Annotated in this window: 203 protein-coding genes and 1 pseudogene (1 of these 204 only partly in view); 39 read left to right on the top strand and 165 right to left on the bottom strand. The window is 45.8% G+C overall.

The window, feature by feature from the left end:
* Positions 1 to 4 precede the first annotated feature (4 nt).
* From PAHA3_RS07165 to PAHA3_RS07115, 11 genes are all read right to left on the bottom strand, one after another.
* A complete protein-coding gene (locus tag PAHA3_RS07165; RefSeq protein WP_062834101.1) occupies positions 5 to 1,096 on the bottom strand; it encodes an HD-GYP domain-containing protein in 1,092 nt (363 codons plus the stop codon).
* A gap of 285 nt (positions 1,097 to 1,381) precedes the next feature.
* The gene (locus tag PAHA3_RS07160; protein WP_062834100.1) at positions 1,382 to 3,217 is read right to left on the bottom strand and encodes a UbiD family decarboxylase; all 1,836 of its coding nucleotides are present in this window, start codon (positions 3,215 to 3,217) and stop codon (positions 1,382 to 1,384) included.
* Between the two features lie 215 nt (positions 3,218 to 3,432).
* Entirely contained in the window at positions 3,433 to 4,764 is a 1,332-nt protein-coding gene (locus PAHA3_RS07155) for a sensor histidine kinase (protein WP_062834099.1), read from the bottom strand.
* A 2-nt stretch (positions 4,765 to 4,766) separates the two neighbouring features.
* Positions 4,767 to 5,435 (bottom strand): response regulator transcription factor, encoded by a 669-nt coding sequence (locus tag PAHA3_RS07150; RefSeq protein WP_062834098.1) that lies wholly within the window; start codon positions 5,433 to 5,435, stop codon positions 4,767 to 4,769.
* Positions 5,436 to 5,463: 28 nt separating this feature from the next.
* Positions 5,464 to 7,428 (bottom strand): ABC transporter ATP-binding protein/permease, encoded by a 1,965-nt coding sequence (locus PAHA3_RS07145; protein ID WP_062834097.1) that lies wholly within the window; start codon positions 7,426 to 7,428, stop codon positions 5,464 to 5,466.
* A gap of 193 nt (positions 7,429 to 7,621) precedes the next feature.
* Positions 7,622 to 9,550, bottom strand: a complete 1,929-nt coding sequence (locus PAHA3_RS07140; protein WP_062834096.1) for an S-layer homology domain-containing protein — start codon at positions 9,548 to 9,550, stop codon at positions 7,622 to 7,624.
* Between the two features lie 91 nt (positions 9,551 to 9,641).
* Complete coding sequence (locus tag PAHA3_RS07135) at positions 9,642 to 10,694, bottom strand: hypothetical protein (RefSeq protein ID WP_062834095.1); 1,053 nt, start codon at positions 10,692 to 10,694, stop codon at positions 9,642 to 9,644.
* 192 nt (positions 10,695 to 10,886) lie between these two features.
* Positions 10,887 to 12,179: an amidohydrolase gene (locus PAHA3_RS07130; protein WP_062834094.1), complete on the bottom strand. Its 1,293-nt coding sequence runs from the start codon at positions 12,177 to 12,179 to the stop codon at positions 10,887 to 10,889.
* Positions 12,180 to 12,257: 78 nt separating this feature from the next.
* Entirely contained in the window at positions 12,258 to 12,551 is a 294-nt protein-coding gene (locus PAHA3_RS07125; RefSeq protein WP_062834093.1) for a hypothetical protein, read from the bottom strand.
* Positions 12,552 to 12,624: 73 nt separating this feature from the next.
* Positions 12,625 to 13,728: a saccharopine dehydrogenase family protein gene (locus PAHA3_RS07120; protein WP_062834092.1), complete on the bottom strand. Its 1,104-nt coding sequence runs from the start codon at positions 13,726 to 13,728 to the stop codon at positions 12,625 to 12,627.
* The gene (locus tag PAHA3_RS07115; protein ID WP_062834091.1) at positions 13,712 to 14,419 is read right to left on the bottom strand and encodes a class I SAM-dependent methyltransferase; all 708 of its coding nucleotides are present in this window, start codon (positions 14,417 to 14,419) and stop codon (positions 13,712 to 13,714) included. The genes PAHA3_RS07120 and PAHA3_RS07115 overlap by 17 nt, the downstream gene beginning before the upstream one ends.
* A gap of 129 nt (positions 14,420 to 14,548) precedes the next feature.
* On the opposite strand from PAHA3_RS07115, the gene PAHA3_RS07110 reads away from it, so the two are divergent.
* Complete coding sequence (locus PAHA3_RS07110; RefSeq protein ID WP_235599383.1) at positions 14,549 to 15,658, top strand: helix-turn-helix transcriptional regulator; 1,110 nt, start codon at positions 14,549 to 14,551, stop codon at positions 15,656 to 15,658.
* Positions 15,659 to 15,838: 180 nt separating this feature from the next.
* Here PAHA3_RS07110 and PAHA3_RS07105 read toward each other — a convergent pair whose 3' ends face one another.
* From PAHA3_RS07105 to PAHA3_RS07070, 9 genes are all read right to left on the bottom strand, one after another.
* Positions 15,839 to 17,281, bottom strand: coding sequence for a glycosyl hydrolase family 28 protein (locus PAHA3_RS07105; RefSeq protein ID WP_062834090.1), 1,443 nt, complete (start codon positions 17,279 to 17,281; stop codon positions 15,839 to 15,841).
* 100 nt (positions 17,282 to 17,381) lie between these two features.
* Positions 17,382 to 18,956, bottom strand: coding sequence for an extracellular solute-binding protein (locus PAHA3_RS07100; RefSeq protein ID WP_062834089.1), 1,575 nt, complete (start codon positions 18,954 to 18,956; stop codon positions 17,382 to 17,384).
* 78 nt (positions 18,957 to 19,034) lie between these two features.
* Positions 19,035 to 19,907 carry a carbohydrate ABC transporter permease gene (locus PAHA3_RS07095; RefSeq protein ID WP_235599382.1) on the bottom strand — a complete coding sequence of 291 codons (873 nt, stop codon included), beginning with the start codon at positions 19,905 to 19,907 and terminating at the stop codon, positions 19,035 to 19,037.
* A gap of 29 nt (positions 19,908 to 19,936) precedes the next feature.
* Positions 19,937 to 20,911 carry an ABC transporter permease gene (locus PAHA3_RS07090; protein ID WP_062834088.1) on the bottom strand — a complete coding sequence of 325 codons (975 nt, stop codon included), beginning with the start codon at positions 20,909 to 20,911 and terminating at the stop codon, positions 19,937 to 19,939.
* Between the two features lie 230 nt (positions 20,912 to 21,141).
* On the bottom strand, positions 21,142 to 23,358 hold the full coding sequence (locus PAHA3_RS07085; RefSeq protein ID WP_062834087.1) for a helix-turn-helix domain-containing protein: 2,217 nt from the start codon (positions 23,356 to 23,358) through the stop codon (positions 21,142 to 21,144).
* Between the two features lie 332 nt (positions 23,359 to 23,690).
* The gene (locus PAHA3_RS07080) at positions 23,691 to 27,956 is read right to left on the bottom strand and encodes a discoidin domain-containing protein (RefSeq protein ID WP_062834086.1); all 4,266 of its coding nucleotides are present in this window, start codon (positions 27,954 to 27,956) and stop codon (positions 23,691 to 23,693) included.
* 335 nt (positions 27,957 to 28,291) lie between these two features.
* Positions 28,292 to 29,179, bottom strand: a complete 888-nt coding sequence (gene yidC / locus PAHA3_RS07075) for a membrane protein insertase YidC (RefSeq protein ID WP_062834085.1) — start codon at positions 29,177 to 29,179, stop codon at positions 28,292 to 28,294.
* On the bottom strand, positions 29,116 to 29,466 hold the full coding sequence (locus PAHA3_RS29775; RefSeq protein ID WP_201028074.1) for a hypothetical protein: 351 nt from the start codon (positions 29,464 to 29,466) through the stop codon (positions 29,116 to 29,118). The genes yidC and PAHA3_RS29775 overlap by 64 nt, the downstream gene beginning before the upstream one ends.
* A gap of 92 nt (positions 29,467 to 29,558) precedes the next feature.
* Positions 29,559 to 31,178, bottom strand: a complete 1,620-nt coding sequence (locus PAHA3_RS07070) for a DUF4153 domain-containing protein (protein WP_062834084.1) — start codon at positions 31,176 to 31,178, stop codon at positions 29,559 to 29,561.
* A 135-nt stretch (positions 31,179 to 31,313) separates the two neighbouring features.
* Between PAHA3_RS07070 and PAHA3_RS07065 the strand changes: the two genes are divergently transcribed.
* Both PAHA3_RS07065 and PAHA3_RS07060 read left to right on the top strand, forming a co-directional pair.
* The gene (locus PAHA3_RS07065) at positions 31,314 to 33,119 is read left to right on the top strand and encodes an ABC transporter substrate-binding protein (RefSeq protein ID WP_062834083.1); all 1,806 of its coding nucleotides are present in this window, start codon (positions 31,314 to 31,316) and stop codon (positions 33,117 to 33,119) included.
* A gap of 86 nt (positions 33,120 to 33,205) precedes the next feature.
* Complete coding sequence (locus PAHA3_RS07060; RefSeq protein ID WP_062834082.1) at positions 33,206 to 33,790, top strand: AAA family ATPase; 585 nt, start codon at positions 33,206 to 33,208, stop codon at positions 33,788 to 33,790.
* Positions 33,791 to 34,381: 591 nt separating this feature from the next.
* On the opposite strand, the gene PAHA3_RS07055 is transcribed toward PAHA3_RS07060, so the two are convergent.
* The 11 genes from PAHA3_RS07055 to PAHA3_RS07005 all read right to left on the bottom strand — a co-directional run bounded on the left by PAHA3_RS07055 (position 34,382) and on the right by PAHA3_RS07005 (position 48,884).
* Entirely contained in the window at positions 34,382 to 35,347 is a 966-nt protein-coding gene (locus PAHA3_RS07055) for a sugar phosphate isomerase/epimerase family protein (RefSeq protein WP_062834081.1), read from the bottom strand.
* Positions 35,348 to 35,635: 288 nt separating this feature from the next.
* Entirely contained in the window at positions 35,636 to 37,354 is a 1,719-nt protein-coding gene (locus PAHA3_RS07050; protein ID WP_062834080.1) for a hypothetical protein, read from the bottom strand.
* Positions 37,355 to 37,475: 121 nt separating this feature from the next.
* Entirely contained in the window at positions 37,476 to 38,348 is an 873-nt protein-coding gene (locus PAHA3_RS07045; protein ID WP_062834079.1) for a carbohydrate ABC transporter permease, read from the bottom strand.
* A 38-nt stretch (positions 38,349 to 38,386) separates the two neighbouring features.
* Complete coding sequence (locus PAHA3_RS07040) at positions 38,387 to 39,289, bottom strand: ABC transporter permease (RefSeq protein ID WP_062834078.1); 903 nt, start codon at positions 39,287 to 39,289, stop codon at positions 38,387 to 38,389.
* A gap of 112 nt (positions 39,290 to 39,401) precedes the next feature.
* Positions 39,402 to 41,003 (bottom strand): extracellular solute-binding protein, encoded by a 1,602-nt coding sequence (locus PAHA3_RS07035; protein ID WP_062834077.1) that lies wholly within the window; start codon positions 41,001 to 41,003, stop codon positions 39,402 to 39,404.
* Positions 41,004 to 41,399: 396 nt separating this feature from the next.
* Positions 41,400 to 41,771: a hypothetical protein gene (locus tag PAHA3_RS07030; RefSeq protein WP_062834076.1), complete on the bottom strand. Its 372-nt coding sequence runs from the start codon at positions 41,769 to 41,771 to the stop codon at positions 41,400 to 41,402.
* Between the two features lie 243 nt (positions 41,772 to 42,014).
* The gene (locus tag PAHA3_RS07025; protein ID WP_062834075.1) at positions 42,015 to 44,258 is read right to left on the bottom strand and encodes a helix-turn-helix domain-containing protein; all 2,244 of its coding nucleotides are present in this window, start codon (positions 44,256 to 44,258) and stop codon (positions 42,015 to 42,017) included.
* A gap of 21 nt (positions 44,259 to 44,279) precedes the next feature.
* Positions 44,280 to 45,503: an MFS transporter gene (locus tag PAHA3_RS07020; protein WP_235599381.1), complete on the bottom strand. Its 1,224-nt coding sequence runs from the start codon at positions 45,501 to 45,503 to the stop codon at positions 44,280 to 44,282.
* A gap of 43 nt (positions 45,504 to 45,546) precedes the next feature.
* Entirely contained in the window at positions 45,547 to 46,605 is a 1,059-nt protein-coding gene (locus tag PAHA3_RS07015; protein WP_062834074.1) for an ROK family protein, read from the bottom strand.
* A gap of 35 nt (positions 46,606 to 46,640) precedes the next feature.
* Entirely contained in the window at positions 46,641 to 47,861 is a 1,221-nt protein-coding gene (locus PAHA3_RS07010) for an ROK family transcriptional regulator (RefSeq protein ID WP_062834073.1), read from the bottom strand.
* A 183-nt stretch (positions 47,862 to 48,044) separates the two neighbouring features.
* The gene (locus PAHA3_RS07005) at positions 48,045 to 48,884 is read right to left on the bottom strand and encodes a YitT family protein (protein ID WP_062834072.1); all 840 of its coding nucleotides are present in this window, start codon (positions 48,882 to 48,884) and stop codon (positions 48,045 to 48,047) included.
* Positions 48,885 to 49,260: 376 nt separating this feature from the next.
* Between PAHA3_RS07005 and PAHA3_RS07000 the strand changes: the two genes are divergently transcribed.
* From PAHA3_RS07000 to PAHA3_RS06990, 3 genes are all read left to right on the top strand, one after another.
* On the top strand, positions 49,261 to 50,319 hold the full coding sequence (locus PAHA3_RS07000) for a fatty acid desaturase (protein ID WP_062834071.1): 1,059 nt from the start codon (positions 49,261 to 49,263) through the stop codon (positions 50,317 to 50,319).
* 87 nt (positions 50,320 to 50,406) lie between these two features.
* A complete protein-coding gene (locus PAHA3_RS06995) occupies positions 50,407 to 51,555 on the top strand; it encodes a sensor histidine kinase (protein WP_062834070.1) in 1,149 nt (382 codons plus the stop codon).
* Complete coding sequence (locus PAHA3_RS06990; RefSeq protein ID WP_062834069.1) at positions 51,552 to 52,151, top strand: response regulator transcription factor; 600 nt, start codon at positions 51,552 to 51,554, stop codon at positions 52,149 to 52,151. Before PAHA3_RS06995 ends, PAHA3_RS06990 begins: the two co-directional genes overlap by 4 nt.
* A gap of 180 nt (positions 52,152 to 52,331) precedes the next feature.
* Here the strand turns inward: PAHA3_RS06990 and PAHA3_RS06985 are convergent, their stop codons facing one another.
* The 7 genes from PAHA3_RS06985 to PAHA3_RS06955 form a co-directional block, all read right to left on the bottom strand.
* Positions 52,332 to 53,243 (bottom strand): hypothetical protein, encoded by a 912-nt coding sequence (locus tag PAHA3_RS06985; RefSeq protein WP_062834068.1) that lies wholly within the window; start codon positions 53,241 to 53,243, stop codon positions 52,332 to 52,334.
* 79 nt (positions 53,244 to 53,322) lie between these two features.
* Positions 53,323 to 54,063 carry a polysaccharide deacetylase family protein gene (locus PAHA3_RS06980; protein WP_062834067.1) on the bottom strand — a complete coding sequence of 247 codons (741 nt, stop codon included), beginning with the start codon at positions 54,061 to 54,063 and terminating at the stop codon, positions 53,323 to 53,325.
* Between the two features lie 418 nt (positions 54,064 to 54,481).
* Positions 54,482 to 54,985 carry a ferritin gene (locus PAHA3_RS06975; protein WP_062834066.1) on the bottom strand — a complete coding sequence of 168 codons (504 nt, stop codon included), beginning with the start codon at positions 54,983 to 54,985 and terminating at the stop codon, positions 54,482 to 54,484.
* Between the two features lie 156 nt (positions 54,986 to 55,141).
* A complete protein-coding gene (locus PAHA3_RS06970; RefSeq protein ID WP_024631887.1) occupies positions 55,142 to 55,261 on the bottom strand; it encodes a hypothetical protein in 120 nt (39 codons plus the stop codon).
* 99 nt (positions 55,262 to 55,360) lie between these two features.
* Positions 55,361 to 55,618, bottom strand: a complete 258-nt coding sequence (locus PAHA3_RS06965) for a YolD-like family protein (protein ID WP_036608707.1) — start codon at positions 55,616 to 55,618, stop codon at positions 55,361 to 55,363.
* Between the two features lie 154 nt (positions 55,619 to 55,772).
* Positions 55,773 to 57,464, bottom strand: coding sequence for a DUF11 domain-containing protein (locus PAHA3_RS06960; RefSeq protein ID WP_062834064.1), 1,692 nt, complete (start codon positions 57,462 to 57,464; stop codon positions 55,773 to 55,775).
* On the bottom strand, positions 57,461 to 64,174 hold the full coding sequence (locus tag PAHA3_RS06955; protein ID WP_062834063.1) for a DUF7507 domain-containing protein: 6,714 nt from the start codon (positions 64,172 to 64,174) through the stop codon (positions 57,461 to 57,463). Before PAHA3_RS06955 ends, PAHA3_RS06960 begins: the two co-directional genes overlap by 4 nt.
* Positions 64,175 to 64,407: 233 nt before the next feature.
* Between PAHA3_RS06955 and PAHA3_RS06950 the strand changes: the two genes are divergently transcribed.
* Complete coding sequence (locus PAHA3_RS06950; protein ID WP_062834062.1) at positions 64,408 to 65,547, top strand: GGDEF domain-containing protein; 1,140 nt, start codon at positions 64,408 to 64,410, stop codon at positions 65,545 to 65,547.
* A gap of 108 nt (positions 65,548 to 65,655) precedes the next feature.
* On the opposite strand, the gene PAHA3_RS06945 is transcribed toward PAHA3_RS06950, so the two are convergent.
* Together PAHA3_RS06945 and PAHA3_RS06940 are read right to left on the bottom strand one after the other, a co-directional pair.
* A complete protein-coding gene (locus tag PAHA3_RS06945) occupies positions 65,656 to 66,177 on the bottom strand; it encodes a hypothetical protein (RefSeq protein ID WP_062834061.1) in 522 nt (173 codons plus the stop codon).
* 71 nt (positions 66,178 to 66,248) lie between these two features.
* On the bottom strand, positions 66,249 to 67,889 hold the full coding sequence (locus tag PAHA3_RS06940; RefSeq protein WP_062834060.1) for a sensor domain-containing diguanylate cyclase: 1,641 nt from the start codon (positions 67,887 to 67,889) through the stop codon (positions 66,249 to 66,251).
* 300 nt (positions 67,890 to 68,189) lie between these two features.
* Here PAHA3_RS06940 and PAHA3_RS06935 point away from each other — a divergent pair, with 300 nt between their 5' ends.
* The 6 genes from PAHA3_RS06935 to mnhG are packed head-to-tail and all read left to right on the top strand — an operon-like array spanning position 68,190 to position 74,098.
* A complete protein-coding gene (locus PAHA3_RS06935) occupies positions 68,190 to 71,144 on the top strand; it encodes a Na+/H+ antiporter subunit A (protein WP_062836001.1) in 2,955 nt (984 codons plus the stop codon).
* A gap of 1 nt (position 71,145) precedes the next feature.
* On the top strand, positions 71,146 to 71,484 hold the full coding sequence (locus tag PAHA3_RS06930; protein WP_062834059.1) for a Na(+)/H(+) antiporter subunit C: 339 nt from the start codon (positions 71,146 to 71,148) through the stop codon (positions 71,482 to 71,484).
* Entirely contained in the window at positions 71,477 to 72,955 is a 1,479-nt protein-coding gene (locus tag PAHA3_RS06925) for a Na+/H+ antiporter subunit D (RefSeq protein WP_062834058.1), read from the top strand. The genes PAHA3_RS06930 and PAHA3_RS06925 overlap by 8 nt, the downstream gene beginning before the upstream one ends.
* A gap of 6 nt (positions 72,956 to 72,961) precedes the next feature.
* A complete protein-coding gene (locus PAHA3_RS06920; RefSeq protein ID WP_062834057.1) occupies positions 72,962 to 73,438 on the top strand; it encodes a Na+/H+ antiporter subunit E in 477 nt (158 codons plus the stop codon).
* A complete protein-coding gene (locus PAHA3_RS06915) occupies positions 73,438 to 73,722 on the top strand; it encodes a Na(+)/H(+) antiporter subunit F1 (protein WP_056692373.1) in 285 nt (94 codons plus the stop codon). Before PAHA3_RS06920 ends, PAHA3_RS06915 begins: the two co-directional genes overlap by 1 nt.
* Positions 73,706 to 74,098 carry a monovalent cation/H(+) antiporter subunit G gene (gene mnhG / locus PAHA3_RS06910; protein ID WP_062834056.1) on the top strand — a complete coding sequence of 131 codons (393 nt, stop codon included), beginning with the start codon at positions 73,706 to 73,708 and terminating at the stop codon, positions 74,096 to 74,098. Before PAHA3_RS06915 ends, mnhG begins: the two co-directional genes overlap by 17 nt.
* Positions 74,099 to 74,233: 135 nt before the next feature.
* On the opposite strand, the pseudogene PAHA3_RS06905 reads toward mnhG, so the two are convergent.
* The 6 genes and pseudogenes from PAHA3_RS06905 to PAHA3_RS06875 form a co-directional block, all read right to left on the bottom strand.
* A pseudogene (locus tag PAHA3_RS06905) lies at positions 74,234 to 75,406 on the bottom strand (rhamnogalacturonan acetylesterase).
* 231 nt (positions 75,407 to 75,637) lie between these two features.
* On the bottom strand, positions 75,638 to 76,657 hold the full coding sequence (locus PAHA3_RS06900) for a dienelactone hydrolase family protein (protein ID WP_062834055.1): 1,020 nt from the start codon (positions 76,655 to 76,657) through the stop codon (positions 75,638 to 75,640).
* Between the two features lie 190 nt (positions 76,658 to 76,847).
* On the bottom strand, positions 76,848 to 79,100 hold the full coding sequence (locus PAHA3_RS06890; RefSeq protein ID WP_062834053.1) for an MMPL family transporter: 2,253 nt from the start codon (positions 79,098 to 79,100) through the stop codon (positions 76,848 to 76,850).
* A 109-nt stretch (positions 79,101 to 79,209) separates the two neighbouring features.
* Complete coding sequence (locus tag PAHA3_RS06885) at positions 79,210 to 80,364, bottom strand: type III polyketide synthase (protein ID WP_062834052.1); 1,155 nt, start codon at positions 80,362 to 80,364, stop codon at positions 79,210 to 79,212.
* 191 nt (positions 80,365 to 80,555) lie between these two features.
* Positions 80,556 to 81,176, bottom strand: coding sequence for a flavin reductase family protein (locus PAHA3_RS06880; RefSeq protein ID WP_062834051.1), 621 nt, complete (start codon positions 81,174 to 81,176; stop codon positions 80,556 to 80,558).
* Between the two features lie 169 nt (positions 81,177 to 81,345).
* On the bottom strand, positions 81,346 to 82,317 hold the full coding sequence (locus PAHA3_RS06875) for an iron-hydroxamate ABC transporter substrate-binding protein (RefSeq protein WP_062834050.1): 972 nt from the start codon (positions 82,315 to 82,317) through the stop codon (positions 81,346 to 81,348).
* Between the two features lie 511 nt (positions 82,318 to 82,828).
* Between PAHA3_RS06875 and PAHA3_RS30370 the strand changes: the two genes are divergently transcribed.
* On the top strand, positions 82,829 to 83,437 hold the full coding sequence (locus PAHA3_RS30370) for a hypothetical protein (RefSeq protein ID WP_167350854.1): 609 nt from the start codon (positions 82,829 to 82,831) through the stop codon (positions 83,435 to 83,437).
* 148 nt (positions 83,438 to 83,585) lie between these two features.
* Here the strand turns inward: PAHA3_RS30370 and PAHA3_RS06865 are convergent, their stop codons facing one another.
* Positions 83,586 to 84,821 carry a multidrug effflux MFS transporter gene (locus PAHA3_RS06865; protein WP_062834048.1) on the bottom strand — a complete coding sequence of 412 codons (1,236 nt, stop codon included), beginning with the start codon at positions 84,819 to 84,821 and terminating at the stop codon, positions 83,586 to 83,588.
* Positions 84,822 to 84,827: 6 nt separating this feature from the next.
* On the bottom strand, positions 84,828 to 85,571 hold the full coding sequence (locus PAHA3_RS06860) for a GTP pyrophosphokinase (RefSeq protein ID WP_062834047.1): 744 nt from the start codon (positions 85,569 to 85,571) through the stop codon (positions 84,828 to 84,830).
* A gap of 243 nt (positions 85,572 to 85,814) precedes the next feature.
* On the opposite strand from PAHA3_RS06860, the gene PAHA3_RS06855 reads away from it, so the two are divergent.
* Both PAHA3_RS06855 and PAHA3_RS06850 read left to right on the top strand, forming a co-directional pair.
* Positions 85,815 to 86,690: an alpha/beta hydrolase family protein gene (locus PAHA3_RS06855; RefSeq protein WP_062834046.1), complete on the top strand. Its 876-nt coding sequence runs from the start codon at positions 85,815 to 85,817 to the stop codon at positions 86,688 to 86,690.
* Between the two features lie 85 nt (positions 86,691 to 86,775).
* Positions 86,776 to 87,495, top strand: coding sequence for a YoaK family protein (locus PAHA3_RS06850; protein ID WP_082762858.1), 720 nt, complete (start codon positions 86,776 to 86,778; stop codon positions 87,493 to 87,495).
* Between the two features lie 103 nt (positions 87,496 to 87,598).
* Here PAHA3_RS06850 and PAHA3_RS06845 read toward each other — a convergent pair whose 3' ends face one another.
* Positions 87,599 to 88,495: a LysR family transcriptional regulator gene (locus PAHA3_RS06845; protein WP_062834044.1), complete on the bottom strand. Its 897-nt coding sequence runs from the start codon at positions 88,493 to 88,495 to the stop codon at positions 87,599 to 87,601.
* A 133-nt stretch (positions 88,496 to 88,628) separates the two neighbouring features.
* Between PAHA3_RS06845 and PAHA3_RS06840 the strand changes: the two genes are divergently transcribed.
* The 3 genes from PAHA3_RS06840 to PAHA3_RS06830 all read left to right on the top strand — a co-directional run bounded on the left by PAHA3_RS06840 (position 88,629) and on the right by PAHA3_RS06830 (position 91,989).
* Positions 88,629 to 89,339, top strand: coding sequence for an O-methyltransferase (locus PAHA3_RS06840; RefSeq protein WP_062834043.1), 711 nt, complete (start codon positions 88,629 to 88,631; stop codon positions 89,337 to 89,339).
* A 77-nt stretch (positions 89,340 to 89,416) separates the two neighbouring features.
* Entirely contained in the window at positions 89,417 to 90,727 is a 1,311-nt protein-coding gene (locus PAHA3_RS06835) for an MFS transporter (RefSeq protein WP_062834042.1), read from the top strand.
* A gap of 146 nt (positions 90,728 to 90,873) precedes the next feature.
* Positions 90,874 to 91,989 (top strand): AbrB family transcriptional regulator, encoded by a 1,116-nt coding sequence (locus PAHA3_RS06830; protein ID WP_235599380.1) that lies wholly within the window; start codon positions 90,874 to 90,876, stop codon positions 91,987 to 91,989.
* A gap of 128 nt (positions 91,990 to 92,117) precedes the next feature.
* On the opposite strand, the gene PAHA3_RS06825 is transcribed toward PAHA3_RS06830, so the two are convergent.
* The 15 genes from PAHA3_RS06825 to PAHA3_RS06755 all read right to left on the bottom strand — a co-directional run bounded on the left by PAHA3_RS06825 (position 92,118) and on the right by PAHA3_RS06755 (position 112,092).
* The gene (locus PAHA3_RS06825; protein WP_062834041.1) at positions 92,118 to 92,321 is read right to left on the bottom strand and encodes a hypothetical protein; all 204 of its coding nucleotides are present in this window, start codon (positions 92,319 to 92,321) and stop codon (positions 92,118 to 92,120) included.
* A 77-nt stretch (positions 92,322 to 92,398) separates the two neighbouring features.
* Complete coding sequence (locus PAHA3_RS06820; protein ID WP_062834040.1) at positions 92,399 to 92,677, bottom strand: YkgJ family cysteine cluster protein; 279 nt, start codon at positions 92,675 to 92,677, stop codon at positions 92,399 to 92,401.
* Positions 92,678 to 92,747: 70 nt separating this feature from the next.
* Positions 92,748 to 93,596, bottom strand: coding sequence for a hypothetical protein (locus tag PAHA3_RS06815; RefSeq protein ID WP_062834039.1), 849 nt, complete (start codon positions 93,594 to 93,596; stop codon positions 92,748 to 92,750).
* 220 nt (positions 93,597 to 93,816) lie between these two features.
* A complete protein-coding gene (gene treP, locus PAHA3_RS06810) occupies positions 93,817 to 95,835 on the bottom strand; it encodes a PTS system trehalose-specific EIIBC component (protein WP_062834038.1) in 2,019 nt (672 codons plus the stop codon).
* Positions 95,836 to 95,863: 28 nt separating this feature from the next.
* Positions 95,864 to 97,585, bottom strand: coding sequence for an alpha,alpha-phosphotrehalase (gene treC, locus PAHA3_RS06805; protein WP_062834037.1), 1,722 nt, complete (start codon positions 97,583 to 97,585; stop codon positions 95,864 to 95,866).
* Positions 97,586 to 97,961: 376 nt separating this feature from the next.
* Positions 97,962 to 99,317, bottom strand: a complete 1,356-nt coding sequence (gene dctA, locus PAHA3_RS06800) for a C4-dicarboxylate transporter DctA (RefSeq protein WP_062834036.1) — start codon at positions 99,315 to 99,317, stop codon at positions 97,962 to 97,964.
* Between the two features lie 239 nt (positions 99,318 to 99,556).
* The gene (locus PAHA3_RS06795; RefSeq protein WP_062834035.1) at positions 99,557 to 100,249 is read right to left on the bottom strand and encodes a metal-dependent hydrolase; all 693 of its coding nucleotides are present in this window, start codon (positions 100,247 to 100,249) and stop codon (positions 99,557 to 99,559) included.
* A gap of 98 nt (positions 100,250 to 100,347) precedes the next feature.
* Positions 100,348 to 102,039: a glycoside hydrolase family 13 protein gene (locus tag PAHA3_RS06790; RefSeq protein ID WP_153028183.1), complete on the bottom strand. Its 1,692-nt coding sequence runs from the start codon at positions 102,037 to 102,039 to the stop codon at positions 100,348 to 100,350.
* 328 nt (positions 102,040 to 102,367) lie between these two features.
* Positions 102,368 to 102,826 (bottom strand): VanZ family protein, encoded by a 459-nt coding sequence (locus PAHA3_RS06785; protein WP_062834034.1) that lies wholly within the window; start codon positions 102,824 to 102,826, stop codon positions 102,368 to 102,370.
* 42 nt (positions 102,827 to 102,868) lie between these two features.
* Complete coding sequence (locus tag PAHA3_RS06780) at positions 102,869 to 103,738, bottom strand: effector binding domain-containing protein (protein WP_062834033.1); 870 nt, start codon at positions 103,736 to 103,738, stop codon at positions 102,869 to 102,871.
* A gap of 264 nt (positions 103,739 to 104,002) precedes the next feature.
* Positions 104,003 to 106,435 carry a glycogen/starch/alpha-glucan phosphorylase gene (locus PAHA3_RS06775; protein ID WP_062834032.1) on the bottom strand — a complete coding sequence of 811 codons (2,433 nt, stop codon included), beginning with the start codon at positions 106,433 to 106,435 and terminating at the stop codon, positions 104,003 to 104,005.
* Between the two features lie 360 nt (positions 106,436 to 106,795).
* Positions 106,796 to 107,899, bottom strand: coding sequence for a glucose-1-phosphate adenylyltransferase subunit GlgD (glgD, locus tag PAHA3_RS06770; protein ID WP_062834031.1), 1,104 nt, complete (start codon positions 107,897 to 107,899; stop codon positions 106,796 to 106,798).
* 26 nt (positions 107,900 to 107,925) lie between these two features.
* Positions 107,926 to 109,095: a glucose-1-phosphate adenylyltransferase gene (locus PAHA3_RS06765; protein ID WP_062834030.1), complete on the bottom strand. Its 1,170-nt coding sequence runs from the start codon at positions 109,093 to 109,095 to the stop codon at positions 107,926 to 107,928.
* Positions 109,096 to 109,679: 584 nt separating this feature from the next.
* The gene (locus PAHA3_RS06760; protein WP_062834029.1) at positions 109,680 to 110,831 is read right to left on the bottom strand and encodes an iron-containing alcohol dehydrogenase; all 1,152 of its coding nucleotides are present in this window, start codon (positions 110,829 to 110,831) and stop codon (positions 109,680 to 109,682) included.
* A gap of 601 nt (positions 110,832 to 111,432) precedes the next feature.
* Positions 111,433 to 112,092, bottom strand: coding sequence for a TetR/AcrR family transcriptional regulator (locus PAHA3_RS06755; protein ID WP_062834028.1), 660 nt, complete (start codon positions 112,090 to 112,092; stop codon positions 111,433 to 111,435).
* Between the two features lie 245 nt (positions 112,093 to 112,337).
* On the opposite strand from PAHA3_RS06755, the gene PAHA3_RS06750 reads away from it, so the two are divergent.
* Positions 112,338 to 113,333, top strand: coding sequence for an aldo/keto reductase (locus PAHA3_RS06750; RefSeq protein WP_062834027.1), 996 nt, complete (start codon positions 112,338 to 112,340; stop codon positions 113,331 to 113,333).
* A 496-nt stretch (positions 113,334 to 113,829) separates the two neighbouring features.
* Here the strand turns inward: PAHA3_RS06750 and PAHA3_RS06745 are convergent, their stop codons facing one another.
* Together PAHA3_RS06745 and PAHA3_RS06740 are read right to left on the bottom strand one after the other, a co-directional pair.
* Positions 113,830 to 114,666 (bottom strand): hypothetical protein, encoded by an 837-nt coding sequence (locus PAHA3_RS06745; RefSeq protein ID WP_062834026.1) that lies wholly within the window; start codon positions 114,664 to 114,666, stop codon positions 113,830 to 113,832.
* Positions 114,667 to 114,827: 161 nt separating this feature from the next.
* Complete coding sequence (locus tag PAHA3_RS06740; RefSeq protein WP_062834025.1) at positions 114,828 to 116,522, bottom strand: M3 family oligoendopeptidase; 1,695 nt, start codon at positions 116,520 to 116,522, stop codon at positions 114,828 to 114,830.
* Between the two features lie 659 nt (positions 116,523 to 117,181).
* On the opposite strand from PAHA3_RS06740, the gene PAHA3_RS06735 reads away from it, so the two are divergent.
* Positions 117,182 to 117,862 (top strand): DUF3153 domain-containing protein, encoded by a 681-nt coding sequence (locus PAHA3_RS06735; protein WP_153028182.1) that lies wholly within the window; start codon positions 117,182 to 117,184, stop codon positions 117,860 to 117,862.
* A 141-nt stretch (positions 117,863 to 118,003) separates the two neighbouring features.
* Positions 118,004 to 118,216, top strand: coding sequence for a hypothetical protein (locus PAHA3_RS06730; RefSeq protein WP_062834023.1), 213 nt, complete (start codon positions 118,004 to 118,006; stop codon positions 118,214 to 118,216).
* A gap of 83 nt (positions 118,217 to 118,299) precedes the next feature.
* Here the strand turns inward: PAHA3_RS06730 and PAHA3_RS06725 are convergent, their stop codons facing one another.
* Positions 118,300 to 121,047 carry a PAS domain-containing hybrid sensor histidine kinase/response regulator gene (locus PAHA3_RS06725; RefSeq protein WP_062834022.1) on the bottom strand — a complete coding sequence of 916 codons (2,748 nt, stop codon included), beginning with the start codon at positions 121,045 to 121,047 and terminating at the stop codon, positions 118,300 to 118,302.
* Between the two features lie 271 nt (positions 121,048 to 121,318).
* On the opposite strand from PAHA3_RS06725, the gene PAHA3_RS06720 reads away from it, so the two are divergent.
* Positions 121,319 to 122,143: a protein-glutamine gamma-glutamyltransferase gene (locus PAHA3_RS06720; RefSeq protein WP_082762729.1), complete on the top strand. Its 825-nt coding sequence runs from the start codon at positions 121,319 to 121,321 to the stop codon at positions 122,141 to 122,143.
* Between the two features lie 189 nt (positions 122,144 to 122,332).
* Here the strand turns inward: PAHA3_RS06720 and infC are convergent, their stop codons facing one another.
* From infC to PAHA3_RS06620, 20 genes are all read right to left on the bottom strand, one after another.
* On the bottom strand, positions 122,333 to 122,824 hold the full coding sequence (gene infC, locus PAHA3_RS06715; RefSeq protein ID WP_062834021.1) for a translation initiation factor IF-3: 492 nt from the start codon (positions 122,822 to 122,824) through the stop codon (positions 122,333 to 122,335).
* A gap of 119 nt (positions 122,825 to 122,943) precedes the next feature.
* Positions 122,944 to 123,876 carry a manganese-dependent inorganic pyrophosphatase gene (locus PAHA3_RS06710; protein ID WP_036670609.1) on the bottom strand — a complete coding sequence of 311 codons (933 nt, stop codon included), beginning with the start codon at positions 123,874 to 123,876 and terminating at the stop codon, positions 122,944 to 122,946.
* Positions 123,877 to 124,273: 397 nt separating this feature from the next.
* Positions 124,274 to 124,597 (bottom strand): (2Fe-2S) ferredoxin domain-containing protein, encoded by a 324-nt coding sequence (locus PAHA3_RS06705; RefSeq protein ID WP_062834020.1) that lies wholly within the window; start codon positions 124,595 to 124,597, stop codon positions 124,274 to 124,276.
* 101 nt (positions 124,598 to 124,698) lie between these two features.
* A complete protein-coding gene (locus tag PAHA3_RS06700; RefSeq protein WP_062834019.1) occupies positions 124,699 to 125,451 on the bottom strand; it encodes a metallophosphoesterase family protein in 753 nt (250 codons plus the stop codon).
* A 99-nt stretch (positions 125,452 to 125,550) separates the two neighbouring features.
* Positions 125,551 to 126,558 carry an LLM class flavin-dependent oxidoreductase gene (locus tag PAHA3_RS06695; protein WP_062834018.1) on the bottom strand — a complete coding sequence of 336 codons (1,008 nt, stop codon included), beginning with the start codon at positions 126,556 to 126,558 and terminating at the stop codon, positions 125,551 to 125,553.
* Between the two features lie 233 nt (positions 126,559 to 126,791).
* Entirely contained in the window at positions 126,792 to 128,729 is a 1,938-nt protein-coding gene (locus PAHA3_RS06690) for an LTA synthase family protein (RefSeq protein ID WP_062834017.1), read from the bottom strand.
* 115 nt (positions 128,730 to 128,844) lie between these two features.
* A complete protein-coding gene (locus PAHA3_RS06685) occupies positions 128,845 to 131,217 on the bottom strand; it encodes a putative PEP-binding protein (RefSeq protein ID WP_062834016.1) in 2,373 nt (790 codons plus the stop codon).
* 267 nt (positions 131,218 to 131,484) lie between these two features.
* Positions 131,485 to 132,516 (bottom strand): fibronectin type III domain-containing protein, encoded by a 1,032-nt coding sequence (locus tag PAHA3_RS30805; protein WP_235599378.1) that lies wholly within the window; start codon positions 132,514 to 132,516, stop codon positions 131,485 to 131,487.
* 189 nt (positions 132,517 to 132,705) lie between these two features.
* Complete coding sequence (locus tag PAHA3_RS06675) at positions 132,706 to 133,023, bottom strand: hypothetical protein (protein ID WP_062834015.1); 318 nt, start codon at positions 133,021 to 133,023, stop codon at positions 132,706 to 132,708.
* 643 nt (positions 133,024 to 133,666) lie between these two features.
* A complete protein-coding gene (locus PAHA3_RS06665; protein ID WP_371327902.1) occupies positions 133,667 to 135,145 on the bottom strand; it encodes a helix-turn-helix domain-containing protein in 1,479 nt (492 codons plus the stop codon).
* A gap of 344 nt (positions 135,146 to 135,489) precedes the next feature.
* Positions 135,490 to 136,488, bottom strand: coding sequence for an ABC transporter substrate-binding protein (locus tag PAHA3_RS06660; protein WP_062834012.1), 999 nt, complete (start codon positions 136,486 to 136,488; stop codon positions 135,490 to 135,492).
* Positions 136,489 to 136,666: 178 nt separating this feature from the next.
* Positions 136,667 to 137,041, bottom strand: a complete 375-nt coding sequence (locus PAHA3_RS06655; protein WP_062834011.1) for a hypothetical protein — start codon at positions 137,039 to 137,041, stop codon at positions 136,667 to 136,669.
* A 22-nt stretch (positions 137,042 to 137,063) separates the two neighbouring features.
* A complete protein-coding gene (locus tag PAHA3_RS06650; protein WP_062834010.1) occupies positions 137,064 to 137,726 on the bottom strand; it encodes a 3'-5' exonuclease in 663 nt (220 codons plus the stop codon).
* A gap of 61 nt (positions 137,727 to 137,787) precedes the next feature.
* Positions 137,788 to 138,363: a histidine phosphatase family protein gene (locus tag PAHA3_RS06645; protein WP_062834009.1), complete on the bottom strand. Its 576-nt coding sequence runs from the start codon at positions 138,361 to 138,363 to the stop codon at positions 137,788 to 137,790.
* Complete coding sequence (locus PAHA3_RS06640) at positions 138,363 to 140,585, bottom strand: class I SAM-dependent methyltransferase (protein WP_062834008.1); 2,223 nt, start codon at positions 140,583 to 140,585, stop codon at positions 138,363 to 138,365. Before PAHA3_RS06640 ends, PAHA3_RS06645 begins: the two co-directional genes overlap by 1 nt.
* 28 nt (positions 140,586 to 140,613) lie before the next feature.
* Positions 140,614 to 141,279, bottom strand: a complete 666-nt coding sequence (locus tag PAHA3_RS06635; RefSeq protein ID WP_082762726.1) for a phosphotransferase family protein — start codon at positions 141,277 to 141,279, stop codon at positions 140,614 to 140,616.
* Between the two features lie 9 nt (positions 141,280 to 141,288).
* Complete coding sequence (locus tag PAHA3_RS30365) at positions 141,289 to 141,444, bottom strand: hypothetical protein (protein WP_167350853.1); 156 nt, start codon at positions 141,442 to 141,444, stop codon at positions 141,289 to 141,291.
* Between the two features lie 13 nt (positions 141,445 to 141,457).
* On the bottom strand, positions 141,458 to 142,048 hold the full coding sequence (locus PAHA3_RS06630; protein ID WP_062834006.1) for a GNAT family N-acetyltransferase: 591 nt from the start codon (positions 142,046 to 142,048) through the stop codon (positions 141,458 to 141,460).
* Positions 142,049 to 142,056: 8 nt separating this feature from the next.
* Entirely contained in the window at positions 142,057 to 142,503 is a 447-nt protein-coding gene (locus PAHA3_RS06625) for a RidA family protein (RefSeq protein WP_047842646.1), read from the bottom strand.
* On the bottom strand, positions 142,500 to 143,402 hold the full coding sequence (locus PAHA3_RS06620; protein ID WP_062834005.1) for an AraC family transcriptional regulator: 903 nt from the start codon (positions 143,400 to 143,402) through the stop codon (positions 142,500 to 142,502). Before PAHA3_RS06620 ends, PAHA3_RS06625 begins: the two co-directional genes overlap by 4 nt.
* Positions 143,403 to 143,529: 127 nt before the next feature.
* On the opposite strand from PAHA3_RS06620, the gene PAHA3_RS06615 reads away from it, so the two are divergent.
* From PAHA3_RS06615 to PAHA3_RS06585, 7 genes are all read left to right on the top strand, one after another.
* Complete coding sequence (locus tag PAHA3_RS06615) at positions 143,530 to 144,819, top strand: Gfo/Idh/MocA family oxidoreductase (RefSeq protein WP_062834004.1); 1,290 nt, start codon at positions 143,530 to 143,532, stop codon at positions 144,817 to 144,819.
* A gap of 119 nt (positions 144,820 to 144,938) precedes the next feature.
* Positions 144,939 to 146,756: a sensor histidine kinase gene (locus PAHA3_RS06610; protein WP_062834003.1), complete on the top strand. Its 1,818-nt coding sequence runs from the start codon at positions 144,939 to 144,941 to the stop codon at positions 146,754 to 146,756.
* Positions 146,731 to 148,287, top strand: a complete 1,557-nt coding sequence (locus PAHA3_RS06605) for a response regulator (RefSeq protein WP_062834002.1) — start codon at positions 146,731 to 146,733, stop codon at positions 148,285 to 148,287. The genes PAHA3_RS06610 and PAHA3_RS06605 overlap by 26 nt, the downstream gene beginning before the upstream one ends.
* A gap of 116 nt (positions 148,288 to 148,403) precedes the next feature.
* Positions 148,404 to 149,318, top strand: coding sequence for a carbohydrate ABC transporter permease (locus tag PAHA3_RS06600; RefSeq protein ID WP_047842642.1), 915 nt, complete (start codon positions 148,404 to 148,406; stop codon positions 149,316 to 149,318).
* A complete protein-coding gene (locus PAHA3_RS06595) occupies positions 149,318 to 150,163 on the top strand; it encodes a carbohydrate ABC transporter permease (protein WP_201028073.1) in 846 nt (281 codons plus the stop codon). Before PAHA3_RS06600 ends, PAHA3_RS06595 begins: the two co-directional genes overlap by 1 nt.
* 39 nt (positions 150,164 to 150,202) lie before the next feature.
* Positions 150,203 to 151,528: an ABC transporter substrate-binding protein gene (locus PAHA3_RS06590; protein WP_062834001.1), complete on the top strand. Its 1,326-nt coding sequence runs from the start codon at positions 150,203 to 150,205 to the stop codon at positions 151,526 to 151,528.
* A 23-nt stretch (positions 151,529 to 151,551) separates the two neighbouring features.
* On the top strand, positions 151,552 to 153,198 hold the full coding sequence (locus PAHA3_RS06585) for an MGH1-like glycoside hydrolase domain-containing protein (protein ID WP_062834000.1): 1,647 nt from the start codon (positions 151,552 to 151,554) through the stop codon (positions 153,196 to 153,198).
* Positions 153,199 to 153,272: 74 nt separating this feature from the next.
* On the opposite strand, the gene PAHA3_RS06580 is transcribed toward PAHA3_RS06585, so the two are convergent.
* A complete protein-coding gene (locus PAHA3_RS06580; protein WP_062833999.1) occupies positions 153,273 to 153,617 on the bottom strand; it encodes a hypothetical protein in 345 nt (114 codons plus the stop codon).
* Between the two features lie 123 nt (positions 153,618 to 153,740).
* On the opposite strand from PAHA3_RS06580, the gene PAHA3_RS06575 reads away from it, so the two are divergent.
* The gene (locus tag PAHA3_RS06575; RefSeq protein WP_062833998.1) at positions 153,741 to 154,163 is read left to right on the top strand and encodes a hypothetical protein; all 423 of its coding nucleotides are present in this window, start codon (positions 153,741 to 153,743) and stop codon (positions 154,161 to 154,163) included.
* A gap of 199 nt (positions 154,164 to 154,362) precedes the next feature.
* Here the strand turns inward: PAHA3_RS06575 and PAHA3_RS06570 are convergent, their stop codons facing one another.
* From PAHA3_RS06570 to PAHA3_RS06510, 13 genes are all read right to left on the bottom strand, one after another.
* Entirely contained in the window at positions 154,363 to 157,536 is a 3,174-nt protein-coding gene (locus PAHA3_RS06570) for a bifunctional cytochrome P450/NADPH--P450 reductase (protein ID WP_062833997.1), read from the bottom strand.
* A 298-nt stretch (positions 157,537 to 157,834) separates the two neighbouring features.
* Positions 157,835 to 158,389 (bottom strand): glutathione peroxidase, encoded by a 555-nt coding sequence (locus PAHA3_RS06565; RefSeq protein WP_062833996.1) that lies wholly within the window; start codon positions 158,387 to 158,389, stop codon positions 157,835 to 157,837.
* Between the two features lie 221 nt (positions 158,390 to 158,610).
* Positions 158,611 to 159,336: a LutC/YkgG family protein gene (locus PAHA3_RS06560; RefSeq protein WP_062833995.1), complete on the bottom strand. Its 726-nt coding sequence runs from the start codon at positions 159,334 to 159,336 to the stop codon at positions 158,611 to 158,613.
* Entirely contained in the window at positions 159,326 to 160,843 is a 1,518-nt protein-coding gene (locus PAHA3_RS06555; protein WP_062833994.1) for a LutB/LldF family L-lactate oxidation iron-sulfur protein, read from the bottom strand. Before PAHA3_RS06555 ends, PAHA3_RS06560 begins: the two co-directional genes overlap by 11 nt.
* Positions 160,840 to 161,568, bottom strand: a complete 729-nt coding sequence (locus PAHA3_RS06550) for a (Fe-S)-binding protein (protein ID WP_062833993.1) — start codon at positions 161,566 to 161,568, stop codon at positions 160,840 to 160,842. Before PAHA3_RS06550 ends, PAHA3_RS06555 begins: the two co-directional genes overlap by 4 nt.
* Before the next feature lie 113 nt (positions 161,569 to 161,681).
* A complete protein-coding gene (locus PAHA3_RS06545; protein ID WP_062833992.1) occupies positions 161,682 to 162,443 on the bottom strand; it encodes a DeoR/GlpR family DNA-binding transcription regulator in 762 nt (253 codons plus the stop codon).
* A gap of 1 nt (position 162,444) precedes the next feature.
* Positions 162,445 to 163,938: a rhamnulokinase gene (locus tag PAHA3_RS06540; RefSeq protein WP_062833991.1), complete on the bottom strand. Its 1,494-nt coding sequence runs from the start codon at positions 163,936 to 163,938 to the stop codon at positions 162,445 to 162,447.
* A 235-nt stretch (positions 163,939 to 164,173) separates the two neighbouring features.
* Positions 164,174 to 164,674, bottom strand: coding sequence for a DUF2500 domain-containing protein (locus PAHA3_RS06535; protein WP_235599377.1), 501 nt, complete (start codon positions 164,672 to 164,674; stop codon positions 164,174 to 164,176).
* Positions 164,675 to 164,798: 124 nt separating this feature from the next.
* Complete coding sequence (pepF, locus tag PAHA3_RS06530; protein WP_062833990.1) at positions 164,799 to 166,601, bottom strand: oligoendopeptidase F; 1,803 nt, start codon at positions 166,599 to 166,601, stop codon at positions 164,799 to 164,801.
* Between the two features lie 530 nt (positions 166,602 to 167,131).
* Positions 167,132 to 167,491 (bottom strand): winged helix-turn-helix transcriptional regulator, encoded by a 360-nt coding sequence (locus PAHA3_RS06525; RefSeq protein ID WP_062833989.1) that lies wholly within the window; start codon positions 167,489 to 167,491, stop codon positions 167,132 to 167,134.
* Between the two features lie 271 nt (positions 167,492 to 167,762).
* On the bottom strand, positions 167,763 to 168,326 hold the full coding sequence (hxlB, locus tag PAHA3_RS06520) for a 6-phospho-3-hexuloisomerase (RefSeq protein ID WP_062833988.1): 564 nt from the start codon (positions 168,324 to 168,326) through the stop codon (positions 167,763 to 167,765).
* 4 nt (positions 168,327 to 168,330) lie between these two features.
* Positions 168,331 to 168,963, bottom strand: a complete 633-nt coding sequence (gene hxlA / locus PAHA3_RS06515) for a 3-hexulose-6-phosphate synthase (RefSeq protein ID WP_036670570.1) — start codon at positions 168,961 to 168,963, stop codon at positions 168,331 to 168,333.
* Between the two features lie 356 nt (positions 168,964 to 169,319).
* Positions 169,320 to 170,402 carry a lactonase family protein gene (locus tag PAHA3_RS06510; RefSeq protein WP_062833987.1) on the bottom strand — a complete coding sequence of 361 codons (1,083 nt, stop codon included), beginning with the start codon at positions 170,400 to 170,402 and terminating at the stop codon, positions 169,320 to 169,322.
* Positions 170,403 to 170,616: 214 nt separating this feature from the next.
* On the opposite strand from PAHA3_RS06510, the gene PAHA3_RS06505 reads away from it, so the two are divergent.
* Positions 170,617 to 171,546 (top strand): AEC family transporter, encoded by a 930-nt coding sequence (locus PAHA3_RS06505; RefSeq protein WP_062833986.1) that lies wholly within the window; start codon positions 170,617 to 170,619, stop codon positions 171,544 to 171,546.
* On the opposite strand, the gene PAHA3_RS06500 is transcribed toward PAHA3_RS06505, so the two are convergent.
* From PAHA3_RS06500 to PAHA3_RS06480, 5 genes are all read right to left on the bottom strand, one after another.
* Entirely contained in the window at positions 171,524 to 172,063 is a 540-nt protein-coding gene (locus PAHA3_RS06500; RefSeq protein WP_371327928.1) for a DUF2062 domain-containing protein, read from the bottom strand. The genes PAHA3_RS06505 and PAHA3_RS06500 overlap by 23 nt on opposite strands.
* A 109-nt stretch (positions 172,064 to 172,172) precedes the next feature.
* Entirely contained in the window at positions 172,173 to 172,631 is a 459-nt protein-coding gene (locus PAHA3_RS06495; RefSeq protein ID WP_062833984.1) for an OsmC family protein, read from the bottom strand.
* 20 nt (positions 172,632 to 172,651) lie between these two features.
* Positions 172,652 to 173,419, bottom strand: coding sequence for a DeoR/GlpR family DNA-binding transcription regulator (locus PAHA3_RS06490; protein ID WP_062833983.1), 768 nt, complete (start codon positions 173,417 to 173,419; stop codon positions 172,652 to 172,654).
* Positions 173,420 to 173,556: 137 nt separating this feature from the next.
* Positions 173,557 to 174,687: an NADH-dependent flavin oxidoreductase gene (locus PAHA3_RS06485; RefSeq protein ID WP_062833982.1), complete on the bottom strand. Its 1,131-nt coding sequence runs from the start codon at positions 174,685 to 174,687 to the stop codon at positions 173,557 to 173,559.
* 186 nt (positions 174,688 to 174,873) lie between these two features.
* Positions 174,874 to 175,551 carry an SOS response-associated peptidase gene (locus tag PAHA3_RS06480; protein WP_062833981.1) on the bottom strand — a complete coding sequence of 226 codons (678 nt, stop codon included), beginning with the start codon at positions 175,549 to 175,551 and terminating at the stop codon, positions 174,874 to 174,876.
* A gap of 227 nt (positions 175,552 to 175,778) precedes the next feature.
* Here PAHA3_RS06480 and PAHA3_RS06475 point away from each other — a divergent pair, with 227 nt between their 5' ends.
* Together PAHA3_RS06475 and PAHA3_RS06470 are read left to right on the top strand one after the other, a co-directional pair.
* Positions 175,779 to 176,300, top strand: a complete 522-nt coding sequence (locus PAHA3_RS06475; RefSeq protein WP_062833980.1) for a hypothetical protein — start codon at positions 175,779 to 175,781, stop codon at positions 176,298 to 176,300.
* Between the two features lie 43 nt (positions 176,301 to 176,343).
* The gene (locus tag PAHA3_RS06470) at positions 176,344 to 177,015 is read left to right on the top strand and encodes a hypothetical protein (protein ID WP_062833979.1); all 672 of its coding nucleotides are present in this window, start codon (positions 176,344 to 176,346) and stop codon (positions 177,013 to 177,015) included.
* Between the two features lie 141 nt (positions 177,016 to 177,156).
* Here PAHA3_RS06470 and PAHA3_RS06465 read toward each other — a convergent pair whose 3' ends face one another.
* The 4 genes from PAHA3_RS06465 to PAHA3_RS06450 form a co-directional block, all read right to left on the bottom strand.
* Positions 177,157 to 179,067, bottom strand: coding sequence for an AraC family transcriptional regulator (locus PAHA3_RS06465; protein WP_062833978.1), 1,911 nt, complete (start codon positions 179,065 to 179,067; stop codon positions 177,157 to 177,159).
* Positions 179,068 to 179,281: 214 nt separating this feature from the next.
* On the bottom strand, positions 179,282 to 181,828 hold the full coding sequence (locus PAHA3_RS06460; RefSeq protein WP_062833977.1) for a beta-mannosidase: 2,547 nt from the start codon (positions 181,826 to 181,828) through the stop codon (positions 179,282 to 179,284).
* Positions 181,829 to 182,074: 246 nt separating this feature from the next.
* Positions 182,075 to 183,106 (bottom strand): LacI family DNA-binding transcriptional regulator, encoded by a 1,032-nt coding sequence (locus PAHA3_RS06455; RefSeq protein WP_062833976.1) that lies wholly within the window; start codon positions 183,104 to 183,106, stop codon positions 182,075 to 182,077.
* A gap of 187 nt (positions 183,107 to 183,293) precedes the next feature.
* On the bottom strand, positions 183,294 to 184,241 hold the full coding sequence (locus tag PAHA3_RS06450; RefSeq protein WP_062833975.1) for a DMT family transporter: 948 nt from the start codon (positions 184,239 to 184,241) through the stop codon (positions 183,294 to 183,296).
* Positions 184,242 to 184,373: 132 nt separating this feature from the next.
* Between PAHA3_RS06450 and PAHA3_RS06445 the strand changes: the two genes are divergently transcribed.
* Positions 184,374 to 185,282, top strand: coding sequence for a LysR family transcriptional regulator (locus tag PAHA3_RS06445; protein ID WP_371327901.1), 909 nt, complete (start codon positions 184,374 to 184,376; stop codon positions 185,280 to 185,282).
* A gap of 42 nt (positions 185,283 to 185,324) precedes the next feature.
* Here PAHA3_RS06445 and PAHA3_RS06440 read toward each other — a convergent pair whose 3' ends face one another.
* The 5 genes from PAHA3_RS06440 to PAHA3_RS06420 all read right to left on the bottom strand — a co-directional run bounded on the left by PAHA3_RS06440 (position 185,325) and on the right by PAHA3_RS06420 (position 188,649).
* Positions 185,325 to 185,531, bottom strand: a complete 207-nt coding sequence (locus PAHA3_RS06440; RefSeq protein ID WP_062833974.1) for a hypothetical protein — start codon at positions 185,529 to 185,531, stop codon at positions 185,325 to 185,327.
* 30 nt (positions 185,532 to 185,561) lie between these two features.
* A complete protein-coding gene (locus tag PAHA3_RS06435) occupies positions 185,562 to 186,044 on the bottom strand; it encodes a tetratricopeptide repeat protein (protein ID WP_062833973.1) in 483 nt (160 codons plus the stop codon).
* A gap of 424 nt (positions 186,045 to 186,468) precedes the next feature.
* Positions 186,469 to 187,326 (bottom strand): heme o synthase, encoded by an 858-nt coding sequence (gene cyoE, locus PAHA3_RS06430; protein WP_062833972.1) that lies wholly within the window; start codon positions 187,324 to 187,326, stop codon positions 186,469 to 186,471.
* A 157-nt stretch (positions 187,327 to 187,483) separates the two neighbouring features.
* A complete protein-coding gene (locus PAHA3_RS06425; protein ID WP_062833971.1) occupies positions 187,484 to 188,050 on the bottom strand; it encodes a hypothetical protein in 567 nt (188 codons plus the stop codon).
* A gap of 245 nt (positions 188,051 to 188,295) precedes the next feature.
* Complete coding sequence (locus PAHA3_RS06420) at positions 188,296 to 188,649, bottom strand: DUF3243 domain-containing protein (RefSeq protein WP_062833970.1); 354 nt, start codon at positions 188,647 to 188,649, stop codon at positions 188,296 to 188,298.
* A 242-nt stretch (positions 188,650 to 188,891) separates the two neighbouring features.
* On the opposite strand from PAHA3_RS06420, the gene PAHA3_RS06415 reads away from it, so the two are divergent.
* On the top strand, positions 188,892 to 189,101 hold the full coding sequence (locus PAHA3_RS06415) for a hypothetical protein (protein WP_062833969.1): 210 nt from the start codon (positions 188,892 to 188,894) through the stop codon (positions 189,099 to 189,101).
* A gap of 119 nt (positions 189,102 to 189,220) precedes the next feature.
* On the opposite strand, the gene PAHA3_RS06410 is transcribed toward PAHA3_RS06415, so the two are convergent.
* The 14 genes from PAHA3_RS06410 to PAHA3_RS06340 form a co-directional block, all read right to left on the bottom strand.
* Positions 189,221 to 190,138, bottom strand: a complete 918-nt coding sequence (locus PAHA3_RS06410; RefSeq protein WP_062833968.1) for an NAD(P)/FAD-dependent oxidoreductase — start codon at positions 190,136 to 190,138, stop codon at positions 189,221 to 189,223.
* A gap of 386 nt (positions 190,139 to 190,524) precedes the next feature.
* Entirely contained in the window at positions 190,525 to 192,156 is a 1,632-nt protein-coding gene (locus PAHA3_RS06400) for an S-layer homology domain-containing protein (protein ID WP_235599376.1), read from the bottom strand.
* A gap of 215 nt (positions 192,157 to 192,371) precedes the next feature.
* Entirely contained in the window at positions 192,372 to 192,971 is a 600-nt protein-coding gene (locus PAHA3_RS06395; RefSeq protein WP_062833966.1) for a nitroreductase family protein, read from the bottom strand.
* Positions 192,972 to 193,120: 149 nt separating this feature from the next.
* Positions 193,121 to 193,375: a hypothetical protein gene (locus PAHA3_RS06390; RefSeq protein WP_062833965.1), complete on the bottom strand. Its 255-nt coding sequence runs from the start codon at positions 193,373 to 193,375 to the stop codon at positions 193,121 to 193,123.
* Positions 193,376 to 193,512: 137 nt separating this feature from the next.
* A complete protein-coding gene (locus PAHA3_RS06385) occupies positions 193,513 to 194,376 on the bottom strand; it encodes an AraC family transcriptional regulator (protein WP_235599375.1) in 864 nt (287 codons plus the stop codon).
* A 64-nt stretch (positions 194,377 to 194,440) separates the two neighbouring features.
* Positions 194,441 to 194,989: a glutathione peroxidase gene (locus PAHA3_RS06380; RefSeq protein ID WP_062833964.1), complete on the bottom strand. Its 549-nt coding sequence runs from the start codon at positions 194,987 to 194,989 to the stop codon at positions 194,441 to 194,443.
* Positions 194,990 to 195,126: 137 nt separating this feature from the next.
* Positions 195,127 to 195,603 carry a hypothetical protein gene (locus tag PAHA3_RS06375; RefSeq protein WP_145147070.1) on the bottom strand — a complete coding sequence of 159 codons (477 nt, stop codon included), beginning with the start codon at positions 195,601 to 195,603 and terminating at the stop codon, positions 195,127 to 195,129.
* 48 nt (positions 195,604 to 195,651) lie between these two features.
* Positions 195,652 to 196,128: a GyrI-like domain-containing protein gene (locus tag PAHA3_RS06370; RefSeq protein ID WP_082762857.1), complete on the bottom strand. Its 477-nt coding sequence runs from the start codon at positions 196,126 to 196,128 to the stop codon at positions 195,652 to 195,654.
* Positions 196,129 to 196,256: 128 nt separating this feature from the next.
* Entirely contained in the window at positions 196,257 to 197,087 is an 831-nt protein-coding gene (locus PAHA3_RS06365) for a carbohydrate ABC transporter permease (protein ID WP_062835992.1), read from the bottom strand.
* Between the two features lie 78 nt (positions 197,088 to 197,165).
* Entirely contained in the window at positions 197,166 to 198,047 is an 882-nt protein-coding gene (locus PAHA3_RS06360; RefSeq protein WP_036670532.1) for a carbohydrate ABC transporter permease, read from the bottom strand.
* A gap of 266 nt (positions 198,048 to 198,313) precedes the next feature.
* Positions 198,314 to 199,630 carry an ABC transporter substrate-binding protein gene (locus tag PAHA3_RS06355; protein ID WP_062833961.1) on the bottom strand — a complete coding sequence of 439 codons (1,317 nt, stop codon included), beginning with the start codon at positions 199,628 to 199,630 and terminating at the stop codon, positions 198,314 to 198,316.
* Between the two features lie 168 nt (positions 199,631 to 199,798).
* Positions 199,799 to 200,650, bottom strand: coding sequence for a response regulator transcription factor (locus PAHA3_RS06350; RefSeq protein WP_062833960.1), 852 nt, complete (start codon positions 200,648 to 200,650; stop codon positions 199,799 to 199,801).
* A 72-nt stretch (positions 200,651 to 200,722) separates the two neighbouring features.
* On the bottom strand, positions 200,723 to 202,543 hold the full coding sequence (locus PAHA3_RS06345; protein WP_062833959.1) for a sensor histidine kinase: 1,821 nt from the start codon (positions 202,541 to 202,543) through the stop codon (positions 200,723 to 200,725).
* Positions 202,544 to 202,747: 204 nt separating this feature from the next.
* On the bottom strand, positions 202,748 to 203,515 hold the full coding sequence (locus PAHA3_RS06340; protein WP_062833958.1) for a helix-turn-helix domain-containing protein: 768 nt from the start codon (positions 203,513 to 203,515) through the stop codon (positions 202,748 to 202,750).
* 145 nt (positions 203,516 to 203,660) lie between these two features.
* Here PAHA3_RS06340 and PAHA3_RS06335 point away from each other — a divergent pair, with 145 nt between their 5' ends.
* Positions 203,661 to 205,925, top strand: a complete 2,265-nt coding sequence (locus tag PAHA3_RS06335) for an FAD-dependent oxidoreductase (protein WP_062833957.1) — start codon at positions 203,661 to 203,663, stop codon at positions 205,923 to 205,925.
* A gap of 263 nt (positions 205,926 to 206,188) precedes the next feature.
* Here the strand turns inward: PAHA3_RS06335 and PAHA3_RS06330 are convergent, their stop codons facing one another.
* The 17 genes from PAHA3_RS06330 to PAHA3_RS06250 all read right to left on the bottom strand — a co-directional run bounded on the left by PAHA3_RS06330 (position 206,189) and on the right by PAHA3_RS06250 (position 217,604).
* The gene (locus PAHA3_RS06330) at positions 206,189 to 206,611 is read right to left on the bottom strand and encodes a DUF1801 domain-containing protein (protein ID WP_062833956.1); all 423 of its coding nucleotides are present in this window, start codon (positions 206,609 to 206,611) and stop codon (positions 206,189 to 206,191) included.
* A 32-nt stretch (positions 206,612 to 206,643) separates the two neighbouring features.
* The gene (locus PAHA3_RS06325) at positions 206,644 to 207,444 is read right to left on the bottom strand and encodes an aminoglycoside phosphotransferase family protein (RefSeq protein WP_371327900.1); all 801 of its coding nucleotides are present in this window, start codon (positions 207,442 to 207,444) and stop codon (positions 206,644 to 206,646) included.
* A gap of 15 nt (positions 207,445 to 207,459) precedes the next feature.
* Positions 207,460 to 207,735 (bottom strand): hypothetical protein, encoded by a 276-nt coding sequence (locus PAHA3_RS06320; RefSeq protein WP_062833954.1) that lies wholly within the window; start codon positions 207,733 to 207,735, stop codon positions 207,460 to 207,462.
* Between the two features lie 168 nt (positions 207,736 to 207,903).
* Positions 207,904 to 208,443, bottom strand: a complete 540-nt coding sequence (locus PAHA3_RS06315; protein WP_062833953.1) for a GNAT family N-acetyltransferase — start codon at positions 208,441 to 208,443, stop codon at positions 207,904 to 207,906.
* A gap of 203 nt (positions 208,444 to 208,646) precedes the next feature.
* On the bottom strand, positions 208,647 to 209,834 hold the full coding sequence (locus tag PAHA3_RS06310) for a glycoside hydrolase family 5 protein (RefSeq protein ID WP_062833952.1): 1,188 nt from the start codon (positions 209,832 to 209,834) through the stop codon (positions 208,647 to 208,649).
* A gap of 206 nt (positions 209,835 to 210,040) precedes the next feature.
* On the bottom strand, positions 210,041 to 210,454 hold the full coding sequence (locus tag PAHA3_RS06305) for a hypothetical protein (RefSeq protein WP_235599374.1): 414 nt from the start codon (positions 210,452 to 210,454) through the stop codon (positions 210,041 to 210,043).
* Positions 210,455 to 210,474: 20 nt separating this feature from the next.
* Positions 210,475 to 211,512: an alpha/beta fold hydrolase gene (locus tag PAHA3_RS06300; RefSeq protein WP_062833950.1), complete on the bottom strand. Its 1,038-nt coding sequence runs from the start codon at positions 211,510 to 211,512 to the stop codon at positions 210,475 to 210,477.
* 51 nt (positions 211,513 to 211,563) lie between these two features.
* Positions 211,564 to 212,199 carry a hypothetical protein gene (locus PAHA3_RS06295; RefSeq protein WP_062833949.1) on the bottom strand — a complete coding sequence of 212 codons (636 nt, stop codon included), beginning with the start codon at positions 212,197 to 212,199 and terminating at the stop codon, positions 211,564 to 211,566.
* On the bottom strand, positions 212,196 to 212,729 hold the full coding sequence (locus PAHA3_RS06290; protein ID WP_062833948.1) for a GNAT family N-acetyltransferase: 534 nt from the start codon (positions 212,727 to 212,729) through the stop codon (positions 212,196 to 212,198). The genes PAHA3_RS06295 and PAHA3_RS06290 overlap by 4 nt, the downstream gene beginning before the upstream one ends.
* A gap of 26 nt (positions 212,730 to 212,755) precedes the next feature.
* Entirely contained in the window at positions 212,756 to 213,589 is an 834-nt protein-coding gene (locus tag PAHA3_RS06285) for a serine hydrolase domain-containing protein (RefSeq protein WP_062833947.1), read from the bottom strand.
* 82 nt (positions 213,590 to 213,671) lie between these two features.
* Positions 213,672 to 214,148, bottom strand: coding sequence for a GNAT family N-acetyltransferase (locus PAHA3_RS06280; RefSeq protein WP_062835991.1), 477 nt, complete (start codon positions 214,146 to 214,148; stop codon positions 213,672 to 213,674).
* Positions 214,149 to 214,244: 96 nt separating this feature from the next.
* Positions 214,245 to 214,703: a GNAT family N-acetyltransferase gene (locus PAHA3_RS06275; protein WP_062833946.1), complete on the bottom strand. Its 459-nt coding sequence runs from the start codon at positions 214,701 to 214,703 to the stop codon at positions 214,245 to 214,247.
* The gene (locus tag PAHA3_RS06270) at positions 214,700 to 215,269 is read right to left on the bottom strand and encodes a hypothetical protein (RefSeq protein WP_062833945.1); all 570 of its coding nucleotides are present in this window, start codon (positions 215,267 to 215,269) and stop codon (positions 214,700 to 214,702) included. Before PAHA3_RS06270 ends, PAHA3_RS06275 begins: the two co-directional genes overlap by 4 nt.
* Entirely contained in the window at positions 215,266 to 215,808 is a 543-nt protein-coding gene (locus PAHA3_RS06265; protein WP_062833944.1) for a GNAT family N-acetyltransferase, read from the bottom strand. Before PAHA3_RS06265 ends, PAHA3_RS06270 begins: the two co-directional genes overlap by 4 nt.
* A gap of 2 nt (positions 215,809 to 215,810) precedes the next feature.
* Entirely contained in the window at positions 215,811 to 216,311 is a 501-nt protein-coding gene (locus tag PAHA3_RS06260) for a GNAT family N-acetyltransferase (protein ID WP_235599373.1), read from the bottom strand.
* Between the two features lie 20 nt (positions 216,312 to 216,331).
* Positions 216,332 to 216,688: an NIPSNAP family protein gene (locus tag PAHA3_RS06255; protein WP_062833943.1), complete on the bottom strand. Its 357-nt coding sequence runs from the start codon at positions 216,686 to 216,688 to the stop codon at positions 216,332 to 216,334.
* A gap of 37 nt (positions 216,689 to 216,725) precedes the next feature.
* Positions 216,726 to 217,604 carry a methyltransferase domain-containing protein gene (locus PAHA3_RS06250; protein WP_062833942.1) on the bottom strand — a complete coding sequence of 293 codons (879 nt, stop codon included), beginning with the start codon at positions 217,602 to 217,604 and terminating at the stop codon, positions 216,726 to 216,728.
* Positions 217,605 to 218,055: 451 nt separating this feature from the next.
* Between PAHA3_RS06250 and PAHA3_RS06245 the strand changes: the two genes are divergently transcribed.
* Positions 218,056 to 218,643 (top strand): SMI1/KNR4 family protein, encoded by a 588-nt coding sequence (locus PAHA3_RS06245; RefSeq protein ID WP_062833941.1) that lies wholly within the window; start codon positions 218,056 to 218,058, stop codon positions 218,641 to 218,643.
* A gap of 133 nt (positions 218,644 to 218,776) precedes the next feature.
* Here PAHA3_RS06245 and PAHA3_RS06240 read toward each other — a convergent pair whose 3' ends face one another.
* From PAHA3_RS06240 to PAHA3_RS06205, 8 genes are all read right to left on the bottom strand, one after another.
* Positions 218,777 to 219,319 carry a GNAT family N-acetyltransferase gene (locus tag PAHA3_RS06240; protein WP_062833940.1) on the bottom strand — a complete coding sequence of 181 codons (543 nt, stop codon included), beginning with the start codon at positions 219,317 to 219,319 and terminating at the stop codon, positions 218,777 to 218,779.
* A 23-nt stretch (positions 219,320 to 219,342) separates the two neighbouring features.
* Positions 219,343 to 219,828, bottom strand: a complete 486-nt coding sequence (locus PAHA3_RS06235; protein ID WP_235599372.1) for a GNAT family N-acetyltransferase — start codon at positions 219,826 to 219,828, stop codon at positions 219,343 to 219,345.
* 74 nt (positions 219,829 to 219,902) lie between these two features.
* Positions 219,903 to 220,253: a DUF952 domain-containing protein gene (locus PAHA3_RS06230; protein ID WP_062833938.1), complete on the bottom strand. Its 351-nt coding sequence runs from the start codon at positions 220,251 to 220,253 to the stop codon at positions 219,903 to 219,905.
* Between the two features lie 32 nt (positions 220,254 to 220,285).
* Complete coding sequence (locus tag PAHA3_RS06225; RefSeq protein WP_062833937.1) at positions 220,286 to 220,816, bottom strand: AAA family ATPase; 531 nt, start codon at positions 220,814 to 220,816, stop codon at positions 220,286 to 220,288.
* Between the two features lie 81 nt (positions 220,817 to 220,897).
* Positions 220,898 to 221,431: a GNAT family N-acetyltransferase gene (locus tag PAHA3_RS06220; RefSeq protein ID WP_062833936.1), complete on the bottom strand. Its 534-nt coding sequence runs from the start codon at positions 221,429 to 221,431 to the stop codon at positions 220,898 to 220,900.
* Between the two features lie 38 nt (positions 221,432 to 221,469).
* On the bottom strand, positions 221,470 to 221,793 hold the full coding sequence (locus PAHA3_RS06215; RefSeq protein ID WP_062833935.1) for a hypothetical protein: 324 nt from the start codon (positions 221,791 to 221,793) through the stop codon (positions 221,470 to 221,472).
* 45 nt (positions 221,794 to 221,838) lie between these two features.
* Positions 221,839 to 222,318 (bottom strand): GNAT family N-acetyltransferase, encoded by a 480-nt coding sequence (locus PAHA3_RS06210; protein WP_268801811.1) that lies wholly within the window; start codon positions 222,316 to 222,318, stop codon positions 221,839 to 221,841.
* Positions 222,319 to 222,476: 158 nt separating this feature from the next.
* Positions 222,477 to 222,923, bottom strand: a complete 447-nt coding sequence (locus PAHA3_RS06205; RefSeq protein WP_062833933.1) for a phosphotransferase family protein — start codon at positions 222,921 to 222,923, stop codon at positions 222,477 to 222,479.
* Positions 222,924 to 223,225: 302 nt separating this feature from the next.
* On the opposite strand from PAHA3_RS06205, the gene PAHA3_RS06200 reads away from it, so the two are divergent.
* Positions 223,226 to 223,675 carry a DUF1569 domain-containing protein gene (locus PAHA3_RS06200; protein ID WP_062833932.1) on the top strand — a complete coding sequence of 150 codons (450 nt, stop codon included), beginning with the start codon at positions 223,226 to 223,228 and terminating at the stop codon, positions 223,673 to 223,675.
* Positions 223,676 to 223,739: 64 nt separating this feature from the next.
* Here the strand turns inward: PAHA3_RS06200 and PAHA3_RS06195 are convergent, their stop codons facing one another.
* From PAHA3_RS06195 to PAHA3_RS06145, 11 genes are all read right to left on the bottom strand, one after another.
* Entirely contained in the window at positions 223,740 to 224,138 is a 399-nt protein-coding gene (locus PAHA3_RS06195) for a hypothetical protein (RefSeq protein ID WP_062833931.1), read from the bottom strand.
* A 48-nt stretch (positions 224,139 to 224,186) separates the two neighbouring features.
* Complete coding sequence (locus PAHA3_RS06190) at positions 224,187 to 225,122, bottom strand: acetamidase/formamidase family protein (protein ID WP_062833930.1); 936 nt, start codon at positions 225,120 to 225,122, stop codon at positions 224,187 to 224,189.
* A gap of 86 nt (positions 225,123 to 225,208) precedes the next feature.
* Entirely contained in the window at positions 225,209 to 225,688 is a 480-nt protein-coding gene (locus PAHA3_RS06185) for a DinB family protein (RefSeq protein WP_062833929.1), read from the bottom strand.
* A 35-nt stretch (positions 225,689 to 225,723) separates the two neighbouring features.
* The gene (locus tag PAHA3_RS06180) at positions 225,724 to 226,521 is read right to left on the bottom strand and encodes an aminoglycoside N(3)-acetyltransferase (RefSeq protein WP_167350852.1); all 798 of its coding nucleotides are present in this window, start codon (positions 226,519 to 226,521) and stop codon (positions 225,724 to 225,726) included.
* 84 nt (positions 226,522 to 226,605) lie between these two features.
* Complete coding sequence (locus PAHA3_RS06175) at positions 226,606 to 227,145, bottom strand: phosphotransferase-like protein (protein ID WP_062833927.1); 540 nt, start codon at positions 227,143 to 227,145, stop codon at positions 226,606 to 226,608.
* Between the two features lie 54 nt (positions 227,146 to 227,199).
* Positions 227,200 to 227,682, bottom strand: coding sequence for a DinB family protein (locus tag PAHA3_RS06170; RefSeq protein ID WP_062833926.1), 483 nt, complete (start codon positions 227,680 to 227,682; stop codon positions 227,200 to 227,202).
* 30 nt (positions 227,683 to 227,712) lie between these two features.
* Positions 227,713 to 228,366: a DUF4367 domain-containing protein gene (locus PAHA3_RS06165; protein ID WP_062833925.1), complete on the bottom strand. Its 654-nt coding sequence runs from the start codon at positions 228,364 to 228,366 to the stop codon at positions 227,713 to 227,715.
* Between the two features lie 6 nt (positions 228,367 to 228,372).
* Positions 228,373 to 228,960 (bottom strand): hypothetical protein, encoded by a 588-nt coding sequence (locus PAHA3_RS06160; protein WP_062833924.1) that lies wholly within the window; start codon positions 228,958 to 228,960, stop codon positions 228,373 to 228,375.
* A gap of 126 nt (positions 228,961 to 229,086) precedes the next feature.
* Positions 229,087 to 229,482: a VOC family protein gene (locus tag PAHA3_RS06155; protein WP_062833923.1), complete on the bottom strand. Its 396-nt coding sequence runs from the start codon at positions 229,480 to 229,482 to the stop codon at positions 229,087 to 229,089.
* A gap of 599 nt (positions 229,483 to 230,081) precedes the next feature.
* Complete coding sequence (locus PAHA3_RS06150) at positions 230,082 to 230,483, bottom strand: GNAT family N-acetyltransferase (protein ID WP_062833922.1); 402 nt, start codon at positions 230,481 to 230,483, stop codon at positions 230,082 to 230,084.
* Positions 230,484 to 230,595: 112 nt separating this feature from the next.
* Positions 230,596 to 230,686: the final stretch of a hypothetical protein gene (locus tag PAHA3_RS06145; RefSeq protein ID WP_062833921.1), read on the bottom strand. 542 nt of this gene lie beyond the right edge of the window; only the last 91 of its 633 coding nucleotides appear in the window; its start codon lies beyond the right edge, outside the window; it ends in the stop codon at positions 230,596 to 230,598.

The raw sequence follows: 230,686 nt of genomic DNA, 5'->3' as shown, positions 1-230,686 counted from the left end.
GATATTAAATAAGCAATTCATCAATAGCAAGCGTACGCTCTTTGGAGAGATCACGATATTCTTCAGACTCCACTTTGATGAGCGGTTTGAAAATATCAGACGTATTGTTCATGACAATAACACCTTTTTCTCCGTTACTCAGCAAAACTTGTTTGCCGATGAAATTAGGAAGCAAATGTTGCATCAAAGCCTGAACCGGCTTTTCATTCAGTTTACCAAATCCCATTCCATAGATATCTCTAAGGTTGTTGATCAGGTTCGGATTGCTGCCGCCGTGGCTCCCGGATCTCATGCCAATATAGATATCGGCTACAGATACAATTTGGGTATATGGATGAATTTCACTTTTCTCAAGTTGCATCGGATAACCAGAGCCATCTTCCCGCTCGTGATGCTGTAGAGCAACCAGCGCTGTCGCTTCATCCGTCATGGAATTTTTGATAATTTCATGACCATATATGGTGTGACGTTGCATTTCAAGCTGCTCGTCTGCTGTCAATGGTTCAGTTTTGTTCCGAATCCGGTGTGATACTTTGCACTTTCCGATGTCATGCAGATAGCCACCACGACTGATCTGATAACTTTCCTTCTGAGAATATCCGAGCCAGTTCGCAAGGTAGAAGGACAACAAACCTACCTGGATTGAATGTGTATAGTTATTGACGTCATCCCGCTCCAGCATCATCAGGAGATGAACGACATCTTTCTGCTCATCCAGTCCCTCAACCATCGGTTGCAGTGCATCATCCACCATGGTGGCGTTGAACTTGCCAACAGTCAGAGCTTCGAGAAAAGCATTTTGATAATTATGTACAGTCTGAATAAATTGGGACTTCATCTCTTCTTCAGGCGGCTCTTCCTTCGTGCTTACGCTTGACCCGGAAGCATGCTTTGCCGCTGCAGCAAAAAATTCGGCCTCAGTAATTTCCTCTTCACGTGATTCAATATCTACATAATCTACACGGTGCTGCATAAGCAAGGAGATATCCTCACTTTTGATCACAGTTCCCTTCCCGAGAACGTGTAATCCTGCATCGCTGAATGTATCCGCAGTCAGACGGTCTCCGTCTTGCAGGTTCATAATATGGATTCTCAAATCGGTATTCCCCCTGAACAATTCATTATAGTAACAGCACCCAATGGATTGGGTCCACAAAAATACCTATACTTCTTTATATCGTTATAATTCTTCATTTCATACATAGTTCAAACGACCTTAATCGCAAAGGTAAATACGAACGTATAAGACTTTATCCTCACTCCTGCATCTGATTTAGTCCCGGTTTTGAACATTTATTCACTTTTCTGTGAAAAATCGCTGTATCAGCGTAAGCAAAAGAAGTTCAAACTCTTATGTTTGAACTTCTTAAAACATCACAAATTAGATTTTGATCGAACCCAGACTTGCCCCTTGAACAAAGAAACGTTCAATGCTCTTCTCGACCGAAGCATCGGGAATCAGCGCCGGTGCCTGATGAGGTTTGGTACGCGCATCAATAATAACCTGATCACAACCCCAATGCTTGTGGTCATATCCGCTATTAACCCCATACATGTCATGTGAAGGGTTGCTTCTAGTAAAGGTTGCCCATAAGAAGTTGCTGAGGTTAGCACTCAGGAACGAACTGTCATCACAAAGAATGATCATCGGACACGAGTCCAGACCGCCTTGTTCCTTCAATAGAGACGTGAATGCTTGCATCTCCTGTGCCGTATCCTCATAACTGGTAAAAGCCGATGTCTGGATCGAAACGATGCCCGGCATAATGAGTTGCGCATTCTCATAACCTCGAATGTTTTTCAATGACTCCGGCACTTCCGTGCACAGATCGCGAATCTTGTCTCCATAGGCTGCAAAAACAACTTTACTACCGCTGTTCAGCCCTGTACCCGAATAATCCAATGTATCAATGGTCGTATGGGTATGGAAATGAATATCCCGCTGCATATCCATGCGTTCCAAGATATAGGTCAGGAATTCAGTTTCCTTGTGGGTGTCCAAAGGCTGTTGATCCTCAGCAGTAATAAACAGATACTTCGCCAAACTGAGCTGCCCTGTTCCCAAAATACGATTGGCAATCGTGAGCAGCTCTGTCGGCTGCTTCACCGCCTGATAAGGCGTGTAACGTTCACTACCAATGGCGAACAGCAATGGATGAACCCCGGCTGCATCTACCGCATGTACTTCTTTGACACCCGGAATCTCCTGTTTAATCGCGTCTCCTGTGATCTCATGAATTAAATCACCAAAAGCCGTATCCTCTTGCGGTGGTCGACCCACAACCGTAAACGGCCAGATGGCATTAGGTTTGGCATAGACTTTATGCACACGCATTAGGGGGAATTCATGCGTCAGACTGTAGTAACCCAGATGATCTCCGAACGGACCTTCAGGCTTCGTCTCGCCTGGATAGATATCACCTGTGATAACAAAATCAGCATCATTACTAATGCAATACCCGTCCTTGTAACTGTACCGGAAGCGACGTCCAGCGAGCAGGCCGGCAAATGTCATCTCACTTAGTCCTTCAGGCAGAGGCATCACCGCTGAGAGTGTATGCGCTGGTGGACCCCCGATGAAAATACTGACTTTCAGCGGTTCTCCCTTTTTGACAGCCTTGGCTTGATGTATACCAATACCGCGATGAATCTGATAGTGTAATCCTATTTCCTTGTTCATTTCAAAATCGTTGCCACTCAGCTGAACCCGATACATCCCCAGATTGGAATTCATGATTCCTGGCTTATCCGGATCTTCGGAATATACCTGCGGCAATGTCACGAATGCCCCACCGTCCATGGGCCAGTGCTTGATGAGCGGCAGGTCCGAGATTTGAATCTCTTGCGCGGACACCGGCAGGCTTATAGACTTCTGTTTCGGCAGCGCCTGCCATGCAGCAAGACCTGTGCGGACATGCTGAAATGGCGTCTTAAGCGCCTTCATGGGATCGTCACGAACAGCCATGACCCGTTGTACGCCTTCCAGCGTACCGCGGAACATGAACTTGCTTCGCTCCACTGTGCCGAACAGATTCGATACGGCCTGGAACTTTGAGCCTTTTACATTTTCGAATAATAACGCCGGGCCTTTAGCCTCGTGCACCTTCATGTGGATCGCTGCCATCTCCAGATGAGGATCAACCTCTTCTTTGACCCGAATCAAATGACCGTGCTGCTCCAGATCGTTAATACAATCTTCCATATTGCGATATTTCATTGGATGGCTCCATTCTGTGTATGATTAAATTAATTAAGTTCATAGATTCACATAACGTCTCTTCTATTTTATCAAATGATCCACTGCTAAACAAAACTATATGTGAAACTTTGTCGCAAATACAAATGTCAAAAAGCAATATGGTAGCAATCTGAATCCTGAACGCACAGGGACCGATTGTTTCCATATTGCTGCTCTCTATTTTCTGACTTGCCTTAAGATAAAATGGTCGATCTGGGGATCGTGACAATAAACTGCGTACCTTTTCCTACTTCGCTCTCTACATCAATTGTACATTGATGCAATTTCACAATTTTAATGACAATGGACAACCCTAAGCCATTACCTCGAAGCGAGCTGCTCCGCGCTTTGTCCACCATGTAGAATCGATCAAAGATATACGGCAGAGCTTCCTCAGGTATTCCTTGTCCTGAATCTCTAATCAGTACCTTCACGAATGAAGAAGACGTCTCAATCTCCACATGGATGGTACCACTAGTACCGGTGTACTTGATCGCATTGTTTATTAAATTTTGCCAGACCTGATCAAACAAATCTTTGTCCACTGTGATCTCGCAGGGCAGCAAGTCCAATTCGATCTGGATGTCCTTCTGCGCCCACTGCGGCTCCGCCAGTAAGATCGTCCTTCTTAATTGTTCATCCAACTGGAATGTGGTGAAATGAACCGGATGATGCTCGGAATCTAGTGAGGCTAGCCGAAGCAGATTATCACTGAGCCTCGATAAGCGCAGCGTTTCCTCATAGATAATATCCAAATGCTCTTTCTGCTCTTCTAATGGAATAACACCATCTTGCAGGGCTCTGGTAAACCCTCTGATCGATGTGAGCGGAGACTGCATTTCATGAGAGACGTTGCTGACAAAGTCATCACGAACCGAATCAATTTTTTGCAATTCACTGGCCATATGATTAAAGCTCTCCATCAGTTCCCCAAACTCATCCTTATTATTATGTTTCAGGCGGACCGACAGGTCTCCCGATGACATCTCCTTCGCTGCAACCGTTAATCTCTTAATCGGTTTCACAATGTACCCGGACATCAACAGAATTAATAAGCTACCAATGACCAGTACCGTTAACAGTGAGGTTAAGAGCGTGTTTCGCAGTGTATGAAAAAGAGAGGAGAAATCGCTTTGGATCAGAAATGTGCCGATCCCCTCGCTCGTTCCGGGAACACCGATGGTCGCGATTCCTTCTTTACTGGACATAAACATTGCATCGGTTGCACCCGCCTCAAATAATGAATGAACTTTATCCTCTGGCAAGGAAGACAACTCTTCACTTTGTTGATTCACAGGAGTAATATTCAAGCCGTACCGGGCAAAGATACCCAAGCTGGATTTCACTTTTTCCGGATCATCAATCAGGTTAATCATTGTGGCGATGTCTTCAGCAAAGGTAACCATTAATCGATCTGGCGTCTTTTCTGGTGCCCCAGCATTTAGGATAAAGGAGAGAATCAGACTCACCAGAACAATTCCAATAAACGTAGCTACGATTCGAAGTCGCAGGCTTTTTCTCAACATGTTCATGCCCGCTCCAGACGATATCCAAGTCCTCTTATCGTTGAGATTACTAGCTCAGGTACAGGTTCAAGCCGTTCCCTTAACCGCTTGATATGCACGTCGACCGTACGTTCATCGCCTTCATAATCGATACCCCATATATCATCTATAAGCTGTGTACGTGTGAATATTTTCCCTGGCGAACTCGCCAGAGAAAATAACAATTCACATTCCTTCTTTTTCAATTCGATGGTATGACCATCCGCAACGACCATCAGATTGCCCAAATCAATCGTTACACTACTGATCTGAATCATGTTCGATGGACTTTTGTTATATCGTTTCAATAACGATTTTACACGCAGGATTAACTCTACCGGATCAAAAGGTTTAACCAGATAATCGTCTGACCCTGCATTAAATCCTCTGACTTTGTCCTTGGATTCTCCCTTGGCAGTTACCATGAGGATCGGAATATCCAGATAAGATCGGATATCTTCGGTAAGTTCAATACCGTCTATTCGTGGCATCATCACATCCACAATTGCCAGATCAATTTTCGTATGAGATAGGATATCTAATGCCTCTTGACCGTCTGGTGCTTCCAGCACGGAGAATTGATTCTTTTCAAGATAGATTCGGATTAATTTGCGGATGTGGGAATCGTCGTCCACCACCAAAATCGTGTTCATGTAGCCATTATCCTTTCCGCAATTGGTTTTATTCGTATCGCAAGGATTCCATCGGGTCCAGTTTCGCGGCTTTTGATGATGGCATCAGACCGGCCACGATACTAATCGCTGTACTTACCACGATACCGAACAAGACATAATATCCTGAGAGATTAATGAGTTTTGCTCCAAACGCATTGTCCAATAGAATATTTAACACATAACTAATGATCACTGCAAAGATTACCGCAATAATACCACTAAATAGGCCTAATAAGGCAGATTCGGAGAAGAATATTCGCTTGATATCTTTCTTTCTCGCTCCAATCGCACGAAGAATTCCGATCTCCTTCGTCCGTTCCACGACACTAATATAGAGTACTACCAATATCATAATACCGGATACGATCAACGAAATGCCTGCAATACCAGCAAGTACAATGGAAGCCATACTTACATATGTCGTGATATTCTCCATGACCTTGGCCATCTGGGAGCCTGCGAAGCCAGCGTCAACAGCAGCTTCATTGATATCATTTACATATTTCATATCGGTTGCATAGGCGTTAACTTGAATTGGTCCAATCGTTATTCCTTTGTCCGTATACATTGGCTCCAACGTCTCTGATGAGATGTATCCCGGGGATTGTTGCATTGGAGATCGTGGATCTGCTACTTCATAGATTCCCGAGATCGTTACTTCTTTCTCCAAGGTTACTGGTTTATTATTGCTATCCATCTCATTGATATATAGAAACACGGACTTGCCGATCATGGATTCAGCTTGGTCATTTCCACTTAATTGTTTCGCCGTCTCAAGGGGTAACAGCATCTGATTTTCTACAGGAAGGACCCCCGTTGTCATCAGTGCTGGATCAAAAGCATCCGTTAACGTCGTTAACTGCGTAAGTCCCACACTTTGTTTTTCATTCACCATAGTCGATTTGCCTGTAATGGTCGTGATCGTCTCTACACGATCCACATTAGGAAAATTGCGAATTGTCTCTACATCAGCTTCGGTAAATTGTTCACCTGGTGCCATCAAGGCCTCGGGGCCTTGCATGTCTTTGGCTTCTTCACTCGGCTTCGTTATATCCACGAGCAAAGGGTCCATACTTGAATTGATTTCGTCATTCATATACGTCGTTATACCATTCCCCAAGGAGAGCATGAGGAGTACACTTAATATACCTATAGATCCACCCAATGCTACCAATACATTACGTTTGCCGTTGAGTTTCATATTTTTAAGTGCCATCTTGAATGAAGCAAGCAGGCTTAGGCTACGGGAAGAATCCTGACCACTCTCGTAAACAGCCGTAGAAGGATCTTTCAGGTGAATATCATCACTAATGCGCCCCTCTTCAACCTTCACAATACGTGTACCGGAGTCAGCGACTTTCTGCGAGTGAGTTACGGCGATCACCAGCATTCCCTTTTTGGCTATACTGTCGAGCAAAGCGAGGATTTGATCTCCGTTTTCTCTATCCAGGGCACCCGTCGGTTCATCTGCGAGAATAATGTCTGGATTGTTGGATAAAGCCCGTGCGATGGAAACCCGTTGCTTCTGACCGCCGGATAACTGGTTGGGACGTTTGTTCAGATGATCTTTCAGCCCGACCTCTGTCAATATATCAACGGCACGTTGATTCCGATCCTTCTCATTCGTATCCGTCATTTGCATCGCAATCGTCACATTTTCCAGGACAGACAGATGCGGGATCAGATTGAAATTTTGAAAGACAAAGCCGATATTATTCTTCCGATAATCATCCATTTCTTTCTCCGTCATGGCACTTAAATTCTTGCCACGAACAACGACGTCCCCTTCATAATCGGAGTCCATGCCACCAATGATATTCATCAGCGTTGACTTACCACAGCCAGATTCGCCGAGGATGGAGACGAACTCCCCCGTCTCAAAGCTAAGGTTCAAACCATGTAGTACCGGAACTCTTTCTTTTCCATATAAGGTGTATGATTTCTTCACATTTTTAACTTCTAGTATTTTCATATGGATCTCTTCCTCTCCTGATCATGCACTCTATCTATCTAATTGATATTTCATATCGTAACAAATTATTGTGAACTGATAATGAACTGGACCATTGCACCTATAAGAGGTTCGAAAAGACTATATGCAAAAAAACACCTACAGCTTGCTTGAAATAAATCATTTCAAGTAAGTGTAGGTGTCCAAAATTGGATTAGATTAGTCCAGCTTTTGCAAGTAACCTTTTCACAATCGCCGCCGATTGTGCACGACTAATGTCTGCATCTGTCATCAGCTTGCCATCATCGCCTTGTACCAGCTCTTGTTTAATCGCCGATGCAACCGGCTCAGCTGCCCAAGCCTGTACTTTCGCGCTATCGCTGTATGCGCTCAGCAGACTTGTTGTCTCTGACGCATCGGCCTGTGCCAGACCGACCAGTTTCATGGCACGTGACACAATAGTCAGCGCTTCAGCACGAGAAATTTCGTTGTTCGGACGGAAGCTGTCGTCAGCATAACCTGAGATCAGGCCGTAGGACACAGCCGTCTGAACCTCATCCTCATACCAGCTGCCTGTCTTCACATCCGTGAATGATGCTGCTTCTGAACTAATCGGGGAGTGCAGACCCAAACCTCTTAACAACACAGCCGTAAACTCTGCCCGCGTAATACTCCGGTCTGGCGCAAATACGTTATCACCGGTACCTTGTACGATCAATCGCGATGCCAGATCTTGAACATCATCACGACTCCAGTGACTTGTTACATCACTGAATGTTGCTGGATGATAGATCAGGGCATAAGTGCTGTTCGTCAAGCTGTTAATAATAGCGGAATCTTGCCCGTTACCTTTGATAACCTTGGTCGGCACATGCAGAAGGCTTCCATCTGGTTGAAGCACAACTCCTGTCGTGATCTTTGAACCATCGACACCTTCTGGCAAAGTAATGGAGCGTTCTACATATGAATTGAAACGATCCACGTTGACTTGCTGTCCGTTCCAGATCGCTTTCACTTCAAAATCAACTGGGGTTGCAATCACCGTAGTGTTCTGCAGCTTGTCCGCTGCCGCCTGAATTGCTGTTTGCTTGGATGCAGCACTAGGTACAATAGCGATTTGAATGGTGATATCTTCCAATGGAACGGTGCTTCCGAATTGGTTCAGAACCTGATCCACCTGAATCTGATTAGCTGGAAGGGTGTACGTACCGCTGTCAGTCTGAATGACAACTTCTGCATTACTTCCTTCCATCGTTTTGACTAGCTTGCCGTTCAGTTCACCAACTACCGCGCCCTTGCCAGTACCTGTAATCGGTAGCAGAAGCGTTCGCAGTCCACTTCCAATCTGATTAATGACTTTTTCATTATCCACATGAACAGTCGTAGTAACCTGATTGCCTACCGTTGATGTGGTAGCCGTCGCAGATTGTTCCTGCTTCTGTCCGTTCACATAGATGTCTACGCCTTTGGTTACCGCCGGATTAGATGGAACGGGGGTAACCACGGGTGTAGTAGGCGATACACTTCCTCCCGAAGAGGAACCTGGAGAACCCGAATTGCCACCACCTGAGTTTGCTGCTGTAATTGTGATTGTTCCACCGGACAATTCAGTGTAATTCTCGTGCTCTACATTCGTGAAATGCCAATGTTCTGAATCAGTTTGATCTACGGATAGCTGTTTCGTTCCAGGCGTCGCGTTGCTTTTGGCTTTGATTTCCATATCAAATAATTGGGTTTCATCTACAATTGAATGGTCACCACCAGTAAAATCAACCCAGATGATCCGTACCCAGCCTTCCGCATTATTAATTTTGTACTGGAAGTCTGCTACACCTTCTTCATTTGGGGATGTGCTCATGACGTTGACAGATTTAGGCGTGATCCGAACAATTTCCAGTGCAGACGTATCATAATCAATCTGCATATTATAAGCTTTCACCCCGAAATGGGATTTTTTCAATGCAACAGGAACATGAACCGTCTGCCCCGCCTGTACACTAACATTTGCAAATTGCACCTGTGATGGTTCTACCGGTTCTGCCCCAGCTATACTCGGGAATACGAGAGACGAGAGTAACGTCAGTGCGATGAGACCTGACATTGTTCTTCTGATTCTTGGACGTTTCTTTTTCGGTTGAAACATGTATTAGCCTCCATGTCTGTATCAATTGATAGATCGTATGGTCAAGATAGAAAAAGTATGGTTATTCCTTATCTGAAATAAAAAATATGAATTAATCAGGAAGTTGTATTTTTTCTTTTCCAACAATGAATGTTCGTCTAGGCTCCGTATTTGGGTTTGAAGTGGAGTGAGTAATAACTTCAAGCACAAGATAATGATCCTCGTCCTCAGATGTAACGCTATGCTGTTCTCCTGTTTCTCCACCTATTAGCACTCTATCTTCTCCTAAAGCGTCTGTTGCGCGATACCACTGATAAGAGGGAGTATTAAGGGAATCATCATAATCAATATCCATTAGATAGTAATCTGTGGAAAATACATTCTGCATGTTATCCTTCAATTGACCATTCAGCACATAAGGCGCATCGTCCACTTGTTGGAAGGTCAATACATAGTCATTATTTTCCCCGCCTAGTGTTTTGCCTTTATATCCTTGTAATAAAGCATTCATGTCGCCTAACGCAGGTTCCGCATTACGATCCACGTCCATTCGATTCATCTCTACATAGCTAAATCCGCGGCGACTTACCATGTTGCGAAGATAATCTAAAAGGTCAGCTGCATCCAGAGAATTCACTTTTCCGTCTGCATTTACATCCCCATTTTTACTAATGTAAAGTTCAAAGTTATCCGTAACCGTTTCCGGCACATCAGATACAGTATATTTTGCTTTCAATTCGATGTTGATTTTGCCGCTCTTGTAAGGAATAACCACCAATGTACTCGTAGGCGTTGGCATATTTTCATCTTGTCTCGTTTCTACATACACCTCAGCTATACTGCTATCATCTGAACTGGCTGTGAGCGTATTAAACTCATCGGATCGAAAATGTGTACTTAAATTGATTCTGACTGTATTGTTGCTGGTTACCTCGATGGGCACATCGGGTACAAAAGAAGGATCATTTTGTTCCGATGAATAGCTCAACCATTTAATACCATCATTAAGTACAGGTCGTGAAATGTTTATTACCGGACCAATTGCTCCTGCGTTAGCTTGAGGAAGGGTTCCACCTATTGGCAATGCTATGCCCAATCCGAGTGCAGTCAACATGCTTTTTTTCAATATCGGCTTAAGCCGTTTTTTGTTTTGTTTCCCCTTCAATTCATGTTCCTCCTCGTGTACATTTCAAATTTGAACAACTACATGCTCAGTATAACGAGTCATTCTGAACCGATTCTGAACAGGTCCATGGAACTATTCCCAATTGTAATTCGACAAAAAACGCCATGGAGTAAGCCTCCATAGCGTTTTGAACACAAATCATTTTCCAGTTTGGATCAAATTGATCTGAAATTAAATTCCCTCAACGATTCGTTTGGCTCTAACCTTCACCTCACGGTAAAGTTCTTCCTCATCGATCGTGAGCAGCTTTCTGCCTCTCATGAGGATCTGACCATTCACGATCGTGGTGTCCACATCCGCACCGTTTACACTATATGCCAGTAGCGACTCTACCTCATGTACCGGTTGAAGATGTGGTTTCGCCAGATCAATCAGGATCAGATCAGCTTTGCGACCCACCTTAAGCACACCCACTTCATGCTGTAATCCAAGCAGACTAGCACTTCCGCGTGTCGCCATGTGTAGAACTTCCTTGGCTGGCAAGCGTGTGGGATCACCATAGTCCAGCTTTTGCAGCCAGGTCGCGGCTTTGATCTCCTCAAACATATCCACGGTTGTGGCACTTCCCGCTCCATCCGTTCCCATTCCCACGTTAATTCCTTGGGCCAACATCTCGGTAATCGGAGCAATTCCACAACCCAGCTTCAGATTACTGACCGGATTGTGTGCTACACCGCCGCGCATACCCTTCAATCTGCCGATATCCCTTCGATTCAGGTGCACACCATGTGCAAGCAGCACGTGTGCCTGTTCGAACATCCCCGCCTCTTCCAGATACTCTGTCGGCGTCATGCCATAGCGCTCCCGAATTTTCATGACTTCTTCCTTCGTTTCAGCCAGATGAATATGCAGAGGAATATCCTCCGCGACAGCCATGGCAATGACTTCACGAAGCGGCTCCACGGGACAGGTGTAGGGTGAGTGCGGTCCATACATGGTTGTAATCCGTCCTTCGGCCGCTCCAGACCAGCGCTCTACAAGATCAATTGCCTCCTGCAACCTGCGTCCACCATCATCCTCGAGAAATACCATCCCGCGTGTAAGCGATGCCCGCATACCCGTTTGCTTAACCGCTTCTGCAATCTCATTCATATGGATATACATATCCGCAAAGGCAGTGGTACCGGAGCGAATCATCTCGGCAATGGATAACTTAGCACCCCAATAGATGTCTTCCGGGTTCATACGTGCTTCAGCAGGTAGCATTTTGCGTTCGAGCCAGTCCATCAGCTTCAGATCGTCCGAGAATCCCCGGAGCAGGCTCATCGGTGTATGTTGGTGGGCATTTATCAGTCCCGGCATGGCAACCTTATTACGGCCATCGATAATCTCATCTTGCGGTTGAGGCAGAATGTGGTCCGCAATCTGCGTGATACGATCTCCATCAACACGAATATCCCCCGTGGAGGGGGCATCGGCATCTTTCATCGTCAGGATGGTCGCTTGCTGAATCAATATACTCATTACATTCACGGCTCCTCTGGATTGGTTATCGTTCCTTCCCTATCCGAGGTTAAGCCTTCACGTAACGGCAAGGTCAAGTCATTTTAAATTTTGGATCGTCATCTTTCTGAAACTTTGTATAAAGGGTTTAGGGTCGATTTCAACCATATATGGATACACGCCTGTACTTGTGTGCAGATAGAAAAATCCACCTTCATCGCCCATTCGTCGAAATGACATGTCAAACACCTCAGTGATATTGAACTCGCGGTATTTGGTCACGATTTTATCTGAATACAGAATCATGGAACGGGCATTCATCTCAATCTCTTGGGCGAGACCCGTCACTTCTCTCTGCACTTTATAATAAGGTAATACAGCAACGCAGTTCATGATCTCCCTCCATTCATACCATGATTATTGTTCCATCATAGCAGATCGGAGGGTACCCGCAAAAGACATGAAGCTAGGTGATCTTGATTGTCACCTTTAGTGGCGTATGAAGTGCATCCTGAATGTCTTGCAAAGAAAGAACCTGTTCAATATGAAACACACCATGTGGCAGCTCTGACTTTGTTCTATATACGCGTTCTGCCACGGCTGCTGCCACGGCCGCTGTCGCATCTGCTTCTTTATGGCCAACAAGCAATTGTTCGACGCGGACTTGCTCACCATTTTCCCATCCTACGGCATCGACCTTGACTGCATACATTGGCTCCCCTCCAGGAATAAGGCCAAATGCCTTAACTGTTCCATTGCGAATAGACGGGACACGCAGCAACGAAAACAACCCTGCACGTTTGGAGATTGCCATAGATCTTGTGATCCAGCGGGAGTCCAGACAGAGTCTGGTAGATACGGTTGGAATCCGTAACGTCCGAGCAACCACATGCTGATCCGAAAAGTTAAATCGATACGCTTTCCGGTTCCCCAGTTCCTCTCCAAAATCAATACTTTTGCCATCTCCGAAACTTTGTACCTCAGCAGGTTTGCCCTTTTGCATCACCTGGTAGGTGGCATTCATCTGATCAACGGTCCATTCCACGGCAGCTTTCCCGTGTTTCTCGCCAAGTCCCAGCATTACGGTAATATCCGCTTCCTCCACCTGATCCATATGCATGGTCGCTTCGCGTACAAGCAGATTAGTCACTCCCGGTGATAATCCAACGCTGAGGATCGCGGTCGATTTGGAACGTTGCATTTTGGTGTGTAATTCTTCAACCTGAGCCAGAAAATCATATTTTGCAGAAATATCAATATAATCGGTTCCGGCTTGTGCGCAGGATTCAACAAACCGGGTATCGTTCTGATCGACACACATGATTACAAGCTTCACAGACCGTAACATGGACGGCTCCACAGATCGTGTTACATCCAGTTGAAGCGGCAGTACAGCACCACCTGTTGATCGGCTGAATTCTTCCGCACGGTTCATGCGCGTACCCGCTGCCCACACTTTACCCGGAAATAATTTCCCCAGCTGAGCACATATCATCTGACCTACTTGACCATAACCACCAACTACCCAGATTTGATCTTTCACAGACTTCACGTTAGTTTCGACTTGCATAATACCCCTCCACCCAGAACGCCCCGAAGTAACGTGTAATATGTGAGAAACCGCATTCGGTCAGTAGCTGAGTCATCTCTTCAGAGGATATGGGATCAGATTCATGGCCCAAGGAAGCAGCAAAGCGCTCCCACTCTTCAGAAAGAACACCTGCACTCAACATGTGATCCTTCCAAGCTTGCATCATCAACGGATATGCGGGGGAACGAAGATCCGCATTTACAGCCGCAATGATCAGTGGTGCACCCGGTTTAAGTCTCGCTGCGAGGCTGGTCAGAAACGCTCTCTTGGCCTCCATCCCCTGAAGGAAATGCAACATAAGCATGCTCGTCGCTCCATCATATACAATATCCTCCGGCAATTCTTCAACTGTGACAGGTTGCAGCTTCACTCTGGAACCGATGCCTGCTTCAGCGACTCGGCTCTCGGCAAGTTGTAGCATGGGCTGTGAGGGATCTACTCCAGTCAATGTCCACTCAGCATGGCGTGATCCAAGCAAAGCAATTTCTTTTCCCCCTCCCGCTCCGGTTACAAGTATATGAATATCGTTGTTATCTGTAACAGATGCTGCAAGCAGCCGTTCCATTAGATCATGCATATGAGAATAACCCGGAATTTTCAGGGCTATCGATTGTTCGTAGCGATGTACATCTGCCGTTTCCCAGCTCATGGGCGATGGATTGTGACTCATGGATACTACACTCCTCTTGAATTGAAGTTAGACTTGACTCGCTGTTCGTCTAATTTCATTATAGAAGGATACGCCGAACCTACAATCCCAGAACATTGGGATATAAGCATAGCGAGAGGAGATATCTTGTTGACATCACGTATTGATCGGAACCACAGACTTATCACTTCTCTTGAAAAAGGAACCTGGACCTCACGTACCTACCGGGAAGCTGTTCTGAAGCAGATCCATTCGGCGGTGCCTTACGATGCGTACTGTTTCACAACCGTTGATCCGCTGACTCTTCTCTCCACAGGAGCTGTGACAGAAGATGGCATTGAAGCCATTCATGATCGGTTATTCATCAATGAATACATGGAAGAAGATATACATAAATACGCTGAATTAATTCGCAGCGGTGAACATACAGCAACACTTCATACGTCCATGAACGCACAACCTGAACAAAGCCCACGTTATCTTAACATTCTTCAGCCAGCGGGGTTCGGTGACGAACTGCGCGCTGTATTAGTCAGTGGAGACGCTTGTTGGGGATACCTGACCTTGTATCGTAAGACCGAGAATGCTTTTTTTACAGAGGAGGAACTGTCGCTGATTCAGAGCTGGACTACTTCTATTGCAGCCATGCTGCGTTCCACGAGTCTGACACTGATGGATGAGATCACGAGTGAAAGTCCCGAGGAACCCGGAATTTTGATCACCTCGGACACGTTCCAGCTCTTATCGCTGAACGCCCCGGCTCAATATTGGCTGTCCCAATTGCGTACGCTGGAACATGTAGGGCCAGACATTCTGCCCCGTCCGGTACGTGCAGTGAGTTCCCACTTGCAGCGCAAGAATCGGGCTGAACGGGCTGAAGATACTCCACTCGCTCCCGACTCGCCCTCCAAAGTCTGTATCCAACTTCCGGATGGGCGTTATCTCATCCTTCATGCCAGTCTTATGCAACAGCTCGCGGGACCGGATCAGATTGCTATTCGTTTGGAACAAGCAATGCCGCAGGATTTGCTGCCCTTGCTCGCCGAAAGTCATGGATTATCCAGTCGAGAACGGGAACTGCTGGGTTATGTACTTCGTAGCTATTCTTCCAAAGAGATTGCTGCCGCGATGCATATTTCTGTATACACGGTTCAGGATCATTTGAAATCCATTTTCGCCAAAACCAAGGTATCTTCACGTCGCGAGCTCATCTGGTATTTCGTTTCCCGTTTCCAGTTGTCGGATGAGCCGGCCATATAAAGGCTGACAGGTAAGCAGTTCACTCTACAGTTCCAATTCACTTGGGTTACCAAAGCAAAAAAAGCCACCATTCAGGCGACTTCTTAAGCGACGATATTCTTGTCCTTTGGGGTCGCTTGCTTATTTTCCCCGTGAGCGGATAAGCTTGCGAATGCTCCATTGGACAGTTCAAAATCACACTTATGTTGGTTTCACTTCCACTTCATTGATATGAGGTCCGAGAATAACATCTCTCTCCAAAGAGAAATGTTCCCCATTAACCGTTACATTCTCAAATCTCACGTTCTCTACCTTCCGCGCTTCATCGTAGCCTTCGATATGGGATGGATTCAGACAACTTCCGTTATACGTAATATTTTTGAAAAGAATATCCCGGATCTGTTTCCCCGGAGCAGGATTGTATTTTGGATTTTGCAGCACTCTCACATTGAACAGTTCACCCAATTCAAAAGGTTCAATGCGGATATTCTCATACACTACGTTCTGTACTGTGTTGTTGTCTCCGGCATTGATTGCAAGACATCCCCAGTAATCCGGCTGTGGTTCGTGATGCTCGAGGATATCAATATCGCTGAATACAATATCCTCAATCACATCTCCATCTCCTTCATAGTTACCATGTGTGCCTATATTGGCTGGGTGCGCTACATCTGCCCACAAGATCGAACGGGTAACACGCACCCTCCGGGTATCGCCTCGATATTCATCCCTTGAAGCATAGATCGCAATACAGTCATCAGAAGTACGCAGAAATACACTGTCGATGGTTACATCTGAACAGGCCATCATGTCAATACCGTCCGACCAGCCACGTGTACTGAAAGTTTTTATATTGCAAATATCTATAGACTCCGATTGACCAATCAGGACCGTATAATGGGGTGGATCAATGACTGTGATACCTTCAATCGATATATTTCGGGCATAACTGATTTCTACCCCACGATAAAAGGTCGTTTTCTCAAAATCGGAAAGGTACAGAATGCCTCTGCCACGAATGACCACATCCTCCACATGGCTACAAATAAACCCTCCATAGATGACTGTGCCACCGGCGATATAGATCATTGTATTCGAAGGTACTTCTAAACGGGATGTATCGAAATGATGGATACCGGGTTGAAAATATATCACTTTGGGTTTCACTGCTGAACTCACATCTGCCAAATTCCTCAGAATATCTACCGTGTTATGCATTCCCGGTTCAAGCGGCAGAACACCCTCATCCGATACTAGCGGGACATCTTGTTCCAGAGGATTAGCAAAGATATGCAGATTGTGGAATCGATCTCCGTCCACTTCCAAGGATAGTTGCCGCGGACCTTCCAGATGAAGCAACATACGGTTTGCTTCCAACTCATAGCTTAATCCTGTTGAGATTGGGCGGATGATCGCAGCCTGAACACTCCCTTCATTTTTCACAATCTCCAGTTCCACCGGCCCATTACAATCGAACGTGACCATCGATGCATTGCGGACATCATGCATATCGACCTTCACATTGTAGCTGAACAAAGGTTGCCACTCCTCACCTGGCTTGCGGACATTCACGGTGAAGTCCGGGTTGACTACAGCACCAATCGGGGCTGGATAAACCACTAAATGCGTATTTACAGTCTGCATATCCGTTCTCCTCCATACCTTGAGATGAGACAGTTAGCAGATGAGCACCGTTCCCAGGTTCATCTGCTAACGATCTTGCCATCATCCCTGAAAGTCATTTTTATTTACTGCGTTCCTCGTAGATCTGTTGGGCCTCATCAAGTTCCGACTGTCCCCCGGAGTTCAGCCACTGTGACCGGAAATCATCAAAATCTTTATCAGTATTCGCTTCACCAGAAATTGCTTTAATATAATATTGAGCCTGTAGTGTGTTCAAAATTGCCTCGTATTGGGCTTTCGTCTTCATCACCGTCGACTGCATCAGATCACTCAGGACGGTCACACCTTCCACATTCGTCAACTTTTCTTTGAAAGCCAGCTTTTCAGGAGAATAGTGATGCTTCATCATGGAGCTGACTTTGGCACCGAATGGATTATAGAAACCTGCACCCAGTTCACTCATTAACTCCGTACCTGCTGCCGCTTCCGTAACGACCGCCAATTCACCTTCCAGGTTATAGGAGTTTCCTTTTTCCCCAAACACTGTCGTCAAGTAGCCTTCCGTATCTGTCGTGACATACTCCAGAATTTGCAAAATTTTAATTCGTTTGGCGTCATCCTTCTCAAGCTGTGCTCCAAACAACAACGGAGGCTGCAAGGCTCCGTTAGCCATCGCATACTTCTTGCCATCCGGCCCAGAGAATGGAACGCCGGGAACAAGTTCAATGCCTTTATCCTTAGAGATCAGGCCAAAATATCCATCATCATACAGGTGGTGCCACATTCCGGTTTCAATGATTCCGGTACGCAGACTGACAAATTTGGTTTGAATCTCACTATTGCCATCGGTGATGAATTCAGGATCAATAATGCCCGCCTTATACCATTCATTTAACAGCTTCAGCGCATTGCGCGCTTCCTCTGTAATTGCGCCATACGTTACTTTGCCATTCGCGTCCAGTTTGAACTGGTACGGCGCTACTCCGTAAGCTGCGAACACCGTATTGAACAGTTGTGCCTGGGCATCCTTGCCTCGTCCGGTCAAGCCATACGTATCCTTTTTACCGTTGCCGTCCGGGTCATTATTCATGAATTTGGTCAGCACATCCTCAAGCTCGGCAAGATCCTTTGGCGGTTCATTGTAACCAATAGCTTTCAGCCATTGTCCGTTATATGCGGGAATAAAACCCGTTGCACCTTCCCCCCATACCTTGGGAACACCCCAGTTCTTTCCGTTGTATGTACCCGGGTCCCAGGCATTTGGATCAACGCTCTCCACGTCCGCCGTGTATTTAGGCATATATTGCTTGATCTCCTCTTGGGAAACACTCGCAAGGATACCTTGATCCGCCCATTGCACCACATCGCCTACGGTGCCATCTACAGAAATAATGTCCGGGATCTGGCCAGAAGCCAACATAACATTGAATTGTTCTTTCCAGGTTGCCGTCTCGAAGGAGATATTCTTGAACTTCACATTAAATTTCTCTTCCAGAAACTTCTGCACGTAATTGTTATCGGCTTTGGGAATATTCCAGTTGTTTGCGATTGAAATCTCAATTGGCTTTTCATTACCCCCATCTGAAGTTTCACCAGTGCTATTATCAGTAGTCGTACCACCACTGCAACCGCTTACGAGTAATGAAGCCGATACCACTAATCCCAGCATACCGGTAATGAATTTCTTTTGTCTCATCTTTGAATTCCTCCCTTTTGATCTAACGATTCGCATATGTGAATCAAGACACCCTGAGGCAGCCTGAATGAACCCGTGTTACCCTTTGAGCGAGCCTACCATCGTTCCTTTTACGAAGTACTTTTGCAGAAATGGATACACAATAATAATGGGCAGTGCCGTGAACATCAGTGTAGCGGCTTTGATGGGTTCCTGATAACCCAATTCTGAGCCCTTAACGTCTGCCGCGAACATGGATAGATTCTCTCCCGTGATGACCACTCGTCTCAGGAACGTCTGAAGCACTTGCTTGGAAGGATCCTGAATGTATAACACCGCGTCAAACCAGGCATTCCAATGTCCTACCGCAGACCATAGCGACAATGTCGCGATAACAGGCATCGATAACGGGAGAACTAGCTGAAACAGAATACGCAGATCGTTTGCCCCATCGATTTTGGCCGAATCCTCCAGCTCATCAGGTATGTTCTGAAAGAAATTACGCAGAATCAGCATGGAAAACGTACTGACCAGTCCCGGAATAATGTATACCAGCCGCGAATCCAGCAGCCCAAGCGATTTGATCAGAAAGTAAGAAGGAATCATGCCCCCGCTAAAGAACATCGTGAACACAATTAACATCGTATACACATTGCGATGCGGCAAGTATTTACGGGATAGCGGATATGCTCCAAACGACATGAACAGGATCGAGCAAACGGTCCCCACTACGGTACGAAAAACGGTGTTGCCAAACCCCATCCAGATATCCTGATTACCCAGTACCTTCTCCCAAGCAAAAAATGATACCTGCTGTGGATACAGATGGATACCCAATCTCAATGCTTCTGCCGGCGTACTGAACGAAATCGCAAGCATATGGACAAACGGATACAGCATGACAATACACAAAATAATCATGAACGTAATCAAAAAAGCCTGAAAAAGGTTACTGCTCCTGCTATGCTTCACTGCCTTGTCCTCCAATCTGCTTATTCTGTTTAAAAGAGCCCCTGCTGTCCAAACCTTTTAGCCATATAGTTCGTTGCCAGTACCAGCGCAAAAGCAATCACATTTTTGAACAGACCGACCGCTGTCGTCAGGCTGAACTGGAAATTCTGCAAGCCTACCCTATAAACATAGGTGTCCAGAATATCCGCCACACTATAAGTTGCGGGTGAGTACAGGTTCAAAATCTGATCAAAGCCGGCATCCATTACATTGCCAATACGCAGAATAAACATCAGTACAATTACGGGCATAATTGTCGGAAGCGTAATACTGAGGGTCTGCCTCCAGCGACTCGCTCCGTCCATCACGGCAGCCTCATACATCTCGGGCTGTACACCCGCAAGTGCCGCCAAATAGATAATCGTGCCCCAGCCAACTTCTTTCCAGATTGCCGAAATGACCAGTGTTGACCGGAAATGATTCGGATCTCCTAGAAAATAAACCGACTCCAATCCCACAAGTTGGAGCAAATAATTGACCACACCAGACGATGGAGACAACAGCGTGATCAATATCCCCGAGAGAATGACCCAGGAGAAAAAATGCGGCAGGTAGGTCAGCGACTGTGCTACCCTTTTGAAGGCACCTGAACGGATCTCATTGATCAGTAGCGCGAGTATAATTGGCGCCGGGAATCCAAACAGAATATGCAAAAAACTGATGATAATCGTATTCTTCAGAATCATTAAGAAATCAGGAGATTGAAAGAACAAAAACTCGAAATGCTTGAAGCCCACCCACGGACTGCCCCAGATTCCATCCATGATCCTGAAGTCTTTGAAGGCCAGTTGAATACCGTACATTGGGCCGTATGCAAAGACCGCGTACCAAATCATTACCGGAGCAAGCAGCAGAAACAGATATCTGCACTTCTTGTATTCCCTCCAGGTTGCTGCCCATTTTGACGGCTGTTCATTAAATATATTCTTTTTACCGTCCACTTCCGGATTGTGCACCGGGTTCATGATAACTGCTCCTTTCCAACCATCCAAAATTCCTCAAGCCACACTTCAATCTTAGAATTATGTAAGCGCTTTTTCCATTGCAAGTTCATTCAATTCTTTATAAATTCTTTCACGGTTTCTTATAAAATCTAACGAATTCATAAAAAATGACCGCTGCTTGGGTAACATTCGTTAGATGCTCCAAACAACAGTCATATGCACCTTACCTTCTAGCACCATACTCACTTCTGTTATTCCTTATCCAGAGATAATGAATCCAGCGCTGCCAGCTGTGAATTCCGATATTGCACAGGCGTTACGCCGTAGCGTGATTTGAATTTGCTGTGAAAATACTGAGGATTCCGGTAACCAACTTGCGTTGCAATAACTGACACAGCGAGACGTGGTTGATCACGCAACAGATCCGCAGCTTTTTCCAGCCGCAGCCGGGTTACATATTCCGTAAAAGATTCTTTCGTCCCTTCACTGAAAAGTGTAGAAATATAAGCAGGGGCGAGTGAAACCTCCTTCGAGAGGATTTGCAGGGATAACTCTTCATGCAGATGATCTGCGATATACACCTTCAATGTACGAATCACATCCGTATGTGCATGGTTACCGGCATACTTCAAATGTTCGGTAATCTGCATGCACAGCCTGCGAATTCCTTCGACCGTTTCGATCAGCGTATCCTTTTTCAATTCATCAAAAATATTGGCATGCGGCAGGAAATGCTGTAACTTCAACTCAAGCACCGATTGATATAATTGCATTATTAATTGCAGCACAGCTAGCTCCGCAGTCTCGATCTGCATATGACCATCCTGTAGAACCTCCAGAAAATGATTTATAAAATCAGCAACCGCTTGCTGATCTCCTGCCTGTAATGCATTTTTGAAATGATCGTATTGAAACAGATAAGGCGCTGTACTCATCTCCAGAACTCTGGAATACGCAACGATTGCATCTTTTCCATATAAAAAATGATATCTGCTTGCCTGCTTGGCCATTTGATAAGAATCAGCGAGCGCTTCTGGGTGGTCTACCCTACTCCCAATTGCCGCACCAAACCGGGAATCATGCTCAGCAGAATGTTGAGCCGCCTGCAAATCGGCCATTATACGATTTTCTGCGTCCTGTTCATCAGGAGAAATATAATAAATGATAGCCGCCTCATTCTCATTCAGTGGAACGAAAATACTGTGTAAAGACCGATTCATCTTTTCATAACGAATCTTCAGACCTGTACTTCCCTCCTCTGGAATCCGGAGATAGACGGTGCAATAGTGATATCCCGGTTGAATGAACTGTTCCGCTTCAATCTCCAGGCTTACGCCAAGCAAGAGGTTTTTCAAATCATTTTTTCTCGCTTGGGTTTCGAGGTTTACGATCTTTTCCTCCATTAGATGAAAAGTGTTACCAATAAAAGCGTACTCATTGCCCAAGGATGTGACAGCACTTGTTGTATGTAAACCTTTGATCTGCATCATCAGTCTTTTTAACGGAATGTAGAGTTGTTTGGAGAAAATGAACGATAGCAGCAAACCAAATAGAACAACAACGCCGCAACTAATTACAAGACTGTTTTTCAACTGTTCAGAGGACAGGACAAATGAGTTCATCGGACGATACATCGCATACGTCCAATCCTGCTGCGAGTTCGCGGACTCCAGATAAGACAGAACAGCTTTGCCTTCCGCTCCTTCTATAATCTGTTCTCCACTTTGGCGGTTGTGAATGGTATTCTGCAATAAACCACCGAGCGCCTCATTGTACTCCCCCGTGTGAAGCAGCTCTTTACCCGAAGAGTCGAAAATATACAGCTGGTCTGCCGGGGAACTCAAGATTCGGGAGGCCGCCGTCTGCAGATATTCCACCCCTACATCCATAAAGAAATAACCCATGGTTGGCACGCCAGGTGTCTCATATGGCAATTTAATCACATAGGTCATCACCTTGCTTCCATCCGCCAATGTCCGTAACAGCCATTCTTTAGGTTTCACTTCGTTCAGCTTCAAAATGAAAGCTGCATCTTCGGATGTATCACTCTTCATATGAAAGTTACTGGCATCCACGACATAATGATTGGCTGGAAAATAAACGGTAACATTCGTTAGCCCTTCATTTTCAATCCTGTAGAATTCCAGTTCCTGCCGAAAGGATGCAATTCGACTCAAATTCCCCTCCCAGCTCTTCGTTAACAATAGATTCAAGTTGAAGTTATTCTGAATGAACCGAATGGAGAGTGCTTTATTCTGCAGGTTGTCTTCATATTTCTTTAATATCGTCTGCTCGATATAATCCTTGGCGGAAATAAGGCGGTTTTTATTGTCCTTGGCAATCTCATCCTCCATCATTTCATTAGCTTGGGTATACCAATACCCACCCATAATGCCGATCAGAACCACAGACAGAACAGTATATGACAATATAAATTTGATAAAGATGGTTTTTCTGTATTCAGGCATTTTCATCCATCCCCTTTAGCCTCGCTCATCGTGAACTATCCCGTCTCACAATAATGTATGCGCTATCATAAATGAGATCAACAATAGTTATTCATATTGCTTAAGCTATCAAAATCATTCTCTAAAATCCAGTATAAAATCTTTCACTTCATTCTAATTTCTTTCAACCCAGTGCGGACCTGCACTTATCTGGTACAAAACAATGCAAAAAAATGCCCCAAAGCCTCCTTATTGAGGCGCTTCGGGACATTTACATTGAACACGTGCTTTTTTTGCAGGCAAGCAGTATATCAAAATGATTTATTAGGATGGTTCGAGCTCAGCAACTTCTTTCATCCTTCTTCGTTCGTTTCCGTCTGGATAACCAGTGCCTGTATCGCCTGTAGAAGCTCGTTAGCTGCGGAATCAATCTGTGTTTGGGTGCTGTCAGCATCGTCCGCTATTTCCGTGGCCAGTGATTTGGCCGCCAACATGGCGGTAAAACCAACCTCTTCATAGATTTCTTCCTGTAAGGTGTCTGCTTGCTCCAGTAGCATGACTAGCAACGTCGGGTCTGTGGGCTTGCTGTACAATTCCAGTTCCGCCACGTTGGCATAACCGCCTGGTGAATAGTACCTCAGATAACGGAACGCTGTATCGTTGGTTATCGAAGCCGTATGCCATTGAACGCTACTGATTCCACTGATGGTATACAAATCGGTGTAATGCGTGCCGTCGTTAGATCCCTGTAGAATAGCTCCGTTAACACGCGTAATTTCTGAAGCTTTACCATTTCTCGGATAAAACTTGAAGCTCGACAATGACTCGGCCTGATTTTCTCCCAAATCAATATCAATCCATGCTACAGCATCCATTGTATCGGTAAACGTATCCACATTACTGTCCACGGCACGCCAACCATTCTGCTCTTTGGTCCCCTTGTTCTGATAGACTGGCGTGGAGGCCGCCACCATGGAAGGCGTTACGGTAATCTTCTGAGCAGGCAGGGAAGCAAGAGAAACCAGCTGCTCTTGAGCCTGGTACAACTCCTCCAGTAAAGCAGGCCGATCAGATGCAGGATTGTTGAAGAGTGCTCGAATCCGCTCAACCTCTTGCATGTATTGGTAGTAGCTTCCTTTCGTATATCCATCAGGGCTGACTACCTTGGAATCGATACTCCGAATATCATATTGTCCGTACAATTCCACTTCTGCCACATTTCCGTTCCATGCAGCCCTGTTGTAAATTCTCAGGTATCGGTAAGCATCATGATCGATTATTTTATCCCCGCCAATGTAAGTCCACTTGCCTTCTGTTGTTCCTGTGACGGCTGCAATCAAGTTCGTCCAGCTGTTATTGTCATTCGAACCTTGCAGGACCACTCCGTTCATTCTTGCTGGATAGGAGGCTCTGGGCATCAGCATGATATCGCTCAACGTTACGGATACATCTGGTCCAAAGTCCAACGTATAGTAGGCCCCGGCACCAGTTGCCAGATCACCGAAAGTCCCCGTATTTCCATCGAACAATAGATAGCCTACCTGTTCCTTGCTCAGTCCGCCTGTACCATACTGCTTATCTGAAGCAGTTACGGTGGCCAGCCTGGATACATCGAGGAGCTTGGATTGGTTCACCAAATACAGCGAAGATCGATCCGTCGTGAAGATGGCAGGACCTGCGGACAGTCCATTAGCCGTCTTATAATCGATGGCAAACCGAATAGGACCTGTAGGCGCAAGATTGTCGATGACCGCAGATGCCGTCCAGTTCAGCTGATCTGTGGAATGCACCGTTGCCTCCTGACCTTGAATCACTGCCTGCACATCATGAATCGGCTCACTGGATTCAAAGGTCAACACAACCGTATTGCCTGCATCAACGCGGTTCTGTACGCTCTGGGGGGAGCTTATTGTGAGCGATTGAATCTTGTTATTCGTTTCATGGCGTTCTCCAAATATTCTGAATTCGGACAACTCCAGCATCGTACTGGATGGCTCAATCATCTGAATCTTGAAGAACCGGAAGGCAGTATTCCTACGACCTTCGCTGACTTCAAGTGTCTGCATATCTTCAGATACGACGGTCAGCCCTGGCGTTAGACGTGTCCATGTTTCATTATCATTAGAACCAAAAATCGCAGTACCGCCGATCCGCTCGGGAAAACTTGCTCTTACCTGCAGGGAGAAAGCATCCGCAGTGACTTTATAATCCGGTCCAAAATCCATGGTGTGTGTCAAATTGACGGCGTTACCGTAAAATGCAAAACTTCCGGCGTAATTATCCAATAAATTCAGCGTTTCATTGAAGAAGGTTGCGGCAGTCAGCATATGGGAATAGTCCATACTTCCATCCTGAAGCTGCGGTGTTAATTCTTGTAGACCTACTACCGCAGTCCTCAACTCCACCAGCTTTTGCAAAAACTCGTCATCTGAAACCGTTGTTATTACGTCCATGACATCAGCATAAATGCTGTTGTAGTGTGTTAAACTCCCTGATACATAGCGGGTTTCCGGCTTATAGGCAGCAATCACTGCGGCAACGGCAGACGCACGGTCAGCGCTCACGATTATCTTGACTTGTTTGGCAGTGATGGTGGTCCCATCCGTCGCTCCTACCACTATGGAATAGGTGCCTACCTGCTCCGGCTTCCACAAAAAAGCACCCGTACTTTCGTCAAACACAGCCCCCTCAGGCTTATGATCGATCTGGTAGGTAACGTTGTCGCCTGCGCCTGCATCCGTGGCAGTAAAATCGTACTGCAATGCTGCATTTGACCCGACATACGTATACAAATCAAGAGAGGTTCCGCTCTCGTTAAAGACAGGTGGCGTCAGCTGTTCACTAGCTTTTAGATGGATGTGATCCATATCCACCACAGTGCCAGCTCCCTGAATTTTGAAATACGTCAAATCACTTAGGCCGCGAAGGTTTGGCATTGTATAGGATACATAATTCCACTGCCCCTTGGTATCCGGTAAAATTAAAGGAGTTTCCTGCCATCCATTGATCACAAGCTTGGCTGTACCATTCGTCCGTATTCGCAGCCCTATGGTTTTAACGGGAGTGCTGGTGCTGACGATGGCGATTCGACTCCCCTCTTCCGTGGCTGTAATCTCTACAAAGGAAGTTTCACCCTCTTGTTTTATCTCGGAATGTGAATCCAGACTGGTAGCCCGGTGTTCAATTTCATTCCAATCTGCATTCGTCGATACTTTTGGAAGTGTTGTTGCTCCCTCAGTTCCTGCTTCTTCGGGGATAAACATCCAATAATCGGCGCCTCCATCCGGAGATTCCCAATAGAAAGGCAGTCGCTTCTTAAACATATCGGTATAATATGGAGCTTCCTCTTCCATATTTAGACCTGCCGTATATTTGTAATAATAGTAGAGACCATACACGTTGCCCCCAATACGTCCTCTGTATCCTTCAGCCAGCTCTTTATAGATAATGGTCGGATTGCCATCGGCATCCGTATGAGCCGCTACCGGTGTCCATGGCGTATCATGGCCCAGCATGAACTGTGCAAAATAATCGGCCGCTTTCAATATCCTTTGATCCAGATATTCGTAGGCATTGACCGCATTCTCCGCAGTGGACACCGTTCCTGCGACTGGATCGACCTTGGTTTCCTGTGCTTCCAACAGGCGGGCCAAGATCTCCACATTGGTGAGATCCCCAGCGCCATGGGCCTGATCCCTGCCCATCTCTACATGCTGCACTCTCGGTGGAACCACGGCTTCACCTGTCACAATATTAGTGTCCACCCATCGAAACAACTGCTTGATCGAACCATTTTGCCCTTGATCCACAGCAGACTCATTCACGGTAAACCACTCTACACCCTCATTGTAACGATCACGGTTTCCTGTAAATATATATCCTGACATCGCTCCAAGGAGCGGATACAGATGCTGGTTCATAAAATACCCGTTATCATGCTGGAAAGTATCTATGACCGGATAGATGAGATTATTGCTAAAATTGGTTGTGTCCTGGACTGTCCACTCCAGGTCTTGTCTTGTGCTGCTCGTATATCTTAAAATCTCTGCTGCTGTCACCATGCGATTCAATGGAATTCCAGTGTGAATGTGTGAATCAATGAAATAGGTGTATTTGGCAGGGTCCATCTGAGACCAGATTCGAATGATGCCCATCGCGTTAGCCCTGTACACCTCTTCCCCGGTTACATAATACATGATGGCTTGTGTGTAGGCCTTTAAGCTGTCCGCAATAAATTTGGAGTTGAAGGATTGACTGTTAAAATCTAAGCTGCCAGGTTTTGTCGGATCTGCACTGCTCTGATTGCTGGACGTAACGTTCTTGGATGCGGTTGGGGAATCTGTCATTCGATTAAAATAACTATACCAAGGCTCTTGCTTTGCCAGCACCTGTGTGCGCATATTCTCAAGAATGTCCTTGGTGAGCCCGATTCCCGGATGTTTGAAACCGCTTGCATCAATTTCCTCATAAATCGTTGGCAGATATGTTGCTGACGTATTCTCGTTCACAGACGCTTCACCTGATACCGGATAAGCCACTGCAACGAAACTAACAATTAGAATAAACATTACAACACACTTGGCTTGGCTTACCAAACCGCGCTTTTGCCGAGATGCCATGTACACTCCTCCTTCATGTTGTAGACTTGTGTGACATTCACTTCGTTTGATTGATGTGTCGTTATTTTCTATATCATTGCAGGATTTCACAAGCTTCGTCCATTGCAAAATCATTCAATTTGTTAAGATATCTTTCAAATGATCCAGAGGGTGTGCTTATTTAAATGCATGACTTTGATATCATAGATGTTTCTGCCCTCTTTCGGCACAGGAATGTCTGCTCTCAACACAAAAAGAAGCCTGATCCATATGGATCAGGCTTCCTCATTATATTTTTCGTGTTCAACAAGTTTCCGTAGCCACCATGTTTCCCTTGTCACCTGCGAACGACTTGATTAAGACTTTGCAGGTTTCCGTGAAGGTTTGGATGAGCTGGATTTTTTATTCTTTTTCTGACTAACTTCCACAACCACAGGCTCCTGTGGGTGTTCCACCGGGTACATTTTGCGGAACAATAATGTCTGTAGTACCAGGAATGAACCCCCAACTGTCCAGTAAAGCGGCATGGCTGCCGGGGCTGTTAGAGAAAAGAATGCCATCATCAATGGGGAGAGATATCCCATAATGGCGAACTGTTTTCGCTGCTCAGGCGCCATATTGGCTTGTGATACCTTCGCTTGAATCAGATAAATGACCGCAACCACCACAGCGAGCACGTAGTCCGGCGCTCCCAGTTTGAACCAAAGGAACGAATGGGAGGACAACTCCGGTGTAAGTCGGATGGCTGTGTAAATTCCTGACAGGATAGGCAACTGAATGAGCATTGGCAAGCAACCAATATTCAGCGGATTGAACTTATGCTTCTTGTATAGCTCCATCGTTTCCTGAGACAGCTTTTGCTTATCAGCAGGATCATTTTTGCCTTCATATTTTTTCTTGAGCGCATCCATCTCGGGTTTCATGGCGTTCATGATGACTCGTGTTCCCTGCTGGGACTTGGCTTGACGCATCATCAACGGCAGCAGTGCTAAACGAATGACCAGCGTGATCACGATAATTGCGACCCCGTAGCTTCCGTTAAATATAGTAGCAATGTGTTGAATCAGATACGACAGCGGAAATACAATATAGTGGTTAAAAAATCCCGGTGTCGATGAAGTAATCTCCGACACGTTGTTGCTGCATCCGGCAAGCAGCATGACTGCAAACAAAATGGCAATCAGGCCATAGATCCGTCCCTTGCCCGATGTAAAAGTGAATCCCTTGTTGGTCTTATGTTCCATATATATCCTCCTCGTTGATTTGTTGACCAATCGTTCAACGAGGAATGACAATCTGGTTCATCTTCATCGGGCGCTTCTCTTCGTCTAATCATGCGGCTCCAGTCTTCCTGTCTGTGTTGTCTGTCCAAACACAGGGCGGGAAGTACAGGTTCAAGTCCACCACCGACGCCACCTTCCATCCAGTACTCTGTCATGCCACAGTGAAGATGGGCAATATAGGCATAACTGACGGTGAAGATGAGTCCAATCGAGAATAAATATGGTAATAACTCCTGCAGTTCAAACAAGGGATTCACCCCCTTTATAGGTTAGTTTTTATATTATAACACTTACATATTGTTTTTGCATAAATCCGTCCATGAAAACAGCTATTATTCAACTATTCCGTTCTCAATTTGGACATTTCTAGCTCAGCTCTGTGTCTTGCAACGTTATAAGAGGGCCAGGAACGATCTGATGTATCCATCTCCAAGTAGGCTTGACGTTCCAGCATTTCCCTCTTGAGATCCGGATACTCTTCCAGAGCAAACGCTCGAAGTAACGGAACCACATCTGCCGACAGACTTGCCAGGTAGGTTGCATCAATATTGCCAGTCTGATGATAACGTTCAATATTCAGCTCGGCAATCCGATTATCCATGCCCACATAATTGACTGCAACATAAGCTGTGAGCGCCAGCACAATATACCAGCGGATCAGCGGTATGGATTTGTAGCGTATACGAAGGCCGGCAATCAGCAACAGAAGTGCCAAGAAGATCATGAATGCGTGCACCAGGAAGCGAATGTACGTATATCCATAAGCCTGCTCATAGAGATTAAGGCGCATAAACGCGGAATACAGCATGATTGCCGAACAACTGACCAGAATCAGAAGCAGCACCTGATGCACGATGGAACCCGCTCTGCCACTCGGACGGGTATACTGCAACGCAACAATAAGAATAAAGAAGTTAATACCTGTGACGAGAATCAACTCCGCGAATCCACTTCTTGCATACTCTGCATAAGACAGATCTACCGGAAGTTGCCCCTCTCCCGCACCAAACAGATACGAAAACTGTACAAGTACGAACAAAATGTACACAACGTTAATGACAATCAGCATCGTACCCACAATGATGGGGTCCAATCTGAATGGTTCCCGCTGAACCGCAGGGCGTTCGGGCTCGGGTGTAATCTTATTGGTAACCTGACCTTCAGTGGCCGGGCCCACAGGAGAGAATATATAGGTGTGATCACGCTTATCAACCGTGGATACTGCTCCATTTTTCCAATGTGCGTTCGCTCTCTTCTCTGCCTCATACTGCATCGGTTGTACAAATCCCCATACATAACCGAATAGCAATACACCTGCGATGACAATCCAGATGATTCTCGGTATCCCTGGAGTAAAAGCCAGCTGATTCAGCCACTCCGGAAAACCGGCTAGATATTGATCGAAGACCCCGTCAGCGGAAGACAGTAATGCAACGACAACAATGAGGATCGGCAAAGACGCGACAAGGCCAATGAGCACTTTGAAAACAACGGTTTTCTGTGATTTGTCCATGCCACGCCCGCCTGCTCTCACAGCAATAGCAACAACAGTCCCCCAATGACGTATGGCTTGAGGTAGCAAGTGGTCAATAGCCGTACCAATCAATCCGATCTCCCACCACTGCTTCTGTTTTCTGCCCATCAGATACGTCATATGTAAGATAACTACGCCGGGTACAACCAGAAAATTAAGAACATACAGCAGTTCATTGTCGTATAACAGGAACGTTAGCGACAACAACAGCACTACAGCCGCCACAAAAGCATCAATGAACTTGAAAGATCTCATGCGGTCCTGCGCAAACAGATACATGAACACATAAAAGAGAATTACAAAGATAGGATACGATACGCCAATCTCATTACCATAGAATAAATACTGGTGAATAATTGCCAGCATCCATGCAGACAGTAGCGTGATTAGAGCGCGGTGCGGTGAAGCCATTATTTTATCAATCATGGGAAAAACCTCCATTAACCTTTCTATGCTATATTCTAGATGATAAAATAGGAATATAAATAGAAATTATAATCGATAAAACTTCTTATTTTAGAGGAGTACGTCAGAGTTCACCTCCAGGAGGGAATCAACACTTTGAAATTACATCAGCAATACCTGCTGTTGCATCGTCATTACGGTCACTATACAGAACATGAACTTACACTCGCCGATCTCGCTGAGTTGCTGAATTGTACGCACCGCAATACGTTAACGATTGTCAAAAAGATGGTTGCTCATGATTGGATTCGTTGGGTTTCCCAGCGTGGCCGGGGTCGGCGTTCTTCACTGACTTTGCTTGTTCCGGCTGATCAAATCGCCGCAGAATATATGATGCAGGCCATGAACCGCCGGGAGTTACAGGAAGCTGCCGAGCAGGTGAGCGCATTCTCCAGTTCATCAACCATGCAAGATCATCTAAACCAGTGGTTGCTTGGTTATTCGGGACATCATACGGAAGCCGGCACCAATAATGAGCAGATTGATACGCTTCGGTTGCCCCTGCGCCAACAGCTCCATGCGCTTGATCCGTTGTACATTAATCTATTGGCTGAATCCTTTGTTACCAGCCATGTCTTTGACGGGTTGGTTCAGAGAGGTGAACATGGAGAGATTCTTTCCTGTCTCGCACATACTTGGGATGTTAGTGCAGACCGAAAGACATGGATCTTTTATTTGCGAAAAGGCATTACTTTTCACGATGGTCAGATGCTGACGGCCCATGATATTGTGTATACGTTTGAACGACTGCAATCCTCAGATCGCCGGACATTGTACCGTGATGTGAGTAAACAGATTCTATCTATTGAATCGATCGATCCCTTAACCGTGTGTTTCCAGTTGAAAGACCCTCACGAATTGTTTTTGTCCTTTCTTACAACAAGTCGTGCGGCGATTGTACCCTCATCAGGTAAAAACGAACAGAAGGTACAGCATGCGGGTGATGCGCACGGGATGCAAAAACCTGTCGGGACGGGGCCGTTCAAGGTCACTGCCTGGGATGATCACTTGTGCAGACTTGAAGCCTTTACATCATATTTTCAGGGTAGAGCACATATGGACCGGGTAGATATCCTGCAAATTCCGTGGAGTGCCTCGGCAAAAATGGACGATAGCCAAGATATCGAAACTCCGTTTTTTCATCTTGTTCATAATCCGTCTTCGTCTGCCGGTGCAGACTGGACACAGATTAGTGCAGGGGTAATGGTTCATAAATTACTCACGTGTAATACACAAAAAACCGGACCGTTAAACGATCCGGAAGTAAGAGCACATATTAAGTCATGCCTTGCTGGAATGTATAGAGATGACGGACATGCAGATGACTCTGAGGTCGTTGAGCCTGATTTTAGTGTGGTGAGTACGAAGATGGTTCAAGCACACTCGGAGGGATTTAGCGATATATCGTTAAGTCCCGTATCCTCCAGTCCCATCTCTCTGCACATTGCAACCATTCCACAATATCGCAGGGATGCTAAAAATCTGGCTTCCATACTGGAGCAGTGCGGTTTCTCTTGTACCGTCCGTACTGCTACGATGGAGCAGTTCAAAGGAAATCTGCGGCTAGAATCTGATCTGATTCTCTTCTCTCTCATTCGGGACAGGGACGAGGAACTTCGCAGGTATGATCTCTACTCCACGTTGTCTGAGCATTTGGAAGATTCTGCTCGTATAACGATTCATAAGATTTTGCAAACCATCGTCGCCTCTCCCATCGCAGCAGATCGAACTTCTGAATTAGATCGCATTGAGCAATTTTTGGTTGACCAGAATTTACTGTTCCATTTATCTGAAAAACCGGTAGAGACGGCTTATCTGCCTTCAGTACGTGGTCTATCTTTCAACAGCCAGGGCTGGGTGAACCTGCGTCATATCTGGTTTCCTTCGCAGGTGATGAAGTGAGAATGATATGGATTGTGCTAAAATAAACAAATGCTATTAACTTACACTTACACGCACTTGCACCATACTAAGGAGGCATTACATTCATGAGCAAACTAATTTTCTTTCTCGGCGGGGCCGGGAGTGGCAAGACCACCCTTGCCAAAGCCCTTTCCCGTAAACATAAAGCTGCTTTCTTTGATATGGATATCCTGCTTCGTCCTGCGGCTGAGGCAATTATGACCCTTCAGGGACTTGATCCATCTGATCGGGATTCACCGGAATACAAACGGCTGTGTCGTGATTTGGGATACCGTATTACGATGGACGCAGCTCTCGATAACGTTAAGTTGGGTATCGATACAATCGTTGTGGGCCCATTTACCAAAGAAATCGGAACTCCGGACTGGATCGAGCAGGAACTTACACGGATTGGACGTAGCCTGGATGATACGGATGTGCGTGTGGCCTATATTTATCTGGAGAATGAAGCTTTGTATCACAAACGGATTTCAGCAAGACAATCCCCACTAGATGAATGGAAGTTAACCAACTGGGATGCCTTCAGAGCTTCTCTCGTCCGAAAAGAAATAGCCTGGCCGCTTCCGGCTTCATCCGTCGCTTATATTGACAACTCCAGTGATGATCCTGCGATTGCCTATACCGAACTTGAACGACGGATGTACGAGTAAAAAGCAATCACTCGCTCACTCAACTCACTTTGACGATAGGTTGAAAAAACGCTGCTCTCGCCGAGTTGTGACTCACTTCTTGAACTCTAACGAATCTAAGGCACCTTATTGCCTTGTTTAGACTAATATGAAAATTCTAACGAATCTCAGTAACGCTAAATGGGAGCAGACGAGTGAAAATGGGCAAAAATCTGCTAAAAACGACGAGATAAGACGTCTCAGATTCGTTACGATTTCAATATGGCTCATATGCTTGAAATAGGGTGTGCCAGGTTCGTTAGCGTTTCAAAGAGTGCCCCTTGATGAAACGAAGTGTGTTCCAAAACGCTTTCTGAATGTGATATGGATGAAAGCTGTGCACCGATCACATGTATATATCAAATAAAATCAAAAAAGGATCAGTCTCACCAAGCCCCCAGGCTGATGAAACTGATCCTTTTTTCCATTTAATATCTCCGCATAGCACATAAAATAGACGATATCTTCTACCCCAATTGGACGTCAGACATCAGCTGATAAGTATACTTCACATTCGTCCATTGCCCTATCATTTACCCAGCTATACGATTAGTATAAAATTTACCAATCTCCCTATCCGCGCTGACGGGCCGCTTGACGTTCAGCAATGCGAGACGTAATCAATCCATGACTTTCATCAATCTCTTCAGGTGTACACGCGGCTTTTAACTCATATACTTTCACCGGAGAACGGTCGATAATATCCAAAAACGAATCAAAAAATGTCATGTCTTTACTATGAATGTATGGACACCAATGATCTGATAACCCCACGGTTTCATGAATATGCACACCAACCACGTGATCAATCAACGCGTTAGCCTCACGTACATTGTCATACAACCCCATTCGATCCATCATCATGCCGTGACCAATATCGTACCAGAGACCAAGCGGCGCGCCCTTCATTTGTCCAATAATCGTTCCTGCTTCATGCAAAGTCGGCATCTGATAACAGCGTGAACGGGTCTCAATACCGAAATTCACTCCGTATCCCCGCTGCTCCGACAAGTCACATACCTCTTCCAGACTCTCCTGAATCCGGCTCAGGTAATGTGCGCTGCCATCTTCCCGCTTCTCCAGCATCTCTTGCCATAAAGATTGATATGCAGGTGATTCCGGTCCTTGATCGTGGTATATCTTTTTCAACGCTTCATCTATGTTGTATTCAAACGGAACCTCACCGGGATGTACAACAACAGCCTTGGCACCATAACGATGTGCGTACTCGGCTGAGCGAAGTAACAGTTCAATCGCCCGTTTGCGGCGCGGTTCATCATCGAACCCAAGCAGGACAGAATCCGTCCCGTAATCCGGATCAGGCACATGTGGAAATGTATTATGCACACTGGATACACCGATCTCGCCCCGTTCAATCATCGGTTCTATCGTCTTCAGCAACTCTTCCGTAACGTTATAGTTCAGCTCCACCTGTCTGAATCCAAGAGACTTGATCTCTTCAATCATGCCTTGTCCGGTCGTATGACGTTTGATGTTCCAACATGTTGAGAACGAATATTCCTGTTTGTCTGTATACATGATTGGTCCTCCTGTCTCTCATTCTATCTCCCATTCATATTCCATTTATCTCTATCTATATAAGTTGAACCAATAAACTTTACACTAGATCACTCCAATTGCAGTACCATCTTCCGATCGCTGTATCCCCAGATTTTTTTGATCCCCTTCTCCAAAGGGAAAAATCCGGTGATAGCTTATGCTTCCGATGCAGCTTTCTTGCAGAAAGCTTTCAGGCGAACACTCCGCTTCTTCAGATCCGTTCTGCACTCTTCGTTCTCGTGTAAATGTTCAGTTCACCTTATCTACCTATTTATTCCTCATACCGTTGTTTTCACGGAGAGTCAATTCAAATCTCATCTTGTTCGCAGTCTTTCCAGGCACATAACGATAGATGATCTCCGCATGATTCACGTACATTAACACGGATGGTTCAGGCGCCTCAGCCTTTACGGTACACGTAAGTCCTGGGAACTGCCATAACGTTGGTGTAATGTCCTGCTGACGAAGGGATGGCCCTCTGATTTCAAAATAAACGTCGATCTCTTCCGCCGTATCCAGCTCCACATTAATGGTTAATGAATCTGGCGTGAGATCCGCTTCGAACCTTACTCCGCGCAGATGACTGTTCCACCCCTCGCCTACCTCACGGCGGATCAAGCGAAGATAATAACGCTCCCCCATCTCTGTCTGCCAATGAACCGTAGCTGGATGCATCTGACCGTTGGTATTCAAACTTCCCGACATGGCCCCAATCATCCGATCCTCACCAATCCAGGCTTTGGCCGTACATAGATTCCGATTGGAGGCCGGATCATTGCGCTCACACAGCTCCATAAATTGTTTTTGCACAAGACGATCTTCTTGATGAGCCTTGAAATACGGCACGGCCTCTGCAGGCACATCCACTCCAAGGAGCGCAATCAGTGGATCATGGCCTGACTCACAGTTGATGCCTGTCAGATATTCATACCCTTCACCAAGCAAAAGATAGATAAATACACCGATTGAACTATGCTCTCGCATCTCCATATCGTATGCCCGAGAGAACGGGCCAGAGAGATTCTCCAGATTGGCATTGTAATAAAGTGCAATGTTATTCCAAAGCCCGTGTTCGATCCGGTGTCCAATTTCAACCAAACGTTCGGTGAGACCATACTTTCGATACATGCCAAGTACGGACAGATCGACGCCATAATAGGTTGTCGTATTGAATTCCGCGAATGTACCGTCGTATTGTTCAAACTCCTGCATCAACCCCTCCGCCTGTTCATCCGAATGCTGAATCCATTCTGTCCGGTTCAAGCGATGGCCGTAGTAGTGGGTGATGAAAATATGCATTAACTCAATATTGGTGTTCATGGGGATTACGTCAGATAACCTGCGTTCTATTGAACCTTGAACAGCCAACGCCATCGCATGATCTATCCGTTTCATGAGTGTCTCCGGCATAAGTTCGGCAAATTCGGCAGTTACGACCACACAGACACAAGCGATAAACTCGCGCCAGTTGGGATCATAACTGATCCAGACCGGTGGCAGAACCTGATTCACTGCCGAATGAAACAATTGCTTCAGTTGTTTGGGATCTGCGGCCTCTGTGAGCAGAGAACCCTCTTCCTGTAGTTTATGGATAAACTGCGCAGACACCTTCTCAAAGGTGCGTTCCAGGAAATAGGCCGTGCCTGGCGCAAAAGATTTCCAAGCATAGTGACCCGCTGGTGGATGCACATCATTGGGCCGGGTCGCGAAGGTTCCGTGATAGATCTCATCTGGAGCGTCATATTGAAAATTGAGCACCTTGTGGAACACCCGTATCGCGCGTTCCACATCACCAGGCTCATTTCGAATCAACAACCCGAGCGCATAATGCGCACTGGCTCGTGTGCTGTGCTGCGATGAATCCTCTTCTTCGAAACTCCGAAGCAGATCCAATTCTTTATCATAGAAGCTATCCATCATCGTCATGGACTGATTTACAAGATACTGCTGCTCTTTCGACATCTTATCTGCCATTCGTAGTGTCATGTCATGGACCTCCTGAGACTATAGGTGCGTGTTCAAAAAGATCAGTTTTTCAGTACCAAGAAGCTGATGATGCCACTAGGCATCATTCGTAATAAAAAGTGAACTTTTTGAACAACCTCTATTAACCTTTTACAGCACCTACCATTACGCCACTGATAAAGTACCGTTGCAACCACGGATACACAAGCAGGATCGGTAACGTGGAGAAAATAACGCTGGCTGCTTTCAGACTCTCAGGCAGGACTTGAACGGCACCAATGCCTTCGTTCTGCATCAGTTCTGTAATCTGATTTTGCTGAATCATCTGATACAATTTCAATTGCAAAGGGTATAGCTCAGGCTTGGTGATATACATCAGTGCATCCTGGAAACCATTCCACCGTCCTACCGCGTAGAACAAACTCAGTGTCGCCATAACCGGAAGGGATAGCGGCAAGATAATGCGCATAAGTGTTCCGAAGTGGCTGCTTCCATCAATGCCCGCCGCTTCTTCGAGACTTTCGGGAATGCCTCGGAAGAAGGTAATGAGAATGATCATATAGAACGGACTAATCAATCCAGGCAAAATAAGTCCCCATGTGCTGTCGAGTAGATGTAGATTTTTGATCAGAATATACTCGGGAATAATGCCGCCACTGAAGAACATCGTCACCACAATGACAAGCATGAACCACTTGCGCCCTTTTAGATTACTCTTCGCCAGTGGATAAGCTGCCGCAATGGTCATCGCCATGCTTAGCACCGTACTCAGGACGGTGAGCCAAATCGTATAGATGAGGGAACGAATCATCGATCCATCTGCAAATACTTTGGTATACGCCTCAAAGGACAACTCTTTGGGGAAAAAGGAAACTTCTCCTGAACCGATCGCCCGGTTCGAACTGAGCGAGATCGCAATAATATGAATGAATGGTGCAAGACACAGCACCATCGTAATGATAATTAGAATGACGTTTACCGTGTTGAATATTCGATTCGCCGTGTTTTCAGACATCTCACTCACTCCTTACAGATCATATGTGATTCAATCCACTACATAATGCTCTCATCGGTTAATTTCTTGGACGTATAGTTCGCTCCGAGTATGAAGACAAGTCCAACTAATGCCTGGAACAAACCTACAGCTGTTGCGAGCGTAACCTGACCAGATTGTAAACCGACACGATAGACAAATGTGCTAAGCACATCCGAGTATTCACGTACAGCCACGTTTCCGATAATAAATGGTCGGTCGAAGCCGATAGAGATCATGTTGCCGACATTGATGATCAATAAGGTAACAATCGTCGTTTTGATGCCGGGCAAGGAGATGTGCCAGATTCTGCGTAGCCGACTTGCTCCATCCACTTCTGCCGCTTCATACAATTCCCGGTTAATCCCTGTCAGGGATGCCAGATACAGAATCGTTCCCCAGCCTGCACTCTGCCACACGCCTACCGCAAGATACGTGAAGAGCCAATAGTTTTTGTCTGAAAGGAATGGCAATGGATCAAATCCCATGCTCATTAAGATATTGTTAATGAAACCGGATTGTGTACCGAATACCTGAAGCACGATCCCTCCAATAATAACCCACGAAATAAAGTGAGGAATATACAGTAAGGTCTGTGCCAACTTTTTGAACCAAGCCTTCTTCAGCTCGAACAATAAGATGGCCAATATAAGTGGTGCCGGGAAGGAAACCAGCAAATCCAGCATATTAAGCACTAACGTGTTACGTAATGCAGTGTAAAATCCCTGATTTTGAAACACTTCTCTGAATGCATCCAAGCCAATCCACTCACTACCGGAGATCCCTTGAAAGAAGTTAAAATCCTTGAACGCAATCTGCACGCCATACATTGGCCCATACTTGAAAATAATGAAGTAGATCATGGGCAGTAGGAGCAACGCATATAGTTGCCAGTTTCTGCGGAAATAGATGCTTGTTTTCATAAACCTTCCCCCCATGTCATTCAGGATTTGTTCATCAAGACGATATTGTCATCGCCTTGATGAAATCCCTGTTCTTTGTTGCCATGCGCATTAGATGTGATCTCTACTCTACTTATTTCATCGCATTGTAAGCTTCTGTACGTTCATCCAGGATCGCTTGTCCACCGCTCGCCATGTAATCCTTCATCATGCTGTCATATGTGGCTTCAAAATCAGCGGGTTTGGAAATGGTTGTTTTCACGAAGAACTCCATGAATTTGTCTTTCAGGCCGTTACCGTAGCGCGCTTCCGCATCAATAGGTTTGGAGAAACGTACCGGCTGAATGGTGTCTGTGTTGGAAATCGCTACCGACTTGCGCATATCATCCCGATACTTCGACTCTACCTGTACGACATAAGCCTCTTCATTTTTCTTGTCATCTCCAACGTATTTACCATTGACGATAATGGCAATGTCACCGGAATTATAGATACGACCTGCGATTTCAGGAGAAGCATCATCTTTGATCAGTGGAACTCCATCCACAAGCTCATAGTTCTCATTTTCAACGCCGAATTGCAGGTCGAACAGGTTGTTGCCCGAAGCCATCCAATCCAGATACTTCATCGCTGCTTCCGCATTTTTACTCGATTTCGGAATCATGACATACATCGCATTAGGTGCATATGCCGGTTTGGCGAATTTGCCTTCGGAGTTTTTGAATGCATCAATCGGGGTCATCACTGCACCAGGTTGATTGGTTTGCAGGTTTTTGTACGTACCAGAGATGTAAATCTCCCCTGCATCCTCGGTGTAGAATCCAACTTTGCCGTTAGATACATCTTCCCACAGCTTTTTCTTGTCTTTGTCGAGCCCAAAGTCCTTGCTCATTAACCCTTCATTATAAAGTGTGTTCATATATTTCAGAGCGTCCTTGAAACCAGGCAATAATGTTGGATAGTCATTGGAACCCAGTTGTTGTGTTAACGTATATTTTTGTTCTTCCGTCAGTGGTTCAATGAATGACCAGATCAGGGGTTCATATTGAGCCGAGGCAATGGACATCCCCATCGGGATAAGTCCTGTGCCGACCTTACCCGGATCTTTTTCCTTAAAGGCCTTCAGTGTTGTATGCAGCTCCTCAGCTGTCTCAGGTGAAGGCAAACCGAGTGCATCCAGCCAGTCCTGACGAACATAGGATGCGTACTTGCCAAGTACAAGACGTTTACCTGGAACCGCAAACTGTTGTCCATCGTATTGACCGTAGGCCAGCGTTTCATCTCCAAGCAACTTTTTCAGGTTAGGACCCGTTTGATTGATCAGATCCGTAAGTTCCGTCAAACCACCTTGTTGTGCATAACGGTTGAATGTTCCCGAATCGTAAGTAAAGACGATGTCAGGTACTTCAGAGCCACTCGCCATCAGAACGTTAAGCTTCTGTACTTCCTCCGAGCGTGGTACCGGAACGAACTGAACGTCGATGTTGTTTGGATCACCAAACTTCTCTTGAATGAAGCGAGTCAGATAACTGTCCGAAATGGTGTAGCCTGCCGGAGTGTTTCCCCGGTCGAAGATTTCCACTTTCAAAGTCGTTTTTTCCCCCGAACCCGACTCTCCAGATGAAGATGTTGATTCGCTTCCTGACGAACATGCAGATAATAATAGAGTGAATGCTGTTACCACTGCGAGGATTGAACTTGCCTTGCCTGCCTTACGTCTTTGAAATAATCTCATTTGACCTTTCCCCTTTCGCACACTCTCTGAATGAATTCACATGATTGCCACTCCACTTTGTTCATCCCATTTTGTTGCACCTGTGAATGTCACTAATCATTACATACGATCTGATGTTTAGACAATAAACTATTTTCAAAATGTAAAATTCACGTTTTTTAAGTTGAATACCGCGATATATAAACATATTTCCTGACAATATACAATTTTCACGCCTTATATGTTAACTATATTAACACAGTATGTTGCGTTGTTGTTGATTTCTCATACCCAATCTGGCATCACCCATCTTGCAATAATCCTTTTTCCATTGAATCTCTCTTCAAAAAAAAGAAAAAGAGACCACATCTTATGTGATCTCCTTGTTTAGCAACACTTGTAGAACGTTTCAACTCACTAATTCCTCGGTGGAAGATTAAACTTCACTTGACCAAACAACGTATCGATGGCGTTTCCCGCAAATTGATCGATAACATGTTCGTTGCTCGTATCCGTATGTTCCAAAATCAATACATTATACTTCTCATCATAATGCATTCCGCCCAAAATAAATCGTACTGGAATGTTCTGAGCTGACCCCGCTTTCGAAATGGCCTGCACAAGTTCCGATTCATGCCTTTGGCGAGTGGTCGTGTAGGTACCATCAGGTATAGTTATCGTATATGACGAGTCATCTACATTAAATGTGAATGTGTTGTTGCTTGCTGTGATGGTAACCCGCCTATTGATATCTACCGATCCCCACACTTGCTGTCCGTATGTATACATCATCTTCAACTCCTTCCCTATGAATTAATGGATTGTCATAATGTTAGTATAGGTCATTCGTAAAATTCCTTAACGTACCAGCTTAATGGGCCTAAGATGTTGTATTAAACATGAAAAAATCTCCTGTAAAAGGACGATAAGGCACGAACCTTATCCCCTCATACAAGAGATTTCATGAAATATCTCTAAGGATATTGCTTTTCATGCGATGCTTGGATGTTCTGACACGTCCAATATCGATCGTTATTGTTCCCCTTGTTTTCCACTCTGCTTGCGGTAGTCCCCTGGTGTCACGCCCATAATCCGTTTGAATACTCTACCGAAGGAGATCGCATTGGCATAACCCACTTGCAGAGCAATATCCTGAACAGCCATTTCGGATGCAGACAACAGACGGCAGGCTTTCTCGACCCTCAGTTTCACCAGAAAATCAACAAACTTCATCTCAAACTCTTCCTTGAACAAATAACTCGCATATTTACCCGAGATCTGGAACCGATCACTCAGATGTTTCAGCGACAGATCCGGATCATCAAAATGCTCTTCAATATAGATCCGTAGCTCGTTGATCATCGCTCGATGACTTTTCGTTTCATTCACAGACACATAATTGCGATAGACCTCTTTAAGCCATTCCTGCAAAATCTCTTGAATTCCCTCCAGTGTCTCCACCTGCTGGATATCACTGCGAAGGCGAGTCAGGATTTCCTCGGCAAATTGGCTTTGCAACCGCTCAGACAGCTCCCCGAATTCACGGGACAACATCTGAATTAATGCCTGCAGCAACATACGAATATCATTATCTGTAATCTGATCTTCGCTGAACGCAACAAACATCTGATCCAGCTGTATCCGCCAGCCATCCCCCGTAAGCCTGAATTCACGGACAAAGTCAGCGAGCATCTGCAAGTATTTGTACGATTGTAGCTCAATACGATCCGGCAGCTGTTCACTGAGAACAATCGCATCTTTACCAAGGGTAAGCCTATGCTGCAGACCCGCATCTGCACTCGCATAGGATCGCGTGATCTCCTCCCAGCCCGATACGGTTCGTCCAATGCCAAAGGTAAACCGGAGTCGGAAGTGTTCCGCAATCCACATATGCATCTGTTTAGCCAGATCCATGAGCAATTCACGATCCAGTCCTTCCTTCTCATCCGATGCGATCACCACAATAAGCCTGCGGTTCCCAAACCATTCAGCCCAGCCACCAAACTGGGTCTCGTTCTGCACAAGTTCTTCCACCACATTCATGAGTGCTATCTTCAAAATATTCTGATTGGTTGAGAGATCATCACCATTCATCTCCGCAATGAGGACAGCAACACTGTTTGGTTCCATGAATCGTTCCTCTAGTGGCTGTAGATGGCGAAGTCGCTGACGGAACGAATCCATTCGCTCTCCTTCCATCAGATCAACAAGCAACTGTCTGCGATGAATCAGCAGGTTTTCATGATGCTGTTTCTCATAGTCAACCGTTTGAGCAATCAGATGTTCCAGCGCACGGTCGATGAGAGCCAGTTCATCCTTGACGGACGGAGCTGCTTCATCCTCCTCGACACGTGGCTGTAGCGCCTGAATTCGATTCATGATGAGCTGGATGGGCCGAGTATTTCTGCGAGTAATGTAGATCAGGCCCGCCACTGCAGCAACTATCGTTAATAAACCAATGCCAATCCACACATAGGAGACAAGCGATACCCATGAATACAGCTGTCCAGATTGAATGCCACTCTCGAAGACCAGACCAAGCTTGTCCGCAGACACACGATTAAGGATTTCGCCGGCTGAAGGGTCCATTTGATGCGCGGTATAGATCAGATTGTCGCTCTTGTCCCGAACCTGAAGAACAGACAACTTTTCATTCGTCATGTTATCAATCTGCCGTTCTACTGCATACATGCGGATCGTAATGACGAGCAGCCCTTCCCCGCCCCAAGGTAGCGGAAGCCACTTATTCATGCTAATCACCTGTGAAGGTGCGTCAAAGGAACGTTCCTTGTATTCACGCGGCAGGTTCCAACCGAGGTTCTCCCGATCTTTCAAGGCTTGCTCAATATAGGCACGATCTTGGAAATCTTCCAAGCGCATCATGCCTCTGGGCGTCAGGATCTGAGAATCCGACATGCGATAGAGATAAATGGATTGAATCATATCCTGCTGATCCAGCATCCGTCCCAGCCCGCTTGCCGCATCATAGATGAACTGACTCGATAATTGTCCCTGTCCAGCCTCCAGAAAGCGACTGTATGTCTTGTTCGCACCAATGTCTTCTAGCAACCGAAGTTCAATGTCGCCTAGTGAGCGCTCAAGAGTATCTACGATATAGCGGGTGGAGATCATGTCGGCCTTTTGCGTTTCATTACGCGAGAGTTCGTTGACAATCAGGAAGGAGAGAAAGATCAGAATGGAAATCGTAAGCAGAAAAATAGGAAAATACGAATACAACAACTTGGTGTGCCAATTCCGCTTTAGATTTACTTTCATAGGCTCCAACTCCTTCCATCTCTATTCTAATGAGTATGATCTTCTCTGTTCTTTGGCCTGCCTGCTAACAATATACAGAATCACTGATCCTAGTGCCGCACTGATCGTGCAAGACAGATACATCAATGATGGACCGCCGGAATCGAGTAAATATCCGTTAAGCATATTACCAACAATTCCGCCCAGGCCGGCAAATACCATGTTAAATAAACTTTGTCCTGTGGCCTGCATCTCCCGTCCCGTAACAGAAGCCACATATTCCACTGCTGCGATATAAAAGAATCCGAAGGATAATCCATGCAGCACCTGAACGCCAATCATCACCTCAGGCGTCGGCCATAGCCATTGGATTCCCCAACGTAACATATACGCCCCGGCTGCAAGCAGCATCGTCCGTTCATGTCCCCATTTTCGGAGGATAAATGCCGCCGCCAACATGGATGGAACATTGGTAATCGACGCGAGCAACAGCGCCGTACCTGTCATGGTCACAGAACCGCCAGCCATCTGAAATGAAATAACGAAAAAGGAGTTAAATGCAGTAAGCGTTTGGTTAACCAGGAAACAACCTGTTAGAAATAGAAGGAATGTCCGGTTTCGGAGCAATCTTGCCAAACCTACGGAGAAGGTTACCGAGGACGAGGAGATGCTCGTCTGCCGGGGAAGTGTACTTGCCAGTATGGCGCTCAGAACGTTAAACATCAGAAATGGCAGCCATAACATGTGAATGGAAAACTGGGAGAGATACATCCCTGCTGCGAATCCACCAACTCCCGTTCCTATGCTGCCGAAGAGTCGGATCATGCCATATGAGGTATTGGCTGCCCTCGCCGCGGTAACCGCATAGGAGTCAGCCACAGGTATTTGAGTCACTTGGAATATAGTGCATAAAGTATAAATCAATATTAATATAATGTACACTTGAATATTGTAGAAGTACGCTAACGATGCAGGAACAAGCAGGCTTATCACCAGTACGAACCGTGTCTTTTTAAACTTATCTACCAAAATTCCCCATATAGGTTGAAGAATAATAGATACGAGTGTGCCAAATGCCATGATAAATCCGGTTTCTTTACTGGAAAAACCTTGTGCAACCAATATGGGATTAATGTACGGGTTAAACATGCCTCCCGCAAGTCCCATAAACAGGTACAGGCCCTGCAATTTGAGTAAAACGCGTCTTGCATCATTGGAATCGGCTTTTGTTTTCTCTGTGTAAGCCTTCATATGTCTGCTTCTCATCCGGATCTCCATCCTTTAATTCTGTAGTCGCTTCGCCTATTCTCTATTGATATGTCCGTGTTAGACTCGACCTGATTGCAGCCAATGCCCCGATCGCGCCTGCTTTGTTCCCCAGTTCAGCTACAGCTAAACGTGCAGGCAGAACAATGTAACGCTCAAGGCGTGTACGTACTTCATTTAGATAATAGGATGGGTTGGATGCTGCCACGCCACCACCGATCACAATAATGGAAGGATTGAGTAAAGCTATAATATTCGCCAGACCTCTCGCCATATAACGCATGGGTAGTTCCAGGATCTCCAGTGCAGCAACATCACCAGATTCGGCTGCTTTGAATACATGTCTGGCTTCGATCTGCTCCATTTTCTCCCCTGCCAGACTCATGATCAGGGAACCGGCACTTCCTTTTCCATCTGCAAAATAACGCCTCGCCTGTTCGGTAATTCCCGTACCTGAAGTCGCTTGCTCGAATACGCCAAAGGAATCCGCATCCGCAACGTAACCGGTATGAAGCCCTTCGTCTCCTGCAATGAAATGCCCAATCTCGCCTGCTGCTCCATTCTGACCGCTATACAGCTGTCCATTCAGGATAAGAGCAGATCCAATGCCTGTTCCAACCGTGACCATTACACAATGTTGATGTCCCTGTGCTGCCCCTTGATCATATTCTCCCATCGCAGCCATGTTCACATCATTGTCCAGCATGATATTGCCGCTGTAATACTTCGCAATAACAGGGCGAATATCTTGCTCAGGCCACTGAAAAGCCGGTGCACTTCGCAGTATTCCCTCCTCCTGCAGAATCACACCAGGGAATCCCAAGCCTACTCCTGAAAGTTGACACAGACTGCAGCCAACCTCACGGCAGAACGTTTCCAATTCAGCGAATAACCAACGGAAGAACTCATCTGGCTGATCACTGGCAAGAGTAGGCAACCGACATTCATGAACTTCACTCCCAGCCCGCTGTGATGACAAGAGCATTAATGTTTTGGTACCTCCAATGTCAATACCTGCAATCCAGCCGGATCGCTCCCCTCCAACCGTACCATCCTGATTGAATTGGCGATCATTACTTACGTTTTTCACGGATTCTGTCATCCTATTTCCCTCCTCACATGTATAAATCCAATCTCTTATTCCATGACTTCCTGTTGAAGATTCAGCATCGTTTGTTGTAGAGCCACCTGTACCGCACCAGTAACAACAGCCTGCTCACCAAGCTTGGAGCAGATTAACTGTGGCTGCACCGGGAAATGCTCAGATATGATCTGTCTCAATAACGGTAACAGCACATCACCGTTCCCCCCTACGCCTCCGCCAAGCACAATCAGATCAGGAGCAAGCACCACGCTAATCTGACGCAGAGCTGAAGCAAGCATCTGGCTATACTGCTTAAGAATATCTAACGCCTCTACTTCTCCACTGCGTGCAGCTTCAAATAACTTCTCGGGAGTCAAATGTCTGCGAAGAGCATCTGCATCTACATTTACATCCGCACCCGAATCAGCAGCTACCAATAGTTCATCACGCAGATAAAGATGACGTTTCGCCAGCTGCATCAGACCATCGGCTGATAGCACTTCCTCCAGACGACGGCCATCCTCCATCAGCATCTCGGCAATCTCTCCGGTTAACCCACCAAGACCTCGAAGCAGTTGACCATGTACCATGATGCCAGCGCCTGTACCTGTCCCGATGGAGAAAAAAACAAATAAAGGATAACCTGCTGCTGCACCACTCCTGTACTCCCCCAGCGCCGCAAGATTTACATCATTCTCCAAGATTACTTCACAGGGGAATGCTCCTGACAGCGACTCCAGCGAGAAGGCTTGTTCCAGACCCACTAACGGGTCCACAATACGACTGATACGCCCCTTTTCGGGTAGAACTACACCCGGTATGCCAAACCCGATGCACTGTATCTGATTCCAGTTCAGATGATTTTCCTCAAGCAATGCGTTCATATGACTTCGAAGAAGCTCCAGTATCGTCGCTTGTGCTTGGTCATTGGCTGCTTGAACTACCATAGGATACGTTCTATAGGCGATGATCTCTCCATTCAGATCGGATAATGCGATCCGAATACGTGTTGCTCCGAGATCTATGCCACAGACATAATAAGCCGTTTCATTGAAACGGATGAGCGTTGCTTTGCGACCCTGAGCGTTGTCAGCTCTCCCGGTTTCCCTCACCAGATTACGATCAATCAGATGTTCGACCGCCGACGACACCGTGGGTTTACTCAGTCCGGTCTGACGGCTGATATCCGCTCTCGACATGGTTCCCTGAGTTATCAGAGCATCCATAATCAGATTTTCATTCAGATTGCGGATATATTGCGGTGTGCCAGCCATCTTATCCCCTCCTTTTATAGTTAGTTAAGTTTATTAACAAATTAATTAAATTCAATATATCACCGCCTTTTGGGGGTGTACAGCTTTTTATGCTCCAATAGATGACATGATATTCCCACATCAACGCAACAAAAAAAGCTGCAGTGAGCTTTCACCGCAACTTCTTTCTTCTATATAAGTGTATCAAGTCTTGGAAAGTTCAATGAATCCTTCACCGAAGACATCACGCACATCATGAATGGTGATAAAAGCAATCTCGTCTTCTGCTCGTACAATTTTCTTCAGCATAGAAACTTCCTGTTTGCTAATCACAATGTATAGAATTTCTTTCTTATTTTTCGTGTAGTAGCCATGACCGGACAGAACGGTTACTCCGCGATCCATCTTCTCAATGACTTGCTTCGCAATTTCATCCTGTTTGGAAGAAATAATCATAACTGCTTTTTTCGGATTGAGTCCTTCAATAATGAACTCCATCGTTTTGGTTCCGACAAACAGCAGGACAATGGTACACATTAATCCTTGTGGGCCAATGATGAAGTATGAGGAAAAGGCTACAATCAGATCGAAAAACAGAAGTCCGTAACTGATATTCCAATCCAGATACTTGTTGGCAAGTCGGGCCAAGATCACTGTACCCGCCGTTGTGCCTCCCACTCTAACAATCAAGCCAATACCAAGACCGGCAAATACGCCAGCAAAGATGGTATTGATCCAGAGTTCATCCGATGCAATTGTCCAGCTCTCCGTCAGATGCAGGAACAACGAGTTGAATACGACCGCAATAATTGTATACACCGTAGTCGTTTTATCAAGAAACCGATATCCCACAATTAACAGAATACCGTTCAGGATCAAGTTCATCAGTCCAGGAGACCATTCAAACAGGTAATACAAAATAATCGTGATGCCCGTGACGCCGCCTTCAGCCAAATCGTTCGGGATGACGAACAGGTTCACCGCCAGTGCAAACAGAAATGCACCTGCCATAATAAATAGAATATCCGTAATTCGTTTCTTCATTATGCATTCCATCCAATCCATCAGAAATCAACCTAATCGACCCGTCTCATAAGTTGTCATAATCACTCAAAGATAGATTTTACCATGCCCACAACAAAATTTGTATACATAATACAAATTGTTACGTAATTTGTGCAAAGGAATTTACAAAACCCTTCTCTTTTCTCTTCTGCAAAGCCATTCACCACCATACACCCATGACAAATGTCATGGTCCATCATTGATGTTCATCATTATAAAGGGCTGACGTTTATGACTTACTGTCATGGGTGTATTGTTTTACAATGATAAAAACGCTTCCTAGAGGAAAGTCTTACCGGGAAACGTGAAGTTGTAGCTGATTACAGTTATAACGATTGAAGGAGGACACACGTCAATGAGTAGAACCAAAGAAATGGCGCTAAAAAAAGAAGTCACCCCTTACGAAAAAAATGATCTTAGATTAAGTATCCGTCAGTTAATCAATACATTGCTCCCGCTCTTCTTGCTATGGGCTGCAGCTTACTTTAGCTTATCAGTTTCCTACTGGCTAACCTTCCCGATTGCCCTGGTGGCATCCGGATTTGTACTACGGACATTCATTATCTTCCATGACTGCTGTCACGGTTCATTCTTTAAAAGCAAACGTGCCAATGATATTCTCGGTACCATTACAGGCGTATTAACACTGACACCCTATCAACAATGGAAAGCCGAGCATTCCATCCATCACGCAACCAGCAGTAATCTCGACAAACGTGGTGTAGGTGATATCTGGGTCATGACGGTTGACGAATACAAAGAAGCTTCCCCTTGGGGTCGTCTTTTCTACCGGATTTATCGTAATCCGTTTGTATTGTTCTGCATCGGACCAATCTATGTGTTCATTCTTGCTTATCGCTTTAACCGCAAAGGCGCACGACGTAAAGAGCGCATTAATACACACTTGACTACAGCCTTGATCGTTGGACTCTATGCATTCATGTGCTGGTTAATTGGCTGGCAGGCTTTTGTTATGGTGCAAGCACCTGTATTCTTCTTCTCCGGTTTCTTCGGCATTTGGTTGTTCTACGTTCAGCATCAGTTCGAAGAAACGTACTTTGAACATGAAGATGAATGGAGTTATGTAAAAGCAGCTGTTGAAGGCAGTTCTTATTACAAATTACCAAAATTATTGCAATGGATCAGTGGTAATATCGGGTTTCACCATGTGCATCACTTGAGCCCGCGTGTACCTAACTATTTCTTGGAAGAAGCACATAACGCAACACCACCCTTGCAAAAAGCAACGACTATTACACTACGTTCCAGCCTGGTTGCCCTGCGCTTCCGCTTATGGGATGAAGAATCCAAACAATTTATTAGTTTCAAACAGCTCAAAAGCTTATCCCGCAAGCCGTATGTTCAACCGCCTATCCGAGTAACCAATCCAGCGGGTCTGACAGAGAAGCCTTAACTCTGTCGGATTCGTTTTCTTGTATTCAAGCCATAGTCATGCTACAGTCATGCTAAAGTTGAGTACAAGTGCAAGGAGGAGAATTACATTCAAAAGTGGATGCAGATTTTTTATAAAAATACAGGGTTAAATCCTTATGTATGGCTGGTCTTTTTCATCCTGCCCTTCTATTACATTTCACAATATTCCAAATTATGGACGATGGTGACCGGCATTATAATCATTCTCGTCTTCTTCGTCTGTTATCTGCTCGCCTTTATTACCAAGGGCTGGCAGGTGTACATGTGGATTGGATTGCTCATTGCCATATCCATTACGATGACCATCGCCTATGATTATGCCTATTTCTCGTTGTTTCTTGCTTTTTTTATTGGGAATATTAAAAATAAAGCCGGTTTTTTCACCCTCTACTCGGTGAATTTGGGAGCCAGCTTTCTAACCATTAATTATGGTTTTATCAATCAGAGTTCATTGCTCGTGAGTCAGTTCCCGTTTGTATTCATCAGCTTAATGGCCTCCATCCTGCTTCCAATCAGTACGTATAATAAAAATAAGACTGAACAATTGGAAGGCCAATTGGAGAATGCCAACAAACGACTCGATGATCTCGTGAAAATGGAAGAACGTCAACGTATCGCTCGTGACCTGCACGATACCCTTGGACAGAAACTCTCTCTGATCGGTCTGAAAACCGATCTCGCGAAGCGCCTGCTCCGCAATAATCCCGATCAGGCCGAGATTGAATTGAACGACCTTAGACAAACGGCAAGCACAGCTCTGAAGGAAGTCCGTGAAATGGTAACAACCATGCGTGGTACACAATTGGTCGATGAACTGTTCCGGGCAGAACAGATTCTGAAGGCCGCTTCGATTGAATTTGTACTGGAAGGTAATCCGAAGCTGCAAGACACGTCGCAATTGAATGAAAATGTGCTTGGTATGTGCTTGAAAGAAGCCGTCACCAATGTGGTCAAACACAGTCAGGCAACAACATGTACCATCGGCATTAAGGAAACACTAGCGGATAATGTACTAACCGTGCAGGATAACGGTGTCGGAATAGAACGAACTCGCAAAACGGATCGGCGCGGAACAGGAATTTTGGGCATGAAGGAACGACTTGAATTCGTGAATGGTTGTCTGGATATCCGCTCTGGTACAGACACCCAGGGTACAGCAATCATTATTCATGTGCCCAAACTCGTCCGCAAACCGATAAAGGAGGCAGAATCATGATCAGGATTGTAATCGCAGAAGATCAGCGCATGATGCTCGGTGCCTTGTCTTCCCTACTTAATCTGGAAGAAGATATGGAAGTCGTCGGACGTGCCAGCAACGGCCAGGAAGCCCTTGCTCTGGTGCAAGAGCTTGCACCAGACATCTGTCTGATGGATATAGAAATGCCCGTGAAAAGCGGCCTCGAAGCCGCAGAAGAACTCAAAGGAATGAGCTGCAAGGTCATTATCCTGACCACTTTTGCCCGGACCGGATACTTCGAACGTGCACTGAAGGGCGGTGTCCGTGGTTACCTGCTCAAAGACAGTCCAATTGAAGAACTTGCCGAAGCCATTCGCCAAGTTATGAATGGCAGACGCATCTTCGCTCCCGACCTGGTCGATGAGGCTTATGTCGAAGAGAATCCTCTGACTGAACGCGAGAACGCCGTACTTGGCCTCATGGCAGACGGGAAGAATACAAAGGAGATTGCCGGACATCTGTTTATCACAACGGGCACGGTACGTAATTACATCTCCATTATTCTCAACAAGTTAAATGCCAGTAACCGCATTGAGGCTATCACTCGCTCCAAGGAAAAAGGGTGGTTCAAATGAAAGTACCGCTTTAACCCATTGAAACATAAATAAGTTTGTTTCCGGCTGCACAAGTCAGTCGTAATAACATGCTCCTAAAAAAGCTTGGCCTAGGAAAACACTTCCTTGGCCAAGCTTTTTATGTTTATTATAACAATCTGACATTCAATTCTTGCGCATTGCAGAATATTGGCGAAACGCTTATGATTTCACAGATACAGCCATACCAAGAGCTTCCAGTGGCACTTGATCGGTCTTGAGCTGATAAATTTGATGACCGTCCTGCCATGAGATCGTTACATGGACAGACTTTCCTCCACTTGGATATTCCACGTTGATATTGCCTTTATCTTTCGGTACAGGCAATGTATGTGACTCCAGATACTCCACCATTTTCTTCGCAATACCCGGATTATTCATCTTATCTTCGGAAACCGAGCGAATTTGCAGCGTCCATCTTCCTTCTTGCCACGTCAGATATTGACTGCCTGCCGCACCTTCACTCAAGCCTTGGATGCCATGTCCCAGATCCACAGCCATGTCTGTTGGAATGTCTTTCAGGTCCGTCTCAGGAAAAATTTCTGACTGATTCGGGTCCTTATAGGTCTTCATTTCATAAGAAGTCAGTACAGGTATCTTGCTGCCAGATGCAGTTAAAGATTGATCATTAATGGCAACAGACTGAGTGGTAGCGTAAAAGTTTACCTTAAATGCATCAGCAGTATTGGACAGTATTGCCGCACCCAAATATTCGCCCTTCTCTAACGTAAAGGATGTGGGTAAAGATGCATCCTTCATCGTCAACTGGTTACGAACTTGCTGGATCACCTTATTCACACCCACCTGACCATTGGCAACTTGGTTGTCATTTGCCTTCGTTCCGGATGTGTCTTCATTATCTGTTGTGCCCGTATTCTCTTTGGTTCCCGCTTCATTTTCGTTAGAGAAATCAGCACCACCGCTTCCGCTCTGGGTCTGTTCACCCACTGTTGTCGTTGGTGAAGAACTATTCTCTGATGATTCAGCATTCGAATCCGGTCCGCCACACCCTGCCAGCGCAAGTAAAAAGGCTGTCGTTACCGGAATGGTCATCCACAATGGTTGTTTCTTCATGATGTGTACCTCCTTCGTTGTGAGTTGTGTCCAATGTGTAGTCAGGATCGATCTAATGTCTGATTCGTAGTTCAAAAGATTAACGCTTGTCGTTCCAGAAGTTAACCGGCTGTACTTTCTTGCTTAATACTTCAAAACGATACCCTTCTGCCTTCAATGTTTTCAACACTTGTGGCAGGACCTTCAACGTCGCTTCCTGGTCGTGCATAAGCACAACAGGCGTTGTTCCGCTCTTTTGCACATTGTGGATCTGCTTCATTACACTGTTATAGACTTTCTGGTGATCCTTCTTGTATTTCCAGTCTTCCGAATCCACATTCCAATCCCACAGATGGAATCCACCTTGACCAAGCAGTACATTGCGGAATGCCGGCTTGAGATATGGCTTACTACCATATGGCGTCCGAACGAGACTTGTTTTAACTCCGGCAACCTTGTTCAGACTTACATTGGCCTGTTGCATCTCTTTCAATCCGCTATAGGCAGATTTATAGAATTTGCTTGGAACGTGAGTCACACCATGCAGACCCAATCCATGCCCGTCAGCTACGATGCGTTTGGTAGCCTTCTGAAATTGCTCCATCTGAGGGCCCAACATGAAGAACGTTGCCTTCGCATTATATTGATCGAGAATATCGAGTAACTGACCTGTGTGAGCGGTTGGCCCGTCGTCAAAAGTCAGGTATATGATTTTGGAACTCGCTTTGTTTGCGCTATCCTTCGATGTAGCTGATTTGGCAGATACCGACTGCGGCAATAATAGTGGAATGATTAATAGAATGGCAAGTGTGACCATGATAGATTTGCGAATATGTAGCATAATTAAAAGTCTCCCTTATGTGTTATATTTCCCCGGGTGTCCATGTTGTTCTACCTTCATCCCTTGGCGATTAATCCTAATACTATCAAAGATAGCAGCTCTTGTTCTCGCTTCAAAGGCTACGGTAGAGTTACACTTTTGTCAGATAAACCTAAAATTTAATACGAATTTGATAGATTTGCGCAAAAATAAGATCCCGCCAGGATAGATCAATTGTGACATATCCTCTATTACCCATATTCAGGATTTTGATAGACTTTTGCTACGATTCAAGCATATCAATAAAATAATTAAATATTTATGCATGCAAAAAAAGCCTGCACAAGTGCAAGCTTCTTTGTCTTCAATCAGCATAAGGCATCATGCTGTATGTAGATGATCTTATGTCGCTGGAATCTTTTCGACTCCCAACGTACAGTTATTCAGCTGGGGCAGTGAACGAACGTTTGCCAAACTCTGCATCCAGCATGTAGAAGGCATTGCTGTCTTTTTCGATGCGGCGCAGCTTCTGAATAATGTTGTCAAACAATGCTTCCTCTTCAACCTGCTCATCAATGAACCATTTCAGGAAATACATCGTTGCATGTTCACGTTCATTCAGGGCGATGTCAGCCAGATTGTAGAATTTTTTCGTGTTTTGCTGCTCATGAGCATAACCATGCTCAAATACATCCAGCATCGAAGCATATTCATTCTTCGGTTCTGGCAAAGCCGCCAGTGTGGCACGTTGTCCACGATCATTCAGGAATTTGTATATTTTCATGCCATGGAATCGCTCTTCCTCCGCTTGCACGATGAAGAAGTTCGCAAATCCATCCAGACTTTTGCTGGAACAATAGGCTGCCATAGCCAGATATACATGAGCGGAATAAAACTCAAAGTTCATCTGTTCATTTAAAGATTCTGTTAACTCTTTGCTCATTTTCAAAACACCTCTTTCTTTCTCTAGGGATGGTTATATTCTAACATAACGACTGCAGGACTTACACCGAATTTCTACAAATTTCGCCAATGACTGAACGAACAAAAAAGCTCTGCCGCGATGGCAGAGCTTCTTTCATTCTTTAGAGATATGCAATTATACCAAGAACGCTTTGGAGATGATAACCAACAGGATGAACAGAACCAGAATGGCACCTACAGAAGTGAAACCTCCGTATCCGTAGCCTCTTGCTTCTCCACCTAATACTTCGCTCATTGACCGTACCTCCTCTGCAACAGGTATGGGTTATCTTATGCAGGAAGAACGACTTTGACAGGGCGGATGCCCTAATTATTCAAAAGCTGTTTTTTTCGTTCAGTACCGTGGAGATTGCACTCGCATGATATCCAGAAATGGTACCTTCGCCGTGAACTCTTCCTCTGTATACTCTACATGCACGAGTCGTGTACGGGAGTCCATTTTGACAATGACTCCTTGCACCTGATCTTCCTTGCCCCATACCGTCAACAGTACTTCCGAACGTTCACGAAAGGCTTCAACCAGCTGATTTCCCAACTCTTCAAGTTCAAACTCATCCCGTGTAGGTCTTTTTGCTACTTTTGCTTTTGCCAATGTGGCTGCCTCCTCTACTCCGACGTCCCGATTCCACGGGTTGATTGCCGAGTTCATATTCAATTAGTATACCATTCATTTACGTCTGTGTAATGTCGTGGCACCCAAGATTGAGCAAATTCCTCAGGCAAGTTACCGTTAACCGTGTTCCCCCCTATTCTTCACCATACTCCACAATGATGCTGTACTCATTCGATCGGGATTCTCCTGCACGTTTTTGTCCATTCCATTCATACGTGTACATGACGGTCAGGGCCCCTTGCAGCGTACCTGTCTGTTCTGAAGATAACTGCGCTACATAAGAGATGTTCCTTTCCGTTCCCGGCTCAATTTCCCCCACATGCAGAACCCTTGGCGTGGAATATTCCGGAATGCTCCATTGGATCTGGCCCGCAGCTTGCCCAAGCCATTTAGCCCCCTCAGGTAAAATGCCCCCCAATTGTACGCGTGCTGGCAGATTGCCCGTATTCACCACACGCACCTCGAACGTGACTGTGCCTCCCTGCTCAACGAGTGTAGGCGCCACTTGAACATAAGCCTGGATTATCGGCGTTTTCAACTCGACGACAGCTTCATTGGATGTAATCATCCGCTGCACTGACCGTGAATCCGGCAAGCGAAATGTATACATCAGGCTGGCATGATTCACATATCTGTATTGATCAGGGATCAGTTCACCACGTTCTGCAAGTTTGCCCTCGAACTGAATATTCAGAACAGATCTGGCAGTCAACGTCCCCAGATTAAGCCCTTTGGCCAGATTGGTTCCGGGACGTTTAACCCCATTCCAGCCCAGACTGCCTTCGACAAATGTCATACCTGATGGCAATACATCCATCAGGGTGCCATCCACCGCATAGCTGCTTGCATTGGAGACGGTAATATTATATCGGACGGTATCCCCCCATGTGGCCGTTACCGGGAGTACACTTTTGACCACAGAGATCTGGGGCTGTATCACTTCCAAGGTAACTTCATTGGAGTAGACCGTTTCCTGCTGACCTGCCGAGATATACGTTAGTACAGCTACGCTTGATATTCCGTTCGTATCGCTTCTCCCCACGACCTGAACACGGTATTGTATCCGAACGGAAGTTCCAGGCTCAATCTCCCCAAGCTCTATTCCGGTATCAGGCGTGACTTGAGGCGCGAACATTTCATTCACAATCACACTGGCAGGAATAAAAACAACACCTTGAGGCAAAGCAATCGTTACCTGAGCACCCGTAGCTATAATAAAACCCGGATTACTCACGATGACGGTGTACATAACAATGTCTCCTGAGAAAGTCTGGCCCCGCTCGGCTTGAAGGCTGACCTCAAGGCGGGACGAGACCATACTCACCTCCACCGTGTTGGATCTCTCCACACCTCTGACCGTCCTGCCCTCGGATGTCCCAAACTCATAGTTAACCTGAGCTTGATTGAGCAGCTTGAAGCCAGTGGGTATCCGCAACACCACGACTTGAAAATGATATCTCAGCGTTGCTCCCGGCGCGATCTCTGCTGGAGGCAGCCCATGCTCCGGTGAAGCACCGGGTAGTGGAATTCCATCACGTAATACACTATTGGGAAGAAGAGATGTTTCGGCAGATAAAGAATCCACGACATGAACAGTAGCTGTACAATTGCCTGTGTTAACAATCTCGATCAGGTAGGTCAGGGACTGCCCGAGTGTAGCCACAGCTACATTACATTGCTTTTTCACTTCCAGCCTGGGCCCGACCCATGGAGTAATGACTGTATTGGAATACGCCACCTGTTCCAGTTCAGTCGTACCCGAGCTGAATCGAACCAACGACTGATTCTGAAGCCAGTGGGACAACGGACCGGAATTGGGACTCATAACACAACGACCTCTACTCGGAATGTAACGGTCACGGAAGCACCGGCAGCAATGGAACCGAGCGTTATTCCTGTATTCGGATTACCGTTAGGTCTTGCCACGCCATCCACAGTTACACTTCCGGTTACAAATACCGTGCCTACCGGCACAGGGTCAACCATGACAACATTATTTACCACTTCAATGCCGCTATTGGTTACGACAACCGTATAGGTGATTACATCGCCAACCACAGCATCAATGGCACTTGTGCTTTTGACAACAACAACATTAGGTGCAGATACAGGGATCACCAGCACGTTGGAAGATACGGTTCCAGTCAACAGACGGCCATCTGGCGGACTATAGGTATAGTTAGCAGTGGCCTGATTGATCAGCTGCTGGTTCTGTGGCAACGAATCCACCGTAACTTCAAGCGTAACCGTCACGTTCACCGATCCCCCAGGCGGTATCGTACCAACCACAATCCCTGATTCCGGGTTGGCTCCGGGTTGTGGAACACCATTGATCAGAACACTGTTGGGGAGCAGTACGGCGCCATCCGGTATATTGTCCGTTAAGGTCAAGTTGGCTCCGAGATTTCCACTGTTGTTAATGGTAAAGGAATAAATGATGGTATCACCGATCGTTGCATTGGAGGTGCTGGCTGTTTTCGTTAATGCCAGTATCGGCTGATAGATCGGTGTGATAACTGTATTGGAATAGGCCGCTCCCGAGAAAACGCCAGACGTGAAGCTTACGGAAGACTGACTGCTCACTTGAGGTGGCGTTGGGAGTGAATTGACCCGAACCGCGTACGAAACGGCTACAGATGCTCCCGGTGCCAGCGTACCAAGAGCAATACCGAGCGCCGGATTAGCTAAGGCACGCGGGACGCCGTCCACCAGAACACTGCCTGTAACAAATGTCGTGGCTGGGCTAATCGGATCGGTGATCACAATGTTGTTGACAGGGTCAATTCCGTTATTGCTCACAACCATCTCATATACGATCGTATCCCCTACCACAGCATCAATGACTGGAGTAGTCTTCACTACGCTGACATTTGGAGCAGATACTTGAATGTTGAGTGCGTTCGACGTAATGCTGCCTCCCAATGTTCTTCCATCAGGCAATGTGTAGGAAAAGGTAGCTGAAGCCTGATTGGTTATGGACTGGCTCAGAGGCAGCGTAACAATCACAACGGAGAACAGAACCGTAGTTGTTGTGGATACAACCCCCAGTGGGATACCTGAAGCCGGATCAGCACCAGGTGCTGAAGCGCCATTAATAATGACACTATTCGGTACAAGCTCTGTTCCAGCCGGGATGGTATCCGTCAATGTGACAGATGCTCCGTAGTTCCCGGTATTGGTAATAGCAATGCTGTAGACCACCGTATCTCCCACAGTTGCAATGGCCTGATCACCTGTTTTGACTGCTGCCAGAATGGGTTGGTACACCGGTGTTGTAATGGTATTGGAGAATGTGGTAGCAGAGAATGCACCGGATGTGAAACTCACGGTTGACTGGTTGTTCAAGACTGCACTTGCCGGAAGAGATGTGATCCGCACACTAAACACAACCGTGACGGTCACGCCTGGTGCAATGGAACCAAGCGTTATTCCAGTTGAGGGGTTAGCACCTGGGCGAAGAACACCATCAACATACACACTGCCTGCGGTAAGAATTGTACTTGCCGGCACCGCATCTGTGAAAATCACACTGCTAACACTCGCAATTCCATTATTGGTTACGGCGATGCTGTAGGTTACGATGTCCCCGACAGAAACAGCAGTTGATGTCGTGGATTTGACTACATCCACATCCGGTGCTGAAACCGAAATGGTAAGCACGTTGGACAATACGGTCCCTGTAATATTCCGCCCGTCTGGCAATGTAAAGGATAACGCAACCAAAGCCTGATTCACGAGCTGCTGGGGGGTTGGTAACGTATCAATAACTACGGAAAACGTAATCGTGGTTGTTGCCCCGGCAGCCACATTGCCTGCGGGAATGCCCGTTGCCGGACTTGCAGCTGGTAACGGTTGACCGTTCACAATGACACTGTTCGGAACAAGAATGGTACCCGCTGGCAAGTTATCCGTCAGATTGATTTGGGCTCCATAGTTCCCCTGATTACTCACGTTTATCGTATAGCTAACGGTGTCCCCGACAGTGGCATTTTGTGTGCTTGCTGTCTTTTGAGCTGTAAGAATCGGTTGGTACACCGGAGTGACCACTGTATTGGAAAACGTCGTGCTTGAGAACGCTCCAGAGGTAAAACTGACTGTGGAACGGTTGCTCAACTGCCCCCCCGGTGGAATTTCATTGACCCTTACACTGAATGTCACGGTCACGGATGCTCCAGGTCCCAATGTAGCAAGTGATATCCCCCCTGCCGGATTGGAACCGGGTTGGGCCACCCCATTCACGGTAACACTGCCTGTGTTGAAAGTGGCTCCGGCAGGAATCGGATCGGAAAATTGAATATTGCTTACCGGCGCAATACCGCTGTTCGTAATCAGAATGGAATAACTGACTGTATCACCCACGGCAGCAGCAGTTGATGAAGTGCTTTTGACAACAGCAACGTTGGGAGAAGAAACGGGAAATGTCAGTGTATTTGAAGTGGCTGTTCCTGTTAACGTCCTTCCATCAGGAGGTGTAAATGTAAAGGATGACGTTGCAAAATTGCTGAGCTGCTGAGGCGATGGAAGTGAATTCACAACCACCGCAAACGTGACGACAGCTGTCGCTCCCGCTGCTACAATACCGACCGGAATACCTGCTGCTGGTGTTGCTCCCGGCTGTGGCACGCCGGATACCACCACGCTGTTCGGCACAATCGTGGTTGCAGCCGGAATGGTATCGGTCACCGTTACATTGGCCTCCAAGTTACCAGCATTACTGACAGTCACGGTATATACCACCGTATCACCTACGGTTGCATTAGCTGTATTCGCCGTTTTGACAAGTGAAATCTGTGGCTGTATGACCGGAGTCTGTGTGGTATTGGACGATGATGACCCCGAAAATGAACCGGATGTGAAGCTGACCGTCGACTGATTGTTAATCTGCGAAGGGATCGGCATAGTTATCCTCACCTCAAAAGTTACGGTTACCTCAGCCCCTGGGGCCAATGTACCGATTGGAATGCCGGCGGTCGGATTGGAGAGCGGGAATGACGTCCCGTTCACAATGACACTTCCGGGTATAAATGGGGTGTTCGAAGGAAGCGGGTTCGCGTACACCACGTTGCTCACTGCTACTGTTCCGTTGTTACGAATGACTGAAGTGTATCGAACGACATCTCCAGATACGGCGTAATCTAGGTTATCACTGTTTACAATACTTACATTCGGCAGGGATACGGGAATGGTGATTGTATTTGATGAAACAAAACCTGAAATATTCCTTCCGCTCGGAAGAGCGTAGCTATAGGATGCAATAGCCTGATTAATCAGCTGTCTTGCATCTGGCAGGCTGGTGACCGTTGCAAGGAAAGTGACTGTCGCGGTTGCGCCCGCGGCGAGTGCTCCCAGACTGATTCCAGAGTTTGGGCTGACACCAGGTACAGGCGAGCCATTAATGATGACACTGTTGGTATTGAATATGGCTCCGGCAGGAACCGGATCTGTTAACGTAACCGTCGCTGCAATATTGCCCGTATTCGTAATCTGGATGGTGTAATTAAAGGTATCTCCCACGGTCAGACTCGTTGTACTGGCCGATTTCACCACTTGAATGACAGGTTGAAAAATCGGCGTATTCACTGTGACCGATGAGGAAACACCATTAAAACTGCCTGACGTAAAAGCTGTACTTGCACGGTTGCTGACCGAACCTGTAGCAGGAATGGAGGTCACTCTTGTCTGGTAGGTCACGGTTACACTGCTGGAGCTGTTCAACGTCCCCAGAGCAATACCCGAAACCGGGCTTGCATTTCTTGCCGCGGCACCATTATTGGTGACACTCCCGGATACAAACTCTGAACCAGCAGAAGGCGTATCTGAGAGAACTAGGTTCTGAACTGCCCCGCTGCCAGAATTGGTGGTTACAACCGTATAGGTGAGCACATCCCCTACAGTGGCGTCTGCTGTATTAACTGTTTTGGCAATGGATATGTTGGGAGCTGAAGCGGGTATGCGAACGATATTGGAAAGGCTACTTCCTGACAGATTACGTCCACTCGGGAGCTGGTACGTGTAGTTTCCTGTTCCCTGATTCTCCAATGTTGGCGGGGATGGGAGCGTCGTCAGTGACGTGCGAAATACCACCGTGGCACTCCCTCCAGGCAGGAGGCTCCCCAGCGTGATTCCGGTTAAAGGACTGACACCTGGACGTGCTGTACCATTCACCGTTACCGAATCGGGAATGAACGTGAGACCTGCCGGGATCGTATCGGTCACGTTCACCTGTGCTGCAATATTCCCGCTATTCGTCACGAGCAGTGTATACGCAAGCTGATCTCCCAATGTGGCATTAGTCTGATTCGCCGACTTATTGATTGTAATCACAGGCTGGTATACAGGTGTTGTGATGGAGTTTGAGTTGGAGATCCCTGTAAACGTGCCTGAACTATAAGATACGACCGCTCGATTGACGAACGAACCGGTACCCGGCAAAGACTGCACATTAACCTGAAATGTCACGGTTGCGGAGCTTCCTGCCGTCAATGTACCTAGGGCTATGCCACTGGCTGGATTAGCTGCTGGTACACTGACACCCCTGACAACCACACTTCCGGGCACAAAATTAAGACCCGCCGGAAGACTATCCGTTAGGACGACATTGCTAATGGTTTGTATGCCACCATTCGTCGTGACCACCGAATAGGTAAAGGTTTCTCCAACTGCAACGTCTGTTACCGTTGCATTTTTGACAACAGTTACATTCGGCAAGGTTACCGGAATCGTCAGTGTGTTGGACACCACCGTACCCGTTATGGTCCGTCCGTCAGCGGAAATGAATGAATACGGAGCTGTAGCCTGATCCACCAACGTAGGCGGTGTTGGCAGGTTCGTGACCAGGACTTGAAAGGTTATAGTCGTTGTGCTTCCTGCTGCAAGACTGCCCAAATTAACCCCTGTAACCGGATTGGCTCCTGCAACAACTGTTCCGTTTACGCGAAAACTTCCGGCAACATAAGTGCTGCCACTTGGAATATTATCGGATATCGTAACGTTGGCTGAGACGTTTCCTCCATTAACGACTTGAAGTGTATAACTTACCTGATCTCCGACCGTAGCGTTTGTTGTATTTGCCGATTTCACAATGGACAGGTTAGGTGAATACACAGGAAGTGTAGAACTATTCGACGGAATGACTCCTGTAATGACTGCACCACCTGCAACGCTTTGAAAGGTAAATGCTGCATTTGCCGAATTGACGAGTTGAAGGATGCTGGTATCATTCACGATCAGGGCCCGATAGGTCACGACAATACTAGTACTTAAATTTAATGAACCCAGTGGTATGCCTGCGGTCACATCCAGTGTTGGACGGGACACCCCTCCCACCGTGACACTGCCTGGAATGAAGGTCAGACCCGGTGGCAACGTATCGGACAATACCACACTGGCAGCACTGGCTGTACCCCCATTACTAATCGTTGCCGTGTACAGGACGCTGTCTCCCGCGACCGCTCCAGTCGCCACAGAAGCCTTGGCCACTGTAATCCTGGGTGCATTGATATCAACTTGTATCGCATTCGCGTTCACAATGTACGCGTCACCTGAAGTGGTTAGCGTCAGTACTGCCGAGGATTGATTGTTAATGAGTCTTGCAGACACATCCACATTGGTAATATCCCAACCTTGACGACCGCCAACAATGTTTGAGCCTGGAGCTCCATTGGTCTGATTTCGTGTGCCAAACGTGCCTGTTGTGTTAAGTGCTCCCGTATCCCCATTGATTTGGGAGGCAAAAAAGTTTGCTGCCAGATTGTTCGGTCCCGATAAGGCCACTGATGTCGCCGAAGTGGGTCCAAATAACGCCTGATCTCCTGTCCGATTCGCGTCACCCTCCTGGGCACTGAACAGCGCTCTACCTCCAAGTGCACCGGAGAGGGGGGTTGCGAATCCTGTCAATGTTGTTACTACCGGTGGTGAAGTAGATTGCACCAGTACGCCGCCTGCACGCAAAGACATGTTGCGAAAAGGGAGATTGGGATTCTGATAAATAACCCCAAGTGTCCACCCTGCATGATTGGCCGTGGAATCACCCGGAATAACAATAGTCCCTACCACTGCTCCGGTGATATATGTACCTGCTCCCCCGCCTTGTACAAGTGTAGTCACATTGGCGGAACGTACATAGCCAGCACCACCGCCCCCCAGATCAAATTGATTGTAGGTCGCCGGGTCGGGTGTAACACTGAATGAACCTGCAGGGGTGATGAACGTTACCGGATTGTTGATCGCCGCGCTCAGATTGACAGTTCCATTGATATAACTTCCGCCCCAGATTAATTCCGCATACAGAATCGTGCTCCCTGCAGGAAGCACAAGACTCGCGGCGGAACTATTGCTCTGGTACAAACTTGTAGTTCCCAGCGGATACGTTCCGAAACGCACGTCTGCGTTAGTCGTCGTGAACGCCCCGATGCTGTCCTGTGTACCAGGCACCCCTACCGTATCGGAACGGCTCAGACCCAGCGTATTGCCCGTAAACGTAATTGCCCCCGTAGCGTTGACGGTTGAACGAACGACAAGAGGAATGGAAGTCACCTCCCCTTCAGCAAGAATTACAATCCTATGAAACGGAGCCTATTATTAGTCTATGACGCTCCCTCCGAAATTTGTATGTCCCTTTTCGGAAAGTTACTGTTCTCTCTGTAATATAATGTAAGCTTACTTCTCATGCTTTGAATTTAATGATTTGCGTTTTGTTCATTGTGATTTATAATCATCATATACGAGAGAATTCTGTCGTACCATTATGATGCAGTCAGCGGTGATATATGAAGAGTTTCCATACGCACAATAGCCACATTCCAACAGAATACGAGTTCAAGCATTCCAAATGGATCAAAAAAATGCTCCATGCCTACTGGATTGTCATTATGGCACATCTCGCCATTCAGATTGGCTGTTTCCTGTTTCTGGAATATGATCGCGCACCTGCAGATTTCTTGATGAATGTCCTGTTCTGGCCTACAGCCATCAGCAGTTCTTGCATTTTGATTGCAAGTTGGGTTGATCGACGCTTCAGTTCATATTCCTTTTACACCATGTCTATAGCCAGCACGGTTATCGCCTGGACGATTATTCATGTCAATTATGACATTCGGATTATATTAGCGATCTGTCTGTTACCTATCTTCGCTTCGGTTCTGTTCTTCAGTAAAAAGAGAGTCTGGATAGTCTTTCTGATGCAGATGATGGGTTATCTTCTGGTTCTGTTCGATCCAGATTACCGATCGTACCTGTCTTCATTTGACATGGTATCCATTCCGGCTTTTCTAATCCTTGGTACATATGTAGCACAGGTTATCGTAACCAGCGGAGTCGAAGTGCTGGACGATCTTCAGGCAAGCATGCTTGCCAAGCAGGACCTTATTGTGCGAAACGCCATTATGACCAAACAGTCCAAAACAGACGGTTTAACCAACCTCTACAACCAAAGCTCATTCAAGGACTATTATGAAAAAGCAATTGAGTACGCCAACAGTGGTATGAGTATGCATCTGGCTCTGATCGATATTGATGATTTCAAATCCATTAATGACACATATGGTCATCGGGTTGGAGACATCATTCTGGAGAAAGTGTCACTGATCATTCAGGAGACGATTACCTCAAGTGATATTGCAGCACGCTACGGTGGCGAAGAGTTCGCCTTATTGATGTTTGAGCAGTCTTTCGAGCAAGCCTACGCCCTGGTGGAACAGATTCGTCAGAAGATTGCCCTGATGGGCCATTTGGAACTTGAAGGAGCTTCCATTACGGTGAGTATCGGTCTCAAAAGCTACAGTCCCAATCTGAGCAAAGACAAATTGTTCGAGGAAGTGGATGCCTGTCTGTATCTCGCCAAACGAACAGGTAAAAATAAAACCGTAACGTCACTTGATCTGACTTCGTCCTTCGTTGCAAAAACATAATAAAAAAAGTTGTGCTGTACACCGGAATTACGGTGTACAACACAACTTTTTTTTTTACAATCATCGAGCTGATCTTTTTACCAACATCGACATCTTAATTCTATGTCTTCATTCCGCCCATTCCCAGCGATGACGATTTTGCTCCAACCTGGGATGCAGATCTCCAGACGATCCGTCAATGATGAGGCGCAGCTCTTTAATCCAATCCTTGAAGGAATCAAATGAAGCAAACATATTGGCCATCTCTACCGTCAAATAAAGAAAGTGAGGGGCCGGGTATTCTGCAGTGATATGACGCAGCGCGCTATCCACAGGCGTATATTTTTTTCTCTTACCCTCCAGTCCTTCCACACGTATACGTGCGGTTGGATGTTCCCGCCGCCAATCATGCAGGCGATCTTCCCTTTTGTAATAGGCTTGTATCGTATCCTTGCTCATTCGCTTAAACGTGCTCTCGTGTAAAGGATACAGCACAAGCTGTACGAATGAACGGGAATCCGCCGTTGCAGCGGCACGTTCGAGTTGCTCATCGGTTACAAGTTCAAACGAGTCATAAAAAGTCAGTGTGCCTTTGCGGCTGGCCGCAGGCGGCTCATAACCATAAGGTACCGATGTATATTGTCCAGACATTTCACCCCTCCTTGTCTATCCACAGATTCGTACAAAGGTGATTGGGAACGCTCAGCTAATGCTATTATACGCTAACTCCCCTGCTTCAAATCGGAATAAAATGTCATTCTATTCTTACCTGCACGTTTGGATTCATATAAAGCTTCGTCCGCCATACGGATAATCTCACTTGGGTTGTTGCTGTTTGTCGGATATTCGGCACCTCCGATGCTACAACCAATCCGAATTCGCTCGTATTCAATAATAAACGGCTTGTTCAGACTTTGAATGATGGCTTCTGCATAAGCGCTGGCTTCTTCCCTCGGTTGATTTCCAACAGACCGAAGTACAATCAGGAATTCATCTCCTCCCAACCTTACCGTTATACCCTTCTCCTGACCAAGAGCAGACAGACGCTGGGCGACCTTCTGCAGCAATACATCTCCAGTCTGATGCCCAAGTGTATCGTTGACACGTTTGAATCCATCCAGATCCAGATAGAGGAACGTCAGGGTGTGATTTTCACTTTCGGTCTCCAGTGACTCTTCCAGGTACGCTTCCAGGGCAGTACGATTCGGCAGACTGGTCAACTGATCAAAATGTGCCAGATTCTGCATCACGACCAGTTCTGAGTCTTTATTTGTAAGAGATGTCAGCATATCCCGAAGTGATCGGGACAATACTTCGATCTCCTTAATTCCTTTGTTCTCCGGAATCTCCAGCTCGTCTCCTACCCGCAGTCGGTTGGCTACTCTGGTAAGACGTACAATTGGAGCAGAGATCAGACGCGAGACGAACCAGCCAATAAGTGCAAATAGCATGGTAACGGCAAGTCCTGCCCACACATTAAACCACATCAGGTCAAACACAGAAGCAAACGCAGTGGATTTCACTTGACGAATAACTACGGTCCATCCTAATCCGGGATAATCCAGGTGACCCTGACTGTAAGCAAACCCTGTCACATAGTCATTTCCATCAGGCCATTCTTCAATGGACCAACTGCTTTTGTTAAGCTGGGCCTCTGCAATGCCGGGTAATACCAGCGGTTTACCGATCCATTCCTTTGGTCCTAACAGCACGGTATGTTCCTTTTTGCTCACGATAAAGAACTCAATGTCCTTTTCCTCCCGTTTCAATGGGGCGAGCACCGATTCCTCCACTTCCTTCGCCCAGGCCCAGCTTAAATGTGCAGCAAGCACACCTTGGATATGACCTTTGCTATCCTTCAGCGGGAAACTGATATCAACAAATTGCAACGGCTCTCCCGTTGGATTCGGAAGCAGCTTGGCAAGAAGTACTGCATTATGCACATCTCCAATAAACTTACCCTTGATTCCCTCCTGATACACAGGTCGCTCCGATAAATTTTCCCCAAGCAAGATGCCATCTGTTGCAGCTAACACTTTTCCCTTCGGGTCCATGAATCCAACCCATGAGAATGAGGGAAAGCTATCTTGTAGCTGATCCAGCAACATCTGGATCTCTGCTGGTTTGAATCCGTCTTCCAGTGCAGCCATGCGGCCCAGCAGATCCAATTCACCCGCGCGAGCGGACATAAACCGATCCAGCTTGTCCGAAGCCTGAGATGCCGTGCCTGTAAGCGAGTGACCAATCTCAGTCTCTACAGCAACAAATGACTTTTGGCTAAATATAGACCCAATCGTCAGGGTAACCAGCAAGGATAACACAGCGAAGATGACGGTAAGCACGGTTCTGATTTTGAATGACATTATTTCCTCCATTACACGGTGAAACCATCTTGCTTCTCAACATAACTATGCTGCAAAGGGTACACGGGATGTCACCTAATCGTTTTCCTATTTATCGGATCTTTTGTGTTTTTTCATTATACATGCCCATACAATATTATACTGAAATCTTCACCGTGTTTCTTCCATTCAAAGAATAGACACGATTCTGTATATACATACTTGGGTTATGAATATAGAGAGCAAGCATATCCTTTGAGGATCATGCGCCTGTATGTCACAGAGAGAGTAGTCGAAATACTAAACATTGGGGGTGTAATGTTGAGCCTGCTTCATGTTGCTGTTATTCTGCCTTTTGCGGTTGGCATTCTTCTTGCCACGCTGCATCGTTTCTTCCGTAAATTACATTTGGGATGGCCGGTTCTCCTTGTCCCGGCACTATTATTTGTATACTTTGCGAGCCTCATACCCGCTGTGTCCCAGCGCAACACCGTATCCGGAAATATCCCATGGATTCCTTCACTGGACATAGGATTTAACTTATATCTGGACGGTCTAAGCCTGATGCTGACACTGCTAATCACCGGAATCGGTGTGCTCGTTGTTCTCTACTCCATCTTCTACATGGATATGAAAGAAGCGCTGAACCGCTTCTACCTGTATCTGTTGATGTTCATGGGAGCCATGTTGGGCGTGGTGCTGTCTGATAATATGATCGTGCTCTACGGATTCTGGGAATTGACCAGTATTACGTCATTCCTGTTGATTGCATTTCATTACAAACGTAAAGCCTCGACTTCAGGAGCACAAAAATCATTCCTGATTACGGTATTTGGCGGTTTCGCCATGCTTACCGGATTCATGATGATGTATCTGATTACTGGAACGTTCAGTATTCGTGCAACCATTGCAGGGTTGGGGCAGTTTCAGGAAAGCGCACTATTTCTGCCAGCTCTTGTCTTGATCCTGATTGGAGCTTTCACCAAGTCAGCCCAATTCCCGTTCCATATCTGGTTGCCGGATGCCATGGAAGCTCCTACACCAGTGAGTGCCTATCTGCACTCAGCCACGATGGTTAAGGCCGGACTGTACGTTGTGGCCAGATTCACACCGATCTTCGGTGGACAGGGACTTTGGTTCTGGCTGGTCACCGGCGTTGGTCTTCTGACTCTGTGTTATGGATCATTCCTGGCGGTGAAAAAAAACGATCTCAAAGCGATTCTCGCCTATTCGACCATCTCTCAACTTGGTCTGATCATGTCCCTGTTCGGGGTTGGATCTGCTGCTCTCTACTTCGGGTATGGCGAGTCCTCTGCGATGTACACCGTGGCGATAACCGCTGCGCTGCTTCACCTGTTTAATCATGCGACCTTCAAGGCCGCTCTGTTCATGGTCGTAGGCATTGTCGATCATGAGACGGGTACACGTGACATTCGGAAGCTCGGTGGACTTGCATCATTCATGCCAATCACTTTCACCGTAGCACTGATCGGCTCACTTGCCATGGCGGGTATTCCGCCGTTCAACGGATTCCTGAGCAAGGAGCTATTCTTCCAGGCGATGGTCGAAGTCACGCATCTGCGAATCTTTGGACTTGGGTCCTGGAGTGTTCTACTGCCGGTATTCGCTTGGCTTGCAAGTGTGTTTACCTTGATCTATGCGCTTATTATCGTGTTCAAAACATTCCTCGGTCGTAGCCAAAGCGATATTCCTGCCGAGAAGCTGCACGAAGCGCCCGCCGGTATGCTCATTCCGCCCGTTGTTCTAGGTATTCTTGTCATCATCTTCGGACTCTTTCCGAACCTGCTGGCCGGAACACTGATCGAACCGGCAATGGCCGCTGTGCTTCCTTCCCTATTGAATGGGAACGAACGCTTCGATGTACATTTCTCTCTGTGGCATGGATGGACTCCGGAACTGATTATGACGATCGGAGTCGTGATTCTCGGAATCACTCTCTACAAGCTGTTGCCACGATGGAGGAATATTTATGAGCATTATCCACAAGGATTAACGATTAACAATATGTACCATGTCGTTCTGGATAATCTTCAGCATTATGCACGCAAATGGACGGAAGCCTACATGAATGGCTCGGTTCGTAGTTATCTCGTTTATATTTTCTCATTCACAGTCGCTTTACTGGTCTATGCCTTCTTCCGTTCAGGTGAAAATATTACCTGGAATCTGCAGGGCAATGCGCCCTTCTCATTCTATGAAGTCGTCCTGCTAGTCACCCTAATTGGTGCCGCGGTTTCGATTCCATTTGCCAAGAACAGACTGTCGGCAGTCATTATGACCGGAGCAGTTGGTTATCTCGTAACCCTGCTGTTCGTACTCTTCCGGGCACCGGATCTGGCACTTACACAGATGATTGTTGAGACGGTATCTGTTGCACTGTTCCTGCTATGCTTCTATCATCTGCCTGAACTGCAACGTGGCAAATCAAGCCGCAGATATCTCACGGTGAATATGATCGTGGCGATTGCAGTCGGAGTCGTGATGACTTTTGTTGCATTAGCTGCAAGCGGAACAGCATCCCTTGAGAGCATTTCTACCTTTTTCCTTCAGGAAGCGTATGACTCGGCCGGTGGTAAAAATGTCGTGAACGTATTACTGGTCGATTTCCGTGGCTTCGATACGTTATTGGAAATCATGGTACTTGGTGTTGCTTCACTGTCCATCTATTCCATGATTAATCTTAACCTCGAAGCGAAGGATCTCGGAGCGCGATTGAAGTTCCGCAAAAAGGAGGAAAATCAGGATTCCGAGTCTGATCTGGATGATGAAACGGACAATACGAAAAAGTATGGTAACCGGGAACGCAGCTCATCCTCATGGGATACTGTACCGTTACAGAGTAATGATGTATTGCTGCAAACGACCACTAAGGTTGTTGTGTTCATCATATTGACGTTTGCCATGCACCTGTTCTTCGCAGGACACCATAATCCGGGCGGAGGCTTCATCGGCGGCTTGGTCACAGCGGCTGCACTTGTCTTGATTGCTCTGGCATTCAGTACAGATACGATACGCAAAGCGTTGCCCGTTGACTTCCGTATTCTAACAGGAATCGGCTTGGGTATAGCCCTACTTACGGGCGCGGGTTCATTTATATTCGGAGTCCCGTTCCTCAGCCAAACCTTCGGTTATTTCGAACTTCCTTTACTGGGAGAGACAGAACTTGCCACGGCCATGCTGTTCGATCTTGGCGTGTATCTCGCTGTCCTGGGTGTCACCATGACCATCATTCTACAGATCGGGGAGGATCGCTGATATGGAAATATTGATGTGTGTAGCCGTTGGCATTCTGTTTGCGGTTGCCGTCTTTTTAATCTTGTCGCGGAGCCTGCTCCGAATCGTACTTGGTATGTCCATACTAACCCATGGCGTGCATCTGCTGTTGATCACCATGTCACGTCTCAAAACCGGGTCACCACCACTGCTTGGGGAGATGGCTGAACGCTATGTCGATCCACTTCCACAGGCACTGATATTAACATCCATTGTTATTAATTTCGGGCTCACTGCGTTCTTCTTCGTTCTCTCCTATCGCTCCTATCTGAAGCTGAGAACAGACGATATGGAAGAAGTAAGGGGGCGTCCATATGAATAATCTCGTCGTCTTGCCGATTCTGTTGCCATTGATTACAGGTGTTCTGGCCCTTCTGTTTTTCCGGAAAACGAACATCCAGCGAATCATTAGTGTCATCGGACTTTTGTTCACCGCAGCGGTCTCCACGATACTCATTACTCGTGTGGCTCAAACTGGAGTTCTAACGCTTAATATGGGTGGATGGGCACCTCCTTATGGGATTGTGCTTGTCGCGGACATGGTATCGGCGCTACTTGTCGTCGCCGCTTCCATCATCGCACTGGCGTGTCTGCTGTATGCATTCCGCAGTGTGAACAAGGAGCGGGAAGAGCATCACTTCTATCCGTTCTTTCATTTCCTGATCGCCGGAGTTAACGGTTCATTCCTAACCGGAGATTTATTCAATTTGTTTGTCAGCTTTGAACTGATGCTCATCTCTTCTTATGCACTGATCGTATTGGGAGGTACCGAAAGACAACTGCGGGAAACGATCAAATATGTCTTGATTAACATCGTTTCTTCAGCACTGTTTGTCGCTTCCATCGGCTTCCTCTACTCGATTACTGGCACACTGAACATGGCGGACTTGTCCGTCAAAATTGCTGAAGTGGGACAGAGCGGGGTCGTTACCCTGATTGCCGTACTCTTCCTGATCGTATTTAGCATCAAGGCCGGACTGTTCCTGTTCTTCTGGTTGTCAGGCTCTTATGCGGCGCCACCTGCTGTCGTCACTGCGTTGTTCGCAGGATTGCTCACCAAGGTTGGCCTGTACGCGATTGTGCGAACATTCACACTGATCTTCTATCATGATCCGGACTTCTTCCATGCACTGATCGGATGGATGGCAGGTGCCACGATGGTTCTTGGTGTCATCGGTGCGATCTCGTATCGCGATGTAAACAAGATTCTCATCTACAATGTGGTCGCAGGCGTAGGATTTGTCGCTTTCGGTATGGCATCGGCCAGTCGTCCAGCACTGGAAGGTCTGCTCTTCTATATGCTTCATGATATGTTGATCAAAACATTGCTCTTCCTGCTCGGCGGTGCCTTGATCGCTGTTGCGGGAACTTCAAAGCTCGACAACATGGGCGGACTTATTCATCGCTATCCGTTGCTCGGCTGGATGTTCTTCATCAGCGCACTTGCCTTGGCAGGGTTGCCTCCATTCAGTGGTTTTCCGGGTAAGTTACTTCTCTTCGAAGGTGGCTTACAGGCTGGCTTGTATGGTCTAACTGGTATAGCGGTGCTCTCCAGCTTGTTGATGTTATATTCGGTACTGCGCATCTTCATACAAGCGTTCTGGGGCGAACCGCCTGCCGGGGTTACAAGACGCCCTTACGCGGTGAACGGCCTGCTGATTCCTGCCGGAATTCTGTTTGTATTCATCATCGTAATGGGTGTGGGGGCTGAAGGCATGTTCCAGTTGACCTCCCGCGCAGGCGATATTCTACTGCATCCCAATATTTATATTGATGCCGTATTGAAGGAGTAGATGTCTATGGCCTTTCAGATTGTACTGAATCTTATCATTGCCTTTGTATGGATGTTTCTGAACAATGCCTGGAATGGTGTTGGTTTTCTCATAGGTTACCTGCTCGGACTGCTTCTCATCGGGGGGATGCGCCGATTCTTCCCCCAGCGCTTCTATATTGTACGGGTCTGGGCCATCATCAAACTGATTAATCTGTTGTTCAAGGAATTGGTGCGCGCCAGCATTGAGGTTATACGCCAGATTATTAAGCCCAAGCTCGACATACGTCCGGGTATTTTCACATATAAGACTGAATTGTCCTCGGATTGGGAGGTTACCTTGCTCTGTCTACTCATCTCATTGACACCAGGTTCCCTGCCGCTTGAAATCTCGGGTAATCAACGCAAACTGTTTATCCACGCACTGGATATCAAGGATGAACAGAAACTGAGAGATGATATCCAAAACACATTTGAAAAAGCAATTATGGAGGTGACGCGTTAATGTTATCCTCACTGTTGTTCATCTCATTGCTCATTCTCTCCTTAGCCATTCTGGGTTGCTTGTACAGGGTGCTTCGGGGACCTTCCATGGCTGACCGGATCACGGCACTGGATACCATCGGGATCAATGTGATTGCCATCGTCGCCGTTCTGTCGATGATGCTGAAAACCCAGGCCTATCTGGATATCATCTTGCTGATTGGTATTCTGGCTTTTCTAAGTACGGTGGCATTTGCACGTTATATTGAACGGGGGGCGGTATTCAAAAATGATGGAGATCGTTAAAGTAGCCGCTGAAACAGCTATAGGTCTACTCGTGCTGCTTGGTGCATTACTTAGTGCACTCAGTGCGTTCGGACTTATTCGACTGCCTGACGTATATCTGCGAGCCCATGCCGCAACCAAAAGTATGACGCTTGGTGTGTTCTGTGTACTAAGCGCTGCGTTTTTCTTCTTTTGGTACTTCGACAACTATATTAGCGCCCGCTTGTTGCTGGGTATCCTGTTCGTATTCATTACGGCTCCGGTCGCCGGACATCTGAACGGAAGGGCCGCCTACCGCACAGATGTACCGCTGTGGGAGCAGAGCGTTCAAGATGAACTGGAACCCTTGTTAAAAGGGAAAAAGGTAAACCATGAAGCCAAGGACATGATGGAGTGATCCTAAGCCTGGGCATAACGAATACCCCCGAGGATCAGCCGCCGGTTTGGCGGGTTGTTCCCGGGGGTATTTTTTTATTTTTTTATACATGGATCATACCAATCTCTGATCATGCAGACCGATTAGATAGCATCGTCAGAATCCATTCAGTCCCTGTCTTCTCAGATCCTCGGCCACAATGCGAGCTAGCTCGGCAGCACCTTGACGATTCGGATGCAGACTATCCCCTGTCATATACAGAGCGAGAGTTGCCGAAGGACCGATTGTCGTGAAATAGGCAGAACTCAACTTATTCAGTTCAACAAGGGTAACCCCCTCTTCCTGAGCGAGTGCACGTGTGGATGGATTGTACCAGCGGTTCTCTGCTTGATGCACATTGGCTGTATTAAAATCTGTTGCCCGGCCCTGAGGCGTAGAGAGAATAACCGTTGCTCCTTTGTTCTTCGCCTGACGTACCATATCCCGCATAATCTCCTTGAACTGCGCCTCCGTTGTATTGTTCTTGGCATTAGTATCGTTAATTCAGAATTGCAAAATAAAATAATCTCCCGGTTTGATATACTTCAGAATCGCTTCCATCTGACCATCATCGCGGAAACCTCTCGCAAATTGACCACTTGACGCCATATTGCGAACCTGGAAGGTGGCATTGTTCACATAGGACGGAAACAGCTGTCCCCAGCCTCCCTGTACACTGCTACCCAGCGGATAATAATTGCAGACAGTTGAGTCACCACCAATGTAGATCGTGCGGTTGGTTACCGTCTGATTGGATAATTTCCGAATTTCGAGTGCACTAAGCGTGAAGGCGGTGCCTGTCTTTCCTTCCGTAACCAGCAGGTTTAATTGCCCGTCAGTCACCGGAATTTGAAATTGGTCCGTCGCCCCGTTGCCCGTCATATTAATGATCTGATATACACCTTCTGCAGCCACACTCGCTCTGGCTGTATTGCCCAGAACCACTTTGACCTCATAGAGGCCATTGGACAGATCCACATTGAAGGTATTGGTGCTCTTTGTACCAAACGTCAAAAACTGTACGGCGTCACTCATCACTCCGCTTCCGGAGGCAGACACATTTCGCATATTGGCAGGTGTGTTGAATCCATATCCTTTTGTCGTAGTATAGCCATCTCCTGCGGACACACCTGTGTAACCGCTCTCAACAGAACCTGAGCCAAAATCAAATCTGTAATTGTCCGCTGCTGCCTCGGCGACTTGCCCTCCACTGCTTCCCAGACTTACGCCGATTGTACTTGCAAACAGAACAAGACAGAATAGAAGCTTTACCGCTGTTGACCATTTCATCACTGAATTCTCCTCTCGAATACACTACGAAGACAGAATAACCTTCCAATCGCTGTTATCCCCAGATTTTTCGATTCCCTTTTCTCAAGGGAAAATCCGGTGATAGCGTATGCTTTCGAAGTAGCTTTCTTGCAGAAAGCTTGTAGCTTCGCTTTTTCAGGTTTTTTCTATCTTCTCCGTCATCGTGTAAATGATTAGTTCAACTTATATAGATGGTAATAAGCCTCAGCTTCAAAGAACTTGATCAAGCCAGTCATAGGCTTTCGCTCCGCTAATCTCATGTCCACCTGTAAAGAAATCCGCATTCAGCGATTCGTGTGCTCCCGCCTGCTCATATATGTGTGTCAAACGGGCATACGCCTCTCTCGCTGCATGGATAGGGAACACCTGATCATCACTTCCAGCTTCAATAAAAAGTGGCCTAGGCACAATCAGGCCGATGAGATCCGGCAACTCCGCTTCACGCAGGATACCTGGCACATAGTTGTCCAGACAGTGGTTCCGATCCAGTATGCTGCCCTGGAATGTACTTGCATAACCACTTACGACAGCTGCACGGAACCGTTCATCCAGCGCGGCTGTAAATGCGGTCACCAGACCCCCACCCGAGATACCCATGCTTCCAATTCGCTCCGAATCCACTTCAGGTCGTGTCGATACATAATCCAGTACACGCGTTGTTTCGTATACCCTATGCCCGGCAAGGGTCTTCCCCACCATAAGCAGATACGCAGCGATCTTCGTACAGGAACTTGCCCCTGGTGGCGCATCGCGGTCCTCTTCCAGTCTTCGATCACCAAATCCGAGCAGCTCTGGAGCAGCAACCACATATCCCCGCTTCACAAGTGCAACTGCGAAATCCTTGTGTAATCCAGGCTCCCCTGTCCGCGGTGACCCATCCGGTTCCATGCCAGATATCTCTCGGCTGCCATACCCATGCCCGTGACACGCTACGATCGCAGGTCTCTTCACATCGGTAACGCTTACATCATTTGGAATCAACATGTACACAGGCATGCGAAGTCCTGCATAGGTCGTGATCTCTACCCGCTCGCGGATATAACCGTCACATGTAATGCGCTCCAGTAATACTGGATTGAGTGCTGCTGGCATCGTTGGAAAACCGCCCAGTCGTTCTTTCACACGTGTACGTAACTGACTGCGCCATAACTCCATAGGTTGATCTGCTTGATACGCGGAACGACCACGAAGATTCGTTTGCTGTTGCAGATAGGCTTCTATATCCGACATTGCCCTGTGTCCCTCCTGTTTTTCGTAGGATAACGTAGATGAAAGACCGTCATAAGGAATTGATCCCATCCATTATAGGACTTTAACTCGTCCAAGAATTGAACATGTTTGCCTGTTTTGATTGGAATCACATGATTTCCATCCAAAAAAAGGATATTCCTGGCCTGCTTTTGGGCTTCGGAAATATCCTTCATTTGATCTGACCCGGCAACCACCAGTTCCACCGGCCCATCAACTTCATCAGTGCTGGTATCAGTATTAGACGGATCAGAGTAACGTCAATCAATACCGCGGCGGTTATCCCAATCCCTAACTGTCTAACCCCTGCAACTTCTGCAAAAGCAAACGGTACGGTCACCGCCAGCAGAATGGCCGCCGCGGAGGTAACCAGACGCCCCGTTGAAGCCAATCCCTGCTGGACGGCCACATCACTGTCTCCGGTTTGTCTATAGACTTCCTGAATCCGGCTGAGCATAAACACACCATAATCCATGGATATGCCAAACACCAATCCTGCAATAAATACCGGAATCATAATGGCAATGGCTGAAGGCTCCATCCCCAGATGGCCCTCATTAAACACCCACACCAATATGCCAAATGAAGCGGCTAAACTGAGCAGATTCATCACAATCGCCTTGATTGGAATGAGCAGCGATCGGAATGCTGCCAGTAGCACAAGATAGTTGGTGACTACTACAAATACCAGCACTTTGGGCAGTTGACTTGTAACTTCCTGCATAATTTCATGTTGTTTCGCAGCTTCACCACCATAACGTAGTTTTATGTCGTTGAAACCCAGGGCATGATCGCTCTTCCTCATTCGTTCCAGCCAGTCTGCGACCTGTTCCGAACCGGGCTCCCCACGCACGGTGGCTACCAATCGAATCGAATGATCAGAAACCGTTGAACGCAGCCATGCCGTCCTTGTAGACTCCTTGCCTTCTATGGAAGAAGGGAGCGATGACGGTGGAATTTGAAAATGGTTTTGGCTTTGCACATTAGTTTGATCAGGCTGCAACAGACCCCATGGTGAAATAATGCTCAATACGCCCGAGTCCTGCAGAAGTTGATGTGCTTTGTTGTGGGCCATCTGCCAGTGCGAAGCAGTCAACAGCTCCTGCTGTCCGCCAATCACCATCTCGATGGTGGAGGTATCCTTTTGTCCCAAATCATGCTTAAACTGCTCTGCTGCTTGGCGGGACTCCATTCTCTCTGGCAGTGAAGAGGCATCCGGGATAGACAATTCCAGCCGGGTCACTGGATAGACACAGAGGAGCAGCACAAACGTACCTCCGATGGCCATTCTGACTGGTCGTTTCATGACCATCGCTGACCATCTATGCCAGACCGAACGTCTTGGTAACGAATGGACTGAATTTCGCCTGAAGACACGATCCGCAGACAGTGATAGTAGGGCTGGCAACAGCGTTATATTTAACAGTAGAGATAAGAGCAGAACGATGATGGCCCCCAAGGATACACTCAGAAACATCGGAAGCCTGATCCAGAGCAGACCCAACAGTCCAAGGAGCACGCAAGCTGCCGAGAACAACACTGCTCTGCCTGCTGTTCGCAATGTTCGCTGAAGAATCTCGCTCCGCAGAGCCTCACTATGCATAACCATAGGGCTGCCCTGATCCTTAGTTTCGTCTTCATCTTTATAGACACGCTGAAGTTCTTCCCTGTACCTGCTCAGGATGATCAGGGCAAAGTCTATACTAAGTGCCATGCCCACCATGGGAATTACGTTAATGATAAAGTTGGACAGTTCCAGATGATAACCAAGGAGAGACGTGACCCCCATAGCCGTAATCACAGCACTAATCCCCATCATGACGGCAATCCATGCAGCATATAGCCCCCTGAATGCGAAGCACAGAACGATCAGGGCAATCGGAATTCCCACTATCTCTGCTCGTTCCAGGTCACGAAAGCTCAGGTGATTCACATCCTGCTGCACGACCGCCTTTCCCGTCAATTGGACCGTACCTGGGCCGTCTGTTGCCAGCACGGCGCGCAGTTGCTTCAGTGGAGGACCCATCTGATGCGCGGGCACATCCATCTTCACAAGGGCATAAGCCCTATTCTCTTGCAGCATCATCCCTTCTCTAGCATCCAGAGGAGATGTGATAGAGGTTACTGCAGGCAGCGCTTGAACCTGTGTCAGACGATCCCTGATCCACTGCCGGAACACTAACGGTGAGGTATTTTCCTTTTTTTCAAAAACCAGAATCACCGGATCAGCAGGAGAACCGAATTCGTCCTCCAGAACAAGCTCAACCGCTTGCGCATCCCCGTGAACTTGTTTCAACCCATGATCCTGTACAATGTCAGGTAACTTCCACGCCCAGACCGCTGACATCCCGATGATAAACACCCAGCAGAGAATAATGAACCGCGGATATCGGCTGATGAGGACAGCAAGTCTGCGATAACCCATACCTTAGCTCCTCTGCGATCAGATTAGTCATTCGATTATGTTCATCGGTAAGATTTATAAGTACATTCATACACTTGCGGTGTATATCTCCTTCACTCGGGTTCGTGAACTATTGAATGCCATGATTCACAGGTGTTCTGTTCGCTATGGGGGCAGGGATGTATGTAAAAGGAAGTAACTCTGCTGTTAATCCCGGGCCAAAGGCCAGCGCTATCCCACTGGAATGCTCTTCCTTCTGTCTGTAATCCTCGCGGATCGCTTGAAGAACAAAAAGAATCGTCACGGACGATAGGTTGCCATAATCCCGCAGGATGTTTCGGCTGTAGGAGACCTGCTCATCTGTCAACTGATACAGCTTCTGAACGGCATCCACGATGCCTCTGCCTCCTGGATGGATCGCCCATATTTCTGGTAAAGCACTTCCCTTCAATAAACGCTCTACTTCTGGACCGAGATGCAAACCAAGCAGCTTCGGAATCTGAGGTGACAGGTAGAGATCGAAGCCTGTATTGCCTACTTCCCAGATCATCTCTTCTGCACAGTCAGGGAGCAACGTTGAGTGCCCACGGCCCAGTCGAAAACATTCATTGCGGCCTGTTCCTGAGGCACCGATGACACAGGCAGATGCTCCGTCTCCGAAGAACGATGCAGCATATAGGTCATCTCGTTTGGCAGATGGCTGGAAGTGAAGCGTACACAGTTCGACACACACGATGAGAACCTTAGCCTTCTGATCTGTCGTTACGATTGAATTCGCCAATTGGATCGCCTTCAGACCGGCTGCACATCCTTGAAACACCAGTGGAATCCGGTTGATCTGCGGTGAAAGTTCAAGCTGCTGGATCAGCCGAACATCAAGCCCAGGCAGGAATTGCCCTGTGCAGCTAACCGTGATGAGATGCGTAAGTTCCACGGATGATACGTCTGCATCGTGAAGGGCCTGTCCTGCCGCCTCGAGACCAAGTGGAACAGCAGCAGCTTTGTATTTGGCCATACGCTCGGTTGTAGTCGGGACTTCTTCTGTAGAAGTAAAGGGTAAATATCGGCAAGCCTCCACAGGCTCAAGCAGATTTGGTTCACATGTATAACGAGTCTCCACACCACACTGATTAAAGATTCGCTTCGCCCATCTTCTCGCATCCGGCTCATGTTCCAGCGCTTGCGCGAGACGGGCAGACACATCCTTTTGCTCAATACGGTGGGCTGGCAACGCCGTCCCTATTCCCATAATACTTGCGCCTGTAGTTCCCTCAAGCTGGTTCATCGGCTTAACCTCCTATATATAAATGGTTCATATGAAATGTGCAGGATATAGTACAAGTCTATTCACTCCCTGTCCCGTTTATGTTCATATCAACAAGCAAAGGCGGACAACATATGCGAGTTTCGCACATGCTGTCCGCCTTTGCTATTGGGTCAAACCCATTCATATATTACATTTCTAATCTGTCAGAACTATTCAGGCCGAATTATTGTAAATCTCTCCCCAAGCTTGGCATAATCATTACCCGCCAGTCGGCTGACTGGTTTCAAATGATCCATCAGGATATAGCCTTTATCAGGATTATAGACTTGTTCGCTGAAATGATACTGTTCAATGCGTACTAGCAGCAGATCACTGGCTGGTTTGCCCTCATCGTTCGTGATCGGAATGTGCTGATACAGCTCGCACTCCATCCGAATGAGTGCTTCCTGAATTCCCGGAACTGAAACTTTGGTACTTGGCACTATAGTAAGTTTTGTCCGCTCAAGCTCACTTTCGTGGGGTTCCAGTATGGCTGCTGTCTCATTCACTTCGGCTATAATTTCTTCATCACAGATATGCACCACCAGTTCTTTATGAGCAAGCACATTGCGTGCGGTATCTTTCATGATCCCGTCTTTACGTGCAATGGATATGGATAACAGTGGTGGGTCCGAACTAACCACATTGAAGAAACTAAAAGGCGCTGCGTTAATCACACCATACTCATCTGAACGTGTCGTCACAAAAGCAATTGGACGTGGCACCACTGAACCACTCATCAGTTTATAGTTGTCTCTTCCCGTTATTTCACGTGGATCCAATGTATACATATGTAAATATCCCCTTCCCTGCTCGTGAAGTAAATGACAACTCTAATTCATGACATGACAATGATTCTACTTCTTTATTATATATCGTAAAATGCTGAATTAACAAAAAAACTCCCTGGTACCCATTGCACCAAGGAGTTTGAACATGCCATTTCATATTAGTTATTTCTTATTTAACGATGCTGTTCTGAATGTCTTCCATAATTTGAAGGTTCGCTTGAACTCCACTATACAGCCAGCTGCTAGAACGGGGAAATTCGAACAAATTACCATTTTTCACAGCCAGGATGCTTTGCCATACCGGATCTTTCAGTGCTTCTGAACCTGCACCTTCATCACTATTCACAAAGAACAAGTAGTCTACATCCATTTCAGCCAATTTCTCCATTGAGATGGAAGACCAGTTACCTGTAGCACTCGCAGAGATTTCTTTTACAACTTCAGGCTCTACAAGTCCCAATTCTTTGTACATTACTTCTCCACTCGATACATTGTCACTTACGATGAAGAACTTGCCGCTAACCAACCAAATGGCCGCTGCCGATTTCGTTCCACCTGTAACGGTGTTGATCTTTTCCTTGATTTCTGTTGCTTTAACTTCGTAATCATCCAGCGCTTTCTGTGCTTCGGCACTCTTATTCAAAATTTCACCGATTTTCAGTTGCGTTTTGCGCCAGTCGCTATTGATTTCATCGCCGAGTACGTAAGTCGGTGCAATCTTACTGTACTGTTCGTACTTCTCACCTTCAACCACACTTTCGGAACCGATAATAATCAGATCCGGGTTAAAACTTGTTACCGCTTCGAAAGGCAGATCGAAGGCAATTGTAGGGATACCATTCAGATCTTTTTGTAGATATTCCTGAATTCCGTTGGCTACAGACCATTGGGCAACTGGCTTAACACCTATTGTTACTAGATTGTCTTCCAGATAAGCTGCGATAACGCGCTCCGGATTAGCCGGGATGGTTACTTCGTGTCCCATTGCATCTGTTAACGTGCGTTCTGTCGGGGCTTCTGTTTGCGTCTCTGTCTCCGTTGTTGTATCGTTCTCTCCCGCTGCTCCGTTCTCTGCAGGCTTCGCTCCACACGCTGCCAACCAGATGGACATGACCATCACCGTAATTAGAAGCATAATCATCTTTCTATTACTCTTTAACACTTTATTAACCCCTTTCAATATGAACACCTTATTCGGCGTTATTATGACAGATATCTACGTTCAAATACTATTATTGACACATATAATATCCGTATGTACCTTTGTCCAATTCCATTGACAATGATAATTGTTATCAGTTCAGTTGTCAATTCGATTATGCTCTGCGCTATACAGTTGAACTAAAATTTATTTACACTGACACTACGATGATAGAACAACCTTCCAATCGCTGTTATCCCCAGATTTTTTTACGATTCCCTTTTCTCCAAGGGAAAATAAGGAGATAGCGTATGCTTCCGATGCAGCTTTCTTTCAGAAAGATTTTAGGCGACAGCTTCGCTTTTTCAGGTTTTTTCTATCCTCTCCGTTTGGTGTAAATGATTAGTTCAACTATATAGATCATATAAAATCTTCTTGACGAGATTCACATATAGGCGGATGCCGCCATATGCTGTATGCAGAATACGACGACAGGAAGGATGTTCTGTACATGTATTACGAATATAACCCTTATCTAGGCTATGGAGAAGACCGTTCATTTCAACTGCCTCCACTGTTCCCAGGTGGTGGAGGTGGCGGCACACCGGGAGGTCCGACATTTCCTGGTATACCTGGCGGCCAAGGCTCCTATCCTCCATTCATTCCAGGCGGAGGACCAGGTCCATATATCCCTGGAGGCATTCCGGGTACAATCCCAGGTACAGCACCGGGTGTACCTGCGCAACTGGCTCAAGGCAATCTGCCTACGCTGCTTAGTGCCTATCCTCGTCCGGTAGGTCAGCCTCCGGCAGAAATGCTTTTCCTGTATAACCTGATCAAAAGCAGCCCGGGTCTGCTTCCGCTCTTCCTCCAGCAACAGCCACAAAGTCTCACTCAAGCCGTGCAATTTGCACAAACGGGTGCAGCGGCACCTCGGGATAATGAAGAACGTGCACTGCCCAACTTTTGCTACAACCGTTGGTCCCTTGTATTCACTTACAATGATGTCTACCTGATGTGGCCTGCCATTAATCTGTTTGGTTTTGTAGTGGGGTACTTCTATCCATTCCAGACGCCAGGTATCCTGTTGAATACACAGATTTTGTTTGCGCTCTGCTAAACCTGTCCTTACCCTGTCCTTACCTATAAGCAAGAGCCCCACTTGGAAGCATAATTCCTTCCAAGTGGGGCTCTTTATTCGTTCTTTGAAACAGAAGTAACCTTGCCAACTAAACTCAACAATATTAAGGCTTACAGAATCAGTACTTTTAACTCAGTGCCGGATCGTTCTGACGCTTCCTGCCTCTACTGACCATTAGGAAGTAAATCACCAAGGCACCGAGATCAGCACACGCAATAACGATTCCCATTGGCACAGCTGTTCCTTCTCCTCCGAGACCTACGAGCGGAGCGACAACACCTCCAAACAGGAATGTCATCACTCCTATGAGTGCAGACGCACTGCCTGCCGACTTCTCCTGATTAGCCATAGCCAGGGCGAAGGACGCGGTATTGACCAACCCGACACTGGATACCACCAAAAATAACGGAATCAGCACAGAGATCAGATTGCCTCCCGCCAGGATCGCGATGAGCAGTGAAGTTCCTCCCAGCGCCGCGGTTAGCAGCCCCGCAATTAACAGGCGGGTTTCAGATACTTTCCCTGCGAGTCTGCCAGCAATCTGACTAGCCAAAATAATGCCTAGCCCGTTAATGGCGAAGCAAACACTGAACATTTGCGGGGATACCCCATATATTTTCTGAAGCACAAACGGTGAACCTGATATGTAGGCAAACATGCCAGCTGCTACGAAGCCCTGAGTTAACGCATAACCCATAAACTGACGATCCCCTGCGATTTGGCGAAACGTAATCAAGGTCTGTTTCAGTCCCCCGCTTGATCTGCGGTTGGCAGGTAATGTTTCTCCAAGACCGAAAATGACAGCAAACAGCGTTAGTATACCGATGAGACTCAACAAAATAAACACGCCGCGCCACGACGTATACGTCAACAACTGTCCACCAATGATCGGTGCGGCGATCGGTGCTACACCGTTAATCAGCATTAACAGGGAGAAGAACCGTGTCAGTTCCGGGCCCGAATATACGTCTCTGACGATTGCACGCGAGATGACAATACCGGCCGCTCCGGCTACACCCTGAATGAATCGCAGCACAACAAAAGAGCCCATCGTGGGGCTGACCAGGCAGAGTATGGATGCGATGGTATAGAGCACAAGCCCTGCGATGAGCGGTGTTCGCCGACCACGTACATCACTTAGAGGTCCTGCAAGCAACTGACCAACCGCAAGTCCAATCATGCACGCCGTCAAACTGAGCTGAGCATACGAGGTAGATGAGCCGAACTCATCAGCCAGCGTGGGCAATGCGGGCAAATACATATCCAGGGACAACGGCCCGAAGGCCGACAGCGTCCCCAGAATTAATGCCATTCGTACACGCGATGTGGAATTCGTGTTCAATGAGGCTGTTGTACTTTTCATCGAGTACTACTCCCCGCTACCCAGCAGCTTGAGCAAGTTGGACGGCAGTGTGAACTGTTGATTGTTAATAATAATACGGCGCAGTTCTTCTTCATCCCGCTCGTTCTCGGCGTCTTTGATCTCCTGAATTTCCCGGTGAAGTCGTTCCATCTGCTGATCCAGTGCATTCGCAGAGTCTGCCGCACTTTTAAGTTCCCTGGTCAAATGCTCCGGAACATCTTTATTGTATTTATAAAAAATCTTATGCTCCAGACTCGCCCAGAAATCCATCGCAATTGTACGAATCTGAATCTCCACACAAGCTCGTTCCTCACCATTGGACATGTACACAGGCACTTCGACTAGCAAGTGAAGACTTTGGTAGCCATTTGGCTTCGGATTTTCGATGTAGTCTTTGACCTCCAGCACACGCAAGTCACTCTGATTGCACAGCATATCCTTAATGCGATAGATGTCCGAGATAAAGGAACATGTAATCCGCACCCCGGCGATATCCTTGATATTTTGCTTGATGCTCTCAAACGTTAACTCATGATTTTTGCGGAACATCTTGTTCATAATGCTTTCAGGCGACTTCAGTCTGGACTTCGTATGCTCAATTGGACTGTAATCATGCAGAGACTGGAACTCTTCCTTCAGGACTTCAATCTTGGTCTCCATTTGATCCAGAGCAAATTTATAGATCATCATAAATCTGGTAATTTCATATTTAAATTTCTTGAATTGATCAATTGGATGTGGAGCGTTCATCATAGCTTTCTCCCTTTCTTTCTGCACACTAAAGTTAGTTTTATAAATATGAGGACAGCGGTCAATCCACATGTCTCCTGAACCATTATAAATCATATGGAGCCAATAAACGAATTTCTCACATTCGGGCTGGCGATTCGGCCGGAAGGTATGGGATCTTATTTTACGTGCATCATATAGAAGCATCCCTGTCATTTGGCCCGTTATTACGAATAAAAGAGGTGGATTTCCCTGCTCTATCAAGTGACGTATTCGTCCGATACGCTTCGGGTTAAAGCTTATTTATTTCTGCCACACGGTTGTTCGTTATCTGCTCTCACAAATGAAACTTCTCATCCATGCTCTGACTCCTCTGCTTTTCCGGACTTCGCTCCCATACATAAGTCTCTACATCTACAGCCGCTCGCCAGCCACTACCCTGCTACAACAATGCATGATACGGATAACATACCGGAACAGTGGCCGGTACTGATCTATTGTCGCGGCGGACTTGGCAGCTATGGAGGTGTTAATACCGTTTGGCTTGAGCAATTTGTACAGAAAGGTTATATCGTGTTCGCTCCATCCTATCGTGGTAACGAAGGCGGTGAAGGACGTGACGAGTATGGCGGAAGAGATACCGAAGATGTGCATGCGGCTTACCGGTTGGTTCAGCGTTTGCCTTTTGCCGACTCGACTCGGATATCGTTAATGGGCTTCTCCCGAGGAGCGATTAATGCCGTACATACGGCGACTGTCTACAATGAAGGACCGGACAAAGTACATAAACTAGTTCTCTGGAGCGGTGTCGCCGATGTCGAACGCACTTACCATGAACGAACCGACCTGAGGCGCACATTAAAACGGGTGCTGGGTGGTTCCCCGCGCGCAGTTCCGGAAGCTTATCTCGCCCGATCTCCCTTGTCGAATGCAAACAAACTCTCTTGCCCTGTACTAATCATGCACGGCACATCAGATACACAGGTGAACTATAGTCACGGAACTCGGATGTATCACTGGCTGAAGCGCAGAGGTGCTAACGTTACGTTTCACGCCTATGGCGGGCAGGATCATCATTTTCACCAGAGAATACATGAGGCAGCGGTGAACAATATGTTTGATTGGCTTACGGCACCATAGTCCCGCGCCATGAATTTCATTTTGAAGAATCATGCGTTATGGCTGTATACTGGAGGGGTTACGTTTTTTTGAAAGGACGGATATGATGAATCAAAACACCCTCCAAAAGTACGCGATGCTCCTTCTATGTATGTCTGCGGGGATGGTCGATCTGATTGGATATTTGGGACTCGGACATGTGCTCACAGCCAATATGACGGGAAATATTGTACTGCTCGGTATTGCCATCGCCCGTGCGCAGGAATTTGTCGTGTTGCGGTCACTGCTAGCCCTCATCGGTTTTATAGCCGGCAATGCCATTGCAGCACATATGGTTGGACATGTGCAGACCAAAAATGGCTGGTCCTCTAAGGTCACAGCCGTATTTACTGTTGAAAGCATATTGCTCCTGTTGTTCGCGATCGCCATGATTAGTCCATTTTCAGAACAACTGTCTTATCTATTAATTGTCATACTAGCCATTGCAATGGGGATGCAAACGACTGCAGCACGCCGAATTGGAATTGCCGGCATCTCAACAACCGTGCTCACCAATAATCTCGCCGCTGTGGTTGAGGATACCGTAAGCATCCTTAAAAGGCTGCGACATGCCAATATCCGATCACTGGTCAAAGCCTTATCTACAGACTCCTACCTTCGTGCGGGTGCTGTTGTTATCTATTTGGTCGGCGTCATTGTAGCCGCGTTGCTGTTCCACCGTGTGCCCATGATCGCAGTCTGGATTCCTGTTCTGACCATTGGCGGTGTAACCCTTTATGCCCGATTACATGCATGGGGTACTCCACAACAAGGTGAAAGTAAATAGTTCAAAAAAAAAACTTATTTATTTCAAGAGGCTGTTCAAGAGTCGCTCTAGGGTACTTGAAACTGCTCTTTTTGAACACGTATTTTAAGTACAATCTCACTTTTTATTCCACCAAAGCAGCCTCTTGGCGGATAAACTTGACCAGTTGCTGTGCAGCAGGCGACAATACTTCCCCTGCTCTTGTACATACGGCAATCGTATTTCTCAGTTGTACACCTCGAACGTACACACGTGCCAGCCTGCCTTGATGCACATCTTCCTTCACAACCAAAGAAGATATAAAGTTGGCCCCATAACCTGCCTTCACCGCACTGATCGTTTCGTTCAGCCCGTTGAACTGAAGCGCAATGCGGGGAGCGGTCAGGTTATTTGTGGTGCAAAGGGACACGAGCCGCTCACGTGTGGCACTGCCTTCTTCGCGCATAATGAACGGTTCTGCCACCATCTCATGCAGCTCAATTTCTTTGCCCGCATACGGATGGTCGGGATGCACAACAAACCACATCTCATCGTCAAACAATTCGTCCCATTGGACACCCGAATGTGTGATTCCACTTCCACCATACACTGCAATCTCTGCCTCGTAGCGAAGCAACTGGTCAAAAGCCATCCGGGTGTTGGTTGTGCTCACAACCAGCTCCACATCCTCATGCATCTGCTTGAACCGCGCAATCCAGGCCGGCAGTAGAAAATTCGAAGGCAAGTAAGTTGCCGTAAGCCGGATTAGTCCTTTCTTGCCCTCCCTAAAATCCTGCACAAAATTCTCGACATCCTGCTCCAGCATGAACAGACGTTCCGCATAACCTGTTAACTGCATCCCGGCATCCGTAAGCACCAATCTTCTTCCCTCCGAAACAAAAAGTCGAATTCCCAGTTCACGCTCAAACTTCCTCACCTGAGAAGATACCGCAGGCTGACTAATATTCAATTCCTCTGCGGCACGAGTGACCCCGCCATATCTCACGATGGCATGAAATAATCGTAATCCATGCAGATTCATGTGCTACACCTCTTCCATGTCAAATACATAATCTAAAGTTATATTAACATACATATTATATATTTTATTTATATATTCACTCCATCTATAGTTGAATTATGAAATCCAATACAAGAGACAAGGAAAGGAACATATGAAAATGAAAAATATAAATACGAACAACTCTCAGCATACCTGGACTCAAGTCGACGACTACATGAATAATCTGCTGATTCCCTCGGATACCTTGCTGGAGCAAACACTGCAAACCAATGCCGAAGCTGGACTGCCCGCTCATGACGTAACACCGAATCAAGGAAAGTTACTCCAGCTCCTGCTTCAAATCCAAGGTGCATCCCGTGTACTTGAAATCGGCACACTGGGTGGATACAGTACCATCTGGATGGCAAGAGCGCTACCTGAACATGGACACATCGTCTCACTGGAATCCGAACCACATCATGCGGACTTGGCACGTGCCAATCTCACACGTGCAGGACTGATGCACAAGGTCGACCTGAGAGTTGGTCCTGCCCTGACCACCCTTCCCAATGTTCAGGAAGAATACAGGGAACCGTTTGATATGATCTTCATCGATGCGGACAAACCCAGTAATCCCGATTATCTGAGATGGGCCTTACGACTGACTCGGCCAGGGAGTCTTATTATTGGTGACAATATTGTCAGGGAAGGTGAAGTAATCCGAGCGGACAGCACGGACCCCAGAGTTCAAGGCGTTCGAGCCTTCCTGCAGTTGATTGCCGAACACCCTGGGCTTGAAGCTACGGCACTGCAAACCGTCGGTAGCAAAGGTTACGATGGATTCGTCATCGCTCGTGTGATTGATACCCCTATACCAAAATAAACAGTGGTCAATTCTTCCGCAAATTCTCCTTTCCTGTTAAACTGGAATCACTGCACAGGCAGACTGGAGGGAACCACTTGAGAGTTTTACGACATATTCATGATGAAATTCGCGGCTGGTCCCGCAATATTCAACTGTTTTTCCTGGCTAGCATTCTGTATCAGATCGGAAATGGCATGTTCTCTGTCTTGTACAATCTGTACATTCAGGGTCTGGGTTATAATGATACAATGAACGGCCAGATTGTAAGTATTCAATCACTTGCAACAGCCATTATGTTTGTTCCTATCGGTCTATGCGGTGATCTGTTCAGTCGCAAGCGGCTACTCATTACGGGGGCGTTATTCAGCGGAATCTTTCTGATTGGACGCTCCTTCGATTATTCGGCTACCGGACTCATCTGGTTTGCGGTATTCTCTGGCCTTTTCGCTGGTGTATTTCAGGTACTCGCCATTCCTTATCTGGCAGAAAACGTCAAGAAAAGTCAGCGGCTTAAGATGTTCAGTTATTATTCATCCCTTGTGCTCGCTTCCCAGGTGCTTGGTAGCCTGGGTGGCGGCGTATTCGCAGATTTGTTACATACGGCAGGACTCGCCAAAGTGACCGGATTACAGACGGTTTTATTTGTCGGTGGTGCAGCAACACTGGCTGCGTTTATTCCACTGTTATTTGTAACCGAAGGCACGGCTGCTACGCAGACAACAATTCCGGCACAACCCGTTCTTCAACCCAATGCAGATCTAAAAGAAAGTTCAACGAGTACCCTAAGCACGGACGATTTGATCACGAAGAAAAAAGATTCCCGACTGATTGGTCAGTTTGTAGTGACCCAGTTATTAATTGGATTAGGCTCAGGACTGGTTGTACCGTACCTGAATCTGTATTTCACCAATCGGTTCTCGGTTTCTCTGAGCGGCATGAGCCTGTTGATTGCACTCGGTCAGATTATGACGATTGTATCCATGCTGATTGGTCCTACCTTGGCAGCAAAGGTCGGGAGCGTACGAGCTGTTGTCATTTTCCAGGTCATGTCGTTGCCCTTCCTTCTATTAACAGGCTTCACCAATCTGTTGTTCATCGCTTCGCTGAGTTTCTTATTCAGACAAGCATTGATGAACGCAGCCAATCCCATTCATTCAGCCATACTGGTGGACCGAATATCAGACAAACGCCGCGGCATTGCCAATTCACTGATGCAGACCTCATTCATGATTGGTTGGGCGACCATGGGACCTGTGCAATCCTACCTGGTTACCACGTACGGAACGTATTGGGGTTACGCGATCACATTCAGCATCACTGGTAGTCTATACGTTATTTCATCACTGATGTATTATGTAATGTTCAGAGAACCCAAGCCTTCCGCTACGGCTCTTGCAGGATCTTGATAAGTTGAAAAAGCAGCTTGGTTGTTCCGCAGATAACGCAACGTATCTCATCATCAGGAGTGATCACACATGAACATGATTCTTTCATTGAACCTGAATGCATACCCGAATCTCATACCACCTCATTCAACCGGTAGGCTAAACGGATGGAACTGATGCGCAAGCTCGGTTCCTACGTTGTCTTTCGGTTTTTTCTTAGTCTGGGTGTCTCTGTTCTTGGCGGATTGCTGTTCACAGCCATTCATACACCGATCCCGTGGTTGCTTGGACCAATGGTATTTATGTTGCTTGGTTCCCAAGTTGCCAAGTGGCCGCTTATGTGGCCTGCCTCCATCCGGGACTATGGCATTCTGATTGTTGGTTATTCAATTGGACTCACCTTAACAGAAGAGGCGCTGCACGGCATTTTGCAACAACTTCCCATGATGCTGCTGATGACCCTGCTGTTAATCGGATTGTGTGTGCTTACGGCCTACATCGCTTCTAAGGTAACCGACTTTGACTTCCCCTCCCTGCTGGTTGGGAGCATTCCAGGGGGACTATCCCAGATGGTGTCCCTTGCAGAAGAGATGAAATCCATCAATCTGACACTGGTTACCTTTTTGCAGGTGACTCGGCTGATCATGATTGTCTTCTGTGTTCCGTTCTTGCTGTTCAGTCCGTGGATTGGAGGTACCGCAGGTGGCAGTTCAGGTCAGCCGCTCATTGACATAGCAACGTGGGAAGCCCTTTTCCCCGAGATCCTGCTCTATGCTCCGCTCTGTGTAGCGGGTGCATGGGTTGCACGAAAACTCCGGTTTCCGACGGCCTTTATGCTGGGTCCCATGATCGTTATGTGTGTCATTCAATTAAGTACAGCCATGCACATGCCCAGTCTGCCAACCTCCCTGCTGAACGTATCGCAATTGATGATAGGCAGTCACGTTGGACTGATGCTCAAGCCGGAACAGTTGCAACGTAAAACACAGACGGTGACCCTAGCCGTGATTAGCAGTGTACTTCTCATTGCTGGTGCGCTTGGATTGAGTTATCTGTTAATGAATGTATTCTCCCTCTCCGCGGCAACCTCACTACTCAGTATGGCCCCTGGCGGCATGGATCAGATGAGTATCATGGCACATGAAGTGAATGCCGATCTTTCGGTTGTATCCGGGTACCAATTATTTCGCATCCTGTTTATTTTCTTCATCGTCTCTTCCGTACTGAAGATGATTCTCGTACATATGTTGAAGGGAAAGAAAGATAAGCCCTCACTTCAATAATCATATCTTGTCTGATCCCATGCCAAAGAGAGTATCCATTTGATATCACATCCTGCGGATACTCTCTTTTATTGGTACAGACTCATCTTCAGCATTTGGCCTCATTCAATTTGAAATAAAATAATTACTTATGAATAAATTCGGTTGTACATCCAGCCCACAATACCCACCGTAACTACCGTTGCCCCAATAATAAATGCATAATAGCCAATCTTGCTCTTGGACTCCGAAGTCTGATGGTCATAATAATCCGAGTTACGTCGGTAAAAGCCCATCCATAACTCTCCGATCATATTCACAACAACCAATACAAAACGTTTAACAAACCCCATTGTATTCGCGTCTCCTCTCTCTGATCGACCTTCTTCCATATTAAGTATAAATATCCTATTTAATTAAAACAAGTCATTCACATTACCTTCGGTGCAATTAAGGTCGGTGCGGTTTCTTGCTCCAACCAGGTCAGAATATCTAAGGCTTCCTGATCGGTGCTACCGCACATCTCTTCCTCAGCCTGCAATCCACTGCATACAGCAGGACGCTCTTTTTGGCCAAAAATTCCACAGCGATTATCATCGGTAAGCTGCACACAACGTACACCTGCCGGCTTGCCATGAGCCATGCCCGGTATCGGTGACGATATGGAAATCGCGATACAACATGCGGCACAGCCTGTCCTGCATTCCATACATAGTCCCTCCTAATTATAAAACTTACAATACGTGTTCAAAAAAATCGTCTTTGAACTACCTCTTATATTATGAGCGATTTATCCAGGTCCAGGTTCGAGCCAGCCCCTGCGCGATTCTGCGATTCATGCTTGCATTGGAGAAATAACCTCCATGACTTAACGGATTCCAGCTCAAAGCCAAGCCTCCAGAGTTCACTTCTATGTCTTCTTTGACAGCTTTCTCATAAGCCGGATCGATGGGACGAAGCGGATAACCCAAAATATCATCCCGATCATAGAAGTTCACCCACTCCCCTTCCAGACCGGCATAATAGTGATCTACATGGGAGGAGGGCACCTGAATCGGGCGACTAAAGTCATGGTAACGCAAACTCCATAAGGGTAGGGTTGTACCAAACGAGTAAAAATGGGTCAGGGTGTCCCCTCGCTCCAAAGCCGAGTTCACATCGACAATTTCAGGTACACGACTGGACGGATATTGCAGATCGTAGAAGAAGTTACTTGCGATTACGGCACCCAGACTGTGGGCAACCACACAGAGTGGAGCTTCCGGTCCGTTACGCTGTGCAAGGGTATGCAGCGCCTGATTCAACGTTCGATGTACGGCATCATAGTTATGACCTTGATTTTCCACCGGTTGATATGCAACCGCATCAGCCAGGTAATGGATGACAAATCGGCGCAGCGTCTGGTAATTCAATCCCGGAGAGCTGACGAGCTGTTGAAACAGCGCTTCTTCCCGCTCCTCAAATACATCCGCCCAATATACAGGTTCGATATCCAGCATCTGTTTGGAGGCTCCAGGCAAGACCATCACCTTGTCCAATTCCTTATGCAAACAAGCAATCAGCTTGTCCGCGTACCCATCCTTACGCATACCCAGCCCATGAATGACCATCACCGCAATACGTGTCATGGCTCTCCTCCTCTAGGAACTCTTTCTTCACCATATGAACGCCACTACTCGAACATGCCTGAAGCTTTCTTTGTCAGAAGGTACCTTACACCCACCATTATTTTAAAAATGTGATTCTTCCATTTTATATACAGTTTACCATGATGGTCATAAAAATAACGATCTCACAACAAAAAAGGGAGCTGCACATCATGCAGCCCCCATCCTGTTGTTATCTCAATTAACCTTTCAGATGAACCTTCAGCACACCATTTTGATTGGATGTAACATCACCTGTCGTGACTTCCACCCGTTCAACCATATCCTGACCATCTGGAATGATAATCGGTGTAATCAGCGGGTATCCCGCATCTTCAATCACCTTACGATCGAATTCCAACAGCTTTTGTCCAGCCTTTACATGCTCGCCAGCTTCGACATGCATATTGAAACCTTCACCCTTGAGGGATACCGTATTAATCCCAACATGGATCAGTACCTGTAAACCACTCGCATGTTCAAGAATCACCGCATGTTTGCTTTTGATTACATGAGCTACCTGAGCATCAAATGGGGCAACTACCACGTTGCCGGAAGGTTCAATCGCTACACCCTCACCCATTTGTTTCTCGGCAAAAGCCGGATCAGGTACTTGCTCCAGTGAAACGGCCTGGCCTGTTAATGGCGCCATGATTTCCAGTGTATTCACGGCTTCATCCCCGACTTGAGCCGCACTGCGAGTGCGCTGGTTCGGATCTGTATTTGCAGCCGAAGAGGTAACGCCCGAAGCAGACTGTGATGTAGCCGCTTTAGGCTCAGCAACGGTTTCATTGCTTGCATTACGATCTTCTTTTCTCATTTTGGCTCTACCAAAAATAACGGTCAGTACAAACGGTACAACCAGAACAATCGCCATGCCGATGAAGAAGACGCCCCATTTGTTAGGGAAAATCGACAGGAATCCAGGTACGCCACCTACACCGATGGAGGTTGCCTGAACATTATTCATCGTCAGCAGCACACCACCAATCGCGGAACCGATCATACCAAAGATAAATGGATAACGGTAACGGATATTCACTCCGAAGATTGCCGGCTCGGTTACCCCGAGGAAGGCCGATACTGAGGATGTTGCCGCGAGTCCTCTCATTTTCTTTTCACGTAATACAAGCATCATTGCAAGTGCCGCCGAACCCTGTGCGATATTGGACAATGCCAGCATCGGCCACAGGAACGTTCCGCCCTGACTACCAATGAGCTGAACATCCACCGCGAGGAACGTATGATGCATACCAGTGATAACCAGCAAAGCGTACAGACCACCGTAGATCAGACCGCCCAGCGCCGCGTAGGAATCGTAAACATAGATCAAGCCAGAAGTGATTGCATTCGCGATGGCAAATGTCACTGGACCAATAATCGTAAATGCCAAGAATCCGGTAATCAGTAACGTGACTGGTGCAACAACCAGCAGTTTAATGGAGTCATGTACCCTTTTGTTCAGGAAAATCTCCATCTTGGCAAGCAGATAGGCCGATACCAGTACCGGCAGAACCTGCCCTTGATAACCGATCTTCTCAATCTCCCAACCGAACAAATTCCATGTTGGCACCGTGCCATCATTCACGGCATCAGCGTAACCGTATGCACTCAGCAGATCGGGATGTACGAGAATAAGACCCAGCACGATCCCGAGCAGCGGACTGCCGCCGAACCTTTTTACAGCTGCCCAACCAATTAGAGCCGGCAGGAACGTAAAGGCTGTACTCGCGATCGTATTAATGATGGACGCAAGATCCTTCCAGGCTGGATAGACATCCACCAGTGATTTTCCATCAAAGAAAATACCTGGACCTGTCAGAATATTGTTAATCCCGAGCAAAAGTCCTGCCGTAATGATCGCAGGCAAAATTGGAATAAAAATATCCGAGAGCGTTTTAATCGCTCGCTGAATTGGATTTTGCTTTTTACCAGCGACCGCCTTCACATCATCCTTGGAAGAACGATCTCCCCCGGTGATCTGAATCATCTCATCATAGACCTTATCCACCAGACCAGGTCCGATAACGACCTGGAATTGTCCTTGAGAAGAGAACTGTCCTTTGACCAGATCATTCTGATCCAGACTTTCGGTATCCACTTTACTCTCATCGTACAAGGCAAACCGGAGTCGTGTAACACAGTGTGTAGCAGCTTCAATATTCTCTTTGCCACCGACTGCCCGGACGATCTCCTGAACCTGTTTTTTATCGATTGCCATAGTGTCACTTCCTATTTATAAAATGTGATTAGTCCTGTTGTGGCACAAGCCACATATAGGATGCATACGGACTGAGAGAGATTTCCTGTGTCAGTACAGGCGCTACCTCTGTATTTCCAATGAGTAACTCTACTGATTTATTTGTAATATGATCATTCCACACCGCTTCCGGAAGCGAGAACGTGACGTCTCGTTTACTGAAGTTTGATACAACAATCAGGGTTTCACTTCCATTGGTACGTGCGTACGCGAATACGTCCGGATGTGCATCGTCGAGGCGTTCATACAGACCGTCAGTCAGCACGTTAACCTGTTTACGCAGGGCAATCAATTTGCGGTAGTGGTAGTAGATTGAATCCGGGTCAGCCAGCTGCTGCTCCACGTGAATGGACGGATACCTTTCATCCACCTTCAGCCAAGGTGTTCCGGTAGTAAATCCGGCGTTCTTACTTCCATTCCACTGCATTGGTGTCCGCGAGTTATCTCGGGAACGCTCTTTTACAATGTTGAAAGCTTCTTCAGCGGATTTGCCCCGTTCTTCCTGAAGCAAGCGATACATGTTCGTCGATTCGATATCGCGGAATTCGCTGACGTCATTCCAGACCGGATTCGGCATTCCGATCTCTTCACCCTGATAGACGTAAGGTGTACCCTGCATTCCGTGTATAGTCGTTGCAAGCATCTTGGCACTCTCGGCACGATAGTCACCATCATCGGCGAATCGGGACAGCGCCCGCGGCTGATCATGGTTATTCAGGAACAGCGCGTTCCAGCCTCCACCAGCCTGCATGCCAGTTTGCCACTCACTGAAGAGCTGCTTCATCGCTTCGAAATCATACGGCATCAGTTCCCATTTCTGACCATTCGGATAATCCACTTTCAGGTGGTGGAAGTTAAACGTCATTGAGAACTCCCGGGAAGCCCGGTTCGAATATTGGATGCAATGTTCCAATGTTGTCGAGGACATCTCACCTACCGTCACCATGTTGTGAGGCCCGAATACTTCATCGTACATCTCGGTGATATACTCATGCACACGCGGTCCATCCGTGTAGTACTTGCGTCCATCACCAGGTGACACGCTACCATCGTCATCCGGGAAACGCTGGTCTTTCGAGATCAGGTTGATCACGTCCATACGGAAACCATCTACACCTTTTTCGGCCCAGAACTTGATCATATCCCGTACAGCTTTGCGTACTTCTTCATTCTCCCAATTCAGATCAGCCTGCGTTTTATCAAATAAAGTCAGGAAATATTGTCCCGTCTGTTCATCATATTGCCAAGCTGGTCCACCGAACTTGGATTGCCAGTTGTTTGGCACACCGCCGTCCGGCGCAGGATCTTTCCAAATATAATAATCCCGGTACTGATTATCCTTGGAAGAACGGGATTGCTGGAACCACTCATGATCTGTCGAGGAGTGATTCACCACGATATCAATCATCAGTTTCATGTCACGAGCCTTCAGACCTTTCAACAGTTCGTCAAAGTCCTCCATCGTTCCATAATCCGGATTAATCCGATAATAGTCCGCTACGTCATACCCATTATCATGCTGGGGGGATACATATACCGGCTGCAACCACACAATATCGATACCCAGATGCTGCAAATAATCAAGCTTCTCGGTTAATCCACGAATGTCTCCGGTGCCCGATCCGGTTGTATCATTAAAACTCTTCGGATATACCTGATACACCGTTGATGTCTTCCACCAAGATGACGGAGTTGTGTTATTAGAACTCATGTTAACGCCTCCAATAAATTGTAATGCTCTTATGTGATGTTCTCGGCTAACTTCATATCTATATTACATAAGTAAACATGTATATACAAGTTGAAACTATAATATGTATATTCTTCGCCTCTTCTACACATTCCCCATTATTCTTTCCTCTGTAACATTTATTTTGGACCCTGCGTTCGTGAACTCCATGATATCTGTATTGGGACAACAAGAAACCGTCTGTTTTTCCCACGATTGGAGTGGGCAACAGACGGTTTCTTTTGGTTGAACTTGGTTGAACTTCTTAAATGTATTTTACTGTTTATTACTGTTGTAATGGATTGTTATTATAAAGTTACTGTCACATGACTAGGTCACCACAGCGAGCAAACGCCTCTTACGACATCTGCGGTGAAACTACGGCTTCCCCCTGTTTTTCCTGCATATTCAACTTCAATAAAGAGAGGGCAGCCTGTTCTTCCCTTTCCAGTTCAGCAGCACTTATCTCACCTGATAGTACGGCACGCATCCGCTTTTGATCCAGCAGGCCTTCCCATTTTGCAACCACGAATGCTGCGACACAATTACCCATCAGGTTCGTGAAGACACGCATTGTATCCATGAAGCGATCTGCACCAAGCAGCAGAGCAACCGCTGCTACCGGGAAGGCATTGACGGCTACCGCCGTCGCGGACAGAGCCAAGAATGCGGAGCCAGGTACACCTGCCATACCTTTGGAACTTAACATCAACACTAACAAAATCGTAATCTGCTGTACAAACGTCAGTTCAATACCTACGGCTTGAGCCACAAAGACTGTTGCCAACGATAAATAGATCGAAGCGCCATCCAGATTAAATGAATACCCCGTCGGCACTACAAGCCCCACAACCGCACGATCACATCCCGCCTTGGTGAGCTTGTCCATCATGCGTGGCATCACCACCTCTGACGATCCGGTACCAATTGCCAGCATCACTTCAGAGCGGGTATACTTCACAAATTGCAGGAAATTCAGCCCGGTGATCCACCAGGCAGCGAGTGCCAACATAACGAGAAACAGCAGCGCTGCACCGTAACAAGCCAGAATAAGCAGACCAAAGGACGACAATGTGGAAGCCCCATAAGCTCCTACCGTGTAGGCCATGGCTCCAAATGCACCAATTGGCGCGAGTTTCATGATATAACCAATGATGCGGAACACAATTCCGAGCAGGTTCTCAATCAGCGTCAATACATTCTCTTTCGCCTTACTCTCCGTTGCTGCCAGCGCAACCCCGAATAAGCATGCTACGAGCAGTACTTGCAGAAGTGCATTTTGTGCAAAGGCATCCACAACACTTGTCGGAATAATATTCATGATAAAATCTACCGTATGTGGCAACTCGGAACCATTCGTTTTCGCTTCGATGCCACTTGCGTCTATGGTCGAAGGGTCCACGTTCATTCCCGCACCAGGACGAAGCAGATTGGCTGTTCCCAATCCGAGTACCAGCGCCACTGTAGTTGCAATTTCGAACCACACGATGGCTTTCAGTCCGATGCGACCTACGGACTTCAGATCACCGATCTTGGCAATACCTGTCACAATCACCATGAATATCAGTGGTGCGATGATCATTTTGATTAATTTGATGAAGCCTGTTCCGAGCGGTTGCAGCAAACTGCCCAGATCCGGCCACAGGATGCCTACGCCTATCCCGATGATTACTGCTACAATAATCTGAAAGAATAATGATTTCACAAATGACATAAACGCTCCCCCTGTTTTGCGGTCAATTCGGATTTCCCGTTGGTTTCCGTGTAACTTTTTATATCATTCCGAAACGGAGTTCAACAATGGAATTTCAATCTTTTTGTCATTTGTACCAACTCTATCTGTGAAAATTGAACCTGAAACCGAAAAAAGACGAATATCGCGTCAGTTATCTTGACGTGATATTCGTCTTTATCTATCAATCCATTTATTATTGAACAGCGGTTAAATGTGCATCACAGGGTAATGGATTCCCCTGGGGACAGCACACGGCCTTCCAAACCTTTAGCAGCCAGCTGCTGTACGAAGTGTTCCGCATCCTGACGAATCACAGGGAATGTATCATAATGAACCGGGATGGTCAGTTTGGCATTAAACCATTCGGCCGCTTGCAGCGCATCCTCAGGTCCCATGGTGAAATGTCCACCAATAGGCAAGAAAGCTACATCGATATCATGACGATCACCAATCATCTTCATATCCCCGAAGAGACTTGTATCTCCGGCATGCAAAATGGTTTTGCCACCAATATTAATGATATATCCAGCAGGCAAACCTGCATACATGATCCGTTGTTCTTCTTCCAGCACAATACCTGAAGTATGGAACGCCTGAATCATTTTGGCTTGAGCAAAATCAAGATCTACCGTTCCGCCCATGTTCATCCCAAGCGTGTCCAGACCTTTCCATGACATATATGTAGCCAGCTCCACAATAGCCACAACTTTGGCGTTATTCGCTTTGGCAATCGGTTCAGCATCGAGGATGTGATCCATATGTGCATGTGTCAGCAACACAACATCGGTCTCGATATCTTCCGGCTTTGTGACGGCAAGCTCGTTGCCACGCAGGAAGGGATCAATGATCAGAGACTTTTCTTCTGTGCCCAGCTGTACACTGGAGTGACCGTGGAACGTAATATTCAACAACTTGGATTCCTCCCGACATATGTTTTGATTATTTGAAAACCACTTTATTTATTATAAATCATAGCTCTTCACCAACGCAAAATTCGCGATTATCCATCTCAGCGCTGCTTACGATACACCCTTGTTTCGAACGGCTGAAGCTGAATCGCACCTTCATCGGTAGAATATCGTCTGGTTACATTGCTGATCATCAGCTTGGCATGCTCGGAATCCCAGCCCTCCGGCCACTCCATCTCGGGTTCATGCCCACGGAAATTCAGAATGACCAACATCTGCTCATCATCCAGCGTTCGTGTATAGGCATAGATATCCGGATCATCCGGTAGAAACAATTCATACGCTCCGTAGATCAGCACTTTATGTTGTTTGCGAAGGGCAATTAGTTTACGGTAATAATGCAAAATGGATTGGGGATCACTTTCGGCGTCGGCGACGTTAATCTCAGAATAATTATCATTCACCTGAATCCACGGCTGACCTTGGGTAAAGCCTGCGTGTTCCGTATCATCCCATTGCATTGGCGTCCGGGCATTATCGCGACTCTTCAACCAGATCGCCTGCATGACTTCATGCTTCGACTTACCTTGACCAATGTAATGATTGTAATAATTTTTGGTCTCGATATCCCGGTATTGTTCAATATCCGGGAAAGCGACATTGGTCATGCCAATCTCTTCTCCCTGATAGATGTAGGGCGTTCCTTCAAGTGTAAGCATCCATGTCGCCAACATCTGAGCAGAACGTACCCGATATTTACCATCATCACCAAAACGCGAAACCGGACGTGGCTGATCATGGTTGCCCATGTAATTGGCGTTCCAGCCCCTATTGTGCAAAACCGTTTGCCACCGGCTCATGATTTCTTTGAGTTCGGTCAGTTTCCATTCCTTATAGTTCCACTTACCAATGCCAGAAGATTTGGCATCGATGAACATATGCTCAAACTGGAAAACCATATTAAGCTCGTCACGATCCGTCCCCACATAAGCCAGCGCCTGCTCAGGTCCAAGTCCGGAAGTCTCGCCAACCGTCATGGGTCCGTAAGGTTTCAGGATCATGTTATTCAGTTTCTTCAGGATGGAGTGTACCTGTTCCAGGTTGGAAAAGAGCTGATACGCTGGAACCACCGGCAGATTATCCGGATTGTGGGCACTTGGCAGCCCCTCTGCCTTGGCGATATGCGCTACTGCATCGAAACGGAATCCGTCTACCCCTTTTTCCAGCCACCAATGCACCATCTCATACATCTCTTCTGCCATCTGTGCATTGTTCCAGTTGAGATCCGGTTGCTGTTCCGAATACAGATGCAAATAATATTCATTTGTCTCCGAATCATGCTTCCACACCGAACCTCCAAAATAGGACTCCCAGTTATTCGGCACCTGGCCATTTTTGCCTGAACGCCAAATATAATAATCCCGCTTCGGATTCATCTTCGATGAACGCGATTCGGCAAACCACGCATGTTCATCCGACGTATGATTCAGCACCAGATCCATCATGATCTTGAGCCCGCGCTTGTGAGCCTCTGCCAATAACCGATCAAAATCCTCCATCGTGCCGTATTTACGCAGAATAGCGTAGTAATCCCGAATATCATATCCGTTGTCATGTCCTGGTGAATCGTAGATAGGACAGAGCCAGATTACATCCACACCCAAATTCTCCAAATAATCGAGTTTCTCATAGATCCCCTGCAAGTCGCCATATCCATCTCCGTCCGAATCCTTGAAGCTGCTCGGGTAAATCTGGTAGACCACACTCTCTTTCCACCAAACGATATCGCCCACCTCGCTCTCATCATTGTTCTATATATAAATTGAACGAAAGAATATTTACACTAGACACTCCGATGACAGAACAACCTTCCGATCGCTGTTATCCCCAGATTTTATGAATTCCCCTTATAAGGGGAAAATCCGGTGATAAAGGCGCACGCTTTCGCTTCTTCAGGTTATTTCTGTCCTCTCCGTTTCGTGTAAATGTTTAGTTAAATTTATATATAATCTCTGCTCACTGTATTAAGCCGTTAATATGTTTTATCCGAAAAGATTCCCTTGTAAACATGTGAAAGGTATCTTATGCAAAAAGACCCGGTCCTGGACCGCGATCTGCGGCTCAATTCCGAGTCCTTCTTGGTGAACATAAAAACAACTTAAATACGGCGTAACCTATCCAGGCACCGATCGTGTTCAGAATAATGTCATCCACATCGAACGAACCAACACGCGTAATTAATTGTGTGAGCTCAACACCCAGTAGAAGCAAGACAACTGTCGATGTAAAGGTCAGGAACGAACGACACCTCCGAAACAACCATGGAATCCAGATGCCCAGCGGAATGAACAATACGATATTGCCAAACAGGTTTTTGACCCAGGTATCTGTATTGTACCTTTCCCTCTCCATAAGAAGTGGGCGAATCGTCTCAAAGGGGATGAGATTATATTGATAATACATGCTAGGTGTTCGTCCACTGACAAACAGTAAAATGCCCATAACCAGTAGGTAAAGCACTGCCATGCAAGCAACAATGCTCAGCATCCACTTGGAGTGAAGCCACGACTTTTCGCTCATTCATCCCGTCCTCCGACCTTGATTTCCGCGAAGCGGTAAGGTCTATTTTAACGGGATATAGATCTTCATGTCCAGTTGTTCAGGGGTTGATTTCCAGACATCCGTCACTTCAAAGTCTGGTCCTTCCCTCCGTTCATAGTTAGACTGAGGCAACCAGCTACCATAGATCATTTTACGAATATCCTGCCCGGAGCCTTCCACGGTGAACTCTGCATACAAGCCGCCCGGAAGTTTAATCGAGGTAAAACCGGGTTCAAGCACCTGAGATGCTCCACTGCTTTCTTCACCCACAATAAAAGAAAATGCTCCATCCTCTTCAAAATGACAGGCCACACCATAAGCCATATCAGGGCGTGTCCTCTCCGGGATCGCCATGAATTTCTGTTCCATGCCAAAATCGTGATAAAATCCGGGTATTTCAGCATAATGCTGATTGTCATTCAGGTTGGTCTTATATTCATAGCCGACAATCCAGTTCGGTTCCCGTGTGACCAGACGGGGTGTGTTCATGTAGAAAGTTCCATCAAGCCGAGTTCGATAATCGTTAAAATCAATGCTCTGTTGCATCTTCAGAAGAGACAACTGATCCACTTCCAGCTTACGCAGCTTCGCCGGTGTCATTCCAAAGTAGGCTGAAAATGCACGGGTAAATGCCTCTTGAGATTGATAGCCAAAGCTCATCGCAATGTCCAATATGCCTTCCGATGTGCCTCGCAGCATCCCTGCAGCTTCCGTTAATCTGCGTCTGCGCACGTATTCAAGTACCGTGAATCCCGTGATCGCCTGGAATAAACGCTGAAAATGAAACGCCGAAAAGCTCGCAGCAGCGGACGTCTCTCTGATATTAAAATCATCTTGCAAATGCTGCTCCAAATACTCAATAGCAAGTTGAATTCGTGTGTAATGATCCATAGTGACGGCTCCCCTATCTAAATCAAAGTATCAAACGATTTCTTATGTAGTATGACTGAGATCCAGATCATTTTTTTGATTTTGAGTGCGAACTTGTATGATGTAGGATACGTGAGTTACGCTTCTATTCATTTTGAATGTCACTATGATTCACTGTATGCCAAAATCCCCTTGTTCTACAAGGAGATGCTCTCTACGCTGATTGATTAACCAGGAGAGAAAGCTCTTGTGAACAAGGGGATTTTTTCGCCTAACAATTTATTCTTAACCTTTCCAGTTCCCGGACACGGGATGAATACCCCATATATCCGTAGCATACTCACTAATGGTACGATCACTGGAGAATATACCAGAATGAGCCGTGTTCAATATCGCTTTCCGAGTCCAGCCTGGAACATCCCGATACGCCTGGTCAATGGCAGTATGCGCGTCAGCATAAGCAGCAAAATCACGCAATACAAAGTATTCATCACCGTGAGCCAGTAGCGAGTCATAGATATCCCAGAATTCTCCGTCACGATAACAGAATGCACCTGGATGTACCAATTGCTCCACGACCTCACGAATCCGTTCATCGTGCTGCACAATCTCATTCGGACGGTAGCTGCCGGAACGATAATACTCAAGCACTTCGTCTGCGCGCAGACCATAGATGAACATGTTTTCCTCTCCGACCTGCTCTGCCATCTCCACGTTGGCCCCATCCATCGTGCCAATCGTTAAGGCGCCATTCATCATAAACTTCATGTTGCCCGTACCCGAAGCTTCCTTGCCTGCGGTTGAGATCTGTTCACTAACATCCGCAGCCGGAATAATCTTCTCTGCAAGAGAGACGGAATAGTTTTCGAGGAAAAATACCTTCAAGCTGTCATTCACCGCTGCATCCCGATTCACCGTGTCAGATACGGTATTGATCAGCTTAATGATTTTCTTGGCAAAATAATAACTCGGTGCTGCCTTGGCTCCAAAGATGAACGTACGCGGTACCATATCAAACGAAGCATCATTCTTAAGCCGGTTATACAGATGCATCACATGCAGAATGTTCAACAGTTGTCGTTTGTACCCGTGCAGCCTCTTCACCTGCACATCAAAAATGGAATCCGGATTCACTGTCGTTCCAGTATGATCCAGAATATACGCAGCAAGTCGTTCCTTATTATCCCGCTTAATCGAACGGAACTGCTCTTGGAATGATGTATTATCCGCAAAACCTGCCAGTTGGTCCAGCTTGCCCGGCTCTGTTATCCATTCGTTACCAATTGTATCTGTAATGAGATCCGACAGTTTCGGATTGGCATGCATCAGCCAGCGGCGATGGGTAATACCATTCGTTTTGTTATTGAAACGCTCTGGATAAAGTGCATAGAACGGAGCCATCTCGCGCTCCTTCAAAATCTCGGTATGCAATGCCGCGACACCATTCACGCTATGACTGCCTACAATCGCCAAATGCGCCATCCGCACCTGATCGTTCGCAACGATCGCCAGATGCCCTATGCGATCCTGATCTCCTGGGTACCGATCCAGCAGCATACCACAGAAGCGTTTGTTGATCTCTTCAATGATCATATAAATCCGTGGCAGCAGCTTGCTGATCATGGATACAGGCCATTTCTCAAGCGCCTCACTAAGCGTTGTATGATTGGTGTACGATACTGTGCGAGTTGTGATATCCCATGCTTCATCCCAGCCATAACCCTTCACATCAATCAGGATGCGCATCAGTTCAGGGATAACCAAGGTTGGATGCGTGTCGTTGATGTGGAAAGCCACTTTATCTGGCAAACGATCATACGAAAGCTCCAGCTTATTGAATGTACGCAGCGCACTTTGCACACCTGCCGAACACATGAAGTATTGCTGCTTCAATCGCAGCAGTTTTCCTTCGTACTGGGAATCATCCGGATACAGGAATTCCGAGATCGATTCAACTGAACGACTATAATCCAGATAGCCATAGTAGTTCGAAGGGGTATCGAGTGAAGTCTCGCGCTTCGGCTCGGCACTCCATAGACGCAATGTGTTCACATGGGTTTGACCATAACCGATGACAGGCACGTCATAGGGAATGGCCACAACCGATTCGGCATCTTTTGTAACAAACTGATATTCTCCATCCTGCTCGTGAGCCTCCACCCGGCCCCAGAACTGTACTTCCACCTTTTTGTCTGGACGACGTACTTCCCATTCGTTGCCTTTGTCCAGCCAGTTGTCAGGTAATTCGACCTGATTGCCATTGATGATTTTTTGCTCAAACAATCCGTATTTATAGCGAATGCCGCAGCCATGTCCCGCATACCCAAGGGATGCAAGTGAATCCAGGAAACAGGCAGCGAGTCGTCCGAGACCTCCGTTACCGAGTCCTGCATCCGCCTCCTGTTCTTCCACCTCTTCCAAGGAGAAGCCCAGCTCAGCCAGACTATCGCTCACCAATTCCAATTCATTCACATTCAGCAGATTGTTGCCGAGCAGACGTCCAATCAGGAATTCCAGCGAGAAGTAATAGACCTGTTTATCCTGGCGCTGCTTAAACCCCTGATTCGACGCTGCCCAATCCTGGCCAGCATATTCACGAATCATGCTTCCCAGTACATGGTACACGTCTTCCTGTGTTGCTTCTTCAATCGGTTTGCCCAATTTGCTGACCAGATTCCGTGTAAAGATACTCTTGAACGTTTCTTTGTTGTCAAACAAAAGTAGGTTCCTCCCGGGGAAATCCTGCAGGACGGTGGCGGTTCATACAAATTTTGCGCGTGAGTGTCAGAACTATAAATGCTACACTTTCGACTGAAAGCCCGTTCCGTTGACGAATCGTTCTTATGATCGCTGTTATCCCCGTATTTTTTTGATTCCTTTTTTAAAAGGAAAAATCCGAGGATAAAGGCGACCGCTTCGCTTCTTCAGAATCGATTTCGTCCCCTCCACTACGTTTGCACGTATGAAGGAGCCTTTACAGTAGCACCCCAATGCTTAGAAAATGTATGAACCTTAAATCCGTCCTACAGGATTTTTATTTTATATATATTTATAGAAGATATCGGTTACGTGTGGGTATTAGATAATAGTACTTTTCGCTAAAATGTATGGATTCGACGGGTCACCGATCAGCGTCTGTCCTCCGGTCAACTTCACGTCTTTATCCAGAATGACGTTCTCAAGAACCGTCCCTTCACCAATGTAGCATTTCTGCATGATGATGGAACCTTTGATTTTGGCACCCTTGGCCACTTGTACGCCGCGGAACAGAATGCTGTCCTCCACCTCTCCACCTACGATGCAGCCATTGGCAAGCAGTGAATGTTTAACATCAGCGGTATCCAGGTATTTGGCTGGGGCTTCATATTTAATTTTGGTCTGAACCGGATCTTCCTTGAACAGTTGTTCATATTGCCCTGTGTTGAGCAGTTCCATACTGTTACGATAATAACTGTCGATGGAATTGATCACTGCGTGATAGCCATCATATGCATACGCAGCGATATTCAATCCATCCGGATTTTTTTGAATGACATCCCGGAAGAAATGGCTCTCGCCATGATCGATGCAGCGCTGCACCTGACGCAGGAACAATTCCTTCTCCATGATGAAAATTTCTGTATATATATTCGGGTGGTTAGCGCTTTGGTGAATGTCCACCACGTTACCGTCACCGTCATGGTCAACTTTGACACAGGCGTCATGCTCAGGCAGCAGCTGATCCACTTTTTTGCAAACCAGTGTAACGTCCGCTCCTTTGCTGATGTGATACTTGTAGACATCCTGAAGGTCTGCTTTGGTCACATGGCGACTGCCCGCATGCACGACATATTGCCCTGCACCTCTGTGGAAAAAGTCCAAATTGTTATGGAAATGCTGCAAGTCACCCTGTGACGTATCTGTTGGATCGTTCCAGTCCGGTGGCAAAATAAACATTCCTCCATGCTTGCGATCCAGATCCCATGGCTTACCGTCACCAAGATGGTCCATCAGCGAACGATACTTACGACGTACAAACACACCTATGCTCTCAATTCCTGCATTCATCATATTGGATAGAACAAAATCGATCAGACGGTAACGCCCGGCATAAGGCACCGCGGCTCCGCAGCGAAAGTACGTCAATTCCTTCAATTCCTCAAGTTCATGGTCAAGGTTAATAACTCCGATCAATGGTTTCATCGCATGCACCGTCCTTTTGGCTTCAATTAGGCCTTGCTGGTTATTCCTTGGCGAAGCTGACGTTCCAGCTCTTCCTGATCCACGAGCAATATATCACTTTCATCTCCCGGTGCAGGCGAAATCTGTGTTCCATCCGGAATAACCAATCCTTCTGAGATAATCGCTCGGTGAATTCTCACATTCTGACCAATTTTCACTCTTGGCATGATGACCGAATCGATAACAGCGCTGTTCTCCCCAACTTCAATTCCATAGAACAGAACGGAATGATTAACCTCACCATGCACAACACTGCCTTCACTAATAATGCAATTCCGTACTTTGGCCGATGGCGAGATGTATTGTGCAGGTTGATTTGGGTTACGAGTAAAGATACGCCAGTCCGGATCATTCAGATTAAATGGTGTGTCTTCGTCCAACAGGTCCATATTAGATTCCCATAGACTGCGAATGGTACCTACGTCTTTCCAGTACCCTTCGAACGGATACGCATATAAGGATTTTTCATTTTCAAGCAACAAAGGAATGATATCTTTACCAAAATCATAGGAGGTGGATGCCTGTTGTTCATCCTGGATCAGGAAACGTTTCAGTACATCCCACTTGAAGAGATAGATACCCATGGAAGCGAGTGTGCTCTTGGGCTCAGGAGGTTTTTCTTCGAATTCATAGATGCTATAGTCATCGTTGGTGTTCAGCACCCCGAAACGGCTGGCTTCTTCCAATGAGACATCAATAACCGATATGGTGCAGTCCGCATCTTTTTCTTTGTGATACTGGAGCATTTTTTCGTAATCCATTTTATAGATATGATCCCCTGACAGAATGAGTACATGCTCAGGATCGAATTGTTCAATAAAGTTCAGGTTGCGGAAAATCGCATCCGCTGTCCCCCGGTACCAGTTGCTACCGTCTTCACGTTCATGTGGAGGCAGTACGTACACCCCGCCGTTTTTACGGTCCAGATCCCAGTCACTGCCAATGCCTATGTAAGAATGCAGGACGAGTGGTTCATACTGGGTCAACACGCCAACCGTATCAATACCCGAATTGGAGCAGTTACTCAGTGGAAAATCAATGATTCGGTATGTTCCTCCAAAATATACAGCTGGCTTCGCCAGTGATTTGGTTAATCCTTTTAACCTCTTACCTTGCCCTCCGGCAAGTAGCATCGCTACAACTTCTTTTTTCGCCATCATTACAGCCTCCTCCACGTGCATTCGTTCTGATTCATTTCAGAGCCCATAATCGATATTCTGTTGTGTGGACACTGTTGTCTTGATTAGGAGCTTGCTGTACAGATGTGTAGCTGGATGATTCAACTTGCAGTTGAACTTCTTGAATTGTGAAGCCTGAAATAGAGATAATGCGGTGTAGAATTACCTTGACTGACCTACTGAGGTGAATGTTAGATGTAGAGCTTAAGGTGTAGCTCGTGGACAATGTAATAGACTACTCCTATTTAACATTAAACACGAAACGGACTGGGGAATCTTACTGGAAAACATCGACATCAAGTTTAGGTTCAGATTACCCTTTCTCGTGCCGGTGCTATTCATAATGTATTCGATAATAGAGAAGCAAAATCCTTTAGTTTTTGTGCAATCATTAAGTGGAAAAATAAGTAAAAAACAGATTGCGAACATGAAAAAAAAGCCGACTTTCAATCCCGGCTCATTTTGTCTGTCTATTTTATGATCCTGCTTAGTCCATGCTCATTCGCAGGATCATACTGTACTTTACTTTTTCTATATCCGTTCCTAAACGTTCCTAAAATGGTCTATATAATTTTGCGGAACAACTCCATCACTTCATCCTTGGACGGTTGATATGGGTTGCCTGGTGCACAAGCATCTTTCATCGCGTTGTCGGCAAGCAATTCCACATCAGGATCTTTCACGCCGAGTTCAGACAGTTTCTCAGGGATACCCACTTCCTTTGACAGCTGTCGAATGGCCTCAATGACGTAATCGGAACATTCCTCATCACTTCTACCCTTCACATCCATTCCTATTGCCTTAGCAATATGACGGAATTTGCCCGGTACATGCTTGGCATTCAACTCCTCTACATAGGGGAGTAACATGGCATTGCACACACCATGCGGCAGATCATATACGCCACCCAGTTGATGCGCCATCGCATGCACATAACCAAGGCCCGCATTATTAAAAGCGATTCCACCTAGGAAACACGCGTACGTCATATGTTCCCGCGCTTCCAGATCACTGCCGTCCCTCACGGCTCTTGGCAAATATTCAAAGATCAGTTCAACAGCTGCTGCCGCTGTCGCACTTGTCACTGTAAATCCACCCGGTGTAACCATCGCTTCAACGGCATGGGTCAACGCATCCATTCCTGTGGCCGCTGTGAGACTTGCAGGTTTGCTGAGCATCAGCTCCGGATCATTAACCGACAGAGAGACCAGACTGTTGCGGTCCACCATCACCATCTTCACTTTACGTTCCTCATCTGTAATCACGTAGTTAATTGTCACCTCGCTCGATGTGCCAGCCGTTGTGTTAAAAGCCACAAGTGGCACGGACTTATGTTTCGATTGATGCAATCCTTCATATTCACGGATATGGCCACCATTGGTAGCTACAATGCCAATGCCTTTGGCAGCATCCTGCGGTGAACCTCCGCCTATCGATATAATGGCGTCACAGCCATGATCCTGGAATACTCGAAGTCCGTCATGTACATTCTGACATGTTGGATTAGGCTGAACCTCATCATATACGACATAGTCTAACCCTGATTTTCGTAATATAGACAGTACCTGCTCTGCAACACCTGAAGTAATCAATTGGTGATCACTTACAACCAGCGCTTTGCGGATACCCATCTGTTCAATCATCTGGCCTGCTTCCTGTAAACATCCTCTACCCATCAAGTTCACGGGCGGAACATAATATGCATGTGTTGCCATTTGAACCAGCCTCCTGTAACCCCTGATTTACTATCTACATTGTAACTGAATCCGTTTTCAGATATAGTGAAATAAATCACAATGAGTCCGATAAATGTTACATAACAGTCTCAGTTTAACATACTCTATTCACTTAAATTAAAACCATTTCGCCTTCTATTCTTCTATAGAAACATAAATAATTAATCCATAATATGGCATCATCACTCACTTACCACCACTTCTTGTCGCTAGAGGCCACCAAATCCTCCGTTTCTAACTAATTTTTTAGTTAGCCATAATACGCAATCCTAACGAGCCTACACATATGATAATAAATAAGTATGCTCGCTAAACAGACGAATACGAGTGATCTCCTATAATGAGAGACCTCGTATTCGTCTGTTTTGCGTTCTAGTCTTAAACGCACTTTGTTTAAAAGAAATGAAACTGATTGTTGTTCTAATCATCCTATTCATGTAATAGAAGAAAAGGCGAGAAGAGGAACGCCCCGCTCATGTGCCACATTGTGCAGCCGTGCGTTTCATTCGTGCCTTTTATACTTCTAATGTATAACGGAAAACCCGTCATATGATGCCCAAATTATTCTAAGTCACTAAGTTTAATATAAGTTTTTTGAGATTTTTTGTGCCATATACTCAATTTTAGGAATCATCAGGTTGTCATCTATCATTTTAATTTTATCAGGTTTAAACAACTGAATTTTTTTGAGATTGTAATAGTCAAAAAGCACTTGAAACACGGTCAAATGGTTCTCCATCAAATACTTTACATCTAAAATGTTTCTTAATATCTCATCTTGCATAACGATGAGCCTACCATCAATCTTATTAAAAAAACCCTCTTTTATTCCTTCATCATAAAAAGCTAATTCCTGATCTTCTCGTTGCTTCATGGATTCTTTTAGTCGCTCATAGTTCTCAGGGTAACTACTTTCAAGATCCTTTAGGAAAATGTCTGTGAAGAACTCTTTTAATAAGATTGTTTGTTCAAATGTTTGCTGAAATCGCTGAACAATTACTTGGTCAGCGTCAGAATCTTCAATAATTTCGTGGATATATTCTACGCAAATACTCACAATAAACGTTATGATATCTTCTTTGGTAGAGAAATATTTATATAAAGTGGCCCTGCTTATATCCATGATTTTTGCGATTTCATCCATCTTTAGACTTTGAAATCCATTTTTTTTAACGTACGTTAACAACCTGCTAGTAAGAGTTATCCTCATATTATGTTGTTTTTCATTCTGCCGTTCCATCTAAGCGCCCCCCTAATACCTTATATTATATCTCATAATCATCATTTTAAACAAACTATACTAAATAGACATTTTATACGCTTTTTGTTTACTTTATTCACCCCTCATGATATTATGTTTTTGTTCCTATGAATAACAGAGATGAAAATTCATATTGAACGAACTAAGATTGGATACCTTTTTAACTAGGCTTTAAACATTTAGGTGATAACAATCTAATTTTCATAATTTAAGGAGGAACAAAAATGCAAACTCGAAGTCTTGGTCAACAAGGTTTAAAAGTCTCTTCTATTGGTTTGGGTACTATGGGGATGTCAATGGCATACGGTCCTTCCAATGAAGATGAAGCAATAGCAACTATTCTTCGAGCTTATGAGCTTGGAGTTAATTTCTTTGATACAGCAGAATTATACGGATATGGAACTGGTCACAATGAACAGTTGCTAGGTAAAGCTGTAAAGGATTTTCGTGACAAGGTAGTACTAGCTACCAAGTTTGGATTTGACATGACAGCCGATCCAATTGGATCACGTTTTAATAGCCGTCCAGAAAATATTCGTAAAGTAGCAGAAAACAGCCTTCGCTATCTGCAAACGGATTACATTGATGTTTTCTATCAGCATATCCCAGATCCCGATGTTCCGATCGAGGAAGTAGCTGGAGTCGTTGGAGAGCTTATTCAAGAAGGCAAAGTTAAATATTTCGGTTTGAGTAACACGGGTTCAAAAACAATTCGTAAAGCTCATGCGGTTACCCCGGTTTCTATGCTTCAGACTGAATACTCCATATTTGAGCGTGAGATTGAGGACAACGATATACGCACGACTTTGAATGAACTGGGTATAGGTTTAGTGCCTTACTCTCCTTTAGGCAGAGGGTTCCTGACAGGTGCTGTTAAACCGGCTCAAGAGTACGCCGAAGACGATATGCGTCGTCACGACGAGCGTTGGCAAGGTGAAAACTATATCTATAATCTACGAGCAACGGAACAACTTAATGAACTGGCTTCTAACAAAGGTATTTCTGTAGCCGAATTGGCACTAGCTTGGCTTCTTGCCCAGGGAGAAGATATTGTCCCGATTCCGGGTACACGAAGTGCTAAGCGGGTTGAGCAAAACGTTGCTGCTGCTAACGTCAATCTTACAGAGGCTGATCTTCAACGTATCAAAGAAATCCTCCCACACGGATCAGCTGGTAGTCGGTATCCTGCCTCAATGATGGAAATTTTCACAAGAGATTGATAATGCTTTTCAGTAATCTATGGGCTAAAGTACAACTCCTAAGATCATGCTGAAAGGACAAAACGTTTCTTTGCGGGAATACCCTTGAATGTATCTGCAATCATTCGACCGATAGAAGATGCCCTAACCAATTGATGGCACGCACAAAAAAGTAGCTTGAAATCCTTTAACGGATTGCAAGCTACTTTTTTGTACGTCTCTGCTCACCATGTTAAATAACACTTCAGGAATGCTCATTCTATTTCTAGTAGAAGTCGTTGCATCATTTTTCCAAAAGTTTCAGTGCGCCGAGCTCCACCGCAGAGTTTACGATCAAGCAACCCGGCGATAGATAACGATTAAATGATCTTATTTAGGAAGATGGGCTTTTGCAATTGTTTCTTGTTATTCTTCTCATTAAGATACAAATCAATCTCATCTCTAATTGAACTAAAACAATTCAACCTAAGGTCTTCCTTTAGTCTAATCAATCCGTCACCAACTGAATGATACGCGTTTATCCCAAATAATTAAGACTCAGGGCATTTATTAAAGATTCCTTCATGTTTTGAATAAACTCGGCGCGAGTTTTAGGAGAAAGCTCCAACAGAGACAGATAAGGATTCAAGTCCTCCAGTTCAACTAATAGTAGTTCTCCTGATGGTGTTCGACACGCATCCACACGTTGAATACCATAATCAATGTTATTCCAATCAATAAATTTTTGAGCAAAAGATAAATCTTGTTCAGTAGGTGTATATTCTTTCAATTCCCAACGCTTATCTTTATCCGGTGCATACAATGCGTATTGATAGTCCTTGTCAATGAAGTAAAAGGAAACCTCGTATTCAAAAGGGATAAACGGTTGCACCAGAACACTATGCTGTTCATTATCAATCTCATTAGATAGTTCTTCTTTAGTAATTCGCTTCATGCCAATGGAATCAGCCCCATCTTTTGGTTTGACAATGAAGTGTTCTACCTCAGGTAGAAATTTAACATTTTCAACGGAATCTATCGTGGGTATAACCGGGAAATTCACATTTGTTAATTCCAACAAATACTCTTTTCCATTCATATCTGCTTTACCATTAAATGAATTGTAAGTATTTAGTTGCTTGTCTACTATTCTCTTACGAAAAGCTTGATACTTTTCCTTAAAATTGGCAACTGGGCCTGCATTTCGAAAGACGATTAAATCAACAACGTCCTCGAAGCTCTCGGTATCCTCAGGATGACAAATAATCAAGTCAAAATCTTCTCTAAGTTGGGAAGTGAGATATAAGTCTTCTTCATAATAATTTCTACCTTTAGCTGGATAGTAAAGGTCTGTTACAAATAACATTTTCTTCACTTAGGAGCACCTAACTTTCGTTTTTTTTATTTTACCCGCAATGAAAAAAGACGACTCAGACACCTGCAGGTCTCCAAGCCGTCTTAACTATCAATTTCAAAGCTCCCCCACTACTCATTCTATGATGGAAGATGCTTTTCTAAAAGCATACGTACGAAGGCTTACAGCGCCTTATCGTTCACGCCGTCAAGCCATGCCTCAATATCCCCAATTACGGAGGATACACAACCGTCCTCAAATGGAGAGTTCAATCCAGCAAGTTCAACCAAACCAGTGAAGGATAGGCTTCCCCCCGCTTTGCACAATGTCAGATAGTCGGCCCATGCAGACTTCATATCTTCGTTGCTACGTTTCCAGAACTGGAATGCACAGATTTGTGCTAACGTATAGTCGATATAATAGAATGGCGATGAGAAAATGTGACCCTGCTTATGCCAGAAACCACCTTGCTCCAGATACGCATTATCTTTGTAATTGATGTGTGGCAGATAGGTCTTCTCAATGTTGCGCCATGCCTGTTTGCGTTCCGCTGGTGTAGCTTCCGGATTCGCATATACAAAATGCTGGAATTCATCCACGGCTACGCCATACGGAATGAACAACAGACCGGAAGACAGGTGATCAAACTTGTACTTGTCCGTATCTTCCTTGAAGAACAGGTTCATCCACGGCCATGTGAAGAACTCCATGCTCATAGAATGAATCTCAGCCGATTCATATGTCGGCCAGTTGTATTCAGGCACTGCAAAATCACGACTCTCATAGACCTGGAAAGCATGACCTGCTTCATGCGTCAATACATCAATATCACCCGATGTACCGTTGAAGTTGGAGAAGATAAACGGCACTTTGTAATCGTTCAGGAACGTACAATATCCGCCGCCCTGTTTACCTTTTTTGCTTACCAGATCCATAAGCTCGTTTTCGGTCATCATCTGGAAAAATGCATCCGTCTCTGGTGATAATTCAGCGTACATTTTTTTGCCATTATCGATAATCCAGTCCGCGTCACCCTTAGGTGTCGGGTTACCCGTCTTGAAGCTGAAGCCCTGATCGTAATAATACAGCGTCTCCACATCAATCCGATTACGCTGGCGCTCTCTGAGCTTGGTCGCTACAGGCACGATATAATCGCGAACTTGTGCACGGAAGTTGGCTACCATCTCGGCATTGTAATCCGTACGGTTCATGCGATCATAGCCGAGTTCCACATAGCTTGGATATCCCAGTTTCTTCGCGATCAGTGTACGTACTTTAACCAGTTCGTCGTAAATACGATCGAATTCAGCCTCATGCTCAGCCATGAACGTATATCTGGCTTCCGAAGCACGCTCACGCATGGAGCGATCCGTGGACAGTTCAAATGGATGAAGCTGTGGCAATGTGCGCTCTTCACCTTCAAACGGAATTTTGGCCGAAGCGATCAATTGATTGTATTCTGTGGAAAGTTTGTTCTCCTTCTGGAGTTCTTCAATAATTTCCGGGCTGAATGTTTTCAGTGAAAGATCCGCCAGCTGGAACAGCTGTGAACCCCATTTTTGTTCCAACTCGTTGCGGAATTTGGAGTTAACCAGTGCGCGGTAAAAATCCGTAATGTATTCCTGCACAATTGGTGCGTTCTCATCCAGAAATTCGTTCTCCGCCTTGTAAAACTCATCATTGGTATCAATGGAATGACGGATGTAGACCAATTGGGCTTGCGTCTCAAAATCACTGCGCAGCGCGTTAATCTGATCCATGAATCCGCTTTGTTCTTCAACCGTTGCCGCAGCTTCGAAACCGCTCAGCAGCTCACGGAAAGATGTCTTGATGTGTTCCAGATCGGGACGTGTATACGTATACTCACCAAATTTCATTTATGTACACCCTTTCCTGTTTGGCAGAATTTCGGGAATATCCCGAGTTAAACTATCCCCTATTATACAAAAGAGCAGCTAAAAAATCCCATCTTTACGAAAAATATTTGTCCATCGGTCAAATTGTGCAACATGACTGGTTATATATATTACGTGCCAATGTAAGGTCATACTTCAAAATGCTTTGCCACACAAATAAGCCCGCCTCGCATTAGCGAAGCCAGCTTATAGGCTTGTCTCTTCATTTCCACAATTAATGAATACTAGCTTTGGTCTTTATCCATAATCTGATAGAACCAGCCCATTCCGACCATGCCCACGACCATAATAACAGCCATAATAATGATATATGTCATGAATGTAACCTCCCTGCTTCCGTATATTCATCACACTACTACTAGTGTACACGGTGAAGCCCCATTTGAATTGACCGAACATTGACAAAAATACGAAATCTTTAATTTTAATAAATCAATTATTCCCACATTCACATGGTATCATGCTTATCTCGTTGCACGGTTCAAAGTTTCATCCGCCATGCTTACAGTGTATACTATACTTCTATGAATTGGAATTTGGATATTTACACAGAAAGGTTGAAAGACATGTCGACTCGCATCCCTTTACGTCAGCTAATGCTTACTGTTTTACTAGTCCTTATGTTATCTGTTTTATCCGCCTGTGCGGATGGAGAAGCGCATCTAACGGTGAATATGGATGGATCAACGGATCTGGATCTCAATCTTAATGTAACCAACTCTGCACTTGGAAAGATCGGACAAGACAATCTCATGCCTCTGATCGCAGATGCATTGAATCGAAATAATTTCCAGGCAGAGGTTACGGAACAGGGAGATCAGAAGCAACTCACAGCGACAACTCATTATGAAAAAAACAATACGACCAGCTTTGATACGTCCAAGTTACCCCAAGGCATTCAGGTCGAACAATCCACTACAGCCGGCTTCTTCACTTCCAAAATGCATATCACAGCAGAAGCCGATCTGATGGAGTCCATGCCGGATGGTGAGATCAAAAATCAGATTAACAAGGTGCCTAGCTTTCTAAAGAATCTCTTGTTAAAAGATGTTAACTTTGACTTCAAGTTGTCTTTGCCCATCAAGGCAGCCGATTCCAACGCGGACCAGGTGGAGGATGGTGGAAAAACGCTCATTTGGCACGTTTCACCACTCCAGATGAATAAGCTAGATCTGACTGTACAGGTTCCCAATATCCGGAATATTATCATTGTGGCAGTCCTCGGCTTATTGTTAATCGTTGCGCTGCTCATCTGGATTTTCGTTCGCCGCAGACGGGCCAAACAGCGCCAAAGTGCATGACCACATCGCGAAAAACGTTAATTTCATCAAAACAATTTTATTTGTGACTTGCCAAACGGTGTTATGGATAGTAGAATACATCCGTACTGTGTGAACGGTTAGATTTTTAATTAAGCAAAAGCTAAAGAGGTGACAGGTTTCATGAATATCCGGGAATGCCCACTACCTGGTATTGGAGTTAAGTACCAGTTTGATACAAAGGGCGGCAATCAGTTAGTCATTATTGTACACGAAGACGGACGCCGTGAATTATTCTCCGTTGATCCACAAGACAACGAAGAACTCACTCTGATTGCAGAATTGGAAGATGACGAATGCGTAACCCTCTCCGGGTTAATCGGAGGATGGTCCTGATCCTTGTGGTTAGGAGCCTATGAATTGGACTGAATGACAAAATAACCTGTACCTTGATTCTCAAGGCGCAGGTTATTTTTCCGTTACTTTACCCTTTGAGAGCGGATGTATGGGACCCATGTATTCAGCACACGGCTAATCTCTGTGGAATGGAACGGTTTGCTGATAAAGTCCTGCATTCCGCATTTCAGACACTCCTCACGGTCACTTGCGCCTGCAAAGGCTGTTATTGCTGCGATGACCGGGATTTCCGGATGAGTCTGCCTGATTTTGCAGGTCGCCTCAATGCCATCCATAATCGGCATTTGAATATCCATGAACACCAGGTCATATTGTACATTATTCAATGACTCTACGGCTTGCGCACCATTTTCAACAATATCACATACCCCGCCAAATTTACGCAGCATTTCCTCCAGCAGATGACTATTGACCGCCTGATCTTCAGCAATCAAAATTTTGATGTCATGCGCAAGACTTGCTCGATCCAATTGCAGTTCATCATTCCCGGCGATTTCGATCGGGTCACTACTTTCATCGAGCCATCGTTCAAGCACCAGGGTGAACTGAAATTCTGCTCCCTCGCCAATCTCACTCTGGACGCCAATTGCTCCGCCCATTAATTCCACCAGTTTCTTGCTGATTGCTAGTCCCAGACCTGTCCCGCCAAACTTGCGATTGATGGCCGGATCAAGCTGTGAGAAGGATTGGAACAATTGATGCTGTTTCTCCATTGGAATCCCGATTCCTGTATCTTGGACCTTAAAGATCAACATCAGGTGATCCTGACCATGCTCCTCTGAGAAATCAACGCCTACCTTCACCGTAATACGACCCTGCTCTGTGAATTTAACGGCGTTACCCACCAGATTAATCAATACCTGACGGATCCGCGTCTCATCCCCTCGAACACGTTCAGGAATGAGATCTGACATTTCACAGTAGAGTTCAATATTTTTCTCGGAGGCTTTCAGTGCAAACAGCTCAATCACACTACCCAGCATCGCCTTAATATCTACTGGTGTGCGCTCCAGATCCATTTTGCCTGCCTCGATTTTGCTGAAATCCAGAATTTCATTCAAAATGTACAAAAGAGACTCACCGCTGTCAATGATGATTTCCGCAAACCCTTTCTGTTCCTCATCCAGCTCAGTTTCCATCAACAGATGAGCCATGCCCATAATACCGTTCAATGGCGTACGAAGCTCATGACTCATAATGGCGAGAAACTCAGACTTCGCACGGTCCGCATGCTCTGCTGCTTCCTTTGCACGAATAATATCCTTCACGGATGTCATATCACGGAAAACCAGAACGGCTCCACGGGTTCTCCCCTGATCCATAATCGGCTTCAATTGGAACTCAGCCAGGAAACTGGACCCATCTGGTCTCCAGAAAAGAGATTCAGTACGCGGCAGACTTCGTCCCTCACGTACAGCCTGTAGAATCGGTGTATCCTTGGATGGATAAGGGATGCCTTCGCTTTGCATCTGGATCATCAACTGTTCGAGCGCTTTGCCATTCATTTCACTTGGGCAGAAGTTGATGATCTCCGCGGCGGCCGGATTGGCAAAGTTCAGATTCCCATTCAGGTCCAGTCCAATCACACCTTCAGACATGCCATTCAGAATCAGTGCCCGTTCATAACTGAGATTTTCAATTTCCTCGACGTAACGTTTGGACTCTGTGATGTCACTGGTGATCCCGTAGACCCCAACGACTTTGTCCTCAAGGATAATGGGTACATTAATCACGCTCGTCTCAATTCGCTGCCCATTTTTGTGAATCAAACCGATCTCGTAGCTCTGTGCAGTGCCCTTCACCGTTTCCTCAAAATGATGACGAGTCTTCTCCAGATCCATAGGATCGACGAGGTGATCAAAAGGCCGACTCAGCAGTTCGTCCTTGGTGTGTCCTGTCAATTGTTCCTGACCCACATTGGCCTTTAACAGATTGCCTTCCAAATCCAGAGAAGCAACTCCTAGCGGGTTACAGTCAAATAACGATCTGTACTCCTGCAGGCTTAACTGTTGTTGCTGACTGGCTGAAATATCACGGGTTACCGCGACGATCTCTATCAGTTCACCTGCATCGTCATACACATAATGTGTAATGGTATCTGCCCACACCGTAGATCCATCCTTATGCAAAAGACGATAACTGATCCGTTTAGGAGCCAGACCCTGCCTCTGCTCTTCCACGTAGGCATCGACCATAGGTACATCATCCGGATAGATAACGAGTATTCCCGGCTTACCTATAATTTCCTCTGGCTCATAGCCCAACATGCTTTTACATGCATTTGATACATATTTAAATGTACGATCAGGATCAGCTTGATGTATGACAATCAGGTCAAGGGAAGACTCTGCCAGCAGACGAGAGATGCGGCTGCTCTCTTCCAATTGCTTACGCTTCACAATAAGGCGTTCCTCTGCATCCTTTTGCTTCGTAATATCAGCAGCCTGTACCAACAGATACAATGGCTCACCATTCGTTTCATCCCTCACAATGCAAGCTCTAATCGTTGCCCATAATAGCGAGCCGTCCTTTCGTTTCAGACGAACCTCCGTCTCGTACATCGGACGTGTTTCATCGGTCATTTCCCAGAACTTGCTGCGGAATTCCTCCATGTGCAGATCTTCTTCATAGATCATATGTATGACCGACGTATCGATTAGTTCATCTTCACTGTACGCGAGCATCTCACAAAATGCCGGATTAAGCTGCAACCAACGTCCATTCACATGCGAAGCGACAGCAATGCCTATCGGTGCGTGCGTATATAATTGTTCGAACAGAGACCGGCTCTCTGTAATGGATTTCGACACCACATGTCCTCCTTTATGAGAATCTGATTGTATTCCGTATGAACAGATCGACCTGAACATAACTTCATCTATAGAGTACTACCCCAAATGCCATGATTTATAAACGAGGTCAGGCAAAATCCCCGCATGAATCGACATTTATAATCTTGGATACTGACGACTTTCATGTGTACATACCAATTCGAACACATCACGTCATATACTACACAATACCCGTGCTCTCCCGATTATACAATGTTGAATATTCGAACAGGAACGGAGGTTATGAATCATGATCATTGTCGCCAATCAACCTGCCCAGCTGAACCGCTCGGACTGGTCTGATTTTGAATGGTATTGGTTACAGCAACTCCAAAATCGTCCAACAAGGTATGTCTACCAATCCATGGATCATCTTCGATTTGAATGGGACTTGAGAGGCTCTCTCGTGGATGCAGCAGAAGGGCTTGATCGAAGCGGGGTGAGTTTTGCATCCTTTGAAAAATCCAGATGTAATCCTGCCTACTGGAATCGTAATGCTGAGGGTGGATTCGAGCTCAAATCGAACGTCACCCCCGCCGATGGCATCCGGGATATCTGGAGGAATGGGCACTTATACGCCTTTGAATGTGCAACAGCCACCGTCATTGTGCTGTATGGTGGCGTGCTGGGAAGTATACGCGAAGACGCCTTTAATTCTCTGTTTCGAAATCTGTTACTTTTTGACTGGCATTATGACAGTGACCTGCGATTGACAGAAAAAAACGGTAGTGAAACCGCCCTTCCAGGAGATGTACTGTATTTCAAAAATCCCGATGTCTCTCCCGAAACACCCGAATGGCAGGGAGAGAATACGATTATGCTGCGCGAGAACTGGTATTATGGACACGGCATTGGCATTGCACGTGGCGAAGACATTATCCGTACCCTGAATCAGTTCCGCTTTCCAGGTAGCCGGGTCTCCGCCTACTTAATGGATATGGTGATCTACCCGGACTTCTTTTATTTATCCCGATTCGCCAAAAACGGCCAGAATAATATGGCCGCTAGTTCTACGCCTGTATTACCCGGACAGTTATATGTACGCCTTGGGGGCAGTCGTTATTTACGAAGCTGAACTACTGGAACATTAACGACTTGCGCATTGAATCGCACGCACGATGTCTCAATCCGAGTGACGACAAACAAGCCCAATGATGCAGCAGTTACCCTGCCATCTCATTGGGCTTTCCTCACATTCTTTTACTAATTGCGTTATCAACATTTGCCTTATCTTTGTGCAACTTAGATGATCACTTCTGACAACTTACGCATTCGGGTCCAGTTGTACCACAACCTGTTTACCACTTACCTGAACACCCGTCGTTTTGCTGCCGAATTCAGCCAGCGATTTGCTCAGTTGCTCAGCCCACTCCTTGCCTGCAGCGCCCTCTTTGGCTCCATGCACCTGAATGACGAGCTTTACCGAATCACCCTTCTTCAGAATGCGTTCCGCCTGAGACTGCTTCGTATCCCGGTCATGATCCTCCATCGCAAGGTTCAACCGAATTTCCTTTACTTTACGTTTATCGGGGGATTTACTCGCTTTTTTCTTCGCCTGCTGCGCTTCCGCTTTGGCTGCTCCTGCGCCAATCAGCTTGCATGGTGGCGGACTCGTCATCAAGGACAAGCACACCAGATCTACTTTATGCTGCTTCGCAAGTAGAAGAGCTTCCTGCGTGGACATCACACCCAGATCTTCACCGTTCAATCCGGTAAGCTGCACTTCTGCTGCTTTGATTTTTTCATTTTTGATCATGATTCTTCCTCCTCCACATCAAAAGCCTGTCCTGACCATTTACGGATCAGAGCAGGCTAGGATGGTTTTGATACGATTTGCAAAACATATCAGCGTGCGAATACGCTAATCCGTTCGATTTACAGCGTGTTGAATGCTTCAGTCAGAACCGGTACAATTTGAGATTTGCGTGATACTACGCCTTTCAAGATAGCTCTGCTATCAGACAGTGTCACATTGTAGGCTTTCTCCACCGCTTTGGTGGATGTACCATATGCCAGAGCTACGGAATCGTTGTTCAGAATGTCTGTTACGACAAATACAAACAGGTCGAGACCTTTACTCGAAATAATCGCTTCAATAGCTGCTTCAAGCTCAGGTTGCTTCACGAGAACATCATTCACGTCAACGGCATTAACCTGTGCAATTTCCACTTTGGATTGACCCATTACGAATTCTTTGGCATCCAGGGAAATCAGTTCAGCAATTGTTTTTTGGCTCAGATCCGCGCCGGCTTTCAACATGTCCAGACCATAACTGTCTGCATCTACACCAGCAATGGCAGCCAGTTCACGCGCAGCGGCTACGTCCTGCTCTGTGCAAGTCGGGGATTTGAACAACAGGGAATCGGAGATAATTGCAGACAGCATCAGGCCAGCAATCGGCGCACTCACTTCGATGCCATTTTCTTTGTACATTTTATTCAAAATGGTTGCTGTACAACCTACAGGCTCTGCACGGAAATACAGAGGTCCGCTTGTCTCAAAGTTAGCAATACGGTGATGGTCGATAACTTCAACGACAGTCACTTCCTCAATATCGCTTACACTTTGCTGACGCTCATTGTGGTCAACCAGAATAACTTTATTTACTTCATTTGCAGCTGTTTTAATCAGACGCGGTGCTGCGATTTTGAATTGATCCAGTGCGAACTGGGTTTCACCATTGACTTCGCCGAGACGCACAGCTTCAACGTCCTGACCCAATTTTGTTTTCAGATCCGCATAGGCGATTGCCGAACAGATCGTATCCGTGTCGGGGTTTTTGTGACCGAAGATTAACGCTTTTTCCATATTTATAGCCCTCCGTCAATTCTGATTTATATAAGTTTAACCAAAGAATGTTTACACTTGCCACTCCGATGACAGAATAACCTTCCGATCGCTGTTATCCCCAGATTTTTTGATTCCCTTTTTAAAGGGAAAATCCGTTGATAAGCATACGCTTCCGATGCAGCTTTCTTTCAGAAAGCTTTTAGGCGAACGCTCCGCTTCTCCAGCTTTTTTCTGACCTCTCCGTTCTCGTGTAAAGAGTTTAGTTGAACTTATATAGAAAATATAGTCATATTTTAAACATACCCTACTGATTATAGCGCTAATAAGGCTTAATTCCAATCCCGTTACAGCGAATTAATTGCAAATCATTCTCAGGTAAGTCATCTTAGAAAAAAACAATATCCTCTCTGTAATTCTAATTTACAGAGGTCTTCGCCACATTAGCAATCAGGTGTTTCTCCAATTTCTCCCCTTCACACAAGGCCTGAACGAGTGCTCTGCCTGAATCCGGTGTCATTTGGCCATACCAGTCACCCTGAGGATACACAATCGTTACGCATGCATCGTCACACCGACCATTACATTTGGTACGCGTTGTGTGGATGAATCCTCCCGCCTGCTGCTTGAGAATCTCGTCCCGCACCGCCTGAGTTACTTCTTCCCCATCATTACGCATGCAGGTTCCACCATTGCAGAGTAAAATGTGATGTTGCAGTTGATCCAGATTATAGATAGCCAAACTTGGTTCATTCCCCTCAAGTCGATATGATATGTATCGTATTTATTCCATCGTACAACCTTATAAATTAGCATACGAAACCCTGATACGCAACGAAAATATTAAATCTCAGGCTCTTCTGCGCTCTGACCTTGCCGTACAGAAAAGGTCTGTAGACTGCCGTCCCGGCTAATCTCCAGCAAGTTCAATTGCGCTCCGTAGGCACAACCACCGTCAATGCCAATTTTGTCTCCGCTCGGGTCAAACCAGATGCCTGTCTCATCATGCAAATGCTTCACGGGTGTATGTCCAAATACGACGGTCTCTCTAATCGACGTTGGTCTGGAATAGAATGATTCACGAATCCAAATAAAGTCCCGCTCGGACTGGCTTCTCCAATCCTCAATGTCCGGGTTGATCCCGGCATGCACAAAAATATAACCCGGAATCTCGTACACCAGCGGAAGCCGTTCCAGAAAACGAAGATGGTGTTCATAGTGTGTACGTATCCACTGTTTGGCTTCAGCATAAGCTTCCCAATCTATCTGCTGCTCATCATAAGTAAGCTCCAGATCCAGATAACTTGCCATCGTCTGTAATCCGCCATTACGAATCCAGTGTTGGTCATATTGCTCAACATCCTGAGTCAGTGCCTTGACCATCATGGCATCGTGATTGCCTTTGATCACAATAATATTGTGCTGTTGCTGAAGCTGCATAATCTGTTCGATGACCTGTTTGCTGCTTGGACCTCGATCCACATAATCACCGAGCAAAATCAATTCATCCTGCTGTGGATCATAATCTACAAGCTTAAGCAGTGCGTTAAATTCATCGTAGCAGCCATGAATATCACTAATGACACATCTGCGCATGTGAATCTCTCCTCTCCCTGATCACGCAAGAGTATAACCGGAACCTTGCAAGTGCAAGATTCCAGTCTGTTCAGAGTAGTTATTCCCGCTTGCTTACCATTAGTCCTGCTTTAGTCCAAAGGCTTCTGCAATCAAGCCGAATGAGCGCAGACGTGCTTCAAACGAATGGACCGCTGACGCGATAATGACTTCATCTGCTTCATGACGTTCAGCCATAGCAGTAATTTTGTCCCTCACCTGATCCGGTGTACCCACGATAGAAAAAGAACGGCGTTGACGGATCTGTTCCATCTCCATCGCTGTAAATGGATAGTTGTTCACCGTCTCCAGGGATGGGAATGAACTTTGTTCAAGACCTCGTCCCAGACGCAGGAAGAAAAGTTCATTGCTGCGTGCAAGTTCAGCGGCTTCTTCCTCTGTCTCCGCACAGAATGCCGACACAGCAATCATTGAATGTGGTTTGTCTTTCAGGATGGACGGCTTGAAATGTCTGCGGTAATGCTTCATCGCTTCTTCGCCGCCTGGTGTTCCGAAGAATTGGGCAAACGCATACGATGTCCCTTGCGCCGCAGCAATTCTCGCACCTTCGGAGCTGGAACCCAGCAACCACACTTCCGGAACGGTTGGAACCGATGGTCCGGCTACCAGAGATGCGAACCGATGATCCTCGGGCAATTGCTCGTGGAAGTATCCGCCCAGATCGGCGATCTGTTGTGGGAAGAAATGTACATTCGATGATTTCCCCTCATTGAGAGCTCTGCTGGCAACCGGCATGCCGCCTGGTGCTCTGCCAATTCCAAGGTCAATGCGTCCTGGATGCAGAGCTTCCAGCAGACGGAAATTCTCCGCAACCTTGTAAGCACTATAATGAGGCAACATTACACCGCCGGAACCTACACGAATCCGATCCGTATGTGCAGCGACATGTGCAATCATAACTTCAGGACTGGAGAAAGATAGTGCACCACTACCATGATGCTCCGACATCCAGAAACGGGAGTACCCCAATTGATCCGCGTGTTGCGCGAGTTTCACCGTTTCCTGCAACGTATCCTGTACACTTCGGCCTTCATTGATATGTCCATGTTCGAGTACACTCAGTTTCATATATATTCAATCCTCTCGTCTGTTAGGTTTATGCGTTCTGTGAATATGAGTTCTGCGAATATTACGCGCTATTGCTTACTTCGTTCTTGCTTGTTCCATTGTAACATTAATTATTACAGTTTCAAACTTTAGTTGTCCTCTTTATTACCACACTCGTGCAATAAACATGCAAAAAAACGCCACCAGTTCTTAGACCGGTGACGTTTTACTACTCTTATTGGAGAAATATTAACTTATGGCGCACGTTTCGGTAACAACTTCACAAACTCGTCAGACAGTTTCATCAGGCTGAGCACATGTTCATAATCGGAACGATACGGTTCCAAATCCGTTACCGGTTCATAGGTTTTGAGCGAATAGGCTGTTCCATCGTCAAAGCCTGCACCCGGGATAAACATGATGTCATTGTTGACAAACGAACCTGTCGGCAAGTAATACCGGATGCCGAAGGCATTATGATCCATGTTCAGCAGATCATGCCCAAATGCAGTGAATTTCTCATCCTGGAGTGATACACCCATCAGATTCATGATCGTTGGCAGCATATCCAGCTGACCGCCAGGTTGCTCAATCAATTGTCCTTTGGTCTGTTTTGGCGTATGAATCATGAACGGGATGTTGAAACGACTTACTTTGCCATCATAAGGAACGCCCAGATTGGCCTGGATTTGCTGTGTAATCTCTTCGTCAGCAGGCAGACCGAAATGGTCTCCGTAAAGCACTAGCGTTGTGTTATCCCATAATCCATTCGCCTTCAACTCATGAATGAGTTGACCGATGGCATAGTCCGTATAGTTGATCGCTTGCAGATAATCGTGAAGCAATTTGTTCGTGATGGTCGCAGGAATCGTGATTCGCGCACGATCAGCGGGAACCGTAAACGGCGAGTGGCTCGATGCCGTAATGAACTGAGCATAGAACGGCTGATTCGCAGCCTGATGCGCAGTCATTTTTTCCACACCTACACGATATAACTCTTCATCCGATGGTCCAAAGTCATTGAATCTGTCATTCTCGAAGCTGGGCTTGTCGAAGTAACGAGTGAATCCGAGTGCCGGATACATTTTGTTCCGGTTCCAGAAGGTGACGTCATTGACATGGTACGTCTCGGACTCATATCCCTCTTTTCCCAATAACTTGGGTAGACTTGGCAGTTCACGGTCACTATAGCCTGCTGACATGGGAACAACTCCGGTTGGATAAATCGACGTGTTCGACATGAACTCCGCGTCTGATGTGTTTCCCTGTCCGATCTGTTGGAAGAAATGAGAGAAATAATAGCTTTCTTTGGCTAGTTCATTCAGTACCGGCGTTAACTCCTGACCGTCCAATGAAGCATTAATTGGGAAATTCTGAAAGGACTCCAGTTGCAATACAATCAGGTTACTGCCATTGGCCTGCCCAAAATATTTGGCTTTCACGGCTGTGCCGTCACTTGGTGTATCCTGATACGGATACTTGCTAACCAGCTCATTAATTTTGGCAATCGTTTCGTTAATGTTGCCATTCGCAATGGCCTCATTCTCTTTGCTCGTCAGAATGGCGGACGATACCTGATAGTTCAGGAATCCGAGATTCTCGGCCCGCACCAGCTCGTTATCAATCGTTTCACCTTTGACAATAAAACTGCCAGACAGCACGATGCAGAATGCAGCGGTAAGCGCAACGCCCAGCTTGCCCCAGTAACGTCTGCGAATTCTGCCAAACGTCAGGCCGCTATCGCGGTAACTGCTGTGGTTACGTCCGCCGGAACGTCTGCGCATGATCAACCATATTGGCAATGCCAGCACGATGTCTGCAAAAAACAGAAAGTGCTCCGTTCGTACCAACGGTCCGATACTGCCTCGCACTTGTGCAACTTGCCCCAGCTCACTAAGCGCGGTATAGGTGGGTACCGAACTGAAATGAACGTTATACAGCGTAGCCGCGAACAGGACAAGAGAAAACAGAATATTGAATCCTCCGTATACTGCTCGCTTCCAGCTTTTGGGAACGATCAGATCCAGCAGACATACCACGGTTAGTGCGCCTAATGCGTCAGTTAACAGACCGATGCCGGACAGACCCTGGAAAAAGAAATACCGCAGCAGTGATAACTTCAGCAGCATCAGAATGAATAACACGGCAAATAAGGTCCGTGATGAAGTACGTTCATTTTTGGAATTATACATGGTCGCTTTCAACCCTTACCCTGAAATTTTACGTTCCTTTTACAAAACGTATATTTCAGTATAACAGTTTTCTGGTTGCTATTCCATGGAAGTTCCGTGTAGGACAGGGTGAGCGTTACGCAATTGTGGATAAATCTGCATTCTGTGTGTTCGTGCCCTCTCTCGGTCCCTTAATGGCTGCTTGTGCAGCCGCAATTCGTGCATAAGGGATCTGTTCAGGCAAACAACTTACGTAATCCAACCCAATTCGGTGGCAGAATGTAATGGACTCCAGATCCACAATATTTTCTCCACAGATCCCTGTCTTCAGATAAGGTTTACGAATCCGACCCTGAACAACCGCCATCTCCACCAGTTGTCCAACGCCCTCCGTGTCCAGCACATGGAATGGATTATTCGTTACCGTACGAGAGTCTTTATCACGTTGAAGGAATCGCTTCTCGGCTTCTTGGCGGCTATATCCAAACGTCTTCTCTGTCAACTCATCCGCGCCAAAAGAGAAAAAGTCTGCCTGCCGAGCAATGTGAGTCGCCGTCAGCGCCGCTCTCGGAGCTTCGATCATCGCCCCCACTTTATAGTGACAATGCCGCTTCTCCTCACCAAGCACTTGGTCAGCCACATGATCTACCAAATCTCTCATCTCCTGAAGTTCATGCACATGACCAATCTGCGGAATCATAATCTCCGGACGTACCCACCAACCTTGACGGATGCCTTTCACCGCTGCGCGGAATATTGCTTCCAGCTGCATATCAACGATTTCCGGGAACACCGTACTCAGACGGCAAGCCTGTTGCCCCAGTGTCGGATTACGTTCATGCAGTTCACTGACTCTGCGAATTACACGCTCCAGTTCCTCCAGCTCGATCTGATGGTCTCTTTGTTCATGCAACTCCTCTGCCTGTAACCACTCTTGCCGTTTCTCCAACACTCCCAGATCCGGTAGCAGTTCATGTAACGGCGAGTCGAGCAATCGAATGGTTACCGGGTATCCATCCATCGCTTCGAATATCTGTTCAAAATCAGACTGCTGCATCGGTAATAGACGCTCCAACCCACGCCTGCGCTCAGATTCACTGTCAGCCAGGATCATTTTTTGTACAAAAGGAAGCCTTGAAGCAGACATGAGCATGTGTTCTGTACGGCACAGACCTATTCCCTCAGCCCCCAGTATCTGTGCTGTCAGGGCATCTTGCGGATGATCTACATTGGCAAGTATCGTCAATTCTTTCACTTCATCAGCCCATTCAAGCAGTAGTTGCAGATCTGCTGATAAAGGTAAACCTGAGTTATTCTTAGAGGCTGGACACTCATCATTCGTTACTGGCTGCAACTGTATGGGCAAATTTCCAGTGCTTGCGTCGCTGATAGAACTAGGATCTGTGTGATGCTTCAGCACTTCCGCGATATGCCCAGGTTCGATGCGTAACAGTGCATCCTCCTTAGTGATGAGTCCTTCATGCACAAAATCCACAGTACTCCTCAGTGTGGCTGTTGAGGATAATCGGGCGGGCTGGGTCTGCACAACATACAACGCGCCGGATTCAATTACAAAGGTAATTTCCTGCACTTCTCCCTTACGCATCTCCAACTGGCTACCTATCTCCAGCAAACGTGCATACAGCTCAGGTTCTTCATTCCGTAAACGCTCCAGACCGTGATCTGTTTGACTGGGTTTCCCGGTTGGGGTATATTGTCCAGTGACTCCCCTTTCTCCTGTAAGTAGATTGCGCGTATATATTGTTCCAGTCCCGCTTAAGTCTCCGCATGTTCCATGCATCATCGTCTGTATAAGAACAGGAGCGCTTAGCTCCGAAGAAATATAATATGGGTTACGCATGATCTCGTCCTGAGATCTGGATGATTTAATACGCTGTGTTTGATATACCGCACGTATCGCTTCTTTGAGTTGAAGTTGAACATCCTGTGGAAAAGGGTTACGCCCCTTCGCTTCAATTAAATATTTAAATTTCGTAATGGTTAACTCAAGTTCCCCTTCATCCGGACCCTTGACGTGACTTGATATTTCTGTGAAAAATTCGGACGGAATCCCATATACCAGCTGTCCATATTGCTTTAAATAATCTAGGTAACATTGGAGTGCATACAACCGATCACCGGTTTGACGTGCGAGCTCTTCCACAGTAACATCGTTCAGACCAACATTAAGCAGTGATTGTGTCGCAGCTACTGATACTCGATTCTTATCCGTACGTACCGCGAGTAGTAGCGGATTCTCCGGATGTCCGAAGAATTTCCCGGTTTGCTGTTCCAGATGCCGAATCGCGTTAACAAGCGCTTCCTCTTCTTCACCAGAAAGATGTCCAAGACGGGTACAGAACTCGCGACAGTATTCCGATGTGACTACAAATCCGGCCGGGACAGCCCATCCTGCATGAATTAGCTCTACAAGAGCAGCCCCTTTACTGCCCATTAGCCCTTTCATCTCTGCCGTACCTTCTTCCAACAGAATTACCCGTTTTGTCATTACAGCTCTCCCATCCGCCATTTATGGCTATGCTTGAAGACCTCAATCCCTGCGTTACATATCAGCCTTCATTCTAATGGTATGTCACAATCGTTCAGTCAAGGACATCCGCTTTTGCATTTTGTGCTCGTTATCCTGTTTTTTTGTAAACGCTACACTAAAATAAGTTAAAACAAGCCTTTCGAGCAGTTGCATTGGCTTATTCATCGTCAAAGTAAGCAAAAAAAGAAGCCCCTCCAGCCTAAGCTGAAGGAGCTTCTCATTTTTTTAGTATTCACTTACCTCAAACGTCAGCACCCGATCAAACAGGATATAATCCTTTCGACTTTTAAATGGCCCTTTGTTGTTGTCGTGTTTATCGATCGCATACGATGCTTTTCCGCTTCCCGCTTGCTTGGCTTCATACCAGTCGATGAAATCATTTACTTCTTTCATGCTTAGGTCGAATTCTTTCTCCAAGCCTGTTGTCATGGTGACGACGAGAATAGCGCGACCTGTGGCTTCTTCCGGTTCAGGTATAGTTGTACCTTGTGGTGTCGCGGATGCTTCATTTGAATTCTCCGTTTCTAATCCATTCACAACAGCGCTCACTACAAAATAATATGTTGTTCCATTACTCAATTCAGTAATGCCAAAGTTTTCATATTCATCTTTGGAAACTGTAACACTTTCTGTATACTTACCTGGCTCTGTACCATATCTGATAATGTAACTCTCGGCATTTTGTACTTGGTCCCAAGATAAAGTTGCTCTACGTTCCCCTCCTTTAGCTATGAGGTTGATAGATGGTTCTAAAACATCGTTATAGACGTTGAATTCTGCAACATTATATGTAATATTGCCGTGGTGAGATATATAAACTTTCTTAACATTGTCTACTTTTTTAGGTAAAACGTAAATATTATTGTCTGCTGAAATTACTGCCTTAAATGACTCTGTAGATAATATATTTCCTGCTGTATCTTCAAAAGTGAGATTTACAAGACCACCATTGTAGTTTAAGATTTGAATCTTATACGAGCTTATGCTAACAGGAGTCTTGAAACTATAAAGTATATGATCAGGAACACTACTATCACTTCTCGCATTTACAAGCTTGTAAAACGTAGTCTCATCGTTGTCAGTCACTAATTTTGTTGTTCCTAGTGAATTTATACTGCTTGAAGCGGTTTGTAGAACTAGACCATCCAAGAGTCCTGTTCTCACTGATGCCGCATCTACATTTGAAAACGGGTATGTTACCATCACAAGAAAAAAAGTAATCAGACCTACAAACACTTTAATTGGATTGTTTCTCATATCATTTCCCCCTATTTATCTAATGAACAGATACTAAGGTAATATATTCCTAATAAACTGTCTAAACATAAACTTGCTCATCTATAAAATTCAGCTAAATACTTGAAATTTTATTTTTTTATTGGATATTAAAAAGCCCAAGAAGAATAAACCTCTCCTTGCGCTCTGGATTGAGAATTAATGAATTAGCTATTCCCATTCACCTTTTTTGATATAAGTTGCATCATAAGCAACAATTACATTCGTTTTATCAGTTACCTTTTGTAGATCATCGACCACAACTTCTTCTTCACCGTAATCTATTAAACTAGAATCCACTTTCTCGAAGACCCCGCAATCCTTCACATAAATTACATCTGGATGGTTAGAATCATATCTTAAGCTTTCAGGAAGATCTTCACCCAAAATTTCATGCGATTCGGCGACCGTAGTCGTCGGTATTGCTGTAACAAGAATCATCCCAATAACAGCTACTACTAAAAGTGAGGCCCAGATTTTTTTCCGCATAGGAAGTTCCTTTTTCCAATTCAATTTTTTCTATATTATATATTAAAATGAACTATTATAATATTTTCTATTTTCTCCGATGTTTAATCCAGCGTGTTTGTTATTTTGTAGTTTGTCGCTCATTATAATTCCTCCACTGTTTTAATTTCTATAAACGAAAAAGACCGCCACATAAATGACGGTCATTCTTCCTAATTATTGAAATAGATACTTGAAAAATAAAATTGTACCAAGAACACCTATTATCAAAAATATAATTGCTGAATTTCGATCTTTCTTCCACATCCGAATCGCATTAGCAATATTAAGGATGCCTATTGCAAGCATGCTAATACGAGAATCTACTTGAATCAAGTTGATTATCAGCATAATGGCAACTACTATCGAGGTACACCAGAACCAAATTGGAATTTTATCCTTGATCATTATTCTTCTCCTTTAGGTTGCAACCTATCTTTTATATTATATTCCACAACCTAATTAAAACCCCTTTATTTGGTCTATTATCAAGCAGGTTATAGATTAACCAAAAAAGGCAGTACCCGTAGATTCTTAGCGTGCCCGCGAATTACATCACAAAATTTTGATAGCTTAGAAAAGAATATGATCTTTTGAATTAAAACATCTCAAGTAAATTCACACCTCAAGCCATAAAACGCAATATATCCTCGATCTTCTTCCCATGAGAGATCACACCGTAGTTCATCCAGCTCATAAAATCCACTTCATACACATTGCCGCTCTTCACCGCAGGCAGGCGTTTCCATTCATCCCTTTCGAGCAGTTCGCGCTCATCTCCAGGTTTAGCAGAATTTCCAGTGTCAAATGTAATCAACAAGTGATCCGCATTAAGCTGACTTAACTGCTCCAATCCAATGAAGACCCTCCGCTCGTGTCTTGTCCATTGCTGCACACGGGAGTGCGGAGTCAATCCAAGATCCTGATAAATTACAGGCCCGACGTAGCCCTGCTGATCCCCATAGAGGGTAATATCCGATGCAGATATACGTAAAAAAGCTACCGTCTGACCACGCATATATTGTTCTAACCGTCCTTTGGCTTCCATTGCCTTGTCTTCATACGCACCTATTACATCTTGAACCCGATTCACCTTCCCCAACACATCGGCTGTGGATTTCAAAATGGAACGCCAATCCTCACCTATATGGTCTACGTAAAACGTAGGTGCTACCTGCTCAAAGCGGTCCAGGTTCCATGTTTTATATCCTTTGTCCAACATGATAAAGTCAGGTACACTGCCCAGATTAAACTGAGCATCCTGCTGGCTCACATCGAATTCGGGCACATCGTCCAATCCCAAATAATGCTGTCTACCCCATGAGTGATGCGAACATTGCAGTACAGGCTTTACGCCAAGGGCCAACACAAAGTCTTCCAGATACGGAGCAAATACACGAACCTCTTGACGGTGATGACGGCGATATAACCCCGGTGAAATACCTGCATATTGCTTGAATCGGCGGCCAAAATAATACTCACTGCTGAACCCCACATTTTGTGCAATTTCGTGGATGCGATCATCCGTCAGCTGCAGCAGTTGCTTCGAGCGTTCCAGCCGAACCGCATTTACGTATTCAAGCGGGAGCTTGCCCGTAATTTTTTTGAATTGCCGAGTGTAGCTGGCTCGGGTAAGACCAATATCTGCCGCGAGATCATCAACGGTTATCGTTTGATCATAATGGTCACCAATATACCGAATTGAACTTTGAAGACGGGCGCGGTCATCTGGCACTTCTGTTTCGGGATTACTCTGGCGGAGCAAGGCACGGAACCACTCCTGGAAACGAAGCTGCACGTCCCATTGCTCCAGCCAATCGCCAATGACCTGTTGACGCATTATTTGTTCCATTGATTCAAGACAAGAACTCCACGGACTGTAATTCAGCTGTATAAGAGGTATCTCTATCGAAGAATCTGTACATTTGTGAAGTGACCGCTGCTCCGCAGTGTCTTTGGTATGCAAAGCACTGGAAGTCTCTTCTTTTAACTCCGCCACCATCAGATCAAGCTTATAGTATTGCAATTCATTTTCAGTCCAAGAAGAACCTTCTATTTTAATGGATGTTCCAGCCGGAACAAACATAATCATTCCTTTTTCCAAATGAACTTCCCGATCTGAGCAAACCATTGAACCTTTCCCAGACGTTACAACGAATAGAGAGTGGGAGGACGATATTCTGTATAGCAAACGTTTATCGATATGAGATTTATTGTGATCTATGTATTCCATATGCTGAAGCGTGCATAGCCAGGGCTTGGGAATCCGTTGTATTATCATGGAGAACATGTTCATCGTCCTTAACTGAGAATTATTATCATTTAAAACAGTGTATACGAAAAAAGAAAGCTCTTCAACCCTGGCTGAAGAACTTTCTTATGGGATTATCCTCGAATCAATTTCATAGCTCACTAAAAATGGATTAAGGTATTATGAAATTGATTCACTTATGGAGTCATTTTTTCCAAGAGATCATCGATTTTCATGGAATTTGCTGTAATCGCACCTGATTGCCAATGTGATCTTTCCATAATGTACACCTGATTGTTTTTAACCGCCGGAAGGGATTGCCACAACTTGCTGTCGAGTACCTTCAAGGCTTCCTTGTTCTCTGGAGATGACCATTCCCCATTAGAAGGGAAAATAATAAGGTGATCCGCATCAAGCTGCGGAATTGCTTCTTCTGAAAGGATCTCCTGGTATTCTTCCATTTTACTTACTAGTGGATGCGGGGTCAGACCTAACTCCGAATAGATAAATCCGGTGTAACGGTTTTTGATGCCGAACAACGCCAGCGTGTCATCGTTAACATTCAGTCGGACAACCGCAACAGTCTCGTCTCCGACCGCTTCCTGCAACTTCGACTTGGCATCCGCAATTTTCGCCTCAAATGCCTTTGAAACTTCTTCACCCTTGTCCGGTTTACCTACAACATCGGCAATGGCTGTCAAGACTTGATTGGAATCCTGCAGAATGCCTTCAGGTAGACGATACGTCGGTGCTACCTTGGAATACATCTCATATTTCTCCGCATCGACTACACCATCCACAATAATGAGATCCGGATCATATTCCAACAAAGCTTCAATACTTCCTGTTATATCAAATTGCGGAACGTCCAGTTTTAGATACTCCTGCACACCCCACAACGGATGATACCACTGCACTACAGGTGTAATATCGAGCGCCTTCAAATAATCTTCTACATATATTCCAGCAATCCGCTGTGGCTGAACCGGAATCGTTACATCTCCAAATTCATCCTGTACAACTCGTGTCGCAGGCTCTGTCTCGGTTTCAGTAGTATTTTCTCCAGAAGCTGCACTTTCAGTTGCAGGAGTCTGTTCCGCATTCGTTGCGGTATTTGTACTACATCCTGAAATCACCAGACCCATGAGCAGTAATGTAATCGCCCACCCTTTGAAACCTTTAATAAAACCTACCATGATACCCTTCACCCCTATGTGATCTGTTGATGTAACCTTGAGAATGTTTTGCATATAATGATTATCATTCTCATTTATTACTTAGGTGAATTGTAACTCATGCTTCATCCGACTCACAATGTACATTTGATGCTATTTTTTTATACAAACGAAAACAACCATATGGGTCGCTCCCCGCTTATCGCAGGGGCAACCGACCTTGACGATAACTCTCCAATAGCTGATTCACAAAGGAATCTTGCATCACATCCTGTAACAGTGCAGCGCCAATTAAACCCATATCATCACTGACATACCCAGCTAGCTCAGGTTCGCCGGTGAGAGCTAATGTTTGTTTGAACGCCTGTTCCCTGCATTCGCGCAACACCTCTTCTTCAGCCACCACGGTATCTTGAGCCCATCGTTCAAAGGATTGCATCCACTCGTCAGCAAATGCAGGGGCATCCCTTTCATCCAGGTAAATTTCCACATCCAATCCTTTGAATATCTGCTGGGTCAGAATCTGTCCTTCGTTGAGATCCAACAGTAGCTTCTCCACATCCGTTTTGCTCATTGAGCTCACCTCCAGTTCCTCATCATGTCAAATACATCTCAGGTATAACAAAACGCTTCATCATTCGATTAGGATCGGCTGTAAAATGATCCAATTGAAGTTCCTCATATTCGCTAAGGATACTTTCAAAGATACCAGCGATCACACCACAATCTGCCAAAGCATTGTGCCTGTGAATTCCATCTGTATTCAGATCATAATACCGAATCAGAAAATCCGTTGAGACGACCTCGGTAATCTCAGGATGAATATAGGTAAACATCGCTTTTGTATCCAGCACCGGGTTGGTCAACATCGGGAGACTATATTCATCACAATGCCGCTTCAAGATGGGCAGGTCATACTCATATCCGGCTTGTGTCACTAGGACGTCATCCCCAATGAACTCCTGAAATGTCTGAAATGCTTCTATGAACGAAGGAGCCTCCAACATATCCTCATTTGAAATGCCTGTTAACTCGGCCACAGGTTCTGGTATAGGTTTGTTCGCGCGTGCAAGTGAAGAAAATGTTGTATTACATGGTTGACCCCTTTGGTAATGCATCGCACCAAATTGTGTCACACTCTCCACCACAGGATTAATGCCCGTACCTTCGAGATCAAATATGCAGTACATTCTATCCTGTAATGAAGATACGCTTAGATTCTCAATAAAGTATGTATCAGGCAACAGCGTAATTTTCATCCGTTCAACTCACTCCTCTCTACTCTCATCACGGTTAATGCATTGCTCATATTTAACTCTGTTACTCCCACAATCGAGTGACCTGTACCAACTTATGCGTTCCATTAAACTCCAACTTATAGATATCTGGCATCGAAGTACTCTCCCAAAATTCATATCCGTAAGAAGAATCATAGTGTTGTAAAATAAGCGTCATTATATCTCCGTGGGTTCCGATGACCACCTTCTGACCCCTATGTTTATCCAGAATTCTATCAATCACCGCTACTGCCCTTGAGCGAGCCTGTTCACCAGACTCCCCACCAGGAAATGCATACGTAGGATCACGGTACAATCGTTCCTTGGATTCATGGAAACTCTCATGCTTCACATCCGAACTCGATAACTGGCGTTCACGCAGATCTTCCTCCGTCACCACAATTCCACCTGACTGATCTGCCAGAATCTGAATCGTATCTACCGCTCGCCTATAAGGGCTAGAATAGAACAGTTGAATCTGCTCCCCATGGAGCAGACTGGCAACCGTTCCTGCATCTTGATGACCTTGCTCTGTAAGTCCACGCTCGCGCTCCTGTCCTTCAACATATCGAGACTCCGCATGTCTAACAAAATACAAAACCGTACTGGTCTCGCTCATCACCCTTTCGCCAACCCTTTCTTCTTCTCAATGACAATCAGACAAGTGCTGTCTGGCAAAGGCACAGGTTCACCATCTTCGTTCATAAAGATCACTCGATCTCCAAGTGCTTCTGTGTACCCCTCCTGAAGGAAATGTTCGAAAGTGATTATCTCGGCTTGTTCACCTAGTGCTTCTCGAATACAGTTCTCATAGGCAGTTGGTGTAAAAATACCAAACTGTTCTTGAATCTCATGCACATATGCCTCTTCGCCCCACGTATACGTATAGAGAAATTCCATCGCATCGTTGATCGGCAGTACGACCTCGTTGTCTGAGACCCGCTCATATTCAATTGCACGTCCTTGAAAATCCTCTGCATACCGCTCCAGCCAGCGCATCCCATCCGCTTCCAGGAAACTTATCCTGCGCTTCTGTGCCTCCGGCTCACTCATGATACCATCCCGAATCAGAATTCTTCCTCCAGGTGACAGCACACGGAATGAGCTTCTAAGCGCTGCCACAACCGTATCGGAATTAAATCTTCGACCGTCCAATTCAATGTATGAATACAACTCATGCAGAATGGATGAAAAAATAACCGTATCTACGGTGCCTGGCTCCACATATTGCTCCAGTTGCAGGGCATCGCCCTTCATCACTTGCCAGCGATGTCCCTCGCGCTGTTTTTTGCGCTCCAGCGCTTCAATGACATTGGCTGAGATATCGATACCGATTGGTTCCACTTCCGGTTTTTCCTGCTCAATTAGATCCAGTAGTATCCCTCCACCTGGACCAATATCCAGTACCCGTTTACCTACGATATAGTCCAACAGCACTTTTTTGTAATCGCCAGAACTGTTCATATCGGACAAATACGTCTCTTCGTTATGGAACCGATCATAGGCATCCCGGCGCAACCCGAACAGATCGAATAAAAGCAGCACAGCCTTCTCATATAACGGCGACTTTTCCGCTTCAATACAGAATGCGATCAATTTCTCCGCCGCTGGAGAAAATTCGAAGGTCACGAATAATGTATCCGGCAGATCCGTATGACGTTCAATGCGATGGGTTAGATGGGGATAGACGATCTGCTCCCCGGAAGAAATCTGTTCCCATGAATACTGTTCCAAATACTTTTCAATCATTCGTTTCTTGTAAATATTGAGTTTCTTGACGCCTTTGTAGTCGTAATACATCGTATTCATCAATGGTTCGAAGCTGATATGACGAACGATACCGGATTGACTCTCCATATATGTTGGATTCATACTTTCGCTGCGAAGCGTCAACAGGAACACTTTCACCATCTCTTGCAACGAAAAATCCTGCATGGCCGACTCCACATACCATAATGTGCGATGAGCCAGCGGAGCCAGCGCCTGTTCCACATCCATTTCCGTTTGAAGTTTGGCATAAGCCTCGTCCATAGCTTCTCCTTGTCGAATAGACGAGCTTCTTAAGCGGGATAACCGTTCCTTGACGCTCCAGTCCTCATGATCTGGTCCAGCGATAATCCAGCCTACAATTCGCCGTACCTCCGCCTGAACCTGATTCCATAACGCTGGATCAACACCTGCAATAATGCACTCATTTAATGCCATCAGTATGGTGTGCAATTCATCTGTAGTAAGCCACCCTTTGACGATCAAGGCGTGGAGCGAAGCATTCTCGGCAAATGGAATCTCGCCGCGTATGTATTGACCAATAAGTCCATGCGTAGCAATTAGAGTAAGAATAATCTCATGCCTTGGTGTTTGTGGAGTCGGCGCAGTATGCTCGCTTATATTCGTATTCTTACTTAGAGCATGGCTTTGAGAACCAGGTTGATTTATAACCGTCTCCCTGCTCTTACCGATGTCGTTATCCAAGTGGCCTGCCCCTGTGTACAGATCATATAACTGAGCGGACCCCACATTGTGTACAAACAGGTTAACGCCTTGCTTTTGCCATACCCGCCGCTGCTCTAATGATCCGGCCTTCGCCGTCTCTGACCAGATTAATACGTCCTCCAGAATTTCTCGCACCCAAAAAGAAACCGGAAGTTTCTCCAATACGTGAAGTGTACGCTCAGTGTAGTCCAGCACCGGATTTGTTCCCTCAAGTTCGGCAATGGAATGAATGCGTTCGAGGTTAATACGGGGCTTCTCCGCTGCTGCCAGCAGCTGCAGCCATAGCTGCTGGGCTTCCGGCGTGTTACCTGACTTGTATGATTGTATGGCCTTTAATGAATGCAGCATGAATATGTCCCCTCTTTCTCTACCCTTTTTATATAATATAGTTAGATTCGTCTAACCAACGAATTCGTTCCTGAACAAACTTCAGCAGCTGTTCCGCTTCTTGAGCGGGCAAACCCTCGTCAAGACGCGCGGCAGCAACGGGCAGCATCCAGGATTCAATCGTTTCCCGGGAAATACCGGAAATTTGTATATAGTGATTAACGTAATATTCGACCAGTGATTCACGAGCCATTTCAAATCCCATTCGTATAGCAGGCTCTGTATCATCCGGCAATGTGCCGCTCATTAATATTACCCAGCTTCGAGCCACATCACCCGCGGGATCACCCGACATGCCAGTCATCCAATCGATGACCCAGTATTGATCGCCAGCCTCACTGAGCATAACGTTATCAGGGTGATAATCGCCATGACAGATCTGCTGTTGATCAGGCAGTGTTGTTAAGTAAGAAAGGACTCGCGCTTGATCGTTCTCGGATAATAATCGAACATTGCCAATCGCTCCGGATAGAATCTGCTTCTGGGAGGGCATTGTTGCTTCATCATCTCTCTCGCAATGAAGTCTGTAGTGGCACTCGGCCATTTTGGATGCGAGCTGCTCTAGTATAGCAGGTTGTTGAATGATAAGGGATAACAGGGTGTTACCCTCCACTCTTCTAAAAACAATGCCTGCACGCGGCGTATCTTCTATCAAGGATACTGCTTATGGGACGGGTAATCCTTTTTTGAATACCAACTCACTTATTCTAAATTCATTTTGGACTGCTTCGAGTGGAAAATCCATTCGATATAACTTCATAATGTGCTCGTTCGAATACGCATAGATTTCCGCAGTTCTTCCCTGACCAATTCGCTCCATACCTGTCCTCCTCTTACTCGAACTCAATGCCTCTAACTTTGGAGAAAATCATACAATCCACCAGCGTACCTGTACTGTCCCGCCGCATCTTACGCAGTATACCTTCCAGCGTATAGCCCGCTCGCTCAGCTACTTTAGCACTTCGTACATTACGAGCATCACATCGGATCTCCAGCCGATTGGCCTCCAGATGAGTAATGGCAAATTGCTCAATGCCTCTCACCGCTTCCGTCATCAAGCCCTCGCCTGCTCGTGAGGTTCGAATCCAGTAACCAATCTCGAAACAGCGTGCATTCCAGTCAATGCGATGTAACCCGCTGCTGCCTACCAATTCATCCGTATATCTATCACGTAAATGTAACATCATGTCGGTACGCTCCAGATATTTCAGTTTTGCTTTGCGAACAGTCACTTCGGACTCTTCCAATGACGGGATCTTCTCGGCAAAAGGCAACCACAACCGCAGTTGCTCCACACTCTCACGAACCGCTTCATTCACAGCCTTGCCATCTCCCCACTGCGGGGCACGAATCATGAGACGTTCTGTGTAGAAGCTCTCGGGAATCGTTAGCATAATCGGATGAAATGAAGTTGAATCTGTCATGGTAGTACCTACTCCTCTACTTGAAAGATGGAATCAATGATCAGCGGCAAATTATCCCTTACGGACACTGCACCGAACACTGAACGAGCGTGTACCCCCTGATCTCCAAATACCTCCATCATCAGATCCGAGAATCCATTCAGTACCTTATGATGCTCCTGATACGAAGCGGACGCATTGATGAAGCCCTGCACTTTAACCACTCTCTTCACCCGATCCAGTGAACCTAGCACGTCTCGAACGACAGCAAGCACCTCCAGTCCAGCATTCCGGGCAAAATCATATCCCTGCTCTGTTGTGAAGTCTGATCCCAGTTTGCCGCGTTCGGAGGTATCCGGTCCTTTTCCGGATACATACATAATTCCATTCACAATAACGGCATTGGCGTATTTCGCTGCTGGGGCACTGGCCTGTGGCAAAATGATCCCCAGTTCATTTAATCTTGCTTCAATCATCGTATATTCTCTCCCTCTTTTACGGTCCTCACGGAACCCGATTCCTTGTATTCCTGTCGGTAGACTCTTGGTGATACCTGAACGGTACGTTTGAACATCTTGCCAAAATGAGAGAAGTTACTGAACCCCGCAAGCCAGGCGATATCCGTAATGGATTCCTCACTTTCCCGCAGCAAACGCTGTGCTTCCTTCACCCGTAACAGATTCAGATAATCACTGAAGGTAAACCCCGTCGTTTGTTTGAACAATCGACTCAGATAATGCGGACTAATGCGAAACATACCCGCCACCTCCGGTAATGTCAGTGGCTTCTGATAATTTTCATTCAGGTAACGCACGACGGCCTGTGTCTTGGGATGAAGAACCGGCTCACGATCATCGGAGCATAACCGACCCAGATGCTGATTCCGATAGGCATGCACCAACAATTCAATAGCCCGATGACGAAGCAACAGGTTGCTTCCGGGTTGGGGACGAAGCATTTCATCCACCATTTCGCTAACCATCCGCTCCAAAACCTCCGTGACCTGTGAAGGGAATCTTACAATGGGAATCTCCCAACAGAAGGGCTCCTTCAATCCTTCAACGAAGTTAGGTGAAATCGACATGGCAGCAAAAAGCTCCGGCTTCAAATAGAGCACCATCCGCTCATGGTCGGGCATACCGCTCTCCAATGTCTTGTGAACCGTATTGCGATCAACAAACACCAGATCGCCAGCCTTTACCCGATAAGTCCGGTCCTTGATGAAATAAATACGCTCGCCAGACAACAGATAATACAACTCATAATGATCATGCAGATGGTCATCCGTCATCGAGAAGTATCCAATGCGACGATCATATTCGATGTGTAGCAAATCCGTGGGATCATGAAAATCTGCACGAAAAGGTTCTGTCATGTCGCCCTCTCTCCTTTTCATAAATTATAGCAAAATATGCGGCATTTGAAAGCGGTTACGCATAAAATGCGGCGAAAGAAGTACTCCCTTGTTATAGTCTAGAGCTATATTCAAGGAGGCGATAGACATGAGTAACAAGAAACGTTATGTATTAGTCGGAACCGGCGGCCGCGCCGAATTTTTTTATGGTGCTTTGACCCGGGATTACAGGGATACATCCGAGCTTGTCGGCTTTTGCGATATAAATCAAGTCCGTATGAACTACGCGAATCAACTATTGAAGGAAAAGTACGAGTATCCAGAGGTACCTACTTATCCTGCAGATCAGTTTGATCAGATGATTGAGAACGAGAAACCTGACTATGTCATCGTAACGAGCGTTGACCGCACCCATCACAAGTACATCATTCGTGCGATGGAACTTGGTTGTGACGTTGTCACCGAAAAACCGATGACCATCGATGAGGAGAAATGTCAGGAGATTCTGGATGCCGTCAAGCGGACTGGCCAGAACGTCAGAGTAACCTTTAACTACCGTTATGCACCGCACCATACTAAAATTCGGGAACTTATTCTGAATGATACCATTGGGAAAGTCACTTCCGTTCACTTCGAATGGCTGCTGAATACGCGCCATGGCGCGGATTATTTTCGCCGCTGGCATCGGGACAAGCGCAATAGCGGCGGATTGCTTGTGCACAAATCCACGCATCACTTCGACTTGGTGAATTTCTGGATTGGCTCACAGCCGGATACCGTGTTCGCATTCGGTGATCTGATGTATTACGGCAGAGAAAATGCAGAAGAACGCGGTGTAACGCAGTTCTACAATCGGGCAACCGGCAATCCGATCGCGAAAGAAGATCCTTTTGCACTGCATTTGGATTCGGATGCTCATATGAAGTCCATGTATCTGGATGCCGAATCGGAAGATGGTTACCAAAGGGATCAGAGCGTATTCGGGGATGGCATCAACATTGAAGATACGATGGGCGTTCTTGTGAAGTATCGGAACAAAGCGATTCTGACGTACTCCCTCGTCGCCTACCAGCCATGGGAAGGTTACCGCATTGCCATTAATGGCACCAAAGGCCGGATTGAGATGAACATTGTGGAGCAATCCTATGTCAATTCATTGGGTGATAAAAGTAAGGAAGGTGCATTGATCGGTAAAACATTGCGGGTTCTTCCAATGTTTGATGCGCCATATGAGGTTGAAGTGGAAGAGAAAGCAGGTGGACATGGCGGAGGTGACCCGGTTCTGCTGAATGATCTGTTTGGAGAGCCAGTTGAAGATCCGTATCATCGCGCTGCTAACCATGTGGACGGTGCCAGATCCATTCTGACGGGTATTGCGGCCAATCGCGCCATCGCCACAGGCTTGCCTGTCAACGTCAATAATCTGGTTCGTTTCTAAGGCTCCAAGTCTGCACTACATTATTAATTTCATTTAAAGGCTGCGCATGTTACGCAGTCTTTTTTTATATTTTTATAATTAACCTGCATGCAAGTTGACTCGGTAGAAGGAGGAAATCCATGTTCTTCTCTTTAAAAAACCGCCTGATTGCCTTTATCGTCGTCCTGTTTGTCCTCGCTTTTGGTACTCTCTCCTACCTGCTCTTCAAGGAATCACGCATGGTCATCCGTTCATACATCGAATCCTCTGCTCTTGAGAAAATGGAGGAATACGGTTCATACGTAGACATGGTGCAGATGCAAATCTATGATGTCGCCTCTCTTGTTTTCAATAGTGATATGGGCAAGAACTGGGATAATGCGATCGGAGATCCGAACCTTTCGGAAGGAGAAAAGATGCTGGCCAACCTCGCGATGAGCCGCTTTCTCACTCAGGCAACTAACAGTTACACCAGTATCTCGGATGTATCCATCTATCGACGGAATGGACTGCGAATTGGCAGTGAGAATCAGGTAGCGTATGATCCTGCCTTTCAACAAGAATCCTGGTATACGAATTTCTACACGTTGGGGGAACGCTGGTTACCTGTACACACCGACCAATATGAACGTGTCAGAGATCATGGCAATCCGGTGGTCAGTCTGCTGATGCCCATTGGCACCTTTCACCATGCTAAAGCGCAGAGTCTCATGAAGGTAAATGTCAGTGAATCCTATTTTCTGGAGCCGCTCCGTCGCATACATCTTGCGGAGAGTAGCACTATTTTTCTGCTGGGCGAGCAAGGAAATCCTATTCTCTCACAGCAGGTAGACACGTTGGGTGCTGTAGCTACCGCAGAGATCGATCGTATTCGTAACAGCCCGCTCAAATCCGGAGTCACATATCTCACAAACCATGAAGGACAGCGAGACATCCTTGTATACAAGAAACTGGGACGTACGGGCTGGATATTGGCGGGTCTGGCACCGGAAAAGGAAATGTACCTGTCTCTCCATAAGCTCCAAAGCACGATTGTGGTGGTGACGATTGCCCTGATACTGGTCTCCCTCTTGGCTGCTGCATGGCTATCTCATGGCGTAACCAAACCTTTGACCAGACTGGTGCTGGCGATGAGACAAGTTCAACGAGGTGCTTTCGACCAAGCCGATTCACTACTGCCTCCGGATAAAAATGTAAAGAGCGAGATCAGTTATGTGATCTTCACCTTCCGTTATATGATCAGTCAGTTGCGACAGCATATCCAGAATGAATTCGAGCTGAAGCTGCTCCGCCAGCAAGCAGAGTATAAGGCACTTCTCATACAGATTAATCCACATTTTATGTTTAACACCCTGGAGCTGGTGAGCAGCCTTGCCATTCAGCGTAGAACGGATGATACGGTTCAGGTCATTGAGGATTTGGGTAAAATGATGCGCTTTTCCATTAACACCAATGACGACCGTGTTCCCCTGACCGAAGAGCTAGATTATGTACAACGTTATATCTCCATTTTGCAGACCCGTTTCGGTCATAAACTCGACATTTCGGTAACGACGGAAGGCACACTGAACGCCTTGGTCATCATCAAGTTTATTCTTCAGCCGCTTATTGAAAATGCAGTGAAATACAGTTTCAAGCATCAGACGACAGCCCAGGTCCAGATACGGATCAACCGGATGCATGATCGTCTGCATATCAGTGTTTCAGACAATGGACCAGGTATTCCAGCAGAAATCATCCACAAGTTGCAACATCCCGTAGCTCCCCCCTCGTTGGAATCCATATTGCATAACGAAGGCTGGCATATTGGACTGGGCAATGTCATTGCTCGTTGCCGCCTGCATTATGGTGCCTTGTTCACGGTTCATATGAAGAACGATGAAAGCGGAGGCGCATGTATTGAACTGATTCTACCCGTACAGGAGGAATATGATGTACAACGTATTAATCGCAGATGACGAGATCGAAGTTCGCGAAGGCTTGAAATTGAAAGTCGATTGGCATGGCATGGGTTTTGTCATAACAGGAGAAGCCTCTAATGGGATCGAAGCGGATGAACTTTTGAAATCTGAACATTTTGACTTGCTGATTACCGATATGAATATGCCTGTCATGGATGGCATCAGACTATTGGATGTCTGCCGCAGTTATAATCCTTCTATCCAGATTGTCATAATCACGGGTTATGAAGATTTTCAATATGCCAGAGCGGGTGTCCGCAGCCAGGTCATGGATTATTTACTGAAGCCTGTAACACGGGATGAACTGAAAGCGACATTATGCAAAATTAAAGCGGATCTGGATGATCAACGTAAAGTACGAGGCGATTCCGAATTACTGCAATGGCGACTCTCTCAGTATTACCGGGAAATGAAAGAACGTTTCCTTCTTGATCTCGTCAGAGGCAATCGTCTTCCGCCTTCCTCACTGCCAGAACGACTCCGGTTGTTCCATCTCGAATCATGGCAGGATCAGAAGGTCTGTTTCATCACCGCGAGTATAAGTCAATCGGATAAGCAGAATATTCGAAAAGATCGCTCACATGAGCAGATGCATCTTCCTTTCGAGCTGGTTTGTTATGAAATCGCCCAGTCTGATTCAGACAATGTCCAGGTTTTTCATGATTCGGCATACGCAGGCATCATGCATTTCATGGTACAAGACGGTATGCAGCACGAATTCATCCAACAGCTCACGGGACATACGGCATCTGTTTTTTCCATGAAACTTAAGATTGGGGTCGGACTTTCTGATTCTGGACTTGAGCAATGGAAAGAAGGTTATATCCATTCCCTTCTGGCTTGGAATTCAGCTGAACGGGCTGGCAACACTCCGAATCCTCAGGCAGGAACAGATTATAGTCCATTACTGCCTGAGGAGACTACCCGAACGCTGCATCGTTGTCTCATTCGTGGGGAACTGGACTCCTTCCGCAGCATCATCCGTAAGGAACTTCACGAGGCATTCCAGCTCTCTCCCTCCCGAATGACACGAAGCATTTTGCAAATTTCACTGTTAATGGATTGTCCTATGGCCCCCGAATGGATACTGTGGCTCAAGACGCCAGATCAGGCAGAACGCTTACTAATGCAATGGGCTCAAGACTTCCTTCATCGACAACTGCCCTCGGAAGATGGGGATGGGACGATTATCGAGTTAGCCAAGCGATATATCGGGGAGAACTACATGCAGGAGCTAACGTTGACGTTACTCGCTGAACGATTCAACTATTACCCTACCTATTTCTCCGAACTGTTTAAGGAAGGTGCAGGTACCTCTTTTATTCAATATGTGACGGGCGTTCGGATGAAACACGCCTTGCGACTGTTGAAGGAAACCCAATTAACCGTATGGGATATTACAGAACTGACCGGCTTCAGTTCGCCAAGTTATTTTAGCTCGAAATTCAAGAGAATGTTCAACATGAGTCCATCAGATTACCGCTTGCTGCATTCCGAAAAAATCGATAGCCATGATCCGAAGAAATGAGATTCAAGCTTCTCCCCTTCCCCGGTATGATGTGGTTACCAAGAGAACGCCGTATATTGTAAGCGAATTCATGATTGGTGACCATTATTCTTACCCATTCAGAAGGGAGGCACATGATGAAAAAACAGACCAAGCCCTTATACGGTCAGCACAATACCACAGCCTACTTGTTTCTTCTGCCCTGGCTGATCGGACTCTTCTGTCTGACACTGGGACCGATGGTTGCGTCCCTATACTTATCCATGACCAAATTCAATCTGCTGTCATCACCGACTTGGACTGGACTTAGCAACTATGTTCACATCTTTACCGAGGACGATACCTTTCGCAGGTCCCTGGGGCTGACGTTTTATTATGTCTTTCTATCCGTTCCACTAAGGCTCGCCTTCGCCCTATTGGTGGCAATGGCGCTGAACAAGGGAATTCGAGCCCTCGGCATCTACCGGACCGTATATTACATCCCTTCCCTCTTAGGTGGCAGCGTCGCGATTGCAATCGTTTGGCGGCAACTTTTTGAGGGGAATGGATTGGTCAATCAGTTTTTAAGCTGGTTTGGTATCTCGGGACCATCCTGGATTGCGCATCCGGATTATGTGGTCTATACCATCATCACACTTTCCGTGTGGCAATTCGGGTCTGCCATGGTCATCTTTCTTGCTGGTCTGAAACAAATTCCAGCAGACTTATATGAAGCTTCCGATGTCGATGGGGCGGGCAAGATACGTCAATTTTTCGGAATTACCCTGCCCATGCTTTCCCCCGTTATCTTTTTTAACCTGATCATGAGCATGATCAATTCATTCCAGGCGTTTACACCAGCTTATGTGATCGGGGATGGCCGCGGGGGTCCACTCGATGCAACGATGTTCTATACCTTGTATCTGTATCTGAAAGGTTTCTCGTTCTTTGATATGGGTTACGCTTCGGCTCTGGCGTGGATCATGTTGGTCATTATCGGAGTATTTACCGCAATCGTCTTTGTCACATCCCGATTTTGGGTGTTCTACGGGGATAATCAGGAGGGGAGGTAATGCATGTGCCAATCAAACGACAACTGGTTCAGGCCGGGAGGCATGCCGCCATTATACTCCTCGGTCTACTGATGTTATATCCAGTACTATGGTTAATTCTCAGTTCGTTTAAACCGAATCATCTCATTTTCACCAGCGGCAGTCTTTTCCCAACCAGCTTCACACTGGAGCACTATATTAATGGCTGGAAGGGTCTCCAGGGTATTTCCTTCGGCCGTTTCTTCGGCAACTCCGTGCTGATCTCGGTCATGAGTGTGCTTGGCAATGTGATCTCCTGTTCCCTTGCAGCCTTCGCCTTCTCCAGATTGAAGTTTAGATTCAAAGGCCTGTGGTTCAGCATGATGTTGATCACGATTATGTTGCCTTACCATGTTACTCTGGTGCCCCAGTATATTCTCTATAATGAGCTTCAATGGATTAATACGTATTTCCCGCTGATTCTGCCCAAGTGGCTCGCGCAGGATTCCTTCTTCATCTTGCTCATGGTTCAATTCATACGCGGTATACCGCGGGAGCTGGATGAGAGTGCAACCATTGACGGTTGCGGGCAATCACAGATCTTTTTCCGAATCGTAGTGCCACTGCTCGTTCCAGCACTGATTACAACCGCGATCTTCACCTTCCTGTGGAGCTGGGATGATTTTTTCAGCCAGATGATTTATTTGAGCAAAATTGATCTGTTCACCGTGCAGCTGGGCATTCGGTCTCTCTTCGATCCATCAGGACAATCCGATTGGGGCGCTTTGCTCGCCATGTCCACCCTGTCACTGCTTCCCGTAACCATCATCTTTTTACTGTTTCAGCGATATTTCCTTGAGGGCATTGCGACGACAGGTCTGAAGTAACAACACGTTTCTCATTATCTATAGACAGGGGGATTAACCATGTTCAAACGCTTCATGATCGGTATGATCACTTCACTCTTGTTATTCGTAACCGCTTGCTCCGGAACAGACCATACGGGTGCTAATGATGCAAGCAATGGTAATGATAATGGTACTACCGAGGGCGGACAGGTCGAACTGCGCATCATGTGGTGGGGTGACCAGAAACGGGCAGATATTACGAATGAAGCCTTGAAGATCTTTCAGGCAAAACATCCGGATATTAAAATTGTAGGTGAATTCGCACCCTCCTCCGGATATTTCGACAAGCTGAATACCCAATTGGCATCAGGTACAGCTCCAGATATCTTTTTCCTTGGGGGAAACGTCGTGGACTATGCCAAAAAAGATGTCCTGCTCAATCTGGACCCGTATGTAGGCAACGAACTGAATCTGGACGGTATGGATGAAACCATGATCGAATACGGACGTCTCGACGGCAAGCTGCAACATATCTCTGCCGGTGCGAACGCACGGGGAATTGTTGTGAATCAGGCACTCTTCGAGAAAGCCGGCGTGCCTTTGCCAGCTTCAGATTGGAACTGGGCGGACTATGCCGCCATTAGCAAGGAGTTGTCCGACAAGCTCGGAGACGGCTTCTATGGAACGTACAATTTTACCGTCGACGGAATGGATATTTTTCTGAAACAACGGGGTAAACAGCTGTATGACATGAAAAACGGTACACTCGGATTCGCCAAGGAAGACATCCTGGAATGGTTCCAGTATTGGGAAAAGACTTCGGCATCCGGCGGTGTGGTCACACCGGAATTGCAGGTATCCAACCCGCATGATGACACCAGTAAGTCCCTGTTGATCACAGGTAGAGCAGCCATGACCCTCCTGCCATCCAACCAGCTGGCTGCGTTCCAGAGCTTGACGGAAGACCCGCTAGTTCTTCTCCCTGTACCACGAGGCCCTAAGGGAACGGGTGTTGTATTTGAATCCAGTCAGGGATTATCAGGTTATGCCAATACCAAACATCCGAAGGAAGTGGCAACGTTAATGGACTTTTGGATTCATGATCCTGAAGCAGCCAAAATCCTCGGTAATGACCGTGGGGTACCTGTTACGGAAGCCAATCGTAATCTTCTTCAGGAAGGTGCAGGCCCTGTGGAGGAGATTGTCTATAACTATACGAGCCTTGTCTCCGAAGCTACGAAGACTGAACCTTTTGACGTGAGCTACAACCCTCCTGGATTTGCAGAGTTCTCCAAGTTAGCTCAGACAACGAATCAGGAGATCGGATTTGGACGAAAAAGTGTGGAGCAAGCTGTCTCCGACTTCTATAACGGGACTGTTCGGATCTTTGAATCGAATCAATAAGCAGACGCTGTGAGGAGGAGCATATGACAGAAGAGATATTGAATCGGCTACGCAACATTTCGATAATGGATCAAGTTCAGCCAGTTAAACCGGAAGATCAGCAGTTATTACAGGAATGGCATGCGTCGGGTATCCGGTTTGTGGCATCGAACGGACGAATGGAAGCTACGTATTATGCAGCAGTGGAGAAATTGCTTGCTTGTATCCTGCCCATGGGAGACAACAATCCCATTTTACAAGAAGGTGGCATCTATCTGGGATGTTGGTTAGAGAGCACAGGTACCATCAATGCGGAGCTGCTGTCTCGCCTGTTGCCTTCCGTGTCCGAAACAACATACCTCGCATTTGCCAAGCAGCAAAGAGATGATGGATTGCTTCCGTATAAACTCACGGCAAACGGACCCTCTTTCCGGCAAATCCAGTTGGTCACTCCACTGGCACGCAGTGTGTGGAACCACTATCAGCTTCAAGGCAAGCACTCGTCTTTCCTGAGTAGGATGTATAAGGCTATGGTTCGTTATGATGAGTGGATTGCATGCAACCGTAATACCCGAGGAACCGGCTGTGTAGAAGCCTTCAGTACGTTTGATACCGGACATGACTTATCTCCCCGATTCTGGCATGTTCCGGATACACCATACATGAATGATGCTTCTGCCTATCACCCGGATTCTCCGATTCTGCCTTTTCTGGCACCAGATCTGACTGCCAATATCTATTGTCAGCGCATGTATCTGTCCCGTATTGCTGAGGAGCTTGGAGAATCGGGAACAGATTGGAAAGCAAAAGCCGAGTCCAGTCTGGAAAGTCTCTTCCGTTATTGTTACGACGAACAGGATATGTTCTTCTATGATCGAGACCGTAATGATGAATTGGTCAGAGTCCAATCCGATGTGCTGCTCCGCGTGATGGCATGCGAGGTGGGCGACCGTGCATTGTTCGATAACCTACTGCGTCGGTACCTGTTGAATACAAGCAAGTTTTTCGCTAAATACCCGTTTACATCGATTTCAATGGATGATCCCAGATTCGATCCCTTTTCCTCCTATAACAGCTGGGGAGGGGCATCCAATTTCCTGAGTCTGATTCGGGCACCACACCCATTCGAGTATCATCATCGATATGTAGAACTGACTTGGGTAATGCAGCCTATCTTGTCCGCTCTATCCAAAGATAAGCGATTTGGTCAGGTACTAAGCCCGTGGACCGGAGAACAAGGTTTTACCGAGACTTACTCACCTACTATCCTTTGTCTTCTCGATTATGTGGAGCGATTGTGCGGAATTATGCCTGTTGGATCGAATCAGCTCTGGTTTACCGGTCTGCTTCCTATCGATATGGATCATGGTGAGGTCGTATCTGGCAACACCGCTTATAGCCGGAAGGTCCATGGACTAAGATATGAATTGGTCAACACCCCTGATCGCATGACGGTTTATCTGGAAGGCAAGGTTCATCTGGACGGCCCGTCAGGGATTCGGCTGGTGACGAATCATAGTGGACATCTGGAAGGCGTTATTGGAATGAGCGTCCGCACCGTCGAGGGGGAGCTTTACTATCAAGGGGAGTGCATCCCGATTCGGGTCAAAGGAAATGAAATGCAGCGTTATGCTGATGGAAATTTGAGCACCGAGCGCGATATTGGCATCATCTATCCTACGTATCGTTAATTGTTTGTATGCAAAAAGCGCAAGTTGCAGAGATTTACTTCCCCTGCTACTTGCGCTTTTGCTTTTCTTTATTTCTACACCTTCCGTTGCCAAGCCGGATGACGATAAAATTCAATCGTATCAATATAATTTACGGTGAACTGCTGCTCCACATCTGACAGGTTCAACAGTTTGCGGTCGATTTGCTTCATGCCCATGACCACATCATGGCGAAGCAGGTCCATCGCTATTTTGCCTACAAACCCGCCTTCCATCTCTTTATGCTTGGTACGAAACTCTTCATTATAGATCAGTTCAGGCGTGAATGCTGCTTCGACGAATGCGTTAACAAGCGTAAGCTCATTGCCCTCGATCTGCACTGCCAGATAATAATTGCCACGCTCATCCTTAATAAGGTCTTTATACATTTCTACGATCATGTGAATCACTCCTCTATTATAAAAGAAACCCCGCTAGCCTTATCGAACATGGGCTGTCAAACGTACACCTTCCGACCCCGTTCCTTCATATACTAGGTACAAATGGCGAACGGAGGAATACTTATGAGCTGGCAGCATCTCCATACTGGAAAAACACTTCAGCAGCGTCTGGCAGAACTCCAGGGGCACCTTGCAGAACTGAATACTCCACTCTCCGGGTTGGAACCGGGACGTATTCGTCGTGTCTGTTCAAAGCAGTTTATCAAAGTAAACCGTCAGTTATTCATTCCACTTAGTCTGAATTCCATTCGGGTATTCGATATTCCTCGAACACGGCGAGGCATCAGAGTCGGAATCCGCACGACGTTCCCTTCCTGGAATGCATTTAACAATATCAGACTGGTTGGCGTGGGACTGGATTATCTTGAACTCCAGGGAAAAGGCAGAGTCCCTTCCCGTATTCTATTTCCTCTCTCCAGCGTTGAGTCGATCTATCGGCCAACCGCCGGAAGAAAGAGCCTGAAACGGCCGTGTAGACGGAAGTAAAGCTGGTTCTTTTCGCAAACCTTATACTGATTCCCGAATGTCTGCATACGGGTGCTCCCTTCCAATATATCATTATAACCCATGCACCCACTCTTCTGCTGAAGAATCAGTTTATGTCAAAAAGCGGTGAGAACAGAACTGCTTCTGTATCTCACCGCTCAGCCAATTACGGATCATGCTGATCCTTCACGTGTTTAGTTCAGATGCCTGTCCATACGTCCTTGGCATAACGACCTTCCTGCTGAAGCCGATTAAGCCAATCTTCTGCTTCCTTCGCGGACTTGCCATGAATATCAGTGTAAGCCTGCTGGAGTGTAGCTTCCACATCAGGTGCCATCTTGCTGCCATCACCGCAGATATACAGATGCGCACCCTCTTCAAGCAAAGGAATCAGATGGCGGGCATCGTCTCTCATCAGATGCTGTACATAACATTTTTCTTCCCCATCCACTCGGGAGAAGGCTGTGTGAAGCTCTACAAGCCCTTCTTGCTGGGCTGCTTCCAGTTCATTTTTGTACAGATAATCATGTTCGGGATTCCGGCATCCAAAGTACAGATGGGCTTCGCCAACCTCTTGACCCTGTTCCTTCAATACATGTCTTGCCTGCAGGAAACCACGGAATGGGGCAACGCCTGTACCCGGACCCACCATGATGACGGGAACCTGTGCATCCTCCGGCAATTGGAACCCGGATTCCGGTGTCCGTGTGAACATGACAATCTCATCACCCGACTTCAGGTTAGCCAGATAGTTGGATGCAATGCCTTTGTATTCTCCCTGTCCACTCCATGCCGGGGCACGCACAACACTGACCGTAATACTCGCTTGATCGGGCTGAACACGTGGTGAACTGGAGATCGAATAGTATCTGGCTTTTAATGAAGGCAGTAACTCAAGGAAGCGCTCGAACGGCAGTTCACATGCTTCATATTTCACCAGATAATCCAGCATGGAGATCCGTTTATTCCGAACTTCATCCATATATACAGATTCATCAAGCAGAGCTTCAAGCTCTTTCTTGTGCGGTGGACATACCGTGTATGCTGCCATTTCTCTCAACTGCGCACGAGTTGCAGCTTCCTGAAGCTCAACACTATGACTGAGCAGATCATACAGGTTAACCGGTTGATGCAACGGTAGATGCGCTGCACTCCGACCGGATGCATCCAGAACGAGATGCTCCGTTCCGGTGAATCCATAACGACGCAATACACGTTCCACCAGCTCCGGTGGGTTCTGCGGCAGAATGCCCAGGTGATCCCCTTCCTTGTAGGTTATGCCTTCAGGCAATTTGATCTCCAGGTGACGTGTGCTACGTTCACTGCCCGCGTCATGAAGCTCCCTGTTCTCCAGTACTGCTGCCACATGTGCATCATACGTATCCGCAAGCGGTGTCACGGCGAGTCCGCTGACAAATTGTACAGACAATGAGCTGCGTTCGCTATTGGAGCTTGTGTTCAGTTTCAATCCCATCGTTCGTGCGAGATCCGGCCATAATTGCTCTGTCCAATCCCCCACCTGTTTCTCGAAATCTCCGCTGGCATCTGACTCACCCAGCGGTGATAACCGCTCTGCTCCTCTGGAAGACAATTGTTCATCTATTAAACGCGGAATACGCTGATAGGTGCTGGCCCAGTTGTGGTCACCGCAACCAAGAACGGCGAAACGCACACCTTTGAATTCATTGGCATCCGCATGTTCGATCCACTCGACGAACATCTTGGCATTACTTGGCGGCTGACCATTATAGGATGCACTGACAATAATAACGGCACCATCTTTCGGCAGTTTACCAACGCGATCATCCAGCGCAGCAACCTCACTGCGGAATCCCTGATATCTGGCAGTATCCGCAATTTCACGCGCAATGCCTTCGGCCGTACCCAGATTGGAACCGTACAGAACAAGCATCGGTGTGTGATGGGCATTCGCCGCATCCGGCTCTGTTCTTTTGGCAACCGGCGTTGGTTCTTCGACTGCTACACCCGGAACCGCCATGACTGGCTGACCCCCACGTGCACGTACACGAATTGTGAAGTTATCCGGTTTGAGCGTCAGGGTTTCTTTCACCTTTAACTGATAATCAGAATGATCTATGAAGTCAAAATGCTTGAGCACCATGCCCAGTACGAGCGTTGCTTCCTGAAGTGCAAACTGCTGACCAATGCAGGCCCGCTGACCATTACCGAAAGGTTTGTAGGCATCATGCGGCACTTTGCTCGGATCTTCGAATCGTTCCGGACGGAATTCCTCTACGTCGTCTCCCCATGCTGCGCGGTCGCGATGCAGCTTGGGAATAAGTACACTGACGCTGTCTCCTTTTTGCAAAGGATATTGACCTGCAATTACCGTGTCCTCTTTTGCATACAGAGAAAATGCCGGGGCCGTCGGCCATAACCGTAATGCTTCGTTCAAAACCATACGAACGTACTTCAGATTGCGAACCTGGTTGTACGTTGGAACCGGATCTTTCAGTATCTGATCTACTTCTGCTTGAGCTTTAGCGAGCGTATCCGGATTCTTCATTAGATAATAAACGGCGAAGGATAACAGTCCACTTGTGGTCTCATGTCCAGCAATCAGGAAGGTAATAATCTGATAACGGATATTCTCATCATCCAGTGTTTCTCCCGTTTCCGGGTCCTTACCGCTGAGCATGTGAGACAACAGATCGTCTGCGCCTTCCTGTGGTTGCTCTTTGCGCTCGGCAATAATGTGGTCCACCAACGAGAACATCGAACGGATATCCTGCTCAAACTGTTTCTTTTTGGTGATCATCAGCTTGTCTTGCAGACGCAGGCGCTGCAATGAACTCATGGATTCATCCAAAGCCCGAACCATGCTCGTAATGAATGGGTGTGGTTCTTCCCGGTAAAAGCTGTTAAACCGATAGTTAAAACCACAGAGTCCAATCGTGTCGAGCGTAAGACGTGTCATATCATCCGGAACGTTAACCGTCTCATCCGGGTTCAATCGCGACCATTTCTGGACCAGCTGTACAGCCAGGTCAATCATTTTGTTGTGGTATCCCTGCATGGCACGTTGACTGAAGCTTGGCAGCAGCACGTTATGGGCTTTTTTCCAATTCGGTTCTTCGGTCCAACTCGTAAACAGTCCATCTCCTGCAAAAGCACGAACCTTCGCAAGGGGTGCCCAGACCCGTTTGTCGAATTTGGATTCATCCGTTACCTCGGCGACCAGCTCGTGACCGGAAATATACAATTCGCTTCGTCCAGGGTACTCCATACGAAAGATCGGTCCATATTCTTCAGCCAGCTTCACCAAGGATTGCACCGGTTCTTCAAAGTTCAATTGCGGCAAATTGCCCAGCGGGCCAAATGTTTTCGGTTGAGGCACTGAAATTGGTGGCATGACACTCACTCCTTCTTTCCAAGTTAAGAGTTCTACAACTAAAAAATAATGACGTGACTACAGACGCGATTGCACTTCCTCTTCAGAACAACACATTCAAGTTATTTTTTGCACATTTTCATATTTCATCCAGATAACGATAAAACCATCAAAGAACTAACTGACCGAAATGGTATATTGGTCATTTTTGATTAAAAAAAATGGATGACCTCGTTACCTTCTTTTACCCTAACATTTCCAGTTCTAATCTTCAACAGTCCCAAAGTCATAGGACCTCAGGACAGGGATTGCGGTATACCTATGATTTCGTCAACAGATTCTTAATATCCGACTCCATCTCTAATGGAGCAACTGTCGTTTCATAACGGCCATGGACGTCCCCATTACGGTCAATCAGGAATTTAGTGAAATTCCATTTGATCCCGTCTCCTTGGTATAGCTCTGGATACTTCTCCTTCACAAAGGTGTCCATCCACTTTCCTTCCTTCGTGTCCAGATCATAACCTTGAAATGCCGCTTCTTCAATCAGATAACGGAACACAGGATGCATCGATTGCCCAACGACCTCAACCTTCTCGAAGATCGGAAAGGATATCTGAAACTGACTTCTGCAATACTCGGCTACCTCAGTGTTACTCCCAGGTTCTTTGTCGTTAAACTGGTTGCACGGGAACGCCAGAATTTCCAGCCCCTGATCACGATATTTCTCATACATTTGCTGAAGTTCACTGAACTGGCGGGAGTAGCTACACTGGCTTGCTGTGTTCACAATAAGCAGTACTTTGCCTTTCAAAGCAGAAAAGTCACCTTCGTGGCCGTCCATGAACGGAACCTGATAAGAAAATATACTCATCTGTATTTCTCCTCCTCTTTCTCTTTCTCTTTCGTGTCCCATATAAATTCTCTCTTGGGATGAATTATACACCTCCATTATTAATAGGTGAAATATATAATCAGTATAATATTAATAGTTTTTAACTATAAAATGTAAACAAAAAAACTGCCCTCAGCAGACGAATTCTGCATCTAGGACAGTTATGAAAATCATGATTGGCCATCACGCTCAACACATCGTTAACCCATAATCAAACCATATACAATACCTGGTCCGTGTACGCCGATGGTTAAATCATTTTCAATATCGGAAGAGCGGCTTGGCCCTGAAATAAAGTGGATGCCTGCTGGAAGATTCTCTCTTCCCGCTTCGTCAAATCGATTCAGCGTCTCACCCAGTCTGGTGTACAGTCGATCCACTGGAATAATGATGATGAGTACCGTCGGCAACAGACTGACTGACCGACCTTTTTCCGGTGAAGAAAGTACAGTGACCGAGCCTGTGTAAGCTGTTGCATAATCCGCCATGACCACACCGATATCAGCCTCAGCTGCACGTGCCCTCCAGTTCTCATCCGCTTGACTATTCCAGACTGAGATCTGCACATCCGGTAACTGCTCTTCCAATCCGAGATCCTTTAGCGCCTGTTCATTTTGGCGAATGATATATTTGGCACTCAGCTCATGAGATTTGTTCGCAATGAATTGAGATACTTCTTCCATGTTCTGAACCCGGGCAATGTGGGCGCCTACACTCACAAAGTTATCCGTAAATGCTTGAATACGCTCCTCTTCATCCCATTCCAGCTCAGTCCAAAAGTCGGGTGCTCCCCGAAAGGGTTGGGTCGGCGCATGCCGTTGCCTTGGTCTTCTCAATTTCGAAGCAATGTCATTCATGAACTGCTCCTGTTGCTCCATGGACTTCTTCTCCAATTGCGCGAGCCATTGTTGATGTTCAGTGACCATGCTTATCCTCCCCTTCCTCTCGTTCACGAATAATCTGCTCCATGCGGCTGCGAACGGAAGAATTCATGGTTGGTTGCTCCTGGTTCAATTCTTGATCCAGCTTGTTCCATTGCTGCCGGAAAGATTTCTTGGCGAGACTTGGCGCAACCCGATAATTATTCCAGCCTTTGAGTGGACCCAGCTTGAGAGAAATGCCGTTGTTGCGTACAACTGCCTTCTGCCCGATCTGTCCCAGACGTATGGCCGCACTGAAGCGTTTCGAATTGGAAACCACGGCAGCAAAGCCCTTCATGCCCATGCTCTCCATTTTGTTTCCATGACCATCCTCTACCTTGCGTCTGCGTAAATAAACGAGCATATCATGCAGCGGAATTTTGACCGGACATGCTTCATAGCAGGCTCCGCAAAGACTAGAGGCACCAGCAATGTCGTTCCATTCATCAATGTTGCCATTGAGTGCAGGTGTCAGTACCGCGCCAATCGGTCCACTATAGGTTCCACCATAAGCATGACCTCCAATATGGCGATATACCGGGCAAGCATTCAGACAAGCACCGCAACGAATACAATTCAGCAGTTCTTGGAATTCGGGATCACCGAGCTGAAGGGATCGACCGTTATCCACGATAATAATGTGCATTTCATCCGGCCCATCCGCATCCGCTGTACGACGAGGACCTGTGATGCCTGACATGTACATCGTGAGTTTCTGACCTGTTGCGGAGCGCGGCAACAAGGTTGCCATGACCTCCAGATCCGTCCACGACGGGATGATCCGCTCCATGCCCATGAGTGTAATCTGCGTTTTGGGAACAGTGGATACCATACGGGCATTGCCTTCATTTTCGAACAAAACCATGGAACCTGTCTCTGCAATCGCAAAATTGCATCCAGTCATGCCGATATCCGCTTCGAGGAACTTCTCGCGCAGCTTTTTGCGAACAAATCCGGCAAGTACCGTCGTGTCCGGCTCCAGAATTTCACCCGCTTCTTTGGATAACAACTCTGCGATCTGATAGCGGTTCTTATGGATGGCTGGAATGACAATATGAGAAGGGGCTTCGCCTGCCAGCTGAATGATGTATTCACCCAGATCGGTCTCGATGGCTTCAATGCCCGCCGACTCCAGCACATGATTCAGATGTACTTCCTCCGACACCATCGATTTGGACTTCACCACCGTAGAAGCCTGCTTGTGTGCCGCAATATCCAGCGCAATTGCCGCTGCTTCCACCGATGTATCTGCAAAATGAATATGAACCCCATTCGCACGGGCGTTATTCACAAATTCATTCAGATAATAATCCAGATACGCAATCGTATGCAGACGAATCTGCCGGCCACGCTCCCGCCATTCATCCCAATTCCCATGTTCTTCTGAGGCAGACTTTTTCCCGTTACGCAATCGTTCTGTCGTGAATTTGACCGCTTTACGCAGAAAATCATCATTCAAGGCCAGTCCGGCACGTTCTTTGACCGTAGTATCCATAACTCCCGGTTGGCTCATCCTGTTCGCACCCCCTCATACAGTAGTTCCGCCAGATGCATCACACGCACCGGTTCATTCCGATAACGCAGATTACCTGCGATATTCATCAGACAGGCCATGTCCAGACCAACCAGTACTTCAGCTTGTGTCTCTTTGACATGATCAACTTTCTCCGTCACCATCGCTCCTGAAATATCGGACATTTTAATAGCAAACGTACCCCCGAACCCACAGCAATCCTCAGCGAATGGAAGTGGAACCAATTCCAGACCTTTTACTTGAGAGAGCAGCGCCATCGGCTCATCCTTTACACCAAGCAGACGGCTGCCGTGGCAGGATGGATGATAAGTTACTTTGTGCGGAAAATGTGCGCCCAGATCGGTTATCCCGAGTACCTGAACGAGGAATTGAGTGAATTCATAGGCTTTGGCTTCCAATCGTTTTGCCTTCTCCAGCCATACCGGTTCGTCCGCGAACAGTTCGGGATAATGATGAATCATATACGTACACGATCCGGATGGACAAACTACAAAATCACTGTCGTCAAACGCTTCAAGAATCGTTTTGGCCGCTACCCGAGTCTCGTCCCAGTACCCGCTATTGTAGGATGGCTGACCGCAGCAGGTCTGAACCGGCGGAAAATTCAGCCGAACGCCATGAGCGGCGAGCAATCTGACCATGGCCTCCCCTACTCGGGGATAGATGGCATCGCTGAGGCAGGTAATGAATAAGGAGACCTTCATAATTACACGCTCCTATTAACTGATTAGTAGATAAATTGACTAAAAATATTTACACTGGACACTCCGATGACAGAATAACCTTCCGATCGCTGTTATCCCCAGATTGTAAAAGCTTAAACTGTAATAATCCCGATATCGTATCCGCTCAAACGTTCTGTCTGTTCAGCCTGCAATGGCTGATCGGTAATGATCGTATGGACTGCATTTAACCCGGATACTCGGGCAAAGGCACGAACACCAAATTTACTGGCATCTGCAAGTAAGATAACCTGATCGGCTATGCCAACCATCTTCTGCTTCAACCTTGCTTGAAGCTCATTGGATTCACTGATTCCGCCACCTTCAAGATGTACGCCTTTGCAAGACAAGAACAATTTATCCACATGATACGTCTCCAGAGAACGCTCCGCGAGCGGCCCTACAAAAGACAATGAGCGAGGTGCCAGCTGGCCTCCTGTTGAGATGACCTCCACCTTGTCACGACTGCTCAGTTCCGTAGCTACCTGAATGGAATTAGTTAAGACCGTCAGCGGAAAATCGGGCATATTCGCTGCCATATAGCCTGCCGTTGTACTGGCATCCAACAGAATGCGATCACCCGGATGAATCATCGCCAGAGCCGCTTGTGCAATCCGCTTCTTCTCTTCCGCATGGGTTGTCTCCCTGATCCGGTAAGGGATCTCCGGCTGATCTTCCTTCACACTCACTGCACCACCGTGAGAGCGGCGCAATCGTCCTGCCTGTTCCAGCCGATCCAGATCGCGCCGGATGGTTTCCTCCGTCACCCGGCAGCGCTCACTAAGCTCGGATACACGCATACTGCCCTTTACATTCACCATCTCCACAATTCGGTCATACCGCTCGGCTGCCAGCACGTTAAACTTCACTCCCCGCTTGTGAATTAGATGAAGCCGTCACATGCAGAAATTTGCCGTAAGCATCTTCCCAAACTGACCTGTCCTGCGGCTCATATGCAGTTACCGGAAATGAATCACGAATGGCCTTACGGGCTTCCCAGATATCCTTAAAAGCTCCGCTTGCCATCCATTGCACAGCCATATTCCCGATGGCACTTCCCTCTGCCGGACCCGCCCATACCGGTTTGCCAATGGAATTTGCAGTCCACTGACATAACAGGCGGTTCTGGATACCTCCACCGACCATATGCAATCCATTGAACGTCTGTCCCGACAATTGTTCCGTCCATTCCAGCACTCTTCTATACTTCAATGCAAGACTCTCCAGAATTGCCCGGGCAATAGCACCTTGATCCTCTGGCACTACTTGCCCTGTATCACGACAATACTGACGTATACGGGTCGTCATATCTCCTGCTGGCATGAACAGCTCATCATCCGGATCAAACAAACTGACAAATGGAGGTGAATGTTCCGCCTTCGCCAATAACGCATCATAGCTAATTCCCTGCACCTGGCGCTCCCACTCCCGCATGCTTTCCTGCAAAATCCACAGTCCCATGATGTTCTTGAGCAGACGAAATGTTCCGCCCGCCCCGCCTTCATTCGTGAAGTTCAAGGCCAGACTCTGGCTACTTATCGCAGGATGATCTATCTCCGTACCCATCAGGGACCAGGTTCCACAACTCAGATAAGCAAATGAACGTTCCGTTGCAGGAACAGCCACAACGGCTGAACCGGTATCATGCTCCGCAACAGCGATCACGGGAATCGGTGAAAGACCCAGCTCATTACAGATACTGCTGCGCAATTGTCCAACACGGGTGCCGGGCATCACCGCTTCACCGAACAGTTTTTCCGAAATGCGAATATGCGCCAGCAACTCACTGTCCCACTGACCCGCCAATGGATTGTATAATTGCGTTGTCGTTGCATTCGTGAACTCATTCACCGCTTCTCCGGTCAAGAAATAACGAAGCAAATCCGGAATCATGAGAAAACGCTCTGCTTCATGAAGCAACGGGGAACCACTGCGTTGAAGCGTTGCCAATTGGTACAGGGTATTAAAGCTAAGAAACTGAATCCCTGTACGTTCAAAGATTCGCTGAGAGGTCAGCTCTTGCCGTACCTGATCCATCATGCCGTTAAACTGTGTATCACGGTAATGATACGGATTACCCAGCAACTCCCCATTACTGTCGAGCAGACCGAAATCAACGCCCCAGGAATCGATTCCCAGGCTCTCCGGCTGTTCCCCTTGCTGCTTCACAAGCGTAAGCCCTTGCAACAATTCATGATGCAATCGCAGAATATCCCAGTGCATTCGCTCGCCAACCTTCACCGGTTCATTCTTGAACCGATGAATTTCGCTCGTTTCGATCCCTCGATCATTCAGTTGTCCTAGTATCGCTCTCCCGCTTCCAGCGCCCAAATCATAAGCCAGCACACTCACCGCGCTTCACCAACCTTTCGAACCCATCCTATTTTCCAAACGGTATCTCTTGATTCAGTCCGTAACGCTGTACTTTATTCTGTATTTATTGTTTGTTTGTTTTTGTTTAATACTGTTTTACTTTATTTTACGAGTATATCACCATTGTAAGCGTTTGAATACCCTTCGGTTTTTCTTTCTTTTGGGTATATCAAAAACGACTCTCTCCCAGCTGGGAGGAGCCGCAGTTCTTTTTTCACGTATAAAATTGACCTTTGCTTACCCCCGACTGGGGCTGTACATCTCTCTCAAAATGCTTGAACCGCGTGCCTTGATACGTCAGCATCCCTCGATCATTTTCCGCCATCATGCCATAATGGTTTCCGCCAACAATTAGTTCAGTCCGCTCCCCATTGTCGAATTCAAATGTAGCATAATAACGAGTAGTCGCACTGCTATCCCCGCTTCCACCTAAGACTTCCGTTCGTTTGGCCACCACCGTAGAATGAAGGGTTAACAAAGCTGCCGCGTTATTTGATGCCCCTGAGCGTAAGCCTGAAATAATAACAAAAACAATAACTCCCGCAATGATGAGAAATATGGTGCCAATGAAAATTGAAGCGAATGCATTCATTGCGGCAAACTCATTGAATCCCGAAAAAAACCCACCCTGATTGCCCTCAAAACCCGGTACTCCATTCATGTCATCAAACACACCGAAACCATCCACGCTTAATCGGCCGATCGATGAGGACACGCTTGTTAACGCCATTCATCATCGTTCCTTTCCCCTTGCAAAATAAGATGCACCGCCCCCACGCAAGGAAGGCGGTGCATGCAGACAACCCGTTCTGCCTTGTCCGTATACTATATGAACCAGATCATGAATACAGACGTTCAAGTTCGTCGACCAGACTGCCGACATAAGCAACTGCAGAACGAATCGGCTCAGGTCCGGACATATCCACACCCGCGAGCTTCATTAACTCCTGCGGCGTGAGACTTCCACCGGCTTTGAGTGCTTCAAGCCAGCGATCTACAGCTGGCTGTCCTTCTTCCCGGATCTGCTGTGCAGCCGCTGTGGAAGCCGTCAAGCCTGCCGCATAGGTATATGGATATAGTCCCATATAATAATGAGGTTGTCTCATCCATGTGAGTTTGGCCCCTTCATCAATAACCAGATCAGGTCCCCAGAATTCGGAGAGAATGTCTCCTTTGAGCTGACTTAATGTCTTGGCCGTAATGGGCTCATCATTGGTTGCGAGTGCATACACCCTGCGCTGTAATTCCCCTTCCAGCAGATGTGTAACGAAGTTATGGTAATACGTATTCAACAGTTGCAAAATGACCCAACGACGCATTCTCGGATTATCGGAACGCTTCAATAGATGATCTGCCAGCAGCATTTCATTCATGGTCGACGGTGCCTCGATAAAATAAAGAGATGGGCGTGTATTCGTGAGCTTTTGGTAACGTCCCGCGAGCATAAAGTGGCCTGCATGTCCTACTTCATGCGCAAGCGTAAATGCCCCACGCATATTGTTCGCCCATGAAATTAGAATATAGGAGTGCGAACCATATATAGAGGAGCAAAATGCCCCTGTGGATTTGCCTGCATTATCTGCGTAATCCACCCAGCGATCACTGAATGCGCGCTCTACGATCTCGCCATACTCTGGCCCAAGCACATCAAGTGCTTCACGAATGAGTGTGCACGCCTCATCATATGTAATGGCAGGGCTAAATTCAGGATCAAGCGGGGCCTTCAGATCACAGAACATCAGCTTGTCCAGACCCAGTTCGCGTTTCTTGAGAGCAGCCAGTCTGCGCATATGAGGTGCGAGTTCCTGCTGGATAATATCGAGCACATTATTGTACATCTCTTTGCTCACTTGCTGTGGGCTAAGAAGCATATCTGTAACATCGTCGTAACCACGTAGTCTGGATAAAACAACCTGTTTCTTCACTTCGGTTGCATAGCCTTCTGCGAACGTATTTTTGTACTCATTCAATGTCGAGCTGAACGCTGCATAGGCAGAACGGCGCAGCTTCGTATCAGACGACATCTCATAATTATTTTCATAGAATGACCAAGATAACGGACGATTATTGTCCTCTCCATCGAGGGCATCGTCAAACGTCATGTCTGCCAGTTTACCGCGCAGATAGATTCGGTATGGCGAATCCAGCACCTCTCCAAGTGAAGCGAGTACCTTCTCGGTCTCGGGCGTAAGCCGATGTTCTTTTTCTCGAATCAAACGCTCCAAACTGCGCGCATACGGCTCCAATCCCGGAAGTTCTTCAAGGTAGCGCTCCACTGTTCCGTCCGGCAGATCAACGATCTCCGAATTGACAAAAGACAAGGACGACGACAGATTCGATAGGATATCTCCTGCCTTGGCTGAATTCTCAATATTCACTGGATTAGTACTGTCCTCTGATTGCTTCAAACGGGCATAGGAAGCCGTCTTGCCGATCCGCTCTTGCAAAGCTTCACGCGCATCCAGACAAGCCAGCAATTGCTCAGCGCCTTCGCCCAGACGCCCTTTGAACGTTTCGATCTGGGCCGCAGCCTCAGGAAGTGATCGAAGCTCCTGCTCCCACTCTACATCGGTTACAAACAAGTCTCTCAAATCCCAAGTCGTTTCTGGGTTTACCTCAGCACGTGTACGTATTTTTTCCATCTTTAGTTGTCATCCTCCTTGCATTTTCCAATATCTCTCATCGTATCATATTCCGCTTATATATACATGACATCTACTAAAATGGTTCAGGGGAGTATAGATTGGACTAAAGATTATTCACACTTACCACTCCGATGACAGAACAACCTTCCGATCGCTGTTATCCCCAGATTTTTTGATTCCCTTTTTCAAAGGTGAAAATCCGGTGATAAAGGCGAGGCGTATGCTTCCGATGTAGCTTTCTTTCAGAAAGCTTTTAGCTCCGCTTCTTCAGGTTCTTTCTGTCCTCTACGTTCTCGTGTGAATGTTTAGTTCCATCTATATAAAAGGGTAACTAGGATAAAGGCCAGTATATGCTTGCAATGTAGCTTTCTTTCAGAAATCTTTTAGCTTCGCTTCTTCAAGCTATTTCTGTCCTCTACGTTTCGTATAAACTTTTGCTCATGTGACCAAAATTTAAAAGTGACTAAAAAACCGCCGGGTAATGGAAAAATCCATTTACCCGGCGGTTCATTATATATCTTACTTATTTAGCTTTCTTTCCATATTACATTTTCACCGTAATTTTTACCCCAGTTATACATTGCGTGCAGGACAGGCATCAGGCTCTGACCGTGATCTGTCAACGTATATTCCACCCGTGGAGGGACTTCTGCATACACTTTACGCTCAATCAGCTTGTCTTCCTCCAGCTCACGTAGCTGGTTGGTCAGCATCTTCTGGGTAATATGAGGGATTAGGCGTTTCAGCTCACTGAAACGTTTGGTGCCTTCCAGACCCAAATGCCACAAAATAATCAGTTTCCATTTGCCACCGATCACCGCAAGGGTCAATTCCTTCTCACAGTTGATTTCTTTCAGGTTAATCCGTTCCTTGACTTCGGCTGCCATGGCTCCGAGCCCCCTCATCTTCAATCTTATATCGCGTATATTACGCATATCACGGGGACACTTCACAAGAGGTAAGCTTTCCGCTCCATGCATGATGTAATAAGTACATTCATTCGATACAGCTATCTATTAATTCTACTACAGCCTGGTCGGGATGCAAAGTTTAAGTGAAAATCACGAATAAAATCTATACAGATGAATGACTTTACATCGCAGAAAAGACCAGAACCCTTTGCAATCAAAGGATTCCGGTCTTTCTTTCATCTAATCGCTATTCCAGGTTCGCGTGGCGGCCAAACATATCCGCTCCGGTCATTCCCTTCATTTCCATCATCGTAAGGATGAGTGCATCCATGCCAATCAACAGTCCCTGTTCGAACAACGAGCCCATCGGCTGAATGGTTACATCCGCTCCGGAAGTTGCTGTGTCCTCTTTGGCTGAAGCCGGGAGGCGCACTACCGTAGTCGCCAATTGCCCTATCGTGGACTCTGGCTTGATCGTAATCAGACCGACAGGCGCACCTGCCGAACTAGCTTTCTGAGCCATCGCTACGAGGCTACCTGTTTCTCCTGAGCCTGAGCATAACAAGAGAAAGTCCTTCGAGCTGATCCCAGGTGTAACAGTCTCACCCACCACATATACACGAAGCCCCATCTGCATCAATCTCATGGCAAAAGCCTTTCCCATAAGACCTGACCGACCTGCTCCAGCCACAAAAATCTGTTCCGCAGCCAGAATGTGTTCAGCCATCGCTTGCATCTCTGCATCGTCGATCTGGCTTAGCGTACGTTCCAGCTCCTTCAAGATGTCAGCTGCGTACTGTGTTTTGCTCATCTGCTTACCCTTGTTTAACGAGACGTTGCATTTCAGCTGCAACTGCGGCTTTGTCTGCTTGTCCTGTGATACCGCCGCCTACAATAACCAGATCCGGTTGTGCTTTGATTACTTCTGGCAATGTTTCCAGCTTGATTCCACCAGCGACAGCCGTTTTAGCATTTTTCACAGCAGCTTTGATCGTTTGCAGATCTTCGAACGGGCTTTGTCCTTCAGCTTGCAGGTCATAACCTGTGTGTACACAGATGTAATCTACGCCAAGCGCATCAATTTCACGAGCACGTTGTTCCAGGTTAGGCACATTGATCATGTCCACAAGAACTTGTTTGTTTTGTTTCTTCGCTTCTGCTACTGCACCTTTGATTGTACTGTCATTGGTTGCTCCAAGCACAGTGATCAGGTCCGCACCAGCTTCAGCTGCTTTCATGATTTCATAACCACCAGCGTCCATGATTTTAAGGTCTGCAAGAACTTGCAGATTAGGGAATGCTTCTTTCATCGCTTTTACCGCGTGCAAACCTTCATTAATAACGATTGGTGTACCAATCTCAACGATATCAATATATTGTTCAACCTCTTTAACTAGTGCGATACCTTCAGGGATGTTTACCAAGTCGAGTGCCAATTGCAATTTCATCATTTATTTCTCCTTTGTTGTTCAAGTATGAGTCGTTCTGTAAAAATAATAATCAGATATTTAGCCTGCACCAATTTGTCTGTTCAGATGCATGCAGTGTTTGTTTGGCTACTCACTCATTGTAGACCCTGACTATCCATTCAGGAAGTACGCACTTTGAAGTGGGGTAGTTACTTGCACGATACTATTGAAAATTATTCGTTGTTAGGTGAATCATCCCATTAGGTGTTCCATATAAAAGACCCCGCCACATAGGCAGGGCCCTTCTCATTTCCAACCCAGCAGCGCTGGTTTTACGAAATTTCATTTTACAGGAATCATTTTCATAACTCACTAAAAGGTATTATGAAATTGAATCACAGATATACAGGTTTCACACATACCGGCTTGGATACACCTGTGCTGTGACCAGTGTATTTCAGACGTCCGCTCTCCTGATCCACTGTGAATGTCACGATGTTGTTGGTATCGCGGTTAGCTGCGATCAACAGTTTGCCGTTAGGTGTCAGAGCAAAGTGACGCGGGTGCTCACCTTCTGCAGATACATGCTCAACCAGTGTCAGGTGACCTTTGTCTGCATCTACTGCAAATACAACGATGCTATCATGTCCACGGTTTGAACCATACACATAACGTCCATCATTGGAAACTGTAATTTCCGCTGTTGTATTTTCTTTGCCATCATATCCATCAGGCAATGTGGATACGGTAGACAATTCAGTCAACGTACCCGCTGCTGCATCATACTGGAACGAAGTAATGGAAGAATCCACTTCGTTGATCACATAAGCGAATTGACCATTCGGGTGGAACGCCAAGTGACGTGGGCCAGCTCCCGCATGCGTTTTGGTTTCACTGTGCAGTACAAGTTCATTCTTGTCTGCATCAATGGAATAGATCGCAATTTTATCCGCACCCAGATCCTGTACCATCATGTATTTGCCATCCGGGCTGAAGAATGCGGAGTGCACATGTGGCTTGTCCTGACGTTCAGGATGCGCACCTTGGCCTTCATGTTTCTTCTCGTCCAGAAGCGCTCCTACTTCACCGTTATCCGTCAAGGCTTGCAGACCTACCAGACCACCGTGGTAGCTGGAGAGGATCAAGTATTTTCCGGAAGGATCACGCTGGATATGACATGGTGGAGCTGAAATGGAGTCATTCCGGTTCAGCAACGTTAATTTTCCTGTAGAAGGATCAATGCTCAGAGCTACAGCTTCAGACATTTTATTGCCTTCAGCTGACGCTGTTTCACCAATCGCATACAGTTTGTTACCCTCAGCATCCACGTTGACAAACGTTGGGTTTTTCACACCAGCGATGCCGTCAAGTTTGGACAAGCTGCCTGTATCCTCATTCAATTCATATGCATAAATGCCCTCATTTTCCGTTTCGGCATAAGAGCCAGCAAGTACGAGCAAGCGTTTTGATTCACTCATTACAGTTTCCTCCTCTATGTGTATGTAATCTTGTTGCACCTCTTCTATAATAAATCTGCCATATCAAAATAGCAATCCGCTGTCGCTTCACATCCGTAAAATCATCGGTTAAACAACGGGTGGAATGCAAGCGATCATACTGAAATCCATTCATATGAGGTGCACCTTCTGCTATGATAAGATAGGTTTTTCATCCAGAAGGGACTGAACTGCATTGCTTCACTCATTTTTACTCACGTTATACCATGTATTCCTGCCGATATCACTTCCCGTGATCGGAGGTATTCTGTTAAAACGCTTCAAGAATTGGGATACCCGGTCACTCTCGACCTTTTCCCTTTATATTTTGAGCCCTGCGCTCATCTTCAATACATTGCTGCATGCCGAGATTACATGGACAGACGTCACCAGCACGTTCTGGTTCTCCATTATTAATCTGATTGCCCTCTGGGCACTCGCCGAGCTGTTAAGCCGGGTTTTCCGTCTGGGTGCAAGCGAAAAAGCGGGTCTCACCCTCGTCTCCACGTTTACGAACTGCGTGAATTACGGGCTCCCGCTTGTACTGCTTGCCTTTGGTCAGCTTGGACTGGACAAGGCTTCCGTCTACGTCATTGGACAGATGATCATTGTCAATACGGTGGGTATCTTTTTTGCCGCGAGATCCGAATTCACGGTGAAAGATGCGATTCTATCCGTTTTCCGCATGCCATCCATCTATGCTGCTGGTATCGCCATTGCGCTGCGCGCGTCCAATCTGAGCCTGCCTGACGCACTTGATGGAGGGATTTCCATGCTGGCTGCGGGCTATTCTCCTGTCGTTCTTGCCATTCTGGGAGCACAGATGCTCAGACCAAAAGGTGCTACAGCGCCTTGGCTGCCCAATGTACGCCGAGCCTTCTGGACCGGGCTTGTAGTCCGTCTCGCAGCTGCACCGATCCTCTCCTGGCTAATTCTGACCGCGCTACAGGTCGAGGGTACGTTGTTCAGTGTGCTGCTGATCCTCGCATCGATGCCGACCGCAGTGAACGCCGTTATTTTGGCTGAACAGTTCAATGCTTCTCCGCAGTTTGTATCCCGTTGCATCCTGTGGACTACCGCTGCATCCATGTTGATGCTGCCGATTATGATTGTGATGGCTTCCTGATTAATACCGGAGGCGATACCGACGCCAGATCCGCTTGTCGGCGTTTCTCCAGCCGGCGTTCATAACGCCGGTTGAGTGCTCTGACGTAGAAGAATTTCACGACAAAGTACGAAATCACACCCAGAATGACACCGAACACAGACATACCTGCCAGAATATCTAATCCTCCTAGCAACAGTTCACTCACCGCCGACCAGTTACCACGAAATAGCTCCATGAATGCACTCTCGTGTACCAGTCCCTGTCCCATGCTGTGAGCAGGCAGAATCCAGGAACCAATCTGCTTCGCGAGCGGCATCAGAATGATAGGCAAAAACGTAAGTTTTCCAATCACGTTACCAACAATCGCTGCTGGCATCGAACCTCCAGACAGTCGCACAATGGGATAAAATACGAGATATATCAGGGATGCGGTCGAGATCACGATCAGTTCCAGTCCGAACCCTATGGCAAATCCGGTAGATACTTTATGGGCACCTCCGGGAGCACGTAACAATTTGAGAAAATTCAGCTTCATCGCACGTGTTAAACGTACCCAGCGGTTAGTCTTGCTCTTCTGTGTGGTCATACCGAACTTCTCCTTATTTTGCACAAATGACGACTTGAATCGTCTATTCTTTAGTATATCACACTGCGTTTGCTCCAGTGGTAACAATGACTGGCTGTGTCTGCATCTCGACATTTCCTGCCACCGCTCGGGAGATCATGCAGGATGATTCAGCCTTGTGCGCCAAGCGCTCGGCTTTGGTCAGATCCGCCTCAGAGGCATCTGCGCTGAGCACGATCCGGGGTCTATGTACGATCCGTTCGTACGTAAACACGTTATTTGTAACATCTACCGTTGCTTCTGACTCCAGCGTCAACTCATCCGGCGTAATATCCGAACGCTCCAGCATCGCTGCCAGCGTGATCAGGTAACAGGTCGAGGCTGCACCCAACAGCATCTCGTCCGGGTTGGTTCCCGTACCGGGGCCGCCCATCTCCTGCGGAATCGATATGACCGTTTTTAATCCACCTGCATCAATGGTTCCCTCACTGTTACGTCCACCATTCCATACCGCTTTCAGATGAAAAGGATGTTTCATGACATTCATTCCTTTCTGATTTACACACGTATACACGTAATATTTTGTTCGATCAATGCGCTAACCTGCTCTTCATCTACACCCTGATCTGTAATCACTTTTCCCACACTGCTCATCTCAGCGACTCTGGTAAACGCCTGGATGTTAAACTTGCTGGAATCTGCAAGTAAAATGACCTCATCCGCAATATGGATCATCTTTTGCTTCACCAAGGCCTGCAATTCATTGGATTCACTGATACCTTTGGTCAGATGCACACCTTTACAAGACAGAAACACTTTATCCACATGGTAAGCATCCAGCGAACGTTCCGCCAGCGGTCCTACAAAAGACAGTGACTTCGAAGCCAGTTGCCCACCTGTGGCAATCACACGAATCTGCTCCTTGTTACTCAGCTCTGCGGCGACCTTAATCGAGTTGGTTAATACCGTCAGTGGGATGTTCGGCAATCCTGCCGCCATATACCACGCCGTTGTACTTGCATCCAGGGCGATCCGGTCGCCGGATTCCACCATTTTCACCGCTTCGATTGCAATTCTGCGCTTCTCTTCTGCATGGGCTACAGCCCGTTCCGGATACGGAATCTCCGACTGTAACTCTTCCTTGTATTTCACGCTGACCGCCCCGCCATGGGACCGTCTGAGCCTGCCCGCCTGTTCGAGCTTGTCCAGATCACGACGAATCGTCTCTTCCGTCACCCCGCAGCGCTCACTAAGTTCGGTCACACGCATGCTGCCTTGCGTATCCACCCATTCCACTATTTTCTCATACCGTTCAGCTACGAGCATATTCCTTCACTCCAAACCGTTGATTATCCAGTTGATCCTGTTCATCCATCATACCACAGTGCGATCACAAGGAGAATTTGGTCCACGTGCAAAAAGAGGGAGCTTTCGCCCCCTCCATTCCAGTTCTGAAGTGTATCTTATTTATCTTCTGCCATAGGGAACCAGCCCGGTGTGTGGATAATTGCATTCCACAATCCGTCAGGGATAACCAAGCGCTCCTGATCCGATTTGGTCAGAATCGTTTCGATGTCTTCTTCCCGTCCACTCTCGATTTTCTCAACCCAATCCGGTTCGATAATCAGCTCACGTCCAATTGCAAGCAATGGTACTCCTGTTTGAAGCGCTTCAGCAGCCTCAGCAGCTGTATGAATCGCACCCACCCCGATCACAGGCAATTTGCCGTTCACACGATCCAGAATAAATTCGATTCTTGAACGCGTATCTGCTTCGCCACGTCTTGGTTTGGACCAAAACTCGTTCACAGAGACATGAAGGTAATCCAGGTTTTTATCTTTCAGCGCATCCACTAGCAGGTACGTTTCTTCCATCGTGAGTCCCGGTGTTTCCGGTTCTTCCGGGGAGAAGCGATAGCCAATGATGAACGGCAGTTTCGTATGTTCGGCAACAACTTTCTGAATCTCGTCCACTACAGCAAGCGGGAATGTCAGACGTTTCTCTACACTTCCGCCCCAACGATCTTCACGTCGGTTGGAATGCGGGGAGAAGAATTGCTGGATCAGATAACCGTTCGCACCGTGAATCTCAACACCATCAAATCCGGCTTCGATTGCACGACGTGTCGCTTCACCAAAGTCTTTGATAATGGAAGTAATCTCAGCATCCGTCAATTCTCTTGGTTCAGGAGATCCTGGACGCTCACTCGCAACTGCACTAGGAGCAACCACTTGACCCGCAGGTACAGCTTGTTCCGGAGTCAGACGGCCCGCATGGAAAATTTGCAATACGGCTACAGAGCCCTGTTGTTTAATGGTATCAGCCAGTTTTTTCAGACCAGGAATGAAGCGGTCGTCATAAACACCAAACTGAGCCGGGAAACCAATACCAGTCTCAGTTACATGCCCTACAGCCGTAATCGACATGCCAGCACCACCGGTGCGACGTGCATAATAAGCAAGTTCAGCGTCGGAAATAGTACCATCAGCATTTGAGGACATATGAGTCATCGGAGCGAGCACGATACGGTTTTTCAGTGTAATGCCAGTCGGTAGTGAAACTTGTTCGAACATCTGGTTAAACTTTGGATTCATTCGTGGTTCCCTCCTGATTATAAATATCTCTTTTAATAGATATATGAATATATGCGTTCACTTACTGTAATGATTATAGTTACGTTTCACCGCAATTGCAACTCTTCATTTTCAGAAAGGAAAAAAAGAGCAGAGTGTCTTCAGACTCTCGGCCCCCTCATCTTCTTCACTCTATTCAAAAGATTTTCAGAAACTCCGAATGTAGGCCAGCTTCTGATCCATCTCTTCCACGCATTCGAAACAGTCGTGTTCATCATTGGCAACCATCGGTGTTACCGGATACAGATTCATCTCTGTACTGTTATAGGATTTGATCAGCGGCAGCAACTGAGTCACTCGTGTATTGGCAGGATCAAGCCAGGTGTTGATCTCTTCTTCGGAGAGAATGGCTGGCATTTTGCTGCCAAATTCGCGTGTAACCATGTTCGCGCCTGTCATAAGCATCGTGCAGGTCCGAAGCGGCTCTTTCCGTGTGTCTTTCCATACTTCATATAAACCAGCAATGCCAAACAAGCCACGATCTGGCATAACAACACGAACCGCATAACTTTTTTTGCCCTCTTGCCGCCAGTAATACAATCCGTTGCACGGAATAACGCAGCGCTTGGTCTCTACCAGTTTGTAATAGGAAGGATTCTCATGCACGGTCATGAGATTCGCGTTAACGGCATCACGACCCCAGAATGGAATGAACCCCCACCGGAACTCATCCAATACACGCTCACCATCCTGATGCAAAATGATCGGCGTATGCTGAGTTGGGCTGATATTGTATCGGTTTTTGTAATAATACATCACTCGCTGAATCTTGAAATGATCTCTGACTTCGTCCAGATCGGCTGCCAATGAAAAACGGTTGCACATGCTCAAGCACTACCTTTCCCTGTGTAAGTTGGATGTATTGTTTGTAACTTTAGGGAAATTATGCATGCACATCGAACAGAAAATGACTTATTTTGACACCATTAGGGTCGGATCAAGATATATTTCATGTTTTTCACGACAAAAACAACGACCTCGGACTCATTTCAATCCAACTATTAATTGTTACGATAATAGAGAATAAAATACATTTATTGGAGGTTTTAAGTATGAAAAGGAAGTTTTTATTGAGCATCATGTTGTTCTCGGCGATTGCCATGTTCGGCAGTACCATCTATGCGGCAACCTTTCTAACCTACGGTTATCCCAGCACCACCATCCCCATTCGCACGTATAATTACGCCTCCGCATGGCAGACCCCTATGGACGCTTCCCTTGCCAACTGGAACAATGCAGGTGCCAAAGTTCAATTCACCAAAACAAGTAACTCTCCGAACACCATCACCGCAGGAAACTTCAATAACACAGCATATGGTGTCAACTACGCCTCCGTATCCGGCAGTCAAGTTGTAAGCTTCCGCATCGAACTCAATGCATCCACGATCACCCCTGACGCGACCAACTTATCCAACTTCATTCAAAGCGTATTCGTCCACGAACTCGGACACTCCGTATGGCTCGGTGACAACCCGACAACAAGCAGTCCTTCCATTATGTCTTACTCCCGCAACCGCAATTCCATGACCCAACCCCAAACTTTTGATATCAACAACGTAAGATCCAAGTACTAATCCGCTACGAACTCATTCCAAAATCCAAGGAGGATTCCTGTCCATGAACAAAAAACGAGTATTAACGCTTCTTCTCTCTTCCATTTTCATTCTATCTGCTGTTGGCTGCTCTTCTGTTACACCTACCGCGTCCCCGTCCGATGCACCCTTGACCATCATTGCTTCTGAAGATTACCCGAGTTATACCAGCATTGGCGACCTGTCCGAGAGAGCAAATACCATTGTGAAAGGCAGTGTGGTTGAGACTCGTGTGGAAGCTTTAAACGATATCGTACAAGCTACCGATGCTGCGAATGAAAACGAGTTAAACCCAGCGTCCGATCCGGGCGGAGAGCCGTCTTCTTTTGAGAAAATCTATACGATCCACACGATTCAGGTCGCTGAATCCTATAAGGGCGGTTACACTGCCGGGGAACACATTGAAGTGAAGCAACTTGGCGGACAACTAGGCAACACCGAGATTATAAATGATGATAACCTCAAGCTGATCCCTACCAAAGACTATGTGCTTTTCCTGGAAACGTATGAAGACACCCCTGCCAGCCTGCTCAACTCCGTTCAAAGTCTCTACGTAATCAAACCTGCCGCCAAGTCGAACCAACCAGGTCAGCAACAATCACAATCGGAAGTCATCGTGAGCGCAAACCCCGAGAATGACCTCACACTGCAACTGGAGGATCTGCAAGAAATTCAGAACGAACAAAAGAAACAATAACCAATATCTTTTATACGGCAATCACACCGCTATTTCTTCTCCGTACAGGCAGCTAGTCCCCTTCTACTGTTCAGTCCTACATAAAAATATGAAAACCGTGCTGCTCAGCAAACTGGGCGGCACGGTTTTTTTTGAAGTTTCTTACTTAGACGGTGTATTAAGTCCAACAATCCATTCAGCCAGATCCTGTGTCTGTTTCAACAAGGCGATAGGGTCCCGGAACCAGGATTGTTCTTCCGTCCATATGTACACTTTTCCATTTTTGATAGCAGGCAATGAACCCCATATTGGATCTGCCTGAAGCTCTTTCAACTGAGAGTTACTGGTCAGCACAATGTAATCTCCGGCATATTTCGAGAGCAGTTCTATGGAGAATTCATGATAGGCGCCCTGCATCAACTCGGATGGAATGTTCTTCGGTGCTTGCAATCCAAGCAATTCGTAGATGTTACGTCCTCCCCGGCCCGACTGATTACCAAAAATGAAGACTTGGCGATCATATTCCTGCATAACGGAGAATGTAGCGTCAGCTGGAACTACGCTCTGCACCTCCTGCTTGATTTTGGCAATCTCCTCATCGAAATCAGCCAGCCACTTCTCTGCTTCCGCTTCTCTGCCAAGGACTTTACCGAAATAGTTTACTTCGTCCTTCAGTGTTGGGAAAGTGATGGATGCGATCGAAACGGTTGGAGCAATCTTGCTGTATTTCTCATAAGCCGCCTTGTCCGGATTCAATGTAATAATGAGATCCGGCTCCAGCTCCATCAATTGTTCAACGGAATCCCCTATCGTTTCAAGACCATCCATGTGACCTTCCAGATAAGGACTGTTCATTAGAAATTGGCCTCCACCTATCGGTTTGACACCAAGAGCAAGCACTGTTCCCAGATAATCAATGGCAGCGACTCGCTCCGGATGTGCAGGAATTTCTACCTCACCAAAGGTCGTATTCACCATTTGGGTTTCCACGACTGCCGGTTGTTCGGGTTCAGCCGCAACTTCGGATATTTCTGCCCCCTGCTGGGCTGTTCCACAAGCACTCAATGTGAGTACAAGCGCAAGCGACATAATCGCTGATTTAAAATGGTTAAACATGTTGATTTCCTCATCTCCCTCATATTGATAATGATTATCATCATCAATTAAAGGATAACGTTCCTTTCTCTCTGTTACAATGGATTCATTTGTTGCATTTAATGTACTTTTCGAAACAGTTTTCGAGTCTGCCTGCTGTTTCATCCGATATTGTCCCGGTGTGATCCCGGTCTCTTTTTTGAATATACGATTGAAATAGAACGGGTCCATATAGCCCACATACGCAGCAATCTCCTGTAATGAAGCTTCCGTCGATGTAAGCAGATTCCTTGCCTCACCCATTCGTAACCGAATCACATATTCTGTCGGTGTACATCCCGTCTGTTCCTTGAATTTGCGTGATAAATATTGCGGACTGTAACTCAAAGACTGGGCAAGCGAATCAAGCGAGATCGCTTCCCGGTAATGAGCTTTGATATATCGCAAAACCTGATCGGTAAGTGAAGGCTGCTGAACTTCGTTTAGCATGCGATTCCGCTGTAACAATACAAGCTGTACCAGTTGAAAGAAGAACACTTTGACCTGAATTTTGCCCACTTGCTCCTGCCCTGACCAGCATTCATGTATATTCCGCACAAGCTCACGTAGCTCAAGTGCATGATCCGGCGCTGTCGCCCAGGACTCTTCAAACGGATTACGCTGGTTCAGCATCATTCGGTACTCCACCAGCACATTGGAGGGTAACGTTGATTTGTATAAAATCAGATGTACCTCCGTAGCCCCGGTCGCTTCAAGTGTCAGGCGTCTTCCTTTGCCCCCGTGTAGCAACAAGAACTGGCTTGTAGACCACACCTCTTCATCCAGCCACACTTGCCCCTTGCCTTGAACATACACAAATGCACTGGTCGGTAACACATAATTGCGCATGAACTCGTTTGTTGCCAGTGATATAAGACGGACATCAAGCACACGAACCTGAACCTGATCCCACAGCTTGATGTCATTCTGAATTCCCATATAGACTCCCTTTCCTAAGCGATCAAACATGCACAATACTCTGGCATTGTGACTAAAAAACCGCCTATAATTGATAATGATTATCAATTATAACAATGTTGAATCTATCTTTGAAGCCCACTTCTGATTTGGTTTAGTTTGTTTGGGTGCTCCAAAATAAAAACGGTTGAAATCCCTCATAGAGAGATCTCAACCATTCTAATGTTAAGCCTTATTATAGTTTGATAAAGTCAGCCATGGAACGAACTTGAATGAGTCCTGTATTGGAAACCGCATCGGCAGATTGCAGCCCTTCTCTGGAAGTGAACTGCACTTTCACCGGAATACCTGGAATGAGGTCGAAGAAGTTGTCCGAGAATACGCCTTCCGCTTCGGAGGAAATCCATACCTGTTTGGCAAGCACATCACTTTCCAGTTGAAGATATTTGCCATCATTTTCAGTAACCTCAGTTACTTTAATTTGTACAGGCTGCAATGCAAGATCTTTGGATGGTGCAAAATAATGCTCCTGCACAATGTCAGCTGCTCCATTCTGCTTCATATCCAGGCGCAACAGCGTTGTTGCTGCGTCATGTCCTTCGAGCCATTCAGCCTGGCTCAGGGACAATACCTGTTGACCCGAGTTGGAAGCCACTGTTACTTCATGCTCTTCTGCACGGTACACCGTGCCATCGAATCCAATCAGTCGTACCTGCAATTGACCCTTCACTGGCTCAAGCTGATCCGAGATGACATAAATATCCGTTGTATCTTCCTTGGTTCCGTCTACGGATACCAATACATCACTGAAGCTGCGTTTCGCATAATACTGCAATGCTTTCCAGCGACCAAGGTAGTCCATACCGGCCCATGAAGCCACCGGCCAACAGTCATTCATTTGCCAGTAAAGCGTGCCCATACAGAATGGTTTGCGGCGACGGTGCGCTTCAATTGCTGTCTTCATCGCTTCCGCCTGAAGCACCTGACTCATGTATAGGAACGATGGAAAGTCCTTCGATTCATGCATGTACATATCCATGTACTGTTTGATCAGACGATTACCTGCCCCGTTCTTCTGATGCGCAAGCATGACTTCCGATTCCAGAGCCAGATCCTCTTCTTCTGCATAAGTCCGAACTGACTTGTACTCCGGGAAAGACTGGAATCCGTATTCACTCATGAAACGACCTACATGCACGTTATAGTTTTCAAACGGTTCTACATTGTGCCACACACCCCAGTAGTGAATATCGCCTTCGGCCGTGGACGGGTGAGCATGCTGCTTCTCATCCCCTGACAGTGATACAAGCGGTGAAGAAGGCCAGTAATCTACACCTGGAGCATACGCTTCAACCACTTCTGGCAGCAGATCATGGAAGATGGCTTCGTAATCGGCCCAGATGCTTTCACGCTGTTCGACAGTAAATTCCTTCTTCCAGCCCCAGCCACCATTCTCAACATAGTGAGCCCAAGCCGAATCAATCTCGTTGTTCCCACACCAGAGTGCAATACTTGGATGGTTGCGTAGACGTTTTACATTATCGATGGCTTCATGTCTCACACTATTCAGGAACGCTTCGTCTCCCGGGTACATGCTACATGCAAACATGAAGTCTTGCCATACCAGGATACCGTATTCATCACACAGTTCATAGAAGTCATCTTGCTCATAGATCCCGCCACCCCACACACGGAGCATGTTCATATTGGACTCGGCAGCAGATACAATCTCATGTCGATAACGTTCACGAGTAATTTCGGTGATGAAACTATCATTCGGAATATGGTTGGCCCCTTTGGCAAAGACCGCAACACCGTTTAGTTCAAAGTAAAAGGATGCTCCCGCTGCATCTTTCTCACGTACCAAGCGAATGGAACGAAGTCCTGTCTTCACTGTAGATTCAGCCACAGCTCGCTCACCTTGAAGCACTTCTGCAAGGAAGGTGTACATGTGCGGATCACCGAGTCCACGGCTCCACCATAATTTCGGTTCATTAATGGAGATTGGAATTTCCACCGTCTGAACTCCGGGCTGAAGTGATACGGACCTTTCCCATCTCTGACCATCTGCGCCGATACGAATGACCGTATCTACCGCTTGTGATGTCTCGACTTCCACAACAGCCGTTAATGAAGCTGAGGTAGCGCTCACTTCATTTGGCTGGATATACACATCATTGATTCGTACCTGTGTCCAACCTTCAAGACGTGCTTCACGCCAGATCCCACTAGTTACAAAGCGCGGACCCCAGTCCCAGCCATAGTGATATGGAGCTTTACGTGCAAAAATACTTACTCTCTTATCGCCAAGTCCGCCGACATCGGACTGATCATTGGATGCTGGCAATGCATAGCCGAGCTTCTCCAGCTTCGGCAGATCTTCCTGAATCGGAGACCGAAAACGTATTCGGAGAATGTTGCCGTTCCCCTTCAATACGGTCTTCACATCTGCCTTCCATACCCGAAACATATTATCTGCTGATAACACATGCACATCATTCACATACACATCCGCATATGTATCCAGACCATCAAACACCAGTTCCAGATGTTCCTGCGAGAACAACCCTTCAGCCACATCAAATTCCGTCTGATATTCCCAATCTATCTTATCAATCCATTGTACTTCCTTCTCGTTCGTTCCATAAAAAGGATCTGGAATCTTGCCCAGCTTCAGCAAATCTGTATGCACACAGCCTGGCACCTGAGCCGGCATCCACTCTTGATCTTCGCAAGCCTTGAACGTCCAATTCTGAAAAACATGTGATTGTATTGTGCTCATGACAGCCTCCATTGTTGTTAGAGTTGTTAACCAATATTCTGTTAGGTTTTGTTAGCATAAAAATAAATAACTTACAAAACAAAATTAACACGATATGCTTCTCGTCGTCAATCTGTTTTGTGATTTAATTTGTTAAATGGTTTCTACATATCAAAAAGACATGAAGCTCCAACCTCTCCATGTCTCTCATCTGAGTTTATTTACCTGTATGTCGTCGTTAAAATGATCCAATACGTGCATACCTCATTACTGTATACTGGCGTTATATTCATCTCGAATAATCAATTCCGAATAGATCAGCTTGCGTTCATAAGGTTCATCCAGATGTTCGATTCGCCACAACAGCTGATCTACCGCTCTCGTGCCCAGGTTCTCTTTGTTAATATGCACCGAAGCGAGAATAGGCTCATCTGTCTGCGTATTGTCAAACCCGGTTACGGCACAGCGTTCAGGGACCTGGATACCTCGGCTTCGAAGTGCCTGAAGGACAATAACAGCCGTATGATCATTCGCACATACGATCACTTCAGGGATATCCTCAAGCTTCATTTCAGCAATAGATCTCCGGATCTGCTCATACTCTGGTCCCAGTAAATCTTCTTGTTGCTCCCCCTGCAACTGCTTCTCTTCCAGCACCGTACGATATGCAAGCCAGCGTTCTCGAAAGCTTGCTGCATCAGGGAGTTGCCCGGCAAACTGGAACCTTCTGTACCCTTTTCCTACGAGCATGAGAACCAATTCTTTCATACATTTCATATTGTCCGTAAAAACCGAGTCTGCGTATACAGCAGGGTCTTCATGGTCCACCATCACAAGCGGAATACGCAGCCTGTATATCTCCAGCAATACCGATGTTGAGATCGTGCCCACGGTAATGACTCCACTGATCGCCTCTGGATTAAGAACCGAGAACATCCGATCTGAAGAGGGTTCCGTTAACGTTAAAATATCCATCCCCTTCTCATTCAGCCTATCCGAAATGCCATCGAACACAGGCCCCCAGTACAAGGAAGATCGATTCTGAGAACGAATGTTAGGAAACAAAATCAATACAGTGCCTTGCCGCTCCGCTTCTGGTTTCATCTCTGCTGACATCGGTGTCTCCCCCGGATAACGCTTCGGTTCGGTTCTGAAATACCCGAGCTGCCCCGCCGTTCTGACAATCATCTCGCGTGTATGTTCACTTACACCAGGCTTGCCCGTCAACGCACGCGAGACTGCGAATTTGGACACCCCCGCAGCATCCGCAATTTGCTGCATCGTTACTCTTTTGGCCATCCTACTCACCCGTTTTTCCTGATTTTCCATTCAGTGTAGCATAAAAAACAAAATTCAACAAAACAAGGTTAGGTTATTCTGATTTTGTTAGGTAGTCATTTATCTGTTACACAAGGTATTCGACATAACAAAAAAGACCCTCTCCTCACCTTCCATAGAAGATGACGAAAGGACCCTTGTCCCTTACTTATATGCCCGGTGCTCCCTGATCGCCAAGTTCCGACTGTAAAGCCGGACGTTTTCTACGCCAGAAGATAGGCTGTGGAAGTTTGATCTCTGTAATCAGAACACCGACCAACATCAGCGCTGCTCCGACATATCCTTGCAACGTTAGCGACTCCCCTTGAAAGGTAAATGCAAAAGCTGCTGCAAACAGTGGTTCGAGTGAAAAAATTAGACTCGTTCTCGTGGGTGAAGCATGACGCTGCGCGAGCGTCTGCAAAATATACCCCAATCCGCTACACAACACACCTAACCCGAGAATGGCTGCCCAAGATTCAGCCGTATCGGGCATACGTGGCGTTTCCAGCATGAATGTAGCCGCTATTCCCCACATCGCCGCAACACCTAATTGCACCGTTCCCAATGTTAGCGGATCATGCTTCGGTGTGTACTTGCCAGCAATCATTATATAGATCGCATACACGAGTGCTGCAAGAATGCACAGAATATCTCCCGTGTGCAGACTCAGCTCATGTTGAAGCGTCAGCAGCCCAAGCCCGGTAACGGCAACCAGGATACTGAGCGTCAATCGTTTGTCCGGCATACGACGATGCTGGATTGTCGTCAGGATGGGTACAAAAATAACCGCCAAACTTATCAGAAATCCCGCTTGGGATGTCGTTGTTCGTTGCACACCGTAGGTGATGAATACAAATGCAGCGAATAAAGCTGTCCCCATAATGGCGCCTGCCACAAGTGTTCTACGATCCATGTTAAACAACCGCCGATGAAAAAGAAGCCCTGCCGCAATAAAAGCAATTCCGAAACGAAATGCGACCAGATTCAATTCTTGCATGGACTCCAGGCCCGATTTCATAAACAGATAGGATGATCCCCATATGACCGTTGCGAGCAGCATCTGTATGTCCGCTCTTCTTGTTGCCTGACCTTGATTTACCTGTACACCATTCATCTTGCTTCAACCTTCATTCTATGTATTCTGATCTGTGAGATCGTGCGTCAAACTAACTCACCTTGGCAAGTATAAACGATCTCTTTGCATTATAAAAATGAATATTTATAATAGATTATATGAAACAAATTCATGCATTTGAAATCGGAAGGAACGGAACCATTCATGTCACTGATCAAATACGAAATTTTGAATACCGTTGTCGAATATGGCAGTCTTACCAAAGCAGCAGAAGCGCTGAATATCACCCAATCCGCAGTCAGCCATGCCATCGCCAGTCTGGAGACAGAATGTGGTTTCTCACTGCTCCATCGCGGCCGCTCCGGTGTACGGGTTACGGCTGAAGGTGAACGCATTCTGGGATATACCCGTGAGATTCTACGCTGGACGGAACTGATGAACCAGGAAATCTCCCTCATTCGCGGCGCGGAGATTGGTACTGTGCGTATTGGTACATTCGCCAGTGTATCCACACAGTGGCTGCCTGGTATTCTGAAACAATTTCGCCTGCGTCACCCAGGAATTGAGATCAAACTGTGGGAAGGCGATTATGCTGAGATTGAAGGCTGGCTGGCCGGAGGCGCCATCGATCTCGGATTTCTGTCCCTCGGCGATTCATCGCCTTTTGAGACCATCCCATTGCAAAAAGACAGGATGATGTGCATCCTGCCTCTGGATCATCCTCTCGCCTCAGAGGAGTCTGTTTCATTTGATATTCTACTGGAGCAACCCTTTATTCTGCCTAAATGGGGCGGAGATAACGAGATTGAACGACTGATCCGGCAGCATGCAGCCAAGCTCAATGTCGTCTATGAAGTAGCCGAAGATCAAGCCATCATGGCGATGGTCCGCAACGGCCTCGGCATCAGTCTACTTCCGGAAATGGTACTTCAAAATCATACCGATTCGCTTGCGCTCGTGCCACTCACTGGAGATCCTTATCGTACGATTGGCATGGCCTGCCCATCTTTGGGCAATCTATCGCCAGCTACGCGGCGCTTCATTGAAGAGGTGCGACAGTGGCTTGCCCTAGCCATGTAAATTGGGAGATCGGACTAATTGTGTCGTTATGATCGATTTCTCCTATCCGTTACTCACGTTACTCACAAATTGTATAACACCGAGGGTCAGCAGCAGAACAGATATAACCGCAATCGTGATGCCAAAACCAATCAGAAAGCGCACGCCAGGTGAGCGTTTGTTCTGCTGACTGCCTCCCAGATTATCCAATTTCCGCTCAATTTGATCCAATCTTTCATTTACCTGTTTCAGTTCTTGATTGGAGTTCATTCATCCATCTCCCTTTTCGGTGTATTGGATCTATTCCCACACCCGATCCAGCTGATCTGCGTAGAAACGGATCGCTCGGTTATAGTCATGGATTCTCTTGTCACTTGATGTATCGGCGAGTTGCACGAGTAGTCTTTGCATCGCCTCTGCATGTTCACCCAGATTGTAGAGCACCATGGCATAGAATACCTCAAATTCCCGGTACGTCGGGAACTCTTTCATGCCCGTTTCAAACCAAGCCTTGGCCTGCTCATACTGTCCAAGCGTACGATATGTACTGCCCAGTCCGAGTATCGCGCCTGCCCTGTCCTCACCAGAAAGCCCAAGACTTAGTGCCTTCTCATAATGCGGGACAGCTTCCCGCTCCAATCCAAGCGAATCATGTGCCCAAGCCAGCTGATACCAGACATTCGCATTCTCGGGTTCCTGCATCGTTATTTCTTGCAGAAGCTCAATCGCTTCATGCACCTTGCCTTCTTGTCTCCATCGCACAGCCTGTTCCAAATTACTCATGGTGTCACTTCCCATCTTGCATTATAATTCCCACATATATGATTCAATTGTTTTATTATACCAAAAAAACACACCAGAGAATATGTTGTAACAACCCAAGGTTGTCAACGCTATTCCATAGTGTGCTTTTTCATTCGATGCAGCTTGTTATAAAAAATGGACTAAAGCATATTTCCACTGGACACTTCGATGACAGAACAACCTTCCGATCGCTGTTATCCCCGGATTTTTCGAATCATTTTAACAAAGGTGAAAATCCGGGGATAAGCGTATGCTTTCGATGCAGCTTTCTTTCAGAAAGCTTTTAGGCGAACGCTTTCGCTTCTTCAGGTTCTTTCTGTCCTCTCCGTTTTGTGTAAATGTTTAGTTCAATTTATATAGCATAAGCTGAAATCTCTCTGAAAACGATCTGTTCATCGTCTAATTATGACCATACCGTATTCGCGACCATGACAATAAATACGAGCATGAGATAGTTCACCGAGATCAGAAAGTTCACTTTTGCCCACTTCTCATCATCCTGTGTCTTCAGTCCGCTAAGTGTATGCACGAACCAGATGAGTCCACCGATCAGAGATACAATCAGAAATACCAGACCAACATAGTCGTAGTAATACAACAGGAATACGGCAGGAAGCAGCAGAAAAACATAAGGAATCATCTGAAGCTTGGTGCGTTTTACCCCTTTTACCACAGGCAACAACGGGAACCCGGCAGCACGATACTCCTCCACCCGGCGAATACCCAATGACCAGAAGTGTGGTGGTTGCCACAGGAACAAAAGCGCAAAAAGCAACCAGGCACCTGCATCAATTTCATTTGTTACAGCCGTATAACCGATGACAGGCGGCATCGCTCCTGCAATTCCACCCAGTGACGTGCTCCACGTCGAACTGCGTTTCAACCACATCGTGTATATCACGATGTAAGCGAACCATCCGAGTAAAGCCATCCAACCTGATAACGGATTCACCAGAAGATACAGCACTGCTAGTCCCACAACACCGAGGATAATGCCATAGCCAAGTACAAACCCTGGCTTCAGATGGTTGATGTAATCCATCCTTTTTTTGGTGCGCTCCATCTTTTGGTCCAATTCACGATCCCAATAATTGTTGATCACACAAGCTGAAGCAATAACCAAAGTTGATCCAATCACGACCATGAGCAGAGATAACCAGTTGATATCCCATTTTGAAGCTACCCAAAATCCTACCGCCACCGCAAACACATTCAGCCTTAGAAGTCCGGGTTTGGTTAATGCAATCATGTCTTTAAGCATGAGGCTCCTCCTGAACTATGTAAAAACGCCATTCCAATAATGATACATGTACCTACCATTAATTACAATCGCTTTCATGAATTTGTCATAACCAAAAAGCATCCCTCACCGTTCCAATGAACAGGAGGAATGCTTGACTGATCAATTTCATCTCATTTTATGGGATGTATTGTTGCACAATTTTAGTGACTTTTCCGTCCTGCACCGTCAGATGATACGGGAATACGGACAGATCAAGAATACGGGTATTCTCATACAACGTTTCAAACTTGGATAATGTCACAGGTTCATTCCACTGAATGTCTGCGCCCTGCATCGTACCATCCCGATCATACAACTGCATCAATACTTCAGCATTGGCACTAACTTCAACCTGTTCCTGCTCTTTGCTGTCATTAACAATATAGTAACCATCTGGAGCACCATCTATACCGGCTTCCGGATTACGCTGTGCAAAAACCACATCGGCTTCTTCACCTTGATACCAGCCAATCTTGTCCACTGTCATATACAACTTGCCATTCTCTTGGTGCAAGCCTTCCACATAGGCTGTAAACATCTCGGAGTTTGCAGCTTGAGCTTCTTTCGCAGAAGGTTGTTGCGCGTCCGTACTACCTTGAGCATTCGCAGGGGTAAGCAAATATGTAGTCAGCACAATCATACCAAGTAAAGCAACAACTGCACCGATCATTCGTAGTTTCCATTGTTTTGCCGCGTTCTTCATAGGTTACATCTCTCCTTAATATGAACGTTACTATTCCTTAACCGGAAGTCTTGCTTCTCAAACGCTCATGTGAACTATCGATTCCAACGTTCTTTCTTTTCTCATCATACTTGCAATAGGAACTGTAAAAGTATCAGCCAGATTAAAAATAGTTACAATGCGCGTCATCACTTCTGTCTATCGTCTTCATGAACGGCAAAGAACCCTGAAGGCATCACCATTCAGGGGTTCTTTACTTGCTAATCTTAATGATTGGGTGTGGAGCTTTGTGCCAAACGAACGAGCATATGAGCCAGCATGTGGCGTTCATCTTCCTTGCCGACATTCCAGAGCTCCTGAAGCAGTTTTTCTTCACGATTACGAGGTTCTTCCCGATCTGCCAGATAATCTGCTACTTTTTCGGCGATTTTAGCCATCTGTTCCTCGCTGAGTCCAATGGATTCTCCCATGGCGATTCGCTTACCCAGGTATGCTTTGAATGCATCAAAGTTCTGTAAAATCTGTTCTCTTTCTTCCGGTGCAATCTTCTCAATTGCATTGTCCACCTTGTCAGTAGAAACTTGGCCATCTTTATGGATGACATGATTTTGTTCACTCATCTGAATAACCTCCTTGAAAGTAATCGTTCATTGGATTCATGAAACATGTGTAACAATAACCGGTTATCTATAATATAAACGGCTTGACCAAGATTAATCAGTCCATTTCTATCCTGTAAGTGTCCTGATCTTCGAGCATCACGTTTCAAATGAGTTCCAGTGGTTAATCGTTTACATATACGTAATGGTGTTTGGATATGTTAAGAAACACCTGAACATTACGGAACAAGGAGGGATTTCCCATGAGCGACAAAGCCAAACATGAGAAAACAAATGATGAACTTGAACCAGGCGTGAACACGGTTATCCACCCAGACAAGCAGAATCCCGGGCCAACCGATATGATTGAAGGTGTCGTTGGCGATATCGTAGAAAACATTCGCAAAGATTTCTCACATGATTCGAAGGACAAGACGCCTTCTTCCAAGTCAACGGATTCATCAGACAAATAAACGTAATCCTCTTCTCCCTAGCAAAAGATAGCTCAAAAAGTCCTCCTGCCATAGCATGGCTTGGGAGGACTTTTTGGTAATGAAAATTAAATAATCAACCTCATATTAGGAGGTGAATTTCAAAGTGAATCCTTTGTCATCTGCTGTAACGCCTTATGAATCCAGATCGCGGCAATGGAACCCTCACCCATCGCAACCGTTGCTTGCTCTGCATGTAAACCCAGATCCCCGGCAATCCATACATTCGTCGCTGCCTGTAAGCTGCGCGGATCGGCTTCTACATGTTTATTATCTGCGATTACAGCTCCCAGCTGCTCTGCCAATTCATAGTGCACCCGATTGCCTCCAAAAGCGATAAAACCACGCTCCGACTCAAAGATCTGTCCATCTTCGGTCAGAACACCAGTGATATGTCCATCCTCAATCTGTTGCACTTCCTGAACCGCTGCTTCCAGATAACGAACGCCCGCCTCTTTCATGCTACGATGAAGCTCTGCAGATATGGGGGCCTGCTCATGATTGATATATAACAGATCATTCGTACGTTGAATTAAAATCATCGCCATATTGGCACCTGCTTCACCAGATCCCAACAGAACTGTACGTTGATCCTGGATCTCATAGCCGTCGCAATCAGGGCAGACATAGACTGTTCGGCCAAGCGTAGGGGTTAATCCTGGAATGTCCGGAACTCTATCTGAAAGCCCCGTTGCTAATAGCACGGTTTTACTTCTATATTCAGATCCTGAAGTACCGAATAATTGAATCTGCTCACCCTGACGGCCCGCTTTAACGATACGGTCTTTCTCAAAAGATACACCGGTTCGTTCTGCCTGCAACCTGCCTCGGGCACGGAGTTCTTCACCGGACACCCCATCGGGGAACCCAAGAATATTATGATACGTCCGACACAACGTCGATCTACCCTCTCCCGCATCGATCACCAACACCTGATGGGCCGAATAACGTCCAAGCTGAATGGCTGCCTGAAGCCCTGCGAGCCCTCCACCTACGATTATGCAATCAACCTCTCGCATGCTCCTTCTCCTCCTGAACTATATACATTGAAACTAAAGAATATTTACACTGATCACTCCGATGACAGAACAACCTTCCGATCGCTGTTATCCCCAGATTTTTTGAATACCTTTTGCAAAGGGTAAATCCGGGGATAAGCGTATGCTTTCGATGCAGCTTTCTTTCAGAAAGCTTTTAGGCGCACGCTTCGCTTCTTCAGGCTCTTTCTGTCCTCTCCGTTTTGTGTAACTGTTTAGCTCAATATATATATATTTGTCCTTATATACATTAAACCGTTCAGTCAAACTTAACGCGTCCTCTTATTGCTTATCTTATACCAAAATAAACAGACCCAAACCATCCGCTGGAATCACGGTTCGTTTGAGTCTATCAGATTCATGAATATTTAGAAGTTATATGATTCAAATCGTGATGCATTCGAAATGGCGTTCCATACATCGGCTGTTTCGCCGCCCATATACCAGTATGCCAGTCCAGCAATCTGCCGTTGCTCACTCATCAACACTTTAGCTGATAACGAACGGCTTTCCTCTGCCCATATATATCTTGGCATACCGTTACTGTTGTACCCAATAATATATTGAACCAGACTCGCATCCCATCGTCTTACAGATCCCGTGGCATGTGCACGCGTTCCCTGTTCTGCCAGTGTAATGTCCCAGGAGCTAGCTGCCGGATTGACTGAAGACCAGTCTCGTGTATATAGCGGCAAGGCCAAAATCGTTTTGGCACGTACTACTTCAGAGAGCATAGTATCCAATGCCTTTTCCACCCATGGAAGAGACGCCACTGATCCTGCTTTCGGATCACCGTTCCAGTGTTCCTCGTATCCCATCAGCACCATATAATCCGATACAGCACCCAGTTTGGCATAATCAAATGCATCCGTCCAATCTGTACCGAGGTCTGGTGATACATCCACAGACACTACTGCACCCAGTGCGTGCAACGTAGCCGTCAAGGAGGTGACAAATGCCGTTAACCCTTCACGATCCGCTGGATCAACATTCTCGAAGTCCACATTAATGCCGTCCAGTTTATAAGTTTTGACATAAGCGGCTACCTGTGAGATCACTGCCGCTCGGTTGACCGAACTGGATAACATCTGATGGGTGAGTGCCGAATCTGAACGATTCCCAAGCAATGGCCATAGCTGCCTGTCTGTGGCGGATGCCCAGGAGATCAATGCCGGGTCGGCGTGATCTGTTACTTTCATACTGCTGTTCAGGAAAAACCAGCGCGGGACCAGCGTATTCACTTCAGACTGCTCCACTTGCTTCTTGAATTCAGCTGTAGTGGAGTTATATTGCCACCCCAGCTGAACGCCGAGCTCATCCCCACGTTGTAACTGCTCAGACCATGTTTTCTTTTGTAAAATGGCATCGAGCATTACGGCTGCTTCTTCGCGAGTTACCTGATCATGTGGTCGGAACACGCCCCCGCTTCCCTTCATCAGTCCAAGCTGATATACCGTCTGCACATAAGGGCGTGCCCAGTCCGAGATATCATCTGCGTCAAAATAGGTTGAAGACAAGAGTGATGTCTCTACGGGTTGTTGTTTTAACATTCGAACAAGTAAAGCAGCCGCTTCTTCACGCGTAATGGAAGCATTAGGCTGGAACGTTCCCTGACCCTTACCCTCCAAAATAAAAAGATTCGTCATGGCGGCAACGTTACCGTAATACCAAGCATTCATGCTTATATCCTGATAGGGATTAATATTATTTTTAACCGGCTTCAAACCTAGCAATCTCACCGCAAATGTCGCAAATTCTGCACGAGTAACGGCTTTCTTCGGTTCAAACGTAGTCTCTGACGTACCGGCAGCAATGCCTTTGTCCACCAAATGTGTAATGGCATCCTTGGCATAACTGGTACGCGTATCCTGAAACTGTTGCTGTACGCTTGCAGCCTGAACGGGAGAACTGTATCCAGCCACCGATCCAAGAGCTAATATCCCGCATAAAGCCATTTTCCATAAACGTTGGTTCGTTATGTCTTTTAATCTATTATTCACATCAAAAAGCCTCGCTTCATTGGATTACGATCAACTATCATCGTATCAAATTGAAGCGAGGCCGTATGTGGTTAAATGTTGGGAAATGCGAAGCTTACTTAAATCAATTTCATAACTCATTAAAATGAATTTATGTAACTAGATATAGACAAATTGAAACATTTTGATCTATATCTAGCCTTGATTGAAGCAGCTAAAGGTATTATGAAATTGATTTATTTGTGTACTTTTACGCGCTCTTCAATTGGTTGGAATTCTTTCTCACCTGGTGTTGCTGTTGGTTTACCAAATGGCATCTGAGCGATCAATCTCCAGTTCTCAGGAATGTTCCATTCTTGTTTAACCTTCTCGTCAATCAATGGGTTGTAGTGCTGCAAAGATGCACCCAGACCTTCTTGTTCCAAAGCAGTCCAGATTACCAGTTGCAACATACCGTTGGATTGGTTAGCCCAGATCGGAAAGTTATCTGCATAAGCTGCAAAATTTTGTTGAAGCTGTGCGATCACATTGTTGTCCTCGAAGAAGAGAACCGTACCATAGCCACTGCGGAATCCGGTCATTTTCTCAGCTGTGGATTTGAAGGCTTCTTCATTACCTACCACTTCACGCAAAATTTCTTCTGTGTGATTCCACAATTTATCATGTTGTTCACCGAGCAATACAACGGCACGAGATGTTTGTGAGTTAAAGGAAGTTGGTGTATATTTCACCGCTTCTTCTACGATTTCCTGGATTTTAGCATCCGAAATTGTAGATTCCTTGCTGATTCCGTAATAAGATCTTCTGTTTTTTAATGCGTCAAAAAAAGTAGTCATTATTATTCGCCTCCCAAAATTGTTTTTCATTTGCCAACATAGTAACTATAATATAGTAACATACATTAGTCAACAAACTATTTTATTTTCACTAAATATACATTCACCGAAAAATACTTCAACCTAATTGCGCAAAACAGCAATTGGAATTATCCTTCGCTCGCCTTTTTGCGATAATCCGCCCGGTATTTCTCTTCGGTAGACGAGTTGCTTTTCGTCTGATCTTTATTCTTCTCTTCCTGAGCCTCCATATTCAGATCTTCCATCGGAATTGGATCTACAGTCTGTTCTTCTTCATGTCGGTCAAGCAAACTTTCTTGCTCCGTCTCATATTGTTCGGGATTGTCATGGGATCGTTCCTGACGGGTATCGCTGTTATTCTGATCCGGTGTGCGCTCTTTCATTCATGATCGCCTCCTCTGGTTTCATTACCCTTTCTTTACCTGTTCTGCCTGTCCTCTAAACAAGGTGATGTGCATTTCCTGAAAGAAAATCAACAAAAAAAGCCAACCAGACAAGCTGGTCAGCTCACAGAAGACTTCTATGTTTGGCGATGCAATTGGGAACGATACAGATCAGGCGAACATCCGACACTTTGTTTGAACATCCGGCTAAAATGCGAAAGGCGTTTGAAACCGGACAATCGACTCGCTTCTGTCACGGTGATTTCCGGCTGGAACTGAAACAACAGCTTCGCCTGATTGATGCGACGGTCATACAGATATTTGAATATCGTCAGCCCTGTCATTTCCTTGAACATGCCTGCCAGATATGGCTTCGACAGATGTAATTCCAGTGCCAAATCATCCAGACCAATATCCTTCATATAGTGCGTATCCACATAACGGATAATGTGCTGTATATGCCGCTCCCTCTCCGATGAAGGAAGGTGTTCTTCCACATTGCCCTGGCAGATCTCTGCTACAAAATACAACAGATCACACAACCGCACATTCATGCGCTCCTGTCTGTAACTGGTCTGACTTTGAGACAGTCGATGAAGATCATGCAATAGCGCTTCGAATTCAGAGCGGGTCTCTCCTGTCAGATTGACTCGGCAATTTCTGAGTTCTTCAAATGGCTTCAGTACTTCAACCATGCGGTCCGGATGCAGGTTGCTGCGAATGGCAGACGGATCAAAATGCAGTGTGCTTCGCTCATAAGCACTGCCGGGTTTCGGATGCGGTCGATGAAGAGTCAAGCCATGCATCAGCACCAGATCACCCGGCTCCAGGTTGTATACCCGGTCTCCTATGATATAGGTACATTCTCCAGCATGAAAATAATAAATCTCATAGTGTGGATGTGAATGGAATCCATCTGACTTGCCCGGGTTATACGTACTGGTGGAACGGTAGCTATACTCCAGTGGAGCACTAAATTGCATCATACTCGGCACATTCATGCACCTCCTGTTCGGGAGAGGGAAATGACTCGGTCATGCCCCTATAGGATATATGAAAGTGAAATTATAGAAGCTGTTTAATACTTTCTTGAATCTCGTCGATGGAGTCGATCGGTTCGAAGCGTCTGACCACCCGACCCTCTGCATCAATGAGGAATTTCGTGAAATTCCATTTGATCGCATCTCCATGTAACCATTCTGGTGCTTTATCGGCCACCATCAATTTTAATAGTTTAGCCTGTATATCTGTCTCATCAAAGCCAGCAAAAGGACCTGATCTTTTCAAAAAGTCGTAGAGTGGGTGTGCCGCCTCTCCATTCACATCCAGTTTGGAGAACATCGGAAATTTCACACCATAGTTAATCTGACAGAAGGATTCTGCTTCCGAACTGCTTCCTGGCTCCTGCTCTGCAAACTGGTTGCACGGGAAACCAATAATCTGAAGCCCTTGATCCTTGTACTGGTCATACAGTTTCTGCATGTCATCGAACTGGTGCGTATATTTACATTTACTTGCCGTGTTTACGATGAGCACAGGCTTTCCTTCATATTGATAGAGTGGGAAACGCTCTCCACTGGTTCTGGTTACGGTAAAGTCATAGATGGTTGGCATAAGTCTAGTGCACCTCGCGATAGTTATGTAGTCATATAGAATCATATGATTTTATATTATATACGAAGTTTGAACTATTGTATTGGGGAAAGAATTGATCGTTCAGATTAGACTCAGAGATTTTCAAAATATATCGATTACTCAACTGCTCTAATACTCATAACATATTTGGTTCTGGGCAGATACTTTATTTCCAGCGTTTTATCACGATCTTTCCAGGCAATATCCCGAGTGTTAATCAATTCCATTTGATTTATTTCGATGGTTTGTTCCCTCCATTTCCTGCCCATGGACCCTATATAGTTCGGTTTACCTGTTATTGTTTCATAATCTTGGGAGAGATAAGGACCTATATCCTGGATACCCGACACTGTCTTAGGAGCAAAAAGTAATATCAAGCTGATACCAAAAATAATGCAACAGCACTTGAAAGATATTCGTTTTACGATGTTTATTATTTGCTTCATGCCATGAAACAACCCCATACCAAGTGCAAATACTCCAAATACTACTCCAATCAAATTTAAAAAGATCCAACTAGGAAAAAAGGTTAGAAAGAACGAGGAAATACCACACAATACAAAAACAATAAATATGACTATACTCAGCTTCAACAACATCCTCTTCCTTCATTTAAAAGTGTCCCATGAATCCCGATAAAATCACTGCAAAGCTACATATATATCAATCTCATTGCTGGCACTTTCCGGTTGATAACGCTCATCCCAAATTTCAAAATCATAGTCTTTGGGTTCATGTCCGTTCTCACAGATCCACTGTCCATAGACATAATCGTATGTATCACCAATCTCTGACTCAACTCCTCGATGCGTGCACGTCACATATTGGCTGTCAGGGACGTCATGACTTATCATCTCGGATGGGACATTCTCCAAACTAGTTACTTCATATCCCAATAGATGTGTAAATTTATCAGTCTTTGCGTTGAAATCTTCATTGATCGGGTACATCTGCATCAACATGACATTATCATTTTTTCGATGTTGAATTTCATCTTTTCTCTCAACAAGCTTATGATAGTGGCTCTTGCCCAGCCCCGATTCGAACTCTTCTACAGTCGCTTCGATTAAGTATCCTACAACGTGAAAAGCGGGCAATGTAATGACTTTCATTTCCATAAAAATCTCCTCCAATGGATAAACTCTGATCATGGATTAATTCTCCCTTTCAACAGAAAACCCTTCTGCCGCGAAAATCTCCTCGTTCAGCAAAAGGGTAATATTATAGGATCACAGTGATAGCAGCTTTAACCCTTCACTGCACTTCCAGCCACGCCCTGGATAATGTAATGCTGTCCCACCAGAAAAACGATAATCATCGGAATAATGCCTGCCGTGGCAGCGGCCATCATGCCATTGTAGTCCACATTGTTCTCCAGAATAAAGTTCTGCAATCCGAGCGGTACGGTGTACAGGTCTTTGTCGATCAGGAACACGAGCGCGTTCTCATAATCATTCCAATGCCAGGAGAAGTCTATGATCGCTAGTGTAGCCAGCGCAGGCTTCGCCAGTGGCAGTATCAGCCTGAAGAATATACGCAGGTGTCCAGCACCGTCGATGAACGCCGCTTCCGAGATCTCCGATGGCACCGACAGGAAGAACTGTCGCAGCATAAACACCCCAAAGATTGTGAACATTCCAGGCAGGATCAAGGCCCAATGCGTATTATATATGCCGACCCACTCAAACATCAGAAACTTGGGTACAAAAAGCACCTGTGGCGGCACCATCATCATCGAGAGATAGATCAGGAACAGTGTCTCCCGACCTTTGAATTGAATCCGTGCGAAGCCATAGGCTGCAAAAGCTGAGAGAAATACAGCTCCGACCGTGCTAATTAGCGATATTTTCAACGAGTTCAGATAATACGTCGCAAAGGTATCCGCTCCGCTCCAGACCTTAATGTGGTGCTCCCAGTTCAGGCTGGAGGGTATCCACTGGATGGGATAGGTGAATACGTCCGCAGGAGATTTGAACGACGTGCTGATCATCCAGATGAACGGCATAATCATCAGTAAGGCAAAACCGGCCATAAGAAGCGTCAGTATGATTCTCCGAATCTGCGTCAAGGACTCCATGCGAACTTTAGGTGATTGCGGAGCTGTGGGCTTCGCGTTCGTGGCAATTGGTTTCTCCATAACGATTCCCTCCCCTCCTTAATAGTGAACCCAACGTTTCTGACCGAGCCACTGCAATACAGTGAAGATCATGATGATGGCAAAGAGCGCCCAGCTAATGGCGGCAGCGTATCCCATCTCGTAATATCGGAAGGCATTTTGATAAATAAAGAGCGACAGCACGGTTGTGCTGTTCCCTGGCCCACCCTGGGTAATCGCCTGAATGATACCAAAGTTCTTGATGGTCATAATCAGCCCTGTAATCAGCAGCAAAAAGGTAGTCGGGCTTACAAGCGGCCAGATTACTTGGCGTATCGTCTGCCAGGGACGGGCTCCATCAATACGTGCAGCCTCAACCAATTCCTCCGGGATTTCCTGCAAAGCTGCCAGATAAATAATCATGTTGTAACCCAGCATGAACCAGATCCAGATGATATCAATCGCATACATGGACCACTCCGTTGTCGATAACCAGCCGGGTGGATTCGTAATACCGATCCCGCGCAAGAAACCGTTAATCGGCCCCGACGTTGGCTGGAACAGCAGCATCCAGACAAAGGCGATGGCAACACCGCTGGTGATATAGGGCATGAAATAGAGGGCACGCAGCGTTTTTTGCCAGTACACGGACTTGTTCAGCGCTACAGCCACGATAAATGCCAACCCCATTGATACCGGAACAGCTAACAGAAAGACAAATGTATTTCGTAGCGCCACGCCAAACAGATCATCATTCAACATTCGGCGGATATTGTCCAGCCCGACGAAATTCGTCTCCGGGCTCATGAATTTATAATCGGTGAACATGAGATAGAACGAATAGACAGCCGGTATAATAAAAAACAACAGCACGCCAATCATATTGGGCCCAATAAACAGATACCCGAGCCTGCTCTGCCGTTTCATCCAGGATTTATGCATATGCTCCCCCACTCCTTAACATCTGTTCTGGAATTAAGCATAACAAGATGTCCTCTAACATTTAAGGAACATAACCCTGTACCTGATATCACAGATATATGCATTTCGGCATTGCCTTTGGGGAGGGAAGCAACATGGAATTGTTCTATTTCCTTTAGCCCGGAAAGCCCTAGCTAATGCCATACATCTAATGCTCTATTGTTCTATTGCTTATATAGAAAAACCGTCCCATTGGGGACGGCCTTTGGACTCATCGCTTTTGCATTCTATTGATTCTGCTTCAGCCAGTCATTATGGCGTTTGACCATGTTCTGTACCGTAATTTCTGCAGTCTGGTTACCAAGGAAGAACTTTTCATACTCCTGTGCACGCAGATCGACCACCTCTTGTGCAATGCTGCGGACAAACGTAGGTGTCTCGTCACCATACAACACAAATTCCAGTGACTCTTTATCATAGGAATCGGCATAATCACCGAGCAGATGATCAATAGCAGTCTGTTGATCGACCGCATTCGAGGAAGGCAGACGTCCACCCGCAGCCATTGGCATCATACCCCCATCGGCGTACCATTTCAGGAACTCCCATGCAGCTTCTTTATTTTTCGACTTGGAATTAATCGCGATAAAGTCACCCAGTCCTCCGCTCTTCACCATATCTGCTTCCTGTTCAGCCAGTCTCGGTACAGGGGCAAAAGCGATTTTCCAATCCCGAGGGAACTCGGTCATGTTGTTCGATGTACGGATCAGCCATTCGCCAATGTTGATCATGGCAGACTCACTGCCAAGGAACATGTTCTCCACCGGCATTTTAGAAGTCAGCTGCTCCCCGAGTGGAGGGGTCGTTGCATCCTCCTTCATCATTCCGTTCAACGTCTCCAGCCATTTGGTAACGAGTGGATCATCGAGGTTGGAAGTACCGTCTGCCTTAACATAGCCGTTCTTCACCAGAACGGAATCAAGCGGATCTACATAGGAAGCGGTATGCTGCACCAATCCGTATTTGAAGCCAGCAGCCTTCAGCTTGAGTGCATATTCACGGGCTTCATCCCATGTCCAGGCTGTTGGTACACTCAGTCCGGCCTGATCAAGCGCTTTCATATTTAAAGCGAAGAAGGCAGCATTTTTCTTGGTCGGCATCCCGTAATATTTGCCGTCCACTTTCCAGGAAGCCGCATCTTCACCCATTTTCTCATCAATGTTGTAGTCGGTGAACTCGCCCAGATCCAGTGCTGTTCCACCCTTGATACGTTTATCCAGATTCGTGAGGGTGTAGTTGACATATAAATCAACGTTCTGCCCCGTGGACAGCGCCGTATCCAGCTTCAGGTTGCCATCATCGTCATTCACAAACCGCACATATTCCACCTGAATATCAGGATGCTCCGCATTCCAGGTATCCACCACTTCCTGTGGACCATTCTCGGGCGGTACCGCGCCCCACATGGTGAGCTTCACTTTTCCACCTGCCGCTCCACCTCCGTTATCTCCACCGTTCGTTTCATTTTTACCTACACAGCCGGCAAGCAAGCCCAGCATCAGCGCACCTACGATTAATCCCGTTAATCCTTTTTTGATTCTCATCTGGTCACATGACCTCCCTGAATTGAAGTGTACCTTCCGTTACATCGTAGCAGGGACCTTGCTGGGTTCATAAGATACATATCCATGATTCGAATTGAACAAAAATACGGATTTACTTGTGCTTGACTGAGCACTCAATACACATATTCCTTCTACTCATCCTGTGAGTCACGAGCGATGGCGATACTGGCTGGGCGTGCAACCGGTCCAACGCTTGAATATTTTGATGAAATAATTATCGCTTCCGAACCCTACCCGGTAACCAATCTCCTGTACAGGAAGATCCGTCTCGCGCAAGTATTCAGCCGCTTTCTCCATCCGTACCCCGTGTAAGTAGTGAATGAGGGTATGACCGGTTTTCTTTTTGAACAAAGCACTCACATAATTCTCGCCCATCATCACATATCGTGACATGGATTTGACGGTAATGTCCTGGTCGTAATGCTGTCCAATGTACTCAATAATTTTACTAATCTCCGGATGCTTCACATTCGGCTCACGAACAGGTGTGAACGGAAGGTCCGTCTCAGGCGGGGGCGCTGAAGAGACCGTCAGAGAATTAGGCGAAGCAGGCGATGATGTAATTAACGGAGATGGAGATGGCACTTCATGATGGTCTGCCTCCGTTCGTACTTCCGCCGAAGCTCCCAGTTCCGCACTAACTTTACGGAGTGTATCACGCAGCGAATTCACACTCATGGACAGCTTCAGAATATAATTCGAAGCCCCATATTCCATCGCACGGCGCACATATTCGAACTCCCCCATACAGGTGAGCATCACAAACTTGGTCTTTAACCCGGCCTGACGGGTCTGTTTGAGTAATTCCAGACCATCCATACCCGGCATGACAATATCGGTCAGCACCAAATCCGGTGTGTCCTGTATGATCATCGCCAGCGCTTCGGTCCCATTACCGGATTCTCCGATGACCGTGAAGCCCAGCTCTTCCCAGGAAATAATCTCTCGCACCGACTCCCGTACAAATACCTCATCTTCTACAAGCAATACCTTCCACATGTTCAGGATTCCCCTCTCTAGTCGTCCGGGACGTGTCTGAAACCTCCGAAGCGCGAGTTTTCAGACACGTCTCTAGTCAGACCGCTTCTGTACGTAAGGCGTCGACAACAAAAAAGGAATGCTGAACCTCACTAATGTCCCTGGTTGATTATCCATTATTTCAAGTTTACTTTGACCTTTGAACAATAACCGCAATCGTTCCCTGAGGTTGGATAGGCCGATTCCCGGACGCGTCCGGGTTACCTGCTGACGCCGGGATTCCTCCATTCCGATTCCGTTGTCTGCCACCTCCAGCATCAGTGTTCCTGTGTCTTGCCTATATATGCTGATACGGATCTGACCAAGCTGCTCCTGTGGTCCAACACCGTGGTGAATGGCGTTCTCGACCAGTGGCTGCAAGCTCAGCTTGGGCACCAGTGCGTACTCCAGCTTATCGTCAAATTCACAAGTCACCTCGAAGCTATCGCGGTAACGAATCCGCTGGATATGAAGGTAGGCTTGAACCAGTTCGATCTCATCCTTCAGGTAAACCAATTCGACCTGTGAATTCAAGCTGACCTCCAGCAATTTTCCCAGGGAAACACACATCTCTGAGATTTCTTCATTCCCGCTGCGGATCGCACTCCATTTCATTGTATTCAATGTGTTCAGGAGAAAGTGCGGATTCATCTGAGCCAGGAGCATATGAAAATGTACCGCTTCCTTCTGGCGTTCCTCCGTCTTGAGCCTATTGATCATCTGATTGGCATCATCCAGCATCGTATTAAACGTACGTGTCAGTTCCAGTACTTCTCCACGGCTGTGGCCCTCAGGAATACGAATCTTGAGGTTTTTGCGGACAACCTCCTTCATCTGTTTCTGCAGATGCGACAAAGGGCGTGTGAACGTTGCCGAAATCATAAAAGCCATCAGCACAAATGCGCCTGTGAAGCCAAAAAAGGTCAGAAAGTAACGTTGCTTAAGCTCAGATATCTCTGTAAACAAAATGGAAAGTGGAATGCGATTCACCATATACCAATCCAGTGATTCAATGTACACGTAGTTAATCAGCGTATCCGAAGCTGGATCAGTTAGATACGCCTGTGCCGGATGAAGAGCTATTTCACGCGTAACTTCCGGGGAAAGCGTAGCTGTTTTGGATGAACGGGCGATGGTCTCCCCGCTACCTGTAATCAGAAAGTACTCCCGGTTACTCTGTGAATCCTTCAGCATCGTTTGGAACCAGTAAGAGTAATCAATGCTGATCCGAGCCAGTCCGTAGCGCTTGCCGCCGCTATCTTTCATGTAGGCATACAGCGACAACAGGTACGGGCTGGAGGATAACTCCTTGAGCACATGGTTGGTATCCCGTGCATCCCAGCGATAGAAAAGTTCTTCCGGTTGAAGCGGGGGCGCATCTGCACCCCCTTTTGGGATCGTTATTTCTCCAAGACGCTCGCGGAATTGCTCCAGATAGGGGCCATACGCCAGTGCTTTTTTCGGCAAATACGAAGTGTAAACGCTATCATGAAAATCCAGCAAGGTAAAGTACACCGAAGGATTATATAGAAAGAAACTGTTATTGATCATCTTGAACTTCTCTTCCACCAGCGCCTTGTTCTCAAGCGGAGTACGATTGTCCGGGGAGGTGAGCACACTTCTTACCGCAGAATCCTGTTCCAGAAAAATGAGCGTTTTGAAGGCGATACTCATCTGATCCTCCAGAGAGCGGTACATCTGCACCAGCTGTTCATGACTCTGTTCACTGATTTTCTGCTCGACCAAGGATTCAATCTGCTGATAATTGTAGACATTCAATGCACTGAACGGCAAGAGAATTAACAACACAAATGCACCGAACAGACGGTACCTGAGCCGCTGTGGCAACCAACTCTTCCAGTTTGGCTTCTTCATTCCTTTGCGCTCGCTCCCCTACAATTAATGACCCCATTATAGCACCTGCCTGCCATTTACAGCCGGGGGCGAATGATTTGCATGGATTTGTGATATTCGTTGCCTGCTTTCGTGTGAAATGCACAGATATGTTCTATTGGTGTAAAAAAGAAATAAATGGATGAAATGAGTGGATGGATGGCTAGATAGACGAGACGCTTCACCTCATACTTGATGTCTTCTCCGATACTCCGAGGGACTGATTCCTATGGTGGACGAAAATACACGGCTCAGATAAAATCCGTTCTCATACCCACATCTCTCGGCTATCTGCGTTAGGGTGAGACGGCTATCTGCCAGCAAGGCTTTTGCCTTTTTGAGACGGATCGCTTTCAGATAATCGGATGGTGTTTCTTGAAAGGCCTCCCGGAACCTTCGGGTGAACTGAACTGGACTCAAAGCCAGACGCTCGGCCAATGCTCGGAGACTGACCGCCTCTCCTGCCCACTCCTCCAACAAAACTGCCGCTTCAGCCATGAGAGCATCTTCCGTGAACTTTCGTTCCATCAGACTGCTCTGTCTCTGCTCCCATTGATACAATTGCCACAAATCCATCATCAAATGGGTCTTCCATCCTGTTGTAACTGCATCGTTCTCCTCGCTCGCCTGACGCAGATACGCATACGTTGAAGCTAGCCGCTTCGTATCATTAATCTGCGATTTTCCGATTGGCGGTAGAAGGCACTCATCCTCTGCGGCGTCACAAGTGAACTGCATATAGTGAAACGTCAGCGGGGTTATCGTCTCTCTGCGAAAAGGCACGTGAGGTGGACACAACACCAGATCAGCAAAACCCGCCTCTCCGGTCTGCCCCCCAATCTCGTAACGGAATACGCCCTCTTCAACGGCAAAGACCACCCAAGCGTCGTAGATATCTTCTGCCAACGCAAATGCAGCTTTCTTCTTCCAGTAGATGTGATTAAGGAGGTCCATGACACACCTGCCTTTGCTGTGAAATAAAGTATATGCTCGATGATAATATAGTGTATTTGAAAAGTAAATATATAGAACTAATATGAAATTATAGATATGAAATATGAGCTTAGGCTCCTTTACATTCAATGAGAGAGGTGTTCTTATGAAACACGAACTCGTTAAACCGGATATCACCGTCATCGGGGGTGGGCTTGCTGGCGTATGCGCGGCTATATCTGCGGCACGACTGGGCCAACAAGTCGCGTTGGTGCAAAATCGACCCGTTCTCGGCGGCAATTCCAGCAGCGAAGTACGCGTGTGGGTATGCGGCGCTACCGCCCACGGGATTAACCGTTATGCCCGCGAGACAGGCATCATGGGGGAACTGTTTGTAGAGAATCAGTATCGTAATCCGGAGGGCAATCCTTATCTATGGGACTTGGTTATTCTGGAAGCCGTTCGAGCTGAACCCAACATTACTCTGTATCTAAATACCGATGTACATGAAGTCGAGGCCACTGGGGATGGCGAGGAACGCATGATCACCTCCGTTACCGGATGGATGATGGGCTCTGAGCGCAAAATCCGATTCGAGAGTCAGATCTATCTGGACTGTACGGGCGATGGACTGGTGGGCTTCCTGGCTGGAGCTAAGTTCACACTCGGCCGGGAAGCCCGCAGCGAATTTGGTGAAGAATGGGCGCCAGAGGTGGCTGATCAGATCACGCTGGGCAGTACGCTCCTCTTTTATACCAAGGATACGGGTGCACCTGTCCGTTATATCCCGCCTTCTTTTGCCAAGGATATCACGCAGACGAGCATTCCGATTCGCCGGGTCATTCGCAGCGGGGATTCCGGTTGTCATTACTGGTGGATCGAATGGGGCGGTGAACATGACACCGTTCATGACAATGAGCTGATCCGTGATGAGCTGTGGTCCGTGATCTACGGGATCTGGGACTATATCAAGAACTCCGGCAAGTTCGATGCAGACCATATGACTTTGGAGTGGATCGGTTCGCTACCTGGCAAAAGGGAGTACCGCCGCTTCAAGGGTGACTATGTGCTCACCCAGAACGATATTATCAGCCAGCGGGAGTTCCCGGATGCCGTTGCCTTTGGCGGCTGGTCCATTGACCTGCATCCCCCGCAGGGCATGTACGCCGAAGCGAGCGGCTCGAAGCATATGCATGCCGATGGCATATATCACGTGCCGTTCCGCTCGTTGTATTCCGCGAATGTGCGGAATATGCTCATGGCCGGACGCGACATCAGCGCTTCGCATGTCGCCTTCGGCACGACGCGCGTCATGGCCACATGCGCGGTCATCGGCGAAGCCGCGGGTACGGGCGCGGCGCTCTGCGCGTCCATGGGGGTGTCGCCGCGCGAGCTGCACGCGAGGCATCTTGCGGTGCTGCAGCAGACGTTGCTGCGGCAGGACGCTTCCATCATCGGGGTGCGCAGCCACGATGAGCTGGATCTGGCCCGGCGTGCCAAGGCTACAGCCTCCAGCACGCTGACGGGCATCGCTCTTGAGCAGCCTGGCGAGACGTACCCGTTGGTTACGGATGTTGCCCTGCTGCTGCCTGTGCATCCAGTGCTCAGCGGTCTGGAGCTGCTGCTGGATGCATCCAGCGATACCGTGCTGACGGTAGAGCTGTGGGATACGGGGCGTAAGGAGAACTACGTCCCGCATTCGTTACAAGTTACGGCGACCGTTAACGTGACGGCGGGAACCGCCCAGTGGGTGAAGCTTCCGCTCGAATGGCGACCGGAAGAACCGCAGAATGCTTTTATCATCATCAAGGCGAATGCATCCGTCACCCTCTACCATTCCACGGAAGCACACAGCGGGGTGCTGATCTTCTTCAGAACGGAAGATAACCATGTGTCCAAAAATTTGGAAGACCACGCCACGGATCAGCCTGTCGTATTATGGTCCATGCAAGGGTTGGCGCGTCAGCCGTTCTGCTCTCGTACCCTCTCTGAGACCATGGCCTATTCAGTGGACAACACAGTCAACGGTTACCATCGCCCGTTCGGAGGGCCGCAGCAGTGGATGTCGCAGCCGATGCAGTCTGGCAAGCCAGAATGGGTGCAACTGACATGGGCAGAGCCACAGACCTTGGCTGAGCTGCACTTGACGTTCAACGATGATGTGAACGAGGACCTGGTTAATTTGCATCACCATCGCACAACATTCCGCGTCATGCCTGAACTTGTGCGCGATTATCGGGTGGAAGTATTGAGTGGGTCTGGGGAATGGATCGAGATTTTACGTGTAACGGAAAACCGCAGAAGAAAAATCATTCATTCCCTGAACACACCTGTGGATGCACAGGCGCTTAGGGTAAGCATTGATGCCACCAATGGCAGCAGGTACGCGGAGTTGATCGAGATTCGAGCGTACGGGGAATCTACACGGTAGGAGGAATCTTAGCGTATCCTTTTTTTGATAGCTGATCCTGGGTACTGGTCAACATATACAATAGATGTTTTCAGTACGGAACACACAGGTTATATGGAAATAATAACTCCCCACTTATGGATGAGATCCAAAAGCAAAGAAAACAGGTTGTCTTAACCTGCAAGACAGCCTGTTTGAACATTAATCACATATGTGCTGGCGGAGAGAGACGCGGTCTCTTTACTCAAGTAATTCAGTGTGTGTAGATAGTTTGTCGAGTTATTCTATTGATCCGGATAGGTTTCTTTGAGAAACCGGACAGACTGCACAATTAGCGCTTTCAACACATCCAAATCGATGTCTGCTATCTTGTTGATGTATACACATGCTTTGCCTGTTGTATGTTTTCCAAAGTCCTTTAATAGATCTTCTCGCTCGCTATCCCCTGTGGCAAAATATAAACTAATCTTTGCCTTTCGTGGCGAGAAGCCCACTAGAGGTGCATCCCCTTCGTGACCCGATTCATATTTGTAATGATATGCACCCAATCCGATAATACTCGGTCCCCACATTTTTGCATCATAACCTGTCGTCTCCGTGAAAATATCTAGTAATTGATAGGCGTCCTCACGTTTCTTTGGATTCTCGATCAGCTCAATAAATTCTATGACACTTTGGTCTGTTATGGTTGTTTTGAGTTTGTACATTGAACCAATCACTCCTTCATTAGATCCAGTCATCAGATCCAGTCATCGAAATACTTTCCCAGAAAGATAAGCTCTTTCTCATAGTGTGCAAGATGACCTTCTTCTATCATTTTTATAAAAGCGAGTTCCCCCGCAGCCGCACGATCAGTCAGTGTTTTACACATAAAACGGATACGGGATATGACCCATTCCTTCAAATCTGCTGGCACACTCAACCCGTACGTAGTCATGAATAATGCAATGCGTTCTTTTCGAACAGTTCCGTGCGCCTGGCTAGTGTAAGTTACAACACCTTTTCCATCCATCTTTGGTGAAAAATCTGCGAGCGGAACGGATGTATACAAGGCATAGGCGATATCCCACATTCGCGGACCCGGACCTGCCATATCAAAATCAATAATTCCTTGAGGACGTTCACCCTTGTACACCATATTATACGGCGCAAAATCGTTATGACATACAACTTCATCTTCTGTTATGCCTGGATATCTGTTCATTGACTCTGATGTTGTTGTGAATCCAACGGTCGCATCATGGTAACTTCTCAACAGTTTAGCGATTTCTATTAAAGATTCGTCTGACCACATATCCTCTTCGATCTCAGGGTAGTCATTGCCTGGAACGATTCCTTCGAGGTAAGAAAGTATTTCTCTCCCCTGTTCATCTATTCCCAGAAATCGAGGAGTATGGTGATAACCAACTTTTTCGAGATGTAAAAGCAGTTCATGCACATATGGATTTGGTTTGGCATGCCGGCGAACCGTCTCGCCTATTCTGACCACCTGATTCACATTACCTCCTGTGAACGTTTCCTCCTGTTCGGACAATCTCATCCCTCCTAAATAAAGCTAAACTTCTTTGGTATGGGCGTGATTACGATTTTTCTTATAACTCCCCGGAAATCCCGCGACCAATAGTACAAATCCAACCAAGAACATGAAGTATACGAGTAACCCTGTTGAATTATCATTCATCTGAGCAAACTGAGGTACGTTGTTCCCCCCTGAAGCATAACCTGCTTCTACTATGGCGGCTGATACTCTTATTGAAATTCTCTCCATCGTCGCAATAAACACACTGCCAAGCATGAGAATTACACCCAAAATCTTATTAATATTGTTCATGTCACGCCTCCTTTTTTTATCCGTCCACTATTTATGAAGTTATCTCCTTAATGTCTTTCGGTTCTCTATTCCATATTCCTGCATTAATATCAACGAATCTCGTCCCATTTCATCATAGCAAATAGCGTCGTCATCACTGACGGCGCTGTTGTACGCTCTCTGAACAGTTTACGTAGCTACTACATGGTGCAGATCCATACTATTTTCGAAAAAGGCTGACCGTTCTACATGATACAGATCATAGAGCTGCTCCTTGGCATTGATGAATTGATATACATCTGGATACGCATCATTGGCTAACTTCACATATGGCAGTTTTTCTACTGCTTTTCTGGACCTTATATTTTGCTTACGAATCTTCATAAATACCGTTTTAATGTCATGTTCCAGAAACAGCTCAACGAAAAAGGCTGATTTCGCTCTTTGGCTGTAACCATTCCCAAAATACGGTGATCCAATCCATGTCGCTAAGAATCCTGTTTGATGCTCGATATGATACAGATCAATGGTACCAATAGGCTGTCCTGCTTCATTCAAAATGGTTCGGGATATCGCCGTCTTTTGCTCTTCTTCGGCCATCAATTGTTTGGTCAGGAATAGATATTCTTCATACGATTGGCATGCATAACGAACGTAAGGAGACACTGCGGGGTCCATCATTAAGCTGTACAGTGAATGGCATTCCTGCAAATCACGTTTTTTTAACATTCTGTCTACCACCTAGTCCTTTTAGTCCGCTATATCAAGCAAATTAAGTATATAAAAGGTAGTGTGGGATTTAATGAATTCTGTATATGGCTTATGTAAAATGTATTGGTAAATGTTGCTCATTTTCACCTCCCGTAGCACAAAAAAAGGCATGTCCCTTTTGCAGGGACACGCCTTTTTCACGGATACAGAAAGACAGGAAATTATTGAAGACCTTGCATGATCGCATTAATGATGTTTTGCTGCGTCACGGTATTATTTGAACGGTTAAACAAAGCGAATCCATGTTGACCGTTATGTCCGTTGTCCCAATACACAGGAACCATTTTGTATTTTTTGGCTTTTGCTGTAACTGCTTTTGCATATGCAGCACGATATACGTTGTTGGTTGAATCATACGACGTTTTATCAATCGAACCGAATTCACCAATTACCACAGGATAACCTTGAGTCACAAATTTATCGTACATGGACTTAAACTGTGCTTCCAGATAATCCTCTTGTCCCCACGTAGACTTTTTGGCAGGGTTCGTAGCTGTTGCACCCCACTGCGTGATATTACCGTTTTCCTCACCAGCGAAATCCCACGGAGAGTAATAGTGCGCCGAGATCATGATTCTCTTCTGCGAACTAGGAATTGCCGAGGATCTGAAATTATCTGTTGGGAGAACAAAGCCATAATTACCAACGGTGAAGTCAATATTGGTATTCCAGCCCGGAATCAGCAACCATCTGGCATTGTTGTTTCCTCCAGTTTGACGAACTGTATCCACAAAAATCTGATTGTAGGCATTCAGGTTGGCGTAATACGCCGAGTTCGGATTACCATAGTTGCCATCGAATACTTCGTTCATGGATTCAAAAATCAGACGGTCATTGTAGTTGCTGAACTTGGTGGCAATCTGTTGCCACACCTTTTTATACTTTTCCTTAATGGCAGTCTGATTGCCACCATTCACGAGCAGCCATCCACCTTGGACGGAATTGTATCCATCGCCATGAATATTGATGATGACATACAGACCTTCATTGTACGCATAATCCACGACTTGCTGAATTCGATTCAGCCATGCCGCATTGATTGTATAGTTGGGAGCGCTTCCAATGTTATTCAAATAGGAAACGGGAATACGAATGGATTTGAAGCCAGCAGCTTTCACTTTTTTGATTAACTCTGGAGTTACCGTAGGATTGCCCCAAGCTGTCTCATTCGGTGTACCGTTCACCGCTGCTTCCAACTGGTTGCCCAGATTCCATCCTGCACCCATCTCAGACACGATTTGTGAAGCGTCCGCTGCTGATGCTTTAGTGCTCCATCCAGTAAAGGCCGCCGCAGCCAGTAATACTAGTGCCAAGCTGCTGATGCCAAACTTCTTCCATTTTTTGAACATACCCATACCTCCGCTTATTCTATTATTTTTTAACAAGCAGTACAGTTAATCTATCAATACAGATTGAATGATTCGAGACCCGTGCCTCCCTTCCTATCGATCAAACAAATGAATTTTTCGTCTACCATCAACATAATAACACATATATGGAAAATAAAGCGATATATTTCGTGTTTATTTTCACTTATTATTACAAATTACTCCATCTATCCATTTAAGTGGATTGCTTGAATTTGTTCTCTATTAAAATCAACAATCATGATGTGATCTTGCAAGATATTGTCTCCGCACGATATTGTTGCGCCGTAATCGGATATACTGTTAAATATTATATCTACACGGTACACTTCAATCTCATTAAACCAGCCCTTATGTACCTTTTGATGAAGTTCGTTCTCATAGTATTCTCGAAAGACAATCTCACAAGTTGAAAACCATTTAACATAGTCTTCTATTTTATTAGCAATCAAATCTAATTGTGTATTCGTGGACACATATATTCGGACATCGTTTAAATCCTCATCCTGTATGGAATGTTTAAATATTTGCACTGCATTTTGCAGAACATAGCATAGGTAACTCTCATCACTCTCTTCTTCAAGCTCAATAAATGGGCTCAACAATAGGATCTCGCTCCTCTCTAGTCTTTTAAAAATAACTCTTGTAACCAGTGTACGAATTTTTCTTTCTCCTCAAACTGTGGGTAATGCGCAGACTCATTGAATACAATGAAATCTTTGATCGGTGCATCCAACACATCAAAATAATCACGTGCAGCATTCGCAGTAGTCATATAATCATATTTACCCATCACAAAATAAGTAGGAATCTCCAGATGATCAACAATATCAGGTAAATTTTGATCAAATGCTTCCTTCAGTAAGATGTCTTGTGAACTGAACATCCCTGAATAAAAGCGAATCATATCCATCCCATTGTATTCGGGATTAAACAGGAATCCTAAGATATAATCTCTATTCTCATGGATGAGCCTGGCTGCACCACCGTACTTTTGCAACAAAATTCTAGGCGTAAGTTCCTTTCCTTGCTCGATCGAGCTGCGAATTAGCTCCAGTTTTTTAACGTCCTCTGCATTACGGGCTTGTTTCGCTTGCTCGTACGTGTACTCCAAACTTTCCAGTTCGCTCTGAAGTGTGTTCGCCATCTGTCCAATGCCTATATAAGCGTGAAACTGAGTGGGTGCTTTAGCCGCAGCTTTCATCCCGATGTATGTACCAAATGAATGACCGATTAATATAACCTTCTCTTGACCTAACTCCTCAGTTACATAATTCCTTAACGCTAACAAATCATCTACTAATACATCTGTTGTCAGATTCGAGTAATCTTCAGAAAAGTGATAGGACTTTCCACTCCCACGTTGATCGTAATGCACCACAGTGAAGTGTTGCTCAAGGTCCTGTTGATACTTCCTAACATAAGGAATCTCAGAGCATCCAGGCCCACCATGCACAAAAATCAGGATTGGGTTACTCCGATCAGCACCCCTGATCATGACTTCATGTCCTGCTCCGTTAATTTCGACCTGCTCTAACATGCTGATGCTGTTTTCACCTTTAATTTTAGGTGTCCATGTAGGAAATATCAGAGCTACTACAACCATTAAAATAATACTAAATATGCTGTACTTGAGTATCTTACGTACTTTTTTGCGCATGTGACGCTCCTTAAATATCAAGTTTCATTTGCAATTCTACCAACGGTTCCTTTACCGTAATGGATACAACAATTCAACTTGTTCTTTCAGCAGGTCTTCCTGGAAGATGTAATTATGATCGGCTCCTACGATACAGAGGATTCGTTTTCCTGGATGAGCTTCAACTGTATTTTTGACTCTTTGAATCATAATCTGATTACGTACAACCCAGCGAAAGTTCTGTGCCTTCGGGTTTACCTGATACAACCATTCATATTTTTGTTTGGTTACGCTATCGAACTCATTTGAATTAAAAGGAATATCGCCGAACCTATACGTCTCCATTTGTTCCGCAAACCAGTGATCATCCCGTTGTTCAAGTTCTTGGCGTTCCTCGCCCGTATAACCGTTGAATGGATCAAAAGCATTCCACACATCCAGTTCAAACCAATCAATAGGGACAAATGGGATGTTATGCTCCTCGCACAAAGGGAATATCAAATCCCAATACTCACTGGCCGGTTCTCCCCAGTATCCTCTATCATTTTTGTCCTTCAGATACCTCAGCCAGCTCTGTGGATGAACTTCACCGCAAATAATATCTGGCTTAAACTCATGAATCACATCCTTGTAAAGGGAAAGGGAACAATGATATCGCTCCCTGAGTTCTGGATTATGAATGGTTCCGAGTATGCCAACCGTTGTCATGTGCCCAGCTCCTTTATCATGTGTATATCTTTCGGCTCTTTGTCGTAGAGTTCCTGATCAATCTCGCTTGCAATTTGACTGCCCTGGCTTCTGTAAAAGGATACCGCCGATCTCGTCTCTGTGGAGGAAATATACAGATATCGCGCTCCACGTTTCTTGACCTCTTCACTTAACTGGTTCAGAATACGTTTTCCAATACCTTGTCTTCTGTACGCCTGAGAGACATACATCAAGTCAATTTGTAATTGATTACATTCTCTTCCTCTGTATTGATGTGCCAGCACCCCGAACCCAATTAATCGATCTTTAGCAAAAGCGCCATACGCCATGCCGCCTTGTTCTAGTTGATAGACATATCGATTTTGAATCTCATCCAAAAGCTTTGCATCCCAGTTTGAGCACTCATGATTTTGTTCTAGCTCAACCAATCCGTTCTCTCTCATTTCATAAATGAGATCAATATGTTCCGAACGATCTATTTCCTGCAACTGGTTTACATCTTCAAGAGTCAATGTTCTATACGTTATCATGGTGTTGCTATCTCTCCCTTCAACAACTATTCTTTCAGAATATAATTTTTAAACCAGTGAAGTGGTAACAAGTTATCATCGGATATAATCGTTGTGAATACCGCAACCAATCCTCGCTTTTGGTTAACAAAGATATATTGCCCTCGTCCACCGCCCATACCCATAGCATAAAACGTTTTATTTTCAGCATCTTCTTCCTTGATGCTTTTCATTATGCGCCAGTGGTAGCTATATAAGGGTTCGGAAGTAAGAGAAGGACTTACACTTCTAGCAATCCAGTCAGCAGAGATGAGTTGTTTAGAATTCCACTCCCCATTCTGAGCGTATAACACCCCAAACTTCAACATGTCTTCGATCTTCATTCGCAAACCAAAACCACCTATGGCAATCCCTTGTGTATCCTGATACCAATGGAATTCGTTAATACCTAGAGGTGCAAATAAGTTCTTTTTTGCAAATTCCGAAGTGTTGATACCAGTCGCCTTCTGTAATATGGCGCTAAGTATATGAGAACTTCCGCAACTATATTTCATTTGGATTCCTGGTTCGAATTCAACAGGTTGTTCAAGAACAAATTTTATCCAATTCTTAGATGGAATCATAGCTTCATTCCCTGGATAGTGCAAGCCCGAGGACATCGTTAATAGGTGCTTAATCGTAATCCCCTTTTTGCTGTCATCCAGATCGTTAAAATAATTCACAATTGGGACATCCTCATTCTCAATGTAACCCTGCTGTATAGCGATTCCCACCAATGCGGAGAGCACACTTTTTGTAATTGAATTCACTTTATGTTGTTTTTCTTTCGTTTTTCGATTTCGATAAAATTCATATTGAATTGAGTTTTCTCGGTATATCATGCAGCTCTCCGCTTTATTTCGTTTTATCTCTCTTTCGAGATCATTAAATTCAGTAATATAAATGACTCCCTTCTCCTATGATTCAAAGCTCCAATACGGTTATTAACTCATCATGACAGATCTCGCCGTTGTCAACGAAACCAAAGCTTTCATATAATTTTTTCGCGCTGACATTTTCGGGACTATAAGAAATCCAGCAATATTGTGCAGGTCCAGCTGGGTATGTACGAATATATTCCAGAATTTCTACTATAGCTTGTCGTCCATATCCACGGTTTTGATACTGATGATCAATCATCAGTCTCAGGATGCAATAACTACTATCCGCGATAGAGGGTAGGTCATATCCAGTAATGCCATAGGTAATCATCACAAATCCTACCGGTTGATCGTCCATATATATAGCAAAAGGAAATGGATGACCTCCATTTTGGGAAAGAACATAACATGAGGCTACACTCGACAGATTGGAGGCCACGAATTGCCGTTGATCATCCGAGACCTCCAGATTAAATATGGCACGACGATTATCCAGCGTAATTTTTCTCAAACTAATCATCTTATCACTTCCTAGTTGTGTTTTGTTCAGCCAGATATTCATCTATCTTACCAAATGCTCTATTACCTTCTTCATATAGATATAATGCTGAGTCTATCATTCTATTGCCAACCTGTAGATCACTTCATCATCTGAATTGGTTCTATCCCCACTAATGAAGGACATGCTCTTGTACAAGTTCTGTGCTATTTCGTTATCCCGTTCAACCGTTAATGAAATAATCTTGCATAATGGATGCTGCTTCGTGATGTAATCTAGAATGGCTCTTATAGCGAGTTTCCCCATTCCTTTACCTTGATAAGATTGATCGATTTGAAAACCACCAATCCAGTAATTATCTGTACTATCTGGCGTATAACTCAGATAAAAGAAACCAATAACCTTCCCATCGATCTCAAGTACGTAAGGATCAAATGCTTCATCCCACGGTTTTATATAGGCGTAAGCGATCCCCTCAATAACAGATGGAACTAATGAGACTTGGTGTTCATACAAAGAGATCTTCAGCGCTTCTTCCCAATTCTCTCGTGTGACTGGTTGTATCTTTATATTCACCACTGTATCTCCTCTTTCGATAATCTTTGATTAATTCTAACGTTCTTTTCACTCTCACTTACAACCACTTCCAAATGATGTTCAATCAACTGGTTCACTTGTTTTTTATTCTTCGTGATTGTTGCAGTCTTATGGTTTTTGTTAATTGTACATATAACTTCTTCTATATTATATTGATGGTTCCACTTCACAATCATCATGCATAAGTTCTTGAAGGACTGCTTGTAATTCCACGGTTGCAAGCCCATTCTAGATAATACAAACCTCTTTATAATCCGATAATCTCTAATGAAAACATTTGGAGCTAATACAAAAATCAAATCTGCTTCCTGGATGGACTTTATTGTCCAATCTTTGCACTGCACTCCTTCTATGATCCAAGCCTCTGAACTGACAATAGATTGGACAGATTCATCCCTAACACTTTCAGGATATCTCAGATTTTCTACGCTTCTGTCCCAGATGAGATTGTCTAATTCATAAGAAGGAATACCGTATTTATCCGATAATGCTTTGGCTATTGTTGATTTCCCACTACCGCAAGATCCAATAATTCGTATTCTCATACATATTCTTTCTTCAAAAATGCATAGATAACATTATCAACAAATCGATCTTTCCAATAATAATTTTCTTTTAATATGCCTTCTTCACTAAAACCAATTTTCTTAAGCAATTCTCTTGATCCCGTGTTCTCGGGCTCTACAAAGGCTTCAATCCTGTTTAATTCAAGGTTGTTAAATCCGTATTCAACGATTTCTTGAGCAACCTCGGTCATATAACCCTGCTGCCAGAACTCCGGTGCTAACTCATATCCCATCGCAGCTTTATGATGTTGTTTCAACCAACCATGAAATCCGCATGTACCAATAACTCTACCGTCCGACTTCAAAGCAATTCCCCAGCGGATAACCTGACCATTTTCGAATCGTTCATTCCACCTTTGTATGAGAGCTTCTGCTTGTTTCATATTCTTAAAACTTTCTACATCGTAGAATTTTGTAACTTCATCTGAAGAAAAAATATGAAATATGTCTTGGGAATCACTCTGTCTAATCTCTTTTAGCAGCAATCTTTTGGTTTCTAGTTCAGGAAATGGAGTCATATTCATTTCACCTCAATCGAGTAAACTGCTACATTTTTCCCGATTATGTCTACATCCTTCTCGTGTTCCATACCATTCTTTTGCGCGACTTTCATAGAGCCCACATTGCCATGTTGAATTAAAGATATTAATCGACTCTGTTTCAAATGATCCATACCGTATTCTTTCCATGCTTTTGCTTGTTCGTATCCGTAACCCATTCCCCAGTATTGCTCTACAACCCAGTAACCGACCTCAAGCTCATCCTTGCCTTCAATGATTTGAGGAATGAGTCCAGAGGTTCCAATTAGCTTATTGTCCTCTTTGTTAAATGCGAGGAACAACCCCTTATCGTCTTTATTCCAGTTAATGAACTTTTCCAGACTTTGCATGGTTTCTTCCTTCGTCCAGGGTCCTCCATGTCTAATAAACTTCATCATATTCGGCTCACTTGTCATCTCAAAAAGTAAATCAAAATCATTTTTGGTATATTTCCGAAACATAAGTCGTTCTGTCTCCATCATTCTCTCAGCTCCTTTTGTATTCACTTCAAAATCGTTTGTTTGCGATCTACTGTCGATGTGAAAAACGCTTGCCTTATCTCGTCACGAAATACTTCTTTATACCGATGTTTTCCGATTTGGTCAAAACGGGCTTGAACTCGCTTTACGTGTTCTGTATCTGATTTTATCTTTTTCTCAATCTCTTCGTATTGTTCAAGGGTATCGTATTCCCACATCGCAAAAATTTCACTGGTTTCATCATCGATTGGTGTGTGCCATCTCCCAATAAGTCTTGATCCGTATTTCAATTGAGATGGTAGCAAAATATCATTAAATAGAGCGTTGAACTCTTCTACAAAAAAAGTCGCAATAATATAGGTTTTTCTCCGATATATCATCATGTGTGCCTCCTTATGTGTAATAGAAACAGTTCACCTATCTCGTCACTATTCCCGATGTAATTTTCATATTAGGAGCATAGGTTAGCCATGAGTTCTCACTGAAATTCTTAGTAAAAACACTCTCTGCCTCATATTGTCGATTCGCTTCTTCTGGATTCAGTCCTCTTTCGATCAGTTGAGCAACTACTTCATTTCTGGCATTTGGTTCTTGTCCCAGTCCTTCTTCTTTTAATGCATGAAAAAGCTTTTCCTTATCCGAATCTGCAATGTGTTGATCTAAGAAGTTAACCTTGTCACTCATCCGGCATTCTACATTTCTCACGCCAAGTTGACTAAGCAGAATTGGGATTTTCATCCCCATATTTCCGTCTTTACCACTCCGCTTGGTATCCTCCTCGAACAATTTTTGGAGAACACCAAGTTGAATAATCTTCGATTGTTCAAGTCCATGCAATTCAAAGTTTGACATATTAGCGATCCAATGAGGTTCAAAGCATATGATTCTACCCTCATCTACTACACTGTCGATCATCTTCTGAATAATAGTGACAGGCTCCGTCATATGTAATAAGAAGGCATGACTCATAGCAATATCGTATTGGCGTTCCACTTGCACCGTTTCAATGTCATCTACTATAAAAGTCGTTTGAAAAGAGGTCTTTGAGAAAATATCTTGGGCCTGCTTAATCAATTCTTTTCCTTTGTCCAATCCGGTATAGGTTGATCCTTCGGGTAATAAAGGAAGTAGCTTCAGGCCAAGATAGCCAAAACCACATCCATAGTCGATAATATCTACCGACTTTTCAATCTTCCATACACGTTGAACCAAAAACTCAAGATAATCATCGTTATAGTAAAGCCATCGCGTATTCTTCAGATATTCGATTTGGTCATCCCAATAGTAATCAGACAAAGTGAAATCCCTCCCTCATATGATGTAATCGCATTCATAAATTTTCAAATATTATAGGAGATTTTCACTCACTCACATCGTGGTTGATGAGCGAGTGAGCAAAACTCTCATAAAACGCCTATCATATGTATTAAAATTGCCGTGCAGCATATGTAATGACAATATATTTCGCTCCTCTATATCGTTACTATAAAACTAATCATTCCAATTACTTACATAATTGTACTACGAAAGCATGGGAGGGTCTATCCAACCTTAGCAGTTAATCCCAAGCGCCTTTTTCACCAGACCGATAGTTAATACTTGTAGTTATCACTAAACTAGAGAAAAATGATAAACTGATCTTAGGATACAGAACATATTGTAGGGGAAAGATTTTTCACACCAACGCAGTACCTTTACTTTATCTGCGTATATTTGCTTTATATTTTATGATTGGGAGGTCAACATAATGGATTTGGTAAACAAATTTTTAAATGGATTGAGAGCAGCATTATCATCAGAAGAACTTGAGGAACTGAATACAGCGAGCGGTGCTACGAAAGAAGATATAACTACATTAAGATCAAAATATCCAAATTGTCCAGAATCACTCATCGGTTTACTTGAAAATATTGATGGTACATATTGGAGGAAGTACGGAGATAAAGAAATTACGGTTTGTATTCTTGGCTCAGATGTTGGAGAAGGTAGATATCCGTATTATTTACTGTCTACCCAACAAATGCTCGAAAGTTCAAAAAATGAAGAAGACGTCTCTTATCTTTTAGAATACGAAGATGAAGAGGATGCCGTTGACTCTAAAATCAATCGTGAGGGGCTTCTTCCGGGGAAATACATTCACTTTTCAGACTGTATGAATAATGGTGGAACATCCAGACTTTATATTGATTTTAACCCTACTGATGAAGGTGTACACGGTCAAATTGTTCGCTTTTTGCACGACCCTGACGAATACGTAGTGATTGCAAACAGCTTTGACGAGTATTTACAGGGGCTTATTGACAGCGGTTTTGTTTTTCTAAACGAAGAAGAGTAACTTCGGTAGGTTTGTATACAGTTAAACATAGATCAGTTTAGATGAATAAAAGGGGCAGCTTTTTTGCTGTCTCTTTTACAATAAAGTTGTTTCCTCTCAAATTGATCTTTTATATCACGGATGCCTTCTGAGACTATGACTGCTCATATTCAGTTTTTAAGATACTCATGCAAACACCATCCCAGTATTTCCCCTTTTTATATATCTTCTTTCTATATCTCCCCTCTTCTTTAAAGCCACATTTTAAATAACTCTTGTAAGCAATCTCATTGTACTCATACACTTCAAGTTCTAATCTATTTAAATTTAGCTCTTCAAAGACAAACTTCTGTAGGATACGAATGGCTTCACTCCCATAACCTTTACCTAGAAATTCTTTTCTTCCTATTACAATTGCTAAAGATGCAAAGCGGTTTTTCCAATCAATTTTGTACAGATCAATCTGACCTATATATTCTAACGAATCTTTCAACCCGATAATAAAACTTTTATTTGAAGACTTGCCTTCAACCATTGTTCTGAAAAAGGACTCCGTCTCATAACTCGAATGAGGATACAAAAAATTATCTGATAAAGTCCCTGTGATTTCCGGATCGTTCACCCATTGTTTGATGTAATCCACATCAGAATCCTGGTATTCTCTTAACACAATTCTTTCTCCATTAATGCGAGACATCGTTAATCCCCCCAACAATCCAATTACAATATCTTTTGGAAACTTCCAATATCCAGTTTTCTATCAAATTTATATCCGATCTCTTTAAATAGAGCACATTGCTCATATCCATTTCTCTCAAATAAAGATTTACTTCTGGTATTCTCCATGCAAATCGTCGCAATTAACGTATGGAATCCTTGTTCTTTTGCAACCTTCTCAATAAAACGTAATGCTTGTTTCCCCAAGCCTTTTCCCAAAATATCGGGCTGCAAATATATGGTGACTTCTCCGCATATGTCATATGCCTGTTTACTCTTATATTGGGTGATCAGTACATAGCCCATCATTTGATTGTTTTCAAGAATTACGTAAGTTTTATATCGGGTATCCTTGTTCATGACAGAGGTTTTAATCTGATCAAGATCTAATTCCTCCGTATGAAACGAAATGGTTGTGTTCAATACATAGTAGTTATAAATAGCTCTAATTTCAGGGAGGTGCTGCTCGGTTACTTCTTCAAAAGTCACTATCGTCAATGACCATCCATCCTCTTCTATTCATTTTCTTCAACGGTATCAGCGTCTATCTATGAACTTCGAACTCACTGTATTTTCTCTAAATCAGCAGGTAGCGAAAATCTCCCTTCTTCATTAGGCTCAAAATCATATGTATGAACTACGGCGTCTAGATTTAACTCACCGTAAATATGAGGATATTCCCTGCCTTCATTATACAGATCTTCCCATACAACTTTGGATTTTATTTTAGATGCATCCAAGCCAAGTAATACTAACCCCTTTGTCCCAAGGTAATTATAATTAGCCACAGCTATAATCTTATGTACAGGTGAGCAATGAATGAAACCTTCTTTTTCTAAGGATGCTGCTCTGTATACCCCATTGATCAACGCGGCTTCCCATTCTTTTCTTAAGAGTACATGTAAAATCATCATCATAAACCTCTCCTATTAAAAACGAATGGTAATTATTTGGATAGGACTTTCGTCAATATGATATCTATGATTTCACTGGTCTCCAGATGATCGGTAGCGATGTAAGTTTGAAATTGTTCATCCTTGAAAGCTTCAACACACTTTGGTGCTTGTTGATACTGCCAGCTTCCATATTCATCTCCGCGTTTAGCCAAACGATGATAAATCGTCTTTTCTTTGGCCGTTAGGCAAAAATGATGAATGTCCTGATCGATCTCTTTAAACCCGCTATAGATGTAATGAAAGTTTTCCTCTTTATAGATGGTCATGGGGATGATTAAGTGTTTGTTGTATTTTTGCTTTACTTCTTTTGCCGTCTTTACGGTTAGAATTTTCCATAGATCGATATCTTGAAAATCATCCGTCCGTTCCCTCTCCTCTCTACAATTTTCTGGGAGAAGTTTTCTAAGCATATAACCAATTTCTTCTGGATCGTAGATCATGCTGTTTGCAATCAAAGGCTGAAGCGCTTCTGCTGCCGAAGTTTTTCCGGAACCAAATGCTCCGTTAATCATGATGATCATTTAATCACTCCAATCTGAATGTTATAAAGGAGCACAACCATGTAGTCAAGCTTTTACATCCAAGGGTATGCTCCTTCTACATTAAGTAACGTTTTTTTTCCATTCATCTTCCAAAATGCTCATTTCGATTAGATTCCAGAATGTATCTTCATATCTTCTAGCATCGCGAATAAGTCCTTCTTGCACGAAGCCTGCTTTCTCATAACATCGGATGGCTGATGCATTAAAATCAAAAACGCCCAGACTGATCCGATGCAATCCTTCCTCTTCAAATCCAATTCGTAGTGCCTCATCAATCATTTGCTTCCCATATCCTTTACCCTGATATGGTTTGCCAAGGAGCACCTTACCAATGCGCCCTGAACGATTATATCGATCGATACCACCAAGAGCAATATGGCCCACAATCTCCTGAGTGGATTCATCCACCACTTTATATATGAACTTGTTCGAAGTGTTCTTATCATTCGCACCATCCAAATAATCAGAAAGTTGTTCCCTGGAAAGTGGATAATGGAACCCAGGCCCGGCCCACTGGAGCAGAAACGCTTCGTCCCCACTCCATTCGATCAGTTGATCAAAATCTTCCGGTTCAAAGTATTGAAATGTAATCATATCAATCTGCCCTTTCTTTTTTTATGTCATATCATATACTACTTCTGTTCTCTTGTATCATCATAATTTTGAGTTTCATCAAACGCTCTGTTTCTTATATTCATTTCACGGATGGAATTCTGAACCCAATTCATTCTAGCTAATAAACAGATAACTCCACCCAAAATACATATCGCTCCAATCCAATAATTCAGTTCAAGATTTACTTGATAATCACTCGGAGTATAACTGCCAGCTGCTGCTGACTGGAATGCTGCATACCCTAGCTTGGGAATCACCTCTTCAATCATTTTCGAGATCGTAATAATCACAATTCCTAACATGATAAAGAGTAATGAGAAAATAACTTGTAAATGCTTCAAAGAAAAGCTCCCTCCTTTACAATCCAAATCCCGTGTGTTTTGGCTCTATTTGCATCGTAGGAGCCGAACGACTTCGCCATCGATCAATCCCTCATTTACTCTGTGAAAACCAAGTGATTCATACAGATTCCCTGCGATACCATTTTCCGGCCTGTGTCCAATCATGATACGTTTACATTTTAGCGATTCTTTCATTAGATCAATCAACTGCCTCAATGATTCTTTTCCATAACCTCTGCCCTGATATTTTGTATCTACCATTAGAACAAGAAGCCAGTAGTTATCCTCATGATCCGGCTGATCTGAGTACACAGAAAATCCAACCAGATCCGAATCGTAATAGATGGCAGTGGGTCGAAAGTCGGTTACGACCTTGGATTCAGCAATCCAATATACAACCGGCGCGGGAAAACTTTTTCTTTGCTCTTCAGTTACATTCAGTTGAGTACATGCATACCAATTATCCACCGATACAGGTTTTAAATGAATCATAGTTTGAAATTCCTCCTCGTGAAAATTACGCAGAGGAATCCCTCGGAACCCTTCCTTGGGTCCTCTGCGCTAGACAAAAACACCTCTGGCAACTCCATTTCTTCTACTCATATTCATATTGTTTATCATACGACATCACTCCTTTCACGTTGTTATGCAAACCTCTTGCCACACGGGCTATCTTACACGTTTTATACAAAACGAGTCTGTAAAGTCCACTTCAACCTCCGTAGCCACTCGGCCTTTACATCTGTATTTGCGTACTTGATTGGATTTATTATATGTATCACTTTGGATGTTGAATAAGCCTTGATTAAATCGTTTGTTATTGGAAGATATGAATGTTCTTTATACGCGTTCAAGAAAACTTCTGATAGTTCCTTAGCGAAGTACGGATAATGAAGATTCACAAACCATATGACCCACGCAACATCATACAAGAGATGGCCCCATGCTGCCCATTCCCAATCAATAATATGCATTGAATCATTGGAGATAAGTACATTATGTGGCCCGTAATCTCCATGAATTAAGGTTGATTTTCCTGTACCCGGTACACTAAGAACATGTTCGACCAATTTCTTCAAATGGTCAGGAACAAGATCGTGCTCATCAGCTTTGGGATCAAACAGGTTCATAAGCGGCAAATCCAATTCATAATTATCCCTGATGAGAGAATGTACGTCTCTGGCTAGAAATGTTCCAAGTCGCTCAAATGAGGAGTCATTCCAGCACTGTCTAAAAAGGTTAGACAACTAACTTCTGTCTTGTATCTATACTTTTATTACTTCTAACTGGAGAAACAAAAAATCTATTCATTGTTAAATCGATTTAAATTGGTTAAAATACCCATATTATCATATTCTCGATTTCAACTTCCGAAACCTTTAATCGCTATGGAGAAGTGAAATCAAAAAAGATGGATGATTGGAGTGTTCTTATGAAAAGTATCTTTAATAAAACCCATGCTGCAGAAATCGTGAAGCGTATTGATCGACTCCGTGCGAATACCAAACCTGAATGGGGTAGCATGCAGGCTGCTCAAATGCTGGCTCACTGCTCGGCATTTCAAGATATTCCCATGGGGAACGCTTTTCCACCTAGAGGATTGCTGGGGAGGTTCGTTGGGAGGTTTGCCAAATCGATGTTTTATAATGAAAAGCCATTACCTCATAATATGTCGACCATCCCAACAATTATCATAGAAGGCAACAGAGAGTTTATGGTAGAGAAAGAGAAACTGAAACAAAAGATTACAACTCTCCAACGTGGTGGTCCAGAAAAATGCTCCACTCACCCTCATCCTTTTTTCGGAAACTTAACACCTGAGCAATGGGGTATAGGCATCTATAAACATTTGGATCATCATCTCAAGCAATTTGGAGTGTAGTTCATAGACGAACTACATGTATACTTGTTATTTATTGTCGAACTTCCTTAGTAATGACTAAACTTCACACTTGATTAGAGATGGTTATACTTTTGGTAAATGAGCTTAAATGGCTCAGCTTCGGCTCAATCCATTCCTTACAATGATTGCTGAGCAGATGGATATCGGCGGACCCACTCCATCGCTCAAGGTATTTAGCGGCTGGTAGGGGAACAATTGAATTGTACAAGATGTCTTTCGCTCGGCTGATTGATAATTCGGGATACATCTCCTTCAACGATTGCCAGAACTCTTCTTCCCTCATCATTCCAGTCCAGAGCTTTCGTTTGATTCCTGCAAAATGTACTCTCAAAGATTCTGCGGATAGGTTGGTTTCCTGACTTATATCTTTCCAACAGGTCAACGACATATTACTTAACAAAACACCCGCGATATCTAAAACGATCTGTGGTCTACCTTTCATTTTATCGACCCCCAAGTCCATCTAATACGACGTATAACCGGCCTTAAATTACTTAAAAGCATCATGTGGAAGGACAGCATGCACACCCTTCACACCATTCACAATTTGGGTGATACGCAGGTCAATTACCGCGCTTCCAAGTGCAATCGCTTCCACTCGATCTAGTCCGTACAACTCACCCATCAGAGTTAACATGCCGTCTAATGCTTGAACGGTAGCCTCATTCAGATCTTCATGAAAACCGAAGGTAAGCCAGCCTGACGGCGTATGTGCACGAGGATTGGTCAAAATCATATCATCAATCACGTTGATCGTGATATCGACAAGCTCCATTGCACATTCAATGGCCTGACAGCTGACTTCACCATCTCCCTGCCGTGCATGACCATCACCAATCGCCAGATAACCTCCGTCTACGGGGATAGGTAAGTATAATTTACTTCCCGGCAACAGTTCCTTGCAGTCGATGTTCCCTCCACAACAGCGGGGCGGCCATGTCGTATGAATTCCTCCTGACTCTGGCGGCATGCCCACTACACCCATGAACGGCGAGAGAGATACCGTGAAGGGTTTTCCATGTATTTCACAGGTTCCACTCATCGTTTGGCGATCAAGCGTCCAATTCAGTGACAGTTCTTCAATCTCTGTTAGATGTAACTTCTGGTTCTGCCAGTTTGGATATCCGCCAGCGGAAGTAAACCCATAACTCCCGGGTACGATCTCATTGAAAACAATCTCCAACGTCTGTCCTTGCTTTGCCTCTTCGATATAGATCGGACCGATTAATGCATGACCTCCATCTTTTTCACCTTGTCGTTCAAAAGGTTTCATGCGTTCCGCATAACTCACACCCGTTCCCCAGCCCGCATCCAGCGTCTGAAAACGAATGGAGTCACCAGATTTCACGCTCAAAATGGGAGTTACCTCATTGGTAAATGAACCGATCAGATTTTCCTGAGTTAATTCAATCGTATGTGTACTCACTACAATTCCTCCGTGGTTTGGGATACGTATTATATTTAAAACACGCCACCTGCTGTATTCCATGCCGTCCCTACATGCTAAATCCTTTACGCTTCAAGACTTTCAAGATATGTTTTTAACGGTTCCATATGATGCTGGTCATGCCATATAAAATCTTTAAGGTATTGGGGAATATAAAATACGTTCCCCTCTGCGTCTAAATACGTCTGATGAAGCTGTTCCTCCGATAACCCTCGAATGTCATTCATAATTTTATGGCGGTATGTGATCGCCTTATTTACGATTTCGGACGTCTCTGTGCGGTTACCAAATTCAATAGCTTTGCGATTAAACTCTTCAAAATTCATATGTTTCAACGTAACTGGCTGCTTCAGAGTAATCTTCTCAATCGCTTCCTTGTAAAAATATCGGTCCCATAACATCACATGGCTGACAATGGATTTCATGGTCCACTTCCCCTCTTCCAAGCTTGAATTCCATATCCTCTCCTGGAGATGAATCATTGTCTTGACAAACAATGCCCATTCTTCAAAAGCTTGAAGCAAATGTTCAATCTCTTTGGTCATGATTACATTTCCCCCTTCTTTCTTTTTGCAATGTTTCACTGATCTATATGTTCTCTTCGGTTCCGATTCATCCATCCCAAAGCATAATCAACCATCTCTCTTTGGGGTATCAAATAACTCACAGCTTTCCCTACCATTCCTTCGGTAACAGCGTTAGTCTGGATCTTAAACTCATTAAAAATTAATTCAAAATCATCCGATTCATTGTTAATATCATCGTATGTAGTCCATTGTTCAATTCCATCCACCAGCATTTTTACTCCCCAGACTTTTGGCTTAATAAATGTATTCTGCTGTTTATACTCTGCCAAGTGCAAGGAGGTGTTACAATTTGTTGGCGCACCAAGTAACAGAATGTATCCACTCAAATCATAGATTTTTCCTAACGGAGATTTCTCATTTAATGCATAATGCAAGTTATGGTCTTCCGTTATCCGTTTTGCCTCTTTCCCCCAGGCAGCAAAAGACATGTGCGGATGTGAGCTTCGTAACACACCATCTTGCCTCCGAAACACCTCAGGAATGATACCCATATACGAGGTTGGGGTTAGATCAGGATAATAAATAGGCATATTGTCTTTGATGAACTCAATTTCCTCTGGAGACAGGTTCGCGTCATGCTCTGAAGGTTCACAAAGATGTTCTGTTTGAGTAGGCATGACAATGGTTCCATTGGTTCCAACGGCTTCTTCCAGAGCTAAAATAACACTTACCGGGCCGCCTATAACCTTACCTATTGCTTTGAAGGAGGTATGCACGATTACCGTCATGCCCTCCCTTATCCCCATTGACTTTAAATCATCAACTATACTTTTTCTTGTTTGTAACTCCATTGAATTCCTCATTTAATCCTCCAGACTAAAGCAGACAAAGTTGTTACTAGATATCGATTCCGCTACAGCTTCGTAATATAATCTTTACATATTTTTCAACGGTTCATGATGGGGCTTGAACAGCGCTGCAATAATCTTCTCTGCACATTCTTCCGGTGTGTTCATACTTGTATCAATGGAGTAGCTATAGTTGATGTTTTTGGCCATGATTTGATGCTGCTCATCCGATTGCTCTTCTCTTCGATCCCCACGTTCAATGTTCCGCTGACGGCAGATGTCGAGGGGGCAATATAATTCAACGATATCCAGTGGATACCCTTCAAAAATCTGTTTGACTTGTTCATAATGCGGCGCGAGCTCCGGTCTTTCCACAAGTACGCTATCGATCAGAACAAGCTTGCCATGGTCTGAAAATACTTTTGCCGTATGATACATCATTACAATCGCTTCACTCAGATACTTCCAGTAATTCGTCTGAAGATGTTTATCACCAATCGTGTTTTCAAATAAATCATTAGCCACAACATAGAAAAACGGATCATCGTATGATTGCATTGCCTCGACAATTGAAGTTTTACCAGAGCTGGTTACACCGTTCAAAAATATAATTTTGCCTTTTTCCATGATAGTCATCTTCCTTTGTTTAAGTATAATTTTATAAATGTAATACAGCGTGTACTACGTGTGTTTCATTGATTTTTTGAGCAGCATGATCTGGCCAATATGATAGGCATTATGAATACATAGATTTGATACAACTCCCCACCATGGCGCGTTGAAATAGGAAGGAATTTCACGGGTCAATTTATGCTCTTCACTATCTTCAAGTGCCCTGTTCCAATCACTAAAGACGGTTTTCAGTCTATGTAATGTCTTGCCCCATTCCACATCATTCAAGTTAGACAGACCTATGTCGAATGTATCCTCATTATTCACTGAATTCTGCCCATCGACCTGTTCGGCAATATATCTCTCAAGCCACTTCTCATTCCAGAAAATAAGATGATTGACGATCGCCCAGATGGAGTACTCCCCTTCATTCTTTACATAAGCGGCCTCTTCCGCATTGAGGTCTGTCAAAATATCATGAAGCGGAATAAACCAGCTCTTGTCATGATAACAGGCGTTTAATTGGTCTATGAGAATAGCTTTGTAACTCATCGTTGCACCTCACTCAGATTAATATAAAATTTATTCGTTCATAGACTTCGCAATCTTCATCACAAGATCTTCTGACATCTTTCTGCCAATGATCTCGTATTGCAGTGCCTTCCCATGCACATCCTCTTCGATCCATATCAATTGGGAAGTTTCATTATTGAGAATATAAAATGCTTGGACGCCACGTATAGCAGATTCCTTAACCGTAGTACCACCATGATCAGGCACTGCGATCCGGCTCTTTGTTGTCCCGAAAATGTTAAGTTTATAACCACCGTATTTTTTATACGTGATGCTGATGCCCACAACCTTCTTATTAGGCTTCAGGTCTCGGATCACTACTTTTCTGCCTGACCTGCTACTTTCTTCAATCATTTCATCAATTTCTTGCGGAGTTAAATTATCAAATCCATAAAATACATGAATGGAATCTATATTAGAATCAATCGGAAATTTCGGCTGCCATGGAGAATAATGTTTCTGCAATTGTTCCAAACCGTCTTCCCATGAAATGGGTGCATAATTGGTCTGTTGCGTGAATTGGTTTTCTATAACATCTGCGGTGTATATCGCTTTCCCGTCACCAGGCTTTAAGTCAATGACGATTCGGTCAATCGCATTATCGCGTAAGGATTCAATTTGAATTTTTCCAAGCACATCTCCGCTTTTGTTTTTGATATCCATTGATCTTCACTCCTTTCCTTTTAAAATATCTTCCTGATCTTCATACAATAGAAGCTGAGCCCTGCAGAAGATAAAGCGATCATGAGGGCTCCAAATATGCAAATGGTCGGCAAGATATCCTCGTAACCATAACGTGTCGTTTATTCGTCTGAGATAAAAACCTTTTGGAAAATCATTATCCTCCGTAAAGGCTTCAGATGCTATAGTAATGGAGCCGGACGGAGCTTTGTTACCCTCTGAAATATTGGTAGAACATATCTCGGGCTGATCCAAATATTGCAGTCTTAGATAAGGTCCTAACTCGACCGGACAACATTCCAACCCAAGATCATTTGCTCTTCGAAAGAGCTCAAAAGTCGTAGCACTATCCGAAAATCCAAGTTGTCTGACGGTCAACTCAACCGTTTGCAAGCTTTGCTTTGTACTGGAAACTACAAATCTCTCATCATTTAATAACTGTTCTCCATATTTATTCAATGAAATAGAGTATTCATCCAGTTTCTGAATAAGCTGTGGCTTTGTTAAGCCGCCAATGTCTACCCTTCTTATTTCAACTGTACAGTCAGGGTATACGTTCTCATCTTCAATCAACATCCGTATCCCCCTAATCTGGACTCACTTCTATTTGACTTTATATATCGAATGCAGTCGCTCACCTATTTCTGAATCCGTTTACATGCATATCCTCGGTAAATGATAGCAGCATACCAAGGCTCTTCATTAGAAATTCAATTCACAATCATCGTGTTCCCATACATCAAATAAGTTACCGTCCAAATCTTCTAACACAAAAAACTTCCCATATTGTCCCTCATCACTAACAGCCCCTACTTTCACATTCTCTGATGTTAAGTAGTCATGTAAAGAACCAATATCATCAGTAAAAAATGTAATGACCCATCTCTTTTTCTGATGAACTTCAAATGTCGCTCGTGTTTCATTATCGCTTTGGATCAAGTCCAAAATTGGGCGATCACCCCGAAATAAACTCAAATATCCTTCGCGTTGGTGGCGAATGTTAAATCCAAAATGTTTTACAAACCAGGCGGCTGACACTTCTAAATCTTTCACTGGAATTACATTATACGCTATGCCCAGGATCCTTCCATTTCCCATATGTTACCTCCATACTTGAGATGTGTATAAGACCTACCACTTCTGCGATGTGATACAAGATTTAATTTGAGCAATATGATGCTGCCCGTGCCATACAATTCTTTGAATCGCAATATCCAGTGTAATTGCACCTAACAATTCTGTTCGGAGTTTCCGTCTAATCGGTCCTCATTAGAGAATTTAAGACTTGGCTCAAAGTGTCCTATCGGAAAGCGTTCATTTTCATCCAAGGTTGACCACCTTTCCATTTTTCTACTATAGAAAGCAAATCATATCCAATATAACGCACAATGTTCCATTTGCGAAGTGTGAAGAGCAAAAAAAGAAGCAACCTGTATTATCGGGCTGCTCCTTATATTAGACTACTCTCATATCTGTATTTTGATTAGAAACTACCGCAATTAAACCTGAGTTACAAAGGTACAATTATATAAAAATCGCCCCTATCTTAGGTAGAATGGTGTTTGTCTAGAACATCACCAACCAAGAGAAGAGCGACTTTAAGGTGGAGTCTGCCATAATGAGTGACCTTATTCTGAAAATTCAATCAAAAATGGATGGCTTTGCTCATCTAATGCCTTTGATAACCTCACAAAATGCTATACCATATCTGAAATAAACATGGCTTTAGTTCCTTCTTCTGGCTTAAATCCAAATAATCCATAGAATTTTTCTGCACTATCATAAGATATAAGCACTTTTGTTTTGATATTAGAATATCGACTAATCATATGTTCCATCATCCTCTTTCCAATTCCTAATGATTGATATTCTTTGTGTACTAACATGTAATGAAAATATACTGTCATCACGCCGTCAGACAACGCATTTATTAAGCCAACTAATTTGGTATCATCCCATGCTGTTATAACCGTATGCGAGTTGTTTATTGCTTGTCTCAGATCTTCTGGGAAATCTCCTGATTTCCAGTCCACCGAATGAAACAGTTCTTGAATTGCCTGTGTATCAATATCTTTTATTTCTTTGAACATGATTGTCATTATATTGCTCCTATGCTTGTTGTTTTGATCTGATACGTCTGGCTGGATACATTCTTCTGCTTATAGTTTCTACCCGACCAAGTAGCAATAGCGACGATGCTTGAACATCTGGTTAGGCGATGTCGTTGCCCTCCATGATTACCCTTACATACTCATCCCAATCCTTACCATCTGTATTGATTTCTACTGTTGGCACTCTTGAG

The sequence above is a fragment of the Paenibacillus amylolyticus genome, from assembly GCF_001570725.1.
Lineage (GTDB): Bacteria > Bacillota > Bacilli > Paenibacillales > Paenibacillaceae > Paenibacillus > Paenibacillus amylolyticus_A.
The sequence above is the reverse complement of the archived record's forward strand: the minus strand, read 5'-3'. Positions and strand labels throughout refer to the sequence as shown.

Bases quoted from the DNA above. Each gene is read 5' to 3' on its own strand.
- PAHA3_RS06565 (WP_062833996.1), bottom strand. From the start codon at position 158,389: ATGAGTATATTTTCTTATCAGGTTCCGTTCATGGACGGCCACGAAGGT.
- PAHA3_RS07000 (WP_062834071.1), top strand. From the start codon at position 49,261: ATGAGTAGAACCAAAGAAATGGCGCTAAAAAAAGAAGTCACCCCTTAC.
- PAHA3_RS06320 (WP_062833954.1), bottom strand. From the start codon at position 207,735: ATGAACAATATTAATAAGATTTTGGGTGTAATTCTCATGCTTGGCAGT.
- PAHA3_RS06850 (WP_082762858.1), top strand. From the start codon at position 86,776: ATGAATCAAAACACCCTCCAAAAGTACGCGATGCTCCTTCTATGTATG.
- PAHA3_RS06475 (WP_062833980.1), top strand. From the start codon at position 175,779: ATGAAAAGGAAGTTTTTATTGAGCATCATGTTGTTCTCGGCGATTGCC.
- PAHA3_RS06555 (WP_062833994.1), bottom strand. From the start codon at position 160,843: ATGAGCCAACCGGGAGTTATGGATACTACGGTCAAAGAACGTGCCGGA.
- PAHA3_RS06780 (WP_062834033.1), bottom strand. From the start codon at position 103,738: ATGGATCATTACACACGAATTCAACTTGCTATTGAGTATTTGGAGCAG.
- treC (WP_062834037.1), bottom strand. From the start codon at position 97,585: ATGAGTTCTAATAACACAACTCCGTCATCTTGGTGGAAGACATCAACG.
- PAHA3_RS06690 (WP_062834017.1), bottom strand. From the start codon at position 128,729: ATGTATAATTCCAAAAATGAACGTACTTCATCACGGACCTTATTTGCC.
- PAHA3_RS07040 (WP_062834078.1), bottom strand. From the start codon at position 39,289: ATGAAAACAAGCATCTATTTCCGCAGAAACTGGCAACTATATGCGTTG.
- PAHA3_RS06230 (WP_062833938.1), bottom strand. From the start codon at position 220,253: ATGATGATTTTACATGTACTCTTAAGAAAAGAATGGGAAGCCGCGTTG.
- PAHA3_RS06585 (WP_062834000.1), top strand. From the start codon at position 151,552: ATGACAGAAGAGATATTGAATCGGCTACGCAACATTTCGATAATGGAT.
- PAHA3_RS06650 (WP_062834010.1), bottom strand. From the start codon at position 137,726: ATGAAAATTACGCTGTTGCCTGATACATACTTTATTGAGAATCTAAGC.
- PAHA3_RS06760 (WP_062834029.1), bottom strand. From the start codon at position 110,831: ATGGCAACACATGCATATTATGTTCCGCCCGTGAACTTGATGGGTAGA.
- PAHA3_RS06820 (WP_062834040.1), bottom strand. From the start codon at position 92,677: ATGGAATGCAGGACAGGCTGTGCCGCATGTTGTATCGCGATTTCCATA.
- PAHA3_RS06815 (WP_062834039.1), bottom strand. From the start codon at position 93,596: ATGACACGTATTGCGGTGATGGTCATTCATGGGCTGGGTATGCGTAAG.
- PAHA3_RS06265 (WP_062833944.1), bottom strand. From the start codon at position 215,808: ATGACTCCATTTCCTGAACTAGAAACCAAAAGATTGCTGCTAAAAGAG.
- PAHA3_RS06695 (WP_062834018.1), bottom strand. From the start codon at position 126,558: ATGAAACTGAGTGTACTCGAACATGGACATATCAATGAAGGCCGAAGT.
- hxlA (WP_036670570.1), bottom strand. From the start codon at position 168,963: ATGAAATTGCAATTGGCACTCGACTTGGTAAACATCCCTGAAGGTATC.
- yidC (WP_062834085.1), bottom strand. From the start codon at position 29,179: ATGGAACATAAGACCAACAAGGGATTCACTTTTACATCGGGCAAGGGA.
- PAHA3_RS06450 (WP_062833975.1), bottom strand. From the start codon at position 184,241: ATGAATGGTGTACAGGTAAATCAAGGTCAGGCAACAAGAAGAGCGGAC.
- PAHA3_RS06930 (WP_062834059.1), top strand. From the start codon at position 71,146: ATGGAAATATTGATGTGTGTAGCCGTTGGCATTCTGTTTGCGGTTGCC.
- PAHA3_RS06640 (WP_062834008.1), bottom strand. From the start codon at position 140,585: ATGCTGCATTCATTAAAGGCCATACAATCATACAAGTCAGGTAACACG.
- PAHA3_RS06730 (WP_062834023.1), top strand. From the start codon at position 118,004: ATGAATATCCGGGAATGCCCACTACCTGGTATTGGAGTTAAGTACCAG.
- PAHA3_RS07030 (WP_062834076.1), bottom strand. From the start codon at position 41,771: ATGTATACATACGGACAGCAAGTGTGGGGATCGGTAGATATCAATAGG.
- PAHA3_RS07130 (WP_062834094.1), bottom strand. From the start codon at position 12,179: ATGAGTATATTGATTCAGCAAGCGACCATCCTGACGATGAAAGATGCC.
- PAHA3_RS06225 (WP_062833937.1), bottom strand. From the start codon at position 220,816: ATGATCATCATGATTAACGGAGCATTTGGTTCCGGAAAAACTTCGGCA.
- PAHA3_RS06940 (WP_062834060.1), bottom strand. From the start codon at position 67,889: ATGTCATTCAAAATCAGAACCGTGCTTACCGTCATCTTCGCTGTGTTA.
- PAHA3_RS07050 (WP_062834080.1), bottom strand. From the start codon at position 37,354: ATGACACTACGAATGGCAGATAAGATGTCGAAAGAGCAGCAGTATCTT.
- cyoE (WP_062833972.1), bottom strand. From the start codon at position 187,326: ATGCTTAAAGACATGATTGCATTAACCAAACCCGGACTTCTAAGGCTG.
- PAHA3_RS06550 (WP_062833993.1), bottom strand. From the start codon at position 161,568: ATGAAGGTCTCCTTATTCATTACCTGCCTCAGCGATGCCATCTATCCC.
- PAHA3_RS06840 (WP_062834043.1), top strand. From the start codon at position 88,629: ATGAAAATGAAAAATATAAATACGAACAACTCTCAGCATACCTGGACT.
- PAHA3_RS06460 (WP_062833977.1), bottom strand. From the start codon at position 181,828: ATGAGCACAATACAATCACATGTTTTTCAGAATTGGACGTTCAAGGCT.
- PAHA3_RS06195 (WP_062833931.1), bottom strand. From the start codon at position 224,138: ATGAAAGGTAGACCACAGATCGTTTTAGATATCGCGGGTGTTTTGTTA.
- PAHA3_RS06390 (WP_062833965.1), bottom strand. From the start codon at position 193,375: ATGAAAGAGCGCACACCGGATCAGAATAACAGCGATACCCGTCAGGAA.
- PAHA3_RS06735 (WP_153028182.1), top strand. From the start codon at position 117,182: ATGTTATCTGTTTTATCCGCCTGTGCGGATGGAGAAGCGCATCTAACG.
- PAHA3_RS06645 (WP_062834009.1), bottom strand. From the start codon at position 138,363: ATGAGCGAGACCAGTACGGTTTTGTATTTTGTTAGACATGCGGAGTCT.
- PAHA3_RS07080 (WP_062834086.1), bottom strand. From the start codon at position 27,956: ATGGCATCTCGGCAAAAGCGCGGTTTGGTAAGCCAAGCCAAGTGTGTT.
- PAHA3_RS06625 (WP_047842646.1), bottom strand. From the start codon at position 142,503: ATGATTGAAGCAAGATTAAATGAACTGGGGATCATTTTGCCACAGGCC.
- PAHA3_RS07105 (WP_062834090.1), bottom strand. From the start codon at position 17,281: ATGCAGACTGTAAATACGCATTTAGTGGTTTATCCAGCCCCGATTGGT.
- PAHA3_RS06200 (WP_062833932.1), top strand. From the start codon at position 223,226: ATGAAAAGTATCTTTAATAAAACCCATGCTGCAGAAATCGTGAAGCGT.
- PAHA3_RS06570 (WP_062833997.1), bottom strand. From the start codon at position 157,536: ATGCCACCAATTTCAGTGCCTCAACCGAAAACATTTGGCCCGCTGGGC.
- PAHA3_RS06600 (WP_047842642.1), top strand. From the start codon at position 148,404: ATGAAAAAACAGACCAAGCCCTTATACGGTCAGCACAATACCACAGCC.
- PAHA3_RS06355 (WP_062833961.1), bottom strand. From the start codon at position 199,630: ATGAGAATCAAAAAAGGATTAACGGGATTAATCGTAGGTGCGCTGATG.
- mnhG (WP_062834056.1), top strand. From the start codon at position 73,706: ATGATGGAGATCGTTAAAGTAGCCGCTGAAACAGCTATAGGTCTACTC.
- PAHA3_RS06865 (WP_062834048.1), bottom strand. From the start codon at position 84,821: ATGAAAAGTACAACAGCCTCATTGAACACGAATTCCACATCGCGTGTA.
- infC (WP_062834021.1), bottom strand. From the start codon at position 122,824: ATGATCAAAAATGAAAAAATCAAAGCAGCAGAAGTGCAGCTTACCGGA.
- dctA (WP_062834036.1), bottom strand. From the start codon at position 99,317: ATGTCATTTGTGAAATCATTATTCTTTCAGATTATTGTAGCAGTAATC.
- PAHA3_RS06830 (WP_235599380.1), top strand. From the start codon at position 90,874: ATGGAACTGATGCGCAAGCTCGGTTCCTACGTTGTCTTTCGGTTTTTT.
- PAHA3_RS06345 (WP_062833959.1), bottom strand. From the start codon at position 202,543: ATGAAGAAGCCAAACTGGAAGAGTTGGTTGCCACAGCGGCTCAGGTAC.
- PAHA3_RS06500 (WP_371327928.1), bottom strand. From the start codon at position 172,063: ATGAAGCTGAATTTTCTCAAATTGTTACGTGCTCCCGGAGGTGCCCAT.
- PAHA3_RS06885 (WP_062834052.1), bottom strand. From the start codon at position 80,364: ATGAACCAGCTTGAGGGAACTACAGGCGCAAGTATTATGGGAATAGGG.
- PAHA3_RS06880 (WP_062834051.1), bottom strand. From the start codon at position 81,176: ATGTATACATTGGATCCACGTGAAATAACGGGAAGAGACAACTATAAA.
- PAHA3_RS07020 (WP_235599381.1), bottom strand. From the start codon at position 45,503: ATGAGAAGCAGACATATGAAGGCTTACACAGAGAAAACAAAAGCCGAT.
- PAHA3_RS06925 (WP_062834058.1), top strand. From the start codon at position 71,477: ATGAATAATCTCGTCGTCTTGCCGATTCTGTTGCCATTGATTACAGGT.
- PAHA3_RS06580 (WP_062833999.1), bottom strand. From the start codon at position 153,617: ATGATCGTAGAAATGTATAAAGACCTTATTAAGGATGAGCGTGGCAAT.
- PAHA3_RS06310 (WP_062833952.1), bottom strand. From the start codon at position 209,834: ATGTTCAAAAAATGGAAGAAGTTTGGCATCAGCAGCTTGGCACTAGTA.
- PAHA3_RS06595 (WP_201028073.1), top strand. From the start codon at position 149,318: ATGCATGTGCCAATCAAACGACAACTGGTTCAGGCCGGGAGGCATGCC.
- PAHA3_RS06380 (WP_062833964.1), bottom strand. From the start codon at position 194,989: ATGCCAACCATCTATGACTTTACCGTAACCAGAACCAGTGGAGAGCGT.
- PAHA3_RS06985 (WP_062834068.1), bottom strand. From the start codon at position 53,243: ATGAAGAAACAACCATTGTGGATGACCATTCCGGTAACGACAGCCTTT.
- treP (WP_062834038.1), bottom strand. From the start codon at position 95,835: ATGGCAATCGATAAAAAACAGGTTCAGGAGATCGTCCGGGCAGTCGGT.
- PAHA3_RS06960 (WP_062834064.1), bottom strand. From the start codon at position 57,464: ATGAGTCCCAATTCCGGTCCGTTGTCCCACTGGCTTCAGAATCAGTCG.
- PAHA3_RS06755 (WP_062834028.1), bottom strand. From the start codon at position 112,092: ATGGAACGGCAGAATGAAAAACAACATAATATGAGGATAACTCTTACT.
- PAHA3_RS30370 (WP_167350854.1), top strand. From the start codon at position 82,829: ATGTATTACGAATATAACCCTTATCTAGGCTATGGAGAAGACCGTTCA.
- PAHA3_RS06465 (WP_062833978.1), bottom strand. From the start codon at position 179,067: ATGGGAATTCAGAATGACATCAAGCTGTGGGATCAGGTTCAGGTTCGT.
- PAHA3_RS07015 (WP_062834074.1), bottom strand. From the start codon at position 46,605: ATGACAGAATCCGTGAAAAACGTAAGTAATGATCGCCAATTCAATCAG.
- PAHA3_RS06425 (WP_062833971.1), bottom strand. From the start codon at position 188,050: ATGAAGAACGCGGCAAAACAATGGAAACTACGAATGATCGGTGCAGTT.
- PAHA3_RS06860 (WP_062834047.1), bottom strand. From the start codon at position 85,571: ATGAACGCTCCACATCCAATTGATCAATTCAAGAAATTTAAATATGAA.
- PAHA3_RS06160 (WP_062833924.1), bottom strand. From the start codon at position 228,960: ATGTTGATTGAAGATGAGAACGTATACCCTGACTGTACAGTTGAAATA.
- PAHA3_RS06165 (WP_062833925.1), bottom strand. From the start codon at position 228,366: ATGGATATCAAAAACAAAAGCGGAGATGTGCTTGGAAAAATTCAAATT.
- PAHA3_RS06330 (WP_062833956.1), bottom strand. From the start codon at position 206,611: ATGTACAAACTCAAAACAACCATAACAGACCAAAGTGTCATAGAATTT.
- PAHA3_RS06415 (WP_062833969.1), top strand. From the start codon at position 188,892: ATGAGCGACAAAGCCAAACATGAGAAAACAAATGATGAACTTGAACCA.
- PAHA3_RS06990 (WP_062834069.1), top strand. From the start codon at position 51,552: ATGATCAGGATTGTAATCGCAGAAGATCAGCGCATGATGCTCGGTGCC.
- PAHA3_RS06900 (WP_062834055.1), bottom strand. From the start codon at position 76,657: ATGTCGGATATAGAAGCCTATCTGCAACAGCAAACGAATCTTCGTGGT.
- PAHA3_RS06920 (WP_062834057.1), top strand. From the start codon at position 72,962: ATGGCCTTTCAGATTGTACTGAATCTTATCATTGCCTTTGTATGGATG.
- PAHA3_RS07125 (WP_062834093.1), bottom strand. From the start codon at position 12,551: ATGAACTGCGTTGCTGTATTACCTTATTATAAAGTGCAGAGAGAAGTG.
- PAHA3_RS06915 (WP_056692373.1), top strand. From the start codon at position 73,438: ATGTTATCCTCACTGTTGTTCATCTCATTGCTCATTCTCTCCTTAGCC.
- PAHA3_RS06510 (WP_062833987.1), bottom strand. From the start codon at position 170,402: ATGAGTGAATCAAAACGCTTGCTCGTACTTGCTGGCTCTTATGCCGAA.
- PAHA3_RS06445 (WP_371327901.1), top strand. From the start codon at position 184,374: ATGCATTTGAAATCGGAAGGAACGGAACCATTCATGTCACTGATCAAA.
- PAHA3_RS07155 (WP_062834099.1), bottom strand. From the start codon at position 4,764: ATGTTGAGAAAAAGCCTGCGACTTCGAATCGTAGCTACGTTTATTGGA.
- PAHA3_RS06285 (WP_062833947.1), bottom strand. From the start codon at position 213,589: ATGATATACCGAGAAAACTCAATTCAATATGAATTTTATCGAAATCGA.
- PAHA3_RS06890 (WP_062834053.1), bottom strand. From the start codon at position 79,100: ATGGGTTATCGCAGACTTGCTGTCCTCATCAGCCGATATCCGCGGTTC.
- glgD (WP_062834031.1), bottom strand. From the start codon at position 107,899: ATGAAACCATTGATCGGAGTTATTAACCTTGACCATGAACTTGAGGAA.
- PAHA3_RS06260 (WP_235599373.1), bottom strand. From the start codon at position 216,311: ATGATGGAGACAGAACGACTTATGTTTCGGAAATATACCAAAAATGAT.
- pepF (WP_062833990.1), bottom strand. From the start codon at position 166,601: ATGGAAAAAATACGTACACGTGCTGAGGTAAACCCAGAAACGACTTGG.
- PAHA3_RS30805 (WP_235599378.1), bottom strand. From the start codon at position 132,516: ATGAGAAACAATCCAATTAAAGTGTTTGTAGGTCTGATTACTTTTTTT.
- PAHA3_RS06740 (WP_062834025.1), bottom strand. From the start codon at position 116,522: ATGAAATTTGGTGAGTATACGTATACACGTCCCGATCTGGAACACATC.
- PAHA3_RS06245 (WP_062833941.1), top strand. From the start codon at position 218,056: ATGGATTTGGTAAACAAATTTTTAAATGGATTGAGAGCAGCATTATCA.
- PAHA3_RS07025 (WP_062834075.1), bottom strand. From the start codon at position 44,258: ATGAAAGTAAATCTAAAGCGGAATTGGCACACCAAGTTGTTGTATTCG.
- PAHA3_RS06185 (WP_062833929.1), bottom strand. From the start codon at position 225,688: ATGACCAAAGAGATTGAACATTTGCTTCAAGCTTTTGAAGAATGGGCA.
- PAHA3_RS06365 (WP_062835992.1), bottom strand. From the start codon at position 197,087: ATGGAGTCCTTGACGCAGATTCGGAGAATCATACTGACGCTTCTTATG.
- PAHA3_RS06590 (WP_062834001.1), top strand. From the start codon at position 150,203: ATGTTCAAACGCTTCATGATCGGTATGATCACTTCACTCTTGTTATTC.
- PAHA3_RS06495 (WP_062833984.1), bottom strand. From the start codon at position 172,631: ATGAAACATCCTTTTCATCTGAAAGCGGTATGGAATGGTGGACGTAAC.
- PAHA3_RS07145 (WP_062834097.1), bottom strand. From the start codon at position 7,428: ATGAAAATACTAGAAGTTAAAAATGTGAAGAAATCATACACCTTATAT.
- PAHA3_RS07115 (WP_062834091.1), bottom strand. From the start codon at position 14,419: ATGAGTCACAATCCATCGCCCATGAGCTGGGAAACGGCAGATGTACAT.
- PAHA3_RS06180 (WP_167350852.1), bottom strand. From the start codon at position 226,521: ATGGAGTTACAAACAAGAAAAAGTATAGTTGATGATTTAAAGTCAATG.
- PAHA3_RS06350 (WP_062833960.1), bottom strand. From the start codon at position 200,650: ATGTGGAAGGTATTGCTTGTAGAAGATGAGGTATTTGTACGGGAGTCG.
- PAHA3_RS07120 (WP_062834092.1), bottom strand. From the start codon at position 13,728: ATGCAAGTCGAAACTAACGTGAAGTCTGTGAAAGATCAAATCTGGGTA.
- PAHA3_RS06340 (WP_062833958.1), bottom strand. From the start codon at position 203,515: ATGGACCTCCTTAATCACATCTACTGGAAGAAGAAAGCTGCATTTGCG.
- PAHA3_RS06610 (WP_062834003.1), top strand. From the start codon at position 144,939: ATGTTCTTCTCTTTAAAAAACCGCCTGATTGCCTTTATCGTCGTCCTG.
- PAHA3_RS06480 (WP_062833981.1), bottom strand. From the start codon at position 175,551: ATGTGCAACCGTTTTTCATTGGCAGCCGATCTGGACGAAGTCAGAGAT.
- PAHA3_RS06575 (WP_062833998.1), top strand. From the start codon at position 153,741: ATGAGCTGGCAGCATCTCCATACTGGAAAAACACTTCAGCAGCGTCTG.
- PAHA3_RS06630 (WP_062834006.1), bottom strand. From the start codon at position 142,048: ATGACAGATTCAACTTCATTTCATCCGATTATGCTAACGATTCCCGAG.
- PAHA3_RS07005 (WP_062834072.1), bottom strand. From the start codon at position 48,884: ATGAAGAAACGAATTACGGATATTCTATTTATTATGGCAGGTGCATTT.
- PAHA3_RS06845 (WP_062834044.1), bottom strand. From the start codon at position 88,495: ATGAATCTGCATGGATTACGATTATTTCATGCCATCGTGAGATATGGC.
- hxlB (WP_062833988.1), bottom strand. From the start codon at position 168,326: ATGAGCAAAACACAGTACGCAGCTGACATCTTGAAGGAGCTGGAACGT.
- PAHA3_RS07055 (WP_062834081.1), bottom strand. From the start codon at position 35,347: ATGTATACAGACAAACAGGAATATTCGTTCTCAACATGTTGGAACATC.
- PAHA3_RS06945 (WP_062834061.1), bottom strand. From the start codon at position 66,177: ATGTCTGGACAATATACATCGGTACCTTATGGTTATGAGCCGCCTGCG.
- PAHA3_RS06620 (WP_062834005.1), bottom strand. From the start codon at position 143,402: ATGACAGAACCTTTTCGTGCAGATTTTCATGATCCCACGGATTTGCTA.
- PAHA3_RS06700 (WP_062834019.1), bottom strand. From the start codon at position 125,451: ATGCGCAGATGTGTCATTAGTGATATTCATGGCTGCTACGATGAATTT.
- PAHA3_RS07100 (WP_062834089.1), bottom strand. From the start codon at position 18,956: ATGAGACAAAAGAAATTCATTACCGGTATGCTGGGATTAGTGGTATCG.
- PAHA3_RS06170 (WP_062833926.1), bottom strand. From the start codon at position 227,682: ATGAGTTACAAAGCTATTCTCATAGACCAATTAAACGCCTGTTATCAT.
- PAHA3_RS06360 (WP_036670532.1), bottom strand. From the start codon at position 198,047: ATGCATAAATCCTGGATGAAACGGCAGAGCAGGCTCGGGTATCTGTTT.
- PAHA3_RS06290 (WP_062833948.1), bottom strand. From the start codon at position 212,729: ATGATAACGTATAGAACATTGACTCTTGAAGATGTAAACCAGTTGCAG.
- PAHA3_RS06685 (WP_062834016.1), bottom strand. From the start codon at position 131,217: ATGACAAAACGGGTAATTCTGTTGGAAGAAGGTACGGCAGAGATGAAA.
- PAHA3_RS06205 (WP_062833933.1), bottom strand. From the start codon at position 222,923: ATGAACCTGTTTGATCCCAAAGCTGATGAGCACGATCTTGTTCCTGAC.
- PAHA3_RS06470 (WP_062833979.1), top strand. From the start codon at position 176,344: ATGAACAAAAAACGAGTATTAACGCTTCTTCTCTCTTCCATTTTCATT.
- PAHA3_RS06295 (WP_062833949.1), bottom strand. From the start codon at position 212,199: ATGACAACGGTTGGCATACTCGGAACCATTCATAATCCAGAACTCAGG.
- PAHA3_RS06240 (WP_062833940.1), bottom strand. From the start codon at position 219,319: ATGTCTCGCATTAATGGAGAAAGAATTGTGTTAAGAGAATACCAGGAT.
- PAHA3_RS30365 (WP_167350853.1), bottom strand. From the start codon at position 141,444: ATGGAGCGAATTGGTCAGGGAAGAACTGCGGAAATCTATGCGTATTCG.
- PAHA3_RS06970 (WP_024631887.1), bottom strand. From the start codon at position 55,261: ATGAGCGAAGTATTAGGTGGAGAAGCAAGAGGCTACGGATACGGAGGT.
- PAHA3_RS06435 (WP_062833973.1), bottom strand. From the start codon at position 186,044: ATGAGTAATTTGGAACAGGCTGTGCGATGGAGACAAGAAGGCAAGGTG.
- PAHA3_RS07060 (WP_062834082.1), top strand. From the start codon at position 33,206: ATGAGCAAACTAATTTTCTTTCTCGGCGGGGCCGGGAGTGGCAAGACC.
- PAHA3_RS06750 (WP_062834027.1), top strand. From the start codon at position 112,338: ATGCAAACTCGAAGTCTTGGTCAACAAGGTTTAAAAGTCTCTTCTATT.
- PAHA3_RS07070 (WP_062834084.1), bottom strand. From the start codon at position 31,178: ATGATTGATAAAATAATGGCTTCACCGCACCGCGCTCTAATCACGCTA.
- PAHA3_RS06455 (WP_062833976.1), bottom strand. From the start codon at position 183,106: ATGGCCAAAAGAGTAACGATGCAGCAAATTGCGGATGCTGCGGGGGTG.
- PAHA3_RS07160 (WP_062834100.1), bottom strand. From the start codon at position 3,217: ATGAAATATCGCAATATGGAAGATTGTATTAACGATCTGGAGCAGCAC.
- PAHA3_RS07140 (WP_062834096.1), bottom strand. From the start codon at position 9,550: ATGTTTCAACCGAAAAAGAAACGTCCAAGAATCAGAAGAACAATGTCA.
- PAHA3_RS06765 (WP_062834030.1), bottom strand. From the start codon at position 109,095: ATGGCGAAAAAAGAAGTTGTAGCGATGCTACTTGCCGGAGGGCAAGGT.
- PAHA3_RS07045 (WP_062834079.1), bottom strand. From the start codon at position 38,348: ATGTCTGAAAACACGGCGAATCGAATATTCAACACGGTAAACGTCATT.
- PAHA3_RS06255 (WP_062833943.1), bottom strand. From the start codon at position 216,688: ATGATATATCGGAGAAAAACCTATATTATTGCGACTTTTTTTGTAGAA.
- PAHA3_RS06660 (WP_062834012.1), bottom strand. From the start codon at position 136,488: ATGGTAGGTTTTATTAAAGGTTTCAAAGGGTGGGCGATTACATTACTG.
- PAHA3_RS06220 (WP_062833936.1), bottom strand. From the start codon at position 221,431: ATGATTACATTTCAATACTTTGAACCGGAAGATTTTGATCAACTGATC.
- PAHA3_RS06270 (WP_062833945.1), bottom strand. From the start codon at position 215,269: ATGAGAATACGAATTATTGGATCTTGCGGTAGTGGGAAATCAACAATA.
- PAHA3_RS06395 (WP_062833966.1), bottom strand. From the start codon at position 192,971: ATGACTACTTTTTTTGACGCATTAAAAAACAGAAGATCTTATTACGGA.
- PAHA3_RS06440 (WP_062833974.1), bottom strand. From the start codon at position 185,531: ATGAACTCCAATCAAGAACTGAAACAGGTAAATGAAAGATTGGATCAA.
- PAHA3_RS07085 (WP_062834087.1), bottom strand. From the start codon at position 23,358: ATGCCTGAATACAGAAAAACCATCTTTATCAAATTTATATTGTCATAT.
- PAHA3_RS06675 (WP_062834015.1), bottom strand. From the start codon at position 133,023: ATGCGGAAAAAAATCTGGGCCTCACTTTTAGTAGTAGCTGTTATTGGG.
- PAHA3_RS06875 (WP_062834050.1), bottom strand. From the start codon at position 82,317: ATGATTATGCTTCTAATTACGGTGATGGTCATGTCCATCTGGTTGGCA.
- PAHA3_RS06410 (WP_062833968.1), bottom strand. From the start codon at position 190,138: ATGCGAGAGGTTGATTGCATAATCGTAGGTGGAGGGCTCGCAGGGCTT.
- PAHA3_RS06280 (WP_062835991.1), bottom strand. From the start codon at position 214,148: ATGATTAGTTTGAGAAAAATTACGCTGGATAATCGTCGTGCCATATTT.
- PAHA3_RS06950 (WP_062834062.1), top strand. From the start codon at position 64,408: ATGAAGAGTTTCCATACGCACAATAGCCACATTCCAACAGAATACGAG.
- PAHA3_RS06155 (WP_062833923.1), bottom strand. From the start codon at position 229,482: ATGGGAAATGGAAGGATCCTGGGCATAGCGTATAATGTAATTCCAGTG.
- PAHA3_RS06525 (WP_062833989.1), bottom strand. From the start codon at position 167,491: ATGGCAGCCGAAGTCAAGGAACGGATTAACCTGAAAGAAATCAACTGT.
- PAHA3_RS06785 (WP_062834034.1), bottom strand. From the start codon at position 102,826: ATGAGCGAAAAGTCGTGGCTTCACTCCAAGTGGATGCTGAGCATTGTT.
- PAHA3_RS06655 (WP_062834011.1), bottom strand. From the start codon at position 137,041: ATGAGCAAAACGGATGTGGAGAAGCTACTGTTGGATCTCAACGAAGGA.
- PAHA3_RS07090 (WP_062834088.1), bottom strand. From the start codon at position 20,911: ATGAACCCGGTGCACAATCCGGAAGTGGACGGTAAAAAGAATATATTT.
- PAHA3_RS06975 (WP_062834066.1), bottom strand. From the start codon at position 54,985: ATGAGCAAAGAGTTAACAGAATCTTTAAATGAACAGATGAACTTTGAG.
- PAHA3_RS06370 (WP_082762857.1), bottom strand. From the start codon at position 196,128: ATGGAAATGAAAGTCATTACATTGCCCGCTTTTCACGTTGTAGGATAC.
- PAHA3_RS06980 (WP_062834067.1), bottom strand. From the start codon at position 54,063: ATGCTACATATTCGCAAATCTATCATGGTCACACTTGCCATTCTATTA.
- PAHA3_RS06710 (WP_036670609.1), bottom strand. From the start codon at position 123,876: ATGGAAAAAGCGTTAATCTTCGGTCACAAAAACCCCGACACGGATACG.
- PAHA3_RS06175 (WP_062833927.1), bottom strand. From the start codon at position 227,145: ATGGAAAAAGGCAAAATTATATTTTTGAACGGTGTAACCAGCTCTGGT.
- PAHA3_RS06485 (WP_062833982.1), bottom strand. From the start codon at position 174,687: ATGAATCCAAAGTTTAACCAGATGTTCGAACAAGTTTCACTACCGACT.
- PAHA3_RS06490 (WP_062833983.1), bottom strand. From the start codon at position 173,419: ATGCTCGTAGCTGAACGGTATGAGAAAATAGTGGAATGGGTGGATACG.
- PAHA3_RS06300 (WP_062833950.1), bottom strand. From the start codon at position 211,512: ATGCGCAAAAAAGTACGTAAGATACTCAAGTACAGCATATTTAGTATT.
- PAHA3_RS06615 (WP_062834004.1), top strand. From the start codon at position 143,530: ATGAGTAACAAGAAACGTTATGTATTAGTCGGAACCGGCGGCCGCGCC.
- PAHA3_RS06605 (WP_062834002.1), top strand. From the start codon at position 146,731: ATGTACAACGTATTAATCGCAGATGACGAGATCGAAGTTCGCGAAGGC.
- PAHA3_RS07150 (WP_062834098.1), bottom strand. From the start codon at position 5,435: ATGAACACGATTTTGGTGGTGGACGACGATTCCCACATCCGCAAATTA.
- PAHA3_RS07035 (WP_062834077.1), bottom strand. From the start codon at position 41,003: ATGAGATTATTTCAAAGACGTAAGGCAGGCAAGGCAAGTTCAATCCTC.
- PAHA3_RS06150 (WP_062833922.1), bottom strand. From the start codon at position 230,483: ATGACAATCATGTTCAAAGAAATAAAAGATATTGATACACAGGCAATT.
- PAHA3_RS06315 (WP_062833953.1), bottom strand. From the start codon at position 208,443: ATGTTAAAAAAACGTGATTTGCAGGAATGCCATTCACTGTACAGCTTA.
- PAHA3_RS06825 (WP_062834041.1), bottom strand. From the start codon at position 92,321: ATGGGGTTTGTTAAACGTTTTGTATTGGTTGTTGTGAATATGATCGGA.
- PAHA3_RS06385 (WP_235599375.1), bottom strand. From the start codon at position 194,376: ATGAATGTGCCGAGTATGATGCAATTTAGTGCTCCACTGGAGTATAGC.
- PAHA3_RS06420 (WP_062833970.1), bottom strand. From the start codon at position 188,649: ATGAGTGAACAAAATCATGTCATCCATAAAGATGGCCAAGTTTCTACT.
- PAHA3_RS06560 (WP_062833995.1), bottom strand. From the start codon at position 159,336: ATGGTCACTGAACATCAACAATGGCTCGCGCAATTGGAGAAGAAGTCC.
- PAHA3_RS07010 (WP_062834073.1), bottom strand. From the start codon at position 47,861: ATGGCTGGCACACCGCAATATATCCGCAATCTGAATGAAAATCTGATT.
- PAHA3_RS06720 (WP_082762729.1), top strand. From the start codon at position 121,319: ATGATCATTGTCGCCAATCAACCTGCCCAGCTGAACCGCTCGGACTGG.
- PAHA3_RS06325 (WP_371327900.1), bottom strand. From the start codon at position 207,444: ATGAGATTGTCCGAACAGGAGGAAACGTTCACAGGAGGTAATGTGAAT.
- PAHA3_RS06335 (WP_062833957.1), top strand. From the start codon at position 203,661: ATGAAACACGAACTCGTTAAACCGGATATCACCGTCATCGGGGGTGGG.